Origin of the sequence: Vibrio sp. T3Y01, from assembly GCF_013114525.1 — a bacterium.
GTDB classification, from domain to species: domain Bacteria; phylum Pseudomonadota; class Gammaproteobacteria; order Enterobacterales; family Vibrionaceae; genus Vibrio; species Vibrio chagasii_B.
Genome location: NZ_VTXJ01000008.1, coordinates 1 through 227502, shown reverse-complemented (window position 1 = coordinate 227502; position 227502 = coordinate 1). Strand labels below are relative to the sequence as shown.

The window sequence follows — 227502 nt, the reverse complement described above, 5'->3', positions numbered from 1 at the left end:
AGCTTTCTTCGCTCCGACAGCCTTCCTATATGGTCTATCATTTGCCATAGCATCGAAGGTATCTGCAACAGCTATAATCCGAGCCTCAAGTAAAATTTCATTCCTTTTGATTCCATTTGGGTAGCCTGAGCCGTCCAACCTCTCATGGTGCTGTTCGATCATTTCGACGATTGGCCAAGGAAAAATTACTTCATGAAAAATCTTTGCTCCTACTTCTGAATGACTTTGGAGTAACTTGTACTCTGCTGGCAAGAGTTTCCCAGGCTTACTTAAGATTTGAGACGGGATCGTAATTTTCCCGATGTCGTGAACCAAAGCTCCAATGACTAGCCCCTCTTTCACCGAGTCTTCTAATGAAAGTTTATCAGCTATAAGGTCGCATATATGAGCGACATTGCGCTGGTGAGAGGAAGTGTATTCATCACGAATCTCAAGCGCACGGGATATTGCGCCTAACATATTGGTCATAATCGCCATGGAGGCAGAAGAATCAAATTCTAGCTTTTTGTTAGCTAATCCAGATTCGATCTTACTTACCTTTGTTTGTACCTGAGGCCAGATGCTGTTAATCATCCTGTAAAAATAATTTACGAAGTCGTGACTGTATGGTGCGTTGTTGTTGCCTATACCGATGACTGCAACTACGTCATTATTTTGTATTACGGGAAGACTGAAGTGATGAGTTAGTTTTATGTGGTCTATCGGTAAAGAGTCGCCTATGGAATAGTTTGCATCATAGTGGTTGTGTATTACGGGCTTTTTAGTTCTTATACTATCTGCCCATATTCCTGCAGATGACAGTGGATAGTGGCTTACGTAGCTGCAATGGCAATGTTCCAAGACAGAGGTTGACCAAACATTCAATGCGACTTCTTCGTTAGTATGAGAATAGAAGTGGAAATATCCGATATCGCTCTTAGCTTCTTGTACAAAAAAATCGATGAGATCTCGATAGAAGTCATGACTCGTTAAATACTTCTTTCTTGTAAGAAAATCTATACTCATAGCGCTTTTAGTCCGGTAAAGTCGATATTGACTTTAAGTCTAGTTCTTTTTCACGTATTTCATCTGACATTAGCAGAATTTAGGCTGGCTAAGAAAGTATATGTTCTGGCTGAAACTAATATTGGGGCAGAAATGAGTTGGTTAAGTCACCAGCACGGGAGAGGCTTTTATTTAAATCACTATTGACCCGTCTACAACTTCACACTTTATAGTGACTATATTTATTGAGAGGGGCGATTTCTGTGTCCTCTCCAAAGTAAGTAGAGAGACACTATGAAACGTTTAATTCTAAACATCACATTCTTGGTATTCATGGCGCTTGGTAGCATGAATGCCATGGCTCACGATTCAATGGTTAAGTATGGTCTTGCGATATCTCACGATGGTGAGCAAATTGCGTATGCCAAAAGTGGGAGCGGGGATACGGCGCTGATCTTCATTCACGGTTGGAGCTTAGACAGCAGGCTTTGGCAAAACCAAGTAAGTGAGTTTTCAAAGCAGTACCAAGTGATCACTATGGACTTAGCAGGGCACGGTAACTCATCGTTTAACCGCGAAGAGTACACCATGGTTGCATTCGCTGAAGACATCAAAGCCGTAGTCGACAAAGAACAACTCGAATCTGTCATCTTAGTCGGCCATTCCATGGCTGGTGGTGTTATTGCAGAAGCCGCTAAACTGATGCCGAAAAGAGTGAAGGGCATTATTGGTGTCGACACATCGCAAAACGTCGCACTCGCGGTTTCACAAAGCGACCTAGATGCAATGACCAAACCTTTTGAAGCAGATTTCCAAGCGGGCATTGCTATGTTCGTGAAAGACTCGCTACCAAAAGACGTAGACACAGATTTACTTTACTTGGTAACGCAAGACATGGCGTCAGCACCGCCAGCTATCGCGATAAATCAGTTCCGTAATTATCTAGGCCAATACGTGACGGGTGAAGCTCATCGCGTGTATGAGAACGTGAATGTGCCAGTAATATTAGTTAACGCTCGCCTATGGCCAACAGATTCAGAAGCTAACAAGAAACACATCAAGGATTACAGCATTTACTACATTGAAGACTCAGGCCACTTCCCAATGCTAGAGCAACCACAGCAGTTCAACACAACCCTGATGAAAGCGGTCAAGTCAGTGAAGTAGGGGGGGGAATCACTCTATAGATAAAACGAAGGCCTCGCGTGTGCGAGGCCTTGTTAGTCTTGTTCAACACAACGCAGTTCAAAGCGATTAAGAATTTTTGTATTCGCAATAGTTAAGCTTTTTTGAAAGCGACTCTAGGCTAAGTTTTGCCAATGTGTCTTTAAAAGGCGAACTGTGTAAGGCAGTCGTGAGGATGTCGCACTCTTCTGCTGAAAGCAAATTAGCATGCCTGAATAAGACGTAATCTAATGCGATGTGTAGGTACAATGTTGAGAAGTCAGGTTTGAGCAAATCATCATTGCTTTTCAACTGCCTGATAAGTCCTTTAACGCTTCTTTCAATACCTTCCTCTCCCCTAATCGTTAGCACGTTTTGCTCAGCTTCGAAGCGGCTCAATGCAGCGCATCGAAATGCTACTTCCATCAACGTTTTGCTTACTCCCAATAACGATATGCGTTGAGTGTCGCTAGCCTTGGTCGCTGCTAGCTTTTCTGTTGGGTATGCTTGCATGAGGAACTCGCAGATCGTTAAGCTCTCGGTCAGTGTAACCCCATCACTGGTTTCTAGAACAGGAATGGTACTAAATGGATTAACTGCGACCAATGTGCTCGGTGTTTGCCACGGGTCGACCCATTCAAGAACCATTGGAGCATCACATAAATAGGCCGTTGCCAGCACTGCCCTGGAGAATGGCGAGGTGTCGTTTAAATACAGTTTCATGAGCGATTCCTTTGCTAAGAACTTGTTTGAGCAGTGTTTAATGTCTGCTGTTTGGTTGATGTAAATGCGATGCAGAGTATCGACAAAATCAGTGCACTCGCGCTGATCATAAATAACAGGTTATAACTGGTGAGTTGAGGGGCGTAGTGAGCCATAACGAAGCCGACTATTCCTTGCGATATAGCAAACGCCATTGTCATTGCTCCCCAAGATTTCGTATGGAGTTGTGTCCCAACGATTTCTAGGGTGTAGGTTGATACCAGTGTTACGGTGCCCGGCGTAAACATACCGACCAACAAAGATGAAGCAAAAAGTGCTGTTTCACTGGTGCTTAAGAGTGGAAGAGCAACCCCGGCAGCTTTGCAAGTAAACGCCGCTAATAGTGCTTTTTTAAGTCCAAACTTATCACCTAATATACCGGTTACTATTGGTCCAATCGCTGCTCCTATACCAAAAACAGCCCAATAAAACCCACCGCTCGCAAAACTCATTTTTAGCTCTCGAACAATATAGTCGACCCAGAAAAGAGTATGAGGCAGATAGCCAATAGCGTTGAAGGTATAGGCTAACAGTACACAGCTAACACTGATACGCTCATTCTTAGATAAGGCATCAAACGTCGATGGACTTTTATCACAATGGTTTGGCGTAACCTCAAGAGACCAAGCGTTCCACGTTAGGACAGTTGCAACGAAAGCGATCGCTCCCATACCTAACCATGCACTCTCAACGCTTTGGTAGATAAGTAAAGGTATGATGGTTCCTGAAATCATCGCGCCAATACCGATGCCTGAAAACACGACGCCACTGATTCTTGCTTTCATTTCGTGAGGGTGAAGGCTGGTGATCACAGGGGGAGCGAGTACCATGAGTATCGCACCGGATACACCAGCAATAGTTCTAAGTGTTAAAAACCATTCAAAGGGGGCAGACTTTAAGGCACAACCAAGATAACTGAAGCTACTTAGCAATAAAGAGGCACGTATGAGTGTGCCTGTTGAATAATATCTTTGTAAAAAGCTCGAAGCAGGTGCTCCGAAAATATAGCCAATCAGTGTAGCTGCGCCGAGTATGGAGGCATCTTCGCTTGAGAACCACCCACTTTGAATGAGCACAGGCATTAATGCTATATAGGCAAAGCGGCCAATACCATTCCCAACTAGTGTTGCTGCGAGCCCAGCGAAGGTGCTGCGGTTTAATAGCTTTACGTGCTGCATATCTCGTACCGTTGGTTTTCGTTTGTAACAATACGCTAACATTTAAGGCTGAGCTATCTAAGATGAGTTTTTACTCTAATGCTTAAGGTTTGATGACAACTTACATTTTCTGTAAGTGTCAGATTGGTCATTTACATTTTCAATCTCTCGTTGGCAATGGGAAAGGGGAGGAACTGAATACCGATCGTTATGTGTGCTGAGATACATTGAGCGACAAAGAATGTTCTCCCCCTCGAACGTACTTCTCAAGAGAGCGGTTAACTTGATTTGAGGGGGAGCTAGAGGGGGAGGTTTTGGTTTAATAGACTGGTCAGATACAACCTTGATGAAAGTGATGAAGTCAGTGAGGTAGGGCGGTTGTGATCATTCTATGAATAAAACGAAGGCCTCGCGTGTGCGAGGCTTTTTTAGATCAGGAAACGGATGCTAACTTATTATTGGACAGAAGCTTGTTAGCAATCTTGCTAAGCTAGCATAATCTTAATTAGTTGAGGTAACACGAAATCGCTTACACTCATGCGTTGTATCACCGGTATCACTGAGTAGTGAGAATCTAAAAAGGAATGTTCTATTTTCATAACGGCCCCTAAATTATCTAATGACATGATCCTTCATGTTAATACGCCTGCTAACGACTTTTTTCCTTCAAACATACCTATTCGCTCTTTTAACTGAAGAACTTTACTGCCACCCCAAAGGAGCTTATTACCATGTTTTCAATATTCCAACCTGGTGACAAGAACTCCTCATAGTGGCTCTGTTTCCTAATTCGAGTTCAGGTATAAACTCGCCTAATATGGAGAATTGTTAGGCGATTACTATCGCTTTAGGCATACCTAGAACAGTGAGCTTGTTTAACGCTTTGATCATGGCGTAAGTTTCGCCGACTGGGGCGTTGTAATTTCTTAAACTTAATGTCCCTCCGAGCAGTTTCTTCACACGGAACATCGACGTTTCTGAGAGTGAGTGTTTATGATAGCCATCCCTCATTTTCCAATACTTATTGGAACCGTATAGCTTCTAACAACTGACCGCTAGATTGTGAGGATGGCTGCGTTCCCAGAAGGCAGATCCTTCCCACGGGAGGATTAGTGGGACTGATCGTTTGATACGAATAGCTTCATAGCATGACCTTGTTTCGTAAGCTCCATCGCCAGATATCTCATTGTTTCTTTGGTGGGTCTTTTTGAGTAAGTTAGGTAGCACCTCACCGTCGCTCACATTCGATAGAGTCGCCGCTTCCCGTCAGTGCCATGCTTTTTTGCTCGCTTACTAATGTATGGATAATGAGGGTATAACAATGGCAGTTGAGCAAGCTTGAAAACAGAATTCATGAATCCTTGCAGACCTCTCAACGGCATTGAAAATACCCGTTTGACTATAAAAACCGTCGTAATCACTATGATTAATAATTATTTAAAGTGGGAACTATTTATAATTATAATCAATTATTGTGAGTGGGAATGTTTTGATATGATTAACGCTTTTGAATATAAGTGGTATTTTCTCTTTCAAATAAATTAACTAACAGATAGGCTTTTTCTAGATAAAGAGGAGTTACCTTTAATATGGAAAAGCATATACCTTTGGTTATAAATGGTCTTGTATGCTCTACGGAGCAAGAAAGTCATGAGATCACTTTTGAAAAAATAAAGTTAAAATAGACTCTCTCAACGCTGAGCATGTTTATCAAATGCTCAGTCAGGATTTTTTGATAGATTTAGATATAAATAATATTGTAAATTTCCTATATACAGTGGGACAACGATGGAAGAATGAAGAGTATTCGAGAAGAAGAACGTATATTAGGAATCTAATTACCTATTTGGGTTATTCACCACAAATGGCAAAATTAGAGGCCAATTGGATCGCAATGATTCTATGCTCTAAAAGTGCGCTATATGACATTGTGAATACTGAGCTCGGGTCAACACATATTCAAGATGAGTGGTTACCACAAGGAGAGTGTTATGTAAGAGCATTTCCTAAAGGGCGATTGATGCACTTGCTCGCAGGTAATGTCCCGCTCTCAGGTGTGACCTCGATATTGCGCGGTATTCTAACTAAAAACCAAAATATCGTTCGAATGTCGGCTTCTGATCCTTTTACAGCACATACTTTGGCGATGAGCTTCATTGATGTTAATCCAGAACACCCGGTTTCTAAGTCACTTTCCATCGTTTATTGGCCCCATAAAGCTGATACGACAGTTGCGGAAGAGCTCATTAGCCATATGGATGCGGTTGCCGCTTGGGGAGGGCGTGATGCGATTAATTGGGCGGTTAAGCATTCGCCTTCACATATCGATGTTTTGAAGTTTGGCCCTAAAAAAAGTTTTACGGTCTTAGATGAGCCGACCAACTTAGATGAAGCGGCGTCTGGCGTTGCTCACGATATTTGCTTCTATGACCAGAATGCTTGTTTCTCTACCCAGAATATATACTTTTGTGGAGACAACTACGAAGCTTTTAAGGATAAGTTAGTAGAAAAATTATGTCTTTATGAAAATATTCTCCCGAAGTCTAGGCAAAGTTTTGATGAAGAGGCTTTGTTTTCATTCACTCGATTAGAGTGCCAATTCTCAGGTCTCAATGTTATATCTGAACCAGATAATAAATGGATGCTAATAGAATCAGACGCTGGTATTGAATATAACCACCCTCTAAGGCGTTGTGTCTATATTCACAGGATAGAAAAGGTGGAAGACGTTGTTGAGTATATTGATAAACATCAAACTCAAACTATTTCTTTTTATCCTTGGATTTCTTCAATTAAATACCGAGATATATTTGCTAAAAAAGGTGTTGAGCGAATAGTTGAGTCAGGGATGAATAATATATTTAGAGCAGGCGGTGCACATGATTCGATGCGACCATTACAGCGTTTAGTTCGATTTGTTTCGCACGAAAGACCATATAGTTTCACCACCAAGGACGTGCCCGTAGAAATAGAGCAAACCCGATTTCTTGAAGAAGATAAGTTTCTAGTTTTTGTCCCTTAAATAAGGAAGTTGATAATGAAAAGTCAATGCAAGACTATTTCTCACGTGCTGAACGTGAATAATGGTCAGAATATTCACATCTGGGAAACACCTCCGAATAAGAGTGTTCCCGCTAAAAACAATACCATTCTTATTGCTTCTGGGTTCGCTCGGAGAATGGATCACTTTGCTGGTCTCGCAGAATACCTGTCTGAAAATGGGTTCCATGTATTTCGTTATGACTCACTTCATCACGTCGGTTTGAGTTCTGGCACTATCGACGAATTTACGATGACCACCGGAAAAAACAGCTTATGCAATGTTTATCACTGGCTACAACAAAAGGGCATTTCGAACATCGGACTCATTGCCGCAAGTTTGTCGGCTCGTGTGGCTTATGAGGTTATTGCTGATCTTGATTTGTCTTTCCTCATTACCGCTGTTGGTGTCGTCAATCTGCGTGACACGCTGGAAAAAGCACTTGGGTTTGATTATCTAAGTTTACCGATCGATGAGTTACCAAACGACCTTGACTTCGAAGGACACAAGCTTGGTTCTGAAGTATTTGTTCGCGACTGTTTTGAGCATCATTGGGATACTTTGGAATCTACGCTGGCCAAGGTCGCTCATACCTCTGTTCCATTAATTGCATTTACCGCCAACAACGATGATTGGGTAAAGCAAGATGAAGTCTACGGAATGCTAGCCCAAATTAGCAGTGGCAATTGCAAGCTGTACTCCCTGCTTGGGAGCTCTCACGACTTGGGTGAGAATTTAGTTGTCTTACGTAACTTTTATCAATCTGTGACGAAAGCCTCGATCGCAATGGATGATGGCAGTCTCGAAATCGATGTTGATTTTATTGAGCCTGATTTTGAGCAGCTCACCATCGCGACGGTCAATGAGCGCCGTCTAAAAGCCGAAATCGAAAGCCGCACGCTAGAAATAGCTTAATGCTTATCTGCAACACCAATAAATAAGGAAACGTTATGAAATTTGGAAATTTCCTTCTCACTTATCAACCACCTGAGTTAGATCAGACACAAGTGATGAAGCGATTGGTTAACCTTGGCAAAGCCTCCGAAAGTTGTGGCTTCGATACCGTTTGGTTATTAGAGCATCACTTTACTGAGTTCGGTTTATTGGGTAACCCATATGTTGCTGCTGCGAACTTACTTGGTGCGACTGAAAATCTTAATGTTGGTACCGCTGCGATTGTGTTACCAACGGCGCACCCTGTCCGACAAGCTGAAGATGTTAACTTGCTTGATCAAATGTCGAAAGGGCGATTCCGCTTCGGTATCTGCCGCGGATTGTACGACAAGGACTTCCGAGTGTTTGGGACTGATATGGATAACAGCCGTGCACTGATGGATTGTTGGTATGACTTGATGAAAGAAGGCTTTGAAGAAGGTTATATGGCCGCAGATAACGAGCATATTAAATTTCCTCGTGTACAGTTAAACCCTGCTGCGCACACCAAAGGTGGCGCGCCTGTCTATGTGGTTGCTGAATCAGCGTCTACAACGGAATGGGCCGCACAGCGAGGGCTACCAATGATCTTAAGTTGGATCATTAATACGCATGAAAAGAAAGCACAGCTCGATCTTTACAATGAAATCGCGGCGGAGCATGGCTACGACGTTACCCAAATTGACCACTGCCTATCTTACATTACCTCGGTTGATCATGACTCAGAGAGAGCCAAAGAAATTTGCCGAAACTTCCTTGGCCATTGGTATGACTCTTACGTGAATGCCACCACCATTTTTGACGACTCCAATCAGACCAAAGGGTACGACTTTAACAAAGGTCAATGGCGCGATTTTGTTTTGAAAGGTCATAAAGACACGAATCGTCGTATTGATTACAGCTATGAAATCAATCCAGTAGGCACGCCTGAAGAATGCATCGCAATTATCCAGCAGGATATTGATGCTACGGGCATCAACAACATTTGCTGCGGCTTTGAAGCTAACGGTTCAGAAGAAGAAATCATCGCATCCATGAAGCTCTTTCAATCTGATGTGATGCCATACCTCAAAGAGAAACAGTAATAATTATTTTCGATAAGGAAAGGGACATGAAATTTGGATTATTCTTCCTCAATTTTTTGAACTCAAAACAATCTTCAGATCAAGTCATTGAAGAGATGTTAGATACCGCTCATTACGCCGACCAGCTTAGCTTTGATACTGTTGCTGTGTATGAAAATCATTTTTCGAACTATGGAGCCGTTGGGGCACCGTTGACGGTTGCGGGCTTTTTACTTGGTATGACTCAAAATCTCAAAGTGGCCTCTTTGAATCATGTCATCACCACTCATCACCCTGTCCGCGTTGCCGAAGAAGCTTGCCTGCTTGACCAGATGAGTGAAGGGCGTTTTGTTTTTGGTTTTAGTGATTGCGAAAAAAGTTCGGATATGCGCTTTTTTAATCGCCCGACCGATGCGCAGTTTCAGGTATTTGATGCATGTTATGAAGTCATCAATGATGCTTTTTCAACGGGTTATTGCCACCCTGAGAACGATTTTTTCAGTTTTCCAAAGATTTCTGTAAATCCACATGCTTATACCGAAGGTGGTCCTGCTCAGTTTGTGAATGCCACGAGTAAAGAAGTGGTCGAATGGGCAGCGAAGCGAGGTCTTGCTCTTGTGTTTAAGTGGGATGATTCCAATGCTCAGCGCCAAGAATACGCGATGCTCTACAACGACGTTGCTAACGAGCACGGTGTAGATATAGCGAAAGTGCGCCATAAGCTAACTCTTTTAATCAACCAGAATATTGATGGCGACCAAGCAAGAGCTGAAACGCATGAGTATTTAGCAGAATATGTTCGCGAGTCTTACCCAAATAGTGATTTCTCCACAAAAATGTCCGAATTGTTGTCTGAAAACGCCATTGGCACCTATGAAGAAAGCACTCAATCAGCCCGTATCGCAATCGAGTGTTGTGGTGCTTCTGATGTATTGATGTCTTTTGAGTCAATCGCAGACACGACGCAGCAAAGAGCGGTTATCGATGTTGTGAATGCCAACATTGTGAAATACCACTCTTAAGATCATACCAGCACATAAAGGGGCTACATTGACGCCCCTTTCTCCATCTCTATGCGCAATCGCGCTTATTTATATAGGCATTTATATGGACGTACTTTCAGCGGTCAAGCAGGAAAATATCGCGGCAAGCACAGAAATCGATGACTTGATTTTTATGGGCACACCACAGCAGTGGCCTTTGCAGCAACAGAAGCAATTGACTTCGCGCCTTGTTAAAGAAGCGTACCGGTATCATTATCAAAATAATGAGGATTATCGTCATTTCTGCCAAACATTAGGTATGAAAGAGGACGTATCTGACCTCAACGATATCCCTGTTTTTCCAACTTCAATCTTCAAACTAAGAACGTTACTGACAGTCGAAGACGCTGACGTTGAGAATCGATTCACAAGCAGCGGTACTAGTGGAATAAAAAGTATTGTTGCCAGAGACCGATTGAGCATAGAGCGCCTGCTTGGTTCGGTCAATTTCGGCATGAACTATGTTGGTGATTGGTTTGATCATCAAATGGAGTTGGTCAATTTAGGCCCGGACCGCTTTAACGCCAATAACATTTGGTTCAAATATGTGATGAGCTTGGTCGAGCTGCTTTATCCAACAGCTTTTACTGTGAACGAAGATGAAATCGATTTTGAAGCAACGTTAGAAAACATGGAGAGGATTAAGAAAAAGGGTAAAACCATTTGTCTTATTGGCCCACCTTATTTCATCTACCTGCTTTGTCATTTTATGCGTAAACAAGGGCGAGAATTCAATGGTGGCAGCGATCTTTACATAATTACGGGTGGAGGCTGGAAGAAGCATCAAGACCAATCTCTCGATCGAGAGGCTTTCAATCAACTTCTGTTTGAAACATTTAACTTAGACAGTTCCCAACAGATCCGAGATACCTTCAACCAAGTGGAGTTGAATACTTGCTTTTTCGAAGATAAAGAACATAAAAAAAGAGTACCACCCTGGGTGTTTGCGAGAGCCTTGGATCCCATCACTCTTAAACCTTTGCCAAATGGGGAACCGGGGCTAATGAGCTATATGGATGCGTCGGCGGTGAGTTATCCCTGTTTCTTGGTCACCGATGATATTGGCATCGTGAGAGAGGAAGAGGGAGAAAGGCCAGGGATAACGGTCGAAATCGTTAGACGGGTAAATACGAGAGGGCTAAAAGGGTGCGCACTGAGTTTGTCTCAATCGATTATGACTAAGAATGTGAAGGGGTGAATGTGATGTTATGTACGGTAGAAAAAATAGAACCACTTACCAGCTTTATATTCCGGGTAGTATTGAGACCAGATCAACCATTTGATTTTAGAGCAGGGCAATACATCAACCTCAGTTTAAATTGTGGCGATGTACCACTTTCTATTGCCTCTTGTCCTTTTGAAGGTGATTTTTTAGAACTTCATATTGGAGGGTCAAAGCTTAGTGATAAAAATATTCTTGTTATTGATGAGCTTACCGATGCTTGGCTTAGCGCTCAAAAAATCAAAGTGAGTGAGCCCAGAGGTGACGCTTGGCTGCGCAGTGAGAGTGCAAAACCATTATTGCTTATTGCTGGCGGCACAGGTATGTCATATACAATGAGTATTTTGAGAAACTGTTTACAGCATGGGTTTACACAACCGATTTACATCTATTGGGGGGCAAAAGATATGAACAATTTGTATGTGCATGATGAGTTGGTTGATATTGCTTATAAAAACAGAAATGTTAGGTATGTTCCTATTACTGAAGTCTCAAGCTCTCCGCAATATTCAAAGCAAGGGCGGGTTCTAGAGTGTGTGATGAGTGATTTCAGGAACCTATCTGAATTCGATATCTATTTATGTGGCCCTGGCAAAATGGTTGAGTCCGCTCGGACAGAATTTTGTAAAGAGAAAGGTGTAGAGCTAGACCAACTTTATTCCGATGCATTCGCTTATTTATAACAACCTTCAAGGAGATGAAATCATGGAGTCTACGTCACTTTTAGAAGAGTTTGGTAATCCTCTGCAAAGAGTCGAACGAGCTATTGAGGCGCTTAAACATGGCAATGGTATCTTATTGATGGATGATGAGAACCGCGAAAATGAAGGTGACTTGATCTTTTCTGCTCAATACCTGACAGAGCAACAAATGGCGCTGATGATCAGAGAGTGCAGTGGAATCATATGTTTGTGCCTAACTCAAGAGCGAGCGAACTCGTTGGAATTGCCTCCTATGGTGGAAGATAACCGAAGTAAAAACCAAACGGCTTTTACGGTGTCAATAGAAGCTAAAGAGGGGGTTACAACAGGAGTATCAGCAAAGGACCGTGTGACAACAGTAAAAACAGCGATCCATTTTGGTGCTCAACCGGAAGATCTTGCGAGACCGGGACACGTTTTTCCTTTGGTTGCTAAAAGCAATGGCGTCCTGGCCCGTCGAGGTCATACAGAAGGGACTGTTGACTTAATGCAGCTCGCTAACCTTGTCCCATTTGGTGTGCTTTGCGAGCTTACCAACTCAGATGGTACTATGGCAAAACTGGCTGAAACCATTGTGTTTGCGAAACTTCACAAAATGCCCGTTCTGACGATAGAAGACATCGTTGAGTATCGAAATACATCGTGCTACAAAAAGAATGGATAACTTATAGTAGGGAAGAGCCCTGAACAGGATGCGAATGAATAGATGCACTAAATAGGAAAGGATCAGGAATAAATTGTGAAACAGGTTGTTTCACAATTTAGCGACAAGCTGTTGCCAATTTGACAGCGACCAGTGGCATTACTCAGCTTTATCTAAAAGCAAACAGGCTCTAAGAAGGTTTGGGGCAGAAATGAGTTGGTTAAGTCACCAGCACGGGAGAGGCTTTTATTTAAATCACTATTGACCCGTCTACAACTTCACACTTTATAGTGCCTATATTGATTGAGAGGGGCGCTTTCTGTGTCCTCTCCAAAGTAAGTAGAGAGACACTATGAAACGTTTAATTCTAAATATCACACTCTTGGTATTCATGACGCTTAGTAGCGTGAGTGCCATGGCTCATGATTCAAACGTTAATTATGGTATTGCGATATCTCACGATGGTGAGCAAATAGCGTATGGCAAAAGTGGGAGTGGGGATACAGCGCTGATCTTCATTCACGGTTGGAGCTTAGACAGCAGGCTGTGGCAAAACCAAGTGAGTGAGTTTTCGAAGCAGTACCAAGTGATCACTGTGGTTGCATTAGCCGAAGACGTGAAATCGGCAATCTCTTCTGATAGATAGAAAACCAAAGGCCTCGCATTGCGAGGCTTTTTAGATCAGGAAACGGATGCTAACTTATTATTGGACAATTATGAGTCAGCTGTTTTACTAAATTAGCATTCAACGGATTAGGTGAGGTATTGCAAAGCTTCAGATTGAATTGCTACGGTCATTTAATCTATTACGTGTTTCCCAAATCACATAACCACCAGATTTATGGTGGTTATGTGAACCAAGACATCTATACCTAAATGACTTGAAGTTGTAGATAGGCGGCAGACGAATGAATCCCCATGAGCCTCGATAAACTTGGTGGTAGGGGGGAGGGGGGGGGAAATAAGTGCAGTCAACACCACCACAACTTTAAGTAGAACGGGTAAAGCACCTAATTGCTTTATGCTCATCAATTTCAAAGCGATTAATTTAACCTTGAGTTAGTTCTATGTGCGGTTCGGTTATCTACCGTGACTAACAAAACTGGTAGCAATGACAACAGCATGACGATGGCCAGTGTAGAGATACTACTAACCCCAAAAAGTCCCGATACAGCGACAAGCAATGCTCCTCCAATCATTCTGAAAAAACCATCGATAGATGTTGCCAAGCCAGCACAATATTTAAAGGGCTCAAGCGCAAGAGATGTAGCAGAGCCAGATAAGAGGCTGAAGCCTGCTGCTCCCAATGCCGATAAAGCAAAGAACAGATAAGTAGCATTAGAGCTAATAAACAACAAACCCATTCCTCCGACAGTGATAACAGTGGCACCAAATCGTACAGTATTCCTGCGGCCAAACGACCTCATCAATCTAGGCGCAATAAGGCTAGCAAGTATTTGAACTCCTCCGATCATGCCGAACATAAGAGAGAACTGCACTTGAGAAAATCCACCCTCACTAATTGCAACAATTGGAGCTACCGAAATGTAAGTCAGCAGCGCACCAAAACTGAACATGTTAGTCAGTGAATACACCAAAAATGTACGATTGGTTAATATATCGCGCACGTTACATTTAAGCGCCTGCATGTCTTTTACATTAACCGCGTCTTTTACATTAACCCTAGCCTTAACACTCTTCTTAGATTGAAGTGCGATAGCTGACATAATAAACAGCAACAGAGCCAAACCAGCCATGAGATAGAAGCCACCTGTCCACCCCCACAAAAGAGCCAACCCACTGCCAATGAGCGGTGCAATGGTTGGCACTGCACTGGTTACACCGCCCATATAGCTTAACCACTTACCTGCAACGTCACCTTCGTAGTTGTCTCGAACCCAAGCCATGGCGGTGATCATAGTGAATGAAGCGCCTACACCTTGCAGGGCTCGCGCTGCGTATAGCATCTCTAAAGAGGAAGATGCCACAACCAGCAAGCTACCTGCTGCATACATAATTAGCCCAAGCATGGCCGAGAACTTACGCCCCTTGCGGTCTGAAACTGGGCCCGCAATGAGTTGACTCACACCCAGAGCCAGAACGTAAATCGAAATAGTCTGTCTTATTTCACTCTCAGAGACAGCAAAAGCCTCGATCATCTGTGGAAAAGATGGCAAGTAGACATCAATAGCCAGTGGCCCCAAAGGTATGAGTGAAAAAATAACCAGCAGTTGGAAAAACTTGTTACCTGCCATCTTAAACTCCCATTACTGACTGATTGGTGGATACAACGACATTCCAGAGCGTGATGCGATGAAACTAACAAAGCTCATCATGCGTTCACTCATTTCAAGTTCAGCGACCATTGTGTAGTTTCGCAGCTCAGAAAATGCAGCAATGTCGTCAATGTTCAACTTGCGCTCCCCAGAGACAAGAGCATCAATATCGAGCAAGGAATCCAGCTCTTCCAAGAGTTGTTTAAGCTCCGGAAGGTACTCTTCTGTTCTCTCCAACGCCTGCTCAATGGATTGGCCTAATGCGTCTTTGCGTGACTCAACAAACATACTGAGGGCGTCTGGCGTAGACAGCTCAGGGAGGTTAAGTTGTGGCATGCGCGGGTACAAAAGCTGTGCAGAGCTCGGGTAAAGCCGCTTTAGAAGGTTGTTCAATGCTTCTGATACTTCGTAACGGGTGAACATGGGTTCATCTTGTTGATCTAGGTAGCCGATAATGTCGAGGCTCTCAACCATAACCGTATGCTTACCATCATGCTGTCGCTGTTCAAGCACAGGGACAGTCAACCTATCTAGTTTCCCCTCTAACGATTCTGGCAATTGCCCCAAAGTCATAGGGCTAATTTCACAATCAATATTTTTAAGCCCAACAAAGGTCTTAACACGAATACAAAATGGGCAGCTATCAAATACATGCAGTTTCATCATTTGCACCCTATTAATTACCATGCCAAATTGAGTAAGCCATGCGCTCAACATGAGCAGGCAAATGTTCCTCATAACCATTCCAATGGCTGAATTTAGGCAGCTTTATCGACTCTTTTAATTCATCAACAGATTTACCCTCTTGTAGCCCTTTCCAAACCGCATCGAATAGAGCCTGAGCAAACTCTTCACTCTCTTCTAGCAGTTCTGGTGAATCGACGGGGATATGACCATTTATGATGGTGTCAAATTCTAGCTCTTTACGTACGCGCTTAATCGTATTCAATGTGGCTACGTAATCCTGCTCAATTAAACGCCCAGAACTCACTAGGTATTGAGGCAAGTGCCAATCTACTGCAACTAATACTTTGTCTTCAGGCATGTGAACAATACTCATGCAATTACCGTCATTCTTACCGTAGTAGTGTAGGTCGACGTTTTTTCCGCCTAACGAAACCGTCATGCCATCTTTGTAAGTGGTCGTTGGATATGCCACCTTATCTTCTAAGTCGCGAGAAAGAAGGTCTGAACAATTTTCTTGAGCGATGAATTCTGCGCCTTGTTGTTCGAAGATCTTACCGCCACGGGAGTGGTCAAAGTGATCATGGGAGTAAATGACTTTTTTGACTGGCTTATCTGTCACTTTACGGATCTCTTTCATCATTTGTGCAGAGCGAGCATCGCCTGAAGGATCAGTAATAATCACGCCTTCGTCGGTAACAACGACCATGCTGTTATAAAAAAACTGGGAATACTGATAGATACCTTCTTTTAGTTCTTTTAATACTGGCTTCGATGGGTCAAAACCATCGGTCGCACTAGCACTTGCGACCATGCCTAGCGTCAGAGTTAAAGTGGTCAGTTTTGAAGTAATAGACATTGTTCTTTCCTTTCATCATTGAAGATGAAGTAAAAGATAATTAACATTAACAAATAGAACAATACAACCAAAAGTAACTTAACTTAATACTATAGGTATCAAATGGATAAGTATCGGAATATGCAGCTATTTTGTACGGTTGTCGATAGAGGCAGCTTTTCTAAAGCGGCCAAAGCATTAGGTATTACCCCAGCAATAGTCGGCAGACATATTGCCGCTATGGAGGAATCGTTGGGATTTAGACTTTTGAATCGTACAACACGCAGTATGCACCTTACCCCTGGAGGAAAAGCCTATTATGAAGGTGCGCAAACAGTATTGAGCCAGATAGAGCAATTAGAAGACTCGCTAACCACCGCCCATCAGAATAACCCTGAAGGTCTTATTCGCCTGTCTGCTCCCGATGCAATGGGCCCTTTTCTAATGAAGGCCATTAAAGATTTTCGAGCAGAATATTCTGGGATTCGATTTGATCTCGCCTTATCTAACAGTAAGTCAAATCTGATTGAGGAAGAGATCGACCTCAGTATTCGATTCGCATTCGAGTTACAAGATTCATCTTACATTGCAACCAAGCTCGGGGAGTCGGAGTTTGGTTTGTATGCAGCCCCATCATACATAGACGCGCATCACGTGCCTTCTAACTACAGCGATCTAAAAAATCATGACTGTCTACATATGGGCAGCTCAAGAGATGGCGATTATTGGATGCTTACTGTCGATGGTAAAAGCCTTTCGTATCGACAGCAGTGGGTTGCGGTCATCTCAGACACAAACACCTTAATCCAAGCGACTGTGGACGGAATGGGCATAGCCATGATACCAAGCGTATTTGTTAATACACACATCATCAATGGCGACTTAATCAAAATAGAAAACGTTGCGGAATTTCCAATCGTAAATATTTATGGAATGTATCCTACACGTAAACATGTGCCTTATAGGTTATCGCTGTTCTTGGAATACCTAAAAGCGAACCTTATTCGTATTGTTACTCCATAGGCAAATTTAGGCCCTTTTGCCATAACCCAACTCCTGCGGATGATGTGTGGTTAATAACGACTCAATTCTTTCTTTAACCAAAGCCTTATAAAAATCCACTCTCCATTTTCGTCTTGCATTTGCCCTAATTCGATACTCTAAGTAATAAGTATTGAGATATATCGGCTAATTGTTTCTTTTATTTGGCCGAATAAAATGTGCCAATATTCTATTTGATTAACACTGGCGAGCGATGTTTGGGCTTACGTTATTACTCACCCTCATTTGGGTTCCAAGTTTTATTCTTGATTTTGAAAATCTTTCCGATCTATATACGCTCAGAAAGCACTTATTTATTTACACAGGCATGCGTGTTTGAGCTACATCAGTATGGTGACGGTGTTGTGTCGAGCACTGTTGTTGGTATGAACAAACTATAGCTAATCCCATTTATGTTGATTAGATGGTTAATTTGAGTTTCAACACCCCAAATGCGGGATGGCTGGAGAGGGTAGACGAAAGAGATATCGTCGTGACTACTATTAGCGAAAGTCGTTGAGTTGGGCAGTTTTGCTCAGGCGGCACGTGAACTCAATGTTCCTACAACAACGGTCAGCCGTAAGAGCTGACAACTCGAATCAAAGCTAGGTGGTAAGCTGTTCAATCGTTTGACTCGGGCGTTATCACTGACTGAGCTAGTTCAGCAAGTTTTACCTAAAGCACGGTTGGTCGCCGATACGGTTTTTGAACTCTACAGTGAAGCGGAAGAGTTCTCATCACCTGCAGTAAATAATCACCTCAAATGAATTTCTTAATTAATTAAAAGTTATCTGAATACGTATCAATCCCAAAAAATAACATTCTAAAAATGATCATGTAACAACTTGTTAACGATCTGTATTGTCTCTGTGTTCTCGGTATTAGTTGCATATCGCTACTGAGCTAGGAACATAACATTATTTTTGAGGATCTGAATATGAACGGAAAACTAATAGCGGCTTTATCGCTAAAGCTTAAGAAGCAAGACATCACTAGCCAACCACCAAGACTGGTGCGATCAAATGCTGCCTTTGAACCGAATCCAGCCCCGTCAGAACACAACAAAAAAGAGTCTCGCTAATTAGCTTGCTACCCCTCAATGAGGCACTCGAGAGAGTGTCTTGTTGAAGATGTCTGCTGAGGAAAGGAATGGTTTATGAATAATATACAAAATAGTCTCTATGGTTTATTTGATGACAAAGGCGTGAGTCTTTCAAAAGAATATAAAGATTGCATCGAGCAGTATTTGGTATCTGATTTGTCTTTCACGTCTGAGATGATGAATGGCTTGGCTCGAACTATTTTTCAAAATAAAAAGATGATGGCTTACTACCTTTTGCACAATGCGATAGATGAAGCCAAAGGTGCGGCAAGGTTACGAATGATTGCTGAGCGGTATGCTGATGATGAGCTAAGGCCGCTTATGTTGCGTCATTATAATGATGAAATGAATCACTCTACGTTGTTTGCCAGCCTTATTCCTTTGACCGGCTATGAGACAGAAACACATGAACATGAGGTTCAATATGAGTTAGATAAAGTCATGAACTTTGACGATGAGATCAAGACGTTTCTGTTTAGGGTTCACTCTATTGAAATACGCTCATGGCGTTTATTGTTGCTGCATTTGGCGATCATCGATGAGTCTGACGATGATTACATGAAACAAATGCGTCCAACGATTCAAAAAATCTTAGAAGATGAAATGCAGCATGTCTCTTATACCGGGCAGTGTGTCAGTCGCTGGTTACATGCTGAGCCACACTTAAGCAAAGTTTTTGTTGAGTGCATCACTCACACGAATAAAGAAACATGGGAAGACCTCTCTTCTATGGCTTTATTTATGCGTGATCATATTCAAGACTTTCTTTTCGAATCGGCGGCTTAAATGACTCTCTGGCTTAGACTTTTAACATCGCGGAGCTCATTCGCGATGTTGGTTATTATCGCGATTGCATCGGTGATAGCGAATACGGGGTGGCGAGTTGTGATGAACAACTTCGCTGTCGACACTGTTGGTATGACAGGGGCTGACGTGGGTGTACTGCAGAGCGTTAGAGAAATTCCTGGCTTGCTTTCATTTACTGTGCTGTTTCTGTTGTTCATCGCTTCAGAACAGAGAGTCGCGGTATTGTCAGTTGCAACATTAGGGCTGGGCGTTGCAGTGACTGGGTATTTGCCTTCGATTTATGGCTTCTATTTTAGCACGACAATCATGTCTATCGGTTTCCATTATCTAGAAGCGGTAAACAAATCACTCTCGACTCAATTGTTAGCAACTGAGAATTTTAGTGAATCAATGGGAAAGATTCGCTCTGCTGCGTCACTTTTCTCCATGGTGACGTTTCTAGGTATTATGGTCGCGAGCTATCTGTTTGACGTTTCAGATAAGGTCATCTTCTTTACTTGTGGCCTAATATGTTTCTCACTGGCAGTTTATCTAATCACGTTTCGAGATACTCCCACAGAGGTCAAGCAACACACCAAACTCGTTATACGGCGTGAGTACACAACCTATTACATTCTGACCTTTTTGAGTGGGGCAAGAAGACAAATCTTTGTGGCATTTGCTGGCTTGCTGATGGTGACCAAGTTTCATTACACCGTCCCAATGATGGCTGCGCTGTTTATGGTCTCTAGCTTAGCTGCGACGCTTGCTTTGCCTTATGTTGGGCGCTTAATCGATAGAGTAGGCGAGAAGTTAGCGCTGATCATTGAGTATGCTGCGTTAGTGTTGGTGTTCTTATCCTACGCATTTGTGGATGATCATTATGCGGCGGCAGGGCTGTATGTTGTCGATAGTATTATTTTTAGTTTTGCGATCGCTTTAAATGCCTACTTTAAAAAGACAATTAGGGAAGATGAGGTGGCTTCAACGGCGAGTCTGTCGTTCACCATTAATCATATTGCAGCGGTGTTCTTGCCATTTTTGTTGGGAATAATTTGGATGTCTGGTTATCAATGGGTGTTTGTTACAGGAGCAGTGATTGCTTTGATTAGCCTATCGGTATCTTTGACTATGGGCACGGAGCTCCATCAGCGAATTAATGGGTTCCATAAGCTACAGAATCAATAGCGACTCTTATCAAGAGTCAAAGCATCTTACATTGAAGGCTCAGACCATTTACTAATGCTAAGGCAACTTGAACAACCACAGCCGTTCAACACAACGTTGGTGACATCGGTCAAGTCAGTGAAGTAGGGCGGTTGTAATCACTCTATAGAAAAACGAAGGCCTCGCGTGTGCGAGGCCTTTTTTGTGTTTTGTAGGGCAAACAAAACAAAGTGGCAGATATATGTGAGAATCGGCTATAAATCCCCTCCTCACCTCCCCTTGGTTTACATCTCTAATCTCTTGTTGGTAATGGGAAAGGGGAGGAACTTAATACTGATCGTTATGTGTGCTGAGATACATTGAGCGACAAAGAATGTTCTCCCCCTCGAACGTTAATCTAAACAGGTCGGTGAACTTCATTTGAGGAAGAGGCTCTGGTCCTGTTCAACAGAACGTTGATGAAAGCGGTGAAGCCAGTGAAGTTCGAGAATGCGCTGTAGTTGTTAAAGGATCGCTGTAACAGTTCGATAGAAAAACTGATGTCTCGCGATTGCAGGGCATTCTTGTGTTCCGAGTGAAACTCAATTTCTCCTACGTTCTGACGTTGATAGTGATAGAATCTCTGCATTAGAAATATCGAGAACCACTATGTTTATCCATCATGTAAACGGCATCGACTGGCTGGTGATTACCGCCTTTGAAGAACTAAAACCGATGTTTATCGAAGATGCTGGCCCAATCCCATCGTACTTTTCTAGTAACAGTGAATTGAGTTTGATTGACCAAGCCAAGCGTAGCTATGGTTTTTTGCCGACACTTCGCGGTGTCGTCACTGATACTGGCACCTACCAGAGTAAAGATCTTGAAGAAGATTTGAACCCGCAGCTGGCCTGTATCGTTGAAGGTCGTGGGAGAGTGTTCATCTATCACGGCGACTACGTGGCTTTTGTTGATGATGAACAAACCTTCATTACCCGAATGGATTAAATTCAGTAAAGTAGGGCGGTTATAACCCTTGCTATATAAACTAAGGCCTCGCATTTGCGAGGCCTTTGTATTGAAGTTTAGTATTAACCGAGCTTAACGAAAGCTTGGGATAATCGCTGGGATACCTGGTAGAAGGCCAACCAACGCCATCACGCTTGTTAGAACAACAAACATAATGCCCGGTAGTACCCAACGGCTCATCTTACTCAGTTCACCACTACGTTCTTTACAGCCAACTAAGCCTAAGTTGTCTAACAGCATGGTGAGAGACCAACCAAATGCTGGGTTCACAAGTGCTGATGAGAACACAACAATCGCTGCTGATTGAGTGGTTTTTCCTTCACGTGTCATCTCCATTCCCGCTTCTAGCAGTGGAACGAATACACCTACAATCAGAGCGACACACAGTACCGGTTGCCAGATAGCTAAATCCATCGGGTAGCCCCAAACCGCTGCGATGATACAGAACAGAGCCGTCAGCAAAGCACCTGCCGGAATAGGGCGCTTAGCAATCGCTGCAGGTACGATGTAAGTACCCCATGAAGAGGTAAAGTTCGTACCACCAAGTAGCGAGCCGAATGTTTGACGAATAGACGCTGTGGTCATGGTGTCATCAATGTTCATGTGTACTTTTTCAGTGCGCTCTGGGTAGCTGATCTTTTGGAATACTTGATGCCCTAAGAAGTCTGGTGACCACATCGCTACCGCAAGAATCGCGAACGGCAGTACTACCATGAAGTGCTCAATCGTCGGTAGGCCAAGCATCCAACCGGTATTTTCTCCCCACCAATACATAGGGTTCATGTTCGGTAGGCCCGGCTCTGTGTGGAAAGCGAATGGGGCACCCATGGCAAATGCAATCGTACCACCTAGCAAGCAGCTAAGAGGTACAGCTAACCAACGTTTACGGAAGTGTTCCAATAGCGCATACAGAATAATGGTGCAGAAGATCACCACAAAAGCGATGTGGCTCATGCCGATGCCTTCTGCCCAAGCGAACAGCTTTTTCACTTGAGAAGCTGTGCCCACGAAGCCAAGGTAGAGCAACAATCCGCCACACACACCTTTACTGGTGAGGTTAGCCAACATACTGCCGCCTTTACTGATGGCTAACAGCAAGCCAAATGCGCCAATCAGCAAGCCAAAGGCCATTGGGTGACCGCCAGCAGCAACCACGATAGGGATCAAAGGAATAAGTGGGCCATGTGTACCTGCGAGGTTAGCCGTTGGTAGTAGAAAGCCAGAGAAAAGAATGATGAAGACAGAGGCGATAAGGAGTTCGTATCGAACGTTTTCTAGAATGAAGTCTTCATTTAACCCGAGAGCACCAGCAAAGGTGGCTGCAATCGCGCCCACCATAACCACTTTGCCAATAGTCGCGGCCATGGCAGGGATGGTGTCTTCTATCTCAAATCGATAATCTTTAAACGGTAAATTTGGACGCCAGCGCTTAGGCGACATGATTTGTAATTCGTGCTCTAGATACTGTTCTCGGGTTTCAAACTCTGAGCTTGGTTTGTGTTGTTGTTCATAGGAGAGTTCGTCCTCATGGGTCTGAGGCTCCTCTCTTGGTATATTTACGGACTCTAAAGTACTGCTCATTTTGATTCCTTTCTTTCACACTCTAAGGTGTGTTGTTCCAACAAACGTCATTTACTCACGACACCAAGATTGAGCGGAGTAGTTAGTTATATCTTTTTCTTCTACACAGAATGTGATGACTCATTTAGTGATGTAAACAATGCATCAACTTAAATTTAAAAAGTCATTAACATTCAGTTGCTAGTACCTTATACCAAACCCAAAAAAACAAATAGAGTCAGGCAGTTAGACATTAGTCGTAGGATGAAGGCACTAGAATGAAAGCCTGTAACTTGGATGGGGAAGCTTGTTTGTAGACGATGAACTTAATGGGTAATAAACGAATATCTAACAAGAAATGCTTGGCGCTAAAGCATCCGTTAAAGTCTATCGATTATTACTGGCTAGAAGTCTTGGGTGTGGTTTGATGGTGAAGCTGTCTGAAAAGTAAACGATACGCTTGAGACCAAGGTATACGCTAGAAGGCAACTTTTAGTAATCCAAAGGAAGAAAGGCAGCTGTTGTTATGAGTTTTGCCAAAGCTAAATGTAAATCCGTCTGATAGCAACGTTTTGAATTAAATTTATTGATAATAATTCTCATTACGTTATTTTGTTGTCTCAAACATACTCATTGTTGCGGAGACCAACATGGAACACTCGGATATTACTCAACTGCTTATTCCAAAGAGCGATTGGGCATCGCCTGATCTCTTTCTCTATGAAGGAGAAGACAAACTTCACCTGAGCTTAGAAGGCGCAATTCAATACAGTGGATTGAACAGCATTGGTGGTGTGGTTCTAGGCTTTAGGATGATCCAACACGCGGTGCAACTCGCGGCGGGTGACCAGTCTTTGCAACGTGATGGCATCAGCATTTATACCGCGTTCCCTGGACGTGGTGCACAAGATGCCTTTGAGTACACATGCCGTGCACTGCGTGATAAACGTTATTGTTGTGATACCACATTGCACCACCCAGCAGCGCAAACAGGGCAGCGTGGTCAGTTCCTATTTACGATTCGCTTGAATGAGCAATCTATGGTGATGACGCCAGCAAACGGACTACCACGAAAAAGCTACTTTGAAGCTGACCGACATTCACAAGACGGTCGAGAAGCTGCGTTGAGGTGGCGTGACGAGAAGATCAACTTCGCCAATACACTCTTGAGCTTGTCGCCAGAAGAGTGCTTACGCGTGTTGTAGCTCTCCGTTTCCATAAGCAGAATGAGCTCACGAACTGAATGAAGCTTGGAAACAGAATAGTCACCATAGGTCGCTCGCTTTTAAGTGGGCGACTTTTTTGTATCAGCGCTCGCGGAAACCAGATTCCTGGCCGCGCTTAGGCTTGCTGGAATGACTCATTTTCTGCTAACACATTTAAGCGTATAGGTGAGGCAGTTTTTATATCATTACGCTGTGTATGGTTATACAAAGTGATATACTTTTTACGTAAGGCTTTGAAGAGCTGATGAATTAAAGGATTAGTACGATGGCAAAAACGATCTCATTGGTACTGGGTAGTGGTGGCGCAAGAGGCTTGGTTCATGTTGGCGTTATCCGCTGGCTCATTGAACATGGCTATGAGATCAAATCTATCTCTGGCTGTTCAATTGGCGCGCTTATTGGTGGGGTTTACGCGGCGGGTAAGTTGGACGAATTCGAAGAGTGGATCACCAGTATCGACCAATCAGATATGACTATGCTGTTGGACTTTTCATGGCAATCGAGCGGGATGTTCAAAGGGGATAAGATCATAGACTCTCTACGTCAGTTAATCGGTGAGATTGCTATTGAAGAGCTGCCTATTCCTTATACCGCCGTTGCTGCTAATGTCGCTGAAGAAAAAGAGGTTTGGCTGAAGTCCGGTTCTCTTTTTGATGCCATTCGCGCTTCTATCTCTCTGCCACTGTTCTTCACACCTCATGTCATCAATGGTGAAGAACTTATTGATGGCGGAGTGCTTAATCCTGTACCGATTGCACCTACCTTCGGCGATAACACAGACGTGACGCTGGCTGTGAACTTAGGTGGCGAACCTGAAATACTTAAGCAGGAAGTGACACCTCTTTCTCTGCCGACAAAAGAGAGTAACCTGCACGATAAGGTTGCGAACTTTATCGATAACCTAGGTAATAACGTTAAAAGTAAAATGAGCTTTAACTTTGCGGCCTACGATATTGCCAACCAAGCGTTTGATGCGATGCAGTCGACCATTGCTCGCCAGAAACTAGCCGCTTATCCTGCCGATATTACCCTTGAAGTCCCACGTAATGCCTGTGGCACCTTAGAGTTTGAACGCTCAAAGGAGATGATAGATAGAGGCTATCATTTGGCACAGGCGACACTGGGCAACAGACTTTAATGTGATGGTTACTGACTCGAGGAAGAGAGTATTTATGGAAACGGAACTCAAACAACTTGAACTCAACGATTTGATGGCAACAAAAGATGTCATTGTGCTTACCAGCATAGAAGAGCAGGCGATATCTTGGCTCACAAATTACTATCAAAAAAACGCTGATATTCAGGTTATCGAGAACGCACATCAACTAGAGACAGACACGATTTTGGCGCAATGCCGAAGCGGCCTTAACGAAAGTAAAAAGGTGATACTCACCGCCCAGTTTCGTAGCCAACTTCCTATCATCAATATCGCTTCACTGTGTAATGAGAAGCGCAAATCATTGATCAACATTGAGCTATCAGATTGGGATGAAGAGCAGTGCCTTCCTCAGTCGTTTAGTAGTTTTTAGGTAACAACTTTGCCTTAATCTCCCTTTATTTATATCTTCGGTATCTTACTGGTACGGATGCAAACAATGATGGTATCCGTGATGACATTGAGGCGTTTATTGATGTGTTAGAAGTGACCGAGCCTGTCCGAAAAGCCTTAAAACAAAATGCCCATTACGCACAAGAGAGTCTGTATCACGGCTGGAGTGTAAAGAATAGCGCCAATATAAAAAAGGCATTAGCGATTAGCCATAAACATAACAAAGTTCTCGCTTGTAAAGAGTTTGTTGGTATTCCCGTAAGAGATATAACCAATACAGGGCAACCGACGGCTAGCTTGCTCTATCTATGGGTTTTATTTGGTTGAGGTAACGAGAAAGTGCTTCCACTAAGTCTGACTTAATCAGTGGTTTCGTTAACACTTCATTTGCGCCTGCTTCAATGAAAGCTAGAGTTGATGTTTGCATGATATCGGCAGTCCAACCAAAGATAACAAGATCGTCATGTCCAGCTTGTCGTATTTTTCGAACCGTTTCCAAACCATTCATTTCCGGCATATGGTTATCAATAATAAATAGGTTGAAACGACCGGTTTCTAAGTGTATTAAAGCCTCATAGCCACTATTACAGGTAACGCACTCAACGTTTAATTTATCCAAGAATCCTTTGGCGATAATAAGGTTCATTTTGTTGTCATCTGTCACTAGAATCTTAAATGGAGACAGGTCGATTTGCTCTGTTATTGGATGCTTATCATCTTCGGCCTTAATTGATGGTAGGTTTATAACAAAGCTGAACTTACTTCCTGTACCAAGCTCGCTTTGTACAATAAGTTTACCGTTCATCAAGGTCACAAGTTTATGGCAAATTGCCAACCCAAGTCCGGTCCCACCATAATGCCGAGTCGTTGAGACGTCTGCTTGCTCAAACTCATTGAAGATTGAGCTCAGTCTTTCAGCTTGGATGCCGATACCTGAATCTTCTACCGTAAATTCCATCGCGGAGTGATCTAATGGGTTGATACTGACAGTGATCGAACCATTCGCTGTGAACTTCAATGCGTTCCCAACTAAATTTAGAATGACTTGTCGGATCCGAACTGAATCGCCGCTGTAGGCAGAGGATGCATTACTGTTATCTCGCAAAGAGAACTCAATCCCTTTTTCTGAACATAAGGTCTGATAAGTGTTTAACACGGGGTTAGTGATGTCGCACATTTTGAATGAGTGTGGATCAATTTCTAAACTGTCATTCTCTATTTTGGCTAAGTCTAGAATATCATTAAGAATGGCAATTAAGTGCTCGCCTGAGTCAAGTGCTAACTGAAGAACCTCCCTTTGCTCAGCTTTTTCCAAGTCTTCTACCAACATCTGTAGAATACCCAGTAAGCCATTCATTGGAGTTCTAATTTCATGGCTCATTGTCGCCAAGAACAGTGATTTTGCATCATTCGCCTGGCGAGCATTGTTTGCCTGTTCTTCTAATTCCTTCTCAAGCTGCTTAAATTCTGTGATATCACGTTCAATGGCGATAAAACGTTCAACTTCACCTTTCACGTTGCGTAAAGGTACGATATCAATATCAATCCAGTAGGGCGTTTTATCGATCGCGTAATTCAATATTTCTGCTTTAACTTGGTTTCCTTGTTGAATCGCAGAACCTATTCGATTTATTGTGCTAACAGAAGTCTCTTCACCTTGTAAAAATGAGCCTGGCCTTAACCCTTTGATGGAGTCTAAGCGGTAACCTGTCATTCGTTCAAAAGCACTGTTTACCCACTCAATACGTCCTTTATTATCGGTTATCACAACGCCATCTCTGGCTGTCTTGACTACGGTGGCAAGAAGGTGACTTTCACGTTCTTGCTCTGCTAGTCGTTTGTTGGATTCCTCTAGGAGCTTTTTGGAACCAGCCAATTCTTTGTGGGGATTAACGAATAATTTTTGCCCGATAAAAAACACTAAAATTGAACTGAGTGCTAATACAATCAAAAGCCCATTTATCAGCTCCTTCTGTAAGCTTAACAGCTGGTTGGTAACAAAAGAGCGGCTTACCCCTTGAGTCAATACTAAATCACCTCTTGTTAAAGCCGTTTGAGTCAATAGCCAGTCTTCTTCACTGTATTTATTTTTAATTGGTATGTGTGAATGATGGCCATGAGAGTGAGTATGCGAGTTATCTTCTTCAATAAGAGATGCGATCGGTGAGCTTATTTGACTGAGCTCGTACCAACGCTCTCGGTTCGTGACAAACGAGCCAAAGAAATCATCATAATCGACAGCGGTTTCACCATATAGCACGCCTACGAAATCGCTGCCTTGAAGTAACGGCATAAATAGCTTGATACAAATATGGTTAGCATCATCATGCAAAAGGTAAAGGATACGATCATCGACTTCCTGATTCGCTATCGCGTCAAAGATAGCTTGCTCTTGCTTTGATGCGGGATGACGAAATGTATCTTCAAACAACAGCTGGCCGGTACGGTCTCGCACGGCAAATTGCATTGACTGGTTCTGCCCCTTGAATCGCTCAAGATGAAATGAGAGCCGCTCTATATTTGAGACCGACACTGCGTCGATGACCCCTTGGTATTGCGAAGCTAAAACAATGCGGTCTTCTGCAACCTCGAGATACTTTTCCATAAAAATTTTGGCAGACTCAAGCTCGAAGCTACTGTTACCGCTTTGCAGTTGTTTGACGGTCGATTGGCTGTGATTAGAGAGTACATAAAGTGAAATGCCGCCGTAGGTCAAAGACGTAAGCAAGAGAAAGAGTACAAGCAACACTTTGGGGCTAATAGAAGATAGCTTGGTCATGCTGAAATGACTTCCATGTTATTTTTTGGAGTTATATGAAAAATATAGGATAGATATCTTGTCTATGGGCTTGTTTATCCTTTTTGTCGAATAGAATGGGTGCTGACTAGTTCCATTCTCATAGCCCTTGGTTCGCCGAGTTATTGCAAAACTTCCTTAAATATCTATGTTTAATATAGAAAACCAATACAAAAAGGGTCATTTAAGTATGGATGCCACTCCCGTCAAAGTTCTGTTTGTGTGCGTGAAGAAAGGTGTAAGAGCGGCTATCGCTAAAGCGATTGTCGAGCTGCAATCTAATGGGGTGATACACGCTAGCTGTTGTGGTTTTGAGCCAGGACCAACCCCTCAAGTTCTCTTAGATGAGTTGTCTAACATGCTTGACGTTGCAATAATTGGCGAGAGTAAAACAGTATTTGAATACAAAAAGACTAATGAAAAATTTGACTACGTGATTACGCTTTGCGACCAAGCAAGTAATGAGCAGTGTCACTTGTTTGTTGGATGTGTGAACTTGGTTTGCTCTCACGTACCCCATAGGCTCCATTGGGCTATCCCCAATTTGGCTGGTGCAATAGATCTGCCAGAGAGAGAAAGGGCCCAGTTTGTAAGAGGGGTTGTAGAACAAATAGATCTTAAAGTGACGCAACTTGTGGCAATGGCACAAACAAACGGCTAAATGGTCTCTCAGTTTGCGTTAGTGTGGATTTACTTACCTTACGGGTAACTTGGTTTTTGTCTTTACCTGTCCAAACGCGAAGCTGGATTCAATTGAAGCAATATTGGGCAGGCGAGTTAACTGCTTGCGAATAAACTGCTCGTAGCTTTTGAGAGATTCACTCACTACATGCAATAGGTAGTCGTGATTCCCCGTCATTAAAAAACACTCTAACACTTCATCAATCGCTTCAATGTGCTGCTCAAAGTCTCGCATGTTCTCTTCAGTCGGCTTTTCAAGCTTCACCAACACAAACACATTTACGGGCAGGCCGCACGCTTCTTGGTCGACACTGGCGTGATAGCCACGGATGATCCCTTGTTTCTCTAATGCTCGAACTCGGCGTAAACAAGGGGAGGGAGAAAGCGCTACGCGGTCGGCTAACTCTTGGTTGGTGAGTCGTGCGTTGCTTTGCAGTTCAGCCAGTATCTTTTTGTCGATCTCATCCATTGGCATATTCCATCAATATTAAACCGTAGTTGGCAATATTATTGCTCAAAGTGTATGTCTTACTTCGCAAATAGCAATCTTTAACATCTATGTAACACTAAAATTAAAGGAGGTACAACAAGGATGGAATGACTTAGCAATTATGAATACTTCAACGCAACTTAGCCCCCTACGTAAAACCACCAAACACGAACAAGCAGAAACCCTCGCCATTGAGCAAGCAAAACACTTTGGTATTGATCCAAGCAGCGATTACGGCACCACGCTGGTGGAATTAGCGACGACACTGTACAAAGCTAATACCAAGACACACGATCTTTGGGCATTGACGGTTGATGGCCTTTCAGAGCTGGATAAGAGTGACCGTATCGCTTGGTTTAACGCCAAACGTTTCCTGTCGTTCCAGATCGCTAAGATCCTCGATAACCTGCAAAACCCAATGCGCGCGACTTACCAATCCATAGCGACTAACAATGGTAATTTTGCCTCAAAAGGCGCGTATCCGATTTTCGACAATGTGGCGGCTATATTTTCCGCAAGCCCTGTCATTACTCGCACCGCGACCTATTTGTTTGCCTGTACTGAATGGATTGAAGACGCATTCAACGGTAAAGAGCCACTGCACGATATCTATTCTCGACTTCTCAACCCGACATCGATTTCACTTGCGAACCACATGGTTGATCTAGAGGCAGGCTCAAGAGCCAATGAGTACCTCGCATGGAACTTTAATTCAGGTATGGCGGCTATTGATGGGCTGTTGAGCCATTTACTTGGTCATGAAGATATTGTGTTGGCTTCACGCAACATCTACGGCGGTTCTTATCAGCTGCTGGAGGATTGGTTTGGCAAGCCGTCGAATCTGAATGTCGCGGTAGAGTGGGTGGATGGTTATTCCGGAGATGAGTTTGCGACTCGGCTTGATGAGGTTGCCGATAAATATGCTGATCGCCTCGCTGTAGGCAAGAAAATCTACGTTTACCTTGAGTCACCGTGTAACCCACACGGCTATGTATTAGATGTTGCGAGTATAAGTAAAGCCGGTCACTCTCGTGGTTGGGATGTGATTGTTGACTCGACAGTGGGCACACCACTGCTGCACCCAGTATTAAAACGCGATGATGTGATGGAAAGGCCAGATTATGTGATTCACTCGTATACCAAAGAGCTTGCCGGTTCTGGCACCACCACAGCAGGTGTTGTGATTGGCCGCAACGAGACCATGTTTGTTCCTAAAGGGGAGGACGTCACTTTCACCAAGCCCAATGGCGATGAGGCGACGATTCCTTGGAACGAAACCCTGTTCTGGAATGTGTATTACATTAAAGGTGCATTCTTAGATGCAGACAAAGCGTTTGAAGTGCTGAACGGCATGAAAACCTATGAGATGCGTGTGGTCCAGAAAACGATTAATACACTGACGTTGGCGAAGATCTTTGATGCTCACCCAGACATCAATGTTTCATGTCCCGCTTTACCAGACAGCGATAATTATGAACACTGCCAAAATAACATGTACTTGGGGCTGCCAGCCGCGCTGTTTACTATCGATATGGAAGGTAATGGCGACCGTGCACCAATCAATCGAGATGGGTTCAAACAGTTCTTCGATATGCTTGAACCCGCTATCGGTATGCAAGTAAGCCTTGGGCAAACCAATACGGTGGCGTTGTGTCCTGCATTGACCACTCACTCAGAGTTGAGCGACGAGGCACTTAATGAAGCAGGCATTAAACCTACGACTATGCGTATCTCGATTGGTTTAGAAGATCCTCGCATGTTTATTGCACATATTATCGAGGCGGCTAAGTTATCGATTGACCGTAAACACGTAGACTTCTCATCGAGCTTCCCAAGTAACGAGTACATCGATGAAATCTATATGCAAACTTATATGGATGTACACCAAAGGTTTGTGAAGAGTCTGCCTAAGTTCGGACAGCTTAGTCAGTAAAGGTGGTTAAAATTCTACCAAAAGGAATTATGTCAGCAAACAAAAACACCCCATCGAGTGGATAGTCGATCGGGTGTTATTTGTTTATTGTGGAGACTTATGCTTCAAGTTACGCCCAACTAAGTCGTGCATTTTCTTTATTGGATTCAGTTTCTATAATTTCATTCATTAAACGATCAATTTGGAATACGACTTGGATACTCGCATCTTCCATCGCTTGAACCGCTGTGATTATGCCTTTTTTATTCCCTGACGCTGCTTGATGCATGGCTTTTCGACCGTTGTCATGTACCTGTTTATGCGGCTCTTCAAGTAGTTGATAGCTTCTCATATGACTGTAAGCCTTACCATCACCGCGATAATACCACTGGCCTAGACGACACTCTGAATGAGTATTGATGGTTTCACCAAAAGCACCGCTTTGGAGTAGGCGATAGGTATTATTTTTCCAGATAGCGTGGTCGAGTTTTACCGAGTCTAAGAACGCACGGGTAGAAGCTATATGAATAACTTGCTTCATGTTTTCTGACTTCACAACCACTTCGTTAACAATAGAGCTTATTTGCGCGGAGGACGCTGACACTTCTTCTGCGCATACTTGGTTCTCTCCAATAGAGGTCTTTATCGCGTTTACTTGCCCCAAAACTTGCTTTACTAATGAGTCAATTTTTTTGCTAGCTTCACTGGCCTTACCCGCAAGGGTTCTTACTTCGTCAGCGACGACTGCAAATCCGCGTCCAGCTTCACCTGCGCGCGCGGCTTCAATAGCAGCGTTTAATGCTAAAAGGTTAGTTTGGTCTGAAATCTCTTGGATAGTCGATACCAGGTTAGAAATAGCGCCAGCCGTATGATCCAATATATCGACAGATTGAATGCTTTGAGATGCCTGATCGCTGATCTTGATTGCTCGGTTGTCTAGGCGCACCAATGCTTGATGTGTTTGTTTAAACATATCATCCAGCTGTTGAAGCTCTTGGTTTTCATGAGCCATAGATTTCGCACTTTCAACCATCTCTTTTTGAATGGTTTTGAGCATATCTCCACCTTTCAAGCAATTAGACATCATTTGACTGCTGTTGTGATGTTGTTGATGTATCGATTGAGCGAGGTTTTGCGACTTATTTAATTCCATTTTGAGAGCATTAATATCAGATTCATGCTTCTTTTTTAGTTCGGCAAGTTCCTTTTTAAGTGATTGGTTTTCTAGTTTTATTCGTTTTATTCCAAACATAAAATACCTATATGTATAGACTGGGAAGCTATTTACGTGGCTAATAATGTAACTTATGGTGATAAGGTATTGGTTTTAAAGGTAATAATTATCGGTTGGATTGTAACAAAATATTATTTGGTTGTTAGCCTTATTATCTTGTCTAGGTTGATTAATGACTAGTAAATCACTTTTTTTGTCTGAATATTTAGGTTGCTATCTATTTTATGGTCATTCTTATTATGCAGCTTAATAGGTGATTTTACATTGATGAGCATTATTAATGTTAAGTCTTAATTATCTTTTAAATTAGACCTCTCTAATTTAGCGGGCTGTTAATTTATGCTCTTTAGTATCAGTTATTATTAAGTTGGTTGTCATTATTAATCTTTCTGACATTCACATTGCAATAGGCTTGCTAATGAATAAATAAGATCTTAACATTCTCTGTGCTTATTATTTATTTGTTAATTATTCTTGTTGTCAATAATAAGATGTTGGTTCCCTTTAAATAATGTGGATATAAGCATTCTATAGTGACGGGAAATACTTCGTATATGGGACGTCATGTACTCAATAGTAGATATGATCATAGCTAAAAATATCTCATATCGAACTTTAATGGATTAAGAAAAATGAAACTAAAGACATTAGCTTTAACGGCTATACTCGCTTTGAACTCTCAACCTGCCTTGAGTTATAGCACCGAGAGGTGGATGGAGGATCTTTTCAGTAACACAAGACGAGACACTCCGCTTAACAATATTGTTATTCCGGGGAGCCACGATAGCGGTGCTTACGACGCGCAAAACTATAGTAAAAAGGCAGCCGGCGTTAATTTCCCACTTTCGAAACTAAGAGACTGGTCTGAAACACAAGACTTGAGTGTAAGAAAGCAGTTGAATGCCGGTACTCGCTTTTTAGATTTGAGAATATATGAAGACCGAGGGGAGTATTACTTCGCTCACTCGCTTATTTACGGAAAAATCGACAATATTTTAAATGAGGTAAGCCAGTTCTTAGACGAAAACCGAGGCGAAATCGTCATCATAAAGTCTACATTTGTCCGTAATGTAACTAACACTGATAATTTTTATCAATCCTTGTGTACTAACAACGCCATCTCAAAGCACCTAATCACAAATGAGTTAAAACCAACATCTAAATACAAAGACCTCATTAAAGCCGGAAACTTAATTATTATACCTGATAAAGGTGTGTCTGGATGTGGGGATAGTTTTTGGCCGCGCCAACGTCTAAAAAGCTATTACAAAGAAAGCATCTATCAAAACCCTAATAAAATAGGAAATTGGATTTCGTCGGAGTTAGCTAAGAGTCGAAGCACAAACAACAATCGACTATATACGGAGCAGCACATTGTTACTCCCACGGCGGAGGTAATTCTCAAAGGTGTGGCTGAAACCCTGGCCAGTAAAGCAGTATGTACCTTAAGTATTAATCTGTTTTGCAAAAACGTGACGGGCTTTTCGACAAACTTGAAAGAGTATGATGCTAAAACTGCGAAACATAACTCCATAGGTTGGCTTTACAACCATTACCACAAGGGAAGCCGTTCGAACATTGTTTTACGAGATTTCGTTTCTGCAGGTAAAAACAGGAAAATTATTGATTTTAATTTGAATAACCGAGATGTCATGGTTCGTGGGCGAGCTGAAAAGGACGATTCATTTGGCAAGGTATTCTCTAGTGGTGATTACAACGGAGATGGCGTGGCTGATCTGCTTGTTGGTTACCCGACTGAGGATATCAATGGTGATAATGACGCCGGCGCAGTGACGGTGGTTTACGGAGGTGATTCACTTCCTTCAAAAGGCTTGAGTATGTTGAGTTCCCGAGGCTTTCACCAAGACTCTAGCGGATTGTCCGGCATGTTTACTGAAGGCGGTGACCTGTTCGGTTCTGCGTTAGCGAGCGGCGATTTTAACAATGATGGTTTTGATGATGTTGCCATTGGGTCCCCAAATGAAGATATCGATGGGAAATCGAATGTTGGTATGGTCACTGTGCTGTATGGGGGCAACAAAGGACTCACTACTTCAGGCTATCAATTGCTAAAAGAAGCCAATATTAGTAAGGGTAAGCAAGAAAAAGAAGACAAGTTTGGCTTCGCATTAGCCAGCCACGACTTCGACGGGGATGGCTATGATGACCTAGCCATCGGTTCTCCATATGAAGACATCGGCTCAAAAGATAATGCCGGCGTAGTCTATGTGAGCTATGGCACCAGCAATGGGCTAAGCAAGAAGCGTATCAGTAGATTCCACCAAAATAGCTCCGGTTTAGAGCGCATGGCAGCAGAGAAAGATGACCGTTTTGGACATGAGTTAGCGGCAGGAGACTTTAACGGTGATGGGCTAGGCGATCTAGCGATTGGCGCGCCATATGAAGATTTAGGTGATGGTGATGATGAAGGGATGGTTGTCGTATTATTTGGCACCACTCAAGGTCTTCGTACAATGGAGTATCGTTTTTACCATGGTGACAGAAGTGGTTTCGCTGGTAGCGCTGAAAAGAACGACCATTTTGGCTACACGCTAGCAGCTGGCGATTTTAATAATGACGCCATTGATGAGCTCGTTATTGGTGTTCCATACGAGGATTTGGGCTCTGGGGGAAATAATAATGACGGAAATGCTTTCGTGCTCAGAGGCACAAGCAGTGGCCCTTCAAGAAATAGCATTCGTGAGATTCATCAAGACAAATCAGGTGTGCATGGCTCCGCTGAAAAAGATGATAAGTTTGGTTTCGCATTAACGACCGGAGACTTTGATGGTGATGGTTATCAAGACTTAGCTATTGGTTCACCAACGGAAGACTTGGCGGGCAAGGACAATGGAGGCAAAGTGGATGTGTTCTTTGGTTCTGGTAACGGTTTACGATTAAGCGGAAGCCGTGAATACAATCAAAACAAAAACAATATCACTGGTAGCGTCGAAAAGGACGACAAGTTTGGCTACAGCTTGATGGCTGGAGATTTTGATGGTGATGACAAGGATGATCTGGTTATAGGTGTTCCATTTGAAGACCTAGGCAGCGGCGGTAACAACAATGACGGTACCGTTCATGTGCTATACGGTGACTCTGATAGAGACTTAAACGGCAGAGAGCAAGAAGTGAGACAAGGGACGCGATAGTTACAAGGGACGCTATAGCTACGAAGGCCCTCCTTTCAATAGGAGGGCCTGCATAAATGTTAGAGGTCATTTATGACTTATGGACAACCTCTCTATGCGATGTGTTTTAGCCCCGAAAATTCAGCCTCTATAACCATATTTCTTTTATTTTATGTGGCCATGGAATGACTACATAACCTTACCTGATGTTTTATATAAAATTCCTCAAATGCATGTTTGAAGATAATTAGAACATTGTTGGTTATTTAATGTGTAATTCATTTTTTATGCATTTCTAATAAACTAAACACTAATTAAGTTAGTCTCTAAATTAGTGTTTTTCTAATTTCCTTATCACTAATTTAATAAAGCCTTAAATAATTAAAGGTATTTAAAAAAATATATAATGTAAGTTATCATCAATATCCCAATTAAAGTATCAATAAGGAAATAGCTTGTGTTATTAAGTAGTTCACATAGAGATGTGGATATTAAAGAAATTGAAGTTATATGCTCAAATAGTGATAGCAACCTAGAAAAAATACAAAAAATGTCTCAAATTCTAGAAGTTGTTAACAAGGAGCTTGCTGAGTATAAATCTCTTTCTTTAAAGGATTACAAGGCTATCGATGATAAGTACTACGTAAGACACTATATAGTCAGCAAGATTAATGATTTAAATAGCTTGATTTTCATACAAAACTTGAAAGTAAGTGTGATGAACACGATTAGCTATCGATATAAAAGTGATGAAAAATCTAGAAACCTCGCTGTTAAATCAAGCATTGCGAGAACAATGATTTATATCGAAGATCTTATCGAGCGTCGTAATGATGGCTTGTTAGGGGAGTCATTGAACAGTGCGATCACAAGTTTAAAGTACGATGAGAACAGTTTGTATTTTAGGCTAGAAAGCGCTTTGATCTACACGTTTCTTAAAGCAGAAAAGTCGCAAGTACTGTTCGCTATTAGCAGCGCTGGCTTCAAAGAAGAGATAAAGCTCATTCCGGAATCGGGTGCTAAAATCTCAGAGAAAAAAGTAAACGGCATCGTACAAAGAGCGTTAAGCGGAAATATTCACGATAGTTTAGATGAATTTAATATAACTAAAGTGCTTAATGATGCTACGAGAGAAATAGAGATTTATCATGCTTTCTCTCAAGGTGATGATAAAGCTGCTTTCCGTTTAGCTCTGGCGAAAATGGCAGCAATATCTGATGAGATGAGCACTTCATTGGATTATTTGGACGAAACTTTCGACCAAATTTTATTAAAAAATAATATACCTAAGAAGGTACTGATCCGAGATGAGTCTAAGGATGGTCTAGAATTTCAGGTAATGGATACCATGGCGTTATTTTACAGTGACGCTATTAAGCTAGACGACATTATTGTTTATGAAAAACCCCAAGTAGTAGAACGATTTAATGATGTTATTCATTTAATTAGTGTACTTTCTGAAGTCATGGAACTGGAAGGGGATGAAAGTCAATCAACTCTCGCTATTGAAAAGATAGTAGGCAGAGAAAATTTCGACTCGGACAGTCAATATTATGCGCAGTTTGTCGATTATACAAACTCTGATATCGAGCAGGATTTGAACACTCTGATTCGTGACCAATCAATCTATCAAAGTGACTTGAATAGCAATGTCAGCATTATTTCATCCGCAGATATAATACTGCCTTTCTACAGTAAGAATGCGATTAAAAATATTCTTGATGACTATGTGGTTGGTAAAGCAGAGGGTATTGCTGAAGCGTATCGATTGGTAGAAGAGAAATTTCCGAACTGTGATGATTCAGTGAAGGCTTTCATTGCTCTGTTTGCTAATTTGTTTATGTCTGCTCCGACGACAGAGGCTATATCTTTAGCGATAAAACCAGCGGTGCTGATGCTGCAAACTCATCTAGGTATGAGCGGCAGAATTGTGCTCGCTAAAGATAGTAACCATCGCCACTTCTTAGTCAGCACATTTGCATTCCATCACCGAGTGACTTACCTAGGTGGGGCCGATAATGAGCTTGTTACTCAGTTGATTGAAGTGTTGCCTAAACCGGATGAGAACTGGAAAGATGTATCATACGAAGCGTTAAACGCTATCTTCTTTAAATTGAACATTCCAACAGGTTTTGACGACACTCAGGAGCAACCTAAACCTTTCTTACTGCGCAATCATAGATTTGATAACTTTATGTGGGACGCAGTACAAGAGACGACGCTCCTTAAATTTAACCTGATTGCTCAGTCGTTTAAAAAGGTTGGTACCAAAAAACAGTTCCAAGAGAATTATCTTTTGAAAGCTCTGGTTGCGAATGAATTTAAGTTATCTCTTAGCGACAAATTGGTCGAAATGAAGGAAGTTCTGTTTACTGAAAGCTCAATGGAGACCGCATTAAACAACAAGGTTCCGTTCTTACAAGTCGCGCAGAAGATGATAAATGATCCTGATTATGAGGTAGATATTCAAGATGTTGAATCGATTTTGCTTGATTCAATTGTACTTCTAGCAGACATCATTCCCATTTTTTCCCCGATCGCTAAGGCGTTGGATGTTAATCTCTCTGTTATTGTAAATGCTTGTGTAGTGAAAAATATCAGAGTGATTCGTTTATCTAAAACGGCCTTCATGAGAAGCGTTGTTAACGATATCTCTGACGAATTTATACGTCGTTCTAAATTTATATCGAGCGATGCCATCGGCGATCTAAAAAATAAGATAAGAGCGATTAAAAAGTACAAGTTCATGAAAGAAACCAGTGAACGTTTAGAAACCATCAAAACGATGGGCTTAAGTGGTGGTGGGGGCAGTTTTAAAGTGAATAGTGCTTACGGTGCCTCTTCTGGAAACGTTGTACTTGAGACGTTTGACTGGTGTTTCAATGGAAAAGGACCCGTTGGAAAAGTTGTATCGGACAATAAGATTCCATTGCCAGCTCAGCCTGAAGTTTTTCAATCTATCATCGATGAAAAGGTTTCTATAGTAAGGCAGGCGGATGAACCGATTTTGATTTCTGGTTGGCGTTCTCCACAAACTGGCCGCATTCATATTCTGGATGGACAGCACAGGTTTATTGCCGCGGCGAAGCTGGGGATTCCCGTTGAAGTAAAAATCAAAAAGTTCGGTACTGTACCAACCCAGGTAGACTGGAGTGGCACTAAGTTTAGCCAATCTACCCCTGCAAAGTACAAGATAAAAGGTGTTCAGAAGCCGATATTCAAAAAAACTGTCGTTCAAAAGGCCACTAGCACCAAGGGGAAAGTTGAGAACATTCACATTCACCCTGAGCTTAGAATTGGTTCGATTAGCCGACCTAATAAAAACTATTCTACTGGCGCGCAGCTGATGACGTTTTGTGAGAACCTGAAACGTAACAATGTCGCGGCATTGATCTCCCTTGATTCTGGCATGTCGGCAAGAGAGATCGTATCGCTAACTAAGCAGTTAGCAAGCCACAATATCGAGTATATCTCTAACAAGACGACGTACATCAAGGACTTCTTTTCAATCAAAGCCCTTACACAGCCTTCAAGTGAAGATATCGATGGTCTAGCGAATCGGGTTCTGAACTTATTGAGTACACGCGAAGGGAATGTGTTGGTCCACTGTGCGTTAGGTGATGGTCGCTCTGGTATGGTTAAGTCTGCAGTGATAATGAAACAAATGTTCAACGAGAGCCGTTTAGACCTAAGTAATGTGCTCGAGGGGACTAAGGCTTACGTCAAACCTTCCATCGAATCCGAACAAGCCGTTTTATCATATTTGGATGTGAAAAATAGTATTGATACGATTCGTAAAACTCATCCAAAAGCACTCGAGCGGTCTGATGATATAGAGGTTTTAAATCAATACCTTGAATATCTTCAAAATAAGAGTGCCACGGTATAATTGACCTTGTACTCGTGTCCGCAGTGATGCTGAGCTGTTAGGTTACACTGCCCCCTCTGAACAAGTAATCGAGTGGGGCAGTGGTTAAATCAATCGTGGAAAAATAATTAGGGCTTAGAGCTGCTCTACATTAAGCGCCTTCGCTCTTTCAGCTCACGCTTTTTGATGGGTGGTATTGGTCATCATGGCTATAAGTCTTGCCACTTTTTTACGCATGTCACGCCTATCTACAATCATGTCTAAAGCACCATGTTCGAGTAAGAATTCACTCTGTTGAAAACCGTCAGGTAGCTTTTCCCGCACCGTTTGTTCAATGACTCTTCGGCCCGCGAAACCGATTCTCGCTTTAGGCTCACCGATATTGATGTCACCCAGCATTGCTAAACTGGCTGAGACACCGCCAAAGGTTTGGTCTGTTAGTACCGAGATATAGGGCAGTTTAGCTTCAGACAATCGTTTGAGCGCAGCGCTGGTTTTCGCCATTTGCATCAATGCCATGAGTGATTCTTGCATGCGCGCGCCCCCGCACGCTGAAAAACATACCAGTGCGCAGTTTGATTCAATTGCTTTATTGACTGCATCGACAAATCGAGAGCCTACAACGGATCCCATTGACCCTGCCATAAAAGCAAATTCGAAAGCACATGCGACAACTGGCATTCCAAGTATCTCGCCCTTCATCACGACCAGTGCATCTTCCTCTCCTGTACTTTTTTGTGCAGAGGCCAGTCGCTCAGTATAGCGTTTGTTGTCTTTAAAGCTGAGTAGATCTTTTGGGTAGTGTTGATCCCCTAACTCCGTACGTTCGCTGTTATCGAGAAATGTTTCTAAACGAAGACGTGCTGTCATGCGCATGTGATGCCCACATTTTGGACACACCTGTAGGTTTTCCTTGAGTGCGATATGGTACAAGGTTTGAGTACAAGAAGGGCAGTTGATCCAGACACCTTCTGGGACTGACGCTTTACGATTACTTTTTAAGTTATTCTTATTCAATAGTTTTTCTAGCCAGCTCATGGATAACCTTTATTACCATTGTTCGAGTGATGAATATTGTATAAGCCTGATTTTGGTAATAAAGTGGCAATATTTGGCTTTATAATCCAATACTATGGGATTATCTGTGAGGAGATATGCTGGATAAAATTGATCAGCAATGGCTAAAGAGTTTTCATTGTGTTTATGAGAATAATAGCTTCAAAAGAGCGGCAGAGTTTCTGTGTTTACCGACTTCAAATGTTAGCCGACATATTGCGTTGTTAGAGCAACAACTAGACGTAAGACTGTTTGTGAGAAGCACGCGTCGTATTGCTCCAACGGAAGCTGGAGAGCATCTTTATCAGCGCACGCAGCCCTTGTTGGATAAACTCAACCAGGCGATAGAAGAGGTCACACAACACTCTCAAGAGGTGCAGGGGCAGTTAAACATCTTAATGCCTGACTCTGCCGAATTAGCTCAAGCTGTTATTTCCTTTTGCAACCAGTACCCATCCATATCACTGTGTTGCGATACCAGCATCAGTCCAAAAGAGGACCTGATCGACGGCTTTGACGTTATTGTCAGTTTTCATCGAGGAAAGTTAGAAGACAACAGCTGGATCGCCAAAGAAATCCAACGTTGGCCGAGTGCAGTCGTTGCTTCACCTAAACTTCTTCAAACCTGCTCAAAACCGTTTCAGATTACAGATCTAAAACACGTGCCCTGTATCAGTAGCTTTACCGCATTGAACGGAACGCCTTGGGTATTTATAGACGATCATGGTGAATGGGTAACACAGCGAGTCAAATCATCATTTAAGGTCAACAGTGGTCAGCTTGCTAAAGCTGGAGCATTGGCCGGTTTAGGCTTTGCGATACTACCAGCTGAGTTTTGTCGTGAAGAGGTTGAAGCTGGTGAATTAGAAATCGTGGAGCTCGAATATCAGCCCGCAGACTTAGTTCTGTATGCGTTTTATGCCTCAAGAAAACATATTGCGAAGAGGGTTCCTGCTTTTATCGAGCACTTGCAGCACCATGCAAAATAAATCAGTAGGTCATTTAAACACCCCCTTGTCTAGGGGGCGTAATAACGGGTACTGAAAAGCTACCCCCCAGTATCGCTAAAGTGCTACATTACAAGTTAACCGCTTGTTTTTAATTACCTTGAGTACCTACGTTATGTCACATACAGCCAAAGATCAGAAAAAACTAAAGGCCCGAGTTAGTAAAATACAAGGTCAGGTCAATGGTTTAAAAAAGATGCTCGATAACGACGAGCAACAGTGCCAAGACGTACTGCAGCAAATTGCAGCGATTCGTGGAGCAGTGAATGGCTTGATGAGAGAGGTCATTAAAGGTCATCTTCTAGAGCATGTGGTACTAGAAGATGACAAAGTGCAGCGTGAAGAAGATATGGAAGTGGTACTGAAAGTATTGGATTCATACATCAAATAGAGCTTGGTTTAGCGGTTCATTTGTGCCTTTCTTTTTACTAGCTCTTTCTTGAGAACATTAACAGCGTAAGGCTTCATTGATTTCCAAGCCTTACACTCTTCTCGTGTTCTACCACAGCCTAAACACCACCCTTTACTGTGTGAAAAATCGCACATATCAATACAAGGGCTTTTCTGTTTTTTCATATTAGAGCCTATCTAGTACTTTCTCTACACTGGCTTCAAGTGAGCGCAGCCGGTTGAATTCCTCGAACAAGCGCTGTTCTAGGTTTTTGAAATTTAGGGGTAAGGTTCTTTGGCAAATCCCGTAGCTGCTGTCTTGGGTTTTGTAGCCTTTCCAACTTTCAATGCGATCTTTTTCTAGTGCTTTAAACTGGCGTATAAATTCTGCTTGGGAAGGACAGTCTTCTTCCGCATGCATGCAAACAGGAAAGGCCTTTTGCTTAATTTGGGGCCCTTCGATAAAGGTCTCAAAGTGGATACCGCCCTGTTTTTGGTTGAACCAAGTCTCTTTATATAACTGAAGGTACTCTCCACGGTTATAGATCTCCCAACCATCCTCGAACCAGTTTGCTTTTCTCAGCATCTTCTCTAGGTTGCGGAAAACACCTTTAACATCTTTCATATGGAAACTCTTAAGTCTTGGTTTGTGAGATAGTGTATGAAAAAACTATACTCCCCCTGAGTATAAAGCACTACCCCCTAGTATATGTGGTTATTACACATCATCGTGCCTTAGAGCCTATTTCAGTGTGTCAGAATAAAGGGGGCTGGTTTGAAAGGGCACTAGTTAAACCTTATCTAACAGTATTACCCCATGTGATTCTTGCACCTGATATGTGGGTCATTTACGCGGAAACACTGACAAGTTGATGTTTAGCTAGGGGGCATTTCAGTTATGTAGGCCGCATAAAACAAGGGAGGCGAGATTAATCGGTTCTATCCTCGTTAATTTTCAGGAAAATAGCTGCCCGATGATTAATGTCGGTAGTGAACACGAGGTTTCAGGTATGGCAAAGAAAATTATATTTATCCACGGTCGGGGGCAAAAGCCTGACAGGGAGTCGCTTCAATCATTGTGGTACGATGCTATCGAACATGGATTACAGCGTGACTGTAAAGGTTCTGATTCACTCCAAGCTTTCCAGAATATCGAGAAGCGTTTCGTGTATTTTGGCGACTTATCAAACACATTATTGAACAAGCCAACTGAAGAGCCGCTTGTCCGACAACAGGCTTTGATCGATCTCAAAGGGTACACCTCCCATCAGTTTAATAAGAAAACGTATGGTGAAGTTTCGAAGGCAGGGTTCCTGCAAGAGGCGCTCGCGGATACTTTTTCTTCTGTGCTTAGTCGTTTGAAAATGGCAGAGCCACTTATAGCATTAGTTGCTCCCGATATGAGTCATTATTGGTATGAAGACTCTTACTTTGGTAGCGACGTAAGGTATCGATTAATGGTGGAGCTGAGAGAGGCGCTAGATAACCAAGATGAGGTGATGATCGTCGCACATAGCCTTGGCACAATGATCAGTTATGACGTGTTATGGAAACTCTCCCATTACAGTGAGTACCGAAACGCTTACGGCGCTAAAAAGAAGATCGATCTTCTGGTTACGTTAGGTTCACCATTAGGCGATGAGAGTGTAAAAGAGCGCTTGAAAGGGAGCCGTTTAGAGGGCATGAAAAAGTACCCTTTAAATATTCATAGGTGGGTGAACTTGTCGGCTGAAGATGACTTTATCTCTCACGACAGCAAAATCAAAAATGACTTTCAAGAGATGCTCAAACTGGATTTGATTGCTGGTGGAATGAAAGACATTTATCCAATTTACAATCTCAATGTGTGTGACGGGCAAAGTAACCCGCACGCTTCTATTGGTTATCTTATAAACCCCCAATTCATCTCCGTGTTAGATGAATGGCTTGCCAGTTAGCGGTAGCGCGCAAGTTCAAATACGAATATTCAAAGGTAGATAGCCAGATAATCAAATGAGTATTGCGATGTGGAGATCTTGCTTAATCCAATCTTATCACTGCGATTGTACTCCTCAATCGAGTGGTCGAACCCATAAGCTGTAGAAGGCGCCATATATTGAGTAATGCCGTGCTGTGTCGTTGTTATTTGATCATGCCCATGTCCACAAATCACCTCTCGTACTCCATATTTCTGAAGCACCTTCATTATGGAAAAATCGTTCTCGAGACGTATTGCTTGCATCCAATCGGCACCGACAGGGATGATAGGGTGGTGAACAATAATGATAGGGTTACTGGCTTTTCTCAGCTGTTTCTTTAACTGGGCCAGGCCTCGATTATCGATACGCCCTGAACCGAGCGGGTGAACGCTGTCTTTGGGTTTGAAACTCGAATCGAGGAACACAAACTCTCGCCCACAAACGTTGGCTCTGTCGGTCACGCAGATCGTCGAACCTTTAAGTTCTGCACGCATTAAGCGAGAGTCATCATGGTTGCCTGCAATCGCATAAATAGATTTGTTGGTAAGGTGTCGAACGAACGTTTCTAAGTGAGTATAGTCACCGGGTTTGGGGTTACAGCAAATGTCACCTGTCAGGAAAATAGCTTCGCATTCTTGATCGTTATTGACGTATTCAAGCGCTCGACGTAGGTTTTCATAACTGGATTCATCGGAGAGGTGGCAGTCACTGATTTGGTAAATGGTGTTCATTATTGGCGTCCGGTTATTTCAATTCTTGAGTGAGATAATCAAGCAGGGCTTTTACCTTAGGTGCTTACCTTTTATGGCTTAGCCAGAGCGTGTTTCGCTTTATGGATCTAAATGCCCAATCATACAAGATACTAATTAGCTTACCATTTTCTACAAATTGTTCAGCTATGTTATCTGGTAACTCTTTGCTCCTAAGCTCCTGAATCACCATGCGCCCGTGAGTTTTGATTAGTACAAAAATGCCTGCTGTATGAGCAGGCATTGTGTGAGGTAGGTTTAATAGAATGACTCCCACAAACTAGTGAAGGAAAGCATTCAACCCTAGTGGATTAAAGAAGCGAATCCCGTTGGAGAGATAAAACCATCATTTGTTCTTTGGTCAACCGTCTTTAAAATTGGGTTGATGTAAAACTCTACGATTTCGTCACTATTGATTCGATTCATGTACAACATGACCGTTTGATCAGATTGTACGACAGCGCCATCGATAGCGGTTAATTTATCAACGTCTGGTGCGTAAAAGTCTTTGTTAAGCTCTATGCCAGTATCAAAGTCATAGAATGTTTGAGTCTCAGTATCGAATGCCGATACTTTGACTGTTACCCCTTCCTTAACCCAAGATTCATTGTAATCGACGCAAAACAGGGTATGTTGCGAGGCTCTCAATGCATCGAATGAAGAGTAGGGGCGACTTTTGTCTATCAGCGCACTTTCTCCAACGTAGTCGTAGCTATTCTCATTGAGCTTATTTACTACGCATCCAATATTCATGTCATAACCATTAATTTGTGGGCTGCGCTTACTTGTATTAACGGTATTCCCTTCAGAGCCAGTAATGTCGTATTGGCTTTGCGTCGAGGCTAGCTTGTCTCCTACTGGCGTAACAAATGAAAAGTAGTTTGGCTGTGTACGGTCGATCCCTGCTAGTTTGCCATCAACCACTCTCAAGGAATCATAACGTGAATTCGTATCGTGATAGTCTAGTTCCTGATATTCATCTGAAGATTTGATATAGGCATAGTGATTATAATTCACAGCATGATCTTCTGGTGGATCTTGGTAGTCGACGAGAATGTTACCTTGTGCGTCTATCTGTATGTCTCGTTCATCGGCATACGCACGACTTTTTAACGTTTTGAAGACAAAGGCATTATCTTTTAGCACTGCTTTGTAGATTCCTCTTGTGTGCCAATGCTCGTCATCTGTAATGTCAAAGCTATATAGCGTCTCATTCGGTGCTAAGTCACCTTGTTTCTGTTGGCTAAGAAATGGGCTCTCGTTTTGTAACTCAGCATCAAATTCTGACACCTTACCGTCTATCACGATGGGATAAAGCTGACCACTTTCTTTGTCCATGATGACAGGGTAATTGCCATGATATGTTTTACCTTTCCAAGCGACCGTTGAGTTGTCCATATTAAACATGGTGTACTTTTGGTTGATATCGAATACACGTGTAACCGTTGGCATAACCGCTTCGTCACACTGTTCGCATGGCTGGAACGCAACTTCGAATATGCGCTCGTCACCTTGTAAATTTTTGTACGCCATCGTATTTAATGCCGTATTGCTTGCGGGCTCAATGTCAAAATTGGAAGGCTTAATTGTCTGAAAGTTGGTTTGGGGAATATTCAGTGATTTGAGGGCCGGAAGCTTAACAAGCGGTGCTGGATCAATTGAGCCATTACCGTTTGAACCTCCGCCATTCGAGCCTCCACTGCTTGAGCCGCCGCCACACCCGGTAAGGGCCATTGTTAGCATTGCTGCGATTGAAATAGTGTATTTCTTAATGTTCTTGTTTTGCATGAGCTGACTTGTGTTCTTGATTGTGGGATTGATACTTCTCTCTAGCTTAACCGCCACTTTATTTTTTATCTGAAACCAACATTGGAATCAGGTGTTTTGTTGTGTGCGGTCAATGATTCTCAGCGGAATCATTGTGTATTCACATATTGGGATGAATACGAGTAAGTTAGGACGCTTTGTTTAAATGCCTTTGTAGGCTTGTTAAAGAGTTGCGCGATTATAGTTATTTTTATTGTGTTGCCAGCTGTGCAAACTAATATTTTATAAATGATTGGTTGAATGACTATTTCTAAGTAACTAGCGGCATATATTCGGTGTATAGCTATAGCATGATTTAATTATTCTGATGTATTTAGTCAGCCAGTTGTCGCTTATTATTTTTTTTGACGCAACAGATGGTCGTACTTTTAATAAGCTCTAAAAAATCTAGCGGCATGTTCAAATGACTATATTAGATACTGGGAATATAATCTGGAATTTAGCGCTATAAATGCCATGGTACATATTGAAAGTGTGGTAATTAAATAACCTACATGCTTATAGGGTGGATATACAGTGGGTAGGGAACAGATCATGATTCTTAAATTCTGCTATTTACGTAAAATTAGCAGGAATACCATAATTACAATTTGTCGTTTTATTTTTTTCGCAAGTTGTATGTGTTAGTGCAATAGACTTAGTTAGTTAAGTGAGTCCTTAAATACTAAAGAATATTCCCATTACCTAATGGATCTAGTGAAGCCGCTGCGTAAGATGTTGTGCTGAGTAGTAGAAATAATATGGTCCACTTTAACATGATAGGTCCTCATTTTTTGGTTCGGTGCATAGGGTATTAGATAGCTTAATGGTGTGTAAAGCATTAATAGATAAGAGTTTTTATTGATAAATTCGTCGAGTTAGCTCGGTGTAAGTACGTGCGAAGACATGAAAACGGCCTAAGGCTTTAATAAAAAAAAGCCACCCCGAAGGGTGGCAAATACAAACGAGAAGAATCATTACAAATGAAAAGCCCTTATTTCATAGTAAAGATATTCTACAAGGTTATGCAGACGGTTGAATATGAACATTATGTTGTAGATGTTGCAAATTTGTAATTGGCAAAGTGTGATATTTGAACAGGAAATGCCCGATATATGCACATTTTGTTTGATCTAGCGCTGATATTTCCGCCGCTAGTATCTCGTCCTTTTGCCTATTCAGCTCTTTGTTCTGGGTTCATTTCATTATTCAAAAACTCTTCAAGTGGAATCGGTTTAGCGAACAAGAAGCCCTGTAGGTAGCTGACGCTTCGCTCTCTTAAATAATCTGCTTGTTGCTCTGTTTCAACGCCTTCAGCGATAACATCTAGAGATAAGTCGTGCGACAAGGTGATCATGTTTTGAAGTAGGTGGCCTGTTATTGTGTCAACGCCAATGTCTCGGACAAAGGTTTGGTCAATCTTTAGGTAGTCGAGGTCTACTTTTTGTAAGTTAACCAAAGAGGAGTGACCCGTACCAAAGTCATCTATTGCTATCTTGCATCCGAGCGCTTTGATTTTCCCGAAAATATCATCGGTTAAACCGCAGTAGTTTAGCGCTTCTCTTTCTGTGAGTTCTAGAACTAGAGTAATGTCGTCACAGTCAATAATATCGATAAATTCCTGACACGCCTCCAGTAATGTGCCTTTCGAACAGTGCTGGGGTGAAATGTTTATACCCACATGGAAACCATTGGGTAGCTTGTCTATGAAAGGCTTAATTTGCATAGCAGTAAGCCGCATCAATTGATGTGTCATCGGTACAATAAGACCAGAGGTTTCAGCCTTAGGAATGAAAAGATCTGGCCTCACGATGCCTTGCACGGGGTGTTTCCACCTTAATAGGATCTCAATGCCTTGTATTGTACGAGTTTTACTATCCACAATCGGCTGAGCGTACGGGACAAACTCTTTTCTTTCCATTGCTCGCTCGATTTCGAGGTATAGATTAGAGGGACGCCTTGATAGCCATATAAGATAAAGGGCAAACAGAGTTTGCAGCAGTATGATGGCTACAATGTATTGTTTATCCTTGGCCCAGAATGCCGTCAGCATATTAGGGTAAGCAAACCCTGCATGTGCGCTATAAGGAAACTGTTTTGATGACACTTGATGCCAAGAGATGAGTTTTTCTACTGGGTTTGTCTTTACGGTCAACTCTTTACTATCAAGCCACTTATCACCGACCGCAATAAATGACCGTAACTTGCTGCCTGAAGTGAGCGACTCTCTTAGGTAAAGGCTATCAATCCCACTTAATGCCGCGTGATCATCCAACGTTGACCTCACCACGATAAGAGGGTGAGAAGTATCAACATTACTTCCATTAAGCAGCAGTAATTGTCCTGAAGTGTATGCGGTAGGATCATATTTGTAATTGCCTTCACCCCAAATAGAGGTGCAGAAGATAACATTGTCTTTCGCTAGATTGGCACTTCGTACGTAAGGTATGGTTGCTACCAGATGTCTAAGGGCTAGGGCTTCATCTTCACAGGCATTAGAGTTTAGCAATAGCTTTAAAGCACTCGTGTTGGTCTCCTTACCAAACTCAAGAATCTCATCTACTTCTTGAACAATATTCATTGCTTTCTGGTTGGCTTGCTCATCCAGTGAACGCCCAAAATTGAGATACAAAAAAGTGAGAGCCAATACACAAGGGATAAAAGAAAGAAATACTAGCGTTGTTGGGCTAGTTTTTTTGTTTGCAAACATAGAAGGCCTAGTTAATTGAGTCTTTTTTGTTTTAAGAGAAGAGCATTTAACGAGATTGGGGTGCCCAAGTGCTTCGTTAGGAATACATAAACATCAGTATAAAGCATAATTTTAATCTTTCACTTAAGATTCGCTGCTGATTCCACGTCGTCCATTCTCATTTTTGAGAAATAATTGTTCAACACGAAGCATATAGTGAGTGAAAAATACATATTACCTATTTTATCTGCAAAGACATGTGGTGTACGTTAGTAACTCTTCATAGAATAATCAGCATTAGGTTAGATTATTTCCCTTACGGAAAATATTAACTATACAGTTTCGATATATCACTATTAATATTAAGGTTATTTGGCGGCCGTCTATAGAGGTGAATCCTCAATGGTAAATGCCCACTTGATACACTTTGGTGTGCAAACAAACCCCAAAGTGTATTTTTTTATCATGAATATATAAACGTTTTGTGTTAAATTTTTATTATTTATAGCCGTTATTTCAATCAGTTCTGCCTGTTGAGCTAAGATCTGCTCTTTAGTCTTTTGCAATAAAACGTCGCTTAGTTTTGTATCAAATACATTCACTATTTCATCATAACTAAGTTGCTTCCCCTCGATAGAGATAAAGTAAGCTTTATTTCCAACTTCGTTGATCTCATCGACGCCGTTTTGAGCCAAAAGGCTCATGGCTCCGTTATGGGTACCAGCAATCTTCCATATGAAGCCTTCTGGCGCTGTAAGTATTTGACCGTAGGTCGTACATTTTACATCGGACAGCTCAGAAATTAGGCCAGGCATTCCGATGACCATATCATCGGGACCATCTTTACAGGGTATCTGAAACTCTGGATTAACTAGATCGACCAATTGAGCGGCGTGTAATAGTGCTGTGAGTCCCATCAAGGCAATGCTTAATATCATCTGCTTAAACATTTCAACTTCTCTTAATTGTTTTGTTTAAATTGGGCGTGCCCAAGGCCAAGTATTAATCAAAAATTGATTATTTCAAGTGTGGTGCACTTGATGCAATTGTGCAAAAAGCAGGGGAAAGTTTGAGTTCAATTCAATAGGTATAAGCGGTGCTGAATCATCTAGATGAACTCACGCTAAAAACAGGCAGTAGAGCTGTACATGGGGTTTTTAAGAATTAGAACATTGGGTTAAGCTGAGTGCGGTAGGAATCTGTTTTGTAAGGCTAGAAAATATTAAGACCTCAACTCTGAGAGGTCTTAATACACTTATGTTAGTTAGCTTTTGATGCTTTATGTTGCTCAACCATGAAAGTAATCGCGTCATCACTTAGGCACGATTTGCTCACGTATTGGCGTTGCTTCCCAATATGAATGATAAAGCCAAGGTCAGTCTCCTCAAGCTCGTCGATCTGGTTCCACTTAATCGTGTTGGTGGTCTTATAGTTTTTGTAACTCACGCCATCTAAATCACCTTTAAATACCACTTTGCTGCCAGCGCCAGAGCTGATTCTTTGTCGCCACAACCACCAGGTTCGTTTACAATATACGCTGAACGCTTCAATAACACTCAATACAATGAAGAACCAACCAACGTAGCCGCTCGGTAATAGTTCAAACTCAAGTAGAACCCAACCAAAAAGAAGAAACAAAAACGCCTTCAAATACGCTTTTGGGAATTGAGTCGGGACGCTCGTTTGATCATAACACTCAGCGAAGAAAGCTTTGTCGAGGGTGTACTCTGTGGTGAAACCGGGTTCTTTAGACATGTATGGCTACTTTAAGGTTCTCTGTAAATGGATTTTCGGTGGGCAGGTGTCCCACGCTGCAATTTCGCAACTTGATTATTGTATCGCTTCTTATGGCTTATCTTTAGCTATTTTGGTTATCTTTTGTAAATCGATGATACTAGATAACGGTATTCGTACTATTAGCTATGCAACGTTTGAATAAAATTAAAAGGTGTTTATGTCAGCGAAGTAAAAAGACCTATGGCTAAGAGGTCTTTAGTCTGGGGAAGTGTTATGTAGTTTCTAGCAGTGTTAGAGCGCCCCTACAGTTACATAGTAAACACCGGCGACATACCGCTGTCTTGTCCACTCATTAGCAACAAGCCAATTAAGACAAGTAAAACACCACCAAACAGTTGCAAGTAATGACCTGCAGCTTTCAATGACGCACTGTTATTCTTGTTACCTGCAGCCAAATAGCGTTTTACCAAGTTTTTGCCTGTTAGTGTCATGATTGCAATCGTCGAGGTCGTGAACGCGGTACCTATCGCCATGGCAAAGGCACTGACAACCCCCATCCAATATAAGCCAACCATGTTTGCGAAAAGCAGAACCATAATCGCACCTGTACATGGCCTTACGCCAATCGTAACGATGATTCCTGCATATTCACGAAGTGTTGAAGCTTTGTTTATAGCGTCTGCATCGGCAACATGCTGGTGGCCGCATCCACAATCCGTATGAGAATGATCTGTGTGAGCGTGTTCTGCAGTTTGTAATGCGTTAGATGGCTTCAACATCATTGAACCAGCAGGTACTGATGAGCGAAGCGCCATTGGTGATTGGACTGAAATTGGCGAAGACGTATCGGCAGCTAAGGTGGTGATCGCTTTCACTTTCAATTTTGGTGTACGCATTGTGGTGTAGATGTTTTTAAGAGCCTTCCAACAGATCAATGCACCCACTACCGCGACTAACGCGAAACTCAACGAGACAAACATATTGGCTTTGTCATTCACCATTCGCATAGAAGCGCTAAAGCCCCATAGCAACACGCTTACTAATAATATTGCGACTAATGCTTGTAAAAATGCAGAAACAACCGTTAGCACTAAACTGGCTTTTGCTTTTGTTGGGTGAGTAGCTAAGTATGTTGAGACGATGACTTTTCCGTGTCCTGGTCCAAGTGAGTGAAGCATGCCGTAGATAAAGCTGAACCCGATAAGGTAGCTACCTGCGCCCCAAGGGTTAGACTTCGCATCATAGAGGAGGTCGGCAAGCTCTGAATTAACTTCTCTTTGCCATTGAATGCTGGATATCACCAATGATGGCCACATCACCCACAGTTGGTATGCACCGACGGCAACGAGTGTGAAGGCAAGGACACCTATAAGGTAGTACTTAGTTTGAATTTGATTTTTCTGCATTAAATGCACCTTTATCAGAAATCTTTTTCTCGATGATTAGAGAGACTGAACGAGCACAGACGCTTAATTGTCGAAACGCCTAATCGTAAAAATAAAACGCCTTGGTTAAGAACCAGGAACCGCTGCGCAATGAAGCTCGACCGACTGAGTGAATAGCTGACCTAATGTGTTGTCTGGGTCGGCATCGGCAGGTAAAGACATCGCATAACTCATTTGCTCAGGCGTTGGGTTCGGCTCGATAATTTCTAACTTACATTGCCTTGCGAGCTCTGGAGATAACGTCACGTCTTCATTGGCGATCCACGACATATCGACAAAATAGCTCGGGTCGAAAATTAACATGCGAAGCGAATCGCGGGTGACCGGTTTTGGCTTTGAAAGTGGTAGGTCGAACGTTAGAACCATTTTGGCTTTATCACGTTCGAACTTAGCGTGTTCAGCAACCTGATATTTAATTGGCTCCTCACCATCGTAGAAATAGGTGAAGTAGTGCTCGTACATCATGTTTTCGATTACTGAGGCCGCAAGGTTCTTGAACGTCTCTTCCTCTTTTTCTGGAGAAACGTCTTCGCCATCCAGCATGTACATAGAGGTCATGGCGTCAAAAGACCACTCCATTGAGAATCCGGTGATCATGCCATTCTCGCCCTCTATATGAGTTTTCATTTCGATCCAAGAGTGGGGGTGTGCATGCAGGTTCGGAGCAAAAGTCAGCATCGCTAACCAAAGAGGTAAATGCTTAACAGAGCGTAATCTCGTTGGGAAACGACATAAATATCGTGAGGAGAGGCACCTGAGCACCTTGATTAGACTAAATAGCGGTTTCATGGGACATAATAGTTAATTGATGTAATGTTATACTATAACAACTGGTAGTGCTGTTCACATCAAATTTGTGTAAATCATCAATTCACTTGTAATAATGTACAGCAAGTGTCGATCATTATTTTTTATGAGCCTCCCATACTCAAAGTCATCAAATTACTCAGTGTTGAGTTATCTCTATTTTGTATTCGCTATGAAACTGAGCTCTAATAATTTTTGGAGTGCGACATACAAAAGAGTGCCTGAAGTGAAGACCACCAAATTGATAAGTGCGACATTATTATGTTTGTTGTTTTTCTGTAGCGTTATCAAAGCAGAGACGAACATACGTATTTTGAATAATACCCATGAGGATCTTAGCCTATTTATATCCGGAGATGAGCAAGTTATCACCTCAACCGGCGTCAACCATATCAGGCCTTATAGCTATGCTGAGGTTGCTAACCTGAGTCGATATGGTGGTATAAAAATAGGCAAAGACTACTACTTTTTTATATTTTTAGGCTACGAATATCTCACTCCAGTCGTTAGGCTAAAAGGAACAGCGTGGGGGTCAGATATGTCTTTTACCCTTGTCGATCCTGAAACCACACATATCGGTGACTTATACAGTGATCGAGCAATTCACGGGAACAATAAAGGGGGGTACCGATACTATTATAAGGCTGATTACACCGGTGGTTATGATGATATAACGTTTGTTATAAGTGAAGAGCCAACGGCTCCATTATCTGATGCGAATAGCATCAATATACTGACTTACAACGTATGGCTGCTCCCTTATATTGGAGAGCATATGAATGATAGAGATATACGAATTGCTGAAGCGGTCAAGAATCATGACGTGGTTTTTATGCAGGAGGTGTTCAGGCGAGAAAATGAACTACGTTTAAATGCGGACATGCAGCGCCATTTTCAGTATGTCAGTCATAAACTCGATGGTGGTGGCAGTAATACCTACGATGGCGGTGTTATTACTTACAGTAAATATCCCATTGTTGAACAGGCGCAACATGTCTTTGATAACTGTCGGGGAACCGATTGTGCGGCGGATAAAGGTGTGCTCTATACCAAGATAATAAAAGACAGTCGCCCATATCATCTGTTTAACCTGCATCTTGGCTCTTGGAATTCCCGCGAACATCGAAATATACGAATGCTGCAGGTCGGTGAAATACTCGCCTTTGTGGAACGGTTAGGTTTACCGGAGGACGAGCCTGTTATCTTCGGTGGTGATTTCAATATCGCCAAGCACAAGTTTCCGCTCGATTTCACTCAAATGCTAAGAGTATTGGATTTGCAAGAGCCTTCTTTAAAGGGGGCATTGACCTATAGTTACGATCCGCTTGTGAATCAAAACCTATCCGATAGTGATCAATCAGCCCAAGAACGGCTGGATTATCTGCTGTATTCAAATAATGGCAGCGTGGTGGCGAGTTCCAGCAAAATTGAAGTGTTCCGCAGTTTTGACGATGACATGTGGGGTGTGTGGGATTTATCTGACCACCTTGCGGTAAGTGCACGTTTTGAAGTGCCCTGAAATGATAGGGCACTGTTCATATGGGCAATCATTATGTTTTTAGAAGAATTTCTTAATCGCTTTTTCAGCACATGCGACATCTAAGTGACCACCAGGAGCACCGCCCACACCAATCGCCCCAATCATTGCTTTGTTGAGTTGTACCGGAACACCACCCGCGAGAAATAACAGGTTGTCATCCATATTCTGTAAAGGTTGCATGATCGGCTTATCGGCGATGAGCTTCATCAAGTTACCTGAAGGCTGCTTCATGCTTGCCACTGTGAACGCTTTTTTGCGCGAGCTATCAAGGGTGTGAATACCTGCACCATCAGAACGCAGTTGAGCAATCACATTACCCGACAAATCAACAACAGTTGCAGAAACCTTGTAGCCATCTTCCTTGCATTGATTTACTGCTTCATGAGCAAGCTTGAATGCCGCTTCTGATGAGATTTGAGTGAAAGATACTGTTTGCATTTCTGCTGCCATTGCATTGTGAGAAAGGCTAAGGAAACCAAGGGTTGCTGCTAGTACTGTTAGTTTTGTCGTTTTCATGTTTACTCCGTTAAAGCATCTGTTTTCAAAAATATCCGTTTTAAAGTTCCGAATACTATTTTTGGCTTGTTTAGAAAGGGTGTTTTTATTCAACAGGTTCATACTAACGAACACATGATTACGAGGAGCTTTCTCGAATATAAGCAACATTACAAAGTTGCAATGTTGCTTATATTCGAGAAAGGATATTGATAGAGTGTGTTTAGAGCACGCTAACTGATAAATGAAAGTAAATGAAAATACTATTGATTGAGGACGACATTCATATCGCGAAGTTTTTGGTGAATGGTTTTCATCAAGAAGGGATAACGGTGACCCACTCAACGGATGGTGTTGATGGATTACACGAGGCCGTGACTGAAGGATACGACGTGATTATTCTCGATATCATGTTACCTAAGAAAGACGGATTTGCAGTGCTTGCCGAGCTGCGAGGGCAGGGCTACGCGACGCCCGTCATCATATTAAGTGCTAAACATTCAGTAGAAGAGCGTGTTCAAGGGCTGCAATCCGGTGCTGATGATTATTTGGTGAAGCCTTTTGCATTCCCTGAGCTGCTCGCTCGTTGCCAAACATTGGTGCGTAGAGGCAAGCAACCGACACCTCTACCATTAGAACTGCATTATGGTCCGCTTAGCTTAGACCTTCTCAAGCACACGCTACAAAGAGGTCAACAAACGATCACCATTAATCAGCGTGAGTTTATGTTGATGAAGTTACTGCTGGAAAACTCAGAGTCCGTCATGTCTAAAACGGCGATTCTTGAGCATGTTTGGGGGCATCAGTTTGATCCGCAAACTAACGTGGTGGATGTGCTCGTGTGTCGACTACGCAGTAAAGTCGACAAGGGGTTTTCTAAGCCATTGATTCACACACTTCGAGGTGTTGGTTATGTCCTCAAGTCGTAGTATTGAACAGGCGCTTGCCAAAACGCAGAGACATTTATTGGTTCGCTTTATGTCGACCTTGCTACTCTGCTTGCTGCTGGTGGAAGTGATCGTTGGGGCCATTTTCTTTTTCGACCTTTACCAAACTGAGAAGAAGATCCTTACATCTATGTCGACTGAGTATCAACGTATTCTGACTTACGATTCTAATGAGCGTTTGATTCACGTTTTAGAGGCTAACCCTCATCGGTTACTTGAGAACAACATTGCTGCTTATCAGGTTGAGAAGGGCGTTTCATCTGAGGGAACGTTCATTGCGGGAAATCAACATCTATCAACAACACAACCTTATTCCAGCTACCAAATTGATGACAACCGCTCGTGGCTAGAGAGCTTCATACTTAGCCCTTATATGTCTTTGGCAATTGAAGGAGAGCAATATGACTTCTGGTTGGTTTTGGACAACCGTTCGAGAGACTATATCGCTTACAATCAATGGCTAATGACCTTGTATGCCTTGCTTGCACTTGTGGCGGTTACTGCGGTGTTTACTCGTAGAATCATACACAGTGCGATGTCGCCCCTGATTACTTTTGGTGACCTGCTCGATAAGCTTAAAAAGGGGCAGTTAGAACTTCCCAGCACTAGTACTAGAACTCAGAAAGAAACCAAATCTCAGCCACAGCAAGGTCTCAACGTCATCAGTTCCAGTGTTCACACTGCAGTTGCAAAGCTCCAGCATGTCACGACAACATTGAATACCACTGTAGATGCGATTGCCCATGATATTCGAACTCCTTTGTCTCGTATTACTTTGGCGTCTCAAAGCGCATTACTGAGCAACGCCGATGAGCAAGTAATGAAAGATGCATTGGCAGATTGTTCTGAACACGCGATGCAGGCAAGTAACATGCTAACTGCTTTGATGAAGCTGAACGATGAACTGACCGGCAAGCGCACACCACAGAAGGTGTCGACACAGGTAGCGGATGTGGTTGGTAATGTTGTGAGTTGGTATGAAGATGTGGCAGAAGATAAACAAATCGAGCTAATGCTTAAAGGTGACCTTGAGGCTGTTGTTCAGTCAGACCCTGACAAGTTGACTCAGGTGTTGGTTAATCTTGTTGATAACGCGATTAAGTACACCGAGCCTGAAGGAAGAGTGACGGTCAAAGTTGAGCAAACTACAGAGGGCAAGGTGGCGATAAGCGTTCAAGATACCGGTGTTGGGATAGAGCAGAAATATCTGGATCTGATTTTTGAAAGGCTTTATCGAGTCGACAGTAGCCGAAGTAACGTTGAGGGGTATGGTATCGGGTTATCTTTGGCGCTTGCTATGGTCGAGAACCTCGAAGGCACGTTGAACGTGAAATCTGAGTTAGGAGTGGGGAGCACCTTCACGCTTACGCTTTGATAATCGGGATTGCAGGTTATCGTTTTATTGGCTATGAAGGACGGCGGCCTTTGTAAGTAACGAGTAGGTTACCGATCAGCATCACCACACCACCAATGATTAGCGCGAAGGTCAGTGGTTCGTCATAAAGCACAATTCCGACTATTGCGATAACAGGGAGCCTGAAAAAGTCGAGTATCATCACCAGAGTCACTTCTGCGTTCTTCATGGCTTTGGTCAAACAATAATGAGCGGAGAGTGCAGATAGGGCGACTAGCAAGAACCAAGCTGATTCAAGTGTTGAAGGCGTTTTCCATACTTGCCAAGACAGAATCAAGCCGATAGGTAGTTGGATTAAACACATGTAAAACAGGATGGTCAGCGGAGCCTCTGTGCTGGCTAAAGATTTGGTCGACGTATGCGCAACCGCGTAACAAAACGCTGCACACAACACGACAATAGCTCCGGCATTCATGACATCTTGAGTCGGTTGAACAATGATGACAACGCCGAGTAACCCTAATGCGATGGCCATCATCTTCTTAAGTGTTAGGCTTTCACCCAGAAAGAGGCTCGCCAATAGAGCTGTCCAAAGTGGGACGGTGAATTCAAGCGCAAACACTTCCGAAAGGGGAAGTAATCCAATTCCAACAAACCAGCCAAACTGCCCTCCAAAGTGAAAGACATTACGCAGGCTATGTAAGCGGAGTCGCTGTGTTGAAAACAGTCCCTTTTGCTTGGCCGCGATGATCAGAAATGACACGACACATAATCCAATGACACTTCGTACTAACAACACTTGATAAGTACTGATGTTACCGCTGAGCTCTCTTGCTCCGATGGCCATCAAACTGAATGACATCAGAGTGCCTATCATCCAAAGAATCGTTGATGAGATAGTGATTTCCTTATCGTGCGTGTCAGGTGCCCATAATGAATGATTGTGCAGACTTTAACCGCTGCATTCAATTGAAACCTATTGTTTAATCGGATTTTGCATACTTGCTATTAAGATCGCTACAAACGGTAAATCTAATTTTTCACACGATAATTATTGGCATATGCTAATAACTGGGCGTATTCTGAGCTCCTGACCATCAATAACAGGAAGTTACCATGTTATACGCAGTACCTTGCCGCGACCTTCATGTCGGCAACCATTTTGCTCGTTCTCCTCAGATAGCTATTGTCGATGAGCGACAACAAATCAAGCATCTTATCCCTTTGGTTGAGTCTGATAGCTCGTGCAATAAGAAGAAACGATGGATGTCTGTTGTTAAATCTTACGATGTGCAGGCTGTGGTGGTTCGACACATTGGGAGGAAGATGTTGGCGCACTTGTTTAACAACGATATTCGTGTTTTTTCGTCTAAAGGAAAGGCGGAAGTGGCGACTTTGGACTTCAGCAGTCTGCAAGAAGTGACTGATATTGATTATGGTCGAGAGTCACGAAATAGCGGGTGCAGCAAGAATACGTGCGGCGAGAAAGGGCACAAGAAAGAAACGTCGATTCTCACGCCCCAGTTGAACCGGTTCAGTGTTATTCGAGGTGTCCGAAAATGACATTTTTACTCACACTGGTGGCCTTTGTTGGAGTGGTTGTGTTAATGGCAATTGGCGTGATTTTTTCACGTAAGCCAATCAAAGGCAGTTGTGGAGGACTCGCGCAGTTAGACATTGAGCGCGAGTGCAATTGCAAGGATGTGTGCGAAGGGCAAAGCCGAAAGCTGTATCAGATTACTGAGCCATCACATTAATGTTCTTTGAGAGCCTGTCGACAAGCAAAGTTAAAGCTTCGGACTATGAGCCTTGAATCACTAATGCATGGCCGTTGACGATGCACTTTGCGACTTTGGTTCGTGCTCGTTTAATGATGTTGCCGAACGTTTGGCGAGACACCTGCATCTGCTCTGCGGCTTCAAGTTGGCTTAGACCTTCTTGATCCGCTAAGCGCAAGGCTTCCAACTCTTCTAATAGCAGCTCTTCTTTCTGAAGCTCGTCCATAGGAACACCATTAGGTTTGAAACAAGAGTAAGCCGCACGGGTACATAACTGGCGATGTTTTTTTGGTCGAGCCATATCAATCTCTAAGAATCTAAGGGTAAAAAGGAATAAGGGAAAGTATGAAGGTTTTCATTCCTCACAATCATCGCCGTTGCCAAGTGTGCAGCCAAGGTTTTTTCGCAGACAGCCCCATTTGTTTTGAAGCCGTTGGTGCGCATGAAGCTTTAACCAAGCAGGAAGTTCTAGTTAAATATGAAGCTAAACCCAAGTATGAAACTTTAATAAAATATGAAGCTTTTGCCAAGATTGTACCAACAGATAAAGTTGAGGGCTACGATGGCATCATGCAGGGCGGTATTGTCACCACATTACACGATAGCGCGATGCTGCATTGCTTGTTCCAAAACAGCATCAATGCGATGACAGTGAGTTTAACGTCTCGCTTTCATCACCCAATCTTCATTGGTCAAGAGTTAGAAGTTCGCGCACATTGGGTCAAAAGCAGGCGCAACATTCACTTCTTAGAAAGTAAAATCACTCAGAATGGGAAGCTGTGTTCATCGGCACAAAGTCAGTTTATGTCTTAGGTTTACAGCCCAATGTTTTGCAGAATAATTAGGGTTCTCTATAGTTAAAGTAACAACTATTAAAGCTAGGGCAGCATTGAATTCATCATAAACTTTTTTCACTTATGAGGACGCTAGGGTGTGTTCGTTAGGCGAGCCTTTGCACTCGATTCAATTCATCGCTGCCTTTTCTGGAGGGCTGCTGATGCAAAAATTCTTCAAATCGACACTTCGATACTGTGCTCTTTCAATCGTTTTACTTTTTCCATTCTTCAGCACTTCTGCTTCATCTGCTCCGCTTAAAGTTGGCGTTTACTCTTGTCCTCCTTTTGTTATTGGCTCGATGGATAATGAGTGGGATGGCCTCAGTATTGAGCTGTGGGAGAAGATCGCCAAGGATATGGATGTTGCGTTTACGATAGAAAATCACCCCCTCGATGACTTACTCAGCTCGATAGAGACGGGGCAAATCGATATTGGTGTCTCTTGCATCTCAATCACGCCAGAACGTGAACTGTTCGCTGATTTCTCGCACTCATTCTATGAAACCCATCTTGCTATCGCAGTGAAGAAGAAAGGCTACCTGGAGACGTTACACTCGATATTCTTGAACCCTGCGTTATGGCTGATCATCGGTGTGGTGGTATTTATCGCAGGTGTCATTGGCGCATTTTTCTATATGCTCGAGCACGGTGAAAACCAGAAGCTCTATTCGATGAAAAGCCGAACTGGACGCTGGCTAGAGAGTTTTATTCTCGGTTTGCTTTTTATTACTCGCGGTCCATTCAATTACTTTGAATTTAAGAGTTTAACGGGGCGGATCGCGACGGTGTTTATTGGCGTATTCAGCATGCTTTTTATTGCCAGTATTACCGCTGTGTTAGCGAGTAAACTTACACTTAGCCAAGGATCTTCTCAGATCAAAGGTATTAATGATCTGGCGAATGTCGCAGTAGGTGCCAAGGTCGCGACGACATCCTCTCTGTTATTGACGAGCTTCGGTATCAGACACGAGAACTATATCGATATGCCAAGGCTATTGGCTGCTTTAGAGGAAGGAGAGGTAGACGCCATTGTAGCTGATGATGTGGTGCTCAAATATATGATAGGTAACGGTAGAATGAGCGGCCAATTTGAAGATTTAGAGGTGTTACCGTATCAGCTAGAGAAACAGAACTACGGTTTTATCATTACAGAAAACAACCCTTACGAAGAAGAGATTAACCGCGCTCTGTTGCAAATTCGAGAGTCTCGCAAGTGGCGTAAAATCCTAGTCGAGTATTTTGCGGACAATTAACCGAGACAGCGATATATAGCGTGAGGTATTAGCTATCAGTCTGCTCTGATTCTAACGCTGAAACTTTACGCTTTTTGAAATATTTAACACCTATCCAAACGACATAAGCGGCAACAAAAACAATTAACGCAGAGCGGAGTAGGATAGGCGCGTCATGCTCTAATTGCTTAACATGGGGTGCGATACTGGCGAACAATCGGCTGGTAAAAAGCATCCCCATTACAAACATAACAACTTTATTCATCTGACTCGCCACTCAATTAGACACGTTACACAGAGCACATTCTCTTTCAGTTTGGTTATGAAAACCGAGAAAACGACTCTGCTCGAAATGAAAGCATGCGCTTCTCAAACGACATCGTCAACGCGATATCAGCCTATAGCCTGTAAGCTAAAATTCCGTTTTTGGAGGTGCTCTACTTTAATGTTATCCGTTACTAGGCTTAATTTATTGACGAACCTGGAGAATCAAACGAGACTTTGAGTCAGATTCGATCTTCTCTTCTAATTCGGCTCTATTCTTTTTATCCAAAAAAGCGTCCCATTCATCAAGTAATAGCGTCTCTTGCGTGTTGTTGAGTAACCAATCTAGGCATTTCTTGGTGTACTCTCCGTCGGAAATATCTTCTTTATTTAGCTCCGACTCCCAAGGCCAGCATACGCGGTACGAGGGGTTGAAATACAGAGCGCCGGAACTTCGTTGATAGTCTTTAAGGTAAGTGGTTTTTCCAGAACCGTTCGAACCAATAACAGAGAGATAGCCGTTACGATAGCTCTGAAGTTCATTTGCGCTGACTGGTTTATTGGTTTGATTATCTTTGAGCTCAATAGTAAGCGTATCTATTTTAAATGGTGCTTTGGTGTCATTAAATTTGGTGAGTAGCCTAAGCTGCCCTTTTATATTAGGTAGAAGGATAATTATCGATACTAATTCGTTTGCCGAAGCAAGCAGATGGTAGATACGAGTCAGGTTTACCACAATCCCCAGTTTAATCGCTGCATCTATTTGAGGTGAAAACAGCAAAAACACGACCAAAGAAGTGGTGGGTAAGAGCGAAAATAAAGAAGTGATTAGCATCGCAGCGTATTTACTGCGAGCCTCTTTCATTCGAGATGAAAGATACGCCTCGGTACTCAGTCGTGTATCACTCTGAAAACTGTCACGATTAATAGACGAGCCGTGATGATAGTTTTCATGGATGGCCGATAATTTCTTGGTAAGGATTGAGCCTTGAGTATTTCGAGTCTCCGATAGCCCCTCCATTCTTTTGGATATGTAGATCTTGTAGGCAGCAATAAAGAATGCGCTGACCAGGATTGAGAGAGCAAATCGATAGTCTAAAACCACACTAATCACTAACAAGCTCAAGCTGAAGTTTAGTAGTGCAGAGATAGAATGAAATGAATAACCAATAACGCTAATGATGGTCTCTTTACCTTGAGAGACCAGAATACCTTTGATGTTATCGGTGTCAGTTTTGTTGGTGCACGAACCGTAGATCGTTGTGGCAGCAGACCAAAAGTCACTTAGTGCAGAGCACAACCAAGCCTCCCGAGACATGTCACTGAAATATGACACACAGTAAGGCAGCACCATACACGTCAAGTAAACAGCGGCCCACAGTTTGAAATCAACACTGTCGAAGCCAACATTATTGACTTCGTAGATAATTTGAACGGATGCGTAAACAGAGATTGCGATAGATAGCTGGTGTATACCCGCAAAGGAGATTGCCAACCAAGAGTGCTTATTGAACAGGCTTAGCGCAATAGATCTTACTGATTCAAACTTCATACAGGGAATATCCGTTTAGTGCTGTAATTTCGAAAGGCGTGTGCTTTGTTCTTTCTGTATTTAAGGAAATTAGCGTGTAACGACTCGATCTCCTCCTTAAGCGCTATATGGTCTTCCGCACTAATATTATCGAGCCTTGTCTGGTGTGTAGGTAAGCACGCCCACTTTAAAAAGTCCGATAGCGTAGGCGTAACAATACTGTAAGTCACATGGAACGATTTACGTGATTCCGAAACAGGGTTATGAGCAACTCCTTTAGGAACAAAGAGGAGATCACCTTCGCTGAGTACGATATCGTCTTGGTTCTCGCCAAATTGCCAGCGCTTCTGACCAGCCAGTTGTTTGACCAACACATGGTGGTCGTCTTTATGGTATCCAAATCCGCTGATTGAACCGTAAGAAACATACAAATTAGCTGATGATTCACAATGAAGAAGCTCGCTAAGTTGCCGAGTAGTCGATGAAAAGTAGCCTTTGAACTCATCAATAGAGTCCATAGCAAACGTACCTCCAACAAGAAACTGGTCGTGTAGCTTATCGTTTCTTATATAGAGATTGGTTTTCCCATGTTTATTCATGCCTTTGGTGGAGACTAATTCTGTTTGTTCGGTCCCATTGCGGAAAAACCTAGCTCTGTCACTCGTCATTCTTGCACCGGACAACAATGTCTCTATATGGTCGGTGATGGGGGCGCTGTCCCCGTCTAGTGCGCGCATCAGCTGGGTCTTGTTAGAAAGCCGGTTGTTAACCAATAGGGCACCGATGAAGGCTTGCTCCTTCTCAGAAAAACTCATATTTTCTCCAATTTTGCGTTGCACACTTCTAATATCTCTTTCCCTCTTGGTTTCAATAAGTGGGATTCTAAACAAGATTGGATTGACGTTAGTGTTTGCGCTAATAATTGTTCTGTTGGCGGGTGAGCACAAAATTCTTCTGGTACGATCGATAACTCGTGTCGAAATAAGAGTAACTCGGTTCCTACAACTGCACTGTGATATGACTTATCGAGAGGGCGAGATTTATTTAAGACTGCAGAACGAGTCCAGTTCTCTTCCTTATACATATTTTCATACGAATAAAGGCCTCTAATCAGTTCTTCAATAAATAAGAGGTTATGTGTTAATTCATGAACGAGGAACTCGACTCGGTTATTTATACACCAATGTGTTTTAGGGTTTACCCAAATAACACCTGGCATACCAGAGGTGCTTCCGCCACTTGCTTGATCTGAGCGCATGAAAAATATGACATTAATAGCCAACTCGAAAACTTCATGGAGGTCAGGTGATAACTCTTTTAGATAGTCTAGAGAGAGTAAATAGTCGGCCATCTCTTCTGAAGTTACATTACATGTTGAGTTAGATATAATGTCCGACTGGGATAAGTCGTCGAGTTTTGACAAGTTATAACCTGTAGACAACTCACTACATAGGTTTGGCTCGTTTACCTTAAGTATCTGATTGTTTTCTGAGATGTTATCCAGACCTATCGGAATGAATTGAGATATTGTTTGTATATACGAATCTTTAAGGCGTTGCTTAGCATTCTCTTGAGTTAAACCATTGATGTCGTTTTTTCTTGAATAGAGATCTAGAAAATTCTTTTTAACCGTGTTTGAACCAAGTGAAAAATACATATTATCCTCCTGTAACCTGCTAGCTAATATAAAGCTAGCAGGTTAGTTTTAGTTACTCTTGGTCTTCAAAAGCGATCATGTTTCGACGATCATTACCGTTGTTTGGTCCATCCCAATTTAATTCACATAGGTTTAGTTCTTCGCTTTCTGGACCATTAAAATCAGCCATGACGTTTTCAAAATTAATCATTTTACAATCTCCGTTATTGGTTTTAATTAATGAGCCTATTTTTGGCTCGGCGCTATTAATTGTATAAATAAGATCTTCTTGCAATATGAATTATCCGTAGATTTCTAGATATGTAACGTAATGCTCAAAAGTTATGGTTTTGTTGATATAATGTTATCAATACAATCTCACTAGGAGGTCAAAAAATCACCGCTTTGAACTTGCTTCTTATCCTGTTTTTCTCTCTAGATTTAAGGTAGGGCTTTGGAATTGTGCTAATTAGTGAGGAGGGAGATTATGGGGACGTGTTAAAAAGCCCCGTGAATACGAGGCTTTCTTTGTGTCACAAGTCACTTATTTGCGGATGTTAAGAAGGTGTGGCGAGTTTACACTCTCTCAACTTGCTTTCGCTAAATCTACGTTTAACGTAATAGGAGCCTGTAGGTGAGGGTTAATAGCGGCTCTGAGATCCTCTTCATATTGGTCCAGCCAAGCGTAACGTTGGCGGTATAGCTTTCGTTTTTGGCGTTTAAGCGGCTCAAGATCCTTTCTTGTTGCGCGTAAAGGCAACACGTAAAAGCACTTGTTATGTTGTGCTCCGTTATGCTCTTCCCAAAGCTCATCATATTTTAGGTTGATGTCTTTGCTTTTCTTTCCATAGCGGAATGAGTTTGACACATGGCTCGCTTCGTTGACTGCGTAAATGTGGGTTATACCCAGGTCGGAGGCCATTAGTCTCAGTGTTTCAACGATAAATGACTTAGGTCTTAAGCCGTGCAACGCTTTGGTAAACGCTCGGCTGAACCCGTTATCATTGGCACCCCCTTGAACACCACCGATGTAGATATCATTGTTGAAGACAGAGAATGATAGGGTGTACATCTTATTCAATTGAGAATCAGTCAGCGACAGCGTGAGCTCGCCTTCTTTTCTTGAATTGCGCTCAAAACTGAGATTCAGTAAGTAAGTTTGTTCACCAATTTCTAGCTCTAAAAGGTTGATTCTTTCGTTGTAAATATTGTGTCGAGCTGGAGTCTTGAACGTATTTTCAAACCAGTCGTAATGCTTTGATAAAATTTCAATTTTCTGCTTTTTGCTAAAGCCATTACATAGGTAGGGTGTGACAAACTTAGATAGGAAATTCGGTTGCTTTTTAAATAAGAGTTTTCTCTCATCAGAGTTGAAATTCTCATTCATTCTTTTCGTATCTGAGTAATAAAACAATGCTCGAATTGTAAACTTAGCTATCGCTTTGTACTTGCCCTTGTTTTTATGGACATTAGCGTCAATTCCCATACGAACTACATTCATAATCACCTCAAAAGAAGAAGCATCCCCCGAACACATCCGCGTCGGGTTTTACGTTCTTTACACTCTTAAACATCAAGGCTGCGATGATAATGAAAAGTGAAATTTAGGTATGTATGGTTATGTATGACAATGTAATAGGAACAATTACTTAGTGTGTGGAATTTGCGCAGAGTAAAACGGCTAGATCTCAGATATTTTGATGGTTAATAAAAATGCCACTGCAAAGGTGCAGTGGCATTGTTTATCTATCGCTTGTTATCAACGCAGGGCTAAATTAAAGCTCTAACAGTTTGGCCAGTTCACGCTCTTCTAGAAGCTCTTCAATACGTTGTCGAGTTTTAGGTGCTTGGTTTTCTGTTGATTTACCTGCTTTTTTAACGCGACTGCTTTTGGCTTTTTCCTTTGGCGTAGTCATCGTCATTTTCCTTATAGTTCTGCGTTTTAGGGCGCTAGCTTAAAGGTTGCACGCCTCTTTTAGCGCTTTACCTGCTTTGAATGCTGGTGTTTTAGATGCAGCGATTTGAATTTCTTCGCCTGTACGTGGGTTACGACCCGTGCGAGCGGCACGAGTGTTTACTTTGAAGCTACCAAATCCAAGGATCGCTACTTCATCACCGTTAGCAAGCGTTGTTGAAATACCTTCTACAAGTGCATTTAGCGCGTTACCCGCTTGTTCTTTTGAAATGTCTGCAGATGTAGCGATGTGTTCAACTAATTGAGATTTGTTCATATTCTTTATTCCTTAGTGAGTAAGGCTGGTGTCTACCTTTGGCACCTAGCTTGAGTGATCTTATCAACACCAAGTACGATATTGTCAGTGATTGGGTAGGGCTTTGTTAAGTAACCAACAAGATCGTTTAGAAAACCATCAATTGACAGTCTAATACAAGTTGTTGATTTTTAGCGTTTTAAATACGAATAGTAAAAGAGCTATCAGGAATTTTAGAGTTTGAGGGAGTAGGTGAGTCATCATCGTGCCAATTATCTTAAACCTGAGTTATTCGTTTTACTTGGTGGTAGATAAAGCAAAGCCCAGCGAATTGCTGAGCTTAGGGTGTTCAGGTTGAGCTGCTTTGAGTGAGCTTATTTGTTGGTAACGAAAATCTGCTCGGTCTCTAGCGAGGTCATGTCACGAACTTGGCGCCAGATGTAGTAAAAAATACCTAGCATCATAAGCAGGCTCGGAATCGCAATCGCAGGGTAGCTATATAGAGTCAATTTGCCGAGCTCTTCATTGAACGCCGCAGTACCAGCAGGGCTAGTAACAATCCAAGTCGCCAGGAAATAGTTCATCGCAGAAGAGAATGCGAACGTGCTAGCGAACATGTAGTTTGACGTCATTAGGCAACGATCAAATTTAGCTTGGTTTCCAAATTGCTTTAAACGCTCTTCAATTAGAGCTATGTTCAGCAATGCAGGCGTGAAAATTACCTTTTGGATGAATGGGTAGCGAGTAAAGGTAGAGCCAAGTACCGCCAGACCAATTAAGCCAGGGATTAAGGCTTCTTTTAGAGCTAACCAACGCGTGTCTAGTTCGAAGAAACCAATACCACCAGTTAGTAACACGCTGACAAAGCCAAGTGCAGCGATGAAGTTAAATTTCTTGTTGCGGATTAACTCCATGCCACCGTAAGCAATAGGGAAGGCGAGTGCGACAAGCAGTGCTAGGCCAGTTCCGAGGTGCTCTTCGCCGCTGAACTTCATTAGGATGAATGACGGAAGAAGGACGTTAAATACGACTTCAAAAAGAGGACTCGATTTTTTGTTTTCAGTGTTACTCATAATTTCTAAATACATTGTGTTATGGATTTATTCTCAGGGATTGTTGTTTACCTCGCCTGAGATGTAAAGCCTAAAGGGGGCATGCTATGTAACGACATGTGACACCGACGACATTAACGCCGCTTCCGAGTGGTAGATTGGACGTTCGAGGGGGAGTGTGTGAGGTTTGGACTTACGCCCACTCATCAGGTAACGCTGTGATTACCTGATGAGTGTCAGGGCTCGTGTTAACTCACTCTGTAATCGACCTTTATTTATCGAACATTAAGTTGAAGTTGAGTGGCACCTTATCGGAAAGCGCTAATCCGCCTACCGTTGCTGAAAGTTTGTTTAAGTTGTCGGTCGAAATACCAAAATCTGCGCCATTGACGATGACCGTGGATGTTGAATTCACCATGACAAAACCGTCAGAGGGTACGACCATAACAGGGAAGTCGATGGTTTTGGTCACGCCGTGCAGAGTGACTTCCGCTGCTATCGTCGTATTATTTGGTTCACCTGTTAACAGAGAAGGCTCAACGGATCCTGAGATCTTAACTTCAGGAAAGTTCATTGACTCAAAATACAGCTCGTTGAGTCTTTGATCACGAATGGCCACGCCTGTGCTAATACTTTTCAGGTCCAATACGATTGAAAATTGCCCTTCTTCGGTAAGCCCGCCGGACGAAGGCTTGATGGAAGCGGGTTCAACGACGAACTGCTTCTTAATGGTTGCGAATGTGACATTCGACAGCTTCGGATCTAATGTGTAGCCGCTTTCTGCAAAAGACTGCGCTGAGATGACGGTGCAAAGAAGCCCGATTGTTGTAAGTAGTTTTTTCATAAGTTGTCACCACATAATGGATTGCCAGTTGAACCAAATAACGCTGTTCGTATTCTGAACAACTTCGAGAAGTATAGGAGCAAGCTCAGCTCACCACCTTACTCATGTGTTAAATTCGGTAGGGGGTACTCATCTCATATTGGTACTTTTGGAACCATGATCTCCTGAGTTGTTTGAATGTATATTGTTATGTTATAACGTTTCGTTAATTTATTCTTTTGGCAAACATAGATATTGCCTCTAGAGAATACGAGCGCGCAGCAAGGAGATGAGATAATGAATGCCGTTTTAGCTGAACCTTTGACAACGAGTTGTAATCAATCGTCAAGTATTGATGGAGTGCTGACTCATAAAGGGCAGAAGGGCCGAAATCCATCTTGTAGTGCAGCTTCATCCCCGACAGTGTTGGCTGACATTTACCAAGATGATATCAATGTCGCGATATGGCAGCGTAACTTTGATGAGAGTTTTGTATCTGAAATCAATGAATTTATTGCGGCTAACCCAAATTTTAGTAAGTCTGTTAGCGTGTCACCTGCAAACGCTTTTGACAAATTGGAATTTGCTACAGACGGAACGGCTTCAAAAGCCCTGCTAGAAAATATGGCTGAGCTGGTGGACATGTTCTGTTGCTTGTTTGAGCTTGAAGAAGTTGGTCTCCGTTTGGCTGTACTGAACAAGGCAATGTGCCCTCGCTTTCATTTTGACCAAGTACCTTGCCGACTGGTGACAACCTATCATGGTATTGCGACTCAATGGTTAGAGAATGGTGCGGTTGACCGTTCTAAACTCGGTCGTGGAAGTAATGGCCAGCCAGATTCAGCATCTGGCCTCTACAATGACGAGTCTGACATCCAGCAAATGGCCGTTGGTGATGTGGCGTTATTGAAAGGAGAGCGTTGGAGCGGTAATGAAAACAGAGGCCTTGTCCACCGTTCGCCTGTCACTTCATCTGAAGAACCTCGATTGTTACTGACGATAGACTTCGGTTAGTTCTGTTTGGCTGATGAGCTAGATGAGATGAGCAAGCAACTAGAGTGTCGCTTGCTCTTTTTCATTTAGGCGAAGATTCGAATGCGGTGGCCGTCTGGGTCAATCGCGACAAAGTTGATACCAAACACGGACTCTTCTGGTGCTTGTTCAAACTGGATTCCTTTCGCTTTCCATTCTTTATAGAGGTTTTCCAGAGCTTGCTTACCTGTCATTGCTATCGATAGCTCAGTGCCGCCACCAGTTACTTTGCTTGTTGGCGTTAGAGCGTCAGATTGCTTGAGGGTGATCTTCACATTGCTTGCAAAAGTTAAGGCTGCAAATGTCGGAGATAGCAGTGTTGGCTCACAATCAAAGGCTTTGGAATAAAAATCCATGCTGCGGTGAATGTCAGTAACATAAAGGACAAATGAATCGATAGTAAACATAGCTGCTCCTAGTTAGGTTATCTGGTGTGGTGCTTCTTTGGACCACAGGAATATATCTCTAACTAGTGACAGTTTTTGTCAGTAGCGAATCACTTTGTCTGTAATCCCTTCCATGCTTTGCCACTCTTTGAGTAAGCTATTCCGTGACTTTGAATACTTTTCTTCCAGTATGGTCAATTCGTTAATCCTATCCAGCCTGAAGTTTCGATAAGCACTGCGTGTTTCACACCAAGCGACCAATACATAACAGTTTTCAAATACGCCGATCAGCATAGGCCATACGACCCTAGAACTGACTTTTGCCTTGGCGTCTGTATATTGAATTTGAGCTTTGTTTTGTTGCTTAATCGCTAACTTTATCTCCGACAGTTCAAAACCTAAATCTTCAACCCCAATGATTGAAGCAACACGAATGATATCTTCACTGCGTTTAGCCTGATGATCTGAAGGGAGCACGGCCGAGATCTTGGCAATCGCATTTCTAGCCGATTCACTGAACTCTCCATTAGCTTGCTTAGCGACCCATTCCGCTCCGAGTCGCAACGCTTCTAGCTCTTCCGAGGTGAACATCATTGGTGGCAGAGTAAAGGTAGGTTTGAGCAGGTAGCCCACACCAGCTTCTCCATCGATTTCCGCGCCTTGTGCCTGTAGTGTTGCAATATCACGATAGATGGTACGTGTACTGACATTCAGTTCTTGAGCAAGGTGATCGGCAGGCACGGGATATTTGTGACAGCGCAATAATTGAAGCAAATCAAAGAGGCGTTGGCTTCGAGACATAAGAAAACTCTATGGACATAACGACTTATAAGATTAATCGAATGATAAGGTGAACGCTAGGTTACCCCCATAGATAACTGATTTAATGAAAATTGTTTGTTGACTTAAAGTTAAGTTGAAGTTTTACACTCCCTAACGTTAAAAACACAGCTTAATAGGTCAAAAGAATGTCACGTAAAAGATTGAAATTTTATAATCCTGAAAAACTTTTTAACCCAACTTCTTTTGGTTTTTGCCATACGGTGAAGACCTCCGCGAACGGAGAGTTTGTTTTTATTTCAGGGCAAAGCGGTGGTGAAGGGCTAGAACATGAATTGGTGGAAGACTTTCGTCGTCAAGTCCAGGTTGTATTATCTAACCTTGATATTGCTTTGAAGGCTCATGAGATGGATTTTAGCGATGTCGTAAAGATTACCGTTCTAATCGTTGAGCATGATTCAGATAAACTGCATATCTGGAGTGAAGAAATGCTCAAACGTTGGTCTGAAGAGCGCTTACCCGCGAGTACACTGATTCCAGTACCTAGACTTGCGTTAGATGAAATGCTAATTGAAGTCGATGCTGTGGCCTTTAAATCTGAAATATCGAGTAGTAATAAATAAGGCAACCTTTTCAGCACATCTCATTTTTACTTTTCATCAGATTAATTCCTCTGGGCAATATTAAACATGCTAAAAAATTATTTAACGTTAATCGCTATCGGGCTAATTTGGGGTTCCCAATTTGTTTTTCAAGAAATCTCACTTCAAGGGTTCTCTCCAGTCTGGGTTGGGACACTTAGAGCAGTGCTAGGTGCAATGACACTTATTGTTATATGTAACCTTATAAGAGTTAAAAGCATTAGCAATCAGTGGGGGCTTTTTGCTCTTATAGGGCTATTAGAAGCTGCGATCCCTTTTATTCTTGTGCCTTGGGCACAGCAGAGCTTATCCAGTTCAATTGCGGCGATACTGATGGGCACACTCCCTTTTTATGCGTTATTGCTAGCACCTGTTTTTATAAAAGATGCAAGAATAACCAAGGGGAACGCTGTAAGTGTCATCGTCGGCTTTAGTGGGTTATTAGTCTTATTCTCCCCAGAGCTATTATTGACTACTGGTGATATCAATTTAATAAGTGCCACTGCCATTATGGTTGCAGCGGTGTGTTTCGCTATTGCATTACTATTACTTAATCGAGTGAGAGGTGAGCATCCATTGATTGTTGCACGAAATGTACTTTGTATGGCGAGCATTCAACTGATGTTAATTGCGTTTTTGACTTCGCCAATCGTCAGCGTTAAGCCTACCGCTTCATCAGTGTTTTCGTTGGTTTACTTAGGAGTGATGTGTGCAGGTATTGTTTATTATCTTTATATGATGAGCATACAAAACGCCGGGCCAGTATTTACTTCAATGACGAACTATCTTGTACCCGCTGTGGGTGTGTTCATCGGAGTATTACTTGCGAATGAGTCTGTTCACCCCACAACATGGTTAGCGTTGGTTATCATTTTATCAGCACTGTTTATCAATCAAAAGCTAGCCGAATACCATTAGCGGCTGTTTAGCAATATGGAGATTCATTTCTTTTAAAGTGAACAATAAATGGCATAGGTCACGTCTCTTTATAGATAGAAATTAAAGGTCTCGTAACGACGAGGCCTTTTGGGTTGGCTTGTGATTGATAACGAATCAACACGCGCGGCATTTATTCTCGACATAATAACGAGGAAGTGGAATAGAACCTTATCGAATGATATTCGACCTTTTGGTTTGATCTGGATCTATTTTTCGGCTCACATATACCTTAAATACAATATCTTAGGGCATTTTATAATTTATTTTAATGTGTAAAATATATCAGCTTGCTTTAAGCGTGGGAACGGTTCTGTTTCTGCGGGCTATTTATATAAAAATTATAGGTTTCCTATGTTAAAGAAACTCTCACTTAAGAATAAGCTGGCGATCTCTGCCAGCCTTGCCATCATCCTGGGGGGGATTTTGGTAGAAGCACTTTCATTTCGTGCTTCATTGCAGCGTTTGGATACAGAAGTTGAACAGCGCTTAGAAGGTGCATCGGCTTCATACAATCAATACGTATCGGATTGGATCTTATCCAAAGAGCGTGCGCTTACTTCTCTGTCTCAAGAGTCTCAAAAGGAGAGTTTGGTTACTCACCTGAAACAGGTTCGCGATTCTGGCTCTTTTGATAATGTCTTCCTAGCGTATCCTGATGGCTCACAAGAGAATGCCAACGGGGTAGTGCTACCACCGGGGAATGATGATCCTCGTTTGTGGGGCTGGTATACCAATGCGGTTGCCAATCCAAGTAAGGTTTTCATGGACAACCCTACGGTTGCAGCGGCAACAGGAGCGAATGTAGTGTCACTGGGCACCGCAATGCAATTGTATGGCCAACAGGTGGTATTGGGGGCGGATGTTGAAATTACCGACATTCTGAACAGCCTTGAGCAAGTAATTCTTCCAGGTGAAGGTTACATGTTTATCGCGACCAACAAGGGCACGGTTTACACGCACGCAGACACTAAGCTACTGAACAAAGATATCAGCTCACTTGGTTTGAACTTTTCAGATGTGCAAAAGGCGTTGGTAAGCGGTCAGGACATTTCCATTGAGTTGAACGGGACTGATTATGTGCTGTACGCACGCACGATTGATGGAACCAATCTAATTACGATTAGCGTGGTGAATCATGACTCTTTGGTCGCGCCACTCTTTGATGCTGTTATCGGTCAGGTGTTGGTGACATTGTTAGTGGTGGTGGTTTGTACGGTACTATTTAACTTACTTTGCACCATTCTATTCCGTCCACTAAATCATGTGTCTCAGGCTCTGGCGCAAATTGCGAACGGCAGTGGTGATTTAACTCAACGCATTCATGTTGATAATCAAGATGAAGTGGGTGAGCTAGCTCAGAACTTCAATACGTTTGTCGGCAGCTTGCAGCAGCTAATCGGCCATATCCGTAGTCAATCTGAGCAGTTGAACAGCCAATCTGAACAGAGCGCACAACGTGCAAACCTTTCGGTGAATGAGCTAAACCATCAACAGCAAGAAATCACGATGGTCGCTACGGCCGTGACTGAAATGGCGAGTGCAACGCAAGAGATCGCATCGCATGCAGAGCAAACGGCAAAAGCCGCGCAAGACTCAGCGACGAGCACCAACAGCGGTCACGCATTAGTTGTCGACACTAAAGGTTCCATCAATAACCTAGCGAATGAAGTGAACGAAGCGGGTAGTGTGATCAGCGATCTGAATAAACACGCTCAAGAAATCTCAACTGTATTAGCCACCATTCAAGGCATTGCGGAGCAAACGAACTTGCTTGCTTTGAATGCCGCTATTGAAGCCGCTCGTGCCGGTGAGCAAGGTCGTGGTTTTGCCGTAGTAGCCGATGAAGTTCGTGTGCTTTCTCAGCGCACTCACTCTTCAACGGAAGAGATTAAGGCAACGATCGATGTTCTACAGCGCACTACAGCGCAAGCCGTTGAACTTATGGAGACGAGCTCTAAGCTAGCACTACATTCAGTAGAAGATGCGGATCGAGCTTCTCTCGCGCTAGAAGAGATAAACACGTCGGTTGCCTTGATTAGCGACATGGCGACTCAAATTGCGACTGCAGCAGAAGAGCAAACCCATGTGACGGGTGAGATCACTCAGAACATTACGACCATTAAAGATGTGACTGACCACTTGGTAGTAGGTGCTCAGGACAGTTTAACTGAGTCGAATGAACTTAAGAGCCAAGCCGCTGGTTTAAGTGACAAAGTGGCGACTTTTAAGCTTGCTTAAGCATTTAATGGACTGATGCCTGATCAGCCTGTTTGCGTTAAGCAATAAGCCAAAGCGACGTACATTGCGTCGCTTTTTTTGTGCTTGCTAGTTGCAGTCTTCTGATTCTCGAATGTCTGTTAGACAGGTCGTTGGTTTAACCTAGTAGGTGATGACACATTAGCTCAACAAACTCCTTGGGTGTTTCGAACATCGGAGTATGAGATACACCTTTAAGCGCCACTAGTTCAAGCGAGCCAAATGTCTCTTTTAAAGGCAACCACGTATCCAAAGGTGCGATGCTGAAATCAAGCTCACCAATGGCGACTGTAACATCCAGTTGGTTAGCATGGGGTAGCGTAGCGAGGTTTATTTTGCCAAAGGCATCACCCCAGAGCGAATCCAGTAGCGCCGTATTGGTTGTAACTTGCTCCCAAAGGGGGAGCTCATTAAAGCTAGGATCTGCCCAACGCATCGGGCCTAGTCTATGACACAAGTGCGCAAACTTCCTATGTGGTTCTCTGTTTATATCGTGTTCAAGCTTTCCAAGGCTTTGCTCCAAAAGGCGCTTTCGCTCGTGTGAGGCATTGTTCTCCCAGTAAAGAAATTGCTTAGCTTTCATCGCCTCCGACAGGTTTGGCGGAGCACCTACTACCATTACTTTATTAATCTGAATATCGGTCAAACTCGCGAAATGGAGTGCCATGTACGCGTGTCCGGAATGCCCCAGAATACTGGTTTTACGAATATTGAAATGATCGCAGGTAGCTTCAATATCCTTGGAAATAATGTCTAGAGTGATGGTGTTGTTATGCTTGTCGTTTAAGGTTTGAGCAAAGCCTCGATGATCTAGGTACAGACAAGTAAAGTGATCGTGAAGCCTTGTTGGAATCACTCTTTTGTAATAATCAACACTGCCAATAATCAATAATTTCGGTCCTTTACCATGCTGCTCTACTTTGAGTTTGTATCCATCGCGCTCAAAAATTTTCGATTTGATTGCTGTCATAATTTGTTCTCCTTAGCGAATTTTCTGTACCTTATCGTGATAAATAATCCTGAAAAATAGGCTAATATTAGATTCAGTATTAGCAGTTTTGGGATAATGAATTGGAAAGGATCGATAACGCTTGGTTGAACTCATTTATTTGTGTCTTTGAACAGAGTAGCTTTGTAAAAGCATCAGAACGCTTGCTAATTCCTAGCTCAACGGTAAGTAGACATGTTCAACAGCTTGAAGCTGAGCTTGGCAATAAATTGTTCTACCGGACAACCAGAAAGGTGACGCCAACTTCGGCCGGTGAAATGCTTTACAACGAAATCCGAGAGCCTCTTCGTCAATTGAGCCAAACATTGCAAAACGTCAGCATTTCAACGGAGTCAATGAAAGGCAGTATTCGCGTGAGCTCACCAGACATCCCTTTCATTGGTGATGTGCTCGCTGATTTTGCTCTTAGCTACCCCAATGTTTCTCTGTTTTGCGAACACAGTACGTCGATAGAAAGCGCGTTAAACAGCGATCCTGATATCGTTATTAGTTTTGAGCGAGGCTCGCTTGATGATCGCGACTGGGTTTCACGGCCATTGTGTCAATGGGAGAGTTCGGTTTTAGCTTCGCCATCTTGTCTGGCGGAATATGGCTCACCGACCACAGTTGAGGAGCTGTCCGCAATGCCTTGTATTTCAAGTTACAAAGCTTTTGCTGGTAACCCCTGGATATTTAGTGGGCCAGAAGGCTTGAAGAGTGTGGCTATCAAGTCAGACATCAATGTTGATGGCGGGTTTATCGCTAAAGCTATAGCTGTCAAAGGGTTAGGTTTTGTAGCGTTACCAAGAGAATTCTGTCGAGATGAGTTGGACGGGGGCTCGTTAGTCGAACAACGGTTAGACCTTGAATTAGCCCCACTAACGATTTACATCCATTATCGGTCAATGAGCTATCACACGCATCTCACCAAGCTCTTGGTCAGCTTTATCCGTGAACAAGCGAACTCATCTACTTAGAGCGCTTATGTTACTAGTTCGCTTCTGCTAGTTTGCTTCTGAGAATTCTCGAAGTGCGCTCATGGCTTGATCAGCTTTGTGCTTTTGGACGAAGATATGATCGTGATAATAGCCTGCAATCACATTGGCACTGATGCCGTACGAGCCAAGTTTAGTCGCAAAGGCGGCTGTTAACCCGACGGCTTCTAGGCTCGAGTGTACCGATAAAGTGATCATGCTAAATACACCGTCGAAACTTAACTGCGCTTGAGTCGCCACTTCTTCTGTCAGCACCAAAGTTAACCCTTCTTTTTCTCGAAAGGTCGCCATCGGATTGAGGTGGACATAGTCGGCTAGTCCTCCATCTACCGTACAAAAAACATAATCACCTTCAATGAGCTCAGGTGATATGGACTTTAACAGAATGTCTAAATCGGTAATGGCGGTCATCGTTTTCCCTGTGTAATCGCGTTGGTTTATGGTGTTGGGTAATGTAGCCAAGATAGAGATAAGCTGCCTGCGAGTACAATTAATAATATTTATTCACTATAAGCAGGACTAATCACCTTTAATTTTGATGCTGTATTTTTGAGTTTTTGCGGGATTTTTGGTGTGTAATATGTCAATAGTGAAGATGATCCCTCTCACATACACCATTTTTAACCAACCATTCGACTTTTGTTAAAATTAGAGCTTTTGATCAAATTATATAAAATGTGATTGCATAAGCTTTTCAAAATAGTTTGCCCCCACTCGAAGTTCCTAGTGAGATGAATATAAATTAATAAGCAATCTCATTCGTATTGTCTTAGGTTGAATTTGTAACACTGTTGCTTCACGTATTGAGCGTATAACGCTAGCTGTCTGCATTTTCGTGTTTGTCGTAGGTAACAACCAACAAACCTAAAATATCAAGGAACAAGCTATGTTAAAGAAAGTATTAAGTTGTTGTATTGCAGCCACATTTGGTATCTATTCTGCATCAAGTTTGGCTCAAGGTTCGGCTTTAAATTCAACTGAAAACTTACAACAACCTATTGCTCCACTGATGTTGGCTTCATCAGATGATGCGATCACTGATCGTTATATTGTTGTATTGAAACAACCGCAGATGCTAATGAATGACGCGGCTGGATTACAGCAGTTCACTCAACAAACGGTAGGCCAGATGGCCAATTCGTTTTCAATCAAAACAGACGATGTTTTTGATAGCTCCATTATTGGCTTTGTGGCAAATCTAGACGCAGTTCAATTAAAGCAACTCAGACGTGATTCTCGCGTTGAATATATAGAACAAGACCAAATACTCAGTATCGATCCTGTTGTTTCAAATGAAGCCGTTCAAAGTAACGCGATTTGGGGGCTAGACCGAATTGATCAAAGAAGTCTTCCTTTGGACCGAAACTATAATGCCAATTTTGATGGCTCTGGCGTAACAGCATACGTGATTGATACGGGCGTTAATAATAATCATGAGGAATTCGGCGGGCGCTCGGTTTCTGGCTATGATTTCGTGGATAATGATGCTGATTCGAGTGACTGTAATGGGCATGGTACCCACGTTGCAGGAACGATTGGCGGTAGCCAGTACGGTGTGGCTAAAAATGTCGATATTGTTGGGGTAAGAGTACTTAGTTGTTCGGGTTCAGGAACCACATCTGGCGTAATATCTGGTGTGGACTGGGTTGCTCAAAATGCATCAGGGCCTTCAGTCGCCAACATGAGCTTAGGTGGCGGTCGTTCAACCGCATTGGATAGCGCGGTACAAGGCGCAATTCAATCCGGCGTGAGCTTTATGTTGGCAGCGGGTAACTCAAATGCCGATGCGTGTAATACATCACCAGCTCGTGTACCAAGTGGTGTGACGGTGGGCTCCACAACCAGCTCTGATTCGCGTTCAAGCTTCTCGAACTGGGGCAGCTGTGTTGATCTATTCGCACCGGGATCTCAAATTAAGTCTGCTTGGTATGATGGCGGCTATAAAACGATTAGCGGAACTTCCATGGCGACGCCACATGTTGCGGGCGTTGCAGCCTTGTACTTACAGGAAAACAATGGCTTAACACCGCTTCAACTCGCAGGGTTACTGAACTCAAGAGCCTCGGAGAATAAGGTTTCTGACACAAGAGGAACCACCAATAAACTGCTGTATAGTTTGACTGATAGTGGCTGTGAACCGGATTGCGGTGGTCCAACACCTGGACCAGATCCAGATGGAAAACTAGTCTCTGGCGTGCCGGTTAATGGACTGAGTGGCAGCCGAGGGCAAAAGGATTACTTCTACATGGACTTAGAGCAGGGTCAACAGCTGACAGTGGTCATCATTGGTGGCACAGGCGATGCGGATCTGTATCTACGTTTCGGGGATAAACCAACGCTTAGTACGTGGGACTGCCGACCTTACCGATCGGGCAACAGCGAGACTTGTACGGTGAATGTCACCCAAAGCGGCAGATATCACGTGATGTTGAATGCATACTCGGCGTACAGTGGTTTGACGCTTCAAGCAAACTTTTAACTTTTGGTTTGAACAATGGTTTCAAAAAGTTACTCACTAGTTTAGTCAGTTCAGAAGACTGATAACCAAAGCCCACCCTGTTGTGGGCTTTGTTTTTGGTTTGTAGGAGGCAACAAAAGGATATGGCCTTGCTTGCTTTGGTTGATAAGCAGGAATTGGCGGTACTTCGACGAACTTTCGGTTACGTCTCAGAAAAGCTCGAAGTTTGTATGCTAGATTTAATAGTGATACACAACTGGAGATATCGATGATCTGGCTTTCGGTGAAAGTACTACAGATTGGACTTGTCTACGGATACAGGAAGTATCAACAAACAAAAAGAGCTCCAGTGTAGGGGCTCTTTTCTTTTGTTTTTCGAATAAACGCGTTTTATGTTGCGTGGTAAGGAAAGAAAAATCGGTTCTGTCCGGTTTAATAACGAGTAGCTAAATGACTTCCCCTTAATACCTCTTAGCCGATAAGCGAAAGTATGTTGAAAATTGAACCCATTACACCTCACATTGGCGCTCGTATTCATGGATTAAGTCTTTCGGATTGCAGTGAGAGTGAACTCGATGATGTGTACAAAGCACTTGTTACTTATCAAGTCATTTTCTTGGATGAACAAAGCCTCTCTCCAGAACAACACTTAGCACTTGCAAAACGGTTTGGAGATCTCGAACCCGCTCATCCTTTCTTTCCGCGTGTAGAACAAGTTCCGCAAGTCAGTGTGATAGAAACTACTCGAGGTAATGCGCCAATGGAGAGTTATTGGCATACCGACTTAACTTGGCGGGAGCTGCCATCTAAAGCCTCTCTATTACATGCTCAACATGTACCGGATGTCGGTGGCGACACGATTTGGTGTTCAATGACCGCAGTGTTTGATTCATTAGATGAAAGCATGAAAGACAAGCTAAGGGGCTTATCGGCAACGCATTCGTTAGTCGCATTTGAGGGTATTGAATCGGACCAAATCGAGCTAGATTGGCATAAGTCGCTGCTGAAAACTGCGCAAGAAAACCCGCCTGTGGTACATCCCTTAGTGCAAGTTCATCCAGAAACGGGCAAAGAGACGTTATATATCAACGAGCAATTTACCCGTTACATCAATGAGCTTGAGCTTGAGCGTGAAGAAAGTGATTCATTACTTAGCCAGCTGTTTGAAATTGCACGACGACCAGAATATCAAGTGCGTTTTAAATGGAACAAGGGCTCAATGGCGATATGGGACAACAGGGTCACTCAGCATTATGCCGTTATTGATTATGGTGATACTCCACGAAAAATGCACCGGGTAACAGTCACCTAACGTTGTAAATCAAGCCCAAGACGAAGCGACTAAATATTTTGACTCATCGATTAATGTGATTTACTTTTAGCGCTAATGTTCAACTCAAGACAAATACAAGGAGGATTTTTATGAAAGTGTGTGAATTTAACTTCGCGCATATTTTTTGGTACGACCAAAACTCAAGTTTTAACACTATCGTGCTGCGATAACCAAAACTTGAGCGAAGCATTTCAATATAACCTTCAATAGAGTTTCTTCACTCTAGTTTACTTGGTTGTTGTCAGCGAATGACGACAGCGCTTTGTTGCGCTTGAAACTTGAGTAAACAAATGACTACATTAATATCTACATCATCCATTTCTTACGATCTAACATCATGCCGCCTATTTGATGGGCTTTCCTTTACCATTAAAAAAGGTGACCGCATTGGCCTTATAGGCAGTAATGGCTGTGGCAAAAGTACTTTATTACGTCTGTTAAACAAAGATTTACCAGACTTTGTGGGGAATGTTTCCTTTGCTTCGAATGCCGTAGTTGCTTTGATTGAGCAACACCTACCCAAGCGACTGTTGAGTCTCTCAATGCTTGATGCTGTGACCGATAACCTTCCTTTAAACATGCAGCAAACAGAACAATGGCGTGCGCAAATTACTCTTTCTAATTTAGGGTTTGATGAAAGCTATTGGAACCAGCCAATAGGCACTTTAAGTGGCGGTCAATACGCGCGAGTGTTAGTCGCGAGAGCATTGATTCTTGAGCCAGATGTCCTGTTGCTAGATGAACCAAGTAACCACTTAGATCTACCGACGTTACTTTGGTTAGAGCAGTTCCTGAAAGGTTGGAGAGGGACGTTTGTCATGGTTTCGCATGATCAACGATTACTCGACCACGTCACTGATTCTACTTGGGTGTTACGTGACAAAAGGATACTTAGCTTTAGCCAAAGGTGCACCGAAGCTCGAAAAGCATTGGAAGATAAAGATCGAACGGATGCTGAAAGGCAACAAGCAGAAAAGAAAGAGATCGATCGCATCGAAAAGAGCGCTCATCGTTTAGCGATTTGGGGGCGTGACTTTGACAATGAAGGTCTGTCACGAAAAGCAAAAAGCATGGAAAAGCGAGCCGAAGGGTTACGCTCGACCATGACTCGTTTAGACTCCGTTGAACCATGGACACTAAGTTTGTCCGGTGAATCCATGAAGGCCAATCGACTACTTGAATTGTCGGAGGTGCCAATTACCGCCGCTGACGACCAAGCGCCACTGTTTGAAGTGCTGTTCCAACAGATAAAGAGCGGTGACCGTGTTGCTGTGTTAGGCAAAAATGGGTCGGGTAAGTCATCGCTTCTGAAAGTACTGTGGGCGAATTATCAGGCGTCTCAACTTGGAGATAATGATTATTTTCACCCCAATGCCGAAGTCGGGTATTACGATCAAAGCTTGCACCAATTACGTGATGACCATTCACTACTGGATTCACTTTACTCATTTTATCCTGTGTCTCAGGAAGCTAGGAAAATGGCTTTGATTAGCGCGGGTTTTTCCTACGAAAGGCACGAGCAAAAGATCGCTGAGCTGAGTGGTGGAGAGCGTTCACGACTGCTGTTCGTTGGGCTATCGCTAGCGAAGTATCACTTCCTGTTGTTGGATGAGCCCACTAACCACCTTGATATTGAAGGTAAGGAAGAGCTTGCGAATTGCTTAACTCAATTCGACGGGGGGCTACTGTTGGTCAGCCATGATCGAGAGTTGATCGAAAAATCATGCAATAGATTCTGGTACATCAATGACGGTCAACTTATGGAAATGACTTACTTAGATGCGGTGTATGAGGCGATGTCTGTCAGCCATCAAGGTCATAACGTGGAACCTTGCTCTGCGACGATTCAGTCTAACTCTAAAGCCTGTGTCGATTCAGGTTCTGAGCTGCTTAAAACAGATGATCAGCAGTCGCAAAATGATGAAGAGGGCCTTTTAGAAAGGCTATTCGAGCTCGAAGAATTACTCAGTAAGGACCAAGCTCGTAAAGCAAAGCATCAGAAGCCTGATCTGCAAGTGAAATGGCAGCAAGAAATAGTTCGGATTAATGCGATGTTGGAACTGAACTAGCCCAGTTTGTAATGCAGTAGGCATCACAATGCTCAATATCTATTGTTGAGTAGGATTAGGCTCTTTAGTGCTGTATTGGCTAAAGAGCCTTTTGTTATCACTTAATATAGAATTAAACACAACAGTTAAGTCAGTCTCGCAATCTCAATCAGGCGAACTTAACGCCTCGTCGGTATTATCTCTTCGAATTCTTTATTGGGTAACAAAAATGAATGTAGCGAAACATCATGAACGACGAATACGAAATGTGTGTGACTTCATTGATAGACATTTGGATGAGTCATTAACTTTGGAACAGCTGAGCTCAGTGGCGGCGAGTTCAAAGTACCACTTTCACCGGATCTTTAAGTCGTTTATGGGGATTAGCACTATTCAGTATGTGTTGTTTGCTCGGTTAAAGCGCGCTTCTTTTCGTTTAGCTTTTGAGCCCGAGTACAGTGTCACCGATATTGCATTGGAGGCTCACTTTGAGAGTCTTGAAGCCTTCTCTCGAGCATTTTCGAGGCACTTTGAGCAGACACCTTCTCAATTTAGAAAACAACCCAACTGGCCATATTGGCGTTCAAAGTATGAGTTTAACTCACCAAAGAGTGGAGAAAAGATAATGGATGTGAAAGTCGTCGATTTTTACGAAACAGAGGTTGCACTGATTGAGCATAAAGGAAGCCCAAAGCTGGTTTACAATACTGCTGCTAAATTTATTGATTGGAGGAAGTCGACGGGTTTTTCTCCGGTAAAAACCAGTGACACATTTGGTGTGGCTTATTCTGACCCTTCAGATACCCCTGAAGATGACTATCGTTTCGATATTTGCGGAAGTCATAACGGGGATGTGCCAGAAAATATGTTTGGTGTTAAGAAGGGGACTATTCCGGGTGGTCGCTGTGCGGTTGCTGTTCATAAGGGCAACCATGATTTAATCGCTGACACGGTCAGCTACTTATATCGTGAGTGGTTACCTAAGAGTGGCGAATCTTTGAGAGATTTCCCGTGCTTTTTCCAGTACGTGAATCTAGTCCATGAGGTGGATGAATGTGATTTGCTCACTAACATCTACCTGCCGATACGCTAGCTTTATGTGTGACAGATAACACGTAATGAAATCAATATTAGGCCTCGTATCAACGAGGTCTTCATGTATTTGGCAACTGGGCTGAAACAGATTAAATGCAAAAGCGCGTATATATTTGATTCAAACCTCACTGCTCGGAGGTGATGTGTAATATAATCGTTCGGTTATAATAAAAACAAAAACTCAATTATAAAATGAGTAAACGTCTGGGCTTAGAGAATAAAGAATTTCGTATGAACGCTATTCGTAAAGTTTATCAATATGCTGAACCGAATCTAACCCTCGTAGGTTGGATGGGCTTTGTCGGTTTCCCTGTTTACTTTGTTGTGTGGGAGTATCTGTTCCCGCAGCCTTATGAAAATCTGACTCTCCGCCTATTATGCTCGGTGTTGTTCTTCGGTATCATTTTCCGTAAACACGTTCCCTTCGAATGGCGAAAGTATCTACCTGCGTATTATCAAGTCGCGATTACGCTCTGTCTGCCGTGTTTCTTCTTCTACATGTTGCTAATGAACAATTGGTCCAATGTTTGGGTCATGTCTTTCATGTCGGCAATATTCCTTCATATTCTTTTGGTTCACGTCACAAGAGTGATGTTTGCACAAACCTTTGCCGGAATAGGGATTGCGACGTTGTGTGCTTGGGTGGCACAAGGCTTCTATCTTGAGATAAACATGAACTGGACGCATGTGCCGATTTTCTTGTTTATCTATCTATTCGGTAACCTGTTCTATTTCCGCAATCAGGTGGAACACGAGAATAAGGTATCCCTGGCAAAATCTTTTGGTGCTGGTATTGCACACGAAATGAGAAACCCTCTTAGTGGCTTGTTAACTTCTATTGATGTTATTCAATCGATACTGCCAAACCCAAAGAGTGGGGACATCAAAGAGCCATATGCGCTAAGCGTCGAAGAGTTAAAACAGCTGCGTGACGTCGGTGATGAGGCCATGGAAATCATCCATTCAGGCAACGAAACTATTGATCTGCTTTTAACGTCAATTGATGAGAATCGTGTATCTCGTTCTACCTTCAAAAAGCACTCCGCGCAATCAGTGATTGAGGACTCAATCGACAGCTTTAACTACAAGCGCGCTGCAGACAAATCAGCCATATCTTTGGATGTGCAAAACGACTTTGACTTCTTAGGGAGTGATACCTTACTGAAGTACGTGATGTACAACCTATTCAAAAATGCGTTCCATCATCGTAGCCCTGAAGATTTTCATATCCATGTCACCATGAGCAGTGATGACGTGACCAATCAAATTGTAGTGACGGATAACGGATCTGGGATTTCGAGTGACGCTATCCGTCGCATCTTCCAAGATTTCTATACGACAGGTAAATCAGGTAATTACGGGTTAGGCCTACCATTTTGTCAGAAGGTGATGCGCTCGTTTGGTGGTGAGATCAAATGCCAATCAGAGGTGGAACAGTGGACTCAGTTCACGATGACATTCCCATCCTTGACGTCAAATTCCGTCAATGAAATTAAGAGTGAATTGAGGAAATTGAAGTCGGTACTGATGGTGAGTGATCAAACCGTGTTGACCAAAAAAATGACTGAGATGTCTCGATTTATGGGATTTGATCTTACGACTTTGGATGTGGCATCTGCACTTAAAAACAAAGAGTATCAGTTCGAATTTGATTTAGTGTTCGTCGACATGGAGAGTTTGGATTTGAGGGCAAGCAGCCTTGATAAGCTTGAGTCTTTGTTGTCGTTTACAGAAGCGCGAATTGTTTACTTACACGAACATCATCCTATTCAACGGGTGAGGAATATTTCATTTGAACCGATTTGGGTCGAAACTCAAGTATGGCTACTGAACACCAAAGCAACGATTGACCGTTTACTGTTTGACTCGAATTACGTGATGCCTTCGGTGGCCGCTAAGCCGATTGAAAATGCAAATAAGCGTACCATTATGGTCGTGGACGATAACGAGTCTCTACGTCGTTTTACGGCGATGTTGTTGGAAAAACAAGGCTTTGATGTGGTACAGAAAGAGGACGGTCAACAGGCATTAGATGCTCTAGATTCAGAGGCCATTGATTTAGTTTTGATGGATATTGAAATGCCCATTATGGACGGCGTCGAAGCTTCTCGACTCATTAGAAGCGCGAATAAGCCTTATTCTTCGGTGCCGATTATTGCGCATACGGGGGACAGCTCGCCAGTTACGCTAGAGAAAATGGAGTCATCAGGCATGTCGGACTTTATTGTGAAACCGGCAGACAAGAACCGATTATTCGACAAGATTGCCCATTGGATATAGTGGGCTTGTACGCGACTGTGTTTGAGGTTTGAAGTAGACCAAGTTAATTTGATGAAGAGCTCAGCAATAGGCTGGGCTCTTTTAGTTTTTCGACATGATAGCGTCCATTCCGTCCTGCCGTTTAGTTGGTGATTAAATTAATGTGCCCCGAGTTAAACGAACTCTAGTTCTGGATGATGATATGCCTGGTGACAAACCGTGAGCACATGATCGACATCACTTGGTGTCATATCTGCATTCACAGAGAAGCGGATGATGTTTTTGTTCTTGCCAGTTGCAGGACGGCAGAAAACCGCACCGAACACATCCCGTTCCTCTAAGAAATCACGCACACGTTCAGTATTTCTCTCACTACCACACTCTAAAGCGATTATCTGAGATTCACTGCGGATGTTAAAGCCAATCTGTTTAAGGCCTGTAGTGAGCGATTTGGCGCGCTTGAATAGGGCTTCTCGCTTTTCATCGGACTCTTTTATTACCGCTAAGGTTGTTTCTAAGCGAGCGACCTCATGTGGTAATACGGTTGAACTAAAAATCGCAGGGTACGCGACAAAGGGAAGTGTTTCCGATAGCTGCTTTGGCCCAAGGATTGCGCCAGCACGGTAAGCAAAGGTTTTGGCCAAGCTGACAGTAATAAAATCGACTTGGTTAGTCAGCCCAAGTGCTTCAACGAGGCCAGCACCTTTGGTGCCATGAGTCCCCAGAGAATGCGATTCATCAACCACGAGTGCACAATCAAACTCTTGCGCCATTTCGTAGATGTCGCGGAGTGGGGTAATTGTGCCAATGGTGCTATAGACCGAATCCACAACTATGACGCCAGAGCCGTACCGCTCAAGCTGCATGCGCAGGTGGCTCATATTATTGTGCATAAATGGATGCGCACTCGCGCCTGCGGATCGAATACCTTCCCATAAAGACATGTGGGCAAAGAAATCAATATACACAGGAGTTTGTGGTGGGCAGATGGTTTGCAGTAAGCCGATGTTCGCCGCCCAGCCAGACTGAGACAGCAAGCAGCTTTCCATACCTACGTAGCTCGCGAGCTCATTTTCAAAGGCGGGTTTTGAATCCTCGTCTTGTAAGAAAATCGCCGACATGACGATGTTGTCATCATGTTCAGCAATCGCGTGCTGGTGGGCTTGTTGAATCTGTTTGTTGTGCGATAGCGCAAGGTAATCATTGCTTTGCATCACAACTGAATTGCGCCTAGGACGTTTACCCAGAACTAAGTGTGTTTGGCTTTCGTTCTGGGTAATGAGATCTTCAATGTAATGGTTTAAGCGTTCTTCAATAAAGGAAGGTAGTGGTTTATTTTTGGTTTTATCACTCATAATTATTCTCTTCATATACAGGATAACGCCAGCGCTGACGGGTGTATATTGACGACAAAAAATGAGGTGTCATTAGCTAAGTTGCATAAATGGGCACACCCTTGCAAACTCAATATTTATGGGTTTTAAGGTGAGTGGATTTCCTTACGGTAACGAGCTTTAGCCCCGTTCAAATCAGAATAATAAATGCCTTTTTTATAATAAATAACGATGAAAAAACTAAAGTTCAAAGCTTGGGTGGAGGCTATTTGCTGACACATTGTCGGATAAGTTTAATCAAGTCATCTAGCTGTTGTTTGGCCGCTCCCTCTAGCGAATAACCAATGTTGATGCGTAAGCAGTTGCTATAGAGATCAAGAGTACTGAATAGGTGTCCAAGTCGAATATCAATCCTTTTCTCGGTAACGGCTTGAGCAAAAATTGGTTGATTCAGATTTGGAATCTGTAGCCAAAGTACCATGCCACCTTGTGGGTTACTGATCTTTACATCTGGAGGCAGGTGTTGGGTTAAATAGTTGAGGTATTGCTGGCGCAACGATAGGATTTGAGAGCATCTTCTTCGAACGTGTTTTGCGTATTGACCAGATTCAATAAAGTCAGCGACAGCGAGTTGAGTGGGTAGAGCAACGCCGTAGCTTGCAGCAGAAAACTGTGCCTTGTACTCATTGATATACCTTCCCGGTAAGCACCATCCTAAGCGGTAACTCGGTGATAAGCTCTTCGAGACAGAACCACACCATAAAACATAACCACCTTTGTCATAGTATTTGGCAGGCAGTGGAGTGTGCGAAGAATAAGAGAGTTCCAGGTAGACATCATCTTCAATGATCGGCACTCGATATTCATTCGCCAATGCTGCCAATTTCTGCTTTTGACTGGCAGACATATTGATCCCTTGAGGGTTCATATGCGAGGTACAGAAGATAGCGGCATCGACCCGCTTGCTTTTCAGATGTGTTTCTAACTGTTGTAGGTCTACACCGTCATCTAAAGAAGGGATCTCAATGATCTTTCGCGACATCTTGCCAAGTAATTCCAGTATACCGTTGAAGCATGGTGAACTGATGGCAATGGTGTCACCCTCTTTGGTGCATGATTCAAGAGCGGCCTTAATCGCCGACATACAGCCAGCGGTAATGACCATCTCGTCGGGCGTAAAGTGCACATCAAGCTTGGCAAAGTGAGTGGACAATGCTTGTCGTAATATCGGCTCGCCTTGAGTATCAGGGTAATGGTTGAGTCTGTTCCCCATGCGTTTTATAGATCGGCGGAAACTGCGCTCTAGCTCAACGACCGATTGCTCATCATTGGTGGTGCTAGAGACACCTAAAGGACCATTGATTGAGTTGTGAGTCGATGAAGTTTGCTTAACTCTGGAAACCTTACTCTCAAACTGTGCCCACTCAGGCGTTGAGTGAGCAGGCTTATGAGGAGAAACAAAATACCCAGCTTGTGGGCGAGAGTGAATCCAACCCTGTGATTCTAACTCTTGGTAACAGCTCACTACAGTCGACATGCTGACGGCTTGTTGCTTAGCCAATTGACGAAGCGAAGGCATGCGCCCACCTTCAGGTCTTTTCCCACTTTCAATCTCATTAATAAACTGATTGGCAAGTTTTCTGTAAATGCTCATGGTCACGACCGTGGTTAACTGTACTGGTTTTTATTATAAAAATTGTATCTGTACCGCTTTTGTTGTTCAAGGGATACTTTTTTAAAACAAAAGAGGGGGACAGTATGAAAAGAAATGATTTGTTGTTAGCAGTATTGGTGATGGCAATTTGGGGATTCAATTTCTCAATGATCAAAATGGGTGTGACCAACGTGCATCCATTGTTGGCAACGGCTGCGCGTTTTTCGCTAGCGGTAATACCAGTGATATTTTTTGTCGCAAGACCGAATGTCGCGTGGCGCTATTTAGTGGGTTACGGCTTCGTGTTTGGTGTAGGTATTTGGGGGATGGCTTCATGGTCAATCACTGCAGGGCTCTCATCCGGGTTGTCGTCGGTATTGCTTTCTACCAACGTATTAATCGGTATGGCTGTTGGCGTATGGGTTTTCAAAGAGAGTGCGTCGGTTCGTAAGTTAATAGGTGCGATGTTAGCCATGTGTGCACTTGCAGTCTTAGTCTCTGCGGCCAAGGGGAATGTGACCGTCAATGGCGTTATCTTGATTATGATTGCAGCGTGCAGCTGGACGCTAATGGGAGTGATTGTTAAAGCATCCAAAACTAAGCAGGCGTTTGCGTTTAATGTGTGGGGGATGCTGTTTGCACCAGTTCCGTTGGTATTGTTTGCCGTGATGTTACATGGGGATCAAATCATCTGGCAGGGGATTGAACAGTGGGATTGGAACACAACGATTGCGGTGTTGTTTCAGGCTTACCCGACCACATTGTTTGGTTACTGGGTGTGGAACAAGTTGTTAATCCAATATCCGTTAAGTACAACGGCACCGTTAACCTTACTAGTACCAATATTTGCTTTGATTAGCGGTTACTTTATGTACGACGAAGTATTGTCGCTCGCTCAAGTGGTTGCATCGGCGTTGTTTTTAGTCGGGATTGGTTTGATCGTGAAACCAGCAAAGGCAGCGATCACCAAAACACGAGGCGACAGAGAGGCGGAAGGAAAACTCGCTAAGCAATCATGAGGTCGTTTGCAGTAAAGAAGCACGATGTAAACTAATCATTGAAGCTACAGTGTTGATTAAGGAACTAAGGCCTCGCAATCGCGGGGCTTTTTCATGTGAAGGTTTCGAGGTGAAATATCGTTGCGGTTTAGCGTTCTCGTGGTTCCTTTGAATTATCTGATGCTTGCTCGTTAAGTCTTCTGGAGAAATAGGTATATTGTTGTTATGTTATACCATAACGGTAACGCAAGGGTGACTTGCACTTTCGATACTTGGAAATCAATTACATGGATAACATCAATCAAGTCTTACTGGTTGCCGGAACTCACGGTAACGAGCTTTCTGGAATCTACTTAAACAAACTGATCAAAGAGCGCATGTATGCCGCCAATCGTTCGACATTCTCTACGAATTCAGTTATCGCAAACCCTAAAGCGGTAGAGCAGAACGTAAGGTACCTAGACACGGATTTAAATCGTGAGTTTTCTCAGCTCAACAATGACGACACGCTAGGTTTAGCCGAGCATACCGTAGCTCGCCAGTTTGCAGAGCGATACGCAAGCAAAGAGCAGCAACTCATTATCGACCTACACAACACGACCAGCAATATGGGGGCGACATTAATCTTGCTTTCCAATGATGCTTTCTATCAAAAAATGGGCGCGTATGTGAAACAGCGAATGCCAGAAGCTAATATTCTGTTTGAAGATAGAAAGCCTTGGGATGAGCAGCCATACCTTTGTACCGCCGGGAAGTGCGGTGTGATGATTGAAGTGGGCGCTCAGGCACATGGTTCGCTTAAATTCGACACGCTTAAACTGATGAAGCAGATGCTGACCATGGTTCTTGATTACGTTGAGAAGCACAACCTCAACCAAGTACAAGCGTTAGAAGACTACGATGCTTTCTTCTATGTTGAAGAGGTGAATGTTCCGCTTGGCCCAGACGGTATGCGTGTTGCTACTGTGCACCCAGCGATATGTGGTCGGGATTTCGAGGTCGTTAAGCAAGGGCAGCCGATATTGGCGACGTTCTTTGGATATGATATTTATTGGGAACGTGAACAAGACATATACCCGCACTTTATCAACGAGAGTGCCTACGCTAAAGCCAACATCGCTATGGCACTTGCCGAGAAGCGATTGGTCTCAGTGAACTAGTGTGTTGAACCTATAACGGATTGGTTAAAAAGCCCTATGAATGCAGTAATTCATAGGGCTTTTAGGTTGGGGTAAGGGTTAACCAGGTCTGGCTAAATCTGACACGCCAACAATTGGTTTTCTAGATCGTTGTCGATGCTATAACCAATGACTTCTATTCTGGTTTCATTGCACTCATCTAACTCACACTCTGTTAGACCATCTTCCGTTAGGTTGTAACCAAAGATGCCGCTTTGAGTGATGAACACCGCTTTCATTCGTTCGGCTTTGAGTCCAACTAATACCTTAAGCAATTGCTGACGGTCGAACAGTTTGTCAGCCGCGAATCGCCAACCAATACTTTCAAACCCTTCACCTTGGTTACTTGCCTTTATCATACCGCTCTCTGGCATCGGCAATTCTGAAGCGAGTGGCTTGTCTTGTTTATGATGATGGTGGTGATGGTGTCCATGAGTTTGGTGATGGTAAAAGTTGGTGTCTCCATCAAACTCACCGAAAGGGATCTTACCGTGATGAGCAAATATGAGTTTGGTGTCTGGGTGGCAAACCTGTGCGACGTATTCAGCCAGTTTCTCTTCATCGCCACTTTTGTAGAGATCGACTTTATTACCCACGATGGTATCGGCAATGGTGATTTGCTGATTGAAGGTATCGTGTTCAGAGTAGCGTGCGTCAGATAGCTTACGTGCGTCGACCAAAGTCACGTTCTTCTGTAGTGACAACACCTTACGGTAGTGTTCTGAAGATAGAACCTCTAGCACTTCTTTAGGGTGACCAAGACCTGTAGGTTCTATCAACAAGCGATCAGGTTTTGCCTCAGACAGCAGTTGATTCAGTGCGATTTGCATCGGCAAACCAGCCGCGCAACACATACAGCCACCAGGCACTTCACGGATAAACACATGTTGTTTGTTGTCGTTTCCTTGGATCAAACTGCCATCAACGCCAATTTCTCCAAATTCGTTCACCAAAATAGCCCAGTTTTCATCTGCGGGTTTGTTCTTCATTAGGTTGAGAATCGCGGTAGTTTTACCAACGCCGAGAAAGCCAGTAATGATATTGGTTGGAATACCCAAGAGAGGCTTTTTATCAGAGCTCATTGGCAATTCTCCTATAACCTTGAACAAGGGTATGGTTTGCCGAAACAACGGACTCTGAAAACGCAGAATACTCAGGTGGTACCTTTGAGATATTGTTTAAATCAAACCCTGAACCGATGTTGGTCATTGGTGGTACATGGAAGTTCTCAGGTAAGTCGTGTCCGTCTACTACACAGTTATGGCGAATTACACAACCTTTGCCAATCACCGCATTAAAGACGACAGAGTTGAAGCCGATAAAGACATCGTCACTGACTTCACAAGGCCCATGGATAATGGAGCGGTGAGCGATAGACGAGCGTTCTCCTATGGTTACCGCAGCACCGGCCTTCGAATGAATAACCACACCATCTTGAATATTCGTGTCTCGCTTAATCACGATGGCTTCCATATCGCCGTGTTCATTAACCTCATCGGCACGTATCACGGCATAAGGACCAATGAACACGTTATCTTCAATGATCACCTTGCCACAAATAATGGCTGTTGGATCAATGAAGGCGGTTTCCGATACGTTTGGCATATGGCCGTTAGGGTTTCTTCTTAACATATTGATTTCTTTTGATTGATGGTAATAACTGCTGAACTAGCGCTCGAATGACAGCCTCATTGCTGGAGTGACCATGTCACCCGGTATGTCTTTTGATACAATAGCGGTAGGCGTATTTTGGTTATCAGGGGATTCTGGATTGCTATACACCTTGGCACCATTGACCCAGGTGTGCTTGATCTGAGCAGAGAATTCGTGCCCTGCGAAAGGTGACCACCCACATTGATATAAGCTGTTGTCATTACTAACTAAGGTTGTTGCTAGTGGATCGACTAACACTAAATCGGCGAAGTAGCCCTCACGGATATAGCCGCGTTCCTGTATCCCATAACGAATGGATGGGTTATGTGCTGTTTTCTCTACGACTTGTTCTATGGTCATGGTTCCGGCATGTACGTGGTCAAACAGAGTTAAGAGGGCGTGTTGTACTAGAGGCAAACCGGCAGGCGCTTGCTCATAAGGAACTTGTTTTTCTTCCCATGTGTGTGGCGCGTGATCTGTTGCGATGATGTCGATTTCGCCCGTGTTCAAAGCTTCTAATAGAGCGTCTCGATCACCTGGGGATTTGATAGCAGGGTTGCATTTGATTTGGTTCCCTAATCTTGGGTAATCTTCATTACTGAACCAAAGGTGATGAACACACGCTTCAGCGGTTATGCGCTTACCTTCGATTGGCCCTTTATCAAATAGTGCTAACTCTTTCTCTGTAGTGATATGCAATACATGAAGCTGGCTATTGTGCTTTTTAGCGAGCTCAACGGCATAAGAAGAAGAGGCATAGCAGGCTTTGTCATCTCTTAGGATAGGATGGTCTTCAATCGTTAAGTCTGCTTTATCTTTACTTAATTGCTCTTGGTTTTTAGCGATCACAGGCCCGCTTTCACAGTGGGTGACAATCAGGACGGGAGAGTCACGGAATATGGCATCGAGTGCTTGAGGATCTTCAACCAACAGGTTACCCGTTGAAGCACCCATAAATACCTTTACACCACAGTGTTTGGTCGGGTCGAGTTTCTTAATTTGGTCTAGATTGTCCTCTGTTGCACCGAGGTAAAAGGAGTAGTTAGCCAGTGAGCTCTGTGCTGCAATATCAAACTTTTTCTCTAAGGCTTCAATGCTTGTTGTCGCCGGGTTTACGTTTGGCATTTCCATGTAGCTAGTAATACCGCCGGCGACAGCGGCACGTGATTCTGTCGCGATTGAGCCTTTGTGGGTTAACCCGGGCTCGCGAAAATGGACTTGATCGTCAATCATCCCCGGGATGAGATAGCAGCCTTGAGCGTCAATCACCTCGCATTCTGAACTTGGCCTTATATTACTCGCAACTTGTTCAATTCGTTGGTCGACAACTAATACATCTATCTCGGTAACGGTGCCTTCATTGACCACGTAGGCATTCTTAATGAGCGTTGCAGGCATAGCGTTTCAATCTCTCCTTGTTGATTAGGCTAATACGGTTGGAATCTAGTTATTCGATGTAGGTATTCTTAGCAGAGCGTATTTACTTCGGGCTTAGCACACTCATCACAAACACAGCTGATCTCTATCTGAGGGCTTGTGACGGTGAATCCTTGTTGTTTCGCGTGAGATTTAAGATCGCGAATAATAGAAGGGTTGATGGTTTGTTCACTTATCTTGTCGCACTTAGAACAAATCAAAAACTGTGGGATGCCATGTTCGTGCTCACAAAGGATGTGATCACAAAGTATGTATTTATTTGATACCTTGATCTTGTGTGCTAGGTGATGTTGTTCTAAAAAATCCAAGACTCGGTAGACCGACATCGCTTGAACATGTTGATCAAAATGCTCTTTGCAATAGTCAACTAACTCGTAGGCAGACAGCGCTTTATCGGCATGGGCTAACGCGCGCAGTATCAGCAGCCTTTTGGCGGTAAACTGTTTTCCATTGTCTCTACATCCTTGCTTGACGTGCTTAATGATCGCTTCAATATCTTTCATTTTAAGTACTAAAATCCATTCTGTTTGATATGTTATAACATATCAATCGCAAGCTGTGAAATGTACTTTGTTAAGTGGCACCATTGAATTATAGGGTTGAACGCCCTCGGACTAGGGGGGAATTGCAATAAGAGTCAGCACGCAATCAGAGATTACATTGACCAACTCGAATTAAATGCTGAAATGATACAAATCTCATATTTAATACTGCTTATTAAGTAATCTTTGTTGACCTTGATATCAAATCAAGTGGCTGATTTTATTGGGTATAGGAGAAAAGTCTCAGAAATTAATATTTAGATAACTAAAGTTTTAAATTCTAATTTATCAATAGTAGTTGGAATATAGTTCTATTTGGAAACTGTTAAGCAGATGTTTTTTAGCCATATATATGAAATTAAGAGCGTGTTATGTTTCTGATTTGAAAGAATAATCTTACAGTTCAAATAAAAAAGTTGGCGAAAATCAGAAGCTTGGCATACACTTTCCTTGTAAATGACCTTATCTCATTGATTGAATAGGGTAAATGCTTTGGCGCTACTGGCGATAGTAGCAATGATTAACATAGCTTTGAGGAAAGTTTTATGGCACTCACGAAGGCCGATTTGGCTGAGAACCTGTTTGAGACACTCGGATACAGCAAGCGGGATGCCAAGGAAACGGTTGAAGTGTTTTTCGAAGAAGTTCGTAAAGCGCTTGAAAATGGCGAACAGGTAAAACTGTCTGGTTTTGGTAATTTTGATCTTCGCGAGAAAAACGAGCGACCTGGTCGTAACCCGAAAACTGGTGAAGACATTCCAATTTCTGCTCGACGTGTTGTTACTTTTAGACCGGGACAAAAACTAAAGGCCCGTGTCGAAAATATTAAAATCGAGAAGTAGCCAAGCAATTGACCACGCCTAGCGTGGTCTTTTTGTTTTTGTCACCGTATTTATTCTTGCCTTCCGTTTTCATTCTTTTATCTTCTCGTATCTCGTATCTCGTATCTCGTATCTCGTATCTCGTATCTCGTATCTCGTATCTCGTATCTCGTATCTCGTATCTCGTACAATTTCTAATCAGCGTTCAGTTCTCCTTAACGGTAGTTAATTCTAATTGAATTTAAATACACCGCTCTATTTGCTGTAATGCGTCCACTTTATGACCGATCAAACTGATTTTTTGATCCAGATCTTAGGAGGGTGTGTGCGAAAAGCCGCTTTAGCTTGGGTATTGCTTTTATTTCCCGCGATAGGCCAAGCAGCCGATTACCAACAAATTGCCAATATGTGCGTCGCTTGCCATGGCAGTACTCAAGACACTTCTTTTCCTTCTATTCCGAACCTGAAATGGCAGAACAAGCCTTACGTGGTTGAACAGCTCACGGCTTTTAAGAGTGGAGAACGTTCCGATAAAACCATGTCTAAAGTCGCCCAGCTTTTGTCTGAGCAAGATATTGAGCAGCTTGCCACTTACTTTTACACACTGAATCACAAAGGATCGCAACAATGAGTTTAGATAGAAGACAGTTCCTGAAAGCTGCGTTAACTGCAACCGCGGCGTCTGCGTTGCCGGTCTCTTGGGTGTTTGCTGCTAATCGCCCGGAAGGTTTAGAGGCCCTGGATATCAATGCGTTAACGTGGGCAAAAGCAGAAGATTTGCCGGATTACTATACCGTTTTAAATACTAACCCTTTGAATGCTTATCCGCCAGAAAGCATGCTCGCACCCGCTGTTACGCCCGCTGATGTTCCATTTGTTCGATGGAATGGTTTAATGCCGGATTTCAATAAAATGGATCCGGATACTTGGACGTTTGAAGTGAAAGGGGAGTCTGTAAAACAGAGTAAAACTTACACAATAGCGGAACTCAAATCTAAGTTTAAACACCATACTCAAAGCCTAGTATTGGAGTGTGGCGGCAACAGCCGTAATAACTTCTACCCAAGCACTAAAGGCAATCAGTGGAACAATGCAGGCGTGTACTGCGCGCAGTGGACAGGTGTGTTGCTCAGTGATGTGCTAAAAGACTGTGGTATCAAAGATGACGCGGTTTATGTGGGCAACCATGGCTTTGATAAGCACCTAAGTGGTAAAGGTGAAGCGATCTCTCGCGGCGTACCGATTGAAGCCGCAATGACTGACAATGCCATGATTGCATGGGAAATGAATGGCGAACCTATTCCATATCTTCACGGTTTTCCGTTGAGAACGGTATTTGGAGGTCGCCCAGCTTCTGTCTCTCAAAAGTGCACTACGGGCATTAGTATCCGAAATAAAGTTCATGATGGCCATAAAATGGCAGCACCCGCCTATCAAGTGCCTAAGCACCCAATCGCGCCTGGTGAAAAAGTAGAAAACAAGGATTTTAGAATCATTGAAGAGATGATTGTGAAGTCGCTAATTACCTCGCCAAAGAGTGGCACTGAGTTTGCGTTTGGTAAAAAGGTCAAAGTGAGCGGGCACGCGTGGGCTGGGCTGAGAACAGTCGAGAAGCTCCAAGTCAGTTACGATTACGGAGCAACTTGGCATGATGCAAACCTCAAGAAACCCGTTAACAAAGGCGCATGGCAGCAATGGGAACTTGATCTTGAACTTCCGATGACGGGTTATTACGAAATATGGGCGAAGGCCACAGATAGTGAAGGTGATAGCCAGCCTGTTGTTCAACCACAATGGAACCCCAAAGGGTATCTGTTTAATGGTTGCCATAGAGTTGCGGTAAGAGTTTCGTGAGGAAAGCCATGTGTGATAATTCTAGTCAGCACAGCAAGTGCTCTTATCGTAAAGGAATTATGAGAGCGGCGTTGGTCTGTAGCTTGTTAACCTCAATGCTTGTTCATGCCGATGAAGTACCGGATAACCCAAAGGCTTTCTATGGAGTAGATAAGAGTTCAGGTTTAATCATGGCTCCGGGATGGGAGTTAGTGAAAGGCCAATGTAATGCGTGCCACACGAGCCTTATTGTGGCGCAGAACAGTGGTACCCGAGATCAATGGCGTGAAACGATTCAATGGATGGTAGACACTCAGGGGCTATGGGACTTGTCTGATACATGGGACCCAGTACTGGACTATCTGAGTACCTATTATCGAGACAAAGGGATCGACATGAACAAGTATCGACGAAAACCTATTGATAGCGCTCTGATGCCACCTATGCCGGGAGAGCAATAATGAATCTAACTAAGTTCACGCTGCTCTTTGTAGCGTCGACTGTTGCTATGATGTCACTCTCCGCATGCACTGACGAAAACACTGAAACGGTGGGAAAGGTTTCGCCAAAACTGACAATACAAAGTGATAAAACAGAACCGTACATACCAAGCTTGATGGCAGGTGAAAAGCTCGTTAACAACTTATGTAGCCAGTGCCACGGCGATAAAATCATCCCTTTCGTACAGTCTTATCCGAATATTAAGGGGCAGAAATCCAGCTACATCCTTAAACAATTGCGTGACTTTAAAAGTGATTCACGTCAGGACTTATACATGCAGTCAGTCGTGAAGTCTCTATCTGATAAGGATTTACAGGATGTCGCTGCTTTTTATAGCACCTTAAAGCCATTGGACTTGTATGAACGCTCCCAGGAGTATTACCACCAATAGCGTTCGCTTGTGATTCACAAGAGAAATACTGGAATTAAAAAGGGCTGCGAGTGCAGCCCTTGTTCGTTTTTGTTTTGTAGTTGCGGTATGGTTGGTGTTATGCCGCTTTAATATGAGTCGTAATGTATGGTTGCCATGCTTGTTGGTATAGCTCTAAAGATTGGCGTCTTAAGCTATTGATTTGTGCAGCTTCAATGTCGTTGATTGGGCGCTTTTCGGCAATGGCATGGCGCTCAATACCTTGGATGATCTCGTATAGCTCATGTTCAGGGCCACTTTTCACATCCGCTATCGCTTTTAGGTGAAGTTGAACCTCAGCAATCATGTTGGTTTTTGGTAAGCGAACCAACAGGTTAAGGTCACGGTAGCCAGAATCTGCTGGTGACTTAAACTTGTTTTTCACTTTTACTACGTCCGCTTCACGGCTCAGTGCTTCGTACACTTCAACTAGGCTTTCTACATCATTAGCGATGATTGTTGCTCGAGCTAGATCGGTAATTCTTGTGTTATCACCATCCAGTTCCAATTCAATTTTCTCTTGAGCGCGAGCTTGAGATTTAACACCAGCGAATAGGGCGTCTGAATTAGTGAGAAGAGCCGTACTTTTACAGATTGTCTCTAGCTCTGCTTGCGCTTGGTGAGCTTTACTGTAAAGGATGTCGAAGTCGGTATAAGGCTGAGTTGGACGCGAGTCGAATGCCTTGATGCCATATAGGCCGCTTAGGCTGTGGCGGAATACGTTTGATGAAACTTGGTTTTGCGAAGACGCTGTGCGCGATTGATCAGTTGAACTCGTTGAAACAGGTGTTGCTGCGAATGCAGGCGCTCGGCTCAATACTAGAAGCATTAGGGCCGTCGTACGGAGAAATACACTCATTCAAACTCCAAAATACAAGGTTACAAAAACGGGTAGTTAAAAGGGGTAACCAGTAACGCATAAGAGTAAAAAAGCTTAACTAAACTCACTACATATTAAATGGGGCTAGCTAAGACAGAAACCAACTCTAACGTTTAATATTGCTTTAAAATGTGAACATATAGACAAATAATCCAAGCGTTTGTTCCGCAATTTTAAGAACTTTGAACCTAACCAGTTTCTGGTCTTATTCGAAACCAATTTGGCACTTTAAGCCAAGCTAAGGTTGCTCTTACTTCTCTATACTGTACCCTTGCATTATGACTGTTTAACATGAACGAAAGATGAATAATCCTGAATTTTGGCACAATAAATGGGCAGCCAACCAAATTGGTTTCCACCTTGAAGATGTAAACCCGCTTTTAGTTGAGTTTTGGAAAGCAACTGACCCTAGCTATGAGAAGAGTGTATTTGTTCCTTTGTGTGGCAAGAGTGAAGACCTGATTTGGCTAGCGTCTAAACATGAAGACGTTCAAGGTGTGGAATTGAGCCAGATTGCGGTTCGAGCTTTTTTCTCTGAGCATTTCTACACGCCAACTGTAACTCAAATTAACGGCCAACATGAACTTTATCAGTTTGATGAGTTGAGTGTTTACACTGGGGATTACTTCACTGCGCCAATTCAGCCGGTCGATATTATTTATGATCGTGCTTCTTTAGTTGCTTTGCCTGCTGAGCTGAGAGTGCAATATGTAGAACGCTTGAAGCAGTTATTGAAGCCTGGCGGCAAGATCCTGCTTGTAACGCTAGACTACGACCAAGATGAAATGGCAGGTCCTCCGTTTAGCGTACCTAAACTAGAAATCGATCAGTTGTTTGCGGGTTACAAGATTACGTTATTGAATCAAGACATTGCAGACCAAGAGCACCCTAAGATTGCTAAGAAAGGTTTGTCTCGATTCAGTGAGGAAGTGTACTTGATTGAGTCGGAAGTCTAAGCTCAGTTTGCTTTCGAAAAGATAACACCAATGAAAAAACGGGCGCATGGCCCGTCTTTTTGATCGTTAAGACTTCATGTGTGAAAGCCTAATTAGTAAATCACTTTAACTTTAGATGCGCTGGTGATTGCATCTTCAATCGCGGTTTCTGTGCTCTTACGGCGTGTTAGTGCAACACCAAGGCGACGACGACCATCGATGTCTGGCTTACCAAACAGGCGAACTTGTGTTTGTGGTGCATCTAGCGCTTCCGCAAGGCCTTCAAAACGGATGTTCGTTGATGTGCCTTGTCCAAGGATTACTGCAGACGCACATGGGCCATACTGAGTAATTGATTTGATTGGCATACCTGTAAATGCACGTACGTGCAGCGCGAATTCTGATGAGTCTTGAGACATCAAAGTCACTAAGCCAGTATCGTGTGGGCGAGGGGATACTTCGTTGAAGATCACATGGTCACCTTTAACGAACAACTCTACGCCAAAGATACCATGACCGCCTAAAGCATTAACCACTTGCTCTGCTGTGTATTGCGCGGCTTTAAGTGCGTTGTCTGACATCACTTGTGGCTGCCATGATTCGCGGTAATCACCATCTTCTTGGCGGTGGCCGATAGGTGCACAGAAATGGACACCGTCGACGGCGCGAACGGTTAGAAGAGTGATCTCGTAATCAAAGTCGATGAAACCTTCAACGATTACACGCCCCGCACCAGTGCGTCCGCCTTCTTGTGCGTAATCCCAAGACTTCTGGATATCTTCTTCGGTTTTGATAACGCTCTGGCCTTTGCCTGAAGAACTCATTACTGGTTTCACAACGCAAGGCATACCGACAAATTCAACCGCGGCAGCGAAATCTTCAAAGGTGTCTGCAAAGCGGTAAGGCGACGTGCTTAGCTTGAGTTCTTCTGCTGCAAGACGACGAATACCTTCACGGTTCATCGTTAGCTTAGTGGCGTTAGCTGTTGGAACGACATTCAAGCCTTGAGCTTCAAGCTCGACCAACTTGCTGGTGGCGATAGCCTCAATTTCAGGCACCACGTAATCTGGTTTTTCTAGTTCAATGATGGCTTGAAGTGCATCGCCATCTAACATGTCTAATACATGGCTGCGATGCGCAACTTGCATAGCCGGCGCATCTGCATAACGGTCACAAGCAATAACTTCTAAACCTAAACGTTGGCACTCGATAGCCACTTCTTTGCCAAGTTCACCTGAACCTAATAGAAGTACACGAGTAGCATTTTCACGAGTAGCAGTACCAAACATAGAAATTCCTTCCGATCTTTTGAACGATTGATTGAAAACTGGGTGATCATACTTATTTAAACGACAAAAGCAAACGTTTGCGTAAGTTGTGGTGCTAATTACAAGCATAAAAAAAGCAGCCCTATAAAAATGGGCTGCTTATTTAAAAGGTTGTTAATTAGATGTACTTAGATTGCTAAGTAAGTCACTGGAATGTCAGGATTAATCGCTTCTAATGTAGATTGCGTATCCGCTAGGTGACTGATACTACCCTCGGCGATTTCAACCAATGCTGCACTTTCAATTTGTTCAAAATCGAAGCCCGCAAGTTTTAGTTGAATCAGCGCAACTTGTAGCGGTGGAAGGCTAGGGTTGAATGCTGCGTTTTCAGCGTAAGCACCAGTAAAGATCTCACCAGTTGTGAGCTGTAGTGACACACCACTTAAATTTTTGGTGTATGGTGCATGGCTGCGGTTAAGGGCTGCTAATGCTTCAACTACGATAGGAGTGGTCTCTTCCGTCGTGTACTTATGATCAAGTTCAGACATCAAGCCTGTTGTTACACCAAGATCAGATGGTCCAAATGAATCAGGCAGGTACTCTTGTAGTGACATTTCATCACGCTGTGGAAGCTGAACTTTAAGCTCTTTCGCTGTAGTCAACTCATTCATAAATTGACGACAGTGACCACAAGGGCTGAAGTTAATTGTGATGTCCGAGATGCCTCGCTCGCCTTTCATCCAAGCGTGGCTGATTGCAGATTGCTCTGCGTGTACGGTTTGGCCAAGTTGCGCACCCGCGATTTCAAGGTTTGCACCAAAGTACAAAGTACCAGACAAACCACGCACGATCGCGCCAACGTAAAAGTCAGATAGCGGAGCGTATGAATACGCTGCAGCAAAAGGAAGTAGTGCGATGCGTAGTTCGTCATCCGCTAAGCCGCTTGCTTGACGCAGGCTAGAGAACTGTTCTGGAGACAATGTCGCGTCAAAGTTGTCTGCTAATACGATGTCACTTAAAAGCGCTTTCATTGATGATGGAGCACTTTCCAGCGCCAGGGTAATACGACTGTTCATGTTGAATCCTTAATTGACCTTAGGCTTTAAGTTTATGCAATGCTCAGGAATTTTCTGTGATAAAGATCACCATTGCATTGTTGTTGTTACATTGGTTTGCATAATTAGAGTGAGGTCACACTTGAAATCGATTGCAAGGACCATTTTTACAGCTGATATCGCACTTATTGTTCAAAATCACCGGTGATTAGCTGAATAAATGGCAATAAAAAGCCCAAGCAAACACTGATATTGACAGGGTTAGGCTTGGGCTAAATCGGGCTTTGAGCGTCTAGGCTAGGAATAGAACCAGACCACCATGCCAAACACGCTAGGTGCGATGATTGAGGTGATAACGCCACAAAGTACTAAGGCCAGTGAACTGAAAGCCGCATCTTCTTGGTTCTTTTCGGCACAAGTCGCCGTACCTAACGCGTGAGAAACCGTGCCCATGGTTAAACCCCTGGCAATAGGGCTCTTAATGCCAATTAGATTGTAGATAGGGTAAGCAAAAATTGCCCCGAATAAACCAACGATGAGAACCAGTATTGCAGCAATAGCCGCTTCACCACCAAGATGGCTTGATACTTCCATTGCAATGGGTGTGGTGACTGATTTGCCCAATAGACTCGCAATCAAACTTAGGTCAGCTTTGAAAGCGACGGCAATCATTGCCGCTGTGGTCATCGACATCACACTACCCAGTGTGCATGCAAAGGTTATGATTCGCCAGTTAGCTCGAATTTGAGGTAGCTGCTCATATAAAGGATAAGCTAGGGCGACAACCGCTGGCTGAAGCATGTACGTAATCCAAGTATTGTCTGCGTAGTAGGTCTCGAACGGGACTTTCAAGAACGTCAGAATTGGAATGATGATGCCAATGCTTATTAAAAGCGGGTTGCATAGCGGGGAATTCACTTTCTGACTTACCCAACGAGCAAACAGAAACACCACAATAGTTAATAGAATCCACATGATTATTTACCTCTCGCTAGCAAGCGGTCTAAGAACCATGACAAAGATACTAATACGATGAGTGTGCCGCCCACCGCGCTTGCCATAATCGGCAGTGCGTTAGCGATAAGCATGTCAAAATGTTCCATAAGCCCGACACTGATCGGGACAAACAGTAAAATCATCAAACGAATAATTAGGCTGGCACCAGGTTGTACCCAGTGCGCAGGCACAATACCTATCACCATGGCAGTAAACAAAATCAACATGCCAAAAATACTGCCAGGGATTGAGGTGTCTAAGTATTGCTGTAACGCGTTGCCTGCAGTGAGAGCACCTATGATTAAGGTGAAGGAGATTAAGCAGTAAACGAGTTTGATCAATCTTTCTTTCAAGGTTTTACATCTCTCGATAATGGGTTAACTAGCTAGCTTTTCTACGTATTGATACACCGCTTTCAAGATAGCCATTTTCTTTTCGTCGCTTTCATGTTCATGTGCGAGGTTTTCTAGGTTGAGCATGTATTCTTCTAAGCGGCTTTCGTAAAACTCACGACAATGGTTTGCCCACTTAAGTTGTTCAGATTCGTCTAGCGTCCATGGGAAGTGGCGAGCGCGGTAACGGAACAGCAAAGGCTTAATACGTTCGTCACTGAAGGTGATATCCAACGCTGCTAAGTTATTTGGATCAGTCTCGCGGATGATGTTCATCGCGGTCTTATCTGCTGGAGAGAAGAAGCCATCGTAAAGTTGGGTATCTACATCGTCGCTCTTTTCATACTCACGTTCCTGTGAATATAAGCCAATCAATTTTTCACGAATTTCTGGGTGTTCGCGTAGGATCGCTAGGTTCTTCAAACACTGCTGGCGGTCGATACCAATGGTTTCGGCATTTTCAGCAGTTAATGTTTTTGCCGGCGCTAGAATAGGGCACTTGTTGAGTTGAACCAGCTTAATTGGCACTGGTAGCTCGTCTTCATTCAGGTCGCTGCGTTTGGTGTAAAGCCTTTCTCTAAGCTCATCAGTCTCTAGCTCAAGCAGAGGGCTAGGATCTTTTGCCAAGTCCACCACGATAACCGCGTTTTGATTGGTTGGATGCCAAGCCATAGGAACAATCCAGCTTGTGTAATTGCAGTCACGACCAAACATGCCTGACACATGCATGAGAGGTGTCATGTTTACGATGTCGACTAATTCGTTCAACTTGCGCTTGTGACGCATGTTGTAGAGATAATCAAACATCTTAGGTTGTGCGGTTTTCAGCTTTTTCGCTAGTTCGATAGTCGCGATAACATCCGCCATCGCATCGTGCGCGTTTTCATGTTCTATGCCGTTTGCCACAGATAGATGTTCCAGTTTGAAGCTTGGGAAACCTTCTTCGTTTTCTGGCCACACAATACCGTCAGGGCGCAGAGCGTGTACGGCACGCATCACGTCTAATAGATCCCAACGAGAGTTACCGTTTTGCCAGCTCCATGCATATGGGTCAATGAAGTTACGGTAACAGGTGTATCGCGTTACTTCGTCATCGAATCGAATACTGTTGTAACCAAGGCTTGTGGTGTTCGGTTTTGCAAGCTCAGCATGTATCTTGGCGATGAACTCAGGTTCCGGTAGGCCTTGAGACATGGCTTTTTGTGGAGTGATGCGAGTGATCAGTGCGGCTTCAGGTGCAGGTAGATAATCAGCAGGAGGTTGGCAGTAGATGACCAATGGCTCACCAATAATATTGAAATCTTGGTCGGTACGAACGCCGGCAAACTGACTTGGACGATCTTTTGCTGGGCTCACGCCCCATGTTTCGTAATCGAAAAAGAAGTAGGTTGGCTGATTATCTGAACTCATTGAATTTCCTGAACAGTCTACGGGTAATCGTGTACTGTGGCTGAAGGTTAGTTTTGTTCAGTATCTGATAGTATGCGGTACGCGTGCAACCCAGATCACAAATAAATTGTAGGAAAGTGCTGCATTCCTATTCAATCAGACTGCGATCGAGGACTTGGTATCTTAGTTTGCTTATTTATTGGCAAGATCAACCAACAAAGTGGTGTGACAAAGCGCTCGAAGGGGACACCATTTGGGGGGGTAAAATCAGCTCTGGATAGCCAAAACATTTTGAGTCTATGAAGAGTGTGTTACTGCTTGTATCTGCCTTACATCACGCTTTCAACGTCACGCGCTTTGCTGCACTAAACGCTCCTGAGAGATGAAACTGAATCGGTCATTAGAGTAAATCGTAGAACCAGTCATAGATATAAAATTATTATCCTAAATGATGTTATTTTATAGTTTTAATGACCACAATAAATAATCATGTTAGATAATTTGACATGTCTTAATTTTAATACATCATAAATTGTGAGGGTAAATAATTCACCTTTGATTTCTTAGTATTTCAATTTTATTACAATGAGAGGATTAATCTAACTTGTTTCAATTTTGAGAATTTATTGCAACATGATGATCTATATATTTCGTTTTTTGGTATGACTTCAAGTTTATCTTGGTCGGTATTTCTGGATATATTCCAATAATAAGGTTTTTACTTGATTAAATAAATGGTTAACTAACTAATTAGTATGTAAAACGAGTTTTATATATTATTGGATGGAATGCTCTAATACCATTATTTTTATTAGTGTTATTTATATCAATTTGCGTGATCTTATTCTCACTGCTCTCTATTTCTTTATAAATAAGTGTCAATATATATATTTTCTAAATAGGATTGTTGTTACTTAATTGTTAACTATGGTTGGCTGTTAGGTAACCCTAATAATAAAGTCGAATTTATATAAAGGATTAAAGAAATGAACAAAGTCTTTAAGGTTGTTGCTGTCTCTGCACTTTCTATCTCTTCAGCGAACGTTTTCGCTGTGAGTGACACTTTTGATGCAACATTAGAAGTAAAACAAGCAATTACAATGACAAAAACCAGTGATTTAGACTTCGGTATCATCACATCAGACAACACTACTGATGTTGTTGTCGCTCAAGGTGATGCAGGAGCTGCGGCGTTTACGCTTTCTGGAGAGTCTGGTGATACGGTAACAGTAAGTATTTCAGATACCAACTTGGTTAACGGCGTAAATACAATCGCGGCAGAATTTGACTTTAATAACGCGATAACTCTTACCGGGGGTACTGCGGATCTTAATATTGGTGGCACTGCACGTACTTCGAGCGCAACATTAGTCGCTGGTACTTATACTGCAAACGTTGCAGTAGATGTAACTTACCAGTAATTAAATGAAACTAGTCTAATATTGTGGCTGTTATATTGCAGCCGCTTTTACTATGAAGTCTCTATTTAGATGTGTAGTTAAGTACACGGCTTATATTGGTCTTATTTTTTATTCAAGCCCGTTCTATGCTCTGGAAATAATTCCTGAGAATATGGAAGTAAAATTTCCGGGCATGTATGTTTCTGGTTCTGGACAGAATGCCGATGCTAATCCATCGAGTAGTCAGATTTATGTGGTGCGCTTTTATGTCGAAGGTGAGCCAGGGAAAAAGATCGTGGTTTCGCTCCCATCTAACCAATACCTTAACCATTCCCAAAAGTCTAAACGTCTTCGTATCAAAAAGTTCTATTTTGGCTGCGGCTTGTCGAAAAGGGGCAGAGCGAAAATAAAAGGGAATGGCAGAAGTAAACTGCTGTGTATTGGCGCAAGAGTAAAAATCGGCGCGAATCACCCAGCTGGCGTTTATACCAGTACCATTCCTTTTGAGGTTAATTATAAATGAAGTTATTTATCTCATGTATTGTCGGCTTACTTTTCACTGCACAAGCCTATGCTCAACTCCTTATTGCACCAACACGTTTCGTCTTAGATGCTGATACCTCTGTGACAGAAAAAATCGTGGTAGAAAACAATTCAGATGAACCGATTCGATTAGAGATAAAACCTATCTATCGACCAGTAAAGGCGAGTGGGCTGGTGCGTACCGATGCCAATATTGCTGAGTCTGAAAACATCGCTGATTGGATTAAAGTGTCACCACCGATTATTCGTGAATTGAAGCCTAACCAAAGGCGCACCGTTCGCCTGCGCATGAACGCCTTACCTGCGGACATGCCTGATGGTGAATACCGTGCTTATCTATGGTTCTCTCCGATAGCGAAAGCGCCCGAAGCCTCACCGCCAGACCTGTCCAGAAAGGTGCGATCTAACAATGGTTCAGCGTTCCAGCTTAACTTCCACATCAACAGTTATGTGCCGGTTTACGTACAAAAAGGTGAACAGGTCCAAGATGTTAAGTTTGAATGTGATGAACAGAACCTCAAGATCACCAATGACGGTAAGTTTCAGTTCAGCGCCAAACTGAATGTCGACGAACACAGCGAAAAGGTGGTGTTGTTGCGTAATGCTGAATTAACCAAATCGCTTCCGAAAGGCTCAAAGATTTCACTGGTTCAAAACGACGAGTCTTTGCACGAATGTGTTCTATAACTTGAGCTATATGTTGTCAGTGCTTACGCGCTCGATTGAGTGACGATAAGATTCATGTTCCAGCACCTGTTATGTCGACTTGTCTTGCTTTGCTCTTTGCTTCCATTTGTCGCTTATTCGCAGTCAGAACAGGAAAGCGAGGTGAGTGAACTCTATCCTGCTCATATAGAGGTGCGAGTAGGACAAGTCGGTGATAGCTTTTACCGTGTCATGATGGATGACTACGAAGAGCCGTTCATATCGATATCCAATGCGGCTTTTTCGCTGTTAGAGATGAACGGGCAGTGCGATGACGTGGGTTATTGTGAAATCTACCTGCCGCAAGATGTAGGTAGAGAGTCTCCCCCCTATATTGTTGATACCCAGCAAGCGCTTTGTTATCGCGATGACAATAATATCCAATCAATTAAGTTTGAAGTGATTGAGTCTGAAACCTATATCCACTGGTACAGCCTACAAGCGTGTATCTCTGCCAAAGTCCGATGGGATATTGATGACTATCGGCTAACCGTTTCTCCGGAATTCAGCTCCTTGACCGAGTTGGAAGCGGTGATCTCGAAGATCAAAAATGAATCCCGCAAGAAAGCCGAAGAATTAAAACGTGCCTCTAACGTGCCTGCGGTCGATCCCCTTGCTGGGGTGGGATTAGCGACACGAGTAGCAACGTCTGTATATCACGACAGTGAAGAGGGCGGCGATGTTTACGTTATTTCCGATACCATTTTAAGCACCGAACATTCCTTATCCCGATTGTCTATTGATTCGAGAGAAGATCAGCCCATCGTTTATTACAACATTGCGGTTGAGACTAACGATGGTGAGGGCTCGCTTGAGTTAGGGCATGTATTGTTGGATGGCGGCGTTTTTACGGTTAACCAAACTCTTGAAGACGGGCTTTACTACACCAATCGAAACCGTCAGCCAGAGTTCGGCAACTTACAATTGGAACGTACAACTCAACCCAATATCAGCATTGATGTGTTGGTTAATGGTATCTATCAAACCACTTATCGTTCTGATGAGTTTGGACGTTTTGTCATTGAAGAAGACAACATTTCCCCAGGTGACACCATAAAGTTTCGTTACTACTTGTCTAAAGGGGTGTGGCAGGAGGAAGAGATCACCGTTGCTGGTTTAGAAGATGCCTTTTTACCACACAATGAATGGGGCGTTGAGGTGGTAGGTAATGAAGGCGCGGATCGAGCTGGCGCTGTCTCGTTAGAGTATGGCCTCGCTGACTATTTTACCGTGGGTAGTGCTTTCAGACGACAGCATGGTAAAGACTTAGTCGGTTTTCAGGGACGATATTTACCGACCCATTGGTTTGCTGGTCATATTGGTTGGTTGCCCGATTTTAATCGGTTCCCCATGGAGTTTGATATCTTGCTAGGTGCCGATCAGTCCGCATCGATTGAACTTAATAAGACCGATGAATTGGATTTAGAGTCGATGGAGTATGATGTCTTCAAGTACAACTTGTCACTTGCAAATCTCACTGCCTTTTTAACGGTAAGAAACGATGACGACGAGTTAAGTGTAGAGCCAAAAGTGAACGCCAAAGTGTCTAGTAACCTGTTCCTTTCTTATGCAGGAGATTATCAATACACGAAAGATACCCACCAAGATAGTTACTTGCATACCGTCGAGCTCGCCAAAAGCGGCTTCTCTGACACATCGTGGAATATATCTGGAACAGTGAATGGGTCTGGACATCATGAACGCACTGAGCTCTCCTTAAGAAATGCCTGTAAAGAGTGTGTGCTTGATCCTTTGAAGGTATTTCAAGAGCTGACCACTAATGTATCGGCACGCTACCAGAAACAAGAGGTCTCATTTACTGCCTCTTTGGAAGCACGCGTGAATCCATATCTGCTCTTTAAATTGGAAGGCACAGAAGACCGATATGGCGTCGAGATGACCACGGAATTTGGTGCGAAAACCTATTTTGACGAAGATATTGGCGAGTTTGTTGAATGGAATCGATACAACCACTCTAAACTGACCGGCATCGTGTATGACCATCACAAGCAACCTATAGCCGGAGTCAGCTTACAGGTCTTAGACCAACGTGCTGTTAGTAATTCAAAAGGAAGGTTTGAGTTTTCAAGTGTTCCTGCTAGAGAAAAGCTACCAATTTATATCGATGAAGGAGCGTTAGACCTCAACTTAACACCAATTCAGAATCCAGTGTTTGTAAATACTAAGCAGGTGGGACAAACCCATGCACCGATCGAGATGGTGGTGTCATTTGGTGTGGATGGCACTGTGGAAGGGGATATAGAGAGCAATGCGCACCTGCATTTTAAACACATCCAGAAAGGCACCGAATATTCCAGTGAAATAGAGAGTGATGGCTTTTACATGGTCGAAGGGCTTATCGCGGGTAAATATATTGTGACCTTAGAGATGGGAGACAAACGATTCGTACAAGGTGCCGAGTTGGATGGGGATTTTTGGGTAAGCGACTTAACATTTCAGCTGATCGACTTTCATAAGGTCTATTAGTGATCGTTAAGGCTGAGGAAAGATGTCCTCAGCTTTTATCATAATGCCTAATGTTTCCTACCTAACGGCAAAGTCACTAGTAGATACAGGCTTCTGCTACGGTGAGGTTTTCTCCTGAATGGAGATCTTTTATAGGGCGCGTGCCGACCTGTTCTGCTGATACCTCGCGATAGATCACTTGATTTCCCTCCGGGGTGGTATTGATTGCCGTGACCTCAAACAGAGAGTTTCTATTAACCAGCACCTCTAATTCATCATCGCGCACCGTGGGTATCACGATTCCATGTTGACCAAGGTTAAGCTCAAATCGAGAAAGTTGCCCATTATGAAAAGTATAAGAAGACGTTTTCGAGATAGACGTAGATAAGTAGGAATTGGGACTGACGATATCTCCAACTTTTACAGTGTCTCCGTAAGCGGAGAGTAAGCTCTCCCCACGAAACACCGTCCCTTTGTATTTGATGCCATGTTCGAACGCTGAGTCTATTTCATTGATTAATGATTCTGTCTCCGAGTCCATTCTCCCTTGCGCTAACCCTCTTCTTATCGGCTGATAGGCATCATCTTGATACCTTTCTAGTGCGTCAATCTCACTAGGGTTTAGGTGTTGGTTTTGCGCTCCTGCTTGTTGGTACAGCTGCGACCGGATCTTAGCGAAGTCTCCATAATTCGATTCGAATCCTGGGTCAGACATATCTTCAAGAATGGCTTCAATGCTATCAGCACTGTAATACTGAGCGTTATATTTGAGGGCGGCGAGTGAAGTAAATGGTAGTGCAGAGAGGCAAAGGGCAAGCAAATAGCGAATGTGTAATGTTTTCATTTTGGTAATAATAATCAATTTCTAATAGCTTTTTATTATACATGCTATGCCTATTGTTTAATATGGGTTGTTGCGTATCTATCTGATTATTTATAGATAGTTCGCGTTCTAATTAGTTCAGAAGATAAATGGAGGTGTTATTCGAAAGCGAATCACAGTTTGATTTATTGGCACGATCGTGAAATTGATTTATCCCATAAAGCGAACCACTCTGCTTACTTTGTCCTGTTAATGGTAATTATTATCAATAACAACAGTAACTGAGAGAGTAGAAATTTTAATGAAAACGATCGTAACTTTATTGTCAGCGATACTCCCATATGCCGCAGTCGCTAGTGATTCACAAGTCACTGAATTCATGGAGGCGTTTCATGAATCTCCCCAGACGGTTATGGATGCTATTCCGGAAAAAACTGGTCAGGTTATCTTTTCCAAGAACTCCGAGTATATGAGTCGTCATCGAGACTTGATGAGAGACACCATCATGAGAAGGGGAGAGGCAAACTCAGAAATATCAGAGTTCTTATTATCACCGATTCGACAAAACGATAACCCAGCTCGTTTAGTTGATGCAGGGAACGGACTGATTCGCAACTTAAACCAATTGGCTCAAGTGGCACCTAATCAAACGCGACTTGATGCTCAACCTTGGTCAGATACCTATTGGCCTCTCTACTCTGGTGCACTTGCTTGGCGTTATGCCGATAAGGAACTGAGAGCGAACAATTGGCAAGACTATTTCAACTTCAGTCATTCACAAAAACCACTAGAGTATTATCAGGGCAAAGACCGTGATGACCTGTCGCCAGCAGAAAAATATGATCTTCTGGTTGGAGATGAGAATTTCACGCTGACCCAACGTTCATGGGAGTCGGGGAAGGGATATTATGAGTCTCGTGGCCATGTGGAGCGTTGGATGGGCCTTTGCCATGGCTGGGCACCTGCCGCCTATATGCTTCCTCGACCAAAGCAATCGTTGATTGTACCTGACGCGAATGGAGAGCCGCTTACTTTCTACCCGTCAGATATCAAAGCTCTCGGGACATTACTATGGTCTGAAGCGCCGTTTAGTTCTCGCTTTATTGGTGGGCGCTGTAACATAAAAGACCCGGAGAGAGATGAAAATGGGCGTGTTGTCGATCCGAATTGTGTAGATACCAACCCAGCCAGTTGGCACTTATCTATCATAAATCAATTGGGCATTTCCAAGCGTAGCTTAATCATGGACGCAACTTATGACTATCAAGTTTGGAATCAACCTGTTGTTGGTTATAAGGTGACCTATTTTAATCCACAAACGAACCAAACCGCTTCTCAACCAGCAGCGGTAACCATTGACCTGAGTGATTACCGTAAAGATAGATTTTCTAGTTACCGTTCTTCAAATGCACAAAGCGTGGTCGGCGTTCAGATGGTGGTCAGTTATGTCGTTGAGACGTCCCCAACCCATAGAACCAGTGACTCACCGCGTTACGATGGTATTACTAACGTTACTTATTACTACGACTTGGAACTTGATCAAAATGGTAATGCGATTGGTGGGGAATGGTACCAGAACCGACATCCAGACTTTTTATGGACACCGACTCCTGAATCGATAGCTAAGTCATACTATGATGGCCAAGGCCTGTGGGACATTACACAGCCTGTTCCTCAATCTTGGCAAGATAACGCTCGTAGATCATCACGCAGCACTCAACCATTGACATCAGTAGTGAAGGCTCTGTTCGAAGCATCGAGTGGTACGCAGACCGCTGGTGAATGGCGAAGTATTGTTACCGAGTCAGAGGATGGATTGAAATGTTTAGATGCCGAAGTCGATGGCTCTAAATCAGGTTTAGTCATTTATGGTTGGCGCTGTCACGATGGTGATAATCAAAAGTGGAAAATGAATGCGAATGGCAAGTTGATCAACAAAGCCGCACCAACTATGTGTCTTGACCAGAATGGAATAGATATTAGCTTAGAGTTGTGCCGTAATCATGAGACTCAACAATGGCGTTGGGATAATGGTCAGTTGAAGAATGGCTTAGCAAACTCACTGAAATGGAATGACCGTACTTGGCGGGTGGGGGCTGATATCAACGGTAGCCAGTGGCGTTGGAAATAAACTGAATTGGTGGCCCGCCTAATGTGGGCCATTTTCATCCATCAATTCGCGGGTGTTAATCAGAAGGCGGAGAGAGCATTAACTTAATTTTCTGCATCCTAGATAGCTGCGTATTCTTGAGGTCTGTCCATATCAGCCTCCACTCTTGGAAAGTAACAGTGATAGGGTTGAAGCTGTTGACTGGTTTGGTGACGCCGTAACGTACAGTTTCCACTTCCGGTTCAAAAGTACCAAAGAACTTATCCCAGATAATAAGCACACCAGCGTAATTTTTATCGATGTATTGCGGGTTCCTGCCGTGGTGCACTCGGTGGTGCGATGGCGTATTAAAGAGGTACTCAAGTGGCCCTAAGCTGCGAACCCACTGTGTGTGAACAAAGAACTGCAAACCTAGATTTAAAAGCACTACAAAGATCACCCACTTCGGGTCGAACCCTATGATGACGAGTGGCACCCAGAATAGCCACATCCCCGCGATTGGGTACATTAAGCTTTGACGAAAAGCGGTACTAAAGTTCATGCGTTCTGAACTGTGATGCGCGACATGAGCGGCCCACATCCAGCGAACCCGATGACTTGCTCGATGGAACCAGTAGTAAAAAAAATCCTGTAAAATCATGAGCGCAATGAAACTCAACACGCCCATCTCTATGTCCATTAAACGCCAACCAAATAACCATAGGTAAAGCTGAACGATCAGCAGCCCGGTCAATAAGTCCGAGAGCTGATGCATACCTGCCAGTGTGAAATTACATACCACTTCAGATAGCTTATAGCTTGAGTTATCTGGTAATCGTCCTTGTTTCTGACCAATAAAATACTCCGCCAGCATGCAAATCATGAACAAAGGCGCCAGTACCAATAGTAGCCATTCTGGGTGATTGATTAATGCGTCGATATTCATCCTTTATCCTTGTGGGTCCACTCTGAGTGATGAGGTGATATGTTGAGTTAATCGCTATTCATTAATTCGCCTAGGTAGCAGGCTTTTCTACCAGCGAGCGAAGTGATCTTCGGTTAAACCAAGCACCTCATCGAGCTGGTGGGTTGTCCCTTCGTTGTCTTTAATTGAGCCAGAAAAGTGACCGATGAACTGGCGAAAGTTACTCTTTAACAGCCATAGGTTTAGCTTTTCGCTGCGGTGGTTGCAGGGAGTAAAAGTCAGGTTGATGCGTCCATCTGCAGACGTTATCTGCCAAGGCAAATGGGTATCTTGGCGGCTAAATGTAAACTGTGCATCACTAAGTAAGTGTCGGGTCCCATTAATCCACAGTACGTTTTCACAGCCACCTGTTTCATTAACTCCAGCCGCGAGGTTAAGCCCAATGTTCGTGTTATCCACTAGCGCATTGATGCTAGCCCAACGCCAACTGGTTTCACGTCTCATGTATCCAGCAGAAAAGTCATAGCCAGCACGTGCGTCGTTGAGAGAGACCGCTCGTTGGTTGATCTCAAGCGTTCCAGTTACTGTTAGTGCATTGTGCTTTTGGGTGTAGGTCCATCCTGAATAACCAGTTGGTGTGCACATCGCCATAGGCAAGCTTTGGGGCTCTGGTCGCAAGTTAAGTTGTGCTTTCACATGCTTGGTGTTGAGTGAGATGCTCCAATGTCCGTCTTTAATATCAAAGACAATACTATGACCTGCGATTTTTGTTGTGCCTTGAAAGGGGGAGTGAGTAACTTGCTTATCAACTGCTAAAGGTCGCAGCCAATTGGACTCATCTAGGTGATTACTCTCTATGTCGTATACGTAACAAAACGCCGAACTCAAGTAACGAATGTCAGCAATAGCAACGCCAATGATGTGAGTCTGTGTAACTAGGCTCACAAACTGAAATTGCTTGTAATGGAAGTGCTTACTCCAAGCGCTTGCTTTTGCGTCCATGGCGTTTCGATAGTCAAACTTATCGATGTTGAGATGTTTTGGGACACCATCGAAATGCCCAATGATTGGCTGACCATTAGAGTTAATCACGCAGTCTGGAGCTGGAAGTGTGTTTATCATTGCGATGGTTCACATTAATTTAACAATTAACCCCATTGTGCGGTGAGTTTAGTAGAATTTGGAGGTCATATTCGGACAGGAGCGGGTTTCTAATCACGATCTTACCTATTTAGGGGCGATCGTGAGCGGTTACGTTGACGGAGGTGATCTGATTTTAGGAGATTCGATTGAACATTATCGCAGAGTACATGCCAACCGAGCACCGCCATCACCTGGGCGCTTTAGATGTGGGATTATTGCTCAATGCCATAGAACAAAGAGGCGTGAATACTGAAGAACTACTCTTTGGTTTAGGACTTGAAAGTGCCGATTGGCGAGATCCCAATACGAAACTGACTTACGCGGATAAACTGTCTATTTTCAGTGCTGTGAACCAAAGCTTTCCACATGATGGTTTGGGTTTATGGCTTGGGGAAAACGCTAGCTTGAGCCACTTTGGTGTGTTGGGGTATGTGTTATCGACCAGTCAAAACGTAGAAGAGGCGATCAAGGCAGGTTTTAAATACCTACGCTTGAACGGGCCGATCTTCTCGGTAAAGTTGATTCGAGATGGTGAGAAAGCTGCGATACTGATCGACAACACATTAGAGGTTGGGGACCTGCTTCCTTTCTGCAGCGAGTACTTTCTTAGCTCGATCCTTTCTTTGTTTCAGGAACTGACTGGCTCTGTATTATCGATTGAAACGCTGTTGTTGCCTTATCCATGCCCCAATTACGCCGCATTGTATAATGAACGGTTTGCGTGTGATGTCGCCTTTGCTAAGGTCAGTTGTGAGATGCGATTTGATGCATCGGTGTTGTCCCAAACCCTACCAACTCATGACGCCGCCACTCTGAAACGTTACCTCACTTCTTGCCAATCGATTGTTGAGACCTTGGATTCAGAGCATCTATTAACCAACCAGATAAAAACGATCTTCTACCAAACGGTAGGTCACTTTCCCAGTATTGAGCGACTCGCAGAGCAGTTTGGTTGCAGCTCTCGCACACTCAGGCGCGAGCTGAACGCTCATGATTCCAGTTATCAGACATTATTATCGGAAGCTCGTATTGAGTTAGCCAAAGAGCTTTTGCTTGCGACAACCATGAGCATTGAGGATATCGGTGAAAGGCTTGGCTACAGTGATCCTGCAAACTTCAGAAGGGCATTTAAAGGCTGGCTTCATAAAACACCAGCACAGTTTCGCAATGACCTCAGCTGATCCGATACCACGGTAGTTGGCTGGTGATTTGAAGCTAGATTGTCCAAAGAGGTTATTTAAAGAAGGTCTCCCGAAAGCCAGACACCTGTTGTTGATAGTATGTATCCCACTCTTGGGTACTCCAGTCCCTATGGCTGGTAGACCGCAGTACATCTAAGGACGACTTTAGTTGAGCGAATTGTTCATGATAAGTTGCCACCGTTTGCTGTTGCTTCGCTACTTGTTGTTCACGAGCCACAATGTTGCTTGCTTGTGATTCATTCAAATATATCTCTTGCAGTTCTGCCTTAATGGAGGCTAGCTCGGTTGGGCTAAAGTTACTCGGAAGTAATGACATAGCGAGCTCGTATTGTTGTGCTTTAGTTTCTACGTTTAATGCTTCGGCTTTACTTTGCCACTGCGACAGTAATTTTTGATAGTGCAAAGTAAACTCGTTCGCTTCTATCGAATTAACTGCCTTTGCACTAAGCGTAAAGTCTAAATGCGCAAATTGATCGGAAAACAGCTGGTGGGCTAACTCACCCCATATCTGTTGCGCGGATTGCTTAAACAAGGCAACGCGCGCCTCTAAGTTATCTACAGAGTCGAGAGGGATGGTACTTTCCATAGTTTTCCACTCTGAATAGAGAGCAGGATAGTTGCTCAGTAATTCAAACCATTCTTTTGGTAACTCAGATTCTAGTTGCGATAGTTGTACCTTACAGTTGTTGGTCTGTTCGCATTGTGCCCAAAATTGGTCAAACTCACTGAACAAGCTTTTACCTTCAAGGCTAACCAACTGCTCAGCATACGCTTTGCCATCAATCGTTACAGGCAGATTGGGTTGGCGCAAAGCGTCTTGTTGTCTTTCGGTTTCGTGATTCTCAATGAGAGGGTAATCATCGCTTTGTTGCGCAACTGCTTCCTGTTCAACCAAAGCCGTGGATGTTTCTGGTGTTTTCGATGACCATGAATAACTAATCATGCCCACCAATGCGATGAGCATGATGATTAATATAACGCGCTGCATTTCTTCTTCACCACGTTACTTGATGACTGCACTAACAGGGAAGTGGTCTGAAAGATTGTAATGCTTCCAAAGCTCATTACTGGTAGAGCGGGGAACGTCAACCCGGTTATTGTTATGCGCTTTCACTGCGTATTCGGAACTGACCACGACATAGTCTAGGTATTCGACGTTTTCCCCACCGGACATTGGCTCGCCAGCGAAGTTATTAATACGTGGGTCGAATGTCGACGCCGTATAGCCTGAATACTCGGGTTCAATCGCTTGAAGGTTAGCAAACATCTCTTGGTAATCACTTGGGAACTTAAGCTTATTAACGTTGAAGTCGCCGCTATAAATCACAGTTTCTGATGCAGGGATATCGAGCGATACGGCTAACTCACGCATTTGTCTGAATTGACGTTGTCGGTAGTTACGTGCCGTTGTGGTGTCGAACGATGCGGTGTGAGTACCAAACACGTGATATGCCTGTCCATTTTTGATGATCTCTGCGTAGTTCACGCCCTTGTCAGCAAAACAGTCAGTACCAGTGCAGTCGGGAAACACATACTGAGCTTCGTTAACAATAGGATAGCGGCTGACAATGATGACGCCGCCGTCGTAGATGTTGATGCCATCTTTATCGAGCATTTTAGTTTGGTAAGGGTATTCTTTGGCCAGCTCACGTAAGAATTCATCTCGACCGTTGGCAAACACCTCTTGAAGTGCGAGTACGTCGTAGCCTTCGACATACTGAGGGATCAGGTCGTAGCGGTCGCCAATGTGGGAGGCGATCGCAGGAAGAGCCCAAATGTTATACGTCATGACCTTCAACGTATTCGCATCAGGGTTCGGTTGCTCGTCTACTTTTTCTGGAGTGATGGTGTAGTGAATGTCATCGTAACGTGCTGTGTTATCAGCTTTGAGTGCGAGCTCGGTATTCAGGTCAAAGGCATCGGTCGTACTGCGATGAATATTACGGTCATCGTAGAGTCTCAAATTAACATCAGCAGCACTTAAGCCATGTTGTAGAGTAGAGTTGTACCAGTGTCCCTTCATGGTTTGATTAAGAGTGATACTTTCACCCACAGTATTCGAAACCACAGTGTTGAATTGATAAGTTTCCCCTGATTTGACGCCCGTCCAACGATTAAAGCTGATCAGTTTTTTGGTCTCCCAAGGGCCAATTTGTTCAACGTGTTGTTGCCATTCGTCTCCATATTTTAGGAGGTCAGTACCACTGTGACTGGCTTGAATCGTCATTACTTGATTGGTGTTATTGGTCAGATACACGTCGGTATCGGCGATAGCCGAGGTAGATAAGAATGAAGCTGATGCGAGTAATGCACTTAAGCTAGTCCATTGATTTTTCATTGGTTACGTTATCCTTACTAATGGGTGTAATGAATAACGTAGTCAATAGATATTGCGCTTGAGTTATAACTCTATAAGCAATATTAAATTATGAGATATATGCCAAGGTTTTATAAATTTGACCATCTATTGAAGGTGAAAATATTGTTCTGATGGAATGAGAAGTGTTACGCGCGCGCAATAAAGTTGGAAGGTGAATTGGTATCGGTTAAGAGAATGAACAATAAGTCGTTTTGAGAGGATGTGTTAATTTTGGAATTGTTGAGTAATTTACTCTTATCTGGTAAACAGAAACTCGAAAAACAGGTATGATAGTGCCGTTTTTAATCCTGAACTGGGAAAGTCATGGCAAAGTTAACACTCCAAGAGCAGATGCTTAAAGCTGGCTTGGTAAATGAGAAAAAATTAAAGAAGGCGAAGAAAGGCTCTAAAAAGTCTCGCGTTCAAGCTCGTGAAGCAAAAGCAGCGGCAGAAGAAAACAAACTGGCGCAGCAAGCAAAAGACAAAGAATTAAACCAGCAGCTGAAAGAGAAACAGTTGAGCAAAGAGATCAAAGCTCAAGTGAAACAGCTGATTGATATGAATAAGATTGACCAGAAAGATGGTGAGATCAAATATAACTTCACCGACGGTACTTTGGTTAAATACCTATACGTAGAAGAGCTGACTCAAAAGCAATTGAGTAAAGGTATCTTGAGTATTGCGCGTCAGGGCGAAAGCTATGTGGTTATTCCAACAGCGGTAGCAAACAAAATCGCTATGCGTGATGAAGAATCAATCGTTGATACTCAAACGGCAAGTAGCGATGAAGTTGATGAAGATGATCCGTACAAAGACTTCGTCATCCCAGATGATCTTATGTGGTAATGGTTAGCTAATTACTTCTAGATTTGCTGTATGTTTATGGCGCTGAAAGACAAAAAAGCCCTGATGATATTAACATCAGGGCTTTTTAATTTTGGTGAATATAAACGTAAGCCGAAACGATTTGCTAGCGAGACAAACTCCGTTTTTCAACTCTATTAGAGCTAGTCAGCGATGACCTCTGCGATATCGAACGCTGAATCTTGTGGGTAGTCTTTGAGCTGATGATATTCAATATGAGATTGCTCATACCCGTCAAAATAGCAGTCACCGATTTCGTTACGTGGACAAATGTGTACATCATCTCGTGAGATGAGCTCTGTTGAGCAACATGGACAGTATTTCATAGCTCCTCCTGTTAGGGATCTCTGTCTTTAGCCGGCTTCATTAACTCAAACTTTTGTGTCGTTGTGATTGCATTTTTAAGTCACGCAACGAGTTTATGTGTCATAAACCAGCCCTTTGCTATTGCGGTTAATCACTAACAAAGGGCCGGTTGTATACGACATTTTACTGATGGCAAACCGTCTTTTTGAGCCTTATTTATTGGATGCTACATATATTGAAGCGAGAGCGGCTGCCACCTCCAAGCATTCTTACATTGTCTTTTCTTCTTAGTGATTTCCAGGCTGTGCTCTCTTCTGCGCTGAGGTTTGATGGTTGGTAATCCAAGTTAGCGTATCGCGATACCACTACTTGTTTTTGCATGTTTTCTGAAAGGTTGTCGATAATATTGGTTGTCACTTTGCCGTCAGAGTAGGCCATCACTAACACTTCGTCATTGTCTTCCAGTGCCGAGGTTAGGGCTGTTTGGTTGCCTTCGTTATATTGAACGTCTCGGTAACCTTGTGTCTCCCCTGTTTTTTGACCGGAAATCGCTCGATATAGCAGGTTCTTTTTCCTTTTTTTTAGCGAGCTCAGTGGCGTTTCATTCGCGGCACTGTATAGGTTGACCACTTTGATGTCGTTCTGAGCTGCGTATTTCAAAATGGAACTTTGGTTACTAAGGCCTCTTCGTGTAAGCGCTGGCGAGTTTTGCAGGCTTTGAGAAAGGCGCTGTTCGGTAGCATCAACGATAACAATCGCTGGCTTATTCCCTTCACTTAATGACTTTTGGAGTGCTTGTTTAACTTCTATATGAGCTTGCTTTCCTTCTAAGGTATCCCATTTAGGTGCGTGCTGAGGTGTCGCAGATGGTCTAGTTTCAAGGGGGTAGGGTTGATAGTCGTAATGCTCTTTTGGCCAATAAGTATTGCGCTTCTCTTTTCCTAGATCATCAGCTAAATGAAACTCGCTCACCACTTTTTCATTTTTTAAATACGCCTTAGCCTTTTCTTGTCCGAGCGCTTTCCAATGGAAATGCATCTCTTCGCGTAGGTTGATCATTGATTGTCTTGCACTACTGATTTCCGTTACAGGATCTCGCCCATTTTCAGCATTGTCGTAGTGTGTAATTCCTGTCGTTTGGTACTCATAATTCGGAATGACATATTCTGTGATTTGGTTGGTGTCGGGATGTCGATGAGACAGAGGTGTACTGCCTTGTGGAACAGCGCCAGAAGAAAAATCTCGAGCGTGGATGAGTTCATGTCCTAAAGCGACGGTTTGATCAAATGGTGTGTTCTTTCCTGGAATGTTAACCATCTCTGTGGTGGAGAAGAGAATCGTATTCGATACACCTTTGCCATTGAATTGTCGTTGCCATGCCAGTGAAGCCTTTTGCTGGTCTTCGAACAACGAAGGTACTGTCTCGAATAGTCGGCCTGGGCCTTCAGGTTCCCTGATCACCGTGACAACAGTGGCCTTTGATTGATCGACTCCGATCGTATGCTCTATTAGTGGTTCAACAGCATCATCGGGCGCATTTACTGGTTCGTAGGTCGCGATTTGTCGCAAAATCTCACGTCCTGTTGGCGATAGTTGCAGGTTGCGAATCAATACGCTCATGTCTGCAAGGTAGGCGTCACTCTTGGTTTGCACGTATAGATTTCTGGACATGCGATAAAGGTTTCCATAAGCCCCGGAATTGTATCCTTCGATGACTCTTACGCCGTCTGGATCATCATAAAAGAGTCCAAATTCAGATCCTTTTCCAGCAAATGTATGGCTTGAATTGATGAGCAGCATCAAGGTCAAAAGGGTTAGTGTAATTTTATGTTTCATAGACTTATTCCTCTAATGCCAATTGAATTTCAATCCAATCTTCTAGCTCTCTAAGCAGCATATGGTTGATGTGTGGAAGCATGGGAAAGTCATCCTCTTTAACGATGGCTCCTAATTGTGTTACTGCCGTTTGAATATCCCCTTGGCTTAACGCGCTCTTGATATCAACTAGGTCTGACCAAAGCTGGTGGGTAGAGATTTCCCCAATTTGAAACGCAATGTTGTCTTGATGGTCTTGTGATAGGTAGCTCAGATGAAGAGGTGATAGCGTGCTGTTGAACAGTTGATGTTTACTGTTGGTTGATATATTTGATTCTGACTGTTGATGCTGTGCGATTTGAAGATAGAGAGAAAGATCGCCCAATAAATACTGAAGTTGGTTGGCACTTGTCGCTTTCATCGCCTTTTCCGTTATGCTGTCAATGGCGTTTTGAAAGTTTTGCTCAAAGTGAGCGCCAGGTTGCGACATCACGTTATCGAGTATGTCTGCCATTTGAGGGGCATAAAACCTAAGGTTTGCTGCAGAGTATACGCTTGGGTAGGGTACTGAGTAATTGAGAGAGCGTATGTAAGAAAGGGTAATAGCGATCTTGAATTGAGGCTGAATAAAGTGTTTAAAAATTTCATATTGTTTGATTTGATCTAATACCCCACCACTTGGTCGTTCTGTTAGCAGCAGCTCGTACCAACGGCTAATCTGATACCAACTGTTGCGATTATTGGGGTCTGAGCTGTCAACTCCTTTGCTCTCCAAGTAATCATTGAAAGACGTTTGGTAGGGGAGAGCCTCTTTGTTTGCTAACTTGGACAGGAGCTCTTCAAATAGTTTGTTCGACGACTGGCCAGATATATAGGCGTTAGCAGTGTTGATTAATTGAGTTTTAAATAAGCCAACTGGCCAACCAGCAATAACTCTCGATGCAACATGCTCTTCGACATTAAGTTCAACCTTTTTTAGCAACACTTCTGATAACTCTGGGTCCTTTATAGGGTGGTAAGTATCGTATAATGCACCAGAGTCTTTACATGCATCGACAGAGGCTTGAATGCCTCCGGGTACAATGGCAGGAACTCCCCAACACTCTCTGGCTGGGCGTATCAGTAAGGTAGCCGTTTTAAGTTGCTCTTCACTGAGATAATCAAGTCCCCAAACTTCGTTTGCATACTCTCTCAATCCACTTTGCCTGACTTGAAATTCCAATGTACTTCGGTTGATTTTGCTGTGTGTTATGATCGATGTGACGTGAGGTTTTGACCTTTCTATTAGCCGTTTTACTATGTTCATTCTGTGCGTGGATAGTCGGCGTAAAGCGATTTCAACGAGCTCTTTTTTCTTGCTATGTAATTTTAAAGCGAGCGCGTGGTAGTCATCTTTGTTTAGGTTATTAACTAAATTGTCAATTCTTGAGGGCCCTTCAGTGCGAATACAGCGTTCTAGTTCTATTAAAGAGGAGTGACTGTTGTGGCATAGAGGTTGGTGCAGATTTGATTCAGGCGATACATGCGCGATAGATTTCAACATTTCTAAATCAATGCGTGCCATTTGCTTAGAAAGTTGCCTATCGTATGCAGCGGTCAGACGTCGATATTCTGTGTCAGCTTCAAGAAGTAAGTGGTCGACATACATTTTGGCACTCTGTAATACGTGATTGTCGTATTTGTTAAGTAGAGCAATTGCGTCCTCTTTTTTGTGATGGAAGCGATAAAAATCTGGCGAGTGGTCACTAAACACGTAATGTGATTGGTTTTCAAACTCTTCAATTTTTTCTTTCGCTGCGAAGTACTTAATATCATTCGACAATAGGTTTAACTCATCACCAACGAGAGGAACGATGGAAAATACAGAAGCGGCTTCATCAAGACGAGTAGAGGATTCCTGAGAGAATGTACTGACCATGTTGTCTAGCCAAAGGCCCACGGCGACCGCATCTCCAACTGGCCCTAAAACTTCGAGCGTAGAAGATCCTGCTTTACCGAGGCGGCTAAATAGACTTTGTTCGCTTAGTGTACTTTCAAAAGTTTGCGGGACGCTCGCCAATGCTTGCTCTGTTTGTGGCCAAGCTGCCGAGAAAGAGTTTGTATGAGCATCGTGCTCAAGTTCGCCTAGTGCAATGCCAAACTGTGGCTCTGAATAAACTTCGTTTCGAGCCCAGGACGTAATACGATTCTGGTTAATCGCATCTAATGATTGAGTATCTTGGACGTCGTCACTAAGACAAAATGCGACGGATAAGGGGCTATAGACAATGGCTGCGAACCGCCATAAATGGATTTTCTTGGTCATATTTAGATAGTGCCTTTCTTTGGTGGTTGGGAGGAAAAACACTTCTCAAACAGTGTTCACTGACGACAGAGGGAACCTGCCCAGAACAGTTGTTGAATAAGTGCTTTGGTTTACTTTTGGATACGGAGGTAACAAAAAGCTCACCACAGGAGTGATGAGCTTAGCGTTTGAGTACAGGCGTGTTTTTAGTGTTGTATTGGAGTAATCATTAGCTGAGCATCGTGATAACCGAGTCGATTTAGTGCTTCAGGATCGAAATCGGTCTCAACAGTTATATCGCCCGCATAGTAGGTTTTGTGGTTGGTTAATATGTTCACGGCATCAAATGAATCGACAGAGTGCTCAGCACCGATATCGATCATCCCAGAGTATTGTGACTCGGCATTAAACTGACCAGAAACATAAGAGTAGAAGGGGCGAACACTCGCGCCAGCGGCATATTGCATGCTGCTCAGGCCATATTCGTTGATTGCCCAACTCCAGTCCCACCATTTCATCTCACCGGGAATATAACGGTGGTCCCATTGGTAGCGGATATTCGCTTGCTCTTCGCTGTTGGTGCCCATGGTAAATGTGTGAGAGAGCGTAGGGCGGTTAGTCGGGTGTGAAACTAACGCATTACCACTGTAACGAAGAAAGCCTGTGAAGTTTACGTCGTAACTCATATTAGCTTTGATGCGATAAGGGTAAGAGATGGTAGAGCGTAAGAACTCAACTCTAAATGGTAAAACTGATCGAGCAGGTACCGTTAAGATGGCTTGAAGGTCACTCGCCTTAGAGCGCTGCCCACTATTGGTATCAGCGAAATGCTGGCCTTTTTCTAACATCACTCGAACATCGGTTTTTCCAGCTTGAGGCCAGTTAAAGTCTTCGTTCATCAAGACAACATCTGCAAGGTCAAAACGATTGGTCTTATTCCACTGCGTTGATTGTAAGAAATGAAGATCGACGATGATCTGTTTAGGCTGCTCGGTCTTATTGATGGCGTAAGCTGAGAGGGTGTTAATTAGCTCTTGGTCTGTTTCTTCAACGGTACCGTATGAGAAGCCTTTCGTATCGAGCGTGTAAGCGAAGTTATCGACGGTGATTGTCGTTTTCTCATTACAACGGTCACCTGTACAACTGCCATTACTATTTCCCTTGATCTCCCAGCCATCGTTAAGCTGATTTATCGCCATGTCTTGACCAACATAGAGTCCGTCATCGCCACCTACCCATGCATAACCAAGGTTGTGTGCGAGATAGGCTAATGGCCTGATGAAGTATGCATTGTCATTGACCAAGCTTCTCTGAACCCCAAGGTTACTGCTTTCTTGGATTGCTTGCGCTGGGTAGTATGGTAACCCCGCTTCTGGTTCATTGGGGTAACACCAGGTTTTGTCACTTAACTCTCCATGCTTAATAAGCCCGTGGTAACCAGAGCCCATGATCACCCAATCATCTTTAAGACCAAAGATATCCCAAACGTTCATACGAGAAACAAGCGCAGCTTTGTGTTCCTGCGCTTCAGTATGAGTCAGTGGGCGATAGTCGGAGCGACAAACATCCTCACCGAGGTTATCCAACACGACTTGGTCTGAATAGATTTTGGCATTAACAGAATAAGACGTTAATGATGTGGCAGCGATAAAGAGCGCAGTTTTACTGACGTTGAACATTAATGAGTTCCTAATTGCCATTGTTTGGCTTTTTTATTAGATATTATTTATATGTGTTATTTGAAGCCGAGGGCTCCTAGCGGCGTGTACTCTGTCATATAAAACGATCGCAAAAATACTGAATTGAATTGAAAAGAAATTCTCTTTAATTTCAGGTGCTTTTAGTGATTGAAGTGTCATTTGATAAGGATTTTTCTCTTTATTCTCTGTCTTTTTTATTGAGCGGTGCGTACTCAGGTACGGGATACCTTTTGAGGTGTGTGTAAGGCTTTCGATGAAATGATGAAAGGTGGCGAGTTCAACAAACAGGTTGATACTGATTGTCTTGCATAGATGGTAAAGAACATAGACAAAACAGATACAAAAATGCAGCGATAACCCAAGGGTTTTCACTGCATTTTCATTTATAGTGATTTGACTACCTTACTAAGAGCAGCCTTCGGTAATCGGCGAGTGTCTTATTACGCGTCGCCTGGTTTTTCGCGTTTGCTGTTCCAACCCATAAAGTTGTAGATGTTGTATCGAGCAACCCCGATTTGTTCATGCAGAGCAAAGTCTGTTACCGCAAAGTTATACCACAGTGGCAGCCATGAAATTTGAGCCGCCATGTAATCGGCTCTTACCGGAATCACGTTTAATCCAAAGTGGTTGAAGTAGAGTTCACTACGGCGAATGTGCAGGCCAGATGAAACCAGCACAATGTTGTCGAATTGGTGATGTTTCATCAGGTCGCTGGTCAGTTGCGCATTTTTCCAAGTGTTTACGCTGTTCGGTTCTTGGATAAGGTCGCCCATTGGAACGCCAAGCCTAAGCAGTTGCTGCTCGTAAATTTCAGCCTCTGTGACACCGTTATTCTGAGCATCACCACCACTGATGATCACTTTGCATGCTGTTTGCGTTTTTGCACAATCTTTATATTGGCTTGCCGTTTCACTGATTCGGCCATAAGAGAAAAAGGCTGGTTCGAACTCTTGTGTACTTTTAATTAGCTGCGTTCCTGCACCCAGAAGAACAATCGCATTATTATCCGACCATTGGATCTCAGGCTTACTTTCGTAATTCGCTTGTAGGTCGTCTAATAAATAGCGAGGGATAAAACCTGAACCAATCAACACAAATGACGATATAAGAACAAGAGATAAAAAAGTGGAAGTTGTTCGCCATTGAAGTAAGCGTGTTATGAAAACGAAGAGTAGAAGAAGTAAAAGTATAATAAAGCTCATGGTGATCCCGTTACCGAACTGGTGTCAATTTAATGCAGCATATTGAGGTGTTGAATCATATATCAATCACGATGATGCTTCATAGTTAACTCATTGTATTATTGAACAAATGCACGATTTTCTGTAATTAAATAAGATAACTAATAGGAGGACGAGTAAAAGCGCTTTATTATTATCCAATAACCCCTAATAAAATATAGGTATATAAACGAAGGGATTATTTAAACCCTATTTCGTGTTATTTAAATCAGTTACTTTCCCTTGCCTTAAATCACTAGTCCATCATTTATCGACTCAAACTTTCAAAGTAATTCTGAACAAACTTAATAAACACTTGGTGCTTTTTAGCAGGGTAGATGACTTGCGGATAGAACAGGTAAATACTGTTCCCTTGTTGTAAGCACTCGTCGGGTAATACTCGCTCTAAATCGCCACGTTCAACTTCTTTGTCAACGTAATAACTCGCGATACGAATAATCCCGTTTCCTATCATGGCTTGTTGCTTGAGTAAGTGATTGTCATTACTTGAGAGCCAACCTGACACATCGATATTTGCCGATTTTAAAGGCCACTCAGTTTGATGAAGCGTTGCTAAGCATTGGTGATTGCTTAAATCGCTCACGCTGGTGGGGCGACCAAATTGGTTAAGATAGCTGGGGGTTGCAACCAAATCGTGTTGATAGGTAATCAATTGTTTCGCGATCATGTTATCTGGCGGAGTATTGGTGGCACGAAAGGCGATATCGATATCATCGTGGTTGAGATTAAAGTTGGTGTAACTGCTGTTAATCTCAAAGCGAATCTCGGGGTATTGCTGTCTAAACAGCTGGCAGATATCGAACAGGAACACCTCTGTAAACATCTTTGGTGCCGTAAGGCGTAAAGTGCCTTTTACGATGTCGTGTTGCTCTGAAACACTGCGCTCGAGCTGCAACACTTGAGAGCGTATCGTTAAACCTTGTTGCAGTGCGCGTTCGCCTTCTTGGGTTAGTCGTACACTGCGCGTGGTTCTTACAAGCAATGGACACTGTAAGTCCCTTTCTAGTCGTTTGATTTGCTCTGAAAGGTAGCTCTTGGATATACCAAGCTTTTCCGCTGCCTTGGTAAAGTTAAGTTGCTGAGCAAGTTCTACAAATAGGATCAGACGTTCTATTCTTTTGTGCTCGTTCATTCGCGTATTCCTTCAAAGCTACCCATCTTTATTGTTCGCTATACCAAACAATAATTTCGTTACTAGCATATTCTGTTTCTTAAAAAGAACAATATGATAGAGGCATATTTATTGGTATCAAACCTTCTAAGCGAGATCAGGTATGACGAACAGCATTGATTCAACAAACAAAAACAATAATCAAAAGAACATCCCACTATCACACCGCCTAGAGAGTGTTGGGCAAATCGCCTATGGATGCATGGGGCTTGGAGGTGGTTGGAACGACAACCCGGTCACGACCGCTGATGTAGCGCAAACACGTAGCGTAATCGACACCGCACTGGAGTCGGGAATTAACCTGTTTGATCATGCTGATATTTATACTTTCAGCAAAGCAGAGCAAGCCTTTGGCCAAGCGTTACAACAAGACCCTGAATTACGTGATCAGATGTTCATTCAATCCAAGTGTGGCATTCGCTTTGAAGGTGAAGGTAACGTTGGCCGTTATGATTTCTCTGCAGATTGGGTAAGCCAATCAGTAGAAGGTATTTTGAAGCGATTGAATACTGAAAAGCTAGATGTGCTGCTTTTGCATCGTCCTGATCCCTTGATGGAGTTGGATGAATTGGCAAGAACGCTTGAGAATCTGAAAGCTCAGGGCAAGGTGGATTTCGTTGGTGTGTCTAACATGAACAGTCACCAAATCCAGTACCTGCAATCTGCGCTCGCGCAACCTATCGTCGCGAATCAAGTCGAGATGAGCTTAGCCAAATTGGATTGGTTGAATGATGGGGTGATGATTAACTCGCAAGGGCACCATCAATCAGACTTCGCTGCAGGTACTCTTGAACATTGTCAGATGAATAATATCCAACTGCAAGCTTGGGGCTGTTTGGCACAAGGTCGATTTGCTGAGCAAGGTTTATATTCAGAACATGAGAATGTGAAGAAGACCGCGCATTATGTCGCGCAGTTAGCGAATCAATATGGCGTAGAAAGCGAAGCGATTGTGTTGGCGTTTTTACGTCGTCACCCTGCTGGTATTCAGCCTGTCATCGGTACCACCAATCTAGAGCGAATCAAGGCGTCTGCGGTTGCGACTCAGATTAATCTCACTCGTGAAGAGTGGTACAACTTATACGTGTACTCACGTGGTCAAGCATTGCCATAGGGGATGAACATGTTGAATCAAAAAATAGTACAGCAACTTGTGTACAGTGCGCTCGACATTGCAGGGCACAACAACCAATCCATCGCTGTGAGTGTATGTGATACACATGGTGAACTGCTGGCGTTCTCCCGAATGGACAATGTTAGCGTGCAAGCAGGCTTGTTGGCTCAAAACAAAGCTTATACCTCAGCTAGAGATAGACAACCGAGTGGTAATTTAGGCGCTTGGGCGAGAGAAACTGGCAAAGATCTCAGCTATTGGACGGACTCAAAAATCACCGGATTCAAAGGTGGGGTTCCGATTAAGCATCAAGGGCAGGTGATTGGTGCTATTGGTATTAGCGGATTAAGTGAAGATGACGATGAAGCATTAGCTGAGAATGTGATTCGATTAGTGCTTTAAGTTCTAACGTTTACAACGCAGTTCTGACATAAGACAGATAATAAAAAACCGATGCATGGGCATCGGTTTTTTGTTGATCGAGCTGTTTGATTCAGAATTAAGCGTTCGCCTGTTCCAGATCTTGTTGCTTGTCTTTCTTACCTAATAGGCGACTTGTAATCGTACCGGCTGTCATCGCACCAGATACGTTAAGCGCTGTACGAGCCATATCGATAAGTGGCTCGATAGAGATAAGCAGTGCTGCAATCGTTACAGGAAGGCCCATAGCTGGAAGTACGATAAGTGCTGCGAACGTTGCACCGCCACCCACACCAGCGATACCGAAAGAGCTCACCGTGATGATTGCAATCAGAGACAGAATGAAGTTGATGTCCATTGGATCGATGCCAACTGTAGGCGCAACCATTACTGCTAGCATTGCAGGGTAGATACCCGCACAGCCGTTTTGACCAATTGTTGCGCCGAAGGATGCTGATAGGTTAGCAATTGCTGGTGGCACGTTTAGCTTCGTGATTTGAGCTTCAACGTTCAGTGGAATCGTTGCTGCAGAACTACGCGAAGTGAAAGCGAACGTCAGAACAGGCCAGATTTTTTGGAAGTACTCTTTCGGGTTTACACCAACAAAAGAAACTAGCACACCGTGAACAACGAACATCAGTAGAATTGCAACGTAAGACGCTACGATGAAACCTAAAAGGCTTAAGATGTCAGAAGCACTTGATGTTGCTACTACTTTCGCCATTAACGCTGCGATGCCGTATGGCGTTAGTGCCATGATCATCTTAACTAAGCGCATCACGATAGATTGAGCCGCTTCAACGAACGTACGAATTGGTGATTCTAGCTCTTCTTTCTCTGCCATTACTTTACGTGCAGCAATACCCGTTAGCACACCAAAGATAACAACCGCGATGATAGACGTAGAGCGAGCGCCCGTTAGGTCTGCAAATGGGTTCGTCGGAATAAAGCTAATCAGCATCTGTGGAATTGTTAGGTCTGAAACGCTGCCAATGCGGCTTTCTAGTGTTGCGATACGTGCTGTTTCGCGAGCGCCTTCTGTCAAGCCTTCAGCAGATAAGCCGAATGCTTGCGTAACAAAAATACCAACAATCGCAGAAATCGCGGTTGTTGCTAGTAGGACAGAAATTGTGATGCCAGAAATCTTGCCCAGTGAACCGCCTTTTTCAAGCTTCACTACCGCAGCAATCATTGAAACCAAGACTAATGGCATGATCACCATTTTCAGTAGGCCTACGTAACCACGGCCAACAATGTTTACCCAGTCTAGCGTTTCGTTAATAACAGGGTTGCCTTCACCAAATAACAGCTGAAGACCAAGGCCGAAAGCACTACCAAAAACTAAACCTAATAGAACTAAGCGCGATAACGTGTGTTCTTTTTTCTGCTGTCCGTAGAGAAAGAAGAGGATACCAGTGAATACCGCTAAGGCAGCGATAGCTGAAAGTGACATTTGTTTTCCTTATGAATTTCTTTGAATCGATAGGGCGCTTAGATATATGGGCGCAAATACTGTTAGCTACAGTAGCGACCTGTAACAAGACGTAAAATAAGGAAAAGTAATTAAATAGAACGATAGGTAATATCCACTGAATGGTATGAGTGGATATACAACATTATGGTGAATAGATGAGCTTTTTAGCGATATTTTGCCAATAAATTGAGCATGTCATTGGATGAGTAAATTTCGATATTTTGGAAATTATTTTCGAACAATCGGAACAACATGGCCTGAGCGACATCTTTTGATTGGATAGGGCGTAAGTTTTTGAACTTGCCAAACATAAATGGTGACAGAAGAGGAAACACGCTTTGTAGCAGCTTTTCATCGGCTCTTGGTTCTTCTCGCTCGCCAACCAATGGCCCAGGGCGTGCAATGAACAGTTGCTTGAAGCCGATACGCTTTAAGTTCTGCTCCATTTGCCCTTTACACTTGAGGTAGTGCGAATAGGAATCAGCGGACGCGCCATAACTGGACACAACCGCAAGGCGTTGAACTCCAAGAAACTTCATCGACTGAGCTACGTGGCTAACCAACTCTACATCGACTTTACGCAATGCTTCTTTCGAACCAGCCTTTTTCTTGGTGGTGCCTAAGCAGATGATCCCAAGGTTGGGTGTAGTTTTGGTATCGTCCCAACTGGTGACTTGCAGATCACTATGAATCAGCGTGTGGAGTTTTTCTGAGTGGAACTGTGAATCGAGTGCCCTTCGGGACAAAGCGTAAATGTGCTGTATCGCAGGCTCGTTGATGAGCAGGTTCATCACATGATGACCAATCAGTCCGGTAGCACCAGCCACTATGATTGATGTCTTATCTCCAGAAATACTCATAACTATCCTTAATCCATTTACAAGTGCTTGTTTAATATAAACAGTGTGCGAATTTTAAGCGAATTAAAGTTTGATAAATGAGGGGTTAATGCGGTGGTTGTTAGTGATGTATTATCTATAGCAAGGAGCTGGAACCGGTATTGGTGCCGCCCAAAAATAACAAAGCCCGTTGGGCGACGGGCTTGTTACTTTCTTCGCAAAATTCAGGTGAAGGACAGTGGGATTTTCCTTACCTTTTTGCTTGCTTTCTTACCTGATTTATTTGGTTTTCTTTTGCTTGAGTTTGGAATCATCGCACCTCCTAAATCATTTTTCTGAGCTTTACTTTTTTCAACCGGTTGTGTTGCTTGGTGTTGCATTTTGTAGCTAACAGCGTGGGTGTTCACTGTATGGGTACTTATCAATGGAGAGATTAACAAGTACATTACATAAAGCATAAAGGGTGCCAAAACGTAAGTTATTGATTTTTCGTTGTGATGGCAAACGAAGCACAATCTGTTAGTCTTTTTGATTCTCAATTTGAGAAAAAGTGGTTTTGAATTGCTTAAATTAAGAACACTCTCTGCGGTTTCTGTTACTTAGGCATAGATACAGCTTTGCTTAACACGTAAACTGGGTCGTAATTCACATAGACCAAGGATGTGCTATGAACCTCAAGCTTGATACTCTCGCTCCTACTCAGATTTACCACCTGATGACGCAAACCGTTGTGCCTCGTCCTATCGCGTGGGCATTAACGGAATCTGCTGCCCAAGAATACAATTTAGCGCCTTTCTCTTATTTCACGCCTGTTTCAAGTAACCCGCCGCTACTGATGCTATCGGTCGGGAAGAAGCCATCGGGCGAAATCAAAGACACCACTCGTAATGCCCTTGAAACGGGTCAGTTGGTTATTCACATCGCGTCAGCCAGTTCTGCCGAGGTGATGACAGCGACAGCAGCCACTCTCGATCATGGTGACTCTGAAGTCACCGCGAATAATATCGAGTTGGTTGAGTTTGAAGGTTTTTCTTTACCTAGAGTGAAGGAGTGCGCTGTGGCTTTTGGCTGCACCTTGTATGAAGTTAAAGAAGTCGGTGAAGTACCGCAAAGCCTTATCTTTGCTCAAGTTGAACAGGTGTATATCTCTGAAGGTGTGATCGATAAAGAGAGCGAACGCTTGAAGATTGATGCGCTCGCACTGGATCCTTTATCTCGACTAGGTGGAGGCGAATACGCCACGCTATCCAATGTGTTCTCGGTGGCTCGTCCTAAGTAAGCGTTAACTATTTAGCTTTAGCGAATAAGATCGTTAAACCCCGTTCCTCAATCTAAGTGCCACATAATTTTATGTTAGATACAAAATACTCGCAGTACATCCAACATCGCATTGACCAAAAAACTAAGCCGTTAGGCGCGCTTGGTTTACTGGAAAAGGTTGCTCATCAACTGGCTCTGATTCAAAGCCAAGGAAAAGAAGCTGCGGTTGAACATATTGAATTAAATAAACCGCGCATCATCATTTTTGCAGGTGATCATGGTGTTGCTGATGAAGGCGTAAGTATTGCCCCGAGTGCCGTCACGCAACAGATGGTATTGAACTTCTTAAACGGCGGCGCAGCGATTAACTGTTTTTGTGCTGTGAACCACATCGATATTACGGTGGTCGACACAGGAATATTGTTACCAATCGAATCTGATAACCCAATGCTGATCTCCCAGCGTTTGGGTACACGAACCAATAACTTTGCCAATGAAGCCGCGATGAGTTTAGAAACGGTAGAACGTGGGATTGAATTGGGTGGAGATCTTGTATCTAGAACCATTTCGAATGGCACCAATATCATCATGTTTGGTGAGATGGGTATCGGCAATACCAGCAGCGCGTCAGCGATTTTAAGCGCACTAGCAAAGCGAACTGCGGCAGAGTGTGTTGGTTTAGGTACAGGCATCAATAACGAACAACTAGCTCATAAAGTGGCTTCGGTTGAACAAGGTGTTGCACGCTGCAAAGGACTCGATCCTAAATCGATTCTAGCTCAAGTTGGTGGTTACGAAATAGTGCAAATGGTGGGTGCCTTCCTTGGTGCATACCACAACAGAACACCAGTATTGGTCGATGGTTTTATTGTGTCAGTTGCGGCGTATGTTGCGACCTTGATTGAGCCGAACTGTCGCGATTACATGATCTTTGCGCATCGCTCTGAAGAGTCAGGGCACAAAATCCTACTAGAACTTCTAGACGCGGAACCGTTGCTTGACCTTGGCTTGAGATTAGGCGAGGGCACGGGCGCAGCTTTGGCTATGCCAATCATCCGAGCGGCAGCGGAGTTCTATAACAGCATGGCGAGCTTCGAGAGCGCTGGAGTCACAGTTTAATGAGTGATTTTCCGGACAGATCTTGGAAAGATCGCGCAGCTTATCAGTGGGAGCTGTTTTCGTTGGCAATGGGCTTTTTTTCTCGCTTGCCGATGCCGAAGAATACGCCTTATTCAGAAGAGCGTATGAACCGTTCTGGTCGCTACTTTTCAACAGTTGGTTTGTTGCTGGGTGTCTTGTGCGGCGGTTTGTTTCTGTTGCTTGATACTGTGTTACCAAGCTCGATTGCCATCTTTTTGATGATGAGTTTTAGCTTAATGCTCACTGGCGCTTTCCATGAGGATGGTTTGACCGACATGGCGGATGGCATCGGTGGTGGTATGACATTGGAACGTCGTTTGACCATCATGAAAGACAGCCGCATCGGTACATACGGTGCGTCTGCGCTGATCATGGCTTTGCTTGGTAAGTGGGTTCTGCTCAATGAACTCGTGAGTATGACTGGATTGTTTATGGTCATCGTGACGAGCTACACCTTTAGCCGAGCGATTGCGGCCTCCCTTATTTATGACATGCCTTATGTTAGCGACTTGGATACGAGCAAGAGTAAGCCTTTAGCCAACAAACAAACCAAGGGGGAGCTTGTCTTCCTTATGTTGGTTGGCCTGTTGCCAAGCTTGTGGTTTGGGTTAGCGTTTACGTGTGTTTTAGCTGTGATTGCTTACCTGTTTAGAGTGGGCTTCAAAAAGTGGTTAACGGCTCGAATTGGCGGCTTTACTGGTGACTGTTTGGGCGCGGCTCAACAGTTGATGGAACTGCTGATTTACGTTGTGTTTACCGCTGCGTTTTATAACGGCTTTATGTAACTCATTCAGGATTTTAGAGGCAACACATGACAACCAATAATCAAGCGTACCAGAGTTATCGCCATCTTGTTTTAGGTGGTGCGCGCTCAGGTAAGTCGAGTTTTGCAGAACAACAAGCATTATGTGCAATTGAAGCATGTTCAAATGGGCGTCTACATTACATAGCGACAGCTACCTATTTAGACGATGAAATGCGCGAGCGAATCGCTCATCACAAAGATCGTCGTGGTGAAGAGTGGATTGAGCATGAAGTACCCGTCGAATTAGCCGAAAAATTGCAGTCTTTTGAGAAAGAAGATGTGGTGCTGATTGACTGCCTAACATTGTGGTTGAACAACATCATCTTTGAACTGGGTGACGACGCAACCAATGAACAGGTTGAAGCCGTGGTTGAAGTATTGGTCAAAAGCGTCGAGCAAAGCCAAGCGCAAATTATCATGGTCTCTAACGAAGTGGGTTTAGGTGTTGTTCCTCTGGGTAAAGTGTCGCGCTTATTTGTAGACAATGCTGGGCGAATGAACCAAGCGCTCGCAAGCGTTGTCGAACGAGTCACGTTGATCGCCGCAGGATTACCGTTGAATTTAAAACCCTCAAATCATTCGTTTGATGCTCAAGGCTAGGTCTCATACATGGTCAATGGAACAACCAAAAATATCTATTTGCTAAGACACGGCAAGGTTGAAGGAAAAGCTGCACTAAACGGTGTATCTGACGTGCTGGTTAACCCTGAGCTTCAACAGCAAATATGTGAAGCCTTGGTGCAACACGGTGTGGCTCTTGATGGTGTTATTACCTCGCCATTAAGGCGCTGCAGCGACCTAGCAAATTTATATGCAGAGCGCATGTCGGTGCCTTTGTCGATTGCACCAGAATTTCAAGAAATGAACTTTGGTGAGGTGGACGGCATCGCGTTTGATGAGCTTGAAGATAAGTGGGCGATGCTAGACACCTTTTGGCAAGACCCGGCAAATCATCAACTGACTGGAGCGGAAAGTTTACAGAGCTTCCACGACAGAGTAACTCAAGCTTGGTCGCAACTTTTGAATAACTCAAGTGACAATCTATTGATGGTTACTCATGGTGGCGTAATTCGAATGCTATTGGCGCATTGCCTTGATATTGATTGGAAAAATCCGAGCTTGTACTCGAAGCTATTGATTGAGAATGCCTCGATAACCCATATTCAAGTCACTCAGTTTGCGCAGAGCTTTATCAGCGTCAAAGCGATAGGCCTGCCTGTTCTCTGAGTGTCCAAAAACACAGTTTAAGAATTAACAATCTTAGAAGTATTAAAAGTAATTAGAAGTATAAAGTGGCGTTAACAGTCGCTATACCAGATTGGTATTACTACCTACGTGAAAGGAATTTAGTCATGACAACACCGAGTTGGGATCTAAGCATTGCTTATCGCGATCTTGATGATGCAAAAATTGAACAGGATATTGAACTCATTCAACAGTGTATCGAACTCTTGTACCTGCATGTTGAAAAGCGTCACATCATTCTGGCAATGCAAAACGCAATCCAGACCTCAGAAGCAGCAGGCACGCTACTAAGCACAATTAACACCTTTGCTAACTGTCACGCTTCAGTGGATGCGACTCATACAGAAGCCAAAGCGCTGCTTGGCCGTGTAGCAAAGCTGAACTCTGAAATGTCACAAGCGTTTAGCCCTTATGAAGATACGCTGATTCACGCAGAACCAGAGTTTATTGATGCCGTTTTAGAACACGAGAGTGCAGATGTTGCAGGCCAACGCTTTGCGATTGAAAGCTCACGTAAGCTATCAAGCAGCCGTCTCAGTGTGGCTGAAGAACAGCTTTTAGCAGCCATGAAAGTCGATGGCCGTGATGCATGGGGTCGTTTATACGATAACCTTACCGGCTCTTTGAAACTGTCTTTGAAACTTGATGGTGAAGAAGAAGCACTTGGCTTCTCGCAAGCGGCGAGCTTGTTATACGGTAGCGAATTCGACAAACAAGAGCCAGCATGGCGCGCGGTTCAAGGTGCAATGAAGACTCACCAAGAGTCATTTGCTTCGATCCTAAATGCGCTTGCAGGTTGGCGTCTGACTGAAAACAAAAAGCGCTCGAAAATCGCAGATGTGCATTTCTTAGATCCAAGCTTGCACGGCAGCCGAATTGTGCCTGAAACGCTAGACACAATGATGTCTGTGGCGAAAGCTAATCGCGCAGTAGGTCAGAAAGCGGGTCTGTTGATGGCAAGAGTTCACGGCTTAGATGAAATGAAGCCATGGAATCACTTAGCTGCAATGCCGCCACTTGGTGATGCGGAATCTAAGGTTTACCCATTTGATGAAGCGATCGAAGTGATCAAAACCGCTTTCGCAGAAGTAAATCCAGAGATGGCTGATTTTGTCGCTTTAATGGTTGAGAATGGTTGGATTGATGCCGCACCAGCAGCCAACAAACGTTTAGGTGCTTACTGCACTAAGTTTGCCGCGACACGCACACCGCTTGTGTTCATGACTTGGAGTGGCAGCCGCTCTGACTTAATGACATTGGCACACGAGCTAGGCCACGCGTTCCATAACTGGGTAATGAAAGACATGCCGTTGTGTAAGACTCGCTACCCAATGACGCTCGCAGAAACAGCTTCTATCTTTGCTGAAAACATCGTTCGTGACCACTTGTTAACGCAAGCCCAAACACGAAACGAGAAACTTGAAATGCTGTGGGAAGAGCTGTCTTCTTCATTGGCTTTAATGGTCAACATTCCAGTGCGCTTCGAATTCGAAAAAGCATTTTACGAGCAGCGTGAAAAAGGCGAGCTGACGGCGCAACAATTGTGTGACCTGATGGAAAGCACTTGGAAAGAGTGGTACGGCGATGCAATGACCGAAGCAGACCCTTACTTTTGGGCGAGCAAGTTACACTTCAGCATCTCTCAAGTGAGTTTCTACAACTATCCATACCTATTCGGTTATCTGTTCAGTAAAGGTGTTTACGCTCAGCGTGACGCGAAAGGTGAGCAGTTCTACGATGATTATGTCTCATTGCTTCGTGACACGGGTAGCATGATGGCGGAAGAAGTGGTTCAAAAACACTTAGGAATGGACCTGACTCAAGCCGATTTCTGGCAACAAAGCATCGACATGGTCAAAGTTCAGATCGATGAATTTGAAAGATTGCTCGATCAGGAAGATTAATTGATCTCAATCTGTTCATAGCAGGTAAGAGCTGTGTTAGCTTACGTGGCTCTTATCTTGCTGAAAGAACTTGATATAACCAAAAGTTGCTTTAAATAGAGAAAGTTATTTAGCACAGGCCTCGGTTTGTTGATAAGCAGGAAATATAAAATTTATGGGTAGTATTTGTGAGTGATAACGGAGTTTCTGTTGATAAGTGCGATCCTAGCAACACAATTTCTATGTACAATTTATTAACATACGGCCGTGCAATTAAGGAGTAACGCATGACGAAGACCCTCTTTCGCCAATCATTTCTTTTTGACAGCCTAGATCTTGAGCAAGAAGTGTTTGCAGGACAGACCGTACTGAGTAACGGTGTTCAAATTAAGCTTCATCAACGTGGCGTGTTGGAAGTGATTCCCGCTGATTACAGTTCTGAAACCAAGAACATTATCTTTTCAAGCGGTGTACACGGCGACGAAACCTCACCAATGGAGCTGATTGATAAGCTCGTTGAGGATATTGAAACAGGCTTTCAGGCAGTGAACGCTAGATGCTTGTTTATCATAGCTCACCCAGAAGCAACCAACGCGCATACCCGTTTTCTTGATGTGAATATGAACCGTCTGTTTGATGAAAAGCAGTACGAGAGCAATCGAGAAGTGGATATCGCCCAGAACTTAAAGTATCTGGTGACAGAGTTTTATAAAGAAACCAAGCCAGAAACGCGCTGGCACTTAGATCTGCACTGTGCAATCCGTTTATCTAAGCATTATTCATTTGCTGTGAGCCCTAAGGTTCGCCACGAAGTACGTAGCAAAGAGTTATTCGACTTCATCAACAGTGCTCACGTTGAAGCCGTGTTGCTGTCGAATGCACCTACCAGCACGTTCAGCTGGTACAGCGCTGAAAACTTCGGAGCGCAGGCTCTGACAATGGAACTCGGGCAGGTCGCGAGAATTGGTCAGAACCAACTTGATAGACTAACGGCTTTTGATCTCGCCATGCGTAACTTAATCGCGGAAGCTGAGCCAGAGCATCTGCCTAAGCGAACCATTACTTATCGTGTGAGCCGCACCATTGTTCGTTTACATGATGATTTCGATTTCATGTTCTCAGATTCTGTAGAGAACTTTACTGCATTCAAGCACGGTGAAGTCTTTGGCCATGATGGTGATAAACCATTAATGGCGAAGAATGAAAACGAAGCAGTGGTGTTCCCAAACCGTAATGTTGCTATCGGTCAACGAGCAGCCTTAATGGTGTGTGAAGTGGAAACACGATTTGACCACGGGCAGTTGGTTTACGATTAATCTGTAGCAGCGACGACGGTTCGTTGAATAACCGCTCAACTGGTTGAAATATCAAGGTTCACATTACGGTGTGAACCTTGAGTTTATTTGGGTATACAGGTAAGGTTACGCGAACAATCTCAAAGTAGCTTGATATGGATTTCCAACAACTTCTTCACCAAAAACAGCGCAAATGGACGCGAGCCATTTATCTGATGGCATCACTGCTTATCGCGCTGAGTGCTATTTACCTAATGGTTGGCGATCTCTTCATTTCCCCTCTGGGCACCTTGTCCACATTAGAACAAAAACTACTGATTGATTTACGCTTACCTCGATTATTAGCAGCTATTGCCATCGGGGCAGGGCTAGCGGTATCTGGCGCAAGCTTACAAGTGTTATTAGGCAACGTATTGGCAGAACCAGGTGTGCTCGGCATTTCTGGTGGTGCAAGCCTCGCCATGGTGATTGTACTGTTCTTCTTGCCGTTTGCTCCTACCCCTGAACTCTTCATGGTCGCTGCGGTGTTAGGGTCACTCTGTTTCACAGTGATTTTGGTGAGCATGGTAAAAGCAATGCGGCTCACCACGACTAAGCTGCTGTTGGTGGGGGTAGCACTAGGTATTCTTTCTGGTGCGATGGTGACATGGGCATTCTACTTCAGTGATGACATGAGCCTTCGTCTGTTGATGTACTGGCTAATGGGTAGCTTGGGCGGCGTGACTTGGTATCAACACTCGCTGACATTAGTGATGATCCCTGTGATTATTTGGTTGTGTTTACAAGGCAGTAAGCTAGACAAAATGATGATAGGGGAGACACACGCTGCGCAACTGGGTGTGAATGTACCCAAGTTACGTTGGCGCTTAATCTTCGCTGTGTCTATTTTGGTCGGCTGTGCAGTGGCATTAGGCGGCGTAATCAGCTTTGTGGGCTTGGTTGTGCCACACTTACTTCGTTTAGCGATTGGTACTGACAACAAATACCTGCTTCCTTTGTCTGCTGTTGCGGGTGCTGCATTGTTGGTGTTTGCTGATATTTGCGCGCGTACCTTATTGGATTCTGCAGAATTACCTTTGGGTGTGATGACCACAAGTATCGGTGCGCCTATCTTCATTTGGATGTTAATTAAAAATCATGATTCAAATTAAGAGCCTGAGCGTCGGCGCTCGTTTATTACCGCTATCATTCGAGCTTAACCAAGGGCAGGTGACTCACGTTATCGGTCCCAATGGCAGCGGTAAAAGTACCTTACTTGAGGCCATTTCGGGTATCGGTGATGGTTACAAGGGCGATATCAAGCTCGATGAACAAGACTTATCAGATCTATCGCTTCAAGACTTGTCACTGCATCGCGCTTATTTGTGTCAGAGCGCAAGACCGGCTTTCAATTTAGAAGTGTTCCAATACCTTGCGTTGTCTCTGCCAAGTTCTTCACAAGGACTTGATATTGAAATCAATGCTGCTTTGGAAGAGATAACCCAGATGCTCGATATTGCAGACAAGCTTCATCGCTCTATTCAAGCTTTGTCTGGTGGTGAGTGGCAACGCGTTCGCTTGGCGGGCATGTGTTTGCAAATTTGGCCGACACTTAACCCATACGCGAAGTTGTTGATTCTCGATGAGCCTGCTGCGCCATTGGATATTGCTCAAGAAGCCTTACTCTACAAGCTCATTGAACGAGTGGCAGAGAAGGGCATTGCGGTGATCATGGCAAACCACGATTTAAATCGTACCCTAAGACACGCTGACCAGGTGTTGTTGCTCGACAAAGGCGTTTTACAAGCTTCTGGTGCTGCGGCACACGTGCTGACTCCAGAGCAACTTGAGGCTGTATTCAACACTCAAGTGAAAAGTGTATCAGTGGATGATCAAACATACCTTATATTTGAGTAAGTGGATCTTGAGTCAACAAACCGTTCAGAAACATTAGGTGTTTTAACATAAGGAGTTGGTGTGCTTCGATACATTCAACGACGCAGAATTAAAAAAGTGATTAAGCTTCTTTCAGCCAAGATGGTAAAGAGCTATGGAAGTCGTGATTTCTTCTCTATCGGACAAGTTGAAACCAGTTCTAAAGAGCTGAGCAAGCGTCAACAACACATTGCATTGGCTTTGTTTGCTGATCCACAAGATCTTGATACTGAATTGCTGCCCACCATTCAATTGCTGAGAAATGATGTCTCTAACGATTTCTTTGGCGGCGAGGACTACAACGCACGCGATATTCTGAATCTTCTGGGAGGTAGTGGTTGGAAGGGCGGCCGCATGGATGATGACATGTCACATCGCATGGGTATGAATAGCCGCTATTAAGGTCTTTTGATATTTATCTCATCCGTTATCGTTCTCGTTAAAATCGTAATTTTGGCGGTTTGGGATGTTGGCGATACAGATAAGGCTTTCTATAACGCAATTGATGTTGTGTTTGATGGCGATGACTCTCATTTACCGGGTTGGGAAAAAGTAGGCCAGATAATTCCGACTATGAATTTGAAAAAGGGTGATGCGGTATATACACGTGTATTCGATGGATCAGGTGAAAACACATCATTGAGTACCCGAGTCGAGATTGCGAGTAGTGAGTCCGGACAACCAAAGAACTGGTCAAAGGCATTAGCGACCAAAGTTAACCAAGAGCATGACGATATTAAGTCTGGCGTATGGAGTGAAAACGGGTTCGATCCAATTTATGGCGTTAACCCTATATACGTCAATAAAGACAGTGGCATCCAGCGTGTCGAGATAGGCTACGATGTTGAAGTACCTGAACCAGATACATCACTGACTGTTGAAGGGCTAGAGCCTGAATACATCATTGGCGATGAAGCGACGGTTCTCGATCTTACATTGATTGCCGAAGGTGACGCTCAAGCTGAGCTTACTGTCTATAACCATGGCCGTGAGTCACTAGCGCATTGGAGTGGCCTAGTTGAAGATGAAACCTCTGAATCGGTCACGCTTCCGCTATCCAAATCTGAGGCTGGTCACCATATGTTAGTGGTGAGTGTTAAAAACAGTGAAGGTAAGCTAGTCGGTCAGCAAACTCTCAATTTCCACTTGGTTGAAGCGAGCACTCCGCCGCCACAACATGATTATGTTTACCCTGAAGGGTTTGGTAGTTATATCGATGGGGATATCGTCCTATTCGAAGGGGAGGGCGTCTATCAATGTTACGGCCCTTGGGCGGCAGAATGTAACAATGAAGCTTACTTACCAGGTGTCGCTGCCGACCCAAATTGGGTGGAGCAGCAATGGGAAAAGTTGGACTAAGATCTCACTCATCTAGCTGATTTAATTCTCTTTTGACTATGATAACCTCAAAGTGGCTTACTCGCTAAGCCGCTTTTTTCTTCACTTTGAATATTGTTTCTACAATCAGGACAGGATACTGAGATCCAATAATTAGAAGCAACATCATCTATCTACAACGCTTTTGTTTGAGTTGTGTGATTCCGATTCCTATCGATATAAAACTCGCTGTTATTGATAAAATTGACGTATATATTTTTCGTTGTTCTTTAAACGAAAAATATAAATCCTTGAACTACAATCCTGATTGATTAGCAGTCATTGGCATTGTTTAGGATAAAATAATAGAGAGTGGGAAAGTGACAACAATAAATCATAATCTTCTTAAAGCTGCAGTAGGTATGGCTTTGCTATCGAGTGTGCCGTCAGTGGCAAATGCTCATGGTTGGTCTGAGTTTCCAAGTGCACGTCAGAACACGTGTTACGAGCAAGGTGGTATTTGGTCGGGTACACCACCTAATGCTGCGTGTGCTCAAGCAAAAGACATTTCTGGTTCATATCCGTTTGTTCAGCGTAACGAATATGCAAAAAATATCCAGGATTTCAACAACATCAATGCTGTAAAAGCAGCGATTCCTGACGGCACGTTATGTTACGCCAATGATTCGCAAAAGCGTGGTATGGGTGCGCCTCATACAGGCTGGACTCGTACCGAGCTAAGCACTGGTACCTTTGAATATGTATTCAACGCGACAGCACCACACAACCCTTCATTCTGGGAGTTCTACCTAACCAAACCAAATGCAGACCTAAGCAAAGGCCTAGCGTGGGGAGATTTAGAGCTTATCCAAGAAGAGGGCAATGTTCCTGTAAATGGCGGTAAATACCGCATCAATGTAACCATTCCTTCGGACCGTTCTGGCGATGCAATCCTGTTTGTGCGCTGGCAACGTAATGATTCAGCAGGTGAAGGCTTCTACAACTGTTCAGACATCACTATTACTGGTGGTACAACTCCTCCACCAGAGCCGGGTCCAGAGCCTGATCTAGTGCGTGGTGATCTGTTTGTTTCAGACCAATTTGGAACGCCAGAAGTTGGCGACACCGTTAAGTACGACATCATCAACAAGTATGGTGAAGTAGCGCGTAGTTTCGACATCGTGATTGATGCAAGCAACGTGAATGATTGGGCTCGCTTGCTTGCTTCAGAGATTAACGGTTGGCACGAAGAGTTTAAAGATGGCGCGGTCTTTATCGGCGACTGGCATGCTGAAATGCAGCACTATATGTACTTCCAAAATGATCCTTCACGTAACTTCTTCAACTCAAAAGATGGCCGTGCATCTGGTCAGTTAACGTTGATTGACGGTGGTGATGGCGGTGTTGAACCGTTGAAAGGGGACATCTACGAACTTGTGAAGAGTGACAATGTAGTGAATGCGGGCGACAAAGTTGTGATTGCAACAAGTGAAGCCGCAAACCTTACGCAAACACAAGGTTCTGCTGTAAGCATCCAAAACAATGGTACGGCTTCAATTGTGGTTGATACTACAGCGATCACAGCGAACGAAACATTGTCTTTCATTGCTAGCTCTATTGAAAGTGAGAGTGTTGAAACCTTCACATTCGAAGTGATTGCTGAAGATGGTGGTGTAACACCTGACCCAGATCCAACGCCTGATCCAGATCCGACTCCGGACCCAGACAATGGCACATGGGACTCGTCTAAGGTTTACCTTGGTGGTGAAATCGTGACTTACTCGAACCAGTCATGGAAAGCACAATGGTGGGTTCAGGGCGGTACAAACCCTGAAGCGACCTACGAAAACGACAAGTGGGGCGTTTGGCGTCCAGCTAACTAAGGCCAGTTAACTGCCACCCTGATGAATCCATTAGGGTTGAGTTTATTGTCGTGTAAATGGCGCTACAGAGATGTAGCGCCATTTTTGTTGGAGGCGTTTATTATCTTTTGGCACAAAATGGTAAAACTCTTATTGAGTGAACGACTAAAGTGGTTTCTAACGAAACAAGCGAGCCAAGGCTGAACTCAGCACGCACTACCCAAAATTCGAGAGAGGACTAACTGATGTACGAACTGACACTTATTTTAAGCTTAATGATGGGCGGCAATACGAACACTGCTGAACTGGATGTTGAAACGCAATTTCAGTCTCTAGAGCAATGTAATCAACAAGGTGCTGAGTTGGCAGAACAATTCAAATCGAATGATGTTACCGTTCTTCTCGTTCAGTGTGAACGCGATTGATCAACAAAGCATATCACCTTGTTCAAAGGTAAGACCCTCTCGCCTGTATATTTGCTGACTAAATTGTTAAATTTAAAGAATTTTATCTAACCTATTGTTAAATATTTACTATTTGATAGTGTGTCTAGGTGCACATAAAAAGTGTACTTTAGATTTAGTAAAAAATAATAACAGTAGGAGTTGCGATGAGTATTGTAGTGAGACGCTCTGAACCGTCAGATGCAAAGGGAATAAAAGAAGTTTACGAATGCACTAATGCTTATACCGGTACGCTGCAACTCCCAAATCCATCTCTGGAAACTTGGCAAAAACGAATCTCAAATGTTCCAGATAATGTGTACTCTTATGTCGCGTTATTGGATGGAGAAATTGTTGGCAACTTAGGCTTGGAAGTATGTGTAAATCCAAGAAGGCGTCATGTCGCCTCTTTTGGTATGGGTGTTAAAGACGATGTGTTAGGCAGAGGTGTAGGTAGCCAGTTACTCGCAACGGCGATCGACTTGTGTGATAACTGGATTAACATCAAACGACTGGAACTGACCGTTTATACCGATAACGAACGAGCGATCAGCCTGTATAAGAAGTTTGGCTTCGTGATTGAGGGGGAGTCTGCAGGGTTCGCTTTTAGAAATGGCGAATATGTGGCGGCTTATCACATGGCTCGACTAGTATAGCGCTCGGCTTCTAACCACGGCTACAGTTAAAACAGCCAGAGTTATCCAATAGATAATAAAACGCCACGTTACAATAACGTGGCGTTTTCTATTTCAGTCAACTGATGCTTTGAAGCGCTTCAGTTTTAACTTTACTTAAGCTGTAAGAGGCTCAAGGTTCGCAGGACGGTAGTGTACCGATTTTAGTACTTTGCCTTGGCGAACCGTTTTACCTTCCGATACAAAATCTTCAGCGCATTTAGCAATGATGTATTCACCTTTTTGAACCGCCATTAGCTTAATGTTCTGCTCAGCATAGAATGCTTCTGTTTCTGCGTATTCTGTTTCATTACGGCATACTTTGCTCATGTTGCTTGAGTGTACTTCGTCCCAGCAAGGTAAGAAGTCAACTGAACGGTTTTTGGCAACGTTCAACAGTAAGTCGATTAAGTAGCTGATCGCTAGGTTGTCTTCTACTTTGGATTGGCCAAGGTGAACCAAACGTCCCATCAAAACATAAACGCTGTCTACAATAGCGTCCGCTTGTTCGATTTTTGAGTCCGCTTCTGCAAGTTCTGTTAGCTCTTCGATCGCTAGAGATGTATGTAGCGTATCGCCTTTTTCGTCCATTGTTTCAGGAGCAGCAACCGGCAGATCAAAAGTACTGCGGAACTCTTCAATGTCGCGGTAAAGGTGATCGTAGATTTCTTGGTTTAGTTGAGAAAGGTTCATATTCCTATCCATTCTGTTTCGTTAATGGACCATTTTAACAAAGGTAGGAATGGGGTGCTAACGCAAAGTGGAAGAACGCGACTTTTATTCATAGGACCAATGAGGTATTTTGCACACAAATCAATTGATTATTATGTTTTTCTACTCTTTACTCTTGTTTATATTAGAAATATTAATGTTGTCACTCACTTAGGCAGCAGTGGGATATCGTTATGCACCAAGCTAGTGAAAGCGAAATTGTTATACGCCGCTTGTATCAAATTACCAATGAATATCGAAAAGGCTTCGATAGTCAGATCGCTCAGCTGCTCGCTATGGGGCTCGAACGTTTTGATTTGGATATTGGTATCTTGTCAAAAGTGGACGGTAATACTTACTTGGTCGAGCACTGTGTCACACCTGAAGGCGTTGACCTGAAAAGTGGAGATATGTTCGATTACCGTTCGACTTACTGCGAAATTACATGCAGATCAAACGGTCCGATTTGCATTGAGCATTGTGGCGAACACAACACCTATGCGAGACACCCTGCTTATCAATCCTTCGGCTTAGAGTCATATATTGGTATCCCTATTTTCGTTGATGAAGAACTCTACGGCACGCTTAACTTTTCGAGTGGTAATCCTTACTACCGCGAGTTTAAAGAGTTTGATATCGATGTGATGAAGCTGATGGCCTCATGGATTGAAGTAGAGCTTGTTCGCAGGCAGCAAGAGAGAAAACTACAAGAGTTAAACGAAAAACTCGAGTATCAGGCGCTTTATGACCCACTGACGCATTTACCCAACAGACGCTTTTTATTTAAAACGTTAAACGCAGAAGTAAAGCAACTTAAGGGTTCTTTAGGCAAAGGAACGTTAGCGGTGGTTGATATTGATTTCTTTAAGTCAGTAAACGACGGCTATGGTCACCAAATGGGTGATGTTGTCCTGAAGAAAGTGGCCAATGTATTAAGTAGTAATGCTCAGGAAGGGGAGTTTGTCGCACGCTTTGGCGGTGAAGAGTTTGTGATTTGGTATCCCAATATTGCTTCAAACTGTGTCGAGGATAAACTCGCTACTTTGCTAGAAGAAGTCAAAAAAATCACTCTAGATCGAACGCCTATCACTATCTCTATTGGCGCTTGCCATTTCGAATTAAGTGCTGGTGAAACACGCAATGAACGAATGTCAGCGTTGGATTCACTGATTAAAGTAGCTGATGAGTGTTTGTATGTTGCCAAAGACAATGGACGAGATCAGTTTGTGTCTCGTCCATATCATCAGCAAAAAGGCACTTAGTTACTGCTGCAGGGGAATACTAAGTGATTAACTAAACAAGTACGGGAACAATTTACGACGCTCTTCTGGTGTTAACGATTCAACTCGAGCGATGTTGGTATCTGGAATGGCTTCAGGATTCGGGTAATGCTTCAACACCTTTTCCATGCTCGCTTCACGAATCAAATGGTAAACCGGGTATGGAGAACGGTTCGTTAAGTTTTCATCGTCTTCTGGATCCGCTCCACCAAAGCAGTAATCTGGGTGGAAGGTCGCCACTTGATAAACCCCTTCCCAATCTTGCTGTTTGATCAAAGCTTCAATCCAATCAATGAACATGTTGTAGTCGAAGAAGTCCTGCAGCATGTTAGGGACAACCACCAGAGTCGTCTCTAATTCAGCGACTGGCGTGTTATCGAGTTCAACAAAATGCGTCATGATGTCTTCCAGCAACGCTTCTTCGGTTTCCGCTTCACTCACAAAGATCTTAATCTGCTTATTACGTTGTGGCTTTGCTGCAAATGGGCACAGGTTTAGACCAATAACAACATCGTCTAACCACTGTTTTACTTGGTCATGGATGGTTTGAAGATCAGTGTTTTGAGTGTTCGACATAACAGGTTCCGAAATGAAATTTTGCGTAGGATATCAGAACGGTTGTTAATCAAAAGCACTAATTGTCTCGAAAATGCTGTTGTTTCTATGCCTCTGCGAGTTTAGATGTCGCTACTTGACGTTGTTTCAGCTGGTAGACCCAAGCAAATATCGCGACATAGAAGACAGAACCTCCCGCAATCACGCCATTCCAACCAAATAACTGCCAGCAGTATAAGAGTAAAAACCCGCCCAAGCTGCCACCAATATAATAGTGTACGAGGTAGAGCGCGGTTGCTGTTGCTTTGGCGCTTGGCGCTTTTTGACTGACCCAAGAGTAGGCTAGGGTGTGCGAGAAGAAAGCTCCGCCACTTATCAGCAATAACCCTGCAAGCATGAACGGAATGTCATCAATTGCGGAGACCAGCATTCCTAGCAAGCTGATACATACACCTAATAGAATTCCGTTTAACGGGTCGAAACGTAGCGTCCATTTGTTAGACAGCTTAGAGCTGACGGTACCTGCCAGGTAGCAGAGAAAGATCAGTGATGCTAAGCCAACAGGGACGGAGTGAGGCTCGGATACCAATCTAAAGCCCATTACGGAATACAGGTTAACGAACAGAGCGAAGTTGGCTCCACCAATCAACATTGCAAGCCACAAGGTACGGTTGCGTAAATGCATCACAACTGAGCGATTATGATGAAAGAACAGCCCTTTTTGCGGCTTGAAGTTTTGCTGGTCTGGTAGTCGATAGGCAATAAATAAAGCGCCTAATAGCGAGCCCACAACAAAGATCAGCACGGTAGCGTGCCAATCGAAATAATCTGTCAGCAAGCCGCCTAACACACGGCCAAAGATACCCCCTAATGAGTTGGCAGCAATATAGCCACCAATCGCGACTGCAAAGGCTTTGGGTGTTAACTCTTCGACCATATAGGCGACAGCAACACCAGCAAAAGCGGCGACCGCAATTCCCATCAATGCTCTAGCAATAACGAGTTGTAACAGCGTCGTGGTGAATGCCATGCCTAAACCAATTACTGGAATCGCAAAAAGGCTAAATAGGATGATAGGCTTTCGACCAAATGACTCTGAAGCGATAGCCCACGGTACTAAGCTAATTGATAACCCAAGTGTGGTTGCAGCAAATAGCCAGTTGATTTGGGTTTCAGACACTTGGAAGTGCTGAGCCATGTGCGGCAAGATAGGTTGAAACACATAAAGATTACAGAAAATGATAAATGAACCAATCGCTAATGATTGAGTGATCTGTTTGTATTGAGTACTGCCTTTATCGAACATTTATCTTGTGCCTATGCGAGGAGTTAAGCTATTTGTGAACAAGTTATCAGCACAATGATGATTAAAGAAATATATTAAAAATATCATCTCCATATATTTAATATATCACCATGCTTGAATCAAAACCCCTTCGACATTTTCTCACCGTAGCTCAGTTTGGCAACTTTACCCAAGCGGCCAAAGCCTTACATATCGCTCAACCTGCCTTGAGCATATCCATTAAAAAACTCGAGCAAACACTTGATTTGATTTTGTTCCGACGTGGAGATAAATCGGTCACTCTAACCGAAGAAGGGAAAGTACTGCTTGAGCATGCCAAGCGTATCGCGCAGCAGTTTGATGATGCAGAGTTGGCGATGAATGAATTGAAAGGCTTGGAAAAAGGGGAGGTACGTTTAGGCGCGCCAAGTATGATGGGGAGTTACTTCTTCCCTCAAGTCGTTATGGCATTTAAAAGCCAGTACCCAAACCTCAAGCTGACGTTGATTGATGCGGGCACAGCATCGATTCGTGAAATGCTATTGAACGGCGAACTCGATATCGGTGTTATCAATCATGAAAATGTACCGGATGACCTAGAAACCGACCATTTGCTCAGTTCTGAAATGTTAGCCGTTGTCGGTAAAGAACACCCATTGGCGTCACAGTCATTCATCACATTTGAAGAGTTTTTTGAGCAAGAGTTGGTCATGTTTAAATCAGGGTATTTCCATCGTGATTTCATCGATGCGACCTGCAAAAAATACGATTTAGATATGACTATCGCATTCGAGACTAACTTGCTGCCAATGATTCTTTCTATTGTAAAGCGCGAGTTCGCCATTACCGCACTGCTTAGCTTGGTAACAGAGTATGAGGACGACGTGGTTGGAGTGCCATTTAAAGACCCTGTAAAACTTAATCTATCTTTGGCGTGGCGAAAAGAGGGCTATTTGTCTAAGGCCGACCGAACCTTTATCGATTTCGTTAAACAATATGTGTGATTAGTAAGATATTAACCCTGTAAATACTTGGGACTAATGTCACATTTTTCATGGATTTATGCGACGCATATCACTATGCGTGGCGCGGATATTAACAGTTTCTAATTTACTTGGTATGCATGCCCGTTAAATAATACTAGTACTTTTTGAGTAGGTAGTGAGGGACTATGAAATGTGGGTGTAAGGAGCAAACGTTAATACGAATTCGTAGAACGTTTCTCGACCGAGTGTTAGGAATCAAGGGTCGATATAAATGCAGCAAGTGCGATACTGTCTTTAAAATAAAGGGCTAGGTATTGAGATAAGAGTAATGAGCCCGTTTGAAAATTAATTCGTCGATTATATTATTCTGTGAAAAATGTGTGCCCTACAATATGGTTAACAAGTGGTGACTGGGAGATATTATCTGCCTTTAAATTAATCAATTAGGCAACCCTAGCTCCATGAAATGTAAGTGTAAAGAACGAAGGCTCATTAGAGTTCGTAGAACATCAGTCGACAAAGTTCTCGGTATAAAAGAGAAATACAGATGCGCGTCTTGTAGTGGCGTTCTGAAGGTAAAAGGATAGTGGCGAAAAGGGAAAGGTAGACCTTGGTTTCCGATACTGATAACACAAAGCCCGAATATCTTAGGTGAGATATTCGGGCTTTGTTGTAAAGAGGTATAGCAACTTAAATAGTGTTAAGTGTTTTTTGAGTTATACATCTTATCGAAGTTCTTTTGGTTCCATCCGACCATAATTTGGTCACCGATTTTAAGCACTGGGATAGAGCGAGCGCCCATCGCTTGTAATTCTTTACGGCCGCGTTGCATCTTCGCATTCGTTAAGCGGTAAACAATCTTCTTAGAGTCCAAATATCTTTGGGCATCTTTACAGTGCGGGCATTTGTCTGCCACGTACAATACAACACGTTTCATCTTTACAGTCTCTTTTTGAGTCTAGCTCTTGGTGAATCTCGTTAAAGTGTAACGAATCCTAGGTGATTAGAAAAGTGTGATCAGTTACACTATGCGGCTCAATTTTCGACGTCACACCGTTTTGATGTGACGCAACTTGTACGGTCTTTCAGCATGCATCCTTCATTACGCTACATTCAAGGCTATCCTAAACACATTATCGATCCTGTTACTCAGCTTGTTGAGTCAGGTAAATTGGTGCCGTGGTTTGAAGCTCGTTACCCAAAGAATCATGAAATAAAAAGCGAGAAAGCCCTGTTTGATTATGCGATTGAGATTAAAAATCGCTATATGAAGAAAACACCACCCATTAGTAAAGTGATTTATGATGGCAAGATTCACCTAATCAACAATGCATTAGGTTTGCACTCTTATGTCGCCAAGAACCACGGTGGCAAGATCAAATCGAAGAATGAGATTCGTATCGCCAGTATATTTCGTAATGCCCCTGAGCCTTTGTTGAGAATGCTGGTGGTACATGAACTGGCGCACATCAAAGAGAAAGACCACGACAAAGCCTTTTACCAACTATGCTGTCACATGGAACCGGAATATCATCAATTAGAGTTGGATGCCCGTTTGTTCATGATTTATTTAGATTTAAAGAAGTAGCCCAATGAGCCAATCACAAAAAAGAACCACGCTAAGCCTATCAAAAAACAGTGCTTCTGATAAAAACCGTAACAGTGCGGATTCAAAAGCGACTGGACAGAACAAAGCTAAGCGAGCTTCTGCGAAACCAAGCAACAATAAAGGCGGGAAGGGCAAAGCTCCTTTTAAAAAAGGCACTTCTAATAAGAACGCACCCAAAAGATCGAGCGGCTCTCAAAAGCCAGCTGGATCGAAGCGCACTGGTGGTGCATCACGCAATAAGAATACCGTAAAGCCAGCTGCGGGTTTACACCCAAGAAACCAACATTCAGGACGTTACGACTTTGATTTATTGGTCGCTGCTTTACCAGAGCTAAAATCACACTTAGTTAAGAATCCAGTAGGCGAAGACACGATCAATTTCTCTGATCCACTAGCGGTTAAACTACTCAATAAGGCGCTACTGGCGCATCACTATGGTGTTAAGCACTGGGATATTCCTGCCGGTTATTTATGTCCGCCAATTCCTGGTCGAGCTGATTACATCCACAGAGTGGCAGACATCCTTAATAGCGATGGTCAAGGTGAAGCTTACAACCATCAGTCAGTGAAAGCGCTAGACATCGGTGTTGGTGCTAACTGCATCTACCCAATTATCGGTACCACGGAATACAAATGGCGTTGCACGGGTAGCGATGTTGACCCTGTGTCAGTGAAAGCTGCGAATTTCATTGCTGAAAGTAACGTTAATTTAAAAGGTAAGATCAAAGCACGTTTGCAAGCGGACTCTGAATCTATCTTTAAGGGTGTGATCAAGGATAATGAGCGTTACGATGTCACTATTTGTAACCCTCCATTCCATAGCTCTCTAGAAGAAGCTGAAAAGGGGTCACAGCGTAAATTAGACAACCTAGCGGCAAACCGAGCTAAGAAAGCAGGCCAAACGTTCAAACCTGAATCGAAAAAAGCTAAGCAAAATAAGCCAACCTTAAATTTTGGTGGCCAAAAAGCAGAGTTATGGTGTCCAGGTGGTGAAGCGGCATTCATCATGAAAATGGCAAGAGAGAGCCAATTGTTTGCAACGCAAGTACTGTGGTTCACAACGCTGATTTCGAAGAAAGACAACGTCGATATGATTCGTTCTGAGCTAGGCAAGCTGAGAGCGAAACAAGTGAAAGTGGTTGAGATGTCTCAAGGCCAGAAAGTGAGCCGCTTTGTAGCATGGACCTTTATGGACGACGCGCAAAGACAAGAGTGGATCGCGCTTAAATAACGGTTCACACTTCAAAGTTAGAGAGTCACGTTAACTTTCTTAAATAAAAACGGGCTTGTTGTTCATTCAACAAGCCCGTTTTATATTTTTGAGTGCCTAAGCAGAGAGCAATTCATCCAATTTACTTTGGTACTTCTTCTCAAGCGCGTGGTTTCCTGCTTTCTGCTCGAGGTCGATTAATATTTGAAGCGATGGAACTTGATAGCCATATCGTTGGTGGAACTTGAACAGGCGAAGCCTAGCGTCGTTGTAATCGGCTTCACTCACTTCGATCTTGGATAGCTGCAATATCGACTTTACCCGGTTCGGGTCATGGTCAATGGCGCGGGTAAAGTAGTACTTGGCTTGTTCTGTATTACCTGCCTTAAAAGCACAAAACCCCGCATTCTCATAGCTGGCAGATACTAGATAATAATAGGGCTGATCGATGGCACGGTTAAAGTACTTATCTGCCTGCTCATACTCGCCTTGTTTACACAAAAACGTACCGTAGTTATTCAATACATTCCCGTTTCTCGAATCGAGGCTCAGCGCTTTTCGGTAGGTTGATCTTGCTTCGTCTACTTCGCCCACTTGTTCATAATAATGTGCCATAGAGAGTCGAGCGCGGTAGTAGCTTGGCGCGTGTTTGATAGCAAGCTCTAGGTTTTCACGAGCCCTGACCATATTGCCTTGACCCATGTAACCCAAACCTAATTCAATGCGAGATTCCGACATCGCAATCGGGTCGCTTTCTATTTTCGGTGGTCCCTTTGTTACAGAGACACAGCCAACCAATGAGAGAGATGCAATCAGAGCTGAGAATAGGGGATTTGAAAACAATGACTTGGCAGGCATGTGAAGCTCCTTATGAACACCAGACAATCATATGAGATTGATAAACATAAGGTGGTAAATCTATGGTGGAATGCGACCCACTCTCCATAAAAAAACTGCGTACAACTGGCTTGTTTTCATCGTTAAACGAATCAACAGTTTATTGTACGCAGCTTTCTTTTACTGACTAAATAGCGAATAGTTAATCGTCTTTGGTGAAGTTCTCTTCGCTGAAGTGATCCAAATCGTAAGGCGTTTGTTGGTAAACGCAGTAGTTTAGCCAGTTTGAGAACAGTAAGTGACCGTGGCTGCGCCAGCTCGCGACCGGTTTGTTGTCTGGGTTATTGTTCGGGTAGTAGTTGATAGGGATGACTGGCTCCATGCCTTCACCTAAATCACGGATGTATTCATTGTGAAGTGTATGTGCATCGTATTCAGGGTGACCAGTCACAAATACGTTTCGCTTGTCTTTGGTTGATGCTAGATACACACCAGCGACATCTGAAGTTGCAAGCACATCAAGGTCGGTATGCTCTGCTAGATACTCTGGCGAGAAATCCGCATAACGAGAGTGTGGCGCTAAGAAGGTGTCATCAAAACCACGAAGAATAGGGTGGTAAGGGTTGTGAATCTCGTGGTTGTAAACGCCAGACAGCTTCTCTTTACGAGTACGCTTCGGTAAGTCATACAGCAGTTTCAGGCCCGCTTGAGCAGCCCAGCACACATAGAGAGTCGAGGTAACGTGCTTGTTAGCCCACTCCATGATGGTTTTTAGGTGGTCCCAGTAGATAACATCTTCAAACTGAACCAAGCCCAGTGGCGCACCAGTGATGATCAGTCCATCAAAGTTACGGTTTTTGACCATCTCAAATTGACGGTAAAAGTTATCCAAGTGCTCGGTCGGTGTATTTTTACTTGGACGATCATCGATTCGAAGCAGCTCAACATCCACTTGCAACGGGCTATTGGATAGTAGGCGTAAGAATTGAGTCTCGGTTTCAATCTTCTTCGGCATTAGGTTGAGGATCAAGACTCGAAGTGGACGGATTTCCTGTGTCGATGCTCTTGATAGCGGCATAACAAAGATGTTTTCTTCACGAAGAACATCGCTCGCTGGCAATTGGTCTGGAATGCGAATAGGCACAGCTTTCTCCCTAAGCTAGATATGTAGACGTCTATACTTCTAAATCTATAATAGTTTGATGCGCTTGTCGATATACAAAATGGATAGTTGTAAATTATTTGTGTTTTTATCAAGAGAGCACTTAGTCGCCTTATGGTTATTGCCTCTGTTTAACAATGCATAGACAATGTACAAGTGTGATTGATTGCTGATATCGGCAGTAATAAGAGCAACACTCTACTATTTACGATAAACTCATGTTTTTGATTTAAGCCGAAAAACATCAATGAAGTTAATACTCATTCGAGGGCTGCCAGGTTCGGGTAAGTCAACAAAAGCAAAAACTTATGACGCCTTGCATGTCGAAGCTGATATGTATTTTGTTAATGAGCAAGGTGAGTACTGTTTTGACCCCAAACAGCTACAACAGGCCCATGAGTGGTGCCAAAACACCGCTGAAAATGGCCTTAAGAAAGGGAAAGATGTCGTTGTATCGAATACCTTCATCAAGCACTGGGAAATGAAGGCTTATCGCCAACTCGCGCTTAAATACAAGGCGGATTTAGTGATTGAAGTTTGCCGAGAGAACTACGGCACTATTCACGACATTGAACCATCAGTGCTCAAGCGCATGGCGAGAGATTGGCAAGAGTAGCTCTACTCTGATGTCACTCTATAGACTGGGTAACCCCTCGTATTAAACTAACAAAACAATTCCAAGGTAACGATTGAAATGGCAAAACGCTCTGTCGTCGTAGAGATGACTTCTTACGGTATTTACACCACGTGGGATTCTAAGTCTAAAGACCTACCTAAAATACAAGAGTTTACCACCACCGTTGACGCTGAAATCGACGTCGAGTTTGGCTATATCTTGAATATCAAAAAAGCCAAAGGCGAAAAAATCCGTTACTGCATTTATCACCCGGATATCACAACTGACAAAGGCGAAGTGCTTGAGCCGTTCGATGGTGAAGAGTACGTCGGCAATAACGATTGGGATTTCTACCTAGGCGACACCATTTGGGCGCCAGTCTCAAACAAGATTGGTAAATGGCGCATGACGGTCGAACTCAAAGGCAACATCATCGCAGACAAGACATTCGACCTAGTAGCAAAAGACGAAGGCCAGTTCTGGAAGCGCAGGGGGTTTTAGCCTCGAACTTCTAGACAAATTTGAACTACAAAAAAGCCGAGTCTTATAGAACTCGGCTTTTTGACATTAGCTAGGTGACATTCTTTATCTAGCTTAGAAGTAAGATTATTGTGTTACGTAAGCCACAACAAACTCAGTGATAGCAACCATGTCTTTCACTGCAATGTACTCTTCTGTGGTGTGTACTTTCGCCATACCAGTAGATAGGTTAACCGTAGTTAGACCTTTCGCATTGAAGTTGTTTGCATCGCTACCGCCGCCAGTGCGTTTGGTGTTTGCTGTTACGCCAAGCTTCTCAAACGCTGATTTGATAGAAAGAATGTGCGGATGATCGTCTGCAATAACGAATGCATCGTAAGCACGAGTTGATTCGATTTCTACCTCAGCACCGAATTGTTTTGCGCTTTCTTCGAATGTCGAGATCATGTGTTCAACTTGTGCAGTTAGCTTTTCGCCGTTAAGAGAGCGCGCTTCCGCAACCACTTTTAGTTCTGGCATAACGATGTTAGTAGCTTGACCGCCTTCAATAATACCCACGTTCGCAGTTGTTTCTTCATCGATGCGAAGTAGGTTCATCTTAGTAATAGCGTCTGCTGCTACTTGAATTGCACTGATGCCTTCTTCTGGTGCTAGACCAGCGTGAGCAGGGCGACCTTTGATCGTAGCAACGATTTTTTGTTGGCCTGGTGCTGCGTTTACGATAGTGCCGATTGGGCCGCCTGTATCAAGAACGATAGCGTGCTCAGATTGAATGTAAGACATATCGAAGTTCAAAGAACCGAATAAACCGCCTTCTTCGAACACTGTGAATGCAATTTCAATTGTTTTGTGTGCCTGACCTTCAGCTTGAATGCAGCGAACGGCTTCCATGATAGCCGCAATGCCAGACTTGTCGTCGCCGCCAAGGATCGTGTTGCCCTTTGAACGGATGATGCCATCTTCGATGATTGGCTCAATGCCGATACCCGGTGTTACTGTGTCCATGTGGCAGCTGAATACCGTGCTACCCGGTAGGGTGCCGTCTAAACGCGCGTAAATGTTGAAGCCATTGGATACTTCTTCAGGAACTGCCAGTTTGTGAACGTCAAACCCTAGTTCGCCTAACTGCTCAGCGAGTGCTTCTGCAATTGCCTTTTCGTTGCGTGATTCACTATCGATTTTCACAAGATCACAGAAATGGTCGACTAGACGTTGTTCATTAATTTGGGTCATTGTTAATTCTCATTATGTTTCCGCTCTTTCCTTAGAAGTCACGGCTATAGGAACAGGAAAATCACTATAACGCCTTTTTGTAGGATGATTGCCTGAGTTAAATCAAGAAAACCGCCTGATTATTTCAGATTATGAGAAAAACAAGATCCAGTTCTATAAGTTGACAACATTTTAATCTGTATATTGCTCGGGTATACTGCGAACCGGAATTAACTATGCAGAAACTAAGAAAACTGCGCAAATAGTAAGAGAACTATGCGACTGATAATGGCACTTATAAATGAATAAAAACAATGTATTAGGGTCATTCCTGCTTGTTGTTACAATGAGTGCTGTTCTAGGCTTCTTTCTGCTGTATCCAATCAACGATGTGGATTTGACTAACACTCAAGTCAACGAACCCGCTGTTTACACCCCAGAAAAAGAACTTTCTAAAACAGAATATGGAAAAAAGCTAATTCATATTCTCGATTTGTCTCGAAGCGATCCCCTATTCGCTGATAAAGCGCTGGCTCAACTACCTCGGCTGCATCCAACAAGAGACTTGGCCATCTACAAAGCGTACCGTCTTATGATATTGACGAACGTGGCGCAACATCAGCAAGACACTAAAGCGGTGATGGGATATTTAGACGAGATCAACAACCTTGCTGAACAAGAAGGTATGTTGTGGTTGAAATCGCAGTCATTGGTTGAATCTGCAATTGAATATCTTAAAGAGGGCGACCTTGCAGCATCTGAAATTCAGATTCGTTCCGCTATCGGGATTGCAGAGTCGATTCGTTACGATGAGCTATTGGTCAAAGCTTACAACACGGCGGGTGCAATTAATAATGTGCGTAATGACCTTCAAGATGCGCAGTATTTCTTCCATAAAGGGTTACAACTAGGGAAGAAGTACCCAAAGCATATTTATAACAGCAAGCTCATGTCGAACATGGCTTTGCTTTACATCTACTTAGAAGATTGGCCGAAAGCACTAGGCATTCTAGAAAAAGCCAAAAAGCTCTATTTTGACAGTGGCCTATTTGAAGATGAAGCTATTGGCATCCTTTATATCAACGAATCGTTCAGTTACTTAAGTAGTGGTGATTTAATCAACGGTCGTATTGCTTATGAAAAGGCAGAAGCGCTCAACAGCGATAAAGTGAGCAATCGATATAAAATACTCGTACTAAGAGCGTACAGTGAAGTGCTGCTTGCGGAAGGAAACTTAAACGCAGCACTTACTGTTGCCAACCAGTGCCTTGCTTCAACCGGTATTGAAAAATACACGCTACAGAACGGTCAGTGTTATCTGAATCGCGCCTTGGCAAAAATAGGCCTCAACCAAGACGAAGCGATATTGGATGACCTAAAGCGAGCTTTTGCCATGTTTGAGTTAGTCGGCAGTCGTAGTTGGAAAGTTCTAGCACTTAAAACGCTTGGAGAATACTACGAATCTAAGGGCGATCTAGAAACGGCATTGGATTATTTCAAACAGTATTACCACGGTAACAAAGCGCTGCTCTTTGACAAGCGACAGAGTGACATTTTCCTTTTAGAACAAGATTATGCAACCACGGCGCTTGCTCAAGAGAATGAATTACTCAATACTGAGAAAGACCTCAACGAGCTATTGCTCGAAAAACAGCAACTAAGAAATCGTATTGTGGTGGCGTTAGGTATCATGGTGGGTATCAGTGCGGTTTTATTAATGGTGAGACTGAGAACAATTCAAAGAACGAACGATGCACTGCTAGCTCAATCTACCACGTGTGAACTCACAGGTTTGTACAACAGACGCTATTTAGAAAAGCTGCTGACGAGCTCTACGCCATTTAACGGTAACTCATTTGGCACCAGCTTAGCTATCTTGGACTTAGACTATTTTAAGCAAGTGAACGACACTCATGGACATGATGTCGGTGACCAAGTGCTGGTGGAAGTGGCGAGACGCATCCAACAACACCTATTCTCAAATGATGTGGTTGCTCGTTGGGGAGGAGAAGAGTTTGTGTTGTTGCTTTCTGGCTCTCTGGCCCCACAGCAGCAGTTAGACATCATCCGCTTGGCGATTGCACAAACCCCGATCGATACGCCGTCGGGGCCTTTAGACATCACGACTTCAATTGGCGCTTCGGTGAGTATTGCGAATGATCAGCTCAATCGCGATACCTATAAAAAGCACCTTAAAGTCGCCGATGATGCGCTGTACCAAGCAAAAGAATCTGGTCGAAATAGAGTGGTTAGTGCAGTGAGCTCCATGTAGTAAGACTATCTCTATATCTGACTGTGCCTTGCTATATGAACGAGGCTGACTCCCAGTAGGTATTCGACTTGCCTCTCTGCTTGTGGTCCCAGATGGGAACTGATCACTTTGCTAAGATTACTCATCAAACGGTGAGAGAAATAACACGCTTCAGAACGGATAACTGAGTGATGAAATACCAACCTAAGAATAGCTGTGAACTCTTTGCTTTGAAGTGCTTTCTGCCAAGACAGTTCCAACGCATCACTTCCTTCATTAATCGTCAGATGATCAACTAAAAGCTTTAAGAATCGTCCTTCCAGGGCGATCAGAAAGTCAGTCTTTTTAGGGAAATGGTGGCTAATCCCTGTTCTGGATATCTGCGTCGCTTGGCTGAGCGTGGTATAAGACATATTTTGATATCCGACTGTGAGTAATTGGTGACAGCTGGTATCGAGGATGAGTTGGATAGTTCGACAGGTGTCGACCTTACTGCGCTTAGCCATTCTATGAGAGCCTTTAACTGCAAATCAAAGTAAAGCATACCTCTATATGAAATATCATTCTATATATTGAACTGCTCAATAGTGGAAAACTTAGATTTAAATTTTGCACTTATCTCGTAATTTTATATTTATAGCCTTCAGGGCGATTAAGTTTGGTATAACCTGTTGGCTTTTACAAAATGGCCGGGTAGTCAGTAAACGCAAGATAAACAAAAGCCACTCTGATCTTGATTAGATAGAATGGCTTTAAGTGTTGCTATCGCTGATACAAAAATGTGAAAGAGAGGTGTGGGGCGATTAGCGTCTTTAGCTATGTAACTGGGTTATGTTATTTAGGTGGGTTACTTCGCTATACCTTGTAGCATCTCAACCAGCTCGCCTTCAGTGCTTGGCTCTTTAGCAAGTTCGATTACTGCTGAAGCTCCACCTTTGAGCATATAGGCTTGAGTCCCGCAGTGATCATAGTGGAACCATTTACCATCTACACATACGTCGGTATAACATCTTGGGTCTTGTTTGAGTTCCATATCAATTTCCTTATTAACATTTGGCTAACGTTTTTTAGGCTAATTGATCACAAAACGCTGGGAATTGATCTAGATCAATTCAGGGCTTGAATCGTAGAAGAATATTCAAATTGTTGAGCTGTGTCGAGCCACTAAAATTTACAATCAAGCACTTAGCTAGCTGAGATCATTAAAAGCACGTGATTACCATTAACAACTGATTCTGTTTTTCTTGCCTGTTTGTTGTTTTCTACTTACGCTACAAACTCTCTATATCTCCGTATTCCCTTAACTGTACTTAGAAATGACCAATATATTTATCGTTGTAGTAGTGCTTGTTGTCTTCTTTTACTTCATCCAGAAGTACGTATTTAAACATGACGACACCAAAGACCACGCGTATCAAAAGAGAGGGGCGTTGCTCAACATGCAACAAGCCGCGTTTTATAATGCGCTGACCACGGCGGTTGGCACTCACGGTGTCGTGTTTGCCAAAGTGAACATGTCGAATGTGTTGGCGCCTGCGAAAACGAACACCAAGAAGAATTGGTTTATCGCGAATAACAAGATCTCTCGTAGCTATTTTGATTTTGTGGTCTGTGACCCACGAACGTTGGAACCGCGCGTGATCATCGAGCTTGATAATGGTAAAGAGCTAAATAAAGGCAAAGTGGATCGAGAGAAGCTGCTTATCCATGTGTGTAAGTCTGCTGGTTTGCCACTCATTGGTGCTTCAGTAAAACACAGTTACCAAGTGAGCCGTTTGAAGAGATTGCTCGCGACACATATCGATCTGATCGAGCCTGCCAAGGAGGTTCGATTCTGTAAGAAGTGCGGTAGCCCGATGATCATCAAGCTGGCTAGCCAAGGTGACTACAAAGGACGACGTTTCTTTACTTGTAGCCGTCAACCGAACTGTACTTATACCGAAAACTACAATGTTGTGTTCGATGTCGAAGAGGAATAACAAAGAGTAGGGCACAGGCTCAGTGTGACCTAACTCAAGTTTATTTCTGTTTCACGTCTAAAAAATCAACGTATTGATGCGAATAAGAGCAAACGGTTGATTCAAGTGTAATTTCCACTTGCGCCACAATACATCAGTCGTTAATATCTTCCTCGTTCTTAAGGAATGGGTCCGTAGCTCAGTTGGTTAGAGTACTACCTTGACATGGTAGGGGTCGGCGATTCGAGTTCGCCCGGACCCACCATTCCTTCTGTTACTTTTTGTCAAAGTAGCGGCTTTTGATTTAGTCACAATCGTCATAAAGAAGATTAAGAACATTGTGCGTCCGTAGCTCAGTTGGTTAGAGTACCGCCTTGACATGGCGGGGGTCGGTGATTCGAGTTCACTCGGACGCACCATTATTCGTTCTTAGGAACAAGCAAAAAAGCCCACCTAGTGTGGGCTTTTTTGTGTCTGAAATTCGCCAATTTACCCAGGCCTAGTTCTACTTAACGCTCGTCTTACCTACATAAACAGTTCTTAGATTTGCTTTAATGCCACATCTGTTGCTTCAAGTCTGTAAGTCACACCCTCAAGTGCCAGCGGGCGTCAACGTGGCGAGAACGTGGCGAGAACGCTTCTCTGTGGTTTAGCATCGCTAAGCGCCTCAACTTAGTTTTAACCTGCTAACTTCTCGCATAAATAAGCCATAGTGAGCTCATTACCTACGTGTTGAATACGTGTTATCTAACGCTATCCACGTTTTAATACCCAAAAAATTACTTATAAACATTGGAGATTATTAAACGTGATTAAGCCGTTTATATCGATCAAGCCGAAGCAATGAAAGATAATAAACAAAGTTAGTTTATACGTAATGAGCTATACAATAAAAAAATGTGGGATTTCAATTTATATTTATTTTCTATGGTTTATTTCGGTTCTATATCAAGAACTATGCGAATGTTAAGTATTTCGCCAAGGGCGCTCTACTCACCAGATATGACTATCAGTATTAAAGAGAGCGTTATTGAGCTAAATCCGCAATAAATGTTTGTTGGTAGTGAGTGCTGGACTTGAGCTCTTTTTTGATCCATTGGTTAAACAAGCTAAAGTCAGAATGTATTTGCCAGAAAAGGGAAGCAATAACTCGTTTACCAAAAAAATCAGGGTGGTCGGTAATAACCTTAAGTTTGTCATCTTTTACATGACTATCGATTAAAAAACTGGGTAAAAAAGCAATGCCTTTTTGAGCCTTACATAAATCGATGATGGTATCTAAATCATCCAGCCGCCAAAGGTTATATGCTGCAATAGTCGATAAGTTAAGCAGTTCTTCACACCCATCCATTAATAGCACTCGCTGAGATGGAGCGTGAGACTTTATAGGGTCCAAATCTTTATGAGCCACCCACCAGCAGTTAACGTGAAATAACTCCTCTACGTTGAAGTCATAACTTGTCTTGTGGTAGGGGTTACCTAGCGCTAAATCTATCTTACCTTCATTGATATAGTTACCTAAAACGAAACTGGGTTTGGTGACGACCAATAAGTCCACGTTTGGGAATGCTTCTGAAAATGCCAGTAATGTCCTCTTTACATTTTTATCAAACACCAATGGATCGATACCTACTCGGTAAACGATTTGGTCTGAAATATTCATTTGTTGAGCAACGGTCACCAAGTCCCGATATTTCGACACCACAGGTAAAGATAATTGGAAGAGGCGTTCTCCTTTTTCTGTTAACCAAACTTTAGAGTGTTCTCTATTAAATACATTGAAACCTAAATCTGACTCTAGATTTTGTACAGCCGTACTAACTGTCGATTGTGATTTTCCAAGTTTGCGAGCAGCAGAGCTAAATGAACCTTCTTCAACTACTGCTATGAACGAAACAATATTTTCGAAATGTAGTTTCATGATTCCACTAACCTTTTGACACAAAGAAATTATAATTTTTATGGTTTTCTGATTCGAAGAACAATAGCGTGATGATCTTCGTATTTCAACAATTTTTATAATGAATAATAATGCCTGATAAATTATTAAGTTGTTTATATCTAAAGGTTATATAAGAGCGATATAACTAAAAATATTGAGCTGAGTCTTACTTTTTCAAGTTTATAAAATAAATTAAATATTGATCTTTGGAACTGATTTCATATGTAACTTGTTGTTACATATGGATTTGTTTTCATAGTTGGTGTAGTAGAGTATTTTATTTTGATCATTTTTTGTTCTGCTTATTGATAAAGTCGATAGGGGTTATTTTCCTTACCTTTGACCTGCTAATTATAATGGCGACGAATTTTCAACAGCCCTTATAGGAATAAATAATGATTACTAAGCTATACGTGAAAACAACCATGTTTTTATCTCAATTCAAGAACGATGAGCGCGGCGTAACTGCGATTGAATATGGTCTAATTGCTGTGGCAATGGCTGTATTAGTAACGACAGCAGTGGGTGCAGACGGTTTCATTGGCAAGCTTGAAGGTGCATTCGAGCAAGTTGCTACCGCTATTGATACTGCGAGCAGCTAACATTAAGCCTTATTGGCTAGTGTAGATGATATCGAAAGATATTTGTGCCAGACCTATGTTTTGCATCGGTCTGGCTTAGTTAATTTATGATGTTAAATAAGATTAATTCTCACCAAGTTTAGGCGGTATTCCCTATTTTTAGTCATGAATTGTATTTAGTGACTTTGGCAGTATTGAGTTTATACGTGTCGGCCACTGATTTTCTCTATCGTAAGATACAAAATTACGCCTTGTGCCTATTACTCTTCTTGCAGTGTTTTTTATCTCCGCTAGATATTCAAATTATGAGTTTTTTACTGATGTTAGGTATCGGACTTATTCTTTATAAACTGATTTGGATTGGGGCGGGTGATATTAAATACGTCGTTATTTTGTCGCTTACCATCCCTGTTAATGACTTATTATTGGCGTTTATTCTGACGGCTTTTTCTGGTGGTATTTTAGCTATCTCTTATCTAGTGAGTAAAAAATTAATAAGAAATAAAGTTGGTTTTCAAGAGGGTATTCCATATGGGATCGCTATTAGCATCGGCTTTTACTTAGCAATTTTAACTCAATCTACGCCATATATATAATCCTCAAAATATGAGCACATTATGAGATCACGACTGGTATTACTTGTCGCCATTGCTGCCTTAATCATCGGCGCACTAGGCGTTATCGATCTGTTCAAAAGTGAACCTAAACCAACAACAACTGATGAAGTGGTCGCTGAAAAAAGCGAAAAGCATGTTGGGGTTTGGATTAGCACCGAAAGCTTTGAAAAAGGGCATGCAATCAATGCACAAGGTGTCGTTAAACAGCAATTGCCTCTCAGTGAAGCATTGACGCTTGGTGTTAGAGAAGATGCTCAGATCAGCTTTTCACCTTCCATTCTATTAAATCGAAATCTTAAAGCAGGCGATGTTGTATTGCCTGAATATCAAGTGAGCCCGGGCAAGCCTGGCTACATTGACCTTCTAGTTACAGAAGGTATGACGTTATACCCACTCAAGGTCAGCGATAAAAATCTGATTAATGATTACATCCGACCGGGTTCGTTTATCGATGTACTTACGGTGAGCTCACCTAACGCCAATTTGGCTGGCAACATCGATAAGCCAAAGCGTTTTAGGGGAGTAAAGGCGTCGATGTTTTTGAAACACGTCAAGGTACTCAATATCGGAAATGATGACACGGGTGACAGTTCTATTACCGCTCGCTCTCCGAGTAAAGAAGATGGACTGACAACCGTTGTTATTGAAGTGAGCCCGGATGAACTACCAAAACTCGCGCTTGCGCAACGAACCATGCATATCGAAATCTATCGCAGTCAACACTATTTGCAGCCGGAGTTCGCCGAGGTACGCAATATCATCGATAACTATACAGGCATTGTTGAGTTACGTGGTAACGAGAACAACCCAAGAGAGGCTTTGTGATGATAATTACCCATCGAGTTAAACGAGCACTGTTTGGTTCTATTCTAGTAACGCTTGTTGGCTTACTTTCTACAACAAACACTTTTGCTGCTGATCGTTCTATCACGCTCAATGATGGTCAGCACATCCAATTTAAAAGCCCAATCGGTCAAGTGTTCATTAACAACCCAAGTATCGTTGACTACAAGATAATCAATGACAATACCCTTGTAGTATTTGCCAATAGCGTGGGTCAATCGCGTTTGATTGTCTACGGCGTTGATGACGATGTACTGCTATCTGACCGTATTATTGTTGACCTGAACTTAACGGACATCAGGCGACAACTCAAATTCCATTTCCCTGATGCCAAGGTCAAGGTGCAGTCAGTGGGAGAGCAAGTCGCAGTGAGTGGCGTTGTTGACTCAGAAGCAACGCGTGACGACATCTACCGCTTGGTCGCGACGCTGCTAGGTCGAGAAAAAACGGAGAAATGGGACAAAACGCAAAAGCTAGAGTTTAAATCTGATAGTTCAGACTATGAAGAACCGGAAAGCATGGTGTTTGCCCGCAATATGACGTGGGAAGGGATCATTGAACGGATTGAAGTCGCGACGACTCAGCAGGTGAATGTCAAGATATCGGTCGCTCAAGTAACCGAATCGTTTGGGCAAACCGTTGGTGTTGATTGGAGCACCGTTGGCTCAAGCGTGGGTGAGTTTGTTTTCGACCAATTTGATGCGGCTAACCTCAGTACCTTAATCACGGCGTTAGGTAACGACCAAATCGCAGAGGTTCTCGCAGAGCCAAACTTGACGGTCTTGTCTGGCGAGTCTGCAAGCTTTCTCGTTGGCGGTGAAGTGCCCGTTATCGTCTCTACAAGCAGTAACGTAAACATTTCATTTAAAGAGTTCGGTATCAAGCTGGACCTGACGGCCAAAGTGTTGAGCCAAGACAAAATCCGTATGCAACTAGCACCGGAAGTGAGTGAGGTTGAGGGTTACGTAGAAGCCGCCGGTATAAAAGTACCGCAATTGGCCTCTCGACGTGCCATGACAACCGTGGAGCTGGCCGATGGAGATAGCTTTGTTCTCGGTGGTTTGATGAGCAGTGCTGACTTGGAAAAAATGCAGAAGATACCTTTTGTGGGCGATATTCCAGTTCTTGGTGCCGCATTTAGAAAAGCAACCACTGAAAGAAAACGCACCGAATTGATCATCGTAGCCACCGTAAACCTAGTGGAGCCGATGAAGCCGAAAGATGTTCAACTGCCATATATCAAGAAAACATCGACATTGGCACGTTGGCTGAACATCAAATGGGATGGTAAAGAGGTGACGTCTTCTGATGCAACGATTCGTCTGCTGTCGCAAGGAGGATTTATCCAATGAAGAAACTAGGATTGATGGCGTTGTTCGCGATTTCACTATTCGGCTGTGCTTCTGAACAATATTTTGTCGGTCATGGTTCTGAAGCTCTGGTATACAAAGAGCATCACAGCTTTAAGTTCGAGATTAAAAACCGTGCAGAAACCACCAAGCAACTCGACGTTTTAATACACAAGATTGAGTCGATGGATAAAGAAGCGACCTACTTGGTGGATTATAAGTCGGCCGTTAACAAGAAGATGTTACAGGGGATCTTTGAACAGTACCCATCACACATCATCGCCCCACAGAGAGTGGTTTATCGACATGCCCAGTTATTACCAACTGATCTAAATATCCAAGTGACGTTAACGGGATTGAATAGCCAAGAATGTACACCAGCACAGATTCATGTTCGTGCAAGGCAGTCCGATTGTTTTGTTGAATCGATGAGATTGAAGCAAGTCGCGTACAAGTCGAGATTGGTAGGAGAACAATAATGTTTGATCTAACGAAAGCATTAACAACGAAGGCCAAGCCAGTTCAGGCAACCTCGACAGGTGTCGCTGGGTGTACGTTGTTTTACCAATCACAAGAGTGTTTAAACCTGGTTCAGGAAGTGTTTCGCTTTGAAGGTTGGAATGATCCTGCGTGTGTGAAAGCGACAGCGGGCATCACCAAAATCACCGAGCAACAAAGTAGTCATATCGTGGTTCTAGAGCTTAATGAGTCGAGTAATGTGGTGGAAGATGCGAAAGCTTTTGCCAGCAAACTGCCGACTCATAAAGGCGTGGTCGTGATTGGCAAAGAAGATGCCATTTCAACGCTTCGTTCTCTCAAAGACATGGGGTTCTATTATGTGTTCTGGCCTGTGAATAAGCAGGAGTTCGCAGACTTCTTAACGCACGTAAGTAAGAACCTAAAAACCTTCTCTGGTGTCAGTCAGAAACGTAAAGCAAAGCGTGTTGCAATCGTTGGCGCAAAAGGCGGCGTGGGCACGTCGTTTATCTCTACTGAGCTCGGGTCACTGTTGTCGACACAAGGCTCAGACACCATTCTTGTCGATCATCAATATGCTGACACCAACATTGATGTTTTGCTGGGTTTAAAAGACTTTAAGCCACGAACCATTGATGAGTTTACCGCGCCACTGCATGAAATGGATGAAGAGGGGGCATTGAGTTACGTCACTAACGCTCGTAAGAACCTGCGTTTGCTCGCCATTGACGGTGACATGAGCCAAAACGACGTGCTTAATTACAACCAAACCTTGTGTGAGTTGTTGGCAAGAAACACTAACTTCATCATCGAAGACTTCTCTGGCGCGGTGGACTTCAAAGTTGAACCACAACTCTTGGTAGAAAACTTTGATGTGGTCGTGTTGGTGTTCGACGCGTCGGTGTCATCAGTGAGAAGTGCGAAGCGACTGTTTGAAAAGATAGCGAGCTTACAGCTCACGTTATCATCGCGTACGCGCGTCATTATGGTTGCCAACTACCATCGCCCGCAAGGCGCTTATGTGTTGCAGAAACCCGATCTAGCGAAGTATCTCGGAGCAAATGTTGATCTAGAGGTCGACTATTGTAAGTCGTTGGCGCACATCATTATCGATGGAAAGCGAGCCCATAAACACGACCGTCATGTGAGTCGTTCTATGGAACAGTTGGTCAAGCTGATTAATGGACAGCCGATTGACCAAAAAGCGATGAATTCTTGGTTAAAGAAGGTGCGTGTTAAATGAGTTCAAACAAAGACTTATATCTTGCTTTTCGTGGTCAAATCTTTGAGGCATTAGATGCAGAAGCGGTTCAGAAAATGAGCCGCAAAGACCTAGAATCACAGATCCAAGCCGCGGTTGATTTGCTGGCAAACAGTTACCAAAGACCCATCACATCGATGATGAAGTCTGGTTTGGTGAAAAGTTTAATCGATGAGCTGTTTGGTCTTGGTCCACTTCAGCCTTTGGTCGAAGATCAGTCTATCTCCGATATTATGGTGAACGGGCCAAATAACATCTTTTTCGAACGACATGGCAAGGTCAAAAAATCTGAAGTCTCGTTTGTGAATGAAGAGCAGCTATTGGCGATTGCTAAGCGTATTGCCTCGCGTGTTGGACGACGTGTCGATGAGCTCTCTCCTACGGTCGATGCAAGGCTAGAAGATGGCAGCCGTGTGAACATTGTGATCCCACCGATTGCATTAGACGGTACCTCAATCTCCATTCGTAAGTTCAGAGAGCAGAACATCGGATTTGAAGACCTGATCGGCTTCGGTTCGATGTCTCCAGACATGGCGAGAGTTCTGATGATTGCTTCTCGCTGCCGTATCAATGTTTTGATCTCTGGCGGTACGGGTTCAGGTAAAACGACGCTACTCAACGCGCTCTCTCAATACATTGCGGAAGACGAACGTATCGTCACGATTGAAGATGCCGCTGAATTACGTCTACAACAACCCAACTTGGTTCGACTTGAAACGCGAACCTCCAGTGTTGAACAAACCGGAGCGGTCACCCAGCGAGACTTGGTGATTAACGCACTGCGTATGCGTCCTGATCGAATCATCCTTGGTGAGTGTCGTGGCTCTGAAGCATTTGAAATGTTGCAAGCAATGAACACCGGACACGATGGCTCTATGTCTACGCTCCACGCGAACACTCCAAGAGATGCGATTGCCCGTGTTGAGTCTATGGTGATGATGGCGAACTTGAATCAGCCTCTAGATGCGATTCGTAGAACGATCGTCAGTGCCGTGCAGATGATTGTTCAAGTTAATAGGCTGCGTGATGGGTCCCGTAAAATTACCAGCATCTCAGAAATCGTCGGGCTTGAGGGCGATAGCGTGGTGATGGAAGAGATCTATCGCTTCCGTTACGACGATGCTCATTTCGGTGAAAACGTGAAAGGGGAGTTTGTCACCAACGGCATTATGCAGCGATCTGAGCTTGTGAAAAAAGCGCAATTCTTTGGGCTCTATGAAGAGCTTATCGCATCCTTTAAGGGGGCATGACATGTTGTGGATTTCGTTGATCCTATTCGCTTTTGTACTGCTTTTGATTCGGGACTCAAAGGTAAAAAAGGTCAATCAATTCTTCAATATTGAAGAAGCGGAAGCTGAAAACTTTAACGCTATTAACGTGAAATCATTGGTTCGTAAACAGAGTTGGCACACGTTCAAAGAGTCCATTTCACCAACCTTGATGGTGTTGGGGCCGCGTTCTACCTTGTACATCGCGTTATACATTACGGGCAGTTTAATTGCCTCGTGGTACATCGTGATTGACTTGCTTTCGATGACAAACTCCTGGTGGGTACCTGTGTTGGCTTCGATTTTTTCCTTTTTCGGTTACCGCTTCTTGGTGACCAGAAGGCGTCGAGATTTCGAGAATACATTCCCAGATGCGTTGAACATTCTGATGAGTGCGGTGACGGCGGGTGACAGTTTGATGCAAGCCATTAGTTATGTTGGTGAAGTGATGGACAACCCTATCGGGCGTGAATTTAAGCTGATGGGCGACCGATTGAAATTAGGTGAATCGCCAGAAGTGGTGCTTAAGCGATCGTGCAAAAACTACCCGTATCCAGAATTTTTGTTCTTCACCGTGACGCTTAGAGCCAATATTGCGCGCGGCGGGCAGCTCAAAGGTGTGTTAGCTCGATTGATTCGTGTACTAGTGGATTCCAGAACGTTAGAAAAAAAGAAGATGGCGATGACTTCGGAAGCGAGGATCTCCGCCAAGATTGTTGCCGCTATACCTTTGGTTTTTATGATCATTCTGAATTATGTAAACCCCGACAATGTCAATTATGTCCTGTATGACGAATCAGGTCGTGTGGTGTTGTTTTACGTACTTGGCAGTGAGCTTTTCGGCTTGTTCATCGTTTGGCTATTAGTAAGAGGTGTACGAGCATGATGATACTAGCTTCGCTTATCGTTCTGTTTTTTTCGCTGCTCTTTTTGATTATTGAGTCGGTGCGTACCGATCAAAGGCAAAAGAAGGTTGCTGCGTATATTGGGGGGGATGCCATTAAACCACCTTCGCGCATGAACCGCTTCTTTGTTCGATTTGGTAAGGAGCATAGACATGAACTTGAACAGAAATTAATAGAAGCAGGTTATTACAACACCGAATGGGCAAAGTTTTACTTTCCAGCCAAGGTGTTGGTGTTAGGCCTTGTTTCAGGTTTGGTTCTGTTAGGAGACATGACATCGACCAACAAATTGCTGGTGGTGATTGTCTCTCTAATTGCGGTGATTGTTGTTCCGGATACCTTGCTACAAATGCGACGCAAGATGTTGATCAGCAAAACCTCAGCACAGCTCCCTTATTTACTCGACATGATGTCGGTATGTGTACAAACCGGCATGACAATAGAGGCATCTTTAGTGTACTTGGGTAAAGAGCTGGCCGAGTTTGATTCCGACCTTTGTTATCAAATTAAGCGTACCTCTGACTCTGCCAAGATACATGGTGTAGAGAAGGCATTGAACGATTTGACTGAGCGTATTCCAACTCCGGCCGTTCGAAGCTTTGTTCTGACGATTATTCAGAACTTGCAATACGGTACTTCTGTCGCTCAAACACTCAGTGACCTTGCTGAAGATATGCGTAAAGTTCAAATCCTCACGGTTGAAGAAAAGGTAGGTAAGCTCTCCGCAAAGATGAGTGTGCCGTTGATCCTTTTCATCATGTTTCCAATCGTAATATTGATTCTCGCACCGAGCATCATGCAAATGACATTGAGTATCTAGGGGCGTGATGCATGAATAAAAAAACGATGTATCTGATACTGCTAACGCTAAGCCTGTTAGCCGGGTGCCAATCGACACCATCCGAGCAAGACCACCAGCTTGCCGAGGTGACAAGTATGGAGAAGGTCAAAAACTACGACGGTCTCGTTAACCATTACAAATCTCAGCTTGAGCAAGGCTCCCAAGATCCAGTGGTGAAACAGAAACTAGCGTGGGCGTACTTCTATAAAGGCGACATCGAATCCGCAGATTTTTACGCTCAACACCTGAAAAAAGAGGGCATCGAAAACCCAGACCTTTATCAGTTAGAAGGGCAAGTATTCGATGCCAAAAATGACACGGATAGTGCGATAGCTGCTTATATCGCATCTGTCGAGGCTGGCAACAGAGCTGGTCAAATTCACGTATTACTCGGCGTGTCATACACAAAAATTGGTCAGTATGAGAAAGCATATCAAGAGCTGAATCTGGCACGCTTACGTGGTTATAACGATGTAGTGGTTAAGAACAACATCGCGATGATCCAGATGGCTAACGGTGAGTACCAGCAGGCGATTGAAACATTAGCGCCAGTGTTGAAAGAAGAACCAACCAATCAGATTGTAAAAGCGAACTTGGCGATAGCATTGATGAAAACTCAGCAGATTGATTCGGCCAAAAAGCTACTTAAAGGTGACTTTTCGGCGCAAGAAATTCAAGTGATTGCCGCTGAATTGACTCAACTGGGAGTGAGCGATGAAGCGTCTTAATAAGCAGAAAGGGGTGACAGCGATTGAGTTTGTTTTAGGGGCTCTGGTGCTGTTCTTCGCAACCTTTGCGATCTTTGAGTCGAGCTACCAAATCTACGTTGTAAACATGACCGAATACTCGCTTAGAGAAACGATCAGAAATACCAAGATCTATGAAGGTAAAGGGATCAATGAGCAATACGAGAACAAGTTCCGAAGCTTGATTGAAGGTGACGACAATCTATGGAGCTTTTTGATTGATGGCTCACGCTTCTCGATAAAGGGTCAGTATTTCAAAACCTACGACGATTTTGTTGAGAACAGAGGGCATTCGGACCAAGGTTTGAACTTCAATTACGATCTGGCCGAAATTACCGTGACTTATCGCTACACACCAATCATTAAATTGGCTGGTGCAGCAGATAGAGATATTTCACGCACCATGGTTTTGAACTTAGAACACGAGGGGTGGAACGATGATGCGCCGTAACCCAGGAGCGTTTTATGGAAATCGCCAACAGGGCTCTTTTACCGTTGAGTTGCTGTTCATCCTTGTCGCGTTGTGGGGCGTTTATCTTTTTGGCGCCGACTTAAGCCATCAACTGCTCGCACGCGCAAAGCTCGATAGGTCCAGCTTTGCTTTGGTGAACGTGATTAAAGAACGCACGCGTTATTTTGAAGCAGATGTATTGGCGGGGCAGAACCTGTCTGTGACTAACTCAGAATTACAAGACATGACGAAGGTAGCAAGTCGAATGCTCAATACACCCGTAGACAATGTGGCAATCAAGATCGAGTCGTTAACGAACAACAGTAATGTCGCTGAGTTTAGTAGCAGTAAGTTCAGAAGCTTAAATTGCCAGACGGATTCAATTATTGACCATGCGGATTTAGCGCCGGTAGATAAGGGCGTTGTTTACCCCTTGTATCGCGTTAGCCTTTGCGAAGAGGAAAGCTCTTGGTTCAAGCCGTTCTTTAATGATGGCACGAGTACCACGGTTAAGATTGCCTCTTCTTCTATCATGCCTGGGAGATAATGAAATGAAAATTCATCATGAACGTCATATCAATCGTCAGTATCTCAGTCTACAAAGACAGCAAGGTGTCGCCGCAGTATGGATGGGCTTATTGCTTGTTCCTATCATGGGAATGACCTTTTGGGCAGTTGAAGGTACACGCTACGTGCAAGAGACCAGTCGACTTAGAGATTCCGCAGAGGCTGCGGCAATAGCGGTGACTATTGAAGATCAGCCTGATCTTGCGCGTGGATTAGCAACTCAATATGTCGAGAATTACGTGAGGGACATTAAGTCTACCAATCTTTCTGCACAGAGATTTCATCAAGCGGAAGATGAGGGGGCAGGGGTTCTTGAATATATCCAATACACGGTTAATGCAAAGACCACTCATGACTCTTGGTTTGCGAGCAGTTTTATCCCTTCGTTTGATGAGCAGCAAGATCTTGCTGGGCGCTCACTAGCGCGAAGGTACCCCGTTTACCTTGGTGATAACAACATCGACATTGTGTTCGTATCAGACTTTTCCGGCTCGATGGATGATAGGTGGGGGTCAAGTCGTCATAAAAAAATTGATGATTTGAAAACGGCCATCGATCAGATATCTAGCAAGATCCTGTGCACATCGACTGACTTAGAGTACGTCGATGGTGAGTGGAAAGAGGTGTGTGATGAACCTGGGGAAGACACCACCGGAGATAAGCTACTTAACCGAGTGGGCTTTGTGCCTTTTAACGTGAGAACGAGGGAAATCGTCTCAGGTGGTCGAGCGAACGCGACCAGTCAGTTGAGTTATAAACCCAATTATAAACCCAACGTGTCCCCTTATTCTTACAATGATGTTAATTGGGATTATTGGCGTGCGTATTCGCAGAATGAGGTACTTAATTGCGCGAATTGGCAGTCCTACTGCCCAAGCCCAAAATCGGACAATCAAAAGTACGCTAAGCGCATCAAGGATGTGATCTATTTAGATAACTATCACGTTGCTGACGTATACAACTATGTTGATTTATCGACGTCTGTAGCCACGATGTTTACGGACAAGTCGGGCTTAAGACCCAACTTCTATGGTGTGAATGGAACGGATCTTTTTAACGCTCATGGTTCTTCAAGTTCAACGCAGTTTAAAAACATTCGATTATCGAACAAATTGTCCGATTTAAACCCGATTAGTTCTATGTGGGCAGATGGTGGTACCGCCGCCTTTCAAGGGATCTTAAGAGGCTCTCAAATCCTTAAGGATGGCGATCCCAATAGCTCGGATGACGAAGAACAGCAAGCATACAACAAGAAAATCAAGATGCTACTTATTTTGAGTGATGGTCAAGAAAGCCCTAATAACGGCATTCTTAAAGGGCTTGTTGACAGAGGCATGTGTGACAAAGCAAGAGAGGAGATACCTGGCTTATATATTGGTGTCATCGGTATCGATTTCCGTGCTTCTCAGCAAAGCGGTTTTCAAGACTGTGTTATCGACCCAAATGAGGACATCATCGACGTATCTAACCTTGATGAATTGATTGAAAAGATAGAAGAACTCATCCGTAAAGGCTCAAAAACAAGCGGCATCACTAAGTTGTATTAGAGGAAAATATGAAAAAGTTAATGATCGGTTCCATTGTCCTGTCGACATTGCAATTTAGCCTTCACGCCAATGCGGAGGACGGCATAAGCGTTTATTGCGACACGGCATTCAGTGAATATCAACACAGTGTGAGAGTTGATGATGTTGTTGGTGTCGCGCAGCACAGGTTGGGGGCGCTACAAATAGAGCAACAATCCGATAGCAACGAGTTGAAACAGGCATTAGCCAGCCAATCGAGTCTAGGTATCAATAAAGCCGGATGTAAGACTTGGATCAGCAGCCAAGAGCGCCACGGATTGTTGGCTCGAATCCACTTTGGTTTTGACCAACACAGTCTAACACCAATGGGCAGCAAAGCACTGAGCCAGCTCGCTAGTGAATTACAAACCAGTGGCAGTTCGGTCACGGTCGATGGGCACACAGACAGCACTGGTGATGAAGGCTACAACCAAGCTCTTGGTATGCAAAGGGCGTTGACGACTTCGGATGCGCTCATCGTAGATGGTGTAGACAAGCATCGTTTGGTCATTCGCTCATTCGGAGAAAGCAAGCCTATCGCCTCTAATGAAACCGTAGAGGGAAGAGCAAACAACAGACGTGCGGAAATATGGGCCTCAAAGGACGCTGTTGAATTAACAAACTAGGTGTATTAATGCCTCTTAGCTTTTTAACTAGCGCGATATAGAGAGTCAAGCAGGGGATTAGCGGCCGGGTGTCGCTAATTACAGTCGTCCTTGGCCACAGTAAGCCTGCTTAAATTTAGAGCCCTTAGAATTTTTGTTATAACAGACGCTAATGAATATTCAACAACATTTAATCGTTTGAAACTAAAGAAATATTAATGCTTTTTGATAAGTTCTCTCCCGAAGGGATGGAAAACAATATCGATGTAGATACTTGGATATCTATATTGGACAACATATGCGACATCATGGACGCATCGAATGCGGGGATCATCACGGTCTCCGATTTTACTTGTTTGGGTTTTGAGAGCGTTTTGTGCTCTTCAACCAAGTTATGCGAGTTACATAAGAGTCGAATTAGTTGCTTTTGTGAATATGTATATAAAGAGAATCGCACGGTTTATTTGAGTGGTTGTGCTTGTGGCGAATCAAACTCTGAGAGGGAAACTGACAACTACAATTCCTTTTGTGGCATCCCCGTAAGTGGCATAGACGGCGAAGTGTTTGCTATTTTATTTGTGTTCGACTTAAGCCCGACCCAGTACACGGACAGCCAAGTAAGCCTGATTGAGAACATTTCAACCTTGCTACGGTCTGAAATCCTCTTGAAAGAAGAAAGCCGGATTTTATATAAAAACAGCCACTTCGACATCATGACGATGTTGCTCAATCGAAGAGGGTTCTTTCATGAGTTCAACAAAGCAAACATTGATGATGGAGAGATCGTTTGTCTCTATTTTGACTTGGATAATTTAAAGTACATCAATGATACTTACGGGCATTTTAAAGGTGACGACTATATCTCTGGCTTTGCTTCGTGCATAAGAAACCACATCAAATACAACACGATACCGGCGAGAGTGGGTGGTGATGAGTTCATTGTTGTTATTCACTCAGAAGATCCCGGATACGCTTGTGAATTGGTTCGAAAAATTCGTGCAGATTTTCATAAGTTCATTGAAGGGTTTCGCGGTGATGATGATGTGCCATTAGGGTTTTCCTACGGGTGTGGAACTTCTGATTCTCAAAGTTTGAACATCATTAACTTGATCAAGTCATCAGACGAGAACATGTATCGCAATAAGAAAAATAAGCTGTAGATCTTATCGCTTCTAGGTGCAAATCGCAGATACTAAAAAGCCCACTAATGTGGGCTTTTGCTTGTTTAACTTATCTAAAACTAAGCTCTAATGATCATCTGATCGCGCTCAGGACCAACCGATACCATTACAACTGGTACACCCATCAACTTTTCGATACGAGTTACGTAATCTTGCGCAGCTTGAGGGAGGCTTTCAAAGGTGCGGCAACCCGTGATGTCTTCGTCCCAGCCAGCCATATCTTCGTAAACAGGTTTAAGCTCAGCCGTTTGTGGCCAAATTGGGTTCTCTGTGTGTTCACCTGAGTAAGCCGTACAGATCTTAAGTTCAGCCAAGCCAGATAGGCAATCAATCTTAGTGAGAGCGATTTCTGTCGCCGCTTGAAGCTCAACGCCGTTACGCGTTGCAACGGCATCAAAGTAACCCATATCACGTGGACGACCGGTTGTAGCACCGTATTCATTTGAGCTTTCGCGGAAGCTGTCTTGTTCTTCCATCGCCGTAACTAGAGTACCTGTACCTACAGAAGAACTGAATGCTTTAGCAACCGCAATAATACGTTCTGGGCGAAGGGCTGGTAAGCCACTACCGATACCTGCGTATGCTGCAGTTACATTTGATGAGGTTGTCCAAGGGTATTCGCCGTAAACCAAATCACGACCCGCACCGAGCTGAGCTTCAAACAGTAGGTTTGCGTCTTGTGCTTGGAGAGCTTTAAGAGGCTCAGTCACGTTACAAATGAACGGACGCCACGCTTTAGTCACTTCAAGTAGCCACTCCGTCATCTCAGAAGCAGTCTGAGTGAAGTCACATTTAGGGTAAAGCGCCTTGAGTTGAGGCATCTTCCAATCAAGCATGAATTGAATGCGTTGCTCAAGAACTTCTGGTTGATTTAGCCAGCCCACAAGGATGCCTTTTTTCATCACACGGTCGCCGTATGCTGGCGCGATACCTTGACGCGTTGAGCCATAAGCAGCATCACCTAAGCGTTCTTCTTCAAGCGTATCTTCTAGTGCATGTAATGGTAGGCAGAGTGTTGCGCGATCAGAGATAGCAAGTTTCACGTCAATGTTTGCCGCTTTAACTTCTGCAATCTCTTGGCTCAGTGCCGCAGGGCTAATCACCATACCTGGGCCCAGAACGGCGGTACAGTCAGGGTTAAAAATACCACTAGGAAGTTGGTGCAGTTTGAATGTACCGAAGTCGTTAACCACGGTATGGCCAGCATTGTTTCCGCCTTGGAAACGGATGCTCGCAGATGCTTCAGCTGCTAAAAAATCGACGATGCGGCCTTTGCCTTCGTCACCCCAGTTTGCACCCACAACAACGATAGATGGCATAAGTTTATCTCCTGACTGATTGAGAAATCATGTTAGTGCTGCGACGTGGATAAGAGAAATTAATTATCTTTATTATCTTGATAAGGATTCCATATGGCTCTAAAGTCTTAACCACAAGCGAGATTCCCTATCACGTTCGTTCCTCACTGTAGGGAATGACGGAACTGATGGATTGTGGAATAGAGAGTCACGCGTTTGTAGTTCTTTGCTTTGGAAGTGATGAACCGAACGTTCACTCGATTTGTTAGCGTCATTCCAGAACCGAGGAACGAGGTATCAGGAATCTCACACCACAAGCGAGATCCCTTATTACGTTCGTTCCTTACCGTAGGGAGTGACGGAACTGGTGGATTGTGAAAAGAGAGTCACGCGTTTGTAGTTCTTTGTTTTGGATGTGATTAACCAAACGTTCACTCGATTTGTTAGCGTCATTCCAGAACCGAGGAACGAGGTATCAGGAATCTCAAACCACAAGCGAGATTCCCTATCACGTTCGTTCCTCACTGTAGGGAATGGCGGAACTGGTGGATTGTGAATATAGAGAGTGACGCGTTTTTGGTTCTTTGCTTTGGAAGTGATGAACCGAACGTTCACTCGATTTGTTAGCGTCATTCCAGAACCGAGGAACGAGGTATCAGGAATCTCAAACCATAAGCGAGATCCCTTATTATGTTCGTTCCTTACCGTAGGGAGTGACGGAGCAGAGGGACTGTGAAATAGAGAGTGGCGCGTTTGTAGTTCTTTGCTTTGGAAGTGATGAACCGAACGTTCACTCGATTTGTTAGCGTCATTCCAGAACCGAGGAACGAGGTATCAGGAATCTCAAACCACAAGCGTGATCCCTTATTACGTTCGTTCCTTACCGTAGGGAATAACGGAGCCGCGGGACTGTGAAATAGAGAGTGACGCGTTTTAGTGCCGAACAATTGGAAGTAACACAAGAGAGAAGATGATGCTTGATATCAATTTGTTGAACACGTTTGTGACGTTAGCCGAACACAAACATTTCGGTAAGGCGGCCAACGCTCTACATATGACACAGCCAAACGTAAGCTTGCATTTAAAACAACTTGAACAACTGACACGCATCAAGCTGATAGAAAGAAGCCCATTTCAGCTGACTCAAGCGGGCGAAAGGCTCTTAGAGACCAGCCAAAGAACCTTGCTTGAGTTGCAGGTATGTCAGGCTGATCTCAATGCGATTAATGACCTCAAAATTGGCACGTTAACCATTGCGGTTAGTGACATTATCTCTCGATTTTTATTGATTCGTCCTTTCCAGAAATTTAAAGCGCAATACCCGGGAATCGACCTCACATTGCTCAATACCACTTCATCTCAAGCATCGAGTTTGGTGAAGAACGCTAAGGCTGACCTTGGCTTTGTGATTGCGAAAGAGCAGCATAACGAGTCGCTCTATTTTACCAAGCTTCAAGAGTTATCATGGTGTGCACTAGGAGATGGTTTGGATCCTCAAAATTCTGACAATTCAAAGGATAATGATACTCAGAATGATGAAGTCGATTCTGAACTGACCTTGATCCTTCTGGGTCATGATACGAGAACGCGTGACTTCATCGATGAAGGTTTACCCAGTTTGAATCTACCCAATCACAGAGTCATGGAAGTAGGGAGCGTCGACGCACAAATTGACTGGGCGGAGGCGGGATTTGGTGTCGCTATCATTCCTGAGTTTGCGATCTCAACTAAGCAACACCTTAAGTCCAAGGTCACGCCATTAATCAACTTTTCTAGCACCAGCCTTGGTTATATCGTAAGGCAGAACCAAGTCTTATCGAAAGCCACAAAGCAACTTTTGGGATGGGTGAATGATGAGATTACATTGCTACAAACAAACGTTGATTAGCTTATCAAGATAGCTCGCATACCTTTCTATAGAAGAATCCAAGCCCACTCCATGTGGGCTTTTTTGTCGCTGCCGTTTACGTCACAAGAAATACCGTCTTGACAATGTTTGACTATCAAACTAAATTTAATGACATTAATTTGATAGTCAAACTACTTGTTCATCAAAGTAGTTTGACTGATCAGTAGCATTAACTTTGAACACAAGCTAAGGACACCAATTTGAGCTTTTCAACCCACCATCAACACAACTTCTCTTCACACAACAGCCAAGGTGAAAAGCGCACTTTTTATGTCCTGCTACTGACAGTCACGACTATGTTTATCGAAATCATTGCAGGTACGGTTTATGGTTCGATGGCATTGCTTGCAGATGGTTGGCACATGGGCACACACGCAGCAGCGTTTGGCATCACTTTGTTTGCTTATCGTTACGCAAGAAAACATGCCGATAGTGATCGTTTCTCTTTTGGTACAGGTAAAGTGAGTGTGTTAGGGGGCTACACCAGTGCGATTGCTTTGGGTATTGTGGCTCTGTTGATGCTGGTGGAATCGATACATCGCTTGTTCAACCCTCAAACCATTCAATTTAATGAAGCGATTATTGTGGCTTGTATTGGTCTTGTGGTGAATGTTGTCAGCATGTTTTTGCTGGGGGACCACCATCACGACCATGATCATGGACACGCTCACGGGCATTCGCATGACCATTCCCATAGCCATGACGATACGCATCATCATAGTCACAACGGGCATCATCATGACCACAATCTGCGTGCTGCGTATATGCACGTTCTAGCGGATACGTTAACGTCGTTACTCGCAATTGTCGCGCTGCTGTTTGGTAAGTTTTATGGTTGGAACTGGTTAGATGCAGTGATGGGGATGGTCGGCGCGCTGGTCATTGCCAAGTGGACCATGAACCTCATGAAGCAGACTAGCCCAATCTTATTGGATGAAAACATTCATCAGGAATATCGTGATTCGGTGATCGAGACGCTATCACCTTATGCTTCTGTGACAGATTTTCACATGTGGAAGGTGAGCGGGCATCACTATTCAGCGGCGATTACTCTTGAATCAATCAGTGACAAATCCGTTTCTGATTATAAACAAATGCTCGCCAAGTTTGATAAGATAAATCATCTTACTCTTGAAGTGCACTCAAACGGCCATGCAAAACATAGAACAGCTTAACCAAATATTGACTGAGTTCTACGACAAAATGTCTTCGTGGGAGCAATCCGTTGTTAAAGAAACGGGTTACTCGCTCGCACAGGTCCATACGATTGAAGTGTTGGGCATGCATGGCGCGTTGCGAATGAAAGAGCTTGCTGAAAAGCTTGGTATCACAACAGGCACACTCACTGTTCAAATTGAGAAGCTGGTAAAAGCAGAGTTGATTGAACGTCATGAGCACCCAACTGATCGACGAGCAATTGTGGTTGCTTTGACTGGTGAAGGGCAAAAGATCCACGTTCACCATAACCAACTTCACCTAAATCTCGTCAATGAGCTAACCCAAGGCATAGAAGAACAAGATAAAGCTGTGCTATTGAAGTGCTTAACTCAAATGGTGAAAGCTTTTTAACACGTTGCAGGTTATTCGCTCGCATCCAAGGGCGTGCGAATTTGTGTGTCACAAGATGAACTTACAAAGCCGACAGTGATGTCGGCTTATTGCTTTTTGGCGAGCGGTTACGACGCTCATTGATTAGTGACTTATTTATTTAAATGAAGCACTTATCACTTGGAAGTGATCTAAACAAAAGGGGCGGTGAGAAAATCTCCAAATCCCTTTATTTAAAAGGTGTCAGAGATGTTTTTAACGTTTGTATCAAACATGAGAAACCTTTGTATCCCAATTTTATAATCTTGCTAATGTACATCGTACTAATTTGTGTTATTGATAATTTTAACTTTAATGGGTTTTCCTATTTGCATTTTCAATGAATGTGCAATGGCGAAATATAGGGGCAAAACAGCCCCTGTAAAGCGCCCATTATTGGTAAAAAGATAAAAATAACGAAATAGCATGGGCGAGATAAAACAGTCAGACGCCCAGCCTTAGATACCTAAATTTAGTAAAGACGAGTCACATCTATGGATATAAAGAAAAAGCTCTATTCATTGGGAATGTTTTCCATTTTCGGCATGGTTTCATTGCTGTTCACCACTTCACAATTCGCAGATACGACTGCTCAAATGAGCGAAGCTAAACAAATCACCAAAGAACTCGAAGTTCGCCTGCTTAACCTGCGCCGTAACGAGAAAGACTTCTTGTTGCGAAATGATATGAAATACCTAGATAAGTTCGACGTGAACTACAACAAGTTTTTGGCTTCAGAGTCACAGCTCAATGTGGTTCTGAATGATCTAGGGTTGGTAAACAGCACACACTTACGTGAAGACATCGAGACGTACCATACGAGTTTCGTTGAACTGGTAAAAGCAACGGAAGTCTATGGACTCACGAGAGACAAAGGTCTTTTGGGACAGTTTCATGAAGTGCTAGATAGCATGAGTGCAACCGCGAGCGCTGAGCAAAAAGTAGAGTTCTATCTTTTTAATGATTTGATTGAAAAAGGTACCTTTGATCCGATCATGCTTTCTTTAAGCTCGAGTGCCTTGCTAGAGACAGCAAAGCAAGTGGTTGAACAGAAGAAAGTTATTGGACTTAAGCACAATGAGGGCCTTCTTGGGGAAGCACGCTCTGGTTCACATGTGATTGAGACTCAGTTTAAAGAGTTTTCAGCAGTGCTCGACCAAGAAACTCAAAAGGAGATGGACAAACTATCGCTGATCAACAACATCCTTTGCGTCACATTGCTTGTGTCGATCATTTTGTTCAGCTGGTTAATCGTTCGCTCTATCATTGGCAAAATTGAATCACTACTTTCAGTGATTCGCAATATTGTCGATTCCAACGATGTGTCAATACGTTCACACCTTGATGGTAAAGATGAGTTGAGCACGTTAGGTCAATACTTCAACCAATTGCTTGATCAGCTTGAAGGCTTGATTTCTGCCTCTCAATCTAAGTCTCTACAACTTACTCAAAGTACCTCTAATATGCATGATGAGCTTGAGTCAGTAATCAAACAGTTTGAAGTTCAAGCCAACCACACCTCAACCATGACAACATCCGTTCAAGAGATGGTATTAACGATTGGTGAAATTTCAGAAAGTACTTCAGTTGCTGCAGAAGGCGTTCAACAAGCGAAAGTGAACGCAGACAAGGGGCGTGAAGTGGTGGTCGATACCATCAACAACATTACTCAGTTGTCTGAACGTCTATCAAGCAGCCAAGATTCAATCAGCTCACTGAACCATCATGTTGATCAAATCGGTGATGCAGTCAACATTATCCAAGGCATTGCTGAACAAACTAACCTACTAGCGTTGAACGCTGCAATTGAAGCAGCACGTGCCGGTGAGCAAGGGCGTGGCTTCGCAGTGGTAGCAGATGAAGTACGCGCACTAGCAAGTAGAACACATCAGTCGACGACAGAGATAACCTCGGTGGTAAGTGCGATTCAAAGCCAGATGCAGGCATCGATGACTGAAATTGGCGAGTGTAACCAGCAAGGCCAGCTAACGCTTAAAGATTCAGAAGAGCTGGATGCTAGCCTGCAGCTTATCTTAAGTGACATGCAGAGCATTCAAGGTAACTCTGAACGTATCGCGTCAGCAATTGAAGAGCAGGGGGCAGTAATGGCACAAGTGAGTGATTCCATTACAGAGTTGAACACCATCTCTAATGATAACAATGCATCAGCTCAACACTGTTTGATTGAAGTCGATAAAGTCGCAGAGCAAGCGAATGATATGGACCAAGCTGTAGCGCAGTTCAAGACGTCGTAAGTTCCTCAGGATAAACCAATACCAAAGGCGCAGATCATCTGCGCTTTTTTTGTGTCTGGCGTTTAATGGATGATGCTTCTAACTGACTATGTGAGTGATGTGTATGAATTATACTGTGAATTAGTATGACCATTAGAGATCATTACAGTGTGAAGAAACGACCCGTGGGGGGAGGAGCTGGGTCGTTTGAGCTTAATGATTGATAATACGGGATTCCGTGGAGGTTATTTGCTTCGACCTTCTAGCACGTCAAGTGCAAGTTCAACCGCTTTATCAATGTTGTCGCATCCGGCTAATTTCCCTGAACTGATAGGCCCAAGCACATTAGCGTATAACGAGAGCTGCTTATTAAATGGCAGGCTCAACTGCTCATATAAACGCTGGCGAATCTCGGCATGCTGCTCAGGAGCGTGGGCAGCAAGGCTTTTTAAAGTGTCATAAACAAGAGTGGTAGTAGTGTTCATTCGTCTCTATATCATCAAGTGGGAGATGCTTATTTTATAATCTTTTACTCACAACTTGCTGTGATATATGTCATACAATAAGTCAAATGATCGATGGTTTACGTTAACTTTTGTTTCGCTAGAAGTTTATCAGAATAAGGCATTCCAAAATGGACTTAAGTATCTATGAAATAAGGTTAAAATATTTGTTATCTATTAAGCTTACTCATACCTTCACGATACAGTCCGAACAAATATCGTTATTGTGAATGGTTGAATCTCACTGGAAGAGGAACAAAATGCACTACGACGTATTCAATGGGGATGCAGATGGCATTATCGCATTATTGCAATTGCGCTTGCATGAGCCAAAAGAGAGCACACTTGTCACCGGTGTTAAGCGTGATATTAAGCTAGTCTCGCAAGTGCTTGTTCAACTCGCGGAGCAGGATCCCCAAAGCGATATTACATCGGTGACTATTTTAGATGTTTCAATGGAGAAGAACTTAAGCGAGTTACGTTCGCTGCTTGATAGTGAGATCAACGTCTTCTACTGCGATCATCATCGTACGGGAGAAATACCGAAGTCTCATTACCTCGAAACCTTAATAAACACTGCACCGGAATGTTGTACCAGCTTGTTAATAAACCAAAAGCTAAAGGGTGCGTATGTGGCATGGGCAATAGCGGCGGCATTTGGTGACAACTTAAAAGCAGTGGCGACTCGACTTGCGTTAGCAACTGGTTTTGACCAACCACAAATCGACTTTTTAGAGGAGCTCGGAACTTTGGTAAATTACAACGGATATGGTGCGTCATTGAGCGATTTGCATTTTACGCCTGTTGAACTTTATCAACGCCTTTACCAATACCCAAATCCGTTTGCTCTGTTATCTGATGTAAGTTCCGTGTTTTATGAACTTCGCGATGCCTATAAGAGTGACTACCTACAGCTATCTGGCTTAAACCCAATATACGAGAGTAACGTTGCAAGAGTGTTTGAACTGCCAGCCGAGACTTGGGCAAGACGAATTAGTGGTGTATTTGGCAATGAAATCGTTAACCAAGATCCTGATCGCGCTCAAGCCGTATTAACGAAAAATCCTGATGGCTTGTCTTATACAGTGAGTTTACGAGCACCTTTATCAAATAGGACTGGAGCCGATGAAGTTTGTTCTAGTTTCGATACGGGAGGTGGAAGAAAGGCAGCTGCTGGAATTAATCAGCTTAAGGAAGTGGACAAGATGAATTTTATTGCGCTTATGGAGCGATATTATTCATCTTCTGGTGATTAGCTTGGTGAGTAATGTTTGATTTTTTATCTCAGAATAAAGAATTAAGTCTAGTGTTCCAATCCGATGTGTACTTTTTAAATACACGAAATCTGAACGATTTTGATTTTTTAGTGATATCACTCGCAAACTTAAATGTCTTTAATATCAGTGCTTTTAGAGCCTTTATTCGAATTGGCTCATTAAATTAACTTTACCTAATATAGCTTAATTTTGATTGTGAATTAACTGTGTTTTATATATTCATAATATCAATCAATTTCATTGAAAAACCTCTAATTTAGCATTTTAAATCGAATGAAAAGTCAAAATCATATTGATTCTAATATTCAATCTGTGACTTAAAATCACAAGTTAAATCAAAGGTCGTTTTTTCCTATAAATTCCATTACTTCTCTATAAATATTCATGATTAAAATGAATTGGTTCGGTTGTGATTGGCACAGCTGTTAAGTAAGGAAGTGGGACTAATGTTAAAACGTAAAGCTCTACAATTAGCAGTATCAGTCGGTATGGCGGCCATGTCGGGCGCGGTTTATGCAAATGGATCTGACATGACGAATCCAGATTCAGGTGTCGTCGTTGGTTATTGGCATAACTGGTGTGATGGTGGGGGTTACCAAGGTGGTAATGCGCCATGTGTAACGCTGGATGAAGTGAACCCGATGTACAACATTGTGAATGTATCATTCATGAAAGTGTATGACGTGGCGGATGGTCGAATTCCAACTTTTAAACTGGACCCTACTGTTGGGCTTTCAGAAGAACAATTTATTGACCAAATTTCAGAACTCAACAAGCAAGGTCGCTCTGTGCTAATAGCTTTAGGTGGAGCCGATGCACACGTAGAGCTTGAAACAGGTGATGAAAGAGCCTTTGCTGATGAGATTATCCGTCTTACGGAGCGCTATGGTTTTGATGGTCTAGATATCGACCTAGAACAAGCAGCAGTAACCGCAGCAAACAACCAAACCGTGATTCCAGATGCCCTTAAGCTAGTGAAAGATCACTACCGTGCTGAAGGCAAAAACTTCCTTATTACTATGGCGCCAGAGTTCCCGTATCTAACGACGGGTGGCAAATATGTCCCTTACATCGATAACTTGGAAGGTTACTACGATTGGATCAACCCGCAGTTTTACAACCAAGGCGGTGACGGTATCTGGGTTGAAGGCGTAGGTTGGATCGCACAAAACAACGATGCATTAAAAGAAGAATTCATCTACTACATCTCTGACTCACTAATCAACGGTACACGCGGTTTCCATAAGATCCCGCACGACAAGTTAGTGTTTGGTATCCCTTCAAGTATCGATGCTGCAGCTACTGGTTTCGTGCAAGAGCCACAAGATTTGTACGACGCATTCGATAGCCTAACGGCGCAAGGTCAGCCTTTACGTGGCGTGATGACTTGGTCTATCAACTGGGATATGGGTACCAACAAAGCCGGTCAAGCGTACAACGAACAATTCATCAAAGACTACGGTCCTTTTGTTCACGGTCAAGTGACACCACCACCGGTAGAAGGTGAGCCTGTATTGAAAGGTGTTGAGAATACACGTGTTCTTCACGGCACTGTTTTTGACCCGATGGAAGGCGTGACAGCAACAGATAAAGAAGATGGTGATTTAACTTCATCAATTGATGTTGAAGGTTACGTTGAAACCAGTGTTATCGGTACTTATGTTCTAACCTACCGCGTGAAAGACAGCGATAACAATGAAACAACCAAAGCAAGAACGGTCGAAGTTTACAGCCAAAAACCTGTATTCGATGGCGTGTCTGATACTACTGTCATGTTAGGTAGCGCATTTGATCCGATGGCTGGTGTGACTGCAAACGATGCTGAAGATGGTGACCTAACAAGTTCGATTACACACACTGGTAGTGTCGATGTGAATGAAATGGGCAACTACACGCTTGTATACAGTGTGACAGACAGTGCTCATCAAACCATCACTGCTGAGCGTAAAGTGTCAGTGACTGATGGTTCTAACTGTGCTGCTGCATGGGATGCCGACACTGTTTATGTTGAAGGTGACCAAGTATCACACGACGGCGCGACTTGGGGAGCTGGCTGGTATACCCGTGGTGAAGAGCCAGGAACGACAGGTGAGTGGGGCGTTTGGAGAAAGGTTTCAGACAGCTCATGTGGTGGAAATCCTGATCCAGGTGGTGACCCAGAACTGAACGTATCTGGCCTTCAGTCGGAATACGTACTAGATAACGGCAATGTACGTTTACAATTCACACTGACATCAAACGAAGCGTTAGATGTAACAGCTATGGTGATTAACAGCGCAGGTACTGTAGTAGAGCAGACCAAAGTTAACCTAACTGACAGTCGTGCAATAACAATGGATCTGTACGATGTAACCGAAGGCCAATACAAGCTTGAAGTCGTTGGTAAAGCAACAGACGGCGAAATGGTGATGGTCGATAACTCATTCGCTATCAAAGAAGAGGGCGGTACAACGCCACCTCCAGGTGATTACCCTCCGTATGAAGCCGGAACGAACTACGAAGCAGGCGATATTGTAGTCGGCAGTGACAATGGCTTATACGAATGTAAGCCTTGGCCATACACAGCGTGGTGTGCAAGCGCATCTTATGCTCCAGGAGATAGCCAATACTGGCAAGATGCTTGGACAAAGCTTTAGTCTTATAGCTTAACGCTAGCAATATAAAATAAACGACCAAAGAGAGGCCATTGTGCCTCTCTTTTTTTATTAGTTAATCCAAATCGAATCATGACCTCGGTCTTATTAATGTCACAACTTTTGTCGGCGATATACATAGCGGCTAGGGTGGCAAAAGACTTTGCTTTAGATCAAAATAAGAGTGATTATCAATTGTATTACATGTCTGAAAACTGCACTATGCGCTCATTGAATTTTCAAGTTTGTTAATATTTAAGTAATGAATCTAGCGCAAGTCGACCTTAACCTCTTAGTTATCCTTAAACACCTTCTTGAAGAAAAGCATGTATCCAATACTGCTTTAGCACTTGATATGAGCCAGCCTACCGTGAGTCGTTCGCTGCAAAAGCTACGTACAGTGTTTAACGATGACCTGTTAGTAAGAGCGGCTTACGGCTATGAGCTAACACCAAAAGCAGAAGCGATTAAGCAAGATCTCAATTCTGTGCTGACACGCTTAGAGAAGTTGGTTCATGGCGATGTGTTCGAACCACAAACGAGTGACAGTACTGTTCGTTTCTTCGGTTTGGTTCCTCAGGTTTCTCATCTGTTGCCTAAGGTCGTTTCCGAGATTCGCAAGCAAGCACCAAATATGGTTGTCGATGTCGATTCTATTCCGAAACGTCATTTCGAACCTTTGTTGTCGGGGGATGCACATTTTGTAATGTCGACCCATGAGCCTTTAAGTTCAGAGCAAAACTTGTATCGAATGTTCGTGATAAGCCGTGACTACCGCTTGTTGATGAGCAAAGACCATCCATTGGCTGACAAAGAGATCACGGTCGATGACTTGCTTAACAGCCAGCTAGGTCAGATCTCGCTACAAGGTGATAAGAAGCTCTCTATTGAAAATCGATTCAAAGATCTTGGGCTGATTGATAAGCAGCGCCAACTTTCAATCCCAGTGCAGCTGTCTAACTTCAATATCGCTGCAGATATTGCAGAGACGACCGACATCATCTTTCACCTACCAACCCCTTTTGCCACGCAAGCTGCCAAACAACGTGACTTAATTTGTAAACGCGTGCCGAAAGCGATCAGAAGTCCGTCAGAAGATGTTTACTTATATTGGCATAAACGCTTCCACAATGACCCTATGTGCCGTTGGGTACGCCAGCTATTCAAAGACTTATACGCCTAAATCATGAGTATCATGAATGGGATTTTAAGTATTAGATTGAAATGAATATGGTTCTTTTCTCTTATTTGAAATGTGAATAACGAGAATGAATTTTTGGTATGAAACTTTCGTTGATAACAATGGTAACTGACTGTTTAATGCAAACCATTATCATTACCAATCACATATAAGAATGAATATCATGTCTGAGAGATCCCTTTTTACTCGTAAGCCTTTATCGATCGCAGTCGCTGTTATTTGTACTTCACTTTCGCCAAACCTATTGGCGCAAGAGGAAGTGAAGGCTACAGATGAGCAAATGGTAGTTACCGCTACTCGTACAGAGATGGCGTTGAAACAAGCACCAGCTTCTATGTCTGTAATTACTGCTCAAGATACCGAAGATAGCCCAGGTATTACCTTGGCAGACATCGTTGCTGAATCAACGAGTGTTGAGTCTGACTTTGATAGCACGCGTGCTGGCCGTCAGATGATCTCTATTCGTGGTATGGATTCTGATTACACGCTTATCATGGTAAACGGAAGACGTTTAAGTTCAGCAAGTGCCATTATCCGTGGCAACGATTTCGATCTTTCTACAATTCCTACTGAATCTATCGAACGTGTTGAAATCATCCGTGGCCCAATGTCGGCACTATACGGCTCTGACGGTATGGGCGGTACAATCAACATTATTACTAAAGCCCCTGTCAATGAGTGGAGTTCGACATTAAGTATGGATACCTCGTCACCAATGGATGGTAATGGTGGGCAGGAGCAGTCTGTAGGTCTAACGACCTCTGGTGCTTTGATTGAAGATGAGTTGTTTGCTCGTTTCTCTATTAACCAAACGAGCCGTGATGCATGGCAGCCATATTCTGGTATTCACTCTTCGGGTCATGATAGAGAAGATGTGACTGCACTAGAAGGCCGCGATACGTTAAGCCTATTAGGTACGTTAACTTGGCATGCAACTGATAATCAAACCATCGATTTAGACTTAGGTTACAGCGACGACCAACGTGATGGATTGGCTGAATATGCTACAGGTGCAAATCCAATTGATAGTAAAGTTCTACGTAACAGCCAAGCGATAACACACAGCGGTTTTTGGAGCTGGGGTGATACACAAGTGCGTTACTCGCGTGAAAACGTAACTGATAGTGACGCAGCTGATTTAGGAAATAACTACAGCAGTGATGTTGAAGAATTGACGCAAATTGTAGAAGCTTCAGCAACAACCTATCTAGGTGATAGTCATACCGTTACATTTGGTATGGATTACCAGTTAAGTGAGTTAACAAACAGAGAAAACCTAGTTAACGGGACATCCGAGGCTTACCAAGGTGCATTGTTTATTCAAGACCAATGGTTAATGACGGAGCAACTAACAGCAACAATCGGTGGTCGTCTAGATAAACACGAACTATACGGTGAAGAATTTAGCCCGCGAGTGTACTTGGTTCACCAAACAACGAATGACTTAATTATCAAAGGTGGTGTTGGTAAAGCATTTAAGGCGCCATCTTTAACACAAAACCAAGCGGATTACACAGTGAACAGTTGTAAAGGTGTTTGTGATTTACATGGTAACGAAGACCTTAAGCCTGAAACCAGTTTGAACTACGAGATCGCTGCTATCTATAGCCAACCTCGTTGGAATGTCGAAGGTGCATTGTTCCGAAATGAAATCAATGACCTAATTGATCGTGATGATACCTACTGTGAGAACGGTGGAGTATTTGAAGCGGGTAAAGGGTGTACAGATAGTTCAAGCTCAACAGGTTATGTAAACGGTAAACGTACTTATACTAATGTTTCAGAAGCAGTAGTCCAAGGTGCAGAGCTTACGGGTCAATTCCAAATCACGGACGAGTGGGGTATTTCTGGTAACTACACTTTCCTAGACACAGAAGATAAATCAACGGGTGAAGAGCTGTTAGAGCGTTACAAGCATTCTGGTTTGGTTAAGCTAAACTGGAGCCCTACTTACGATCTAAACACCTTTATTAGCGCGCGCTACCGTGGCGAACGTAATATCGAAACGGATCTAACTCAGGATGCTTACACAACATTGAATATTGGTACGGTTTACAACGTGAATGATTCTGTTCGTATTCGTGCGGGTATCACTAACTTGACGGACGAAGCGGTATCTCAAGAGCTTGAAAACATGGGTTATGTTGAAGAACCACGTACTTACTACGTAGGTATGACGGCTGACTTCTAATCAATCATCGTTTGATCCGATAAGTTAATACACATGAAAAAGACCCCACATGACTTAACGTTGTGTGGGGTCTTTTGATTTAGGCGCTTTTCGTGAGAGCTAACGCTTTACGAGAAGTAAACTAGCTTTTCACACACGCAATGAGTGCATTACCTGAAAGCGTGTCCCAAGGTAAAAGCTTGTCATAGTCATGCTCGAAGATGTGAACCTCAAAGTAGGGTTTCAAAATTTCGATTAACTCTTTAAATGAGAACGCAACCATTGGGTGTTCATCGTTCCATATCTGAGTCTCACCAGCAGTGGTTTTCTCGATGCTAAGCTTCAAAGCCTGCTTGTCGCCCTCGCCAGAGTAATACCAACCCGATCGGAAGGTAAAATCATCCTGTTCTTGGTTTGTCGTATGGCGAACAAACAGATCATTACTGATCTTATCTTTGTCGACCACATTGAAGCAGAACACGCCGCCTTGTTTTAGCGCTTTATGAACGCTGGCAATGCACTCTTTTAACTTCTCGATGCCATCGTTGTAGTGGATCGAATACAAGAAACAAGTAATAAGGTCGAACGGCTCAGACACTTCAAAATTACTCATGTTCTGTACTGAAAAGTTAGCCTCAGGGCAGCGTATTTGAGCGATATCTAACATGGGCTGATTTAGGTCAAGTCCATTGCTTTGATAGCCATAATCAATAAAGTGACGAACGTGTGGGCCAGTGCCACAACCAAGGTCTAGGTGAGTTCTTCCTTCATTTCCAAAAATCTGATGTAGCCTACGAACGCAGTGACTTTGCGCTTGGTAGTCAATATCAACACACATTAAATCATAGTAACCGGATAGGTCGGTATAGAGCGCGTTGGCGGACATGTTTGCCTGCAGCATTTGCTGAAAAAATTGGGGTGGCGCATAGTAAACTAGAACTTGAAAATAACAAGAAAATCTTTGATTGATTTATCGAGTTAATAAACCTTTATTGATGCTTAGCAATTCTTTCATTACTCACATTCTACGCATTCACATTCCGTGTTGACCGACACTCTATTTTTACCATTCGATTTAGCCTGATAGAGGGCATCATCTGTTACACGAATCAAGTTATTGAGCGAGTTACTTGTTCGTATTATACAGCTGTCGGTGACACCGATACTGACACTTGTGCTAAATGATTTTCGGTTAAAACCGATGAATTGATGGCTTCGAAACTCTTCACAAATACGCTCACCGACAATTGTTGCCTGGGATTCTGCCGTGGACAATGCAGTGGCATGGTTTGTCTGAGACTTCGGAAAGAAGACAATAAATTCTTCACCACCCCAACGGCCAACAACACCATTTAGAGCTTTGACATGTTTCTTGATGATGGTTGCGAGTGTGCGAATGACGGTGTCACCGACGCTATGTCCAAATTGGTCGTTCACATTCTTGAAGTCGTCAATATCGAGTAGCAAGCAAGACATATTAGCTTGATTGTTAGTCGGTTTTTTTAGCCAGTCATAAACCGCCTGACGAGTTAATACCTGCGTAAGGTCATCGTGAAGTGCGCGATGAATTAACTCCTTTTCTAGTGCGACTTTACTAGTGACATCTTCGACCACCACTTGAATCGCTTTTTCACCTTCCCAGTAAATGATGTTGTCGTAAATATTGAAGTATTTTTTACTTCCATCAAGGCAACGGTTTTCGACTACAGAACTAAAGCTAGGCGTGTGACCGGCCATAATATTCTGGCTGCGCTTTAGAGCGTTGATACGATTGTCGGGTGGAATAATAGAGATGACCGAATCCATAGCAAGGACTTGCTCAATAGATTTAGCACCCTGCATTTCAACCCATGCCTGATTGACCATCAAAGGTTTGAAGTTTTGATGAATGAGCACACCTTGTTTCGAACTCTTCAGTAGAGTCCGGTACATGTGGTCTTTCTCTTGATGTTTACGTTCAGAGGCAACCACAGATGTGATATCGATGATCATGACTCGAAGAGCTGGGCGGTCATTGAGCTTAATGACGTGCGCTAGGCTGAATAGGGATAGAATACGCCCATTGATAGGTACGTCTTTATAAAATTTGCCTTTCTGAAGCTGGCCTTTAATGGCTGTGAGGTAACGTTCACGAAGAGCGCCGTGGTAACTCTCTGGTACCATGGAATAAACGAAATCGACATTCTTTAATAGCGACTCTCGGTCATCGTAACCAAATAGGGTCGCGATATTATCGTCGACATCAATGACCTGATGATCCTGGAGGGTAATGTAGCCTTGGGCAGAATCGAAGTTCTGGCAAGGTAAGGCTGTCGTTAAGTCTAGTTGGATACTCATATCGGTCTGATCAATTAATCTCTACCGCAAAAAGGTGCTTTGCATTAACTTGGGTATATCGCTGATAGACAGGGTAAATGCAGCGAGACTCTACATGCAAAGTATGATATTCATCATGTAACGACACTAGCGTAATTTTACTGAATGGAAAATGGATTAAAACTTTATTAAGGATAATTAAAGGCTTATGAAAATAATAATTGATGACTTGTCAGGCGGAGAGGTGATTGAGTTGCTGGAAGAGCACTTAGCTGATATGTATGCGACGTCGCCACCAGAAAGCGTTCATGCACTCGATCTTGATGCTTTGAGATCACCAGAGATTACTTTTTTCAGTGCATGGAAAGACAGTCAATTATTGGGTTGTGTTGCTATTAAAGAGTTGGATTCCCAACATGCCGAGCTTAAATCGATGCGAACCTCTCAGTTTGCTCGCAATACAGGAGTGGCGAGCAAACTCTTGCAGCATGTTCTAGACACATCTTCTTCGCGCCAATATCAAAGAATCAGCTTGGAAACGGGTTCTGAGGAATACTTCAAGCCTGCGCGTAACTTATACGAGAAGTTTGGCTTTGGTTACTGTGAACCCTTTGCGGATTACGAATTAGACCCTTACAGCCAGTTCATGAGTATCGAATTACGCTAAATATGGTCTATTAGAATTATACCGTATAAAGAGATTCCCTATCACGTTCGTCCCTCACTGTAGGGAATGACGAATGAAGCGTTCACGTTTTTCTCTCGTGTCATTCCAGAACTGGGAAGCGAGGTATCTGGAATCTCTGTTGTTGTTGTTGTGAAAAGCAAAAAGGTTGCCTCGGGCAACCTTTTTCATAATTAATCAATAGATAATAAGGTGTTAGCGTGTTTCCAACTCTGTGAATATAGCCTCAGCGTCTACCACACTGCCAGAAATCGATAGAGTGTTGAAAGGCACTAAATCTGTCGGGCTAGAAGGCTTTTTAACAAGCAATTCTGGATAGACTTTTGATTCGTTCATTAATAGAGATTTCAGTTCTTTCACTGATAGGTCAGGGTAGCGAGACCACACTAAAGCAGCGACACCTGAAACCACAGGTGCTGCCATGCTGGTACCACTTTTCGAACCGTAAGTGTTGCCTGGTGTAGTTGAAAGAATTCGATACCCAGGAGCAAATACATCAACCGATTTTTGTCCGAAGTTACTGAAGCTTGCCACTAAGCTTTGATCTGCGTATTTTGCAGATGCACCTACATCTAACCATGTTGAGATAGGCTTTGAACGGTAGTGCTTAGCGTAGCGGTTTGGAAAGCTTGGTTTGATGTCGTTGTCGTTACGGCTATTACCCGCAGAGTGAACAATCAGGACCCCTTTACGAGCGGCATAGCGGAATGCATGGTCAACAATGTACTTACGAGGTGAGTAGCTTTTACCAAAACTCATGTTAATGATCTTTGCACCATTATCGACAGCGTAACGAACAGCGTTGGCAATGTCTTTGTCTCGCTCATCCCCATTTGGCACCATACGCACTGCCATAATTTGTGCATGGTCTGCAACCCCATCGATACCGATAAAGTTGCCGCGTTCAGCAGCGATGATACCAGCTACGTGAGTGCCGTGAGAGCCGACAGGCCCCTTAACATCGTTGTTACCGTAACCTTTTTCCCAAGGGTTATTGATGTCATCTAGGACAATGTCGCGACGAGTATCGAGCTCAAGATTTAAATGGAAGTCTAAAGAGTCTTGATAGCGACTACGACGAGATTCCAAGTATTCAAATGAGTACCAAGATTCAAATAGGCTAAGTAGGCCTTGCGCCGCTGCAACGACGCTAGCGTTTTCGTTATCTAATAGCGTTTTTAAACCATTAGTCGAAAAGTCTTTCTGATCAACGTATTGAAGAATCTCTTGTTTGTATTCGTTGGCTTGGTCAATCGCGGTAGTGACACGATTTAACGCATCTTGGTCGTCTTTTAAAGAGGAGAGGTAGTCGGACTCAACGCCTTCATAGTACTTACGCTTTTTGCGTGGAATCCAATGTCCATTTTCTTTCAGTTTCAGGTACTTCTTGTATTCTCGTGTGACCTCTAATGTATCTTGGTCAACGTTAATCCCTAAAGAGTTTCCGAGAAAGTTCCATCCGTGAATATCATCGATGTAACCATTGCCATCATCATCGATACCGTTATCTGGGATCTCGCCCTTGTTCGTCCAAAGCTTGTTTTTTAGGTCTTCATGTTCCACATCAACGCCCGAATCAAGAACAGCCACGATCACTGGCTCTGGCTTTAGTGGTGGCATAAGGTAGTCATATACCACGTCAGAACCTACTCCTTGAAGCCTTGTGTAGCTCGCAGATAGATTGAACCAATCGCCGCGCTGTGAATCAGCAGAGCTCATCATTCTCATTGAGAAGAAGGATGGTTGGATGGGAGCTTTAGAGTAGTCCTCAACAATCGTACCTTTTACATCTTGTATGAATGGCGAATTGGATATGTGTGGCGTAACACTCTCTTCATTGACAGTTGTAGCGGTGGCGTGTGCTGAAGCGATGATAGCTAAAGTAAGAGTTGTAAGTCTGTATCCGTATTTCATCTGTGTAGCGTCCTTATAGTTATGCGGCTAAAACTGTTTTTAAACGCAATGCGTAAACACGCGTTTAGCCAGTTTAGTGAACGGGAAAAGCCCGTTCAAAAAGCAGTCAAAAGGTAATATGCAATTAGATTTCTATCATTCGCTTGGTCAATGAAATGGTATTGAGATCTCACTGTGTTCGATTTTTAAGCTTTAAAGTTTGAGCTAAATTCTATTAATAAATTCAACATTTATAAAATGCACGCTGAAGGTTAAACTGCTTAAAAATCAATTGATTAATTTGTTATTTAGCAGGCGGGAAGGTTTTCATTGAGCTAGTGAAAAGGAGGGGGATAAGGAGCTCGATCTTCTTATTGGAGGAACAGAACGAGCATCCCAAGTGTGTTTGGTTGGTTCAACCTTATGGTTATTTTAGAACGCTACTCATTTGGACTAAACACAAAGTTAGCATCAATAGCAAAATGGTCGGATAAGTGCCAACTTCCCCAAGTCTCAGAGTTTAGTCTTTGGTTGAGTTTCACCGTATTTGTATTACTTACTGCTCGTCTGTGCACTCTACTTACAAAAACGTAATCCAGATACTCTACATCAGCACCACCTGAATACTTATAAGCAGCGTAAGGGTTAATCGTCGGATCAAAGGTTGCACGGGTGTAGCCTCTGAACTCTGGAGGATCAACATCTAACGTAGCAAGCATCAAAAGGTATTCCAAGAAGTCACTATTTTTGTCGATGTTGAAGTCTCCAGCATAGATCACCGCTTCGTTAGCAGGAATGTCTTTGGTCAACATAAAGGTTCGCATTAGACCGAGTTGTAGGCGTCTTAGACGCTTAGCTGAAGGTGTGTTGAAAGAGGCAAGGTGTGTATTGAAAATGTGGTATATCTCGCCATCCTTGTTTATCTTGGTATATACAACGCCTTTGTCTGCGTAGCAGTCAGTGCCTGTACAGTGTTCGAAGACGATACTATCGGTGTCGATGATTGGATGTCGGCTAAATGTCACCACACCGCCATCGTACAGCGCATTACTGTTACCACCAACCACCTCTGTTCTGTATGGATATTCGTCCGCTAACTTATTGAATAGAATGTCTCTATCGGTAGAAAATGCTTCTTGCAAAGTGAGTACATCAAACCCAGAAAGGCTATGGCTCATGATGCTTGCTCGGCCTGCAATATTGGAAGACACAGAAGGAAGCAACCATAAGTTATATGATGCAACGTTTAGGATGTTTGGTTCATATTCTGTGTCATTGATTGTATGTTCAGACACAACAAATTCAACGTCGTCAAAACCCGATGTGTATACCGCTTTAACGCCGAACTCAGAGTGATATCCATCTTGATTATATCGATGAAGAATGTACGGGTTGTAGTCGGTCATCAAGCCTTGACCTTTATACCCATAAGACAGCGTTGTACCTGAACTATGACCAACCAACTTAAGTTGAGCGACGGGTTCTTGCGGTTTGACTTCCCATGTTCCCTCATCAGTCAATCGTGATATTGTGAGAAAGTAATCATATGTAGCGCCATTCACAATTCCATAATATCGATTAAAATCAGCCACTTTAGCTTTTTGATAGGGCCAAATTACTAAGTCATTTTCTGATAGCTTGTATTGGTAACCATTGCTCACGGGAGCACTGGTGTCTAATGAAAAGTTTATCAATATGGGTTTATCAGTGCGGTTTATATAGTAAAGTGATGTAGCATATGCCTGGCTCGTTATTACCCAAAATATCAGTGTTAAACACAGGTTTTTAATCATGTTTCTTCCTTTGATTACATTCCTAAAATCGAAGTCAGAAAGTAGCTCTCATATGCACTTGGTTGCAATTTGGTTGTGTTGGTTTTGTGCTGTGTAACGGATATGTGATCATATTGTAAATTTTGTGAAAAAATACACCAATTTATAGTAACTTATGATTATTCAACCTATTTCGAAGTGCATTTAATGACGACTTATTTTGCTGGTTTCTCCCTCGGACTTTCGCTGATCCTTGCGATAGGTTCTCAAAATGCTTTTGTACTCAAGCAAGGCCTAAAGAACCAACATGTTTTGGTCATTTGTACTGTGTGTGCTGTCTCTGATGCGTTACTGATTAGTTTTGGCGTCACAGGCTTTGGAGCTATTGTTCAGCAGTTTCCTCAAATCGAACTGATTGCTCGTTATGGTGGAGCAATGTTTTTGGGTGTGTATTCATTTTTAAGTTTCCGCTCTGCATTTACTGAAAATCATGCGCTAGAAGCAAGTGCTGAAACCAAAGACTCGTTAACCAAAGCGATAGCCATGTGCGTTGCGTTTACTTGGCTAAACCCACACGTCTATCTTGATACCGTTGTGCTGTTAGGTTCTATTTCAACTCAATATCAACCAAATCAAATGTTATTTGGGGCGGGGGCGGTGTCGGCTTCTTTCGTGTTCTTTTTTTCGCTCGGTTATGGTGCTCGATTCTTGGCGCCTCTGTTTAAGAACCCTAGAGCCTGGAAGGTGTTGGAATTTCTCGTGGGTGTGATAATGGCATCTATTGCAATATCATTAATTGTTTAACTGGCCTTATTTCATTATTTCTAAAAAAATAGAATTTTCTTTCGTCTTTTGTTGTTGATGTTCGTCTTAGGGATGTAACTACAAATTAATGACCTGATACGGAGTCAACGATGATTAAACTGATTAGCTTTAAAAACTGCCCATTTGTTCAACGTGTAATGGGGGCTCTAGTCATGAAGAAAGTGCCATTTGAAATCGAATACATTGAGCTTAACAACAAGCCGCAGTGGTTTTTGGATATTTCCCCAAATGGACAAGTGCCTGTGCTAGTGACTGAAAACGACACGGTATTGTTTGAATCTGATGCGATTGTTGAATACCTTGATGATAAATACGCCCCTATTGAAGAGGTAACAGCCGAGCAAAAAGCATTGGACCGTGCTTGGTCTTATCAAGCAAGTAAACATTACATGCCACAATGCGGAACGATGGGAAGCAAAGACAAAGAAACTTTTGAAACACGTTTGGCTAATCTTCAAAAAGCGTTTCTAAAAGCTGAAAATAAATTAGGCGATACTCAATTCTTCAAAGGGGATTACATCTCGAATGTCGACATAGCTTGGCTGCCACTATTACACCGCGCATCGGTGATAAAAGATCGTTCAGGTTTTGATATGTTAGAAGGCTTCCCTAAAGTGCAAGCGTGGCAGACCGCTTTGATTAAGTCGGGCTTAACGGAGAAAACGGTACCTCAAGACTTTGTGGAGAAGTTTAGTGGTTTCTATTTAACGAATACTTATTTGGCAAGCCTTGCGGAAGTTCATTAATATTATATTCATTATTTTAAATATAATTTAACAGGGTTTTATTCTGAATGGTTGGAAAGGATAAAATAAAGCTCACTCTATTAATCAATAGTGTGAGCTTTTTGTTTTCTAGGAAGGGGAGAGTTAAGTAATAGCTAGAATGTATAAGCCACTTTATATAACTGCATGTGTGATTAAATTACTGATTTAAATGTATTTGTTTATGATAGGTGCAATGTGGATATTGTAACTCTTAGTTGTTTTTTTGCTTTTGCTCTATTTTGTCTCATAAATAAGACTATATAAAATTCGCTAATTATTCGCTTGGTGAATGAAAAATGTCGTGATAACTTCCCAATCACTCCGCAAATGAACAGTGTTTTATTGTTTATTAGGAGTCGCTTGAATAATTTATTTAAACAGTATCGCAACCGTTGGAATAGTGTCGGAAACCTATTAATAGTTGATGAACGGTACTGTGGGACAAACTAAAAAGGGTATTTTCATGCTTAAATCAACATTTCTATTAGGCCTAGTTGGCTTGGTTTCACTTCCTACATTTGCTGCTGGTATTGAGGGCGGTCCATACATTGGTGCTGGCCTTGGTGTACATCAAGATTCGGACACAGATGGTGGTGGCAATTTAGACGCTGAAAGCATGGGATACAGTCTTTACGGCGGTTACCAATTTAACCGTATTGTCGGCATTGAACTTGGCTACACGGACTACGCTGACTATGAATCATATGGTACTAAGGTGTTTTCACCAACGTCTCTGTCTGTCGCAGCAAATCTTGGTTATACCTTCGACAACTCAATTCGCCCATTTGTACTAGCAGGTTTAAGCTACGTTGATCTGAATGCAAACAGCTCTAATGCATTTGATGATGATTCTGGCGCAGGTTTCCGCTTCGGTGTTGGTGTGGAATACACTCCAGTGGATAACCTAACACTTCGCCTGATCTCGCAAGCGGATGCAGTAAACATCGAATTCTTCGATAGCCGTGGCAATAGACTGCAAAGCCGTGATGTCGCATTTAGCACAGTAACACTGGGTGCTTCTTACAATTTCTAACGCATGTTGAGACTTGAAATTGTTTATAGTTGATACGAAAGCCGCTCTGATTATGAGCGGCTTTTTTGTAGCTATAGCCTATGATGCGTTCATGCGTAAAATTAGTTGCTTTTCACAAGCTTATAAAAGGGAATTGTATGAGCGATTTTGGTAGATTATAGGTATTACCGACTTCCAGTGAGCAGCAATGAAGATTCTTCACACGTCCGATTGGCACCTTGGCCAAAACTTCTACAACAAAAGCCGTAAGAATGAACATGAACGTTTCTTACAATGGTTACTTGAGCAAGTTACTGAACATGACATCGATGCGATCATCGTTGCTGGTGACATTTTCGATACCAGTACGCCACCAAGTTACGCTCGTGAGATGTATAACAAGTTTGTTGTCGATTCGAACATGATCGGCTGCCAATTGGTACTGCTAGGCGGAAATCACGATTCCGTTTCGGTCCTGAAAGAGACCCAACAGCTGCTCAAATACATGGGTGCTGACGTCATCCCAAATACCAACGAAGATCATGCGACTCAGGTTGTTGAACTCAAGGGTAAAACGGGCGATGTAGAAGCGCTTGTGTGTGCCATTCCATTTATTCGTCCTCGCGATGTGCTGACCAGTCAAGCTGGTGTATCTGGCGTAGAGCGTCAAAAGCAGCTTGGCGATGCGATCAAGCAGCACTACCAAAGTGTTTATGAGGCGGCAGTCGCTAAGCGTGCTACCTATGAAAACCATGAGCACATGCCAATTATCGCTACGGGACACCTTACTGCGATGGGCGTGCAACAGTCAGATTCTGTACGTGATATTTACGTTGGTAACCTAGATGGCTTTGCTGCGGACGGTTTCCCTGATGCCGACTACATTGCTCTTGGTCATATTCACCGCCCACAAGTAGTGGCTAAACGTGAATTCATTCGTTATTCCGGCTCTCCAATCCCACTTAGCTTTGATGAGCTTAAATCTCAAAAGCAGGTGTGCGTGGTTGAGTTTTCTGAAGGCGAACGAACCATTTCTCAATTGGCTGTCCCGACATTCCAACCACTTGCTGAAATCAAAGGCGATTTGAGCGAGATAGAGTCTCAACTGAACCAATACATTGGCTTAGATGGTGAACAAAGTATTTGGTTGTCGATAGAGGTTCAGGCTCAAGACTACCTATCTGATCTACAAGAGCGTATGCGTGCATTGACTGAAGGCCTGAATGTGGAAGTATTGCAACTGCGCCGCGCAAGAGAGCGTCGTAACCAAGCGTTGGAGCAAGAATCAGCAGAAACCCTGTCTGAACTGAGCCCAATGGATGTGTTTACCAAGCGTATTGCCTTAGAAGAGTTCGAAACTGAGTCTGAAAAAGCGCGCTTAGAACGAATGACGGTGAAGTTTAAGCAAGTCATGGTCGAAGTGTCTGAAAGCGCTCAAGCAACAAACAAAGTAGAAGAGTAACGAGTATGAAGATTTTAAGCCTAGAATTTGAAAACCTAAACTCTTTGAAAGGGCGTTGGAAGCTCGATTTTACTCAATCACCGTTCGCAGAAAACGGCCTGTTTGCTATTACGGGTCCAACCGGTGCGGGTAAAACTACTATTCTGGATGCGATTTGCTTGGCGTTATTTCACCGCACACCTCGTTTGAAAAGCATCGCGAAGGGCAACAACGAGCTGATGACTCGCGGTACGGGTGAGTGTTTCGCTGAACTTGAATTTGAAGTGCAGGGCAAAACTTACCGTTCTAACTTCCATCAAAAACGAGCTCGCGGCAAGCACGATGGTGCGCTGCAAACACCAACATGTGAATTTGCTGATGCAGACACAGATAAAGTCTTAGAAACCATGTTAACCAAGAAGACCAAGTTGGTTGAGCAGGTGACTGGTTTGGACTTCTCTCGCTTTACTAAGTCGATCATGCTGTCTCAAGGCGAATTTGCCGCCTTCTTAAATGCCAACGCAAATGACCGAGCCGAGCTTCTAGAAGAGTTAACCGGTACCGAGGTCTACAGCCTAATATCAGAGCGTATTTATGATCACTTTAAGTCGAGTGAACAATCACTCAACCACCTGAAAGCGAAAGCTGAGGGTGTGAGTTTACTGTCTGATGAGCAGATTCAAGAGCTGACAACAGAGCGTGACACCTTAGAAATTGAACAGAAACGTTTAGCTGAACAATTAAAAGAGTGGCAAGCTCACCTTAGCTGGTGGAAAGACGTCACCAAAGCGCAGCATACTATTGCGACCAGTGCACAGGATTTAAAAACAGCGCAAGGTGATTTAGAGCAAAACCAATCATCCTTGGTTCGTTTGGCAAACAGCGAACCCGCTGAGAAATTGCGACCGTTGCACAAAGACCTAAAACGCTGCGAGCATGAGCTCAATCTTACGCAGATTAACCTCGATAACAGTACCAAGCTGCTCGCAGTGCGCGAGACCGAGAAGCTAGATGCCCAAACTAAGCTGACTCAAAGTAACGAAGCGGTTGAAAAAGTTAAAGCGCAGCAACAAGATCAAGAGAGGATCATTGAGCAAGTCCGCCCACTCGACAACCAATTATCGGTACTCAAAGACAAGCATACTTCGGCAGTTAACGCCGCGAATACGCTGAACGAACAACACGCGCAGCAACGCAATCAACAGCTTGTGTTGGCGCAACAGATTGACGAGTTGAAACAGCAAGAAAAGCTGAGCGCCGAGTACCTAGAGGCACATAAGGCGGACCAACACCTCGAAAAGCACCTAGGCCAGTGGCAAGCTAAGGTTGAGCAAGTACGTACGTTAGAGTCTCAGCATTCACAGCAACTCAATTTAGCCAAACAAACCTATACGGCGCTAGAAGCTCAGCAAGCAGTGATTAAAAACGCACAGCAAACCAAAGCATCGCAAGATCATGCGTTAGCTGAGCTGGTGCTGGCCGAGAACGCTACCAAGCAGCAATGGGAAGCTCTACACGCGAACACCAGTGAAACAGCATTACTGTCCCAAAAAGAGCTGTTGGAGTTTTGGAATCGCAACACCCACTCGTTGTTTGAAATCAATCGTGGCTTTTTAAACGCACAGCAACAGCTACACGTTAAAACACAGGCACATCAAACTAACACCCAGTTGGTCGACAAGCTTTCAAAAGAACGTGAAGTGTTGGTGGAGCGATATAAAGAGCGAGAGACATCGCTTGAGCGTTTAACCTTGTTAATAGACCAAGAAGGAGAGTTAGCTAAGTATCGTGCGAAATTGGAGTTTGGCTCTGAATGTCCGCTGTGTGGTTCTACTGAACATACCATTGAGCAGTCACAAGACATGGCGAACTTGGTTGCTCAGCAAGAGCGTGAAAAACATGAGTTAGCGGTCATTAAGAAAGATGGTCAAGAGCATCGCCAACAGTTGGATTCTCTTGCTCCTATGATCACAGCACTAAGCGATGATATTCAACGAGCACAAGCGGATATCCAACAAGCTCAACTTAATTGGCAATCTGTAATAGGTAAGCTTCAACAGAGTTTGTCTGACTTTCCTAATGTGACGCTGGAGTTAACACTGCTTGCTGTGACTGACTTGGGGAATGAGATGGCGGTGACGGCTTTCGTCGAGCAATGTGAGCTTCACGTAAATCAAACCCAGCAGCAGCTGAAAGTCTTAGTGGATGCTAAAAACAGCTATGCCGATGCGGAAAAAAAACGTTTATCAGCGAGTGTTACGGCTGATAAAGCCCAAGCTAATCTTGTGTTAGCGGAGGAGCGCCTCAACGACCTTAATAAGCAAAACCAAGACGCGAATGAGCAAGCAGCTCAAACCACGCAAGCCAAAGACCAACAATGGCACTCACTCAAAGAGAGTATTGTGGAAACCTCGATTGAGGCACCTGAACTTGAGCACATTGATGCTTGGTTTGCTGAAAAACTGCAAGCCTCAAACACATGGCTGCAAACCAAACAGCAACAGGCTGAACTAGAGAAGCGTTTGATTACCGAATGTGCTGAGCAAAAAGCACTGGATGACAAGCTAAGCAGTCAGCAGAAAGAGCTGGACACGTTAAGCAAAGAAAGCGAATTGCTAACAGCGGAGTTAGCTCGTATTAGCGGTGAAAGAGCACAGTTGTTTGGTGAGCAAGACATTCAAGTCGCAAGCCAAGCAATGAAGCAAAAGGTAACAGATTCAGTCACAACATTTGACGCGGCTCAGCTGGTTCTCAATCGCTGTGAACTGGAACATCGAACCGAACAAACCAAACATACAGGTTTTTCTGATGAGTTAACCGCGAAGCAAACAAGCCTCACGCAAGCGAAGAATGTTTGGTTTGAAGCTTTGCATACGAGCCCGTTTGAAGAGGAAGTTGATTTTGAAGCGGCACTGCTTGATGAGGAGTTGCGAACTCAATTACAAAACCTTAAGAAGTCTCTGGATGAAGCAATTGTCAGTGCACAAGCAAGGCTGAATACGGCAAAAGCCGCGCAAGTGGAGCTACAAAACCACGAAAATGCGCAAACATGGCAAGAACAAGATCAACAGTTAGTGGAGCAGGCAACGGCTGAGTGCCAAGAAGCTCAGCAAAGTCATGCGAGCAAAATTGGCGCAATTTCTGCCAACCTTGAAACAGACAGTCAGAATCGAAGTAACCAGCAAGATTTGTTTAAGCAGATCTCTGAACAACAAGTCGAGTTTGATGATATTTCTCGTTTGAATTCGCTGATTGGTTCTAAGAACGGTGACAAGTTCCGCAAATTTGCCCAAGGCTTAACACTGGAAAACTTAGTGTATTTAGCAAACAAGCAATTACAGCGTTTGCATGGTCGCTATGAGCTAAAACGTAAAGCTGACGACGGCTTAGAGTTACAGGTACTCGATACCTGGCAGGGAGATGTAATGCGCGACACCAAAACTCTGTCTGGTGGTGAAAGCTTCTTGGTGAGTTTGGCGTTGGCATTGGCGTTATCTGATCTTGTGAGTTACAAAACCAGTATTGATTCACTGTTCTTGGATGAAGGCTTTGGCACGCTTGATAGTGACACGCTAGACATCGCATTGAACGCACTCGATAACTTGAATGCCTCAGGCAAAATGATTGGCGTTATTAGCCACGTTGAAGCTTTGAAAGAGCGTGTACCTGTGCAATTGAAAGTGACGAAACACGCAGGCCTTGGCGTTAGCGAGATGGAAAAGCAATACAAAGTGGTTGCTTAATATCTTTGAGATTGGTCGGTTGGCATTCAAAGCCAGCCTGTTTAGTTGAAATGGTTCCAACCTCAGTAAAGCAGATCCCCAACTCAGTCGTTCCTCCTTCTCGGGGATGACGGAGTGGTGGTTTTTAGTTGAGGCAAGCGAGCTTGGATGTGATAACTAACCTCATTCCCTATAGCGAGGTGCTAGCGCAATCGGTAGTGTTGTTGTGAGCTCTTCAACGAACTAGACCTATATAAGGTACCGACATGCACAAAAAACCGCACCTCCCAACAAAGACATGTCCTGTATGTCAGAAGTCATTTGCATGGCGCAAGAAGTGGGAGCGCTGCTGGGAGGAAGTGGTGTACTGCTCTGAGCGTTGTCGACGTAATAAACCTAAACAGGGTTAGATTTTGTTAGCACAGCCTTCGTCATTCCCTAAAGCGAGGGACGAGCGTGATAGGAAATCTCACTAACGTTTAGCTAAGTCTTAAAGAGATTCCCAACTCAGTCGTTCCTCCTTCTCGCGAATGACCTAGAGTGCTATGAGTGACTCGCTAAATGGATACTGATTTCCCCTTAGTAGGTTGCGAGTACGGCTCATATTCTGAATAAAGGTAATGGTAGCTTTGTTAGCGCAATCTTCGTCATTCCCTAAAGCGAGGGACGAGCGCAGTAGGGAATCTCACCAACGTTTAGCCAAAGTCTTAAAGAGATTCCCGACTCAGTCGTTTCTCCTTCTCGGGAATGACGGTGAAAGGTTCTGGAGTGGACTATTGCGTATACTTCCTACTTGCACAGTACTTAGTCATCGTCATGCCCATGTGTTCGGATGTCCCACGTGAGTGTAATAGACTTTGGATGCTTAATTGTCTCTTGGGCATTTATAAAAGGGTTCGACATACTTAATGTCGTCATTCCCTAAAGCGAGGGCCGAGCGTGATAGGGAATCTCAGTGAGGTTCCGAAACTCCCAACCTTTTACTTCTAATTTACCAAGATAATTGTTCACCGTTATACGCGTAGAAATGACCGCTTTGCTCTGGTGTGGCGGTGCGAATAATGTCGACGAGCTGATGTGCCACGTAAGCTGAATCAAATAGCTTGCCTTCCGGTACATTTGCTTGAAAGGGTTTTGACAACGCAGTATCAGTCGTCCCTGGGTGCAGCGCTAATATGGTGCCTTTCTTAATGGTTCGACCCCATTCAATTGACATGGTTTTAATGAACATGTTGAGTGCTGCTTTTGATGAACGATAGCTATACCAACCACCTAATCTGTTATCTGAAATGCTACCAACCTTGGCGGAAACCACCGCAAACTTGGGGTTGTCGCTTGCTTTGAGAAGTGGAGTGAAATGCTTAGCGAGCAACAAGCTTGGTAGGGTATTCACAGACATGTTTTTGAGGAAGAACTCTGGGTCGATGGACGAAAGGTTCTTTTCAGGTCCTAGTTCTGGCGTATGTAACATCCCAACGCAGTTAATCAGCCAATCGAGTTGATCAAATTGAGATCGTAATGCGGCTATATCGGATTCTTGAGTCACGTCAACCTGGTGCCAAGTCAGGCGTTTGTCATCAATCTCAGGCTTTTTAGAGTGGTAAGTCGCAGCAACACGAATATCGAGAAAATCAAAGCGAGACAGCTCAGAGAGTAGGTGTTTAACTACGGCGAGACCAATGCCGCCACTACCACCAATAACCAATATATGTAGTCTGAGTTGCTCCACCATTATAAGTTCTCCAAATTAGTTAGTCGTTGTTCTGCGGTATCTAGTATCGCTTGCTGTTCTTGTTCATCCATGTTGTCCCAAGAACGATAAAGCATTCCCATGCGAGGGTTTCGGTTTAAGGCATCGCGGTGTTGATTCATAAAGCGCCAATACAAACTGTTGAACGGGCATGAGCTTTCACCAGTGCGCTCTTTAATCTTGTAATGACAGCCTTTGCAGTAGTCACTCATGCGATTAATGTACGAACCGCTGGCAGAGTATGGTTTGGTTCCGACGATCCCGCCATCCGCAAATAGTGCCATACCTCGCGTATTTGGCATTTCAACCCATTCAATCGCATCTACGTAAATGCCGAGGTACCAACTGTCGACTTGGTCTGGTGCAATGCCTGTGATTAAGCAGAAGTTGCCTGTAACCATGAGCCTTTGGATATGGTGGGCATAAGCAAACTCTAGAGACTGATCAATTGCGTGTTTCATGCAATTCATCTTTGTGTGACCATCCCAAAAATAATGGGGCAATGCTCGGTCTGCTGAGTAGTGGTTCTTGCTGGCGTAAGCTGGCATGTTCGCCCAATACACCGCGCGTATGTACTCACGCCAACCCAAAATCTGACGAATGAACCCTTCAACCTGTGCAATATCGATAGTGGGTGCTCCTTGCTTAGAAGAAGCGTGATAAGCCGAAAGAGCTGCATCAATAACTTCGCTAGGGCTAAGAAGCTTACTATTTAACGAGAACGAGAGGCGGCTGTGGTACAAGCTCCACTTTGAATCGTGTTCCACCGTCATTGCATCTTGAAAGTGACCAAACAGTGGCAGACAAACTTGGCAGAAGTGAGCGAGCAAAGACAAACTTTGTGCACGATTCACAGGCCAAAGTAGTTGGTCACCAACTTGTCCTATGGTCGCTACTTGATGGCGTTCAATACGCTCTAAGATGGATGAGATATCGTTGGCAAACATCAAGGGTTGTGGCAGGTTTACGATGTCTTGTTTCTTGAGCTTTTTACGGTTGTTTGCATCATAGTTCCATTTGCCGCCGACTGGTTTTCCATCGTCTAAGAGAATGTCAAAACGCTTTCTCATTCGGCGATAAAAATGCTCCATCATGATGTGTTTGTCTTTTGGAAACTGTTCTTCGATTTCGGCAAAAGGAAACATGAAGTGCTCGGAGTCAAAGCACCCTTTGACGGTATTAGGTAGTTTGAGTTTGTTAAGCTGTTCTAATAGGCGATATTCGTCTGGTCTCTGGTATTCAAATTTCTCAGCGTCAAACTCATTTGTATAGTGCTGAAGAACGGCATCGAGATCTTTAAACTGTGCCGTATCATCCAAGGTTAAATGCAACACTTGGTGCCCACGTTGTGTCAGCTCTTCAGCGAAATAACCCATAGCAGAGAAGAACGCCGCTACTTTTTGGATGTGTGAGGCAACATAGTCGGTTTCCTGCTTGAGTTCGGCGATGATGTAGATCACTTCATCACTGACATGACCGAACCAAGAGTGCTCAATATTGAGCTGGTCACCTAAAATTAGGCGTATAGTTTTGTATTTCATATTACGTCCTGATATCGAGTTGACGCTGAAGCTTTATCGTCCCGGTGCCACTTGCTGATAAAGGCGTGTTCTGGGTCATACATTTCTGTCTGCTTAACAAGATCGAAATGACGGGATTTAGATTGTGATTGATTGGCTGCATTTTGTTTGTTGGCGTTTGGCGCAGCCTGTGAATTTAAAGCTCCGGCGATATAAGCCCAATTACCCCAATTCGACGCGACATCGTAATCAATGAGTTGGCTTTCGAAATAGGCGGCACCGTGACGCCAATCAAGACCGAGCTCGTGAATCAAGCAGCTCGCCACCAGCTGTCTGCCTCTGTTAGACATATAACCCGTTGCGTTAAGCTGACGCATGCAGGCATCGACAATAGGATAATTGGTGTTGCCGCTTTTCCATTTGGAGAAGCTTGATCCCGAAGTGGTATCGAGCAATTGTTCATTGGGCAGGTCACTAGATTCTCGACCAAACAATGATGTCCCCAGCGTTAAACACTTCCAGTAGAAATATTCACGCCACAACAACTCAAAATAAATCCAGTAGGTAGAATCGTTCGCGCCACGATGCGCTTCGAATTGCTTTAAGTGGCGGTAAATAGTTTTTGGCGAAACACACCCTAGTGCTAGCCATGGCGAAAACTTAGTTGAGTTCTCGATGCCATCTAATGCATTTCGAGTCTGTTTGTAGTTTCCGGCGTAGTCATGTGAAAAGTAGTTTTCTAAGTGGATTAACCCTGCCGTTTCACCGCCTACGTAGTCGCCTGTTTTTGAGTCATCTAATCTAAGTGTCGGCTCTCTGTAAGAGCCAGTAGCCGTGTGTGGTGTAGGTGGAAGGTAAGTTATCACGCGCTCTTCTGTCTCAATCTCTAAATGTTCAACTTGAAGACGGAACTTGGTGAACGAACGAGGCAACTTGGACAGTTCGAAGGGGAACGCATCACTCTCAAACAGAGTAGTGTGATCCTGCTGAGAGATGAACAAATCAGGACACTGCTTTAACGTATCGATTATTAACTGTCGCTCGTCATAGGCACAATGCGAATTGGCAAAAAAGTGTGTCACATGTTGAGATTTGACGAGTTGAACTAAGTTCTCGTTAGTATTTTGGTCTAACACAAAAAGGCGTTGTCCAAGGTGTGACAAGCTCGAGGCTAAATCATCAATAGACTGTTTAATGAAAAGGTGACGATGCGGCCCGTTTTCCTGTTCTTGTGAAAGTCGGACTGAATAGGTAGAAAGCTTTGGTTCAATTGCAACACACAGTAGCTCATCGACGATCTGCGACGCCTGATAAAGTAGTGTGTTATCGTTGATTCTTAAGTCATTTGTAAAAAGATAGAGACCAATCTTTTTCATGCTTACACTCGTGAATTGTTAATTATTAGACGCTTACGATTTGATACGTTAACAAGATCACAAATGATGTCGGGAAAGAGGTAGTGCTTAGCCAGAGGAAAAGGAACGATTATAAAAGGGTATTCAGCCAATCGGACTATGCCAACCAATAATACCGATAGAGGTTGGCAGTGCTGAGTGCTTTAGCCGTTTAACAGGTAGGCGCTATTCCATTGGAACAACCAAGATATCGATCGGAGAAGTATCGATTATCTGTTTAGAATGGGAAATAAGCTTGTGCCAAAAATCATGGTGATGGCCGCACATCAATAGGTCAACGTTATTTTGTGAGATAGTATTCTTGAGCTTATCGTTGAGATCGCCCGTACCTACAAAAATATGCTTAATAGGGTGCTTTGCGTAAGCCTCGAACTCTTTCAAGTGGTTAACGGCATCTTGATTGATGGGAAGATCCCCGTCGTTTGCTTGAATATCAACCAACTCAGGGTAGATTTCTCCATGAGTACCATCGATGTAGACAAACGAAATACCCGCATCGAGTTTATCTGCAAAGAAAGTCGCTCTATCAATCAGTATCTTAGTGTCGTCAGACAGCTCAACGGCGACTAGAATATGTCGGTATTCCATAATTTAAGCCTTTTGTTGTGGATTATGTAACAAGCATAGTTTTTGTTAGCGCAAATGATATCGAAGAGGTCTCATATTAAGGAAAATCATCATTCAAAGATCTTATAAAGGCTTTCTTGTATATAGCGCTTTGATTGATAAGAAATTTACAAAAGGTTGATATAGTGGATGAAGCGCTAGCTTATGCTGTAGATAGGCTTGAAAGTTCTATGCGCCACCAATGAAGAGGCATCAATGACAGCATTACTCACCATTCCCACCCGAACACTTGGATTTGATTACGATATCGAGATTCGTGATTGGTCACAAAAATTGGTTGGCTTCCATGTGTTTGAAGACGGACGACGTCCACTCGATGGTGGTATTGGGTTAAGCCTTAATCTCATAGAACAATTTGATGTTAACGGGCGATGGTTAGAAACTCTGCCAGCACGCTACCGTGAAATCACAGATAACTTTCCGGAATATCAGTACCAAATGTTATGGTTGGCGGCTAACACCTATGAAGCGGCGCAACTGTTGGAGTTACGGCCTGTTATCTTGGCGCTGATTTGCATGAAGTACAGTGTTGATAATCAGAAGGCTTTGGAACTGAGCCGTTTAGGGCAAAAGAAGATCCTGGCTAAGCTTGGTTTAGATAGCAGCAAAGCGACGCTAAAGTTTATTGATAAGCTTGAGCTGCACTATAACGTTGGCGATGAACTCGACCATATTGTGCGAATTTTAGAGCCGCTGCAAAGACGTGTTCTGAAGTTTAAGCACTATTCGAAGGTTGGCTACACGGCACTACGCTTAGATCAGGTACACCCATTTTTAACTGGCAGTCGATTGGGTATTGCAATGGTTGAAGAGGGTAGACTCAATTCTCCGTCGAAGATGGCGATGTTCCAAGATGCAATATTGTTGGGACAGGATTTAGAGATTGATGATCCTTTACGTTCAATAACCAGTCAGAACTCGTTCGCAATGTTCGAACAACTCCACGACCGTTGGACTGAGCAACGTCAAATGCGACGTTTAGAAGGCAGTCGCCCTATGGATATGGATATCCCGTATCCGGTTCCTTTGCCGGGGAATGATAACATTCATCCCATTGTGGATTACTTTGACCTTGAGAAAGAGGGCATCGAGCAAAAGCACTGCATTGGCGTGTATCATAATCGCATAATGAGTGATCGCTATGTGGTGTTTCGAATGATGAAACCTCAGCGCTTAACCATAGGTTTACGTCGTGTTCCAAGTAAAGCGTTTCCGTTTGAGATTGACCAAATCTGCGGTAAAAGAAACGCGCCACCGACTGAGGCAGCTCGCCAAGTGATTCACGATTGGTTAGAAGCGAGCAAGCAAACGTACCCTAATCAAAATTGGCTGAAGTAGACTGGTTAAAGTAGAAGGGAATCTATATGTATCAACAAGGCGATTTGTGCCCACATTGTGGTTTGATTATTGCGATGCCAACGGACTTACAAGCGGAATGCTTAGGTTGTGGAGAAGAGATTAATCAAGACGCAGACTATGATCATTATGAGGAAGAAGAGTAGCGTAATACTGCTTTTAGTGATTTGCTTAACTCACTGGTTCTCATTTCTATCGTTCGTATTTAAAAAGGAAGTTTAAATGCAAAAAGTCGTTTTTAGACAATGTGTCCAGCATTCTCCACACTGGCAAGAGCTCGAACGCCTTTTTCAAAGTGAATGGGCGGACTTTGAGTTTAAATCGGCCTATCCAGAACACTCGGACCCAACCAACACTCATCTACCGCCAGTTATCGTGGTTATTCGCGAAAATGTTGTCATCGGTGGTTTAGCGTACTCCCATTTTCAAGAACCTCATCAAGTAAGGGATGTCGTGTGGATTAATGCTGTTTATGTTGATGAGAAATGGCGAGGCCAAGGCATTGCGAGTGAATTGATTAAGCGAGCGGTTGAACAAATGCCAGCCTTCTACCGGTCTAAAGCCGAGGAAGATTCTGCGTCTAACCTTTATGCCTATACCAACATACCGTCTTTGTACCTTTCTCTCGGTTGGTCGATCGTTAACATCAATACCGACCCAGACCATCATGTGGTGTGTGTTTCTTTTTGAGCAAACGTATCGGCTTACGATGTTAAAAGTGTTTAGTTTTATGTAAGAAACAGAGCCAATATCGCCAATAAATCAAACAACTAGACGCTGATTAAAGCTACCAATACGATTTATTACGGCAGTTGTTGAGCACAAAGCCTATATTGACTAGAATGACGCACTTTTTTTATTTACGTACATACAGGTAATGAACATGAGCGATACTAATTCAAGACCAGCTTTACCAGATCATCTTGCAGGCAACCCACGCAGCCCACACCACGTGGCTGAGTGTTTCGAATACCCAATCGGTATCCGTCTAAATGGTAAAGAGCGTACTGATGTTGAAGAATACTGCATCAGCGAAGGTTGGGTTAAGATTCCTTCTCCTAAAGCACTTGATCGTTTCGGTCAGCCAATGCTTATTACTCTTAAAGGCACTGTAGAAGCTTACTACATCGAAGAATAATAGATGGTTGTAGCTGACTCAGCTGCCGAATTCTGTTTATAGAAGGGTCTAGAGAAATCTAGGCCCTTTTTGTATGCATCGTTTGGATTAGTAGTGTTTACCAAGCAATACCTGCACCGATGGAAAACTCTAAATCTTCTCCTTCGGCTTTATCAAAACCTGCGGTCACAACGAAGCCTGTGTCCGTAATATAGGTTGCATCTAAGCCACCAACTTGTTTTGTCGCGCTATCAGAAAGCTCGTGTCCTTCGAAAGTAATATCCGTGTGTGTTCGTTTGATCCCGTAGCCGGGTGTGATGTAAAAGTTATCAGTGATACCGATCGGTGCATGGAACTGATATTCGTTGTCGCGTTGTTTGTATTCGTAAGCCCCGTCATCCTCATTATATGCCGAGCGTGTAAACTCAACACCATAACCAACGGTTCCCGGACCACGGTATTTCACATAAGAAGCAGACCAATCTCTCCAGCCTCTTTCAGCAGATAGGCCAAACGTAACGGCTGTTTCTTCTTGAGTCTGTTCGAAAGCGTTAACATGAGATGTAGAGAACAAAAGAAGAGAAGCTAACACTGTAAAGGGAAGGGCTTTGATAATCATTGGATCGCTCGCTTATGTGTACTTAATAGAGACGCATATCGGTGATATGGAACGCCAGTAAATGAGTAAACTAGTCGGGATCGTCCTTGAGTTGTTTTTGTTATCTGTTTCCGTTGTTCTTGTTTTGAACAGGCACTCTCCAATTGAAAGAGTGCCTGCTCTATAGGGTGTCATTATCGTGAGGAGTGAAAGTCCACTATTTTAAAGTGCGTAGTTTGTTTACCTGCATCTTGGTACGTACTTTTGTCACTTCAGCATGAGTAGGCAGTTTGTCTTTAATTTTGTTCTTGATGTCGGCAACCGGGATAAAGTTCCACTTACCATCATGATATTTAACAACAAATGTTTCACGGTCTATTTCTTCACGGAAAATCCAAACACCATCGTCTAAACGTTTAAAGTCGCCAATCACGTTACCGGCGGTGTCTCTCACTGTCCAAAACGTGTATTCAGTGTCTTGGTAATTCTCTCTAGTACCATTAATTTCTTTATCGCCAACCGAGACTGTAACTTCGTCACCTTTAACCAAGATTTCTCCGACAAAGCGGTCATTCACATGAATACCATATAAGGTTTCATTTTCATCTGACCTGAGCTTTGTAGCGGAAATATGCGCATTTCCGTTGTCACGATTGAAGAAAGGAATATCACCTAGCTCTGGGATGTGTATAAAACCAAGGTCAGCTTGAGCGATTTTGTCTTTCAGTGTTGGTGCGTCAACGCCATATTTCGGGTCTGCGTTCTCATAACCACCATCGTTATCTGTATCGTCATATCCAAATCCAGGGTCGATATTTTCATAGCCATGATCCCCATCGAATTGTGGTTGTGCGGGGTCTGAGGCTCCGCCAGATGAGCAACCCGCAAGAACGGCAGTAAGGACAAGCGCGATAAGTGATTTGTTCATGATGTTTCCTATCGTTGGGTTTGTTCTAAACAGTTGATGCGCAGAAAGTGTGTCTCGAATGCCAATAAGTTTGACTTAGTTATTTTGCTACATCGCTTGAAGTGAACGATACGGAAACTGGAGTGCTCGATAAATAAACCGAACGTTAGTTTTAACATCACGATTCATTATGTATTAGCGAACCAAAAGAACGCCCTTGGATATGGGTGGCTTCGAATGCGGAAATGAGCAAGGCGATAAAAACGTAATCTCACCACAAAACTCAGCACTCAATATGAAGCCAGAACAATAATACGACGTGTTGTGGTTGTTTTGTGCTCGATTGCTCAGTTTTGGCTAATTATAGTTCGGTTAACGATTGGTTGAATAGTAAACGAATCGTCAAAAATATGAAGCGTGGTCTAATTAAATGAAACTAATTTGCTGTATTTAAACAATTTTATTGTTAATAGCTATATGCATCACAGAAATTATCCCTGAAGCACATACAATCCCTCCTGTTTTCGAATGAGCGTATATTTTTTCGTTCGAGCATTTTATATTTCCTTCGCCCAATAATATGAGGTTCCTATGTTTGGAATATTCAAACCTATGGCGCATATCGATCGTTTGTCGTCAGATAAGATCGATAGCACTTACACACGATTACGATGGCAACTGTTCATCGGTATTTTTGTTGGCTATGCGGGTTACTACCTAGTCCGTAAAAACTTCAGTTTGGCAATGCCTTACTTGATTGAACAGGGTTTCAGCCGTGGTGAGCTAGGGGTGGCATTAGCAGCCGTATCTATTGCTTACGGTTTATCTAAATTCTTAATGGGTAGCGTTTCTGACCGTTCAAACCCTCGTTATTTCCTCAGTGGTGGCTTGTTAATGTCGGCACTGGTTATGTTCTGCTTTGGTTTCATGCCTTGGGCAACGGGCAGCATCACAGCCATGTTTATTCTTCTATTCTTGAACGGTTGGTTCCAAGGTATGGGCTGGCCAGCGTGTGGACGAACCATGGTGCACTGGTGGTCACGTAAAGAGCGTGGGGAGATAGTGTCGGTATGGAACGTTGCTCACAACGTGGGTGGTGGATTGATTGGTCCAATGTTCCTATTGGGTCTGTGGGCTTTCAACGATGACTGGCGAACCGCTTTTTATGTTCCTGCATTTTTTGCCACTCTCGTTGCTATTTTCGTTTGGTTTACGGTAAGAGATACGCCTCAGTCTTGTGGTCTACCGCCGATTGAAGAGCACAAGAACGACTACCCAGATGATTACGACAAATCTCATGAAACTGAGATGACAGCGAAAGAGATCTTCTTTAAGTACGTATTCAATAACAAACTGTTGTGGTCAATTGCCATCGCGAACGCGTTCGTATACTTGATTCGTTATGGGGTACTGGACTGGGCTCCTGTTTACCTAAAAGAAGCGAAAGACTTCTCTGTAGATAAATCTTCTTGGGCTTACTTCTTGTATGAGTGGGCAGGTATCCCTGGTACGTTATTGTGTGGTTGGATCTCAGATAAGCTATTCAAAGGTCGCCGTGCTCCAGCTGGTATCTTGTTCATGGTATTGGTTACTATCGCCGTTCTAGTTTACTGGTTTAACCCAGCGGGTAATCCAACCATTGATATGTTGGCTCTTATCGCGATTGGTTTCCTAATCTACGGTCCGGTAATGCTAATTGGTCTATACGCACTTGAACTTGCACCTAAGAAAGCTGCGGGTACAGCAGCAGGTTTAACAGGTCTATTCGGTTACTTAGGTGGCGCAGTTGCAGCAAACGCAGTACTTGGCTTCATGGTTGACCATTACGGATGGGATGGTGGTTTCACTATCTTGGTGGGTGCTTGTGTCGCTTCAATCATCTGTCTTCTATACGCGTTTGTCGGTGAGCGTAAGCACCATAAAGAGAAAAGCCTTGAGCGAGAGAAAGAGGCAATAGCTTAATCATTCTTTAACTCAACAGCATCATACTAATAGTTAAACGAGGCAGGGATAACCTGCCTCTATTTTATCAAGGAATAGAACAATGAAAACAACGTCACTGTCCCTGACTCTCTTGGCTCTAAGCTTATCGGCTAACGCATTTGCCGACCCTTTGGTTATTGCTCACCGAGGCGCGTCGGGTTACTTACCTGAGCACACTCTACCTGCTAAGGCTCTTGCGTATGCAATGAAACCCGATTACATCGAACAAGATGTTGTGATGACCAAAGACGACCAGCTCGTCGTACTTCACGATCATTATCTAGATCGCGTTACCGATGTTGCAGAAGCTTTCCTGACCGTGCGCGTGAAGATGGGCGCTACTACGCGATAGATTTTACGCTCGCTGAGATTAAGTCATTAAGAGTGACAGAAGGCTTTAAGCTTGATGAGCAAGGGAATAAAGTCGCAGGGTATCCAACACGCTTCCCAATGTGGCAGTCTGATTTCCGAGTACCAACGTTTGCAGAAGAAATCGAAATGATCCAAGGCTTGAATAAGACCCTTGGTTATGACGTTGGTATCTACCCTGAAATCAAAGCACCTTGGTTCCACCGACATGAAGGCAAAGACATTTCTAAAGCGGTACTGGCTACCTTGCATCAATATGGTTACCTATCTAAAGACGATAAGGTTTACTTGCAGTGTTTCGATGCAAACGAACTAAAACGTATTAACGACGAACTCATGCCAGCGATGGAAATGGACCTCAAGCTTGTTCAGCTAATGGCTTACACCGACTGGAATGAAACTATGACTTACAAAGGCGACGTAGCGACGCCTTATAGTTACAATTGGATGTTCGAGAAAGGCGGTATGGCAAAAGTGGCGACTTATGCTGACGGTATTGGCCCTTGGAAACCTATGCTGGTGGACGATGCATCAACCAAAGACAACATCATCATAAAGCCATTGATGAAATCAGCGAAAGACGCAGGCTTAGATGTTCACCCATACACATTCCGCGCTGATCCAGGCCGAATTCCACGTTATGTCGATAACTTCGATGGGATGTTGGATGTGTTTTATAACCAAGTGAAAGTCGACGGTGTGTTTACCGACTTCCCAGATAAAGCGGTAGACTTCTTAAACCGTTAATTGGTTAATCCAAAACAAAATACAAAGAGTTAAAAGCACTGCCTGAAGGTGTTTTTAGCTCTTTTTTTGATCTAACAATCTTGCATTAAATCTACTCTCTCAACACATTTTCATTGTTACTTGGTTTACACCGTTTGTACTCCTTGATAGGTTACGCGCAATGCAGTCAGTTGCTCAATATGTAGCGCTTCTGGCTGAAGCGAATATTGAAAATGGACACATCATGGAAGAAAGAAGCAAAGCCTATCTAGATAGTTATCTCAACTCACTGCCGGCTGAAGTTGCCAAACAATACACCTCATTCAGTTCCGACTATTACTGTGCAGATGAATACAACGCCAATCTATGTGCGCAGCTGATACTGAAAGGTGAAAAGCAAGCCTCGTGCAGCTTGGAGTATTGGTACAGCCATGAAGGCGAAACCATGCCCGTTGTTGGACACTTGCAGGTGGTCACTGATTGGCACGGTGAGCCTGTCTGTATTGTTGAACTTACCTCGGTGTTACTATGCCCATATAACCAGGTGACGGCTGAGTTTGCTGCCGCTGAAGGCGAGGGTGACAAAACGTTGGAATGGTGGCGAGAAGCCCACTGGAACTTTTTTTCTCGTGAGTGTGAAGAATTAAAGATCACACCAAATGAAGACATGATGTTGGTGCTTGAGCGTTTCAAAGTCGTCTATCAATAATTGGTTTGATCTATGCAGAGTGTCGCAAGTTAAATGAATCTTAACCCGTGGCACTTAAAGCTCAAAAACGGCAAAGCAATAGAACAAGGAGTGTGTAGTGAAGATTGCGATATTGGATGATTATCAAAACGTAGTAAAAAGCCTCGAGTGTTACCGTAAGTTAGAACAACATGACGTCACCGTATTCACCGAGACCTATCCAGAAAATGAACTAGCGTTGAAGCTATACGATTTTGAGGTACTTGTGCTCATCCGCGAGCGTACCGAAATCACGGAGTCGCTGCTATCTAAACTGCCAAACCTAAAAGTGATCAGCCAAACCGGAAAAGTCAGTAATCACATCGATCCACAACTGTGTGAACGCTTCGGTGTCACAGTACTGGAAGGGCGCGGTTCACCTGTCGCGCCCTCTGAGCTCTGTTGGGCATTGATTATGGCGGCATCTCGTCACATTCCTACTTACGCTTCAAACCTTAAACATAACCAATGGCAAGATTCAGGCGTACTTGGTTTAGGCAGAACGCTAAGGGGCCTAAAGCTTGGCATTTGGGGCTATGGAAAAATCGGGCGCTGCATCGCGCAATACGCCAAAGCGTTCGGGATGGATGTCATGGTGTGGGGTAGCCAGAACTCGCGAGACCAAGCACAAGCCGATGGTTTTGAGGCTGCAGCAACCAAGCAGGCATTTTTCGAGAGTGTTGACGTACTCTCATTACACCTTCGTTTAAACAGTGTCACTAAAGGCTGTGTTACTGCCAGTGACCTCAGCGTAATGAAACCTGACTCATTATTCGTGAATATCAGCCGAGCGGAGTTAGTCGAACCAGAAGCCTTGCTTAACGAACTCACTAAGGTACCAAGCAAAAGAGCAGCAATAGATGTGTTTGATATTGAACCTGCGACACCAGATAACGAACCGCTGTTGTCTCTACCAAACGTGACAGCAACGCCGCATTTAGGCTACGTTGAACAAAATAGCTACGAACTCTACTTTGATATCGCTTTCGATAACATTCTGTCCTATCAAAGGGGTGGCATATCGAGCTAGAATCTGCCCAAGGAAAAAAAGGTAGAGAAAGTATGAGCTTAACAATCAGACAAGTTACAGTAGATGATGCTCAGGGTATTATCGATGTATTAAACCCAATCATCATCGAAGGGCGTTATACCATCTTAGATCAGACGTTTACGTTGGATGAAGAGAAAGGTTTTATTGAGTCGTTTCCCGAACGTGGCGTGTTCAGTGTTGCTGTTAATCAAACGACTAATCAATTGCTTGGTTTTCAAAACGTAGAACCGTTTGCCTCTTATACGAAAGCCTTTGATCATGTCGGTATTATTGGGACGTATGTAGACGCAAACAGCCGGGGGCAAGGCGTTGCAAAGCAGCTATTTGATCACACATTCGAAGTCGCAAAAGCCAAAGGCTACGAAAAGCTTTTTGCTTATGTTCTAGCCGATAACGAGCGCGCATTAGCGGCTTATCTTAAACAGGGCTTTGAAACTGTCGGAATAGCAAAAAAACACGCTAAGATTGGCGGCCAGTACTATGATGAGATTCTTATCGAGAAGTTCTTATAAGTACGGCGATACATTCGAAACATCATCGATGCAGGAGGCATGGTGAACAAAGCTACAACATCAACGGCTCAAATCAAGCTAACTAAAACCGTCTTATTTGATTGGGGCAACACCTTAATGATCGACTTCCCAGATGCACAAGGGAAAATGTGTGACTGGGAAACTGCACAAGAAGTGAGTGGGGCACAAGCCTTACTCGCTCAATTGACGAAGCATCACAACATCTATGTTGCCACCAATGCGGCCGATTCCAGTAAAACTGACATAATCCACGCGTTTGAGCGAGTTGGCTTGTCCCAATACATTGATGGCTACTTCTGTAAGGCGAGTATTGGCTTATCTAAATACGAACCGGGCTTTTATCCTGCGATCATCTCGCAACTCGGGATAAAGCCACAAGAGATCACCATGATTGGCGATACCCTAGAAAAAGATATTTACCCTGCGCTTGAAGCTGGCCTACAGGCTGTTTGGCTGAACACCGAAGGCGCGAGTACAGATACAAACTTACCTATCGTTGAGGTTCAAAACCTGACCGAACTACTGGAGTTATACAATGGATGATCATTCCGAGATTTGGCGTCAGTATTATCAAAAAGCCTTAGATAAGCCTCATTCAAAAAGAACAGAATTCGCTATGAAGCTGAACGAGTCACGCTTAAATGTCGCGATCGACTGTGGTTGTGGTACAGGAAGTGACATTGCGTTTTTAGAGCAGCAAGGCAACCAAGTTTATGGCTTCGACGTAAATCCTGACTCAATATCGATATGTAGAGACAGGTTCGGTCAAAAAGCTTTGGTCGAGATATCTCAGAGCGCATTTGAAGATTATGATTATCCCAAAGCCGGGCTAGTGATTGCTAACTCCAGTCTATTTTTTGCAGAGCCGAATCAGTTCGATCAGACGTGGCAACGAATCATCGATAGCATTGAAATCGGTGGTGTATTTGCGGGCGATTTCATGGGGGTAGACGATAGTTGGGCTTATGGTTATCGAACCTCTACGACGCCTCTCACAAAGGCAAAAGTACTGAGTCTATTTGATGCGTTCGAAGTTATCCGTTTTCACGAGCGAGACGAACAAGCGCTTACATCATTAGGCAAGATGAAGCATTGGCATACTTATTCTGTTGTGGCGATTAAGCGACGTTCAACCTAGTAACGTTAAGCTAAAACTTTCTGTGCGTTCATTTTGAAAGCAACCTCTCATTTGTTGTCTAATTAATACTCTAAGCTAAGCCTATATTTTTAATAGAGGGGCTAGGTTATGAGTATCGAACGTCATGGAATATCGGTTGGAATTGAGCGTGTTAGCGGCGAAACCATCATCGTGTTCAAAGCGAAAGGGAAATTAACGCACGACGACTATCAAGCAATGATACCCATCTTAAAAACCACTATAAAAGAGATCGATTCGTCCGCACTGAAGATGCTTGTTGATATCTCCACATTAACGGGCTGGGAACTGCGCGCCGCGTGGGATGATTTCAAACTCGGGCTAGAACTCAACTCCAAGAGAGACAAAATCGCTATTTGTGGTGACAAAAGCTGGCAAGAATTGGCATCAAAAGTCGGTGGCTGGTTTGTGTCTGGGGACATCAAGTCATTCGAAGAACACGACTCTGCCATAGAGTGGCTTGTTGATTAGATTCATCACATCTTATTTCAAGTGACAGCTGGTGGTAAGTGTTTACCTTTAACGAACCACCAGCTGTCATTCATCGACTTCCAACGTCATTTTTTATGTAATTCAATAGAATATGCTGACTGCTGTAGGTAACATACCGCCCATGCGATATCGTCGCTTTAATTAGAATAAGAAGCACAATAACAAGGTCTAAGAACATGAATAAGGTAATTGATAAGCTCGCTTGGGTATTCATTCAAGATGGCAAGCTGCTGATGGTGAGATCAAAAGGAAAAGAACTGTTTTACTTACCGGGCGGAAAACGCGAAGAGGGTGAAACTGATGAGCAAGCATTGCTTCGTGAAATCAAAGAAGAGATTTCAGTCGATTTAGTGCCTGATTCACTCAAATACGTTGAGACGTTTACTGGTCAGGCTGATGGCAAAGCGGAAGGTATTTCAGTGCAATTGACTTGTTACGCTGCAGACTACACGGGCGAACTATCACCAGACGCTGAAATCGAAGAGCTTAAGTTTGTCGATGGCAATGACAGAGAAGTATGTTCATTGGCGGCACTGGTTGCGCTAGATTGGTTAGAAGAGAATCAGTACTTGTCTTAACGACTAGGTAAAATCCTTAAAAGATCACAATTATGAAAAGCTTGAAGGGCGACTTCCTTTCATTAAAAGGTCGAGTCTTCTTTGAGCTTTTTTCGTATCTTGCAGATCCACCACTTCAATCATCTCACACTCATCCCTCGCCATTTCATTGATTAGGCTAGGGTAGTGTCGGCAATCCTCTGGGCGGTCTAAGTAAATACTGCAGGTGTATTTGGCTTGAGCGTTCGTGTTTTTGTTCGGGACGAGTTCTAGAAACGGGCAACGAGTTAAACGCTCACCAGATTCAGGATCAAACCAAATCTCACCACCACGAACATATTCAAAGATGTCTGGGTTGAACAGTTCCCACAAGTCAATCTCTTCTTGAGTCGCGGCGAGGTCGCCATCTCCATATTTGATGCAGCATTTTCCGCATTGATTACAATCTTTCATTCTTGGCTTCTTAGTTAGCTAACTCTTGTAATGTTATCACTGATACGCGTGGCACGTTGATTTTGTTGTCCAGAGCTTAGAAATAGCGCGAGGCGCAAACAACCATTGGCAAAGTGAACCGACGCACTGCCATAAACAGTGATACAATTTGGCTTCATAAGTGATTAATACAAAGGCTCCAAATGAGAACGATCTACACCACTGAAGGCGACATTAACGCAAAGAAACAGAAAGACGCTTATCCAAAACTGGCGTTATGTGAAAACTGTGTGCGTGACTATGTGGTGATTGAACAAGGAGAGCGCACTTACAAGCCTTGTGCTAAATGTGGTGTCGACGATTAATGCGCCTCGATAAATTTCTTTGTAAAAGCACAGACCTCACTAAGTCAGAAGCGATTGAAAGAATTCATAATGGTGAGGTTAGTGTAAACAGTGAAGTTGTGCTCGTTGAATCAACTCAAGTACACGAAAGTAATACCATCGTGCTGAATGGTGACGCATTAACGCTACGCGCGTTTCGTTATATCTTGATGCACAAGCCAGCAGGCACCATCTGTTCCAATATCGACGAAGTGTATCCATCTCTTTTCAATTATTTAGAGTTAGATAAAGTGTCTGAACTGCACATCGCAGGGCGTTTAGATGCTGATACCACAGGATTAGTGTTAATCACCGATGATGGTCGTTGGTCTTTCAATATCACATTGCCCACGAAGTCGTGTAAAAAGGTGTACCGCGTGACATTGTCACGAGATATTAAAGACGATGTCGCTGATAAGTTCAAAGCAGGGGTTCCGCTGCAAGGTGAGAAGAACCTTACGCGCCCGGCAGAACTAGAAGTAATTAGCCCCAAAGAAGTGCTCTTAACCATCACCGAGGGTAAGTTTCATCAAGTTAAGCGAATGTTTGCTGCTGTTGGTAACCGAGTGGTTGGGCTACATAGAGAACAAATAGGCGACGTCCGTTTAGATGTTGAAGAAGGTCACTGGCGTTACCTCACTGAATATGAAGTTAGCTCTTTCGGCCAGTAACCTAAAACAAATTTAAGCATAATGCACAAAGCTCAGCGATACTTCTGGGCTTCAAAACAGAAGGAATTGTTTATCATGGAAAACCTCAAAGTCACTGAAATAAAATCGTTTGTGCCCGCAAAAGAGTTCGACTTATCTAAGCGGTTTTACCAAGCTCTGGGGTTTGAACTCATGTCTGAGTTCCATGATATCGCCTATTTTCGTCACGGTGATTATGCATTCCTTTTACAAGATTTTTACGAACCTGCGCACTGTCACAATTACATGATGCACTTGCTCGTAGAGGACGTAAAAAGTTGGTATCAGCACGTACAAAACTCTAATGTAATGGCGGAATTTGAAGTAACCGTTACCGAGGTTGTTGAGCAGCCTTGGGGAATGCTTGAGTTTTGTATCACTGACCCAAGTGGCGTGCTATGGCGTGTTGCCGAGAACATAAGCCCGCGCAACTCGTAACTTGTTTTGAGACCAATGAAACGCTTCAAATTATCCATATGTCGCTTTATGTATGCTGTTATTCGGTAATTATCAAATAGGTTCAAACATGGATATAAAGGCAAAAATGCACAGCCAAGACGTTTATTACTGTGATGACGTCGATCTGGTCGCCGAGCAAACGCAATGTTTAGAAGTGCTGTACGATTTCAACCATACTCGCCCGAGTGAAGGTAAAAAACGCCAACAAATTATGCAGCAACTCTTCGCAGAGGTCGGCGAGGGTTGTTACATAGAGCCGCCACTACACGCCAACTGGGGGCGTCATACTCACTTAGGTAACAACGTATACGTAAACTTCAACCTAACGCTTGTTGATGATACCGACGTATTCATCGGTGATAACGTAATGATTGCACCTAACGTAACCATCGCGACAGGCACACATCCCATCAGCCCGGAATTGAGACTCAAAGCTGCGCAGTTCAATGTTCCTGTCCGTATCTGCAACAACGTATGGCTTGGCGCGCACACGGTCGTGTTACCTGGCGTTACCATAGGTGAAAACTCGGTCATCGGAGCGGGCAGCATAGTCACCAAAGACATCCCAGCCAATGTGGTTGCCGTTGGTAACCCTTGCAAAGTAGTACGAGAAATCAGCGAACGCGACCGAGAGTACTACCACAAAGACCGGCGCATCCCAGACGAATTGAAGTAAGCCGTATTGACCAGATTCTTTATGTTGGGAGTTTGGTCATATTAGACAGAAATATTCCATACTTTCTCTCACGCCAACCCTAGCTGTGATATAAGTCGTTGTTATATAATGACTAGATTGCATATGAGATGTAAACGGTAGAAACTAGATAGAATTATTCTGCATTTAAATACAGAATTTTTCTGTCTAATAGAGCTGTTAGGCTTACAGAGGAAACTATGAAAATATTGTATTCAGGCGGTCTACAGGTTCGCTCTCACGATGCACAAGAACGCTTGTTAAATGTTAATACCTTCTTAGAAGGTGAATTTGCTTTCCACAACTTGTATCGAGAAGTTAAAGCAAGCGATTTTCCTATTGCTCAGGATTGCTTTGGCGACCAATTCCTTATTCGAGATAATTTGGTAGTTAAGTTGAGTGCTGAAACTGGTGAGATTGATGAATTTGGTTGTACCTGGGAACAATTTTTGGCTTGGGTAGACGAGGACCCAATTGAAAGATTGAATATTCCAAGCGATTTGGAGCTAAAGGTTGGTCAGCTGCTATTCGCTTATCCGCCTTTTTGTACTGTTGAAGGCAGCAATGCATCAATAAAAGCAATTGATGGTATTGAGCTAATCAGCTTTCACGCGGATTTTGCAAGACAGATAAATGGTGAAAGTTAAGCCTAACAAGAGACTATGGCGTCAATAGTTAATTTTTGACGCTATCTTTATCCCATATTGCACCATCTCTTAGCATTGAATTGAGTGTCACAACCATCTTTCTCATG

General features: G+C 43.4%; 211 protein-coding genes, 2 tRNA genes and 6 pseudogenes. 132 read left to right on the top strand and 87 right to left on the bottom strand.

Features of this window, described 5'->3' with window-relative positions; genetic code table 11:
• Positions 1-1005: HD domain-containing phosphohydrolase (locus tag F0232_RS11520; protein ID WP_171750789.1), on the bottom strand; the 1005-nt coding region annotated here is incomplete at its 3' end.
• Between the two features lie 273 nt (positions 1006-1278).
• Between F0232_RS11520 and F0232_RS11515 the strand changes: the two genes are divergently transcribed.
• On the top strand, positions 1279-2151 hold the full coding sequence (locus F0232_RS11515; protein WP_061031586.1) for an alpha/beta fold hydrolase: 873 nt from the start codon (positions 1279-1281) through the stop codon (positions 2149-2151).
• Between the two features lie 87 nt (positions 2152-2238).
• On the opposite strand, the gene F0232_RS11510 is transcribed toward F0232_RS11515, so the two are convergent.
• The 3 genes and pseudogenes from F0232_RS11510 to F0232_RS11500 form a co-directional block, all read right to left on the bottom strand.
• Complete coding sequence (locus tag F0232_RS11510; RefSeq protein ID WP_105059364.1) at positions 2239-2871, bottom strand: glutathione S-transferase family protein; 633 nt, start codon at positions 2869-2871, stop codon at positions 2239-2241.
• A gap of 14 nt (positions 2872-2885) precedes the next feature.
• Positions 2886-4088 carry a YbfB/YjiJ family MFS transporter gene (locus F0232_RS11505; RefSeq protein WP_105059365.1) on the bottom strand — a complete coding sequence of 401 codons (1203 nt, stop codon included), beginning with the start codon at positions 4086-4088 and terminating at the stop codon, positions 2886-2888.
• 807 nt (positions 4089-4895) lie between these two features.
• Positions 4896-5491 (bottom strand): annotated as a pseudogene (locus tag F0232_RS11500) (transposase); the annotation flags it as partial.
• A 165-nt stretch (positions 5492-5656) separates the two neighbouring features.
• On the opposite strand from F0232_RS11500, the pseudogene F0232_RS11495 reads away from it, so the two are divergent.
• The 8 genes and pseudogenes from F0232_RS11495 to F0232_RS11460 all read left to right on the top strand — a co-directional run.
• Positions 5657-7089: pseudogene (locus F0232_RS11495) on the top strand (aldehyde dehydrogenase family protein).
• A gap of 9 nt (positions 7090-7098) precedes the next feature.
• The gene (locus F0232_RS11490; RefSeq protein WP_345778906.1) at positions 7099-8022 is read left to right on the top strand and encodes an acyl transferase; all 924 of its coding nucleotides are present in this window, start codon (positions 7099-7101) and stop codon (positions 8020-8022) included.
• Between the two features lie 35 nt (positions 8023-8057).
• Complete coding sequence (locus tag F0232_RS11485; protein ID WP_061031580.1) at positions 8058-9125, top strand: alkanal monooxygenase; 1068 nt, start codon at positions 8058-8060, stop codon at positions 9123-9125.
• A gap of 26 nt (positions 9126-9151) precedes the next feature.
• A complete protein-coding gene (locus tag F0232_RS11480) occupies positions 9152-10126 on the top strand; it encodes an alkanal monooxygenase (RefSeq protein WP_105059367.1) in 975 nt (324 codons plus the stop codon).
• A gap of 85 nt (positions 10127-10211) precedes the next feature.
• Entirely contained in the window at positions 10212-11345 is a 1134-nt protein-coding gene (locus F0232_RS11475) for a long-chain fatty acid--CoA ligase (protein WP_061031578.1), read from the top strand.
• 5 nt (positions 11346-11350) lie between these two features.
• The gene (gene fre / locus F0232_RS11470) at positions 11351-12052 is read left to right on the top strand and encodes an NAD(P)H-flavin reductase (protein WP_061031577.1); all 702 of its coding nucleotides are present in this window, start codon (positions 11351-11353) and stop codon (positions 12050-12052) included.
• A 22-nt stretch (positions 12053-12074) separates the two neighbouring features.
• Positions 12075-12734, top strand: coding sequence for a 3,4-dihydroxy-2-butanone-4-phosphate synthase (gene ribB / locus F0232_RS11465; protein ID WP_061031904.1), 660 nt, complete (start codon positions 12075-12077; stop codon positions 12732-12734).
• 331 nt (positions 12735-13065) lie between these two features.
• Positions 13066-13356: pseudogene (locus F0232_RS11460) on the top strand (alpha/beta fold hydrolase); the annotation flags it as partial.
• 400 nt (positions 13357-13756) lie between these two features.
• Here F0232_RS11460 and F0232_RS11455 read toward each other — a convergent pair.
• The 3 genes from F0232_RS11455 to F0232_RS11445 are packed head-to-tail and all read right to left on the bottom strand — an operon-like array spanning position 13757 to position 16532.
• Positions 13757-14968 carry a multidrug effflux MFS transporter gene (locus F0232_RS11455; RefSeq protein WP_105059368.1) on the bottom strand — a complete coding sequence of 404 codons (1212 nt, stop codon included), beginning with the start codon at positions 14966-14968 and terminating at the stop codon, positions 13757-13759.
• A 12-nt stretch (positions 14969-14980) separates the two neighbouring features.
• Positions 14981-15652 (bottom strand): glutaredoxin 2, encoded by a 672-nt coding sequence (gene grxB / locus F0232_RS11450; RefSeq protein ID WP_105059369.1) that lies wholly within the window; start codon positions 15650-15652, stop codon positions 14981-14983.
• A gap of 13 nt (positions 15653-15665) precedes the next feature.
• On the bottom strand, positions 15666-16532 hold the full coding sequence (locus tag F0232_RS11445; protein ID WP_105059370.1) for an MBL fold metallo-hydrolase: 867 nt from the start codon (positions 16530-16532) through the stop codon (positions 15666-15668).
• A 102-nt stretch (positions 16533-16634) separates the two neighbouring features.
• On the opposite strand from F0232_RS11445, the gene F0232_RS11440 reads away from it, so the two are divergent.
• The 6 genes and pseudogenes from F0232_RS11440 (at position 16635) to F0232_RS11415 (ending at position 21594) form a co-directional block, all read left to right on the top strand.
• Positions 16635-17534, top strand: a complete 900-nt coding sequence (locus tag F0232_RS11440) for a LysR family transcriptional regulator (RefSeq protein WP_171730571.1) — start codon at positions 16635-16637, stop codon at positions 17532-17534.
• A 530-nt stretch (positions 17535-18064) separates the two neighbouring features.
• Positions 18065-18142: pseudogene (locus F0232_RS25185) on the top strand (hypothetical protein); the annotation flags it as partial.
• Between the two features lie 347 nt (positions 18143-18489).
• A complete protein-coding gene (locus tag F0232_RS11430) occupies positions 18490-18633 on the top strand; it encodes a hypothetical protein (RefSeq protein WP_155647293.1) in 144 nt (47 codons plus the stop codon).
• Between the two features lie 75 nt (positions 18634-18708).
• Positions 18709-19440, top strand: a complete 732-nt coding sequence (locus F0232_RS11425) for a GTPase (RefSeq protein ID WP_105059371.1) — start codon at positions 18709-18711, stop codon at positions 19438-19440.
• Between the two features lie 45 nt (positions 19441-19485).
• Positions 19486-20628, top strand: coding sequence for an MFS transporter (locus F0232_RS11420; protein ID WP_105059372.1), 1143 nt, complete (start codon positions 19486-19488; stop codon positions 20626-20628).
• Between the two features lie 627 nt (positions 20629-21255).
• Positions 21256-21594, top strand: coding sequence for a hypothetical protein (locus F0232_RS11415; protein ID WP_061031572.1), 339 nt, complete (start codon positions 21256-21258; stop codon positions 21592-21594).
• A gap of 93 nt (positions 21595-21687) precedes the next feature.
• Here the strand turns inward: F0232_RS11415 and F0232_RS11410 are convergent, their stop codons facing one another.
• On the bottom strand, positions 21688-23196 hold the full coding sequence (locus F0232_RS11410) for a DUF3360 domain-containing protein (RefSeq protein WP_061031571.1): 1509 nt from the start codon (positions 23194-23196) through the stop codon (positions 21688-21690).
• A gap of 629 nt (positions 23197-23825) precedes the next feature.
• Between F0232_RS11410 and F0232_RS11405 the strand changes: the two genes are divergently transcribed.
• From F0232_RS11405 to F0232_RS25050, 4 genes and pseudogenes are all read left to right on the top strand, one after another.
• Entirely contained in the window at positions 23826-24380 is a 555-nt protein-coding gene (locus F0232_RS11405; protein ID WP_105056965.1) for a hypothetical protein, read from the top strand.
• Positions 24381-24666: 286 nt separating this feature from the next.
• Positions 24667-25539 carry a patatin-like phospholipase family protein gene (locus F0232_RS11400; protein WP_061031569.1) on the top strand — a complete coding sequence of 291 codons (873 nt, stop codon included), beginning with the start codon at positions 24667-24669 and terminating at the stop codon, positions 25537-25539.
• 34 nt (positions 25540-25573) lie between these two features.
• The gene (locus F0232_RS11395; protein WP_061031568.1) at positions 25574-25930 is read left to right on the top strand and encodes a hypothetical protein; all 357 of its coding nucleotides are present in this window, start codon (positions 25574-25576) and stop codon (positions 25928-25930) included.
• Positions 25931-25974: 44 nt separating this feature from the next.
• Positions 25975-26235, top strand: a pseudogene (locus F0232_RS25050) (chromosome partitioning protein ParA); the annotation flags it as partial.
• Between the two features lie 7 nt (positions 26236-26242).
• On the opposite strand, the gene F0232_RS11390 reads toward F0232_RS25050, so the two are convergent.
• The gene (locus tag F0232_RS11390; RefSeq protein WP_061031567.1) at positions 26243-28729 is read right to left on the bottom strand and encodes an ATP-binding protein; all 2487 of its coding nucleotides are present in this window, start codon (positions 28727-28729) and stop codon (positions 26243-26245) included.
• A 208-nt stretch (positions 28730-28937) separates the two neighbouring features.
• Here F0232_RS11390 and F0232_RS11385 point away from each other — a divergent pair, with 208 nt between their 5' ends.
• Positions 28938-29408 (top strand): arsenate reductase, encoded by a 471-nt coding sequence (locus tag F0232_RS11385; RefSeq protein WP_061031566.1) that lies wholly within the window; start codon positions 28938-28940, stop codon positions 29406-29408.
• A 33-nt stretch (positions 29409-29441) separates the two neighbouring features.
• Here F0232_RS11385 and F0232_RS11380 read toward each other — a convergent pair whose 3' ends face one another.
• Complete coding sequence (locus F0232_RS11380; protein WP_032548816.1) at positions 29442-29897, bottom strand: Lrp/AsnC family transcriptional regulator; 456 nt, start codon at positions 29895-29897, stop codon at positions 29442-29444.
• 142 nt (positions 29898-30039) lie between these two features.
• Here F0232_RS11380 and F0232_RS11375 point away from each other — a divergent pair, with 142 nt between their 5' ends.
• Complete coding sequence (locus F0232_RS11375) at positions 30040-31851, top strand: PLP-dependent aspartate aminotransferase family protein (RefSeq protein ID WP_061031565.1); 1812 nt, start codon at positions 30040-30042, stop codon at positions 31849-31851.
• Between the two features lie 109 nt (positions 31852-31960).
• Here F0232_RS11375 and F0232_RS11370 read toward each other — a convergent pair whose 3' ends face one another.
• A complete protein-coding gene (locus tag F0232_RS11370) occupies positions 31961-33082 on the bottom strand; it encodes a methyl-accepting chemotaxis protein (protein WP_171750788.1) in 1122 nt (373 codons plus the stop codon).
• Between the two features lie 614 nt (positions 33083-33696).
• Between F0232_RS11370 and F0232_RS11365 the strand changes: the two genes are divergently transcribed.
• Together F0232_RS11365 and F0232_RS11360 are read left to right on the top strand one after the other, a co-directional pair.
• A complete protein-coding gene (locus F0232_RS11365; RefSeq protein WP_061031563.1) occupies positions 33697-36216 on the top strand; it encodes an FG-GAP-like repeat-containing protein in 2520 nt (839 codons plus the stop codon).
• A 436-nt stretch (positions 36217-36652) separates the two neighbouring features.
• Positions 36653-40084: a hypothetical protein gene (locus F0232_RS11360; protein WP_171750787.1), complete on the top strand. Its 3432-nt coding sequence runs from the start codon at positions 36653-36655 to the stop codon at positions 40082-40084.
• 153 nt (positions 40085-40237) lie between these two features.
• On the opposite strand, the gene accD is transcribed toward F0232_RS11360, so the two are convergent.
• Complete coding sequence (accD, locus tag F0232_RS11355; protein ID WP_061031561.1) at positions 40238-41101, bottom strand: acetyl-CoA carboxylase, carboxyltransferase subunit beta; 864 nt, start codon at positions 41099-41101, stop codon at positions 40238-40240.
• Positions 41102-41217: 116 nt separating this feature from the next.
• Here accD and F0232_RS11350 point away from each other — a divergent pair, with 116 nt between their 5' ends.
• Positions 41218-42108 carry a LysR family transcriptional regulator gene (locus F0232_RS11350; protein ID WP_105056966.1) on the top strand — a complete coding sequence of 297 codons (891 nt, stop codon included), beginning with the start codon at positions 41218-41220 and terminating at the stop codon, positions 42106-42108.
• Between the two features lie 133 nt (positions 42109-42241).
• Positions 42242-42517, top strand: a complete 276-nt coding sequence (gene rcnR, locus F0232_RS11345; protein ID WP_008223718.1) for a Ni(II)/Co(II)-binding transcriptional repressor RcnR — start codon at positions 42242-42244, stop codon at positions 42515-42517.
• An 8-nt stretch (positions 42518-42525) separates the two neighbouring features.
• Here rcnR and F0232_RS11340 read toward each other — a convergent pair whose 3' ends face one another.
• Together F0232_RS11340 and F0232_RS11335 are read right to left on the bottom strand one after the other, a co-directional pair.
• Positions 42526-42702 carry a DUF1289 domain-containing protein gene (locus tag F0232_RS11340; protein WP_063524636.1) on the bottom strand — a complete coding sequence of 59 codons (177 nt, stop codon included), beginning with the start codon at positions 42700-42702 and terminating at the stop codon, positions 42526-42528.
• A 1-nt stretch (position 42703) separates the two neighbouring features.
• A complete protein-coding gene (locus F0232_RS11335) occupies positions 42704-43141 on the bottom strand; it encodes a hypothetical protein (protein WP_061031558.1) in 438 nt (145 codons plus the stop codon).
• Between the two features lie 385 nt (positions 43142-43526).
• Here F0232_RS11335 and F0232_RS11330 point away from each other — a divergent pair, with 385 nt between their 5' ends.
• Positions 43527-44453: a hypothetical protein gene (locus tag F0232_RS11330; protein WP_061031901.1), complete on the top strand. Its 927-nt coding sequence runs from the start codon at positions 43527-43529 to the stop codon at positions 44451-44453.
• A 29-nt stretch (positions 44454-44482) separates the two neighbouring features.
• On the opposite strand, the gene F0232_RS11325 is transcribed toward F0232_RS11330, so the two are convergent.
• From F0232_RS11325 to F0232_RS11295, 7 genes are all read right to left on the bottom strand, one after another.
• Entirely contained in the window at positions 44483-45205 is a 723-nt protein-coding gene (locus F0232_RS11325; protein ID WP_105056967.1) for a metallophosphoesterase, read from the bottom strand.
• A 321-nt stretch (positions 45206-45526) separates the two neighbouring features.
• Positions 45527-47011, bottom strand: a complete 1485-nt coding sequence (locus F0232_RS11320) for a hypothetical protein (RefSeq protein WP_105056968.1) — start codon at positions 47009-47011, stop codon at positions 45527-45529.
• 1192 nt (positions 47012-48203) lie between these two features.
• On the bottom strand, positions 48204-49739 hold the full coding sequence (locus F0232_RS11315; RefSeq protein WP_105056969.1) for a cyclic diguanylate phosphodiesterase: 1536 nt from the start codon (positions 49737-49739) through the stop codon (positions 48204-48206).
• A gap of 362 nt (positions 49740-50101) precedes the next feature.
• Entirely contained in the window at positions 50102-50668 is a 567-nt protein-coding gene (locus F0232_RS11310; RefSeq protein ID WP_105056970.1) for a hypothetical protein, read from the bottom strand.
• Between the two features lie 310 nt (positions 50669-50978).
• Positions 50979-51473 (bottom strand): YcxB family protein, encoded by a 495-nt coding sequence (locus F0232_RS11305; protein WP_061031553.1) that lies wholly within the window; start codon positions 51471-51473, stop codon positions 50979-50981.
• Positions 51474-51763: 290 nt separating this feature from the next.
• The gene (locus F0232_RS11300; protein WP_105056971.1) at positions 51764-52861 is read right to left on the bottom strand and encodes a nickel/cobalt transporter; all 1098 of its coding nucleotides are present in this window, start codon (positions 52859-52861) and stop codon (positions 51764-51766) included.
• A 105-nt stretch (positions 52862-52966) separates the two neighbouring features.
• Complete coding sequence (locus F0232_RS11295; protein WP_105056972.1) at positions 52967-53578, bottom strand: DUF1007 family protein; 612 nt, start codon at positions 53576-53578, stop codon at positions 52967-52969.
• Between the two features lie 355 nt (positions 53579-53933).
• Between F0232_RS11295 and F0232_RS11290 the strand changes: the two genes are divergently transcribed.
• Positions 53934-55226, top strand: coding sequence for a sphingomyelin phosphodiesterase (locus tag F0232_RS11290; protein ID WP_171750786.1), 1293 nt, complete (start codon positions 53934-53936; stop codon positions 55224-55226).
• Between the two features lie 39 nt (positions 55227-55265).
• Here the strand turns inward: F0232_RS11290 and F0232_RS11285 are convergent, their stop codons facing one another.
• On the bottom strand, positions 55266-55763 hold the full coding sequence (locus F0232_RS11285; protein ID WP_105056973.1) for a heme-binding protein: 498 nt from the start codon (positions 55761-55763) through the stop codon (positions 55266-55268).
• Between the two features lie 233 nt (positions 55764-55996).
• On the opposite strand from F0232_RS11285, the gene F0232_RS11280 reads away from it, so the two are divergent.
• Positions 55997-56671, top strand: a complete 675-nt coding sequence (locus F0232_RS11280) for a response regulator transcription factor (RefSeq protein WP_105056974.1) — start codon at positions 55997-55999, stop codon at positions 56669-56671.
• Positions 56655-58064 carry a HAMP domain-containing sensor histidine kinase gene (locus F0232_RS11275; RefSeq protein ID WP_105056975.1) on the top strand — a complete coding sequence of 470 codons (1410 nt, stop codon included), beginning with the start codon at positions 56655-56657 and terminating at the stop codon, positions 58062-58064. Before F0232_RS11280 ends, F0232_RS11275 begins: the two co-directional genes overlap by 17 nt.
• Before the next feature lie 31 nt (positions 58065-58095).
• Here F0232_RS11275 and F0232_RS11270 read toward each other — a convergent pair whose 3' ends face one another.
• Positions 58096-58920, bottom strand: coding sequence for a DMT family transporter (locus F0232_RS11270; RefSeq protein WP_105056976.1), 825 nt, complete (start codon positions 58918-58920; stop codon positions 58096-58098).
• Between the two features lie 239 nt (positions 58921-59159).
• Here F0232_RS11270 and F0232_RS11265 point away from each other — a divergent pair, with 239 nt between their 5' ends.
• Positions 59160-59606, top strand: coding sequence for a NifB/NifX family molybdenum-iron cluster-binding protein (locus tag F0232_RS11265; protein ID WP_105056977.1), 447 nt, complete (start codon positions 59160-59162; stop codon positions 59604-59606).
• Entirely contained in the window at positions 59603-59800 is a 198-nt protein-coding gene (gene nqrM, locus F0232_RS11260) for a (Na+)-NQR maturation NqrM (protein ID WP_061031543.1), read from the top strand. Before F0232_RS11265 ends, nqrM begins: the two co-directional genes overlap by 4 nt.
• A gap of 43 nt (positions 59801-59843) precedes the next feature.
• Here the strand turns inward: nqrM and F0232_RS11255 are convergent, their stop codons facing one another.
• On the bottom strand, positions 59844-60122 hold the full coding sequence (locus tag F0232_RS11255; protein WP_055318616.1) for a DUF134 domain-containing protein: 279 nt from the start codon (positions 60120-60122) through the stop codon (positions 59844-59846).
• Between the two features lie 44 nt (positions 60123-60166).
• On the opposite strand from F0232_RS11255, the gene F0232_RS11250 reads away from it, so the two are divergent.
• Together F0232_RS11250 and F0232_RS11245 are read left to right on the top strand one after the other, a co-directional pair.
• Positions 60167-60634 carry a PaaI family thioesterase gene (locus F0232_RS11250; RefSeq protein WP_061031542.1) on the top strand — a complete coding sequence of 156 codons (468 nt, stop codon included), beginning with the start codon at positions 60167-60169 and terminating at the stop codon, positions 60632-60634.
• Positions 60635-60818: 184 nt separating this feature from the next.
• Positions 60819-61910 carry a transporter substrate-binding domain-containing protein gene (locus F0232_RS11245; RefSeq protein ID WP_105057834.1) on the top strand — a complete coding sequence of 364 codons (1092 nt, stop codon included), beginning with the start codon at positions 60819-60821 and terminating at the stop codon, positions 61908-61910.
• 28 nt (positions 61911-61938) lie between these two features.
• Here the strand turns inward: F0232_RS11245 and F0232_RS11240 are convergent, their stop codons facing one another.
• The 10 genes from F0232_RS11240 to F0232_RS11195 all read right to left on the bottom strand — a co-directional run bounded on the left by F0232_RS11240 (position 61939) and on the right by F0232_RS11195 (position 69426).
• Positions 61939-62154 carry a hypothetical protein gene (locus F0232_RS11240; RefSeq protein ID WP_061031899.1) on the bottom strand — a complete coding sequence of 72 codons (216 nt, stop codon included), beginning with the start codon at positions 62152-62154 and terminating at the stop codon, positions 61939-61941.
• Positions 62155-62358: 204 nt separating this feature from the next.
• Positions 62359-63705 (bottom strand): hypothetical protein, encoded by a 1347-nt coding sequence (locus F0232_RS11235; RefSeq protein ID WP_061031541.1) that lies wholly within the window; start codon positions 63703-63705, stop codon positions 62359-62361.
• Positions 63702-64499: a cupin domain-containing protein gene (locus F0232_RS11230; RefSeq protein ID WP_061031540.1), complete on the bottom strand. Its 798-nt coding sequence runs from the start codon at positions 64497-64499 to the stop codon at positions 63702-63704. The genes F0232_RS11235 and F0232_RS11230 overlap by 4 nt, the downstream gene beginning before the upstream one ends.
• A complete protein-coding gene (locus F0232_RS11225) occupies positions 64496-65341 on the bottom strand; it encodes an HEXXH motif-containing putative peptide modification protein (protein WP_061031539.1) in 846 nt (281 codons plus the stop codon). The genes F0232_RS11230 and F0232_RS11225 overlap by 4 nt, the downstream gene beginning before the upstream one ends.
• A 52-nt stretch (positions 65342-65393) precedes the next feature.
• The gene (locus F0232_RS11220) at positions 65394-65531 is read right to left on the bottom strand and encodes a hypothetical protein (protein ID WP_155647292.1); all 138 of its coding nucleotides are present in this window, start codon (positions 65529-65531) and stop codon (positions 65394-65396) included.
• A gap of 375 nt (positions 65532-65906) precedes the next feature.
• A complete protein-coding gene (locus tag F0232_RS11215) occupies positions 65907-66821 on the bottom strand; it encodes a VirK/YbjX family protein (protein WP_061031898.1) in 915 nt (304 codons plus the stop codon).
• A 274-nt stretch (positions 66822-67095) separates the two neighbouring features.
• Positions 67096-67236, bottom strand: coding sequence for a hypothetical protein (locus F0232_RS11210; RefSeq protein ID WP_162884293.1), 141 nt, complete (start codon positions 67234-67236; stop codon positions 67096-67098).
• 39 nt (positions 67237-67275) lie between these two features.
• Entirely contained in the window at positions 67276-67551 is a 276-nt protein-coding gene (locus F0232_RS11205) for an HU family DNA-binding protein (protein ID WP_004741779.1), read from the bottom strand.
• Between the two features lie 353 nt (positions 67552-67904).
• Complete coding sequence (locus F0232_RS11200; RefSeq protein ID WP_004741780.1) at positions 67905-68603, bottom strand: VC0807 family protein; 699 nt, start codon at positions 68601-68603, stop codon at positions 67905-67907.
• Between the two features lie 250 nt (positions 68604-68853).
• The gene (locus F0232_RS11195; protein WP_105056979.1) at positions 68854-69426 is read right to left on the bottom strand and encodes a YceI family protein; all 573 of its coding nucleotides are present in this window, start codon (positions 69424-69426) and stop codon (positions 68854-68856) included.
• 276 nt (positions 69427-69702) lie between these two features.
• On the opposite strand from F0232_RS11195, the gene F0232_RS11190 reads away from it, so the two are divergent.
• Positions 69703-70419, top strand: coding sequence for a DUF1826 domain-containing protein (locus tag F0232_RS11190; protein WP_105056980.1), 717 nt, complete (start codon positions 69703-69705; stop codon positions 70417-70419).
• Between the two features lie 65 nt (positions 70420-70484).
• On the opposite strand, the gene F0232_RS11185 is transcribed toward F0232_RS11190, so the two are convergent.
• Together F0232_RS11185 and F0232_RS11180 are read right to left on the bottom strand one after the other, a co-directional pair.
• Entirely contained in the window at positions 70485-70844 is a 360-nt protein-coding gene (locus tag F0232_RS11185) for a VOC family protein (protein ID WP_105056981.1), read from the bottom strand.
• Positions 70845-70922: 78 nt separating this feature from the next.
• Complete coding sequence (locus F0232_RS11180) at positions 70923-71624, bottom strand: YafY family protein (RefSeq protein ID WP_061031533.1); 702 nt, start codon at positions 71622-71624, stop codon at positions 70923-70925.
• 167 nt (positions 71625-71791) lie between these two features.
• Between F0232_RS11180 and F0232_RS11175 the strand changes: the two genes are divergently transcribed.
• The 3 genes from F0232_RS11175 (at position 71792) to F0232_RS11165 (ending at position 75421) form a co-directional block, all read left to right on the top strand.
• Complete coding sequence (locus F0232_RS11175; RefSeq protein WP_008217422.1) at positions 71792-72226, top strand: RidA family protein; 435 nt, start codon at positions 71792-71794, stop codon at positions 72224-72226.
• A gap of 66 nt (positions 72227-72292) precedes the next feature.
• Positions 72293-73162, top strand: coding sequence for a DMT family transporter (locus tag F0232_RS11170; RefSeq protein WP_105056982.1), 870 nt, complete (start codon positions 72293-72295; stop codon positions 73160-73162).
• A gap of 372 nt (positions 73163-73534) precedes the next feature.
• Positions 73535-75421, top strand: a complete 1887-nt coding sequence (locus tag F0232_RS11165; protein WP_105056983.1) for a methyl-accepting chemotaxis protein — start codon at positions 73535-73537, stop codon at positions 75419-75421.
• Positions 75422-75557: 136 nt separating this feature from the next.
• Here the strand turns inward: F0232_RS11165 and F0232_RS11160 are convergent, their stop codons facing one another.
• The gene (locus F0232_RS11160; RefSeq protein ID WP_105056984.1) at positions 75558-76409 is read right to left on the bottom strand and encodes an alpha/beta fold hydrolase; all 852 of its coding nucleotides are present in this window, start codon (positions 76407-76409) and stop codon (positions 75558-75560) included.
• A 101-nt stretch (positions 76410-76510) separates the two neighbouring features.
• Here F0232_RS11160 and F0232_RS11155 point away from each other — a divergent pair, with 101 nt between their 5' ends.
• Positions 76511-77404: a LysR family transcriptional regulator gene (locus F0232_RS11155; protein WP_105056985.1), complete on the top strand. Its 894-nt coding sequence runs from the start codon at positions 76511-76513 to the stop codon at positions 77402-77404.
• Positions 77405-77431: 27 nt separating this feature from the next.
• On the opposite strand, the gene F0232_RS11150 is transcribed toward F0232_RS11155, so the two are convergent.
• Positions 77432-77833 (bottom strand): ACT domain-containing protein, encoded by a 402-nt coding sequence (locus tag F0232_RS11150; protein WP_105056986.1) that lies wholly within the window; start codon positions 77831-77833, stop codon positions 77432-77434.
• Positions 77834-78308: 475 nt separating this feature from the next.
• On the opposite strand from F0232_RS11150, the gene F0232_RS11145 reads away from it, so the two are divergent.
• From F0232_RS11145 to F0232_RS11125, 5 genes are all read left to right on the top strand, one after another.
• On the top strand, positions 78309-79901 hold the full coding sequence (locus F0232_RS11145; protein ID WP_105056987.1) for a S8 family peptidase: 1593 nt from the start codon (positions 78309-78311) through the stop codon (positions 79899-79901).
• A gap of 469 nt (positions 79902-80370) precedes the next feature.
• Positions 80371-81192, top strand: a complete 822-nt coding sequence (locus F0232_RS11140; protein ID WP_061031526.1) for a TauD/TfdA family dioxygenase — start codon at positions 80371-80373, stop codon at positions 81190-81192.
• A gap of 311 nt (positions 81193-81503) precedes the next feature.
• The gene (locus F0232_RS11135) at positions 81504-83282 is read left to right on the top strand and encodes an ABC-F family ATP-binding cassette domain-containing protein (RefSeq protein ID WP_105056988.1); all 1779 of its coding nucleotides are present in this window, start codon (positions 81504-81506) and stop codon (positions 83280-83282) included.
• Positions 83283-83490: 208 nt separating this feature from the next.
• Entirely contained in the window at positions 83491-84354 is an 864-nt protein-coding gene (locus tag F0232_RS11130; protein WP_061031524.1) for a GyrI-like domain-containing protein, read from the top strand.
• Positions 84355-84587: 233 nt separating this feature from the next.
• Positions 84588-86636 carry a response regulator gene (locus F0232_RS11125; RefSeq protein ID WP_105056989.1) on the top strand — a complete coding sequence of 683 codons (2049 nt, stop codon included), beginning with the start codon at positions 84588-84590 and terminating at the stop codon, positions 86634-86636.
• Positions 86637-86788: 152 nt separating this feature from the next.
• Here the strand turns inward: F0232_RS11125 and cqsA are convergent, their stop codons facing one another.
• On the bottom strand, positions 86789-87970 hold the full coding sequence (cqsA, locus tag F0232_RS11120) for an alpha-hydroxyketone-type quorum-sensing autoinducer synthase (protein WP_105056990.1): 1182 nt from the start codon (positions 87968-87970) through the stop codon (positions 86789-86791).
• A gap of 244 nt (positions 87971-88214) precedes the next feature.
• Positions 88215-89603: a PLP-dependent aminotransferase family protein gene (locus tag F0232_RS11115; RefSeq protein WP_105056991.1), complete on the bottom strand. Its 1389-nt coding sequence runs from the start codon at positions 89601-89603 to the stop codon at positions 88215-88217.
• A 104-nt stretch (positions 89604-89707) separates the two neighbouring features.
• Here F0232_RS11115 and F0232_RS11110 point away from each other — a divergent pair, with 104 nt between their 5' ends.
• The gene (locus F0232_RS11110; RefSeq protein ID WP_105056992.1) at positions 89708-90622 is read left to right on the top strand and encodes an EamA family transporter; all 915 of its coding nucleotides are present in this window, start codon (positions 89708-89710) and stop codon (positions 90620-90622) included.
• A gap of 266 nt (positions 90623-90888) precedes the next feature.
• Positions 90889-91761, top strand: a complete 873-nt coding sequence (locus tag F0232_RS11105) for an aspartoacylase (protein WP_105056993.1) — start codon at positions 90889-90891, stop codon at positions 91759-91761.
• A 92-nt stretch (positions 91762-91853) separates the two neighbouring features.
• Here F0232_RS11105 and F0232_RS11100 read toward each other — a convergent pair whose 3' ends face one another.
• The 4 genes from F0232_RS11100 to F0232_RS11085 form a co-directional block, all read right to left on the bottom strand.
• The gene (locus F0232_RS11100) at positions 91854-92861 is read right to left on the bottom strand and encodes a GTP-binding protein (protein ID WP_105056994.1); all 1008 of its coding nucleotides are present in this window, start codon (positions 92859-92861) and stop codon (positions 91854-91856) included.
• Positions 92851-93411 carry a carbonate dehydratase gene (locus F0232_RS11095; RefSeq protein ID WP_061031517.1) on the bottom strand — a complete coding sequence of 187 codons (561 nt, stop codon included), beginning with the start codon at positions 93409-93411 and terminating at the stop codon, positions 92851-92853. The genes F0232_RS11100 and F0232_RS11095 overlap by 11 nt, the downstream gene beginning before the upstream one ends.
• Before the next feature lie 36 nt (positions 93412-93447).
• Complete coding sequence (locus tag F0232_RS11090; protein WP_105056995.1) at positions 93448-94830, bottom strand: dihydroorotase; 1383 nt, start codon at positions 94828-94830, stop codon at positions 93448-93450.
• 68 nt (positions 94831-94898) lie between these two features.
• Positions 94899-95372, bottom strand: coding sequence for a Fur family transcriptional regulator (locus F0232_RS11085; protein ID WP_061031516.1), 474 nt, complete (start codon positions 95370-95372; stop codon positions 94899-94901).
• Positions 95373-95956: 584 nt separating this feature from the next.
• Here F0232_RS11085 and ihfA point away from each other — a divergent pair.
• The 5 genes from ihfA to F0232_RS11060 all read left to right on the top strand — a co-directional run bounded on the left by ihfA (position 95957) and on the right by F0232_RS11060 (position 98957).
• Positions 95957-96253, top strand: a complete 297-nt coding sequence (ihfA, locus tag F0232_RS11080; RefSeq protein ID WP_004734853.1) for an integration host factor subunit alpha — start codon at positions 95957-95959, stop codon at positions 96251-96253.
• Positions 96254-96557: 304 nt separating this feature from the next.
• Positions 96558-96863: a c-type cytochrome gene (locus tag F0232_RS11075; protein WP_105057835.1), complete on the top strand. Its 306-nt coding sequence runs from the start codon at positions 96558-96560 to the stop codon at positions 96861-96863.
• Positions 96860-98086, top strand: coding sequence for a sulfite oxidase (locus F0232_RS11070; RefSeq protein WP_105056996.1), 1227 nt, complete (start codon positions 96860-96862; stop codon positions 98084-98086). Before F0232_RS11075 ends, F0232_RS11070 begins: the two co-directional genes overlap by 4 nt.
• Before the next feature lie 8 nt (positions 98087-98094).
• Positions 98095-98526, top strand: coding sequence for a cytochrome C (locus tag F0232_RS11065; RefSeq protein ID WP_105057836.1), 432 nt, complete (start codon positions 98095-98097; stop codon positions 98524-98526).
• The gene (locus F0232_RS11060) at positions 98526-98957 is read left to right on the top strand and encodes a c-type cytochrome (protein WP_105056997.1); all 432 of its coding nucleotides are present in this window, start codon (positions 98526-98528) and stop codon (positions 98955-98957) included. Before F0232_RS11065 ends, F0232_RS11060 begins: the two co-directional genes overlap by 1 nt.
• A 97-nt stretch (positions 98958-99054) precedes the next feature.
• On the opposite strand, the gene F0232_RS11055 is transcribed toward F0232_RS11060, so the two are convergent.
• Positions 99055-99834: a RelA/SpoT domain-containing protein gene (locus F0232_RS11055; protein ID WP_061031512.1), complete on the bottom strand. Its 780-nt coding sequence runs from the start codon at positions 99832-99834 to the stop codon at positions 99055-99057.
• Positions 99835-100157: 323 nt separating this feature from the next.
• On the opposite strand from F0232_RS11055, the gene F0232_RS11050 reads away from it, so the two are divergent.
• The gene (locus F0232_RS11050) at positions 100158-100811 is read left to right on the top strand and encodes a thiopurine S-methyltransferase (protein WP_105056998.1); all 654 of its coding nucleotides are present in this window, start codon (positions 100158-100160) and stop codon (positions 100809-100811) included.
• 92 nt (positions 100812-100903) lie between these two features.
• On the opposite strand, the gene purT is transcribed toward F0232_RS11050, so the two are convergent.
• The 5 genes from purT to sbcB all read right to left on the bottom strand — a co-directional run bounded on the left by purT (position 100904) and on the right by sbcB (position 105911).
• On the bottom strand, positions 100904-102079 hold the full coding sequence (purT, locus tag F0232_RS11045) for a formate-dependent phosphoribosylglycinamide formyltransferase (protein ID WP_061031510.1): 1176 nt from the start codon (positions 102077-102079) through the stop codon (positions 100904-100906).
• A 167-nt stretch (positions 102080-102246) separates the two neighbouring features.
• Positions 102247-103134, bottom strand: coding sequence for a cytidine deaminase (cdd, locus tag F0232_RS11040; protein WP_061031509.1), 888 nt, complete (start codon positions 103132-103134; stop codon positions 102247-102249).
• Between the two features lie 276 nt (positions 103135-103410).
• Positions 103411-104088 carry an LrgB family protein gene (locus F0232_RS11035; RefSeq protein ID WP_105056999.1) on the bottom strand — a complete coding sequence of 226 codons (678 nt, stop codon included), beginning with the start codon at positions 104086-104088 and terminating at the stop codon, positions 103411-103413.
• A gap of 2 nt (positions 104089-104090) precedes the next feature.
• Entirely contained in the window at positions 104091-104462 is a 372-nt protein-coding gene (locus F0232_RS11030; RefSeq protein WP_008217481.1) for a CidA/LrgA family protein, read from the bottom strand.
• 24 nt (positions 104463-104486) lie between these two features.
• Complete coding sequence (sbcB, locus tag F0232_RS11025) at positions 104487-105911, bottom strand: exodeoxyribonuclease I (RefSeq protein WP_061031508.1); 1425 nt, start codon at positions 105909-105911, stop codon at positions 104487-104489.
• 965 nt (positions 105912-106876) lie between these two features.
• Between sbcB and F0232_RS11020 the strand changes: the two genes are divergently transcribed.
• From F0232_RS11020 to F0232_RS11005, 4 genes are read left to right on the top strand one after another with little or no spacing between them, the layout of a single operon-like run.
• Positions 106877-107311, top strand: a complete 435-nt coding sequence (locus tag F0232_RS11020; RefSeq protein WP_008217484.1) for a DUF4402 domain-containing protein — start codon at positions 106877-106879, stop codon at positions 107309-107311.
• A gap of 52 nt (positions 107312-107363) precedes the next feature.
• Positions 107364-107813 (top strand): DUF4402 domain-containing protein, encoded by a 450-nt coding sequence (locus F0232_RS11015; RefSeq protein ID WP_061031507.1) that lies wholly within the window; start codon positions 107364-107366, stop codon positions 107811-107813.
• The gene (locus tag F0232_RS11010) at positions 107810-108520 is read left to right on the top strand and encodes a molecular chaperone (protein ID WP_061031506.1); all 711 of its coding nucleotides are present in this window, start codon (positions 107810-107812) and stop codon (positions 108518-108520) included. Before F0232_RS11015 ends, F0232_RS11010 begins: the two co-directional genes overlap by 4 nt.
• 54 nt (positions 108521-108574) lie before the next feature.
• Positions 108575-111025 carry a carboxypeptidase-like regulatory domain-containing protein gene (locus F0232_RS11005; protein WP_105057000.1) on the top strand — a complete coding sequence of 817 codons (2451 nt, stop codon included), beginning with the start codon at positions 108575-108577 and terminating at the stop codon, positions 111023-111025.
• Positions 111026-111101: 76 nt separating this feature from the next.
• Here the strand turns inward: F0232_RS11005 and F0232_RS11000 are convergent, their stop codons facing one another.
• Positions 111102-111848 carry an ADP-ribosyltransferase gene (locus tag F0232_RS11000; protein WP_105057001.1) on the bottom strand — a complete coding sequence of 249 codons (747 nt, stop codon included), beginning with the start codon at positions 111846-111848 and terminating at the stop codon, positions 111102-111104.
• A gap of 280 nt (positions 111849-112128) precedes the next feature.
• Between F0232_RS11000 and F0232_RS10995 the strand changes: the two genes are divergently transcribed.
• A complete protein-coding gene (locus F0232_RS10995) occupies positions 112129-113958 on the top strand; it encodes a ricin-type beta-trefoil lectin domain protein (RefSeq protein WP_105057002.1) in 1830 nt (609 codons plus the stop codon).
• Positions 113959-114013: 55 nt separating this feature from the next.
• Here the strand turns inward: F0232_RS10995 and F0232_RS10990 are convergent, their stop codons facing one another.
• Together F0232_RS10990 and F0232_RS10985 are read right to left on the bottom strand one after the other, a co-directional pair.
• Positions 114014-114862 (bottom strand): sterol desaturase family protein, encoded by an 849-nt coding sequence (locus tag F0232_RS10990; protein WP_105057003.1) that lies wholly within the window; start codon positions 114860-114862, stop codon positions 114014-114016.
• 87 nt (positions 114863-114949) lie between these two features.
• Entirely contained in the window at positions 114950-115963 is a 1014-nt protein-coding gene (locus tag F0232_RS10985; RefSeq protein ID WP_061031502.1) for a DUF2804 domain-containing protein, read from the bottom strand.
• A gap of 167 nt (positions 115964-116130) precedes the next feature.
• On the opposite strand from F0232_RS10985, the gene F0232_RS10980 reads away from it, so the two are divergent.
• Positions 116131-117165, top strand: coding sequence for an AraC family transcriptional regulator (locus F0232_RS10980; protein WP_105057004.1), 1035 nt, complete (start codon positions 116131-116133; stop codon positions 117163-117165).
• Between the two features lie 52 nt (positions 117166-117217).
• Here F0232_RS10980 and F0232_RS10975 read toward each other — a convergent pair whose 3' ends face one another.
• Complete coding sequence (locus tag F0232_RS10975) at positions 117218-118150, bottom strand: chromosome partitioning protein ParA (protein WP_105057838.1); 933 nt, start codon at positions 118148-118150, stop codon at positions 117218-117220.
• 39 nt (positions 118151-118189) lie between these two features.
• Positions 118190-119524, bottom strand: coding sequence for a sphingomyelin phosphodiesterase (locus tag F0232_RS10970; protein ID WP_171750785.1), 1335 nt, complete (start codon positions 119522-119524; stop codon positions 118190-118192).
• 345 nt (positions 119525-119869) lie between these two features.
• Between F0232_RS10970 and F0232_RS10965 the strand changes: the two genes are divergently transcribed.
• Positions 119870-120391 (top strand): DUF2058 domain-containing protein, encoded by a 522-nt coding sequence (locus F0232_RS10965; protein ID WP_171750784.1) that lies wholly within the window; start codon positions 119870-119872, stop codon positions 120389-120391.
• 161 nt (positions 120392-120552) lie between these two features.
• On the opposite strand, the gene F0232_RS10960 is transcribed toward F0232_RS10965, so the two are convergent.
• The 6 genes from F0232_RS10960 to F0232_RS10935 form a co-directional block, all read right to left on the bottom strand.
• On the bottom strand, positions 120553-120735 hold the full coding sequence (locus tag F0232_RS10960) for a hypothetical protein (protein ID WP_116870442.1): 183 nt from the start codon (positions 120733-120735) through the stop codon (positions 120553-120555).
• Between the two features lie 196 nt (positions 120736-120931).
• A complete protein-coding gene (locus F0232_RS10955; protein WP_171750783.1) occupies positions 120932-122551 on the bottom strand; it encodes a M91 family zinc metallopeptidase in 1620 nt (539 codons plus the stop codon).
• Positions 122552-122555: 4 nt separating this feature from the next.
• The gene (locus tag F0232_RS10950) at positions 122556-124835 is read right to left on the bottom strand and encodes a hypothetical protein (protein WP_171750782.1); all 2280 of its coding nucleotides are present in this window, start codon (positions 124833-124835) and stop codon (positions 122556-122558) included.
• Between the two features lie 185 nt (positions 124836-125020).
• On the bottom strand, positions 125021-126493 hold the full coding sequence (locus F0232_RS10945; protein ID WP_171750781.1) for an aerolysin family beta-barrel pore-forming toxin: 1473 nt from the start codon (positions 126491-126493) through the stop codon (positions 125021-125023).
• Between the two features lie 461 nt (positions 126494-126954).
• Entirely contained in the window at positions 126955-127716 is a 762-nt protein-coding gene (locus tag F0232_RS10940) for a YdcF family protein (protein WP_171750780.1), read from the bottom strand.
• Between the two features lie 286 nt (positions 127717-128002).
• The gene (locus F0232_RS10935) at positions 128003-128887 is read right to left on the bottom strand and encodes a LysR family transcriptional regulator (RefSeq protein WP_171750779.1); all 885 of its coding nucleotides are present in this window, start codon (positions 128885-128887) and stop codon (positions 128003-128005) included.
• 142 nt (positions 128888-129029) lie between these two features.
• On the opposite strand from F0232_RS10935, the gene F0232_RS10930 reads away from it, so the two are divergent.
• Positions 129030-130040 (top strand): aldo/keto reductase family oxidoreductase, encoded by a 1011-nt coding sequence (locus F0232_RS10930; protein ID WP_171750778.1) that lies wholly within the window; start codon positions 129030-129032, stop codon positions 130038-130040.
• Between the two features lie 9 nt (positions 130041-130049).
• Complete coding sequence (locus tag F0232_RS10925) at positions 130050-130442, top strand: heme-binding protein (RefSeq protein WP_171750777.1); 393 nt, start codon at positions 130050-130052, stop codon at positions 130440-130442.
• 97 nt (positions 130443-130539) lie between these two features.
• Here F0232_RS10925 and F0232_RS10920 read toward each other — a convergent pair whose 3' ends face one another.
• The 3 genes from F0232_RS10920 to F0232_RS10910 all read right to left on the bottom strand — a co-directional run bounded on the left by F0232_RS10920 (position 130540) and on the right by F0232_RS10910 (position 133153).
• A complete protein-coding gene (locus F0232_RS10920; RefSeq protein WP_171750776.1) occupies positions 130540-131913 on the bottom strand; it encodes an L-cystine transporter in 1374 nt (457 codons plus the stop codon).
• A gap of 185 nt (positions 131914-132098) precedes the next feature.
• Positions 132099-132794: an NAD-dependent epimerase/dehydratase family protein gene (locus F0232_RS10915; protein WP_061031490.1), complete on the bottom strand. Its 696-nt coding sequence runs from the start codon at positions 132792-132794 to the stop codon at positions 132099-132101.
• A gap of 203 nt (positions 132795-132997) precedes the next feature.
• Positions 132998-133153, bottom strand: coding sequence for a hypothetical protein (locus F0232_RS10910; RefSeq protein ID WP_155647289.1), 156 nt, complete (start codon positions 133151-133153; stop codon positions 132998-133000).
• A 287-nt stretch (positions 133154-133440) separates the two neighbouring features.
• Between F0232_RS10910 and F0232_RS10905 the strand changes: the two genes are divergently transcribed.
• The 14 genes from F0232_RS10905 (at position 133441) to F0232_RS10840 (ending at position 146593) form a co-directional block, all read left to right on the top strand.
• The gene (locus F0232_RS10905) at positions 133441-134052 is read left to right on the top strand and encodes a flavin reductase family protein (protein WP_171750775.1); all 612 of its coding nucleotides are present in this window, start codon (positions 133441-133443) and stop codon (positions 134050-134052) included.
• A gap of 71 nt (positions 134053-134123) precedes the next feature.
• A complete protein-coding gene (cobT, locus tag F0232_RS10900; protein WP_171750774.1) occupies positions 134124-135152 on the top strand; it encodes a nicotinate-nucleotide--dimethylbenzimidazole phosphoribosyltransferase in 1029 nt (342 codons plus the stop codon).
• Positions 135152-135958, top strand: coding sequence for an adenosylcobinamide-GDP ribazoletransferase (locus F0232_RS10895; RefSeq protein WP_171750773.1), 807 nt, complete (start codon positions 135152-135154; stop codon positions 135956-135958). The genes cobT and F0232_RS10895 overlap by 1 nt, the downstream gene beginning before the upstream one ends.
• A gap of 26 nt (positions 135959-135984) precedes the next feature.
• Positions 135985-136578: a bifunctional adenosylcobinamide kinase/adenosylcobinamide-phosphate guanylyltransferase gene (gene cobU, locus F0232_RS10890; protein ID WP_105057014.1), complete on the top strand. Its 594-nt coding sequence runs from the start codon at positions 135985-135987 to the stop codon at positions 136576-136578.
• A gap of 9 nt (positions 136579-136587) precedes the next feature.
• Positions 136588-137205: an alpha-ribazole phosphatase family protein gene (cobC, locus tag F0232_RS10885; protein ID WP_105057015.1), complete on the top strand. Its 618-nt coding sequence runs from the start codon at positions 136588-136590 to the stop codon at positions 137203-137205.
• A 125-nt stretch (positions 137206-137330) separates the two neighbouring features.
• Entirely contained in the window at positions 137331-139127 is a 1797-nt protein-coding gene (locus tag F0232_RS10880; RefSeq protein ID WP_105057016.1) for a M3 family oligoendopeptidase, read from the top strand.
• A gap of 266 nt (positions 139128-139393) precedes the next feature.
• Positions 139394-140422 carry a succinylglutamate desuccinylase gene (locus F0232_RS10875; RefSeq protein ID WP_105057017.1) on the top strand — a complete coding sequence of 343 codons (1029 nt, stop codon included), beginning with the start codon at positions 139394-139396 and terminating at the stop codon, positions 140420-140422.
• A 134-nt stretch (positions 140423-140556) separates the two neighbouring features.
• Positions 140557-141552: a vitamin B12 ABC transporter permease BtuC gene (gene btuC, locus F0232_RS10870; protein WP_105057018.1), complete on the top strand. Its 996-nt coding sequence runs from the start codon at positions 140557-140559 to the stop codon at positions 141550-141552.
• Positions 141539-142297: a vitamin B12 ABC transporter ATP-binding protein BtuD gene (gene btuD / locus F0232_RS10865; protein ID WP_061031479.1), complete on the top strand. Its 759-nt coding sequence runs from the start codon at positions 141539-141541 to the stop codon at positions 142295-142297. Before btuC ends, btuD begins: the two co-directional genes overlap by 14 nt.
• 60 nt (positions 142298-142357) lie before the next feature.
• Entirely contained in the window at positions 142358-142717 is a 360-nt protein-coding gene (locus F0232_RS10860) for a DUF6559 family protein (RefSeq protein ID WP_105057019.1), read from the top strand.
• 6 nt (positions 142718-142723) lie between these two features.
• On the top strand, positions 142724-143674 hold the full coding sequence (locus tag F0232_RS10855) for a hypothetical protein (protein WP_253821946.1): 951 nt from the start codon (positions 142724-142726) through the stop codon (positions 143672-143674).
• Positions 143675-144054: 380 nt separating this feature from the next.
• Positions 144055-145515 carry a lytic polysaccharide monooxygenase gene (locus tag F0232_RS10850; protein WP_105057020.1) on the top strand — a complete coding sequence of 487 codons (1461 nt, stop codon included), beginning with the start codon at positions 144055-144057 and terminating at the stop codon, positions 145513-145515.
• 224 nt (positions 145516-145739) lie between these two features.
• Positions 145740-145919: a hypothetical protein gene (locus F0232_RS10845; RefSeq protein ID WP_105057021.1), complete on the top strand. Its 180-nt coding sequence runs from the start codon at positions 145740-145742 to the stop codon at positions 145917-145919.
• Positions 145920-146104: 185 nt separating this feature from the next.
• Positions 146105-146593: a GNAT family N-acetyltransferase gene (locus F0232_RS10840; RefSeq protein WP_008217559.1), complete on the top strand. Its 489-nt coding sequence runs from the start codon at positions 146105-146107 to the stop codon at positions 146591-146593.
• A 135-nt stretch (positions 146594-146728) separates the two neighbouring features.
• Here the strand turns inward: F0232_RS10840 and F0232_RS10835 are convergent, their stop codons facing one another.
• Positions 146729-147304 (bottom strand): nucleoside triphosphate pyrophosphohydrolase family protein, encoded by a 576-nt coding sequence (locus F0232_RS10835; protein ID WP_105057022.1) that lies wholly within the window; start codon positions 147302-147304, stop codon positions 146729-146731.
• Between the two features lie 212 nt (positions 147305-147516).
• Between F0232_RS10835 and F0232_RS10830 the strand changes: the two genes are divergently transcribed.
• A complete protein-coding gene (locus F0232_RS10830) occupies positions 147517-148584 on the top strand; it encodes a sensor domain-containing diguanylate cyclase (protein WP_061031464.1) in 1068 nt (355 codons plus the stop codon).
• A 27-nt stretch (positions 148585-148611) separates the two neighbouring features.
• On the opposite strand, the gene F0232_RS10825 is transcribed toward F0232_RS10830, so the two are convergent.
• The gene (locus F0232_RS10825) at positions 148612-149178 is read right to left on the bottom strand and encodes a DUF1415 domain-containing protein (protein WP_061031463.1); all 567 of its coding nucleotides are present in this window, start codon (positions 149176-149178) and stop codon (positions 148612-148614) included.
• Between the two features lie 85 nt (positions 149179-149263).
• Entirely contained in the window at positions 149264-150463 is a 1200-nt protein-coding gene (locus F0232_RS10820; RefSeq protein ID WP_105057023.1) for an MFS transporter, read from the bottom strand.
• Between the two features lie 110 nt (positions 150464-150573).
• Between F0232_RS10820 and F0232_RS10815 the strand changes: the two genes are divergently transcribed.
• Positions 150574-151446, top strand: a complete 873-nt coding sequence (locus F0232_RS10815) for a LysR family transcriptional regulator (RefSeq protein ID WP_105057024.1) — start codon at positions 150574-150576, stop codon at positions 151444-151446.
• A 682-nt stretch (positions 151447-152128) separates the two neighbouring features.
• Here the strand turns inward: F0232_RS10815 and F0232_RS10810 are convergent.
• Positions 152129-152365 (bottom strand): glutaredoxin family protein, encoded by a 237-nt coding sequence (locus F0232_RS10810; protein WP_004741645.1) that lies wholly within the window; start codon positions 152363-152365, stop codon positions 152129-152131.
• A 153-nt stretch (positions 152366-152518) separates the two neighbouring features.
• On the opposite strand from F0232_RS10810, the gene F0232_RS10805 reads away from it, so the two are divergent.
• Complete coding sequence (locus F0232_RS10805) at positions 152519-153016, top strand: M48 family metallopeptidase (RefSeq protein ID WP_105057025.1); 498 nt, start codon at positions 152519-152521, stop codon at positions 153014-153016.
• Between the two features lie 4 nt (positions 153017-153020).
• Positions 153021-154268 (top strand): 23S rRNA (adenine(1618)-N(6))-methyltransferase RlmF, encoded by a 1248-nt coding sequence (rlmF, locus tag F0232_RS10800; protein WP_105057026.1) that lies wholly within the window; start codon positions 153021-153023, stop codon positions 154266-154268.
• A gap of 96 nt (positions 154269-154364) precedes the next feature.
• Here rlmF and pilW read toward each other — a convergent pair whose 3' ends face one another.
• Both pilW and metA read right to left on the bottom strand, forming a co-directional pair.
• Complete coding sequence (gene pilW, locus F0232_RS10795; RefSeq protein WP_105057027.1) at positions 154365-155105, bottom strand: type IV pilus biogenesis/stability protein PilW; 741 nt, start codon at positions 155103-155105, stop codon at positions 154365-154367.
• Positions 155106-155286: 181 nt separating this feature from the next.
• Positions 155287-156228 carry a homoserine O-succinyltransferase gene (metA, locus tag F0232_RS10790; protein WP_061031457.1) on the bottom strand — a complete coding sequence of 314 codons (942 nt, stop codon included), beginning with the start codon at positions 156226-156228 and terminating at the stop codon, positions 155287-155289.
• A 265-nt stretch (positions 156229-156493) separates the two neighbouring features.
• On the opposite strand from metA, the gene F0232_RS10785 reads away from it, so the two are divergent.
• Together F0232_RS10785 and F0232_RS10780 are read left to right on the top strand one after the other, a co-directional pair.
• Positions 156494-156862, top strand: coding sequence for an AAA family ATPase (locus tag F0232_RS10785; RefSeq protein ID WP_008217580.1), 369 nt, complete (start codon positions 156494-156496; stop codon positions 156860-156862).
• Between the two features lie 78 nt (positions 156863-156940).
• Positions 156941-157363 carry a DUF3859 domain-containing protein gene (locus F0232_RS10780; RefSeq protein WP_105057028.1) on the top strand — a complete coding sequence of 141 codons (423 nt, stop codon included), beginning with the start codon at positions 156941-156943 and terminating at the stop codon, positions 157361-157363.
• A gap of 105 nt (positions 157364-157468) precedes the next feature.
• On the opposite strand, the gene F0232_RS10775 is transcribed toward F0232_RS10780, so the two are convergent.
• Complete coding sequence (locus tag F0232_RS10775; RefSeq protein WP_105057029.1) at positions 157469-158575, bottom strand: M20/M25/M40 family metallo-hydrolase; 1107 nt, start codon at positions 158573-158575, stop codon at positions 157469-157471.
• Between the two features lie 280 nt (positions 158576-158855).
• Here F0232_RS10775 and F0232_RS10770 point away from each other — a divergent pair, with 280 nt between their 5' ends.
• On the top strand, positions 158856-160826 hold the full coding sequence (locus F0232_RS10770) for a GGDEF domain-containing protein (RefSeq protein ID WP_105057030.1): 1971 nt from the start codon (positions 158856-158858) through the stop codon (positions 160824-160826).
• 11 nt (positions 160827-160837) lie between these two features.
• Here the strand turns inward: F0232_RS10770 and F0232_RS10765 are convergent, their stop codons facing one another.
• Both F0232_RS10765 and F0232_RS10760 read right to left on the bottom strand, forming a co-directional pair.
• Positions 160838-161311, bottom strand: coding sequence for a TetR family transcriptional regulator (locus tag F0232_RS10765; RefSeq protein WP_171750772.1), 474 nt, complete (start codon positions 161309-161311; stop codon positions 160838-160840).
• A 341-nt stretch (positions 161312-161652) separates the two neighbouring features.
• On the bottom strand, positions 161653-161838 hold the full coding sequence (locus tag F0232_RS10760) for a hypothetical protein (protein WP_008217595.1): 186 nt from the start codon (positions 161836-161838) through the stop codon (positions 161653-161655).
• Positions 161839-162121: 283 nt separating this feature from the next.
• On the opposite strand from F0232_RS10760, the gene F0232_RS10755 reads away from it, so the two are divergent.
• From F0232_RS10755 to F0232_RS10745, 3 genes are all read left to right on the top strand, one after another.
• On the top strand, positions 162122-162784 hold the full coding sequence (locus F0232_RS10755) for a DUF2726 domain-containing protein (protein WP_061031453.1): 663 nt from the start codon (positions 162122-162124) through the stop codon (positions 162782-162784).
• 167 nt (positions 162785-162951) lie between these two features.
• Positions 162952-163028: transfer RNA gene (locus F0232_RS10750), tRNA-Val, on the top strand.
• A 77-nt stretch (positions 163029-163105) separates the two neighbouring features.
• Positions 163106-163182: transfer RNA gene (locus tag F0232_RS10745), tRNA-Val, on the top strand.
• A 608-nt stretch (positions 163183-163790) separates the two neighbouring features.
• Here the strand turns inward: F0232_RS10745 and F0232_RS10740 are convergent.
• Complete coding sequence (locus F0232_RS10740; RefSeq protein WP_105057032.1) at positions 163791-164684, bottom strand: LysR family transcriptional regulator; 894 nt, start codon at positions 164682-164684, stop codon at positions 163791-163793.
• A 416-nt stretch (positions 164685-165100) separates the two neighbouring features.
• On the opposite strand from F0232_RS10740, the gene F0232_RS10735 reads away from it, so the two are divergent.
• The 15 genes from F0232_RS10735 (at position 165101) to F0232_RS10665 (ending at position 177941) form a co-directional block, all read left to right on the top strand.
• Positions 165101-165307 (top strand): Flp family type IVb pilin, encoded by a 207-nt coding sequence (locus tag F0232_RS10735; RefSeq protein WP_061031451.1) that lies wholly within the window; start codon positions 165101-165103, stop codon positions 165305-165307.
• Positions 165308-165456: 149 nt separating this feature from the next.
• Positions 165457-165882: a prepilin peptidase gene (locus F0232_RS10730; RefSeq protein WP_032498247.1), complete on the top strand. Its 426-nt coding sequence runs from the start codon at positions 165457-165459 to the stop codon at positions 165880-165882.
• A gap of 21 nt (positions 165883-165903) precedes the next feature.
• Positions 165904-166728 carry a Flp pilus assembly protein CpaB gene (locus F0232_RS10725; RefSeq protein WP_008217605.1) on the top strand — a complete coding sequence of 275 codons (825 nt, stop codon included), beginning with the start codon at positions 165904-165906 and terminating at the stop codon, positions 166726-166728.
• On the top strand, positions 166728-168098 hold the full coding sequence (locus F0232_RS10720) for a type II and III secretion system protein family protein (protein ID WP_105057033.1): 1371 nt from the start codon (positions 166728-166730) through the stop codon (positions 168096-168098). Before F0232_RS10725 ends, F0232_RS10720 begins: the two co-directional genes overlap by 1 nt.
• Positions 168095-168574: a hypothetical protein gene (locus F0232_RS10715; protein ID WP_105057034.1), complete on the top strand. Its 480-nt coding sequence runs from the start codon at positions 168095-168097 to the stop codon at positions 168572-168574. The genes F0232_RS10720 and F0232_RS10715 overlap by 4 nt, the downstream gene beginning before the upstream one ends.
• On the top strand, positions 168574-169815 hold the full coding sequence (locus F0232_RS10710) for a chromosome partitioning protein ParA (RefSeq protein ID WP_105057035.1): 1242 nt from the start codon (positions 168574-168576) through the stop codon (positions 169813-169815). The genes F0232_RS10715 and F0232_RS10710 overlap by 1 nt, the downstream gene beginning before the upstream one ends.
• A complete protein-coding gene (locus F0232_RS10705) occupies positions 169812-171083 on the top strand; it encodes a CpaF family protein (protein WP_105057036.1) in 1272 nt (423 codons plus the stop codon). Before F0232_RS10710 ends, F0232_RS10705 begins: the two co-directional genes overlap by 4 nt.
• A gap of 1 nt (position 171084) precedes the next feature.
• On the top strand, positions 171085-171987 hold the full coding sequence (locus F0232_RS10700; protein ID WP_105057037.1) for a type II secretion system F family protein: 903 nt from the start codon (positions 171085-171087) through the stop codon (positions 171985-171987).
• Positions 171984-172826 carry a type II secretion system F family protein gene (locus F0232_RS10695; protein ID WP_105057038.1) on the top strand — a complete coding sequence of 281 codons (843 nt, stop codon included), beginning with the start codon at positions 171984-171986 and terminating at the stop codon, positions 172824-172826. Before F0232_RS10700 ends, F0232_RS10695 begins: the two co-directional genes overlap by 4 nt.
• Positions 172827-172837: 11 nt before the next feature.
• Entirely contained in the window at positions 172838-173575 is a 738-nt protein-coding gene (locus tag F0232_RS10690) for a lipopolysaccharide assembly protein LapB (protein ID WP_105057039.1), read from the top strand.
• Positions 173562-174044, top strand: a complete 483-nt coding sequence (locus F0232_RS10685; RefSeq protein WP_105057040.1) for a TadE/TadG family type IV pilus assembly protein — start codon at positions 173562-173564, stop codon at positions 174042-174044. The genes F0232_RS10690 and F0232_RS10685 overlap by 14 nt, the downstream gene beginning before the upstream one ends.
• A complete protein-coding gene (gene tadF / locus F0232_RS10680) occupies positions 174034-174591 on the top strand; it encodes a tight adherence pilus pseudopilin TadF (protein WP_105057041.1) in 558 nt (185 codons plus the stop codon). Before F0232_RS10685 ends, tadF begins: the two co-directional genes overlap by 11 nt.
• A gap of 4 nt (positions 174592-174595) precedes the next feature.
• A complete protein-coding gene (locus F0232_RS10675; protein WP_105057042.1) occupies positions 174596-176158 on the top strand; it encodes a TadE/TadG family type IV pilus assembly protein in 1563 nt (520 codons plus the stop codon).
• An 8-nt stretch (positions 176159-176166) separates the two neighbouring features.
• Positions 176167-176802, top strand: coding sequence for an OmpA family protein (locus tag F0232_RS10670; RefSeq protein WP_105057043.1), 636 nt, complete (start codon positions 176167-176169; stop codon positions 176800-176802).
• Positions 176803-176999: 197 nt separating this feature from the next.
• The gene (locus F0232_RS10665) at positions 177000-177941 is read left to right on the top strand and encodes a sensor domain-containing diguanylate cyclase (RefSeq protein ID WP_105057044.1); all 942 of its coding nucleotides are present in this window, start codon (positions 177000-177002) and stop codon (positions 177939-177941) included.
• Between the two features lie 80 nt (positions 177942-178021).
• Here F0232_RS10665 and F0232_RS10660 read toward each other — a convergent pair whose 3' ends face one another.
• Positions 178022-179281, bottom strand: coding sequence for an adenylosuccinate synthase (locus F0232_RS10660; protein ID WP_105057045.1), 1260 nt, complete (start codon positions 179279-179281; stop codon positions 178022-178024).
• Between the two features lie 949 nt (positions 179282-180230).
• On the opposite strand from F0232_RS10660, the gene F0232_RS10655 reads away from it, so the two are divergent.
• The 4 genes from F0232_RS10655 to F0232_RS10640 all read left to right on the top strand — a co-directional run bounded on the left by F0232_RS10655 (position 180231) and on the right by F0232_RS10640 (position 185011).
• Complete coding sequence (locus tag F0232_RS10655; RefSeq protein WP_105057047.1) at positions 180231-181148, top strand: LysR family transcriptional regulator; 918 nt, start codon at positions 180231-180233, stop codon at positions 181146-181148.
• A gap of 221 nt (positions 181149-181369) precedes the next feature.
• Positions 181370-182344 carry a CDF family Co(II)/Ni(II) efflux transporter DmeF gene (gene dmeF / locus F0232_RS10650; protein WP_105057048.1) on the top strand — a complete coding sequence of 325 codons (975 nt, stop codon included), beginning with the start codon at positions 181370-181372 and terminating at the stop codon, positions 182342-182344.
• Complete coding sequence (locus tag F0232_RS10645) at positions 182322-182738, top strand: MarR family winged helix-turn-helix transcriptional regulator (RefSeq protein ID WP_061031436.1); 417 nt, start codon at positions 182322-182324, stop codon at positions 182736-182738. The genes dmeF and F0232_RS10645 overlap by 23 nt, the downstream gene beginning before the upstream one ends.
• A gap of 563 nt (positions 182739-183301) precedes the next feature.
• A complete protein-coding gene (locus tag F0232_RS10640) occupies positions 183302-185011 on the top strand; it encodes a methyl-accepting chemotaxis protein (RefSeq protein WP_171750790.1) in 1710 nt (569 codons plus the stop codon).
• Between the two features lie 224 nt (positions 185012-185235).
• On the opposite strand, the gene F0232_RS10635 is transcribed toward F0232_RS10640, so the two are convergent.
• Positions 185236-185475: a PAS factor family protein gene (locus tag F0232_RS10635; RefSeq protein ID WP_008217643.1), complete on the bottom strand. Its 240-nt coding sequence runs from the start codon at positions 185473-185475 to the stop codon at positions 185236-185238.
• A 278-nt stretch (positions 185476-185753) separates the two neighbouring features.
• Between F0232_RS10635 and F0232_RS10630 the strand changes: the two genes are divergently transcribed.
• The 4 genes from F0232_RS10630 (at position 185754) to F0232_RS10615 (ending at position 192795) form a co-directional block, all read left to right on the top strand.
• A complete protein-coding gene (locus tag F0232_RS10630) occupies positions 185754-186749 on the top strand; it encodes a hypothetical protein (RefSeq protein ID WP_061031435.1) in 996 nt (331 codons plus the stop codon).
• Positions 186750-187216: 467 nt separating this feature from the next.
• Positions 187217-189406: an immunoglobulin-like domain-containing protein gene (locus F0232_RS10625; protein WP_105057049.1), complete on the top strand. Its 2190-nt coding sequence runs from the start codon at positions 187217-187219 to the stop codon at positions 189404-189406.
• A gap of 259 nt (positions 189407-189665) precedes the next feature.
• Positions 189666-190586, top strand: coding sequence for a LysR family transcriptional regulator (locus F0232_RS10620; RefSeq protein WP_105057050.1), 921 nt, complete (start codon positions 189666-189668; stop codon positions 190584-190586).
• A gap of 181 nt (positions 190587-190767) precedes the next feature.
• Entirely contained in the window at positions 190768-192795 is a 2028-nt protein-coding gene (locus F0232_RS10615; protein ID WP_105057051.1) for a TonB-dependent receptor, read from the top strand.
• Between the two features lie 121 nt (positions 192796-192916).
• On the opposite strand, the gene F0232_RS10610 is transcribed toward F0232_RS10615, so the two are convergent.
• Both F0232_RS10610 and F0232_RS10605 read right to left on the bottom strand, forming a co-directional pair.
• Positions 192917-193660: a class I SAM-dependent methyltransferase gene (locus tag F0232_RS10610; RefSeq protein ID WP_105057052.1), complete on the bottom strand. Its 744-nt coding sequence runs from the start codon at positions 193658-193660 to the stop codon at positions 192917-192919.
• A gap of 128 nt (positions 193661-193788) precedes the next feature.
• Complete coding sequence (locus F0232_RS10605; RefSeq protein ID WP_105057053.1) at positions 193789-195111, bottom strand: sensor domain-containing diguanylate cyclase; 1323 nt, start codon at positions 195109-195111, stop codon at positions 193789-193791.
• Between the two features lie 187 nt (positions 195112-195298).
• On the opposite strand from F0232_RS10605, the gene F0232_RS10600 reads away from it, so the two are divergent.
• The gene (locus tag F0232_RS10600) at positions 195299-195757 is read left to right on the top strand and encodes a GNAT family N-acetyltransferase (protein ID WP_105057054.1); all 459 of its coding nucleotides are present in this window, start codon (positions 195299-195301) and stop codon (positions 195755-195757) included.
• A gap of 213 nt (positions 195758-195970) precedes the next feature.
• Here F0232_RS10600 and F0232_RS10595 read toward each other — a convergent pair whose 3' ends face one another.
• Positions 195971-197689 carry a S8 family peptidase gene (locus tag F0232_RS10595; protein WP_105057055.1) on the bottom strand — a complete coding sequence of 573 codons (1719 nt, stop codon included), beginning with the start codon at positions 197687-197689 and terminating at the stop codon, positions 195971-195973.
• A gap of 419 nt (positions 197690-198108) precedes the next feature.
• Positions 198109-199461 carry a sphingomyelin phosphodiesterase gene (locus F0232_RS10590; protein WP_105057056.1) on the bottom strand — a complete coding sequence of 451 codons (1353 nt, stop codon included), beginning with the start codon at positions 199459-199461 and terminating at the stop codon, positions 198109-198111.
• 186 nt (positions 199462-199647) lie between these two features.
• Between F0232_RS10590 and F0232_RS10585 the strand changes: the two genes are divergently transcribed.
• The 6 genes from F0232_RS10585 (at position 199648) to F0232_RS10560 (ending at position 207617) form a co-directional block, all read left to right on the top strand.
• Complete coding sequence (locus tag F0232_RS10585) at positions 199648-200244, top strand: LysE/ArgO family amino acid transporter (RefSeq protein ID WP_061031425.1); 597 nt, start codon at positions 199648-199650, stop codon at positions 200242-200244.
• A 110-nt stretch (positions 200245-200354) separates the two neighbouring features.
• Entirely contained in the window at positions 200355-201011 is a 657-nt protein-coding gene (locus tag F0232_RS10580) for a glutathione S-transferase family protein (protein WP_061031424.1), read from the top strand.
• Positions 201012-201495: 484 nt separating this feature from the next.
• Positions 201496-202065: a porin family protein gene (locus tag F0232_RS10575; RefSeq protein WP_105057840.1), complete on the top strand. Its 570-nt coding sequence runs from the start codon at positions 201496-201498 to the stop codon at positions 202063-202065.
• A 187-nt stretch (positions 202066-202252) separates the two neighbouring features.
• Positions 202253-203506 (top strand): exonuclease subunit SbcD, encoded by a 1254-nt coding sequence (sbcD, locus tag F0232_RS10570; RefSeq protein WP_105057057.1) that lies wholly within the window; start codon positions 202253-202255, stop codon positions 203504-203506.
• A 5-nt stretch (positions 203507-203511) separates the two neighbouring features.
• Positions 203512-207228 carry an AAA family ATPase gene (locus tag F0232_RS10565; RefSeq protein WP_105057058.1) on the top strand — a complete coding sequence of 1239 codons (3717 nt, stop codon included), beginning with the start codon at positions 203512-203514 and terminating at the stop codon, positions 207226-207228.
• Between the two features lie 245 nt (positions 207229-207473).
• Positions 207474-207617 (top strand): DUF2256 domain-containing protein, encoded by a 144-nt coding sequence (locus tag F0232_RS10560; protein ID WP_081090296.1) that lies wholly within the window; start codon positions 207474-207476, stop codon positions 207615-207617.
• Positions 207618-208198: 581 nt separating this feature from the next.
• Here F0232_RS10560 and F0232_RS10555 read toward each other — a convergent pair.
• From F0232_RS10555 to F0232_RS10540, 4 genes are all read right to left on the bottom strand, one after another.
• On the bottom strand, positions 208199-208939 hold the full coding sequence (locus F0232_RS10555; protein WP_105057059.1) for an SDR family oxidoreductase: 741 nt from the start codon (positions 208937-208939) through the stop codon (positions 208199-208201).
• Positions 208939-210498, bottom strand: coding sequence for a cryptochrome/photolyase family protein (locus tag F0232_RS10550; protein WP_105057060.1), 1560 nt, complete (start codon positions 210496-210498; stop codon positions 208939-208941). Before F0232_RS10550 ends, F0232_RS10555 begins: the two co-directional genes overlap by 1 nt.
• A complete protein-coding gene (locus F0232_RS10545; protein WP_105057061.1) occupies positions 210495-211853 on the bottom strand; it encodes a DASH family cryptochrome in 1359 nt (452 codons plus the stop codon). The genes F0232_RS10550 and F0232_RS10545 overlap by 4 nt, the downstream gene beginning before the upstream one ends.
• A gap of 204 nt (positions 211854-212057) precedes the next feature.
• On the bottom strand, positions 212058-212480 hold the full coding sequence (locus F0232_RS10540; protein WP_061031418.1) for a universal stress protein: 423 nt from the start codon (positions 212478-212480) through the stop codon (positions 212058-212060).
• 234 nt (positions 212481-212714) lie between these two features.
• Here F0232_RS10540 and F0232_RS10535 point away from each other — a divergent pair, with 234 nt between their 5' ends.
• The 4 genes from F0232_RS10535 (at position 212715) to F0232_RS10520 (ending at position 215013) form a co-directional block, all read left to right on the top strand.
• On the top strand, positions 212715-213857 hold the full coding sequence (locus F0232_RS10535; protein WP_105057062.1) for a PcfJ domain-containing protein: 1143 nt from the start codon (positions 212715-212717) through the stop codon (positions 213855-213857).
• 26 nt (positions 213858-213883) lie between these two features.
• Positions 213884-214021 (top strand): hypothetical protein, encoded by a 138-nt coding sequence (locus tag F0232_RS10530; RefSeq protein ID WP_008223140.1) that lies wholly within the window; start codon positions 213884-213886, stop codon positions 214019-214021.
• A gap of 76 nt (positions 214022-214097) precedes the next feature.
• Positions 214098-214565, top strand: a complete 468-nt coding sequence (locus F0232_RS10525; RefSeq protein ID WP_105057063.1) for a GNAT family N-acetyltransferase — start codon at positions 214098-214100, stop codon at positions 214563-214565.
• A 193-nt stretch (positions 214566-214758) separates the two neighbouring features.
• A complete protein-coding gene (locus F0232_RS10520; RefSeq protein WP_004739610.1) occupies positions 214759-215013 on the top strand; it encodes a DUF3297 family protein in 255 nt (84 codons plus the stop codon).
• Between the two features lie 97 nt (positions 215014-215110).
• Here F0232_RS10520 and F0232_RS10515 read toward each other — a convergent pair whose 3' ends face one another.
• Positions 215111-215611, bottom strand: coding sequence for a hypothetical protein (locus F0232_RS10515; RefSeq protein ID WP_171750771.1), 501 nt, complete (start codon positions 215609-215611; stop codon positions 215111-215113).
• A 196-nt stretch (positions 215612-215807) separates the two neighbouring features.
• The gene (locus tag F0232_RS10510; RefSeq protein WP_171750770.1) at positions 215808-216518 is read right to left on the bottom strand and encodes a membrane lipoprotein lipid attachment site-containing protein; all 711 of its coding nucleotides are present in this window, start codon (positions 216516-216518) and stop codon (positions 215808-215810) included.
• Positions 216519-217088: 570 nt separating this feature from the next.
• On the opposite strand from F0232_RS10510, the gene glpT reads away from it, so the two are divergent.
• The 9 genes and pseudogenes from glpT (at position 217089) to F0232_RS10465 (ending at position 224112) form a co-directional block, all read left to right on the top strand.
• Entirely contained in the window at positions 217089-218459 is a 1371-nt protein-coding gene (glpT, locus tag F0232_RS10505; protein ID WP_171750769.1) for a glycerol-3-phosphate transporter, read from the top strand.
• 82 nt (positions 218460-218541) lie between these two features.
• Positions 218542-219596 (top strand): annotated as a pseudogene (glpQ, locus tag F0232_RS10500) (glycerophosphodiester phosphodiesterase).
• 223 nt (positions 219597-219819) lie between these two features.
• Positions 219820-220284: an ASCH domain-containing protein gene (locus F0232_RS10495; protein WP_105057841.1), complete on the top strand. Its 465-nt coding sequence runs from the start codon at positions 219820-219822 to the stop codon at positions 220282-220284.
• A gap of 97 nt (positions 220285-220381) precedes the next feature.
• Entirely contained in the window at positions 220382-221332 is a 951-nt protein-coding gene (locus tag F0232_RS10490; RefSeq protein WP_105057064.1) for a D-2-hydroxyacid dehydrogenase family protein, read from the top strand.
• Between the two features lie 32 nt (positions 221333-221364).
• Complete coding sequence (locus F0232_RS10485; RefSeq protein ID WP_105057065.1) at positions 221365-221865, top strand: GNAT family N-acetyltransferase; 501 nt, start codon at positions 221365-221367, stop codon at positions 221863-221865.
• A gap of 117 nt (positions 221866-221982) precedes the next feature.
• On the top strand, positions 221983-222429 hold the full coding sequence (locus F0232_RS10480) for an HAD family hydrolase (RefSeq protein ID WP_253821949.1): 447 nt from the start codon (positions 221983-221985) through the stop codon (positions 222427-222429).
• Positions 222422-223024: a class I SAM-dependent methyltransferase gene (locus tag F0232_RS10475; RefSeq protein ID WP_061031408.1), complete on the top strand. Its 603-nt coding sequence runs from the start codon at positions 222422-222424 to the stop codon at positions 223022-223024. The genes F0232_RS10480 and F0232_RS10475 overlap by 8 nt, the downstream gene beginning before the upstream one ends.
• Before the next feature lie 108 nt (positions 223025-223132).
• Entirely contained in the window at positions 223133-223513 is a 381-nt protein-coding gene (locus F0232_RS10470; protein WP_105057067.1) for an STAS/SEC14 domain-containing protein, read from the top strand.
• Between the two features lie 197 nt (positions 223514-223710).
• The gene (locus F0232_RS10465) at positions 223711-224112 is read left to right on the top strand and encodes an NUDIX domain-containing protein (RefSeq protein ID WP_105057068.1); all 402 of its coding nucleotides are present in this window, start codon (positions 223711-223713) and stop codon (positions 224110-224112) included.
• A 30-nt stretch (positions 224113-224142) separates the two neighbouring features.
• Here the strand turns inward: F0232_RS10465 and F0232_RS10460 are convergent, their stop codons facing one another.
• Positions 224143-224544, bottom strand: a complete 402-nt coding sequence (locus F0232_RS10460; RefSeq protein ID WP_105057069.1) for a YkgJ family cysteine cluster protein — start codon at positions 224542-224544, stop codon at positions 224143-224145.
• 182 nt (positions 224545-224726) lie between these two features.
• Here F0232_RS10460 and F0232_RS10455 point away from each other — a divergent pair, with 182 nt between their 5' ends.
• The 5 genes from F0232_RS10455 (at position 224727) to F0232_RS10435 (ending at position 227395) form a co-directional block, all read left to right on the top strand.
• Positions 224727-224888 (top strand): hypothetical protein, encoded by a 162-nt coding sequence (locus F0232_RS10455; RefSeq protein ID WP_171750768.1) that lies wholly within the window; start codon positions 224727-224729, stop codon positions 224886-224888.
• Complete coding sequence (locus F0232_RS10450) at positions 224870-225577, top strand: pseudouridine synthase (protein WP_253821945.1); 708 nt, start codon at positions 224870-224872, stop codon at positions 225575-225577. The genes F0232_RS10455 and F0232_RS10450 overlap by 19 nt, the downstream gene beginning before the upstream one ends.
• Positions 225578-225652: 75 nt before the next feature.
• Positions 225653-226033 (top strand): VOC family protein, encoded by a 381-nt coding sequence (locus F0232_RS10445; RefSeq protein ID WP_105057071.1) that lies wholly within the window; start codon positions 225653-225655, stop codon positions 226031-226033.
• A gap of 88 nt (positions 226034-226121) precedes the next feature.
• Complete coding sequence (locus F0232_RS10440; RefSeq protein WP_105057072.1) at positions 226122-226730, top strand: sugar O-acetyltransferase; 609 nt, start codon at positions 226122-226124, stop codon at positions 226728-226730.
• A 218-nt stretch (positions 226731-226948) separates the two neighbouring features.
• Positions 226949-227395, top strand: coding sequence for a hypothetical protein (locus F0232_RS10435; RefSeq protein ID WP_105057073.1), 447 nt, complete (start codon positions 226949-226951; stop codon positions 227393-227395).
• The last annotated feature ends 107 nt before the right edge of the window (positions 227396-227502 follow it).

Bases quoted from the DNA above. Each gene is read 5' to 3' on its own strand.
- cqsA (WP_105056990.1), bottom strand. From the start codon at position 87,970: ATGAGTGATAAAACCAAAAATAAACCACTACCTTCCTTTATTGAAGAA.
- F0232_RS10725 (WP_008217605.1), top strand. From the start codon at position 165,904: ATGAGATCACGACTGGTATTACTTGTCGCCATTGCTGCCTTAATCATC.
- F0232_RS10805 (WP_105057025.1), top strand. From the start codon at position 152,519: ATGCATCCTTCATTACGCTACATTCAAGGCTATCCTAAACACATTATC.
- F0232_RS11455 (WP_105059368.1), bottom strand. From the start codon at position 14,968: ATGGCAGGTAACAAGTTTTTCCAACTGCTGGTTATTTTTTCACTCATA.
- F0232_RS11170 (WP_105056982.1), top strand. From the start codon at position 72,293: ATGCTAAAAAATTATTTAACGTTAATCGCTATCGGGCTAATTTGGGGT.
- F0232_RS10465 (WP_105057068.1), top strand. From the start codon at position 223,711: ATGAATAAGGTAATTGATAAGCTCGCTTGGGTATTCATTCAAGATGGC.
- F0232_RS10920 (WP_171750776.1), bottom strand. From the start codon at position 131,913: ATGTCACTTTCAGCTATCGCTGCCTTAGCGGTATTCACTGGTATCCTC.
- F0232_RS11085 (WP_061031516.1), bottom strand. From the start codon at position 95,372: ATGAAAGATATTGAAGCGATCATTAAGCACGTCAAGCAAGGATGTAGA.
- F0232_RS10435 (WP_105057073.1), top strand. From the start codon at position 226,949: ATGAAAATATTGTATTCAGGCGGTCTACAGGTTCGCTCTCACGATGCA.
- F0232_RS11325 (WP_105056967.1), bottom strand. From the start codon at position 45,205: ATGAACACCATTTACCAAATCAGTGACTGCCACCTCTCCGATGAATCC.
- F0232_RS10515 (WP_171750771.1), bottom strand. From the start codon at position 215,611: ATGATTATCAAAGCCCTTCCCTTTACAGTGTTAGCTTCTCTTCTTTTG.
- F0232_RS10755 (WP_061031453.1), top strand. From the start codon at position 162,122: ATGACCAATATATTTATCGTTGTAGTAGTGCTTGTTGTCTTCTTTTAC.
- F0232_RS11280 (WP_105056974.1), top strand. From the start codon at position 55,997: ATGAAAATACTATTGATTGAGGACGACATTCATATCGCGAAGTTTTTG.
- F0232_RS11005 (WP_105057000.1), top strand. From the start codon at position 108,575: ATGTTCCAGCACCTGTTATGTCGACTTGTCTTGCTTTGCTCTTTGCTT.
- glpT (WP_171750769.1), top strand. From the start codon at position 217,089: ATGTTTGGAATATTCAAACCTATGGCGCATATCGATCGTTTGTCGTCA.
- sbcD (WP_105057057.1), top strand. From the start codon at position 202,253: ATGAAGATTCTTCACACGTCCGATTGGCACCTTGGCCAAAACTTCTAC.
- F0232_RS10975 (WP_105057838.1), bottom strand. From the start codon at position 118,150: ATGCTCATCGCATTGGTGGGCATGATTAGTTATTCATGGTCATCGAAA.
- F0232_RS10700 (WP_105057037.1), top strand. From the start codon at position 171,085: ATGTTGTGGATTTCGTTGATCCTATTCGCTTTTGTACTGCTTTTGATT.
- F0232_RS10480 (WP_253821949.1), top strand. From the start codon at position 221,983: ATGATCGACTTCCCAGATGCACAAGGGAAAATGTGTGACTGGGAAACT.
- F0232_RS10895 (WP_171750773.1), top strand. From the start codon at position 135,152: ATGAGTGATTTTCCGGACAGATCTTGGAAAGATCGCGCAGCTTATCAG.
- F0232_RS11240 (WP_061031899.1), bottom strand. From the start codon at position 62,154: ATGAATAAAGTTGTTATGTTTGTAATGGGGATGCTTTTTACCAGCCGA.
- F0232_RS10595 (WP_105057055.1), bottom strand. From the start codon at position 197,689: ATGAAATACGGATACAGACTTACAACTCTTACTTTAGCTATCATCGCT.
- F0232_RS10445 (WP_105057071.1), top strand. From the start codon at position 225,653: ATGGAAAACCTCAAAGTCACTGAAATAAAATCGTTTGTGCCCGCAAAA.
- nqrM (WP_061031543.1), top strand. From the start codon at position 59,603: ATGACATTTTTACTCACACTGGTGGCCTTTGTTGGAGTGGTTGTGTTA.
- F0232_RS11505 (WP_105059365.1), bottom strand. From the start codon at position 4,088: ATGCAGCACGTAAAGCTATTAAACCGCAGCACCTTCGCTGGGCTCGCA.
- F0232_RS11215 (WP_061031898.1), bottom strand. From the start codon at position 66,821: ATGAATGTAGTTCGTATGGGAATTGACGCTAATGTCCATAAAAACAAG.
- F0232_RS10530 (WP_008223140.1), top strand. From the start codon at position 213,884: ATGTATCAACAAGGCGATTTGTGCCCACATTGTGGTTTGATTATTGCG.
- F0232_RS10460 (WP_105057069.1), bottom strand. From the start codon at position 224,544: ATGAAAGATTGTAATCAATGCGGAAAATGCTGCATCAAATATGGAGAT.
- F0232_RS10965 (WP_171750784.1), top strand. From the start codon at position 119,870: ATGGCAAAGTTAACACTCCAAGAGCAGATGCTTAAAGCTGGCTTGGTA.
- F0232_RS11255 (WP_055318616.1), bottom strand. From the start codon at position 60,122: ATGGCTCGACCAAAAAAACATCGCCAGTTATGTACCCGTGCGGCTTAC.
- rcnR (WP_008223718.1), top strand. From the start codon at position 42,242: ATGTCACATACAGCCAAAGATCAGAAAAAACTAAAGGCCCGAGTTAGT.
- F0232_RS10715 (WP_105057034.1), top strand. From the start codon at position 168,095: ATGAAGAAACTAGGATTGATGGCGTTGTTCGCGATTTCACTATTCGGC.
- F0232_RS11385 (WP_061031566.1), top strand. From the start codon at position 28,938: ATGGATGCCACTCCCGTCAAAGTTCTGTTTGTGTGCGTGAAGAAAGGT.
- F0232_RS10610 (WP_105057052.1), bottom strand. From the start codon at position 193,660: ATGTCCGCCAACGCGCTCTATACCGACCTATCCGGTTACTATGATTTA.
- F0232_RS10720 (WP_105057033.1), top strand. From the start codon at position 166,728: ATGATAATTACCCATCGAGTTAAACGAGCACTGTTTGGTTCTATTCTA.
- F0232_RS10735 (WP_061031451.1), top strand. From the start codon at position 165,101: ATGATTACTAAGCTATACGTGAAAACAACCATGTTTTTATCTCAATTC.
- F0232_RS10695 (WP_105057038.1), top strand. From the start codon at position 171,984: ATGATGATACTAGCTTCGCTTATCGTTCTGTTTTTTTCGCTGCTCTTT.
- F0232_RS11410 (WP_061031571.1), bottom strand. From the start codon at position 23,196: ATGAGCAGTACTTTAGAGTCCGTAAATATACCAAGAGAGGAGCCTCAG.
- accD (WP_061031561.1), bottom strand. From the start codon at position 41,101: ATGAGCTGGCTAGAAAAACTATTGAATAAGAATAACTTAAAAAGTAAT.
- F0232_RS10995 (WP_105057002.1), top strand. From the start codon at position 112,129: ATGAAAACGATCGTAACTTTATTGTCAGCGATACTCCCATATGCCGCA.
- F0232_RS11070 (WP_105056996.1), top strand. From the start codon at position 96,860: ATGAGTTTAGATAGAAGACAGTTCCTGAAAGCTGCGTTAACTGCAACC.
- F0232_RS11285 (WP_105056973.1), bottom strand. From the start codon at position 55,763: ATGAAAACGACAAAACTAACAGTACTAGCAGCAACCCTTGGTTTCCTT.
- F0232_RS10520 (WP_004739610.1), top strand. From the start codon at position 214,759: ATGAGCGATACTAATTCAAGACCAGCTTTACCAGATCATCTTGCAGGC.
- F0232_RS11095 (WP_061031517.1), bottom strand. From the start codon at position 93,411: ATGTTAAGAAGAAACCCTAACGGCCATATGCCAAACGTATCGGAAACC.
- F0232_RS11405 (WP_105056965.1), top strand. From the start codon at position 23,826: ATGGAACACTCGGATATTACTCAACTGCTTATTCCAAAGAGCGATTGG.
- F0232_RS10485 (WP_105057065.1), top strand. From the start codon at position 221,365: ATGAGCTTAACAATCAGACAAGTTACAGTAGATGATGCTCAGGGTATT.
- F0232_RS11210 (WP_162884293.1), bottom strand. From the start codon at position 67,236: ATGACTACGCCAAAGGAAAAAGCCAAAAGCAGTCGCGTTAAAAAAGCA.
- F0232_RS10685 (WP_105057040.1), top strand. From the start codon at position 173,562: ATGAAGCGTCTTAATAAGCAGAAAGGGGTGACAGCGATTGAGTTTGTT.
- F0232_RS11055 (WP_061031512.1), bottom strand. From the start codon at position 99,834: ATGAGTGTATTTCTCCGTACGACGGCCCTAATGCTTCTAGTATTGAGC.
- btuD (WP_061031479.1), top strand. From the start codon at position 141,539: ATGATTCAAATTAAGAGCCTGAGCGTCGGCGCTCGTTTATTACCGCTA.
- F0232_RS11140 (WP_061031526.1), top strand. From the start codon at position 80,371: ATGTTGAAAATTGAACCCATTACACCTCACATTGGCGCTCGTATTCAT.
- F0232_RS10770 (WP_105057030.1), top strand. From the start codon at position 158,856: ATGAATAAAAACAATGTATTAGGGTCATTCCTGCTTGTTGTTACAATG.
- F0232_RS10605 (WP_105057053.1), bottom strand. From the start codon at position 195,111: ATGAGTATCCAACTAGACTTAACGACAGCCTTACCTTGCCAGAACTTC.
- F0232_RS11350 (WP_105056966.1), top strand. From the start codon at position 41,218: ATGCTGGATAAAATTGATCAGCAATGGCTAAAGAGTTTTCATTGTGTT.
- F0232_RS11000 (WP_105057001.1), bottom strand. From the start codon at position 111,848: ATGAAAACATTACACATTCGCTATTTGCTTGCCCTTTGCCTCTCTGCA.
- F0232_RS10940 (WP_171750780.1), bottom strand. From the start codon at position 127,716: ATGAGCTTTATTATACTTTTACTTCTTCTACTCTTCGTTTTCATAACA.
- F0232_RS11425 (WP_105059371.1), top strand. From the start codon at position 18,709: ATGAATAATATACAAAATAGTCTCTATGGTTTATTTGATGACAAAGGC.
- F0232_RS10905 (WP_171750775.1), top strand. From the start codon at position 133,441: ATGAACCTCAAGCTTGATACTCTCGCTCCTACTCAGATTTACCACCTG.
- F0232_RS10925 (WP_171750777.1), top strand. From the start codon at position 130,050: ATGTTGAATCAAAAAATAGTACAGCAACTTGTGTACAGTGCGCTCGAC.
- F0232_RS10765 (WP_171750772.1), bottom strand. From the start codon at position 161,311: ATGGCTAAGCGCAGTAAGGTCGACACCTGTCGAACTATCCAACTCATC.
- F0232_RS11230 (WP_061031540.1), bottom strand. From the start codon at position 64,499: ATGAGTTTTTCTGAGAAGGAGCAAGCCTTCATCGGTGCCCTATTGGTT.
- F0232_RS11220 (WP_155647292.1), bottom strand. From the start codon at position 65,531: ATGATTAATTTTGAAAACGTCATGGCTGATTTTAATGGTCCAGAAAGC.
- F0232_RS11165 (WP_105056983.1), top strand. From the start codon at position 73,535: ATGTTAAAGAAACTCTCACTTAAGAATAAGCTGGCGATCTCTGCCAGC.
- F0232_RS11205 (WP_004741779.1), bottom strand. From the start codon at position 67,551: ATGAACAAATCTCAATTAGTTGAACACATCGCTACATCTGCAGACATT.
- F0232_RS10675 (WP_105057042.1), top strand. From the start codon at position 174,596: ATGAAAATTCATCATGAACGTCATATCAATCGTCAGTATCTCAGTCTA.
- F0232_RS11060 (WP_105056997.1), top strand. From the start codon at position 98,526: ATGAATCTAACTAAGTTCACGCTGCTCTTTGTAGCGTCGACTGTTGCT.
- F0232_RS10930 (WP_171750778.1), top strand. From the start codon at position 129,030: ATGACGAACAGCATTGATTCAACAAACAAAAACAATAATCAAAAGAAC.
- F0232_RS10670 (WP_105057043.1), top strand. From the start codon at position 176,167: ATGAAAAAGTTAATGATCGGTTCCATTGTCCTGTCGACATTGCAATTT.
- F0232_RS11105 (WP_105056993.1), top strand. From the start codon at position 90,889: ATGGATAACATCAATCAAGTCTTACTGGTTGCCGGAACTCACGGTAAC.
- F0232_RS11370 (WP_171750788.1), bottom strand. From the start codon at position 33,082: ATGTTTGGAATAAAACGAATAAAACTAGAAAACCAATCACTTAAAAAG.
- F0232_RS10825 (WP_061031463.1), bottom strand. From the start codon at position 149,178: ATGTCGAACACTCAAAACACTGATCTTCAAACCATCCATGACCAAGTA.
- F0232_RS10545 (WP_105057061.1), bottom strand. From the start codon at position 211,853: ATGAAAAAGATTGGTCTCTATCTTTTTACAAATGACTTAAGAATCAAC.
- F0232_RS10780 (WP_105057028.1), top strand. From the start codon at position 156,941: ATGGCAAAACGCTCTGTCGTCGTAGAGATGACTTCTTACGGTATTTAC.
- F0232_RS10615 (WP_105057051.1), top strand. From the start codon at position 190,768: ATGTCTGAGAGATCCCTTTTTACTCGTAAGCCTTTATCGATCGCAGTC.
- F0232_RS11275 (WP_105056975.1), top strand. From the start codon at position 56,655: ATGTCCTCAAGTCGTAGTATTGAACAGGCGCTTGCCAAAACGCAGAGA.
- F0232_RS11510 (WP_105059364.1), bottom strand. From the start codon at position 2,871: ATGAAACTGTATTTAAACGACACCTCGCCATTCTCCAGGGCAGTGCTG.
- F0232_RS10455 (WP_171750768.1), top strand. From the start codon at position 224,727: ATGAGAACGATCTACACCACTGAAGGCGACATTAACGCAAAGAAACAG.
- F0232_RS10450 (WP_253821945.1), top strand. From the start codon at position 224,870: ATGTGGTGTCGACGATTAATGCGCCTCGATAAATTTCTTTGTAAAAGC.
- F0232_RS10830 (WP_061031464.1), top strand. From the start codon at position 147,517: ATGCACCAAGCTAGTGAAAGCGAAATTGTTATACGCCGCTTGTATCAA.
- F0232_RS10970 (WP_171750785.1), bottom strand. From the start codon at position 119,524: ATGAAAAATCAATGGACTAGCTTAAGTGCATTACTCGCATCAGCTTCA.
- F0232_RS11065 (WP_105057836.1), top strand. From the start codon at position 98,095: ATGTGTGATAATTCTAGTCAGCACAGCAAGTGCTCTTATCGTAAAGGA.
- grxB (WP_105059369.1), bottom strand. From the start codon at position 15,652: ATGAAACTGCATGTATTTGATAGCTGCCCATTTTGTATTCGTGTTAAG.
- F0232_RS10550 (WP_105057060.1), bottom strand. From the start codon at position 210,498: ATGAAATACAAAACTATACGCCTAATTTTAGGTGACCAGCTCAATATT.
- F0232_RS11365 (WP_061031563.1), top strand. From the start codon at position 33,697: ATGAAACTAAAGACATTAGCTTTAACGGCTATACTCGCTTTGAACTCT.
- tadF (WP_105057041.1), top strand. From the start codon at position 174,034: ATGCGCCGTAACCCAGGAGCGTTTTATGGAAATCGCCAACAGGGCTCT.
- F0232_RS10785 (WP_008217580.1), top strand. From the start codon at position 156,494: ATGAAGTTAATACTCATTCGAGGGCTGCCAGGTTCGGGTAAGTCAACA.
- F0232_RS11190 (WP_105056980.1), top strand. From the start codon at position 69,703: ATGAATGCCGTTTTAGCTGAACCTTTGACAACGAGTTGTAATCAATCG.
- F0232_RS11015 (WP_061031507.1), top strand. From the start codon at position 107,364: ATGAAGTCTCTATTTAGATGTGTAGTTAAGTACACGGCTTATATTGGT.
- F0232_RS11310 (WP_105056970.1), bottom strand. From the start codon at position 50,668: ATGTTTAAGCAGATGATATTAAGCATTGCCTTGATGGGACTCACAGCA.
- F0232_RS10690 (WP_105057039.1), top strand. From the start codon at position 172,838: ATGAATAAAAAAACGATGTATCTGATACTGCTAACGCTAAGCCTGTTA.
- F0232_RS11175 (WP_008217422.1), top strand. From the start codon at position 71,792: ATGTCACGTAAAAGATTGAAATTTTATAATCCTGAAAAACTTTTTAAC.
- F0232_RS10945 (WP_171750781.1), bottom strand. From the start codon at position 126,493: ATGTTCAACGTCAGTAAAACTGCGCTCTTTATCGCTGCCACATCATTA.
- ihfA (WP_004734853.1), top strand. From the start codon at position 95,957: ATGGCACTCACGAAGGCCGATTTGGCTGAGAACCTGTTTGAGACACTC.
- F0232_RS11145 (WP_105056987.1), top strand. From the start codon at position 78,309: ATGTTAAAGAAAGTATTAAGTTGTTGTATTGCAGCCACATTTGGTATC.
- F0232_RS11270 (WP_105056976.1), bottom strand. From the start codon at position 58,920: ATGATAGGCACTCTGATGTCATTCAGTTTGATGGCCATCGGAGCAAGA.
- F0232_RS10625 (WP_105057049.1), top strand. From the start codon at position 187,217: ATGTTAAAACGTAAAGCTCTACAATTAGCAGTATCAGTCGGTATGGCG.
- F0232_RS11180 (WP_061031533.1), bottom strand. From the start codon at position 71,624: ATGTCTCGAAGCCAACGCCTCTTTGATTTGCTTCAATTATTGCGCTGT.
- F0232_RS10985 (WP_061031502.1), bottom strand. From the start codon at position 115,963: ATGATAAACACACTTCCAGCTCCAGACTGCGTGATTAACTCTAATGGT.
- F0232_RS11200 (WP_004741780.1), bottom strand. From the start codon at position 68,603: ATGAGTAACACTGAAAACAAAAAATCGAGTCCTCTTTTTGAAGTCGTA.
- F0232_RS11135 (WP_105056988.1), top strand. From the start codon at position 81,504: ATGACTACATTAATATCTACATCATCCATTTCTTACGATCTAACATCA.
- rlmF (WP_105057026.1), top strand. From the start codon at position 153,021: ATGAGCCAATCACAAAAAAGAACCACGCTAAGCCTATCAAAAAACAGT.
- F0232_RS11375 (WP_061031565.1), top strand. From the start codon at position 30,040: ATGAATACTTCAACGCAACTTAGCCCCCTACGTAAAACCACCAAACAC.
- F0232_RS10575 (WP_105057840.1), top strand. From the start codon at position 201,496: ATGCTTAAATCAACATTTCTATTAGGCCTAGTTGGCTTGGTTTCACTT.
- F0232_RS10635 (WP_008217643.1), bottom strand. From the start codon at position 185,475: ATGAACACTACTACCACTCTTGTTTATGACACTTTAAAAAGCCTTGCT.
- F0232_RS10535 (WP_105057062.1), top strand. From the start codon at position 212,715: ATGACAGCATTACTCACCATTCCCACCCGAACACTTGGATTTGATTAC.
- sbcB (WP_061031508.1), bottom strand. From the start codon at position 105,911: ATGAGTTCAGATAATCAGCCAACCTACTTCTTTTTCGATTACGAAACA.
- F0232_RS10950 (WP_171750782.1), bottom strand. From the start codon at position 124,835: ATGACCAAGAAAATCCATTTATGGCGGTTCGCAGCCATTGTCTATAGC.
- F0232_RS10960 (WP_116870442.1), bottom strand. From the start codon at position 120,735: ATGAAATACTGTCCATGTTGCTCAACAGAGCTCATCTCACGAGATGAT.
- F0232_RS10935 (WP_171750779.1), bottom strand. From the start codon at position 128,887: ATGAACGAGCACAAAAGAATAGAACGTCTGATCCTATTTGTAGAACTT.
- F0232_RS11235 (WP_061031541.1), bottom strand. From the start codon at position 63,705: ATGAAGTTTGAATCAGTAAGATCTATTGCGCTAAGCCTGTTCAATAAG.
- F0232_RS11295 (WP_105056972.1), bottom strand. From the start codon at position 53,578: ATGCTGACTTTTGCTCCGAACCTGCATGCACACCCCCACTCTTGGATC.
- F0232_RS11415 (WP_061031572.1), top strand. From the start codon at position 21,256: ATGTTTATCCATCATGTAAACGGCATCGACTGGCTGGTGATTACCGCC.
- F0232_RS10845 (WP_105057021.1), top strand. From the start codon at position 145,740: ATGTACGAACTGACACTTATTTTAAGCTTAATGATGGGCGGCAATACG.
- F0232_RS10815 (WP_105057024.1), top strand. From the start codon at position 150,574: ATGCTTGAATCAAAACCCCTTCGACATTTTCTCACCGTAGCTCAGTTT.
- F0232_RS10645 (WP_061031436.1), top strand. From the start codon at position 182,322: ATGCAAAACATAGAACAGCTTAACCAAATATTGACTGAGTTCTACGAC.
- F0232_RS11335 (WP_061031558.1), bottom strand. From the start codon at position 43,141: ATGAAAGATGTTAAAGGTGTTTTCCGCAACCTAGAGAAGATGCTGAGA.
- F0232_RS10655 (WP_105057047.1), top strand. From the start codon at position 180,231: ATGATGCTTGATATCAATTTGTTGAACACGTTTGTGACGTTAGCCGAA.
- F0232_RS10580 (WP_061031424.1), top strand. From the start codon at position 200,355: ATGATTAAACTGATTAGCTTTAAAAACTGCCCATTTGTTCAACGTGTA.
- F0232_RS11130 (WP_061031524.1), top strand. From the start codon at position 83,491: ATGAATGTAGCGAAACATCATGAACGACGAATACGAAATGTGTGTGAC.
- F0232_RS11020 (WP_008217484.1), top strand. From the start codon at position 106,877: ATGAACAAAGTCTTTAAGGTTGTTGCTGTCTCTGCACTTTCTATCTCT.
- fre (WP_061031577.1), top strand. From the start codon at position 11,351: ATGTTATGTACGGTAGAAAAAATAGAACCACTTACCAGCTTTATATTC.
- F0232_RS11315 (WP_105056969.1), bottom strand. From the start codon at position 49,739: ATGTTTGCAAACAAAAAAACTAGCCCAACAACGCTAGTATTTCTTTCT.
- btuC (WP_105057018.1), top strand. From the start codon at position 140,557: ATGGATTTCCAACAACTTCTTCACCAAAAACAGCGCAAATGGACGCGA.
- cobU (WP_105057014.1), top strand. From the start codon at position 135,985: ATGACAACCAATAATCAAGCGTACCAGAGTTATCGCCATCTTGTTTTA.
- F0232_RS10705 (WP_105057036.1), top strand. From the start codon at position 169,812: ATGAGTTCAAACAAAGACTTATATCTTGCTTTTCGTGGTCAAATCTTT.
- F0232_RS10600 (WP_105057054.1), top strand. From the start codon at position 195,299: ATGAAAATAATAATTGATGACTTGTCAGGCGGAGAGGTGATTGAGTTG.
- F0232_RS11380 (WP_032548816.1), bottom strand. From the start codon at position 29,897: ATGGATGAGATCGACAAAAAGATACTGGCTGAACTGCAAAGCAACGCA.
- cdd (WP_061031509.1), bottom strand. From the start codon at position 103,134: ATGAACAGTCGTATTACCCTGGCGCTGGAAAGTGCTCCATCATCAATG.
- F0232_RS10495 (WP_105057841.1), top strand. From the start codon at position 219,820: ATGGAAGAAAGAAGCAAAGCCTATCTAGATAGTTATCTCAACTCACTG.
- F0232_RS10585 (WP_061031425.1), top strand. From the start codon at position 199,648: ATGACGACTTATTTTGCTGGTTTCTCCCTCGGACTTTCGCTGATCCTT.
- F0232_RS10840 (WP_008217559.1), top strand. From the start codon at position 146,105: ATGAGTATTGTAGTGAGACGCTCTGAACCGTCAGATGCAAAGGGAATA.
- F0232_RS10665 (WP_105057044.1), top strand. From the start codon at position 177,000: ATGCTTTTTGATAAGTTCTCTCCCGAAGGGATGGAAAACAATATCGAT.
- F0232_RS11430 (WP_155647293.1), top strand. From the start codon at position 18,490: ATGAACGGAAAACTAATAGCGGCTTTATCGCTAAAGCTTAAGAAGCAA.
- F0232_RS10440 (WP_105057072.1), top strand. From the start codon at position 226,122: ATGGATATAAAGGCAAAAATGCACAGCCAAGACGTTTATTACTGTGAT.
- F0232_RS10820 (WP_105057023.1), bottom strand. From the start codon at position 150,463: ATGTTCGATAAAGGCAGTACTCAATACAAACAGATCACTCAATCATTA.
- F0232_RS10740 (WP_105057032.1), bottom strand. From the start codon at position 164,684: ATGAAACTACATTTCGAAAATATTGTTTCGTTCATAGCAGTAGTTGAA.
- F0232_RS11515 (WP_061031586.1), top strand. From the start codon at position 1,279: ATGAAACGTTTAATTCTAAACATCACATTCTTGGTATTCATGGCGCTT.
- F0232_RS11265 (WP_105056977.1), top strand. From the start codon at position 59,160: ATGTTATACGCAGTACCTTGCCGCGACCTTCATGTCGGCAACCATTTT.
- F0232_RS11480 (WP_105059367.1), top strand. From the start codon at position 9,152: ATGAAATTTGGATTATTCTTCCTCAATTTTTTGAACTCAAAACAATCT.
- F0232_RS11035 (WP_105056999.1), bottom strand. From the start codon at position 104,088: ATGTGGATTCTATTAACTATTGTGGTGTTTCTGTTTGCTCGTTGGGTA.
- F0232_RS10875 (WP_105057017.1), top strand. From the start codon at position 139,394: ATGACGAAGACCCTCTTTCGCCAATCATTTCTTTTTGACAGCCTAGAT.
- F0232_RS11475 (WP_061031578.1), top strand. From the start codon at position 10,212: ATGGACGTACTTTCAGCGGTCAAGCAGGAAAATATCGCGGCAAGCACA.
- F0232_RS10910 (WP_155647289.1), bottom strand. From the start codon at position 133,153: ATGCAACACCAAGCAACACAACCGGTTGAAAAAAGTAAAGCTCAGAAA.
- F0232_RS11340 (WP_063524636.1), bottom strand. From the start codon at position 42,702: ATGAAAAAACAGAAAAGCCCTTGTATTGATATGTGCGATTTTTCACAC.
- F0232_RS11010 (WP_061031506.1), top strand. From the start codon at position 107,810: ATGAAGTTATTTATCTCATGTATTGTCGGCTTACTTTTCACTGCACAA.
- F0232_RS10510 (WP_171750770.1), bottom strand. From the start codon at position 216,518: ATGAACAAATCACTTATCGCGCTTGTCCTTACTGCCGTTCTTGCGGGT.
- purT (WP_061031510.1), bottom strand. From the start codon at position 102,079: ATGTTTGGTACTGCTACTCGTGAAAATGCTACTCGTGTACTTCTATTA.
- F0232_RS10630 (WP_061031435.1), top strand. From the start codon at position 185,754: ATGCACTACGACGTATTCAATGGGGATGCAGATGGCATTATCGCATTA.
- F0232_RS11195 (WP_105056979.1), bottom strand. From the start codon at position 69,426: ATGAAAAAACTACTTACAACAATCGGGCTTCTTTGCACCGTCATCTCA.
- F0232_RS11445 (WP_105059370.1), bottom strand. From the start codon at position 16,532: ATGTCTATTACTTCAAAACTGACCACTTTAACTCTGACGCTAGGCATG.
- F0232_RS10660 (WP_105057045.1), bottom strand. From the start codon at position 179,281: ATGCCATCTATCGTTGTTGTGGGTGCAAACTGGGGTGACGAAGGCAAA.
- F0232_RS11485 (WP_061031580.1), top strand. From the start codon at position 8,058: ATGAAATTTGGAAATTTCCTTCTCACTTATCAACCACCTGAGTTAGAT.
- F0232_RS10470 (WP_105057067.1), top strand. From the start codon at position 223,133: ATGAGTATCGAACGTCATGGAATATCGGTTGGAATTGAGCGTGTTAGC.
- F0232_RS11245 (WP_105057834.1), top strand. From the start codon at position 60,819: ATGCAAAAATTCTTCAAATCGACACTTCGATACTGTGCTCTTTCAATC.
- F0232_RS10990 (WP_105057003.1), bottom strand. From the start codon at position 114,862: ATGAATATCGACGCATTAATCAATCACCCAGAATGGCTACTATTGGTA.
- F0232_RS10475 (WP_061031408.1), top strand. From the start codon at position 222,422: ATGGATGATCATTCCGAGATTTGGCGTCAGTATTATCAAAAAGCCTTA.
- F0232_RS11100 (WP_105056994.1), bottom strand. From the start codon at position 92,861: ATGAGCTCTGATAAAAAGCCTCTCTTGGGTATTCCAACCAATATCATT.
- F0232_RS10760 (WP_008217595.1), bottom strand. From the start codon at position 161,838: ATGGAACTCAAACAAGACCCAAGATGTTATACCGACGTATGTGTAGAT.
- F0232_RS10710 (WP_105057035.1), top strand. From the start codon at position 168,574: ATGTTTGATCTAACGAAAGCATTAACAACGAAGGCCAAGCCAGTTCAG.
- F0232_RS10555 (WP_105057059.1), bottom strand. From the start codon at position 208,939: ATGGTGGAGCAACTCAGACTACATATATTGGTTATTGGTGGTAGTGGC.
- F0232_RS11115 (WP_105056991.1), bottom strand. From the start codon at position 89,603: ATGAGCATTTACAGAAAACTTGCCAATCAGTTTATTAATGAGATTGAA.
- F0232_RS10525 (WP_105057063.1), top strand. From the start codon at position 214,098: ATGCAAAAAGTCGTTTTTAGACAATGTGTCCAGCATTCTCCACACTGG.
- F0232_RS11250 (WP_061031542.1), top strand. From the start codon at position 60,167: ATGAAGGTTTTCATTCCTCACAATCATCGCCGTTGCCAAGTGTGCAGC.
- F0232_RS11395 (WP_061031568.1), top strand. From the start codon at position 25,574: ATGGAAACGGAACTCAAACAACTTGAACTCAACGATTTGATGGCAACA.
- F0232_RS10835 (WP_105057022.1), bottom strand. From the start codon at position 147,304: ATGAACCTTTCTCAACTAAACCAAGAAATCTACGATCACCTTTACCGC.
- cobC (WP_105057015.1), top strand. From the start codon at position 136,588: ATGGTCAATGGAACAACCAAAAATATCTATTTGCTAAGACACGGCAAG.
- F0232_RS11305 (WP_061031553.1), bottom strand. From the start codon at position 51,473: ATGTCTAAAGAACCCGGTTTCACCACAGAGTACACCCTCGACAAAGCT.
- F0232_RS11090 (WP_105056995.1), bottom strand. From the start codon at position 94,830: ATGCCTGCAACGCTCATTAAGAATGCCTACGTGGTCAATGAAGGCACC.
- F0232_RS10565 (WP_105057058.1), top strand. From the start codon at position 203,512: ATGAAGATTTTAAGCCTAGAATTTGAAAACCTAAACTCTTTGAAAGGG.
- F0232_RS10955 (WP_171750783.1), bottom strand. From the start codon at position 122,551: ATGAAACATAAAATTACACTAACCCTTTTGACCTTGATGCTGCTCATC.
- F0232_RS11050 (WP_105056998.1), top strand. From the start codon at position 100,158: ATGAATAATCCTGAATTTTGGCACAATAAATGGGCAGCCAACCAAATT.
- F0232_RS10880 (WP_105057016.1), top strand. From the start codon at position 137,331: ATGACAACACCGAGTTGGGATCTAAGCATTGCTTATCGCGATCTTGAT.
- F0232_RS10590 (WP_105057056.1), bottom strand. From the start codon at position 199,461: ATGATTAAAAACCTGTGTTTAACACTGATATTTTGGGTAATAACGAGC.
- pilW (WP_105057027.1), bottom strand. From the start codon at position 155,105: ATGCCTGCCAAGTCATTGTTTTCAAATCCCCTATTCTCAGCTCTGATT.
- F0232_RS10560 (WP_081090296.1), top strand. From the start codon at position 207,474: ATGCACAAAAAACCGCACCTCCCAACAAAGACATGTCCTGTATGTCAG.
- F0232_RS10640 (WP_171750790.1), top strand. From the start codon at position 183,302: ATGGTTTCATTGCTGTTCACCACTTCACAATTCGCAGATACGACTGCT.
- F0232_RS11110 (WP_105056992.1), top strand. From the start codon at position 89,708: ATGAAAAGAAATGATTTGTTGTTAGCAGTATTGGTGATGGCAATTTGG.
- cobT (WP_171750774.1), top strand. From the start codon at position 134,124: ATGTTAGATACAAAATACTCGCAGTACATCCAACATCGCATTGACCAA.
- F0232_RS11420 (WP_105059372.1), top strand. From the start codon at position 19,486: ATGTTGGTTATTATCGCGATTGCATCGGTGATAGCGAATACGGGGTGG.
- F0232_RS10540 (WP_061031418.1), bottom strand. From the start codon at position 212,480: ATGGAATACCGACATATTCTAGTCGCCGTTGAGCTGTCTGACGACACT.
- F0232_RS11225 (WP_061031539.1), bottom strand. From the start codon at position 65,341: ATGTATTTTTCACTTGGTTCAAACACGGTTAAAAAGAATTTTCTAGAT.
- F0232_RS11440 (WP_171730571.1), top strand. From the start codon at position 16,635: ATGGATAAGTATCGGAATATGCAGCTATTTTGTACGGTTGTCGATAGA.
- F0232_RS10915 (WP_061031490.1), bottom strand. From the start codon at position 132,794: ATGAGTATTTCTGGAGATAAGACATCAATCATAGTGGCTGGTGCTACC.
- F0232_RS11400 (WP_061031569.1), top strand. From the start codon at position 24,667: ATGGCAAAAACGATCTCATTGGTACTGGGTAGTGGTGGCGCAAGAGGC.
- F0232_RS11150 (WP_105056986.1), bottom strand. From the start codon at position 77,833: ATGACCGCCATTACCGATTTAGACATTCTGTTAAAGTCCATATCACCT.
- F0232_RS11185 (WP_105056981.1), bottom strand. From the start codon at position 70,844: ATGTTTACTATCGATTCATTTGTCCTTTATGTTACTGACATTCACCGC.
- F0232_RS10620 (WP_105057050.1), top strand. From the start codon at position 189,666: ATGAATCTAGCGCAAGTCGACCTTAACCTCTTAGTTATCCTTAAACAC.
- F0232_RS11330 (WP_061031901.1), top strand. From the start codon at position 43,527: ATGGCAAAGAAAATTATATTTATCCACGGTCGGGGGCAAAAGCCTGAC.
- F0232_RS10850 (WP_105057020.1), top strand. From the start codon at position 144,055: ATGGCTTTGCTATCGAGTGTGCCGTCAGTGGCAAATGCTCATGGTTGG.
- F0232_RS10810 (WP_004741645.1), bottom strand. From the start codon at position 152,365: ATGAAACGTGTTGTATTGTACGTGGCAGACAAATGCCCGCACTGTAAA.
- F0232_RS11125 (WP_105056989.1), top strand. From the start codon at position 84,588: ATGAACGCTATTCGTAAAGTTTATCAATATGCTGAACCGAATCTAACC.
- F0232_RS11300 (WP_105056971.1), bottom strand. From the start codon at position 52,861: ATGCAGAAAAATCAAATTCAAACTAAGTACTACCTTATAGGTGTCCTT.
- F0232_RS11320 (WP_105056968.1), bottom strand. From the start codon at position 47,011: ATGCAAAACAAGAACATTAAGAAATACACTATTTCAATCGCAGCAATG.
- F0232_RS11160 (WP_105056984.1), bottom strand. From the start codon at position 76,409: ATGACAGCAATCAAATCGAAAATTTTTGAGCGCGATGGATACAAACTC.
- ribB (WP_061031904.1), top strand. From the start codon at position 12,075: ATGGAGTCTACGTCACTTTTAGAAGAGTTTGGTAATCCTCTGCAAAGA.
- F0232_RS11390 (WP_061031567.1), bottom strand. From the start codon at position 28,729: ATGACCAAGCTATCTTCTATTAGCCCCAAAGTGTTGCTTGTACTCTTT.
- F0232_RS10775 (WP_105057029.1), bottom strand. From the start codon at position 158,575: ATGACCCAAATTAATGAACAACGTCTAGTCGACCATTTCTGTGATCTT.